We start from the raw sequence: 226,762 nt of genomic DNA on the forward strand, positions 1-226,762 counted from the left end.
CCAGGCCCTCGACCTGCCTGAGCTGGATCGCTTGTACGGCGAGTTGAACAAGCTAGAGCAACTGGCGCATCTGGACATCACCGACGAAATCCTCGACGCCCGCGTCCAGCAAACCATCACCGTGCTGCAAAGCCGGGCGTGGAAGACATTGTTGAAATTGTAAGGCGCTGGCAGTAGGACCGGCTGACGCTGTTTTGGTAGGACCGGCTTCAGCCGGGAAGAGGCCAGTAATAGCACCCTCAATTTTTGCAGTGTGCCTACCTACGCTTTCCCGGCTAAAGCCAGTCCTACGAAAAGCATGCGGTGTGTCAGTAGGACTAGCTTTAGCTGGGAAGTGGCGCCCTATCGGCCAATCGGCAAGCTCGTCGTCGATTTGATCTCAGACAGCGCCACTGTCGAGTTCACTTCCTGAATGCCCGGTACCAGCGAGAGCTTTTCGAAGAAGAATCGCTCATACGCCTCGATATCCGGCGTGACGATGCGCAGCAAAAAGTCCACCGACCCCATCAGTACATAACACTCCAGCACTTCGGGAAAGCCACGGATCGCCTCTGTGAATTCGGTGAAATTGGACCGACCGTGGGCGTTGAGTTTTACCTCTGCAAAAATCTGCGTATTCAGGCCAATCTTCTTGCGATCCAGCAGCGTCACCTGCCGCCGGATCACCCCCTCCTCCTTGAGCCGCTGGATCCGCCGCCAACAAGGAGACTGCGACAGGCCGACCTGCTCGGCAATCTGCGCGCTGGACAGCGACGCATCCTCTTGCAGCAGCGCCAGAATCTTCCGGTCGTAGGCATCCAGCTCGATTTGCATAGTCAATTCCTGAAAGCAGTCCACTGCACATAAACAAGTCTCATACAGCCTAATACAGCGCATCTTCGATCAGAAATTTCTTTTCCCGTGTGTAAAACTTTCTGCCAATCAACGTCATTGCAACGACGAGGTCGTCAGGAGATTCCCATGCCGCATTTCGAACCCGCCAGCCCCGCCCCCTTTCGCAACGATGCCTGGTCTGTCGGCAACGCTCATTGCCTGTCGCGCTATCACATCCTTGCCGAGGCAGAAGCTGACGTACTCTGCCGGCTGCTCAACCTGTTCGCGATGCAGTACCTGATCCCCCAACAGGTCAGCGTGCTGCAGCAGGACGGCATGCTGATGGTGAATGTCGAGGTGGGCGGCATGACGTGGCACCGCGCTCAGGTGATTGGCGAAAAAATGCGCAACCTGATCAGTGTTTGCTCGGTCGAACTTGAACCCATGGGTGATTTGCACGTCGTAACCGAGGTTGTCTCACTCGCCGCCAGTTGAGCGCACCGAAAATATTGGCAACGCTTCGCTACCGGCAGGGCGTCACAACTGGCACGCTTGGGACTACTCTTGCTCATCACCGAAGTAAGCCGTCTCGTCCGAAGGAGCCCGCATGTCCGTCCTCGCCTCATCATCTCAGGACCGCTGGCTGGATCTGAACGAAGTATTGCGTGACCTCGTCGCGCAGGGATACCTCGATCAGGACAACGCCGAATATGCGCTCACGCTGCGCCGAGCCGCGCAGAATCTCCACGCCCACCCGCTCGAACTCATCGCCACCCAGCAGTTCGATAACCACAAGCGGCCCGGCAAGAAACTCGACCTCGAAACCCTCACCGCCTGGCTGGCTGAGCAAGCCGGCCAGCCGTATCTGCGCATCGATCCGCTGAAGATCAACGTCGCCGCCGTCACGCCGTTGATGTCCTACGCCTTCGCCCAGCGCCACAAGATTCTCGCGGTGGACGTCGATCGCGACGCGGTGACCATCGCCAGCGCCCAACCGTACGTGAGTGCGTGGGAAGCCGATCTGACCCACGTACTGAAGATGCCGATCAAGCGCGTCGTCGCCAATCCCGTCGACGTGCAGAAACTGGCCGTGGAGTTTTACCGGCTGGCGAAATCGGTCAGCGGCGCGAGTGCCAGCGATCAGAAAATCAGCAACATGGGTAACTTCGAACAGCTGCTCAAGCTCGGCGCCAGCGATCAGGAGCCGGACGCCAACGACGCGCACATCGTCAATATCGTCGACTGGTTGTTCCAGTACGCCTACCAGCAGCGGGCGAGCGATATTCACATCGAGCCCCGCCGCGACGCCGGTACTGTCCGCTTCCGCATCGACGGCGTGCTGCACAACGTGTATCAATTCCCGCCGCAAGTGGCGATGGCCGTCACCAGCCGCCTGAAAAGCCTGGGCCGCATGAACGTGGCCGAGAAGCGCAAGCCGCAGGACGGCCGGGTGAAGACCAAAACGCCTGACGGTGGCGAGGTGGAGCTGCGGCTGTCGACGCTGCCCACGGCCTTCGGCGAAAAGATGGTCATGCGGATTTTTGACCCGGAAGTGCTGCTCAAGGACTTCGACCAGCTCGGATTCTCCGGCGATGACCTGCGTCGCTGGGAGGGCATGACCCGACAGCCCAACGGCATCATTCTGGTGACCGGCCCGACCGGTTCCGGCAAGACCACCACGCTGTACACAACGCTGAAGATGCTGGCGACGTCGGAGGTGAACCTCTGCACCATCGAGGACCCGATCGAGATGGTGGAGCCGGCATTCAATCAGATGCAGGTGCAGCACAACATCGACCTGACCTTTGCCAGCGGTGTCCGCGCGCTGATGCGGCAAGACCCGGACATCATCATGATCGGCGAGATTCGCGACCTGGAGACCGCAGAAATGGCGATCCAGGCGGCGCTGACCGGTCACTTGGTGCTGTCGACGCTGCACACCAACGACGCGCCCAGCGCTATCAGCCGTCTGCTGGAGCTGGGCGTGCCGCATTATCTGCTCAAGGCGACGATCCTCGGCGTGATGGCCCAGCGTCTGGTGCGTACGCTGTGCCCGCACTGCAAGGCGCCGATCGAAATGGATGAGGTTGACTGGCAGACCCTGACGCGGCCATGGCAGGCACCCGTGCCAAGCGGCGCGCACCGGGCGGTGGGTTGCGCGGAGTGCCGCGATACGGGTTATCGCGGGCGTGCGGGGGTGTACGAGATCATGCTGATGTCCGACGCCGTGAAATCGCTGATCACGGCGGACCTGGACCTGACGGCGTTGCGTCGCCAGGGCTTCAAGGACGGCATGCGCAGCCTGCGGTTGTCCGGCGCGCAAAAGGTCGCGGCGGGGTTGACGACGGTTGAAGAGGTACTGCGTGTGACACCGCAGAGCGAGCAGCGTTAGTTACTGCTCCGGAACCCCGAAATCCAGCACGACTTTCATGGCCTGCTGCTTGTCCCCGGCAAGCTCGAACGCCTGGACCGCGTCGTGAAACGCGAAGGTGTGGGAGATCACCGGCGTGACGTCGATGACTTTGCGATTGAGCAAGTCCACCGCCTGGGCGAATTCGGGGTGGAAGCGAAAGGTGCCGCGCAGGTCGATTTCCTTGCCCACCACCAGATTCAGCGGAATCGCCACATCGCCACCGAGCCCGACCGTCACCACAATCCCGCGCGGGCGCATGCAGGTCAGGCCATCGCGCAAGGCGTGGGCGCTGCCGGAGGCCTCGAACATCACGTCGAAATAACCCTTGTCGGCGGTATAGCGCGCCAGTGCTTCGGGCTCGTCGCGCAGGTTGTGGGTTTCGCTGGCGCCCATGCGCCGCGCGCACGCCAGCGCGCTGTCGCTCAGGTCTGCGGCAATGATCTGCAACGCACCCGCCGCGCGCAGGCTGCCGATCAGCAAGTTGCCGATCGGGCCGCAGCCGGTCACCAGCACGCGCTTGCCGAACACGCCGCCGGCGCGCTGGATCGCGTGAAGCCCGACCGACAAAGGCTCGGCCAGTGCGCCCTCAGCCAGCGTAGTGGTCGGCGCCAGTACATGAGCCTGGCTTGACTCGATCACCAAGTGCTCGCGAAACGCGCCCTGAATGTGCGGAAATGGCATCGCGCTGCCGTAAAAGCGCATGTTCAGGCAATGGTTAGGCAAGCCTTCGTGACAGTATTTACAGTCTCCGCACGGCCGTGACGGTGACACGGAGATCCGTTGCCCGACGCTGAAAGCGCTCTGCGCGTCGCCGACCTCCTCGATAACCGCCGAGATTTCATGGCCGAGGACCATCGGCTCTTTCAGCCGAACCGCGCCGAAACCGCCGTGCTGGTAGTAGTGAAGGTCCGAGCCGCAGATACCGCCGCGAGCAACGCGAACCCGCAACTGGCCGGCAGAAAGCGGCAATGCTTCGTTGCCGGGCTCGACACGCAGGTCTTTCGCGGCATGGCAGACAATCGCTTGCATGGTCATTCTCCGGATTACAGCGATGCCGTGATGGCACCGTCGACGTAAAGGATGTGGCCGTTGACGAAGCTGGCCGCGTCAGAAGCCAGAAACACCGCCGCGCCTGCCAGTTCAGACACTTCGCCCCAACGGCGGCTCGGGGTCCGCTGCACCAGCCAGTCGCTGAATTCGGCGTTGGCCACCAGCGCAGCGTTCAGTTCGGTTTTGAAGTAGCCCGGCCCGATTCCGTTGACGTTGAGGCCGAACGGGCCCCAATCGATCGCCATGCCCTTGGTCAGCATTTTCAGCGCGCCCTTGCTTGCCGTGTACGGCGCAATACCCGGGCGGCCCAGCTCGCTCTGCACCGAACAGATGTTGATGATGCGCCCGCGCCCACGGGGGATCATGCAGCGCGCGACCGCTTGACCGACGAAGAAGGCACTGTCGAGGTTGGTGCGCATCAGCTCGTGCCAGTCCGCTTCGGCAAACTCCGCCAGCGGCCCGCGCCGCTGGATGCCAGCGTTGTTGACCAGGATTTCCAGCGGCCCGACGCGCGCCTCGATGTCCTGAACCGCAGCGGCGACCGCCGCGCTGTCCGTCACATCAAAACGCTGGGTGTGGACCGCATGCCCCTCGGCCGTCAACGCTTGGGCGGCCGAATGCAATGTCTCGGCGCTGCGGCCGTTGAGCACGACGGTGGCGCCCGCTTCGGCCAGGCCTCGCGCGATCGCCAGTCCGATGCCTGCGCTGGAGCCGGTGATCAGGGCCACCCTGCCGTCGAGACGAAAACTTTCCAGAACAGCCATGACGCTCTCCTATTGTTTTTGTGGCGTGAAGCTCGATTGGCTGCGCCAGCTGTTCTTCCTGTCAGATACGGAAGGTTCGCTGCGCAGAGTGCAGTCACCTTACTCTGCCCGATCAACTTATCACCGTCATCAACGGTGACTCCATGAACGTTGATGAACTCCAGGAACGGGGCAATTTTGCAGAACGGGGCGCTATGCCCCTCTGTGGGTGGGGAACTAGAACGGGAGATGGCGTATCAAATCGTTTCAGAACAAACCAACATCGGAGTACCCGTCATGCGTCTTAAACTTGCTGTAGCCACGTTAGCCTTGCTTTCCCTGCCGGTCGGTTCAGCAATGGCCGACGGTTTTCTGCGGGATGTGCTTTCGTCTGGTGCCACAACCGGCTCCACCTACCTCACCTTTCGTCACCACAAGCTGATCGTCGCGGCACAAGACGACGCTGGCAGCTTCGTGGCCAGCAACGGCGAAATCCGTGGCCCGTACCTTGGAGCGGCGATGGATCAAGTGCGCAAAGATAACCCGGCCCTGAAGGCATCGGACATGGACCTGGCAAACGCCATCCTGGCGAAGAATCTGGTTGCCGAGCAATAAGTCAGACACATCGGGATGAATTGGCGTTCTGACGCCGATATCGCTCGCAAAAAAAGCCGCTCATGTGAGCGGCTTTTTTGTGCCTGACCGATGGGCTTATTCGGCGATCAGCGCCTTGTAGCCGGCTGCGTCGAGCAGCTTGTCCAAGTCTGCGGCATTGGCTGGCTTGACCTTGAAGATCCACGAATCGTAAGGCGAGTTGTTCAGTGCCTCTGGCTCACCCGACAGCGCCTCGTTGACTTCAACGACTTCGCCGGCCACGGGCGAGTAGATGTCGGATGCAGCCTTTACCGACTCAACGACACCGGCCTGATCACCTGGTGCCGAGAAAACTTTACCCACTTCAGGCAGCTCGACGAACACGACGTCACCCAGCGCTTCCTGCGCATGATCGGAAATACCGACAACGATCAGATCACCCTCTTGCTTGGCCCACTCGTGGCTCTCGGCAAAACGCAGTTCGGCGGGAATAGTGCTCATGTTCTTATCCTCTCTACTTCATCAGGTCAGCGGAAAAACCCGCCAGGGATGGCTTTCAAATCAGGTTATATCAGGGCCTTGCCGTGACGCACGAATGCGGGTCGAACCACTCGGACCGGGTACCACTTGCCCCGGATTTCCACCTCGGCACGGTCAGCAGTGGCCATCGGCACTCGCGCCAGCGCGATCGACTTGCTTAGCGTAGGAGAGAAACTACCACTGGTGATCTCTCCTTCGCCAACTTCCGCTATCCGGACGACCTGATGAGCGCGCAAAACGCCCCGCTCTTCGAGGACCAGTCCTACAAGCCTTGATGAGATGCCTCGCTTTCGCTCCGCTTCGAGTGCAGAGCGCCCGATGAACTCGCGCTCTTCAGGCATCCACGCCACCGTCCAGGCCATGTTGGAGACCAGCGGCGAGACCTGCTCGTCGATTTCCTGACCATACAGGTTCATGCCCGCTTCCAGACGCAGCGTATCGCGTGCGCCCAGTCCGATCGGGGAAATGCCGGCGCCGACCATGTCGTTGAAGAAACTGCAGGCTTCGGTGGCTGGCAGGATGATCTCCAGTCCGTCCTCACCGGTGTAACCCGTGCGGGCGATGAACCAGTCGCCTTCCTGCTGACCTTCGAAGGGTCTGAGGGTGTGGATAAGCGCGGTGCGTTCCTGATTGACCAGTTCGCCGATTTTCTGACGGGCGTTCGGTCCCTGAATGGCGAGCATCGCAAGCTCCGAGCGGTGCTTGACGCGCACGTCGTAGCCGGCAAGGTTGGCGTTCATCCAGTCCAGGTCCTTGTCGCCGGTGGCTGCGTTGACCACCAGTCGATAACCCTCGTCGGTCAGGTACACGATCATGTCGTCGACGATACCGCCGTGGGTGTCGAGCATTGCGCTGTAAAGCGCCTGCCCGGTCTGTTGCAATCTACCGACGTCGTTGGCCAGCAGATGCTGCAGCCAGGGCTTGGCCTGACTGCCGGATACGTCGAGCACATGCATGTGCGACACGTCGAAAATCCCGCAGTCCCGGCGCACCTGATGGTGCTCCTCAACTTGGGAGCCGTAGTGCAAGGGCATGTCCCAACCACCAAAATCGACGAGCTTCGCGCCAAGCGCGAGGTGCAGGTCAAAGAGGGGCGTACGCTGTCCCATGGGTTTCTCCTTCCGGGCGTGGCGAAGACGCGGTCAATGACAATCCCGCAAATCCCCCGTGAATTGGGGTCTGAAACCTTTGCTAATCTGAGGAATCGTCTGACAGACCGAGTCGATTGCGGCGCATTGTAGCCGCAAGGTTGGGACCCCGCACCTAACCAATCGGCTTGGCCGAACGTCTGATCAAACCGATGACCGGGAGCAGCCCGACCAGCACCAGGGTCAGCGCAGGCAAAGCCGCACGCGCCCACTCACCTTCGCTGGTCATTTCGAAGACGCGCACGGCCAGCGTGTCCCAGCCAAACGGGCGCATGAGCAGCGTGGCGGGCATTTCCTTGAGGACGTCGACGAAGACCAGCAGCGCAGCGCTCAACGTGCCGGGTATGAGCAGCGGCAGATAAATCCTGAAAAACAATCGCGGCCCGCTGACCCCCAGACTGCGCGCGGCTTCGGGCAGTGACGGGCGAATCCGCGACAGGCTGTTCTCGAGCGGCCCGTACGCGACCGCGATAAAACGCACCAGATACGCAAGCACGAGCGCCCCGAGGCTGCCCAGCAGCAACGGCCGGCCAGGGCCGCCCAGCCAGCTGGATAACGGCACAACCAGTTCCCGATCCAGGTAACTGAACGCCAACATGATCGACACCGCCAGCACCGAGCCGGGCAGCGCATAGCCAATGTTGGCGACGCTGACGCCCGAGCGGATGGCGCGGGTGGGGGCGAGACGCCGGGCAAACACAAGGATCATCGCCACGCAGACCGTGACCAGCGCAGCGATGCCGCCCAGATAAAGCGTGTGCAGAATCAACCCGGCGTAGCGCTCGTCGAGGTCGAAACGCCCGCGCTGCCAGACCCAGACAACCAACTGCAACAGCGGCACCACAAACGCGCAGGCGAACACCAGTCCACACCACGTGCTGGCGGCGGCGGCTTTTAATCCGTGCAGGTGATACAGCGCCTTGACCCGCGGGCGCTCGTTGCTTGGCCGGCTCGCGCCCCGCGCGCGATGCTCGCCGTACAGCAGGACCATGACCGCCAGCAGCAACAGGCTCGCCAGCTGCGCGGCGCTCGACAGGCTGAAGAAGCCATACCAGGTTTTGTAGATCGCAGTGGTGAAGGTGTCGAAATTGAACACCGACACCGCGCCGAAATCCGCCAGGGTTTCCATCAACGCCAACGCGACACCGGCACCGATCGCCGGCCGCGCCATGGGCAATGCCACGCGCCAGAACGCTTGCCACGGCGACTGCCCCAAAATGCGCGCGGCCTCCATCAGGCCTTTGCCCTGGGCCAGAAATGCCGTGCGCGCCAACAGATACACGTAGGGATAGAACACCAGCACCAGCACGATAATCACGCCGCCGGTGGAGCGCACTCGCGGCAGACGCAGGCCGGAACCGAACCACTCGCGCAGCAGCGTCTGCACCGGGCCTGCGAAATCCAGCAAACCCACAAAGACAAACGCCAGCACATATGCCGGGATGGCAAACGGCAGCATCAGTGCCCAGTCGAGCCAGCGGCGCCCTGGAAACTCACAAAGCGCCGTCAGCCACGCCAGACTCACGCCCAGCAGCGTGACGCCCAGCCCCACGCCAATCACCAACGTCAGGGTGTTGCCCAGTAACCGCGGCATCTGGGTTTCCCAGAGGTGGGACCAGATCTGCTGATCGATGGTTTGCCAGGAAAACAGCAGAACGCTTAACGGCAGCAGCACCAGCGCGGCAATGCTGAAAACCAGGGGGTACCAGCGACGCTGGGGGGAGTGGGCCAAGGGGGTTACTCATGGAGAGTTGCGGGTTGCCGAAGCCCTCGGTGGGAGTGACCGGGGTGGCGCTCCCACAGGGTCTTTGTCAGGATGCAAAGCCGGCGTTAACCCGGCCTTCTTTCGCGAAAGATCAGTTCCAGCCAGCGCGGTCCATCATGCGAATCGCCTCGGCCTGCCGCCGACCGGCCACTTCAACCGGGATGGTGTCCGCCTTGAATGCGCCCCAGCTCGCCACTTCTTCAGAAGGCGCCACTTTCGGGTTGGCCGGAAATTCCTGATTGGTGCCGGCGAATATGGTCTGGGCTTCAGGGCCCGTCATCCATTCCACCAGCGCTTTGGCGGCGTCTGGGTGGGGCGCGTGCTTGGTGAGGCCAATGCCGGAAAGATTAACGTGCACGCCGCGATCCGACTGATTGGGCCAGAACAGGCGCACGGCGAGATCCGGGTTGTCCTTGTGCAAACGGCCGTAGTAGTAGGTGTTGACGATGCCGACGTCGCATTGGCCGGCATTGATGGCTTCCAGCACCGCGATGTCATCGGAGAACACGTCGGTCGAGAGGTTGTTCACCCAGCCCTTGAGAATCTTCTCCGACGCCTCGGCGCCGTGGGTTTCGATCAGCGTGGCGGTCAGCGACTGGTTGTAAACCTTTTTGGCGGTACGCAGGCAAAGACGCCCTTCCCACTGTTTGTCGGCCAGGGCTTCGTAGGTGGTGAGTTCTGCAGGTTTGACGCGATCGGTGGAGTAGGCAATGGTCCGCGCGCGCAGGCTCAGGCCGGTCCAGCTGTGGGTGGAAGAGCGGTACTGGGACGGAATGTTGGCGTCGATGACCGGCGAAGTGAACGGCTGCAGGATGCCCATTTGCTCAGCTTGCCAGAGGTTGCCCGCGTCGACGGTGAGCAGCAGGTCAGCCGTTGCGTTCTGGCCCTCGGCCTTGATGCGCTGCATCAGCGGCGCTTCCTTGTCGGTGATGAATTTGACCTTCACGCCGGTCTTGGCGGTGTAGGCATCGAACACCGGTTTGATCAGCTCATCGATTCTGGAGGAATACACCACCACTTCATCTGCGGCCTGGGCGGTGCTGCCGAGCACGGTTAATGCCAGGGCAGCCAAAAGACGCTTGCTCGCCTGCATGCAGGTTCTCCTGATTCGAGAGAGGGGAAAAACGAGGCGAAATGGTAGTGAATCGCATCTGCCATCTCAACCGAAGTCAGGATTGAGGCGTTACCGGATGTTGCGAGGTGCCGGCGGTGCCACACCCGGCACCACTGAACGCACGCGCAGTTACAGTGGGACCGGCTTCAGCCGGGAAGAGGCCAGCTTGAACGCCATCAGATTCGCGGCGTAACGAATGGCGCTTTCCCGGCTGAAGCCGGTCCCACGGTGAAGCGCGCGGACAAAAAGTGCCGTGATGTCAGAGCCGTGCCAGCGTCGGGAGGTCCCCGGTCAGGCCCAAGGCCTGACGCACGAACAACGCTTTGGCCTCTGCCGAACGATCGACCATCTTCAGCCCGGCGTTGCGTAACAGACGAACCGGCAGCGCGTCAGCCTGGAACAGTCGCTCGAAGCCTTCCATCGCCGCCATCAAGGTCAGGTTATGCGGCATGCGCCGACGCTCGTAACGGCTCAACACGCGCTCATCGGCCAGACGTTCGCCGCGCTCCACCGCACCGCGCAGCACTTCGGCCAGCACCGCTGCGTCGAGAAAGCCCAGGTTGACGCCCTGCCCCGCCAACGGATGGATGGTGTGCGCGGCATCGCCGATCAGCGCAAGGCCGGGCGCTATGTAGCGCTTGGCGTGGCGTTGACGCAGCGGCACGCAAAGCCGCGGATCAACAGAAATCACCGGTCCGAGACGGCCTTCGAACGCATTCTCCAGCTCACGGCAGAAGCGTTCGTCGTCGAGCTTCATCAAACGCTCGGATTGCTCCGGCGTCACCGACCAGACGATGGAGCACCAATGCTCACCCTCTCGGTCGAGCGGCAAAAAGGCCAGCGGGCCACTGTCAGTGAAGCGCTGCCAGGCGGTTTTACGGTGGGAGTCCGCCGTTTGCACGCTCGTCACGATGGCGTGGTGCAGGTAGTCCCACTCCCGCGTCGCGGTGCCGGTCATGCGTCGTACGGTCGAGTTGGCGCCATCGGCGGCGACCACCAGCGGCGCACGCAATGTGCGGCCGTCGGAGAGCGTCAGGAGCCAGTCATCGCCGGAGTGACGCATCTGCTCCAGACGCACGTCTGCCAACAAGCCGATGTCGCTGGCATGCAGACGTTCGACCAACGCATCCTGCACCACGCGGTTTTCGACGATGTGCCCAAGCACCTGAGCGTGAACGCTGGAAGCAGAAAAATGCACCTTGCCCGTGCCGCTGCCATCCCACACGTGCATGTCGCTGTAGGGGCTGACGCGACGCGCAACGATGCCATCCCAGACGCCAAGCCGCTCAAGAATGCGCTGACTGGCGATGGACAACGCACTGACCCGGGCTTCGAAGGGGGCATCAGCCACGAACGGTTTGACCGTCAGGGGACCGCCATCCACCACAAGGATGTTCAGCCCACTGTCTCGTAGCGCCAGCGCGAGCGCACTCCCCACCATTCCGGCCCCGACAATCAGCAGATCTGCGCGCGTTTCCATGCTTTAAATCGTTCTCGACTGTGGCGAAGGCCACGAATGAATGGAGTGTTCAGACATCGCTTCGCGTTCCCAGGCCCATGGCCTGACGGGCGAACCAGCTCTTGGCCGAAGGCAACAGATCCAGGCCCAGGAGGCCCAGATTGCGGCCTGCAGTCACGACCGACTGCTGACTGCTGAACAACCGGGTGACCTGATCGGAAAAGCCGACGGTCAGTTTTTGATCAACCCGCTGGCGCTCGCGATACACCTGCAACGTCGACAGCTCGCCCAGCGGTGCATCACTGGCCAGCAGCGCCTCGGCCAGGGAGGCAGCATCACGCAGCGACAGGTTGAAGCCCTGCCCCGCAATCGGATGAAGACTGTGGGCGGCATTGCCGAGCACCACCAGATGGGAGCGGATCTGCTCTTCGGCCTCGATCAGCGCCAGCGGATAGCTGTGGCGCGCCCCCACTTGCTTCAGTGCGCCCAGCCGGAAGCCGAAGACGCCCTGCAGTTCTTCCAGGAAGCTTCGGTCGTCCAGCGCCATCAGCCGTTGAACGTCATCGCCGGTGCGCGTCCAGACCAGCGCGCAACGATTATCCGGAAGCGGCAGCAACGCCATGGGGCCATTTTCGGTAAACCGCTCGAAGGCCTCACCACCGTGTGGGTCTCCCGGCGTGATGTTGGCGATCAGCGCGCTTTGATCGTATGGCGTGTGTCGCACGGCAATGCCCAACTGCTCGCGCAGGCTGGAACGGCCGCCATCGGCCAGCACCGCCAGGTCGCAGGTGAGCTGAGTTTCGTCATTGAGCGTGAGTTGGTAGCCATCGGGCAGCGCCTGCATGTGCGTGACTTCGGCCGGGACCCGCCAACTGATCACGTCCTTGTCCAGCGCCTGCCACAGGCATTGGCCCAGCCAGGCGTTTTCAACCACGTAGCCCAGGGCCGGAACGCCTTCTTCCATCGAAGACAGGTGCGCGGCGCCAAACCGGCCTTTGTCGGAAACGTGAATGTTGAGGATCGGCTCGGCGCGGCGGCTGATCTGCTGCCACAGGCCCAGGCGCTCGTAGATCTGCCGCGCGCCGAAAGACAGCGCTGAAGAGCGCGCGTCGTAGCTGGGTTGGTACGTGTCGCCGGGCGCAAACGGCTCGATCAGGACGATTTTCCAGCCTCGCGCCTTCGCCCCGGCTTGCAGGGCCAGGGCCAGGCTTGCGCCGACCAGTCCGCCACCCACGATGGCCAGATTAAAGCGGCTCATGCGGCTTGGGTTCGTGCTGCGGCCATCAGGGCCTCGATCTCGGCAACGGTTTTTGGCACATCGCCCGTCAGGATTTCACAGCCTTTTTTGGTTACCACGACGTCATCCTCGATTCGCACGCCAATCCCGCGCCACTTTTTGGCGACGGTCTGATTGTCCGGGGACACATAAATGCCGGGCTCGACCGTCAGCGCCATCCCGGCCTCCAGAACACGCCACTCTCCGCCGACCTTGTATTCGCCGACGTCGTGCACGTCCATGCCCAACCAGTGTCCGGCGCGGTGCATGTAAAAAGCTTTGTACGCTTCGGCAGCAATCAGTTCATCCACCGCGCCTCGCAGCAGCCCCAGCTCAACCAGCCCTTCGGTGATGACACGAACCGTAGCCTCGTGGGCCTGATTCCAGTGATTTCCGGGTTTGATTGCTGCAAACGCCGCTTCCTGGGATTTGAGCACCACCTCGTAAATCGCCTTCTGTTCGGCGGAGAATTTGCCGCTTACCGGGAAGGTACGGGTAATGTCACTGGCGTAACAGTCGATCTCGCAACCGGCATCGATCAGTACCAGGTCACCGTCTTTGAGCGGCGCGTCGTTCTCCTGGTAATGCAGGATGCAGGCGTTGCGCCCCGAGGCGACGATGGAGCCATAGGCCGGCATCTTCGCGCCGCCCTTGCGGAATTCGTAATCAAGCTCCGCTTCCAGGCTGAACTCGTACAGCCCGGCGCGACTGGCCTGCATGGCTCGCACATGGGCACGGGCCGAGATCTGCGCGGCCTCACGCATCACCTTCACTTCGGCCGCCGATTTATACAGGCGCATGTCGTGAAGCAAGTGATCCAGCGCAACGAATTCTTTGGGCGGCTGCGCACCCAGGTGCGCCTTGGAACGGATGACGTTGATCCACTCCATCACATGGCGGTCGAATTCAGGATTGCTGCCCATGGACGAATACACCCGATCGCGACCCTCGATGAGGCCGGGCAGGATGTCGTCGATGTCGGTGATCGGGAAGGCATCATCGGCGCCGTACTCGCGCATCGCGCCGTCCTGGCCCGCGCGCAGGCCGTCCCACAACTCGCGCTCGGGATTGCGTTCGCGACAGAACAGGACGTACTCACCGTACTCGCGGCCAGGGATCAGCACGATCACCGCTTCCGGTTCGGGGAAGCCACTCAGGTACTGAAAGTCGCTGTCCTGGCGGTACACATGCTCGACGTCCCGATTTCGAATCGCCACAGCCGCCGCTGGCAGGATGGCGATGCTGTTGGGCTCCATCTGCTCCATCAACGCCTTGCGGCGGCGGGCATATTCGGCTTTCGGGATATGAATCATGGGCAAGTGCGGTTCTCCGGGAGATGCGCTTCGGCCACCGCCGCGCAAGGGCGGCATGGCCGAAGCAGCGATGACGCGCTGTCAGTGCAAAGAAGGCTTGGCTTCGTCGTCAGCATCGGTTTTCTGGTTGAACTCGGTGAACAGCAGCAACGGCGCAACGCGCAGGTACTCCATGACTTCCATGTAGTCGCTCTCGCCATCTTCGGACTCGTCCAGCGCGTCATGAACCTGCGCGATGGCGGCCAAGTCTTGCAGCACGTCCCTGGCATCATCGCTCAGTGACTGGCCACCCACCCGGGCAAAGCCGCTGAGAAAGCCCTGGCACCACTGGGCCATGGCGGCGGTGCGTGCAGCCAGGGGCTCATCATCGCCGGGCAACAGCAACACGACGGTCATGTCGTCACCGGTCAGTTCGCTTTTGACCATTGCCTGCAGGCCGATCAGGGCCTGACGCACTTTGTCGTCTGGCTCTGTTTCCAGCAGCAGATGAGCGTCGGACAGCCACTCTTCTGCATCGAAGCCTGCGCCGGCGCAACTGCGGCCCAGCAAGAGGCCGTGCAATTCGGCAGGAGATACATGATGACCACTGCTGGCAAGCAGGGCGGCGAAGCCGTTGTACGGGGAATTCTGAATAGGCATGGGCAACTAGGCGCCAACCGGCGCAATGTCTAGAATGAAGGCCTTGTATCGTAGCACCGGCAGACGCGCCCAAGCTATCAGGCGATGTCCGGGGCGAATCCAGACGCCAGCGCCTGCACCACTCATCTGAAAGTAATCAGTGGAAAACAATGGAAGACAACGACCTGCAAGCGCTGATGGCTCGACTGGAGTTATTGATCAATCGTGTCGAGCAACTAAAAAGTCAAAACGGACTCCTATTAGCTCAGGAAAAATCCTGGCGCGAGGAACGCGCTCAACTCATTGAAAAAAACGAAATCGCCCGGCAAAAGGTCGAGTCCATGATTTCGCGCCTCAAGGCCCTGGAGCAAGACTCATGAGTAATGGCAACAGCATCACCGTGCAAATCCTCGACAAAGAATATTCGATCATCTGCCCGCAAGAGGAGCGCACCAATCTGGTCAGCGCCGCGCGTTATCTGGACGGCAAAATGCGCGAGATCCGCAGCAGCGGCAAAGTCATCGGCGCCGACCGTATTGCGGTGATGGCCGCACTGAATATTACCCATGACCTTCTGCACAAACAGGAACTGCCACCCGCAAAGGCCCAGGCCAATGGTGCCAACAGTGAGCAGGTTCGCGATTTGCTGGACCGTGTAGACCTGGTCCTTGCCACGGATTCGGATAAAGCACAAGGCTGATTGTTCGGACATGATTGGGTATACTTGCGACCGCTCCCTGGAGTGCTTGCCAGTCGGTCATGTCCCTGAGCCGATACGCACAACCACGGGGGTTGCACGTTGGGGTTGGTGTGCATGTCCGCTCGACGGAAAGCCTTAAAACCTCCTGCAATCTCCACCTTGAACTTTCGGGTTCAAGGGCTACACCGACAGCGGTTCGTCGGGGAGTCTCGAACTTTCTACCCATCGCCAGGCGCCCCGTCTGGCGGTGGGCATCGTGAATCTGCCTGATTCCACGACATCACTATCCAACGCCTCACGGACCCGCCAGCATGACCTCATCCGGCGCCGCTCCCCTTCCAGATCCTTCAAGCCTCTCTCGACCACAGTTGCGTCGGCTTCTTCGCCATAATCGTCGCGCGCTCAGCCCGGCAGAACAGCGACAGGCGGCGCAGGGCCTGTACCGTCAACTGGCGCAAAACCCGCTGTTTCGCCGCGCCCGTCACGTTTCGCTCTACCTTCCGATGGACGGTGAAATCGACCCGCGCCTGCTCCTCCGTGCTGCTCAAAAACGCGGCAAGACCACGTACCTGCCGGTGCTCAGTGCCTGGCCTCGAACCAAAATGGTGTTTCAGCGCGTGCGCCCCGGGGAGACGTTCAAGCCGAACCGGTTCCGCATCCCGGAGCCACGTACCAATGCCAGGCGACAGCGCAAGATCTGGACGCTCGACCTGGTGCTGATGCCGCTCGTGGGGTTCGATCCGGACGGGGGACGTCTTGGCATGGGTGGCGGCTTTTACGACCGCAGCCTGGCTTATCTCGCGCGTCGTAAAACCTGGCGCAAGCCGGTGCTGCTGGGACTGGCCCACGAGTGTCAGAAAGTCGGGAAGCTGGCGGTCGCCAGTTGGGATGTTCCGTTGGCAGGAACGGTGACGGGTACGCGTTGGTATATGGCGGGGTGAATCATCAGCAATGCGCGCTTGGGTGAAAAAAGCGCGCTGCGAAAAAGCGGTTTAGCGGCGGAGCTGTGGCTGCTGTTGCTGAGTGATTTCAACCGGCGCGTCTGCCTTGGCAGCCCACAGACTTTGCGCATAACCGGTGGTAACGATTCCCAAGCCGAACAAAATTGCCAAAATCCACAGTACATCCGGCTTGCGTCGCATTCATCGTCCCCTTTGTAACGAATCAGAATCTGAAATCGATAACGTTTAAACAAGGCCGCCAGATAGTGCAGCCCTTAAAATGCCGGCATTCTGCGGCAACGTGACGCAACACGCAAATACTGGCGCCAGCCGACTGTCGGTTTGTCATCAAATTGTAGGACAACTTTCCCAAGACCTGTTCAGGAGCCTTATAAATGGCCTATTGGCTGATGAAATCCGAGCCCGACGAGCTCTCGATCAGCGGGCTGAAAAAGCTCGGGCAGACGCGCTGGGACGGTGTACGCAACTACCAGGCCCGCAACTTTATGCGCGCGATGGCCGTGGGCGATCAGTTCTTTTTCTACCATTCCAGCTGCCCCGAGCCCGGGATCGCCGGCATCGGAGAAATCGTCAAGGCCGCGTATCCCGATCCCACTGCGCTGGACGAAAAAAGCCACTACTTCGACGCCAAGGCCACCGAGCAGAAAAACCCCTGGAGCGCCCTTGATGTGGCATTCGTCGAGGCGTTTCCGAACGTGCTGGGCCTGAGTTTTCTGAAGCAACAAGCCGCACTGGAGCAGATGCCACTGGTGCAGAAAGGCAGCCGCTTGTCCGTCATGCCGGTGACGGACGAACAATGGGCCGCCGTGCTAGGCCTGCGCTGAGTTCAGAACGCGGCGTTATTGGGCAATGAAGTTGTTGAACAGCAGGTCATCAACCACGGGCTTGCCGGTTTCCTGGGTCAGCACTTGCTGGGTCTGCTTCAGGGCTTCCTGACGCAGTTTCTCCTTGGCATCGACGTTGCCCATGCTGTCGACCGTTTGCTGAGTGAACAGCGCCACCAGCTGATTGCGAATCAGCGGCTCGTTCTGCTTCACCAGCTTCTGCGCTTCGGCGCCGGTCACGCGCAAGGCGACGTCGGCCTTATAGACGTGCAGTTTCGGGCCGCCATCCAGTGAGTAGTTGCCTACGAAGGGTGGCGTCAACGCAACGTAGGAAACCTTGTTCGGATCTTCCTTCTCCCCGCCCTCTTCGGCCAGCGCCACAACCGGCATCGACAATGCCATCAACATCAAAATCCACGCTTTCACAGTCCGCTCCTCAATCCGTTTTGCCGCATAGCTTACTTCAGCTTATGCACGCCTATCAGGCCGGGCCATGCTCATTGACCCCACAACCTCGCTACCTGTACTTATCGGCCATCCCCGAAAAAGGAATAGCCCTCGATGAAAGCCGTGCTTTGTAAAGCCTTCGGTCCCGCTGCAGATCTGGTGCTGGAGGAAATCCCCAGCCCGGAGCCGAAGAAAAACGAGATTCTTCTGGACGTGCACGCTGCCGGGGTCAACTTCCCGGACACGCTGATCATCGAAGGCAAATACCAGTTCAAGCCGCCTTTTCCGTTTTCGCCTGGAGGTGAAGCGTCGGGTATCGTGACCGCTGTCGGTGAAAAGGTCAGCCATGTGCGTGTCGGTGACCGGGTAATGGCGCTGACAGGCTGGGGCAGCTTCGCTGAACAGATCGCCGTGGCCGGTTACAACGTCCTGCCCATCCCCGAAACGATGGACTTCACCACCGCCGCCGCCTTCAGCATGACCTACGGCACGTCGATGCACGCCCTCACACAGCGCGCCAATCTGCAGGCGGGCGAGACGCTCCTCGTGCTCGGCGCCTCCGGGGGCGTCGGCCTCGCTGCCGTCGAGATCGGCAAAGCCATGGGCGCTCGCGTGATTGCCGCCGCCAGCAGCGCAGAAAAGCTCGAGGTCGCCAAAAACGCAGGCGCCGACGATTTGATCAACTACATCGAAAGCAATCTGAAGGATGAAATCAAACGCCTCACCAACGGCAACGGCGTCGATGTGATCTACGACCCTGTGGGCGGCGACCTTTTTGATCAGGCCGTTAGGGGCATCGCCTGGAACGGGCGACTGCTGGTCGTCGGGTTCGCCAGTGGTCGCATTCCCGAACTGCCGGTCAATCTCGCGCTATTGAAAGGGGCCTCGGTTGTGGGTGTGTTCTGGGGCTCATTTGCCCAACGCCAGCCCCAGGACAACGCGGCGAATTTCCAGCAACTGTTCACCTGGTTCAGCGAGGGCAAGCTGAAGCCGCTGGTGTCGAAGGTTTACCCGCTGGAGCAGGCGGCAGAAGCGATTGAATCGTTGGCGCAGCGCAAGGCGGTGGGCAAGGTGGTGGTGAGGGTCAGGTAGCGTGTATCAGGGTCGCTTCCAATCTGAAAGGGCTGACCACGCGCTCACAGCATCATCCTCACTTGATCAGGTAACACGTCCTTGTAACGCAGTTCTGGACTCGCCCGGCATCGCTGAATGATCTCCGGAACTGCATCTGCCAGCGCATCCCCCAGCGCGAACCGTCGCTCGTCGGACAGCTTGCGGTAAGTGGCGACCCTCGCCAGCACTTTGAAGGTGTGCCGGAACACGCTCATGTCGATCTCTTCAAGACCGGATGAGTTTTGCTGGAAGTCGTCCAGTCGCTTGTTGAATCGGGCGCAGGTCATGTGTCGCAGGCTGCGATGAAGCCAGGGCACGGGGGCATTTCCTTCACGCGGGTGGACGAAGTAATGCTCCTGGCGCAGCGAGATAACTGCCGGACGCTGATCACTGACCACCCAGGGTTTTACGCGCCATGTCGGCGCAACGTTTACCACGGAGAGGGAAAACAGAGGGTGCGAGCTGTCCAGCACCTCAGGCGCGGAAACCTTTCCATCGTGGTGCGCCTTCAGGTTGTAGACGACCCACCCGGATACTCCCGATTTTGAAGGCGAATACGGCCAGGCGGGCGCCCTGCGGTAATCAAACTCAACACTGCGCTCGTCTGCATGAACCTTGATACACACCGCAAGTATCACCCATAAAACCCACCTGCTCATCACTGCCGTCACCTGCGCGCTTCTTCCTGTGTGCCCCCTGCTTGAGTGCAAAGGGCCGGCGCGCATTTTGTGTGTTGGGCTGCGGCGGCAATAGCTCATGACTTCCCAGAGCTGCGTAGGATCGATCCCAAAATCAACACCTCGCTAAACAACCCGCGACGGCGCCCGATGTGTTCCGTATATTTCACGCCCGATACATACCGAACGGGCCCTCATTCGGTATCGACTCCAATACGAATTGCGGACCCAGTATTGATGACCGTCACTCTGATTTTGATATCGCTGTACGCGCTGTCGATCGCGATATTTTGCCTCGCCACCCAGCGTTTACCGATCCTCTCCCAAGACGCGCTCCATCGCGTTTCGTCGCTGGACGGCCTGCGTGGCGTGCTCGCAACCGCAGTCATCGTTCACCACTTCATCGTCAGTTATTACTGGCACGTCAACGGAGCTTGGGAAACCACGGACAGCCGCGTGCTGAACAACATGGGCACGGTGCCGGTGTCGCTGTTTTTCATGATCACGGGTTACCTGTTTACCGCGAAGATCTACCGCAGCGAGCCGAAATGGCGTCAGATCCTGTCGTCACGGGTGCGGCGAATCTTCCCGATGTACCTCTTCAGCGTCGCGCTGATCACGGCCATCGCGCTGTACCAGTCTGCAGGCATCGGCGCGCCGGTCATGGACACGATCAAGGCGCTCGGCCGATGGGTGATTTTCATCGGCAGCCCCATCAACGGTTTTCCAGACACCGTGCGTATCAACGCCTCGGTGCAGTGGACGCTGCTCTATGAAGCGGTCTTCTACCTGTCGCTGCCAGTGCTGTACTGCCTGCTTCGGCGCAAGCTCCCCGGCATGTCAGTCGTCGTCTCGCTGATGGTGCTGGCGTGCCTGTGGGGCGAATACCACCATCACTTTCACAACCGGTTCATCAAACTGTTCGCTGTCGGCATCGCGGTGGCGGTGTTTGAAGACCGGATGCGCCAGTGGCGAATCGACTTCACGGGGGTGCGCTGCACGTTGGTTGCGGTCGTGATACTGCTGATCAGCATGAAGCTCAAATCGTATTCGACGCTGCAGATGCTGATCCTCGGCATTCCGTTTGCGCTGTTTGTGCTCGGCAACAGCTTGCACGGGTTGCTGGAGATTCGAGGATTGAAGATTTTGGGCGAGGCCAGCTTCAGCATTTACCTGCTGCACGGCATCGTCATCTACAGCATGTTCAGCTTGCTGGGCGCGTATGACTTCGCCACACCGGATCCGCGCAGTTACGCGCTGTATTTACCGCTGATCATCCTGCTGACCAGCAGCATCAGCGTCGCGACGTACTGGTGCATCGAGCATCCATTCCTGCGCAAGGCAACGCCAAGCACCGATGCCGGTTTGCCGAGGGCTTAAGATTCGTTAACGGGTAACCGAGGCGGGCTGGCCGGCGACGAACTGAAAACCTCGTTCGCCCAGCTCGCCATGCTGTAGCGCTGCACGACCTGTTCGGGCGGATCCACGTACTCACCGGCGATGAAGGCTTCAGGGATCACGGGGTTATCGCTGTCGATGATCAGAATGTTGCGCGGATCGTAGAAGTCGTAATCCGCCACCGATGCATTGTTTGTGATCATTTTCTTGCGATAGAGCAGTGCTTCGAAGAACCGGAAGCTCAAACCCGCGTGCCCCGGCCGGACGATGTCTATCAGTATTTCCGAACGCCTGACGTATTCGGCCGTTTCATCGATGTCCATGCGCTGCCGAAAGAAGGTCAGTAATGGACTGGCCCCCAACACTGGCTTGCTCTGCACCAGGAACTTGCAGGTGTTGGTGTAGCCCAGTTGTTCAAACGCCCGAGCGACCCTCCCGAGTACATCCACACGGTGCTTGCCGCCCATCACGACAAAAGCCTTGAAGTCGGACGTCGTTCTGAAATCGGCGTGTTCTTCGTAGATGTAGTTGTAGAGCTTGCGCAGTTGATACTCGCGGGCATCAGCGCCATCGAAGGTGTAGACCTTGTCAAAGGTCGCCAGTTGATCAATCGGCATCGACAATCGCGCAATCCCGTCAGACAGATAGGCGACGCTGAGCGCCGCCGCAGCCTGGGCCAGTGTGACCAAACCCTGATCCAGCTGGCTTGGATTCACAACCAGCAGCGCATCGACATGGCCCGCCGCCCGAATCGCCGCACGAGCACGCTTAACGATCAGGTACTTTTTCAGCCATCGGCGCAGCTTCCCCGGAAGCCATGGCAGTTCTTTCGCGCCATGGGTCAGGTCAAGGAATACAACGTCGTTCGACTTGCCGAGAAAGGTGCTGAGCCGGCCAAGGTATCCGCCAACATCGCGGCACAGGATGATGATTTTTTTATTCCGAATCCCAAGCGGGGGTGACTGCATGAGGGTTTGCCAATCGTGAGCGCGTGAGCGCGCACTTTACCTGTCCCAGACACCGAAACCCACCTATGGACAGCACTGCACAAACGGGATGTTCGCAAAGGAATTCCCTCTCGGCCCGTGTTTACGTCCTTTTTATCCGATGAGAAGCCTTCCTATTTTCTGTAACGAAAATGTAATATTCGGATTCGCATAACAATAAAATAAATGGAGTGTCCCGATGTTTGCCTTTTTCCGTCCTGCCGCACATCAGGCTCCGCTGCCTGAGGAGCGTGTCGACTCTACCTACCGCCGCCTTCGCTGGCAGATTTTCGCCGGCATCTTCTTCGGCTACGCCGGCTACTATTTGCTGCGCAAGAATTTCTCGCTGGCCATGCCCTACCTGATCGACGAGGGATATACCCGTGGCCAACTGGGCCTCGCGATCTCAGCGATTGCCATTGCGTACGGGCTGTCGAAATTCCTGATGGGGCTGGTGTCGGATCGCTCCAACCCGCGCTACTTCCTGCCATTCGGACTGGTGATTTCCGCGCTGGTGATGTTCGTGTTCGGATTCGCACCCTGGGCGACGTCCAGCGTAACCATCATGTTCATTCTGCTGTTCATCAATGGCTGGGCCCAAGGCATGGGCTGGCCGCCGAGCGGACGCACGATGGTGCACTGGTGGTCGCAGAAGGAGCGTGGCGGCGTGGTCTCGGTATGGAATGTGGCGCACAACGTCGGTGGTGGCTTGATCGGCCCGCTGTTCCTGCTCGGGCTGGGTTGGACCAACGACTGGCACGCCGCGTTCTACGTGCCTGCGGCGGTTGCCCTGTTCGTCGCCCTGTTCGCCTTCGTCACCATGCGCGACACCCCACAGTCCGTGGGCTTGCCGCCGGTCGAGGACTACAAGAACGACTACCCGGAAGGCTACGACGCGAGCCACGAAGAGGAATTCACCGCCAAAGAAATCTTCGTCAAATACGTCCTGCGTAACAAAATGCTCTGGTACATCGCGCTGGCCAACGTATTCGTTTACCTGCTGCGTTACGGCGTGCTGGACTGGGCGCCAACGTACTTGAAAGAAGCCAAGCACTTCGACGTCGACAAGACCTCGTGGGCCTACTTTTTTTATGAGTGGGCAGGCATTCCGGGCACGCTGCTGTGCGGCTGGATGTCCGACAAGATCTTTCGTGGCAACCGTGGCCTGACCGGCATCGTGTTCATGGCAATGGTGACCGTTGCGACGTTGGTCTACTGGCTCAACCCGCCCGGCAACCCCACCGTCGACATGATTGCGCTGGTCTCGATCGGCTTCCTGATTTACGGCCCGGTCATGCTGGTCGGCTTGCAGGCCCTTGAGCTGGCACCGAAGAAAGCCGCCGGCACCGCAGCGGGATTCACCGGCCTGTTCGGCTATCTCGGTGGCTCGGTCGCCGCCAGCGCACTGATGGGTTACACGGTCGACCACTTTGGCTGGGACGGCGGCTTCGTGCTGCTGGTGTCCGCTTGCATCCTCGCAATAGCGTTCCTGATACCGACGCTGCGGCATACGCGGGTGGCGAGCCAGTCGCGAGAGGAGATGGCTTAAGTCTCAAACGAAAAGGGCTTGGTCAGTGCGATGATCAAGCCTTATTCGGACCAGAAGCTATATCGCCAACAACACCGGCCTGCACCGCTTGAACCGCGCTTCCAGGCTCAGGTCCGGCATGGCGTGGGTGCGCAGTGCGCGGATGGTTTGCTCGACGTATTCCCACGTGGTCCCGTATCGCCCGCTGGCATTGGCCAGCACTTGGGTGAGCACGCTGTCGGGCAGGTTGCCAGCGTAACTCGGCAGATGCCGCTCCAGCACAAATCCCAGCGCCTGCACCTTGGTGCCGTCTTCAAGTCGGCAGTTGAGCCAGTGCGGGCGGTAGGACGGGAACGGCATTTCTCTCTGCCACAACGCCAGCAGGGACTCGTCGATATTGTCTTCGGGCAACCGGTAGGCGAATCCGCTGCAGGAGCCGCCGCGGTCCAGACCGAATACCAGCCCTGGCTGCTCGGGCGTGCCACGGTGTTCGTGGGACCAGAGATAGAGACCGCGATGATAGCCGTGGACCCGTCCGCGCTGACGCTCGACGGCGCTGCACTCGGGTCGCCAGATCAATGATCCGTATGCGAACAACCAGATCGGGCCGCCCTTGTGACGGCTCATCGTGGCGTGGATGGAGGCAAGAAGCTGCTCGCGGCTCAGTTTCGGCCCAAGATCGATGACCGGCGGGTAGGACAACCCCAAGCCATCATGGACAGCTTCCGCCAGGATATTGATTTGATTCCCCATCTGGTTCCCCCCACCGGCAAGGCTGACGCCGGTGCAACGCTGAACACTCATGAAACGGGTCTGGCAACAACGAATGAACAATCAGACGGCATCGCAGGCAGTGTGACGTTGTGACTCGGCCACCGGCGCACGGGTCACGCCGGAAAAGCCGATATCTGACAAACAGCCATGCAATACGCTGTCCACATCCAGCCCGGCGAGTGGCTGCGCTTCAGGGCCTCGGCGCATACGCGAACACATCGGCACGCATCTGATGCGCATCCATGCCCGCCAGCACCAGCGCATCGAGGGTCGAATAGACCATGGCCGGTGAGCCGCTGGCATACACATAAAGCGGCTTCAGATCGCTGAAGTCCTCGCAAACCGCCTCATGCAGCATGCCGCAGCGCCCTTCCCAACCGCACAGATCACTGACGATCCTGTGCAGGAACAGATTAGGCAGCGTCTGCCACTCCTCCCAATGCGTGAGCTGGTAGAAATCTTCCGGACGGCGCATTCCCCAATACACATGCACCGGATAGGGGAAACCTTTGGCGCGGCAATGCTCGATCAGGCTGTGCATCTGCCCCATACCGGTGCCTGCCGCAATCAATACCAGCGGGCCATCGGGCAATTCGCCCAGATGAGTATCGCCGAAGGGCAAGTCAACCCGCGCCATGCCCTCGCGCTGCAGCTGCTTGATCAGGTTTTGCGCACTGGCCTCGCGGGCGAGGACGTGAATTTCGAGATCACGCCCGCTCTCCGGCGCTGACGCCATGGAAAACGCCGATTTTTCGCCGTCGTCCCGATGGATCATCAGGTACTGACCGGCGTGATAACGCGGCGGCTTGCCGGCAGGCGCACGGAGCATCACGCGCCAGACATCGCCGCCGACTTCAACACACTCGCTGACCTGGCAGGCGAACGTACGCACCGGCAACTCGCCGAGCGCCAACACGCTGTCCCACAGCACAACGCAGTCTTCCTGCGGCACCGCCAGGCAGGTGTAAATTTCGCCGTGGTTGCGGATTTCTCCCGCCTGTTCAACGCTGCCTTCAACCAGCAGCGCGGAACAGATGTGGCAATTGCCGTTGCGACAGCTCTGAGGGCGTTCGTAGCCCAGACGCTGGGCGGCGTCGAGGATCCGTTCGCCTGGCAATGTCTCGATGACCGCGCCCGAGGGCTGCAAAGTTACACGCATCAATCAATTCCCAGCTGAGTCCAGATTTCATCGATCCGGCGGGTCACCGCTTCGTCCTTGACGATAGCGCGACCCCATTCACGGGTGGTTTCGCCCGGCCACTTATGGGTGGCATCGAGCCCCATTTTCGAGCCCAGACCGGACACCGGCGAGGCGAAGTCGAGGTAGTCGATTGGCGTGTTGTCGATCATCACCGTGTCGCGCTTGGGGTCCATGCGCGTGGTGATCGCCCAGATGACGTCATTCCAGTCACGGGCATTGATGTCGTCGTCGGTGACGATAACGAACTTGGTGTACATGAACTGTCGCAAAAACGACCAGACCCCCAGCATCACGCGCTTGGCATGGCCGGGGTACTGCTTCTTGATCGTCACGACCGCCATGCGGTACGAGCAACCCTCGGGCGGCAGGTAGAAGTCGACGATTTCCGGGAACTGCTTCTGCAGAATCGGCACGAAGACTTCGTTTAGCGCAACGCCCAGGATGGCCGGCTCGTCAGGCGGCCGGCCCGTGTAGGTGCTGTGGTAAATCGGCTTGATGCGGTGGGTGATGCGCTCGACCGTGAAGACCGGGAAGCTGTCGACCTCGTTGTAGTAGCCGGTGTGGTCGCCGTACGGACCCTCGTCGGCCATTTCGCCGGGATGAATCACCCCTTCAAGGATGATTTCGGCGCTGGCGGGGACCTGGAGGTCGTTGCCACGGCACTTGATCAGTTCGGTACGGTTGCCACGCAGCAGGCCGGCGAATGCGTATTCGGACAAGCTGTCGGGCACCGGCGTGACGGCGCCCAGAATGGTGGCGGGGTCAGCGCCCAAGGCCACGGACACCGGGAATGGCTGACCCGGGTGCTTGTTGCACCAATCCCTGAAATCCAGCGCGCCGCCGCGGTGGCTGAGCCAGCGCATGATCACCTTGTTGCGGCCGATCACCTGCTGGCGATAGATACCCAGATTCTGCCGTTCTTTGTTGGGCCCGCGAGTGACCGTCAGGCCCCACGTAATCAGCGGGCCGACATCGCCGGGCCAGCAGGTCTGCACGGGCAGCATGCCAAGGTCGACGTCGTCGCCCTCGATCACGATCTCCTGACACGGCGCGTCCTTGACGACTTTCGGCGCCATGGCGATCACTTTTCTGAAGATGGGCAGCTTGGACCAGGCGTCTTTCAAGCCCTTGGGCGGCTCGGGCTCTTTAAGGAAAGCCAGCAGCTTGCCGATTTCCCGCAGTTCGGACACCGACTCGGCGCCCATGCCCATAGCGACGCGCTCGGGCGTGCCGAACAGGTTGCCAAGCACCGGGATGTCGAAACCCGTCGGCTTTTCGAAGAGCAGCGCCGGCCCCTTGTTGCGCAGGGTCCGGTCGCAGATCTCGGTCATTTCCAGTACAGGGGAAATGGGCACCTGAATGCGTTTCAACTCTCCGCGCTGCTCAAGCTGCTGCACGAAATCCCGTAGATCCTTGAATTTCATTAACCCGGCCACTCACCAAATAGATGCACATCCTACCTGCTCTGACCGCAGAGGGCAGCTTGTGTCCAACTCAAATGCGCGGTGTTTCGCGCAACAGCGGCGCGAACAGCAGTTGCATCTTCTCGCCGCCCAGGTCCGACAGGTGATCTTCGTCCTTGTACAGCGAACGCCCGTCAACTTCGGCACGGCACAGACCGCCCTCACACAGCAGCGGTTTAGGGTCGATCAGGTGAATGCCTGCATCCGCACGGCTGAGGGTGTCGAACAGCTGGTTGATAAACGCCTGCCGCCCATCAAGCTCCGCAGCCGGACGCCCGACCTCTGCAGCCGAACGTCCAACCCTCGCCAGGCTGCTCAATCGCTCGATGGTGCCCTTGCGCTGCTGCGGCACTTCCTTGAACAACCAGACCTGCGCCCCCGCTGCTCGCAATTCAGCGATCTGCGCTTTCAAAGCATCGGCGAAATACGCTTCGTTTCGGGGAATGGATTCGTGTTTCAGCAGCACGTTGCTTTTGTTGCCGTCTTCCAGGCCGTAGATGTACAAACTCCAGCGCGCGGCCAGCGTCACGTCAGGGATTTTCTGTGCTCGAACGCGCTCGACGTTCAGGGCGTTGAAGTCCTGACAGCGCTTGCTTGTTGCGGTGCTGACCAGCGGCGGACATCCGCTCATGCTTGCCAGCCAGACAGGCACATGGGCTTGCTCGGCCGCGCTTCTGACGCCTGGCCACAGGGCTGCCGCATGACTGTCGCCCCAGACGAGATGGGACGGCGCGGCATCGGCATTGCCACCCGCCCGACAGAGCTTGTCCAGACCTTTGCTGTGCTTTGATCCGAGCAGGAAACAGTCCATCTGCCCGGCGCTCCACTCCCGCGACTGCGCATATTGCAGGGCCTGGCCGGACAGGCGTTGCGGTACGCCGTCACTGGAGCGCACCGCCTGCCCCATCAGCGCCAATACGGCCAGCGTCAGCAGTCCACCCATCAGTACCGGCTTGCGGCCGGCCAGCACGCGGCGTTCACGGAATGGCAGCTCGACAAAGCGCCAGCTGATCCAGGCAAGCGCGCCGGCCAGAAGGATCCAGCCAATCGCTTCAAGGTCAGAAATTCCGTCAGCTGAAATTGCATTGGCATAGACATGAATAGGCCAATGCCACAGGTACAGCGAGTAGGAGATAAGCCCGATTGCCACCAGCGGTTTGATGCTCAGAAAACGCCCGACCCATGACGCGGGATGACCGTCGGCCCAGATCATCGCTGTGGTGCCCATCACAGGCAGCAGCGCCGCCCAGCCGGGGAATTGCGTGGTTTTGTCAAAACTCAGCATCGCCAGCACGACCGCCGCAAAACCGCTCAAACTGACCGTTTGATAGATCCAGCTCGGCAGCGGGCGTCTAGGCGCAGGGGCGACGGCCAGCATCGCCCCGCACAGCAGTTCCCATGCACGCATCGGCAGCAGAAAGAATGCTGCCTCGGGTTTGTGCTTGATCGCCCAGATGTTCAGCCCGAACGACAGCACCAGCAGGCCGAGCAGCAACCAGCGCCAGTGCCGCACGTACCGCGTCGCCAGCACCATCAGCAGCGGGAAGAAAATGTAGTACTGCTCCTCCACCGCCAGCGACCAGGTGTGAAGAAGCGGTTTGAAATCTGACGCGGAATCGAAGTAGCCGTCCTGCCGCATGAACAGCAGGTTGGACATGAACATCGACTGATACCGCACTTCCCGGCCCAGCTCGGCGTAGTCCTTGGGCGTCAGCAATATCCAGCCAAACGCCAACGTGGCCAGCACGACAACGGTCACGGCAGGGACGATACGCCGCGCGCGACGGGCCCAGAAATCGACGAAGCTGAATCGCCCTGCGCTGATCTCGCGGAAGATGATGGACGTGATCAGGTAGCCGGAGATGACGAAAAACACGTCGACGCCGACGAAGCCGCCGCTCAGGCCCAGACCGAAGTGAAACAACAGCACCGGGACCACGGCCAGGGCCCGCAGCCCATCGATATCACGGCGATTGCCAAACGTGTGCATGACGCTCCTTGTCTACGGGAGAGATCTACAGAAAAGGTCAAAAAAAATGGTGTCCAGAAGGACACCATTTTTCTACGGTCGGTTCAGCGCAGGGTGTTACTTGCGCTTCATCGACAGGAAGAACTCATCGTTGGTCTTGGTCTGTTTCAGCTTGTCGATCAAGAACTCGATGGCCGCGACCTCATCCATAGGATGCAGCAGCTTGCGCAGGATCCACATGCGCTGCAACTCGTCGTCGGCCGTCAGCAACTCTTCGCGGCGTGTGCCGGAGCGGTTGATGTTGATGGCCGGGAAGACGCGCTTCTCTGCGATCTTGCGATCCAGAGGCAGCTCCATGTTGCCGGTGCCTTTGAATTCTTCGTAGATCACTTCGTCCATCTTCGAGCCGGTTTCAACCAGCGCGGTGGCGATGATGGTCAGCGAGCCGCCTTCTTCGATGTTACGTGCCGCACCGAAGAAACGCTTTGGCTTCTCGAGGGCGTGCGCATCGACACCACCGGTCAGGACCTTCCCGGAGCTCGGAATGACGGTGTTGTAGGCGCGAGCCAGACGGGTGATGGAGTCCAGCAGGATGACCACGTCCTTCTTGTGCTCGACCAGGCGCTTGGCCTTTTCGATCACCATTTCGGCGACCTGCACGTGACGGGTTGGTGGCTCGTCGAAGGTGGAAGCAACCACTTCGCCGCGCACGGTACGCTGCATTTCGGTGACTTCTTCCGGACGCTCATCGATCAGCAGAACGATCAGATGGACTTCAGGGTTGTTGCGCGTGATGTTCGACGCGATGTTCTGCAGCATGATGGTCTTGCCCGCTTTTGGCGGAGCAACGATCAGACCGCGCTGACCTTTACCGATCGGGGCACACAGATCAATGACGCGACCGGTGAGGTCTTCGGTGGAACCGTTACCGGCTTCCATCTTCATGCGAATGGTCGGGAACAGCGGCGTCAGGTTTTCGAACAGAATCTTGTTCTTCGCGTTTTCTGGACGGTCGAAGTTGATGGTGTCGACCTTGAGCAGTGCGAAGTAACGCTCGCCTTCCTTCGGCGGACGGATCTTGCCGACAATGGTGTCGCCCGTGCGCAGGTTGAAGCGGCGGATCTGGCTCGGCGAGACGTAAATGTCGTCTGGGCCGGCAAGGTAGGAGGCGTCTGCAGAACGGAGGAAGCCGAAGCCATCCTGGAGGATCTCCAGCACGCCGTCACCCGAGATTTCCTCGCCGCTTTTCGCATGCTTCTTCAGCAGGGAAAAAATCACGTCCTGCTTGCGCGAACGGGCCATATTTTCAATGCCCATCTGTTCGGCCATTTCGAGCAGATCGGTAATAGGCTTTTGCTTGAGTTCAGTCAGGTTCATATAGGAATGACGTAATCATGTATGGAGGGGGAAATTAAGCTTTTGGCTTAATGAGGCCGCGCCGCAGAGAAGGCGACAGGATCGCGTGCAAATCGAAAGGAGACGGTCGGCGACGGCTAGCAGGGGGCAACGGAGAAGCCGTTGCGGGGCCGAATGTACCACTTGATTTTCTGAGCGTCTAGTACGACGCCCGAAAAAAACCCCGCGATTTGCGGGGCTATATCGTCATCAGATGTTGGCGTCGAGGAACGCCTGCAACTGCGACTTGGACAGTGCGCCGACCTTGGTTGCCGCGACTTCGCCGTTCTTGAACAGCATCAGGGTCGGGATACCACGAACGCCGTGCTTGGCCGGTGTTTCCTGGTTGTCGTCGATGTTCAGCTTGGCGATGGTCAGCTTGCCTTCGTAAGTGCCGGCGATCTCATCCAGAACCGGGGCAATCATCTTGCATGGGCCACACCATTCAGCCCAGTAATCCACCAGTACAGGGCCGGCAGCCTTCAGGACATCGGCGTCGAAGCTCGCGTCGCTGACGTGTTTGATCAGGTCGTTACTCATGAGATTTCTCCGAGGTCATAGGCAAAAAAACGTGGGCCATCATAACTGTGTCACGCGGTGACAGGAAGTCGAGGTTCATTGTCTCTAGCTATGACCCGGCGCGGTTGCCTTAATTGCAGATGTTTAGCCGGAAGGTGCGACGAACACGATGCCGGTGCGCAACGCAGCGCCGCGGATGTGCTCCTGCATGGCTTTCTGCGCCGGGCCAGACGCGTTTCGCGCCAGCGCCCGCAGGATCTTGCGATGCTCCTGCCAGGTTTCCATGGCCCTGCCCGCGCGAATAAAAGGCAGCTTTTGGCTCTCCAGAAAAATATCGGCGCTGGTGGTGATAATCCCCAGAATCGCCTGATTGCCACTGGCGATGAGGATGCGCCGGTGGAAATCGAAGTCCAGCCGCGCCGCGCAGTCAAAATCCCCCGCCTTGAGTTCAAGGCGCATGGCTTCGACGTTATCCTCCAGTACATCGCGCTCATCGGCCGTCAGCGTGACCGCTGCAAGCCCGGCGGCAAACCCTTCCAGCGCATAGCGCAGCTGAAAAGTCTCAGCAGGTGATGCGTGCGCTGCATACGGCCAGGAAAATCCGTCCGTGCTCCGTTGTGGTTCAGAAACCGCCTGTACGAATACGCCTTTGCCGGGCTGCACACTGACCAACCCCAAGGCGCTCAATGATGACAGTGCCTCACGCAACGAAGCCCGACTGACGCCCAGCCGAATCGCCAGATCCCGCTGAGACGGCAGGCTGTCGCCGGGCACATAGCCCTGCTCGGCGATCAGTTTGCGGATCGCCTGGAAGGCGGCTTCAGGCACAGCTACAGGGCTCGGATGCATGGCGATCAAGGTGTGGAAACCGTAGGAAAAATCCCTTGTATCCCCATCGGAGGCATCCGGCAAGTGACGCCCAAGCGAGGGGCGCCGGGCCTTTCGAGCGCGCCAAAGCGGGGCGGCTCCCTCACTCACTGTTCAGACCAGTTAGACCGGATCAAGCCTGCGGCCCGCATTCCATGGTTGCAAACCATCGGCTGGCATGGGCTGTGCACTGGTGCTTGGCCACGACCCGGGCTTCGCCTGCACATTGATCGATTCGGAGACACCACATGACCCAGCGTTACAGCGTCCTGCTCGCCGCCCTGTTTGCCAGCCTCATGCTCGGCCAGGCCCCCGCCCACGCTAATGGTCTGGATGATGTAACCGCTCGCGGCACGTTGAAAGTCGCGGTTCCGCAAGACTTCCCGCCCTTCGGTTCGGTCGGCCCCGACATGAAGCCGCGCGGCCTGGACATCGACACCGCACAGCTCATCGCCAATCAGTTGAAGGTCAAGCTTGAGCTGACGCCGGTCAACAGCACCAACCGCGTGCCGTACCTAACCACCGGCAAGGTTGACCTGGTTATCTCCAGCCTCGGCAAAAACCCGGACCGCGAAAAGGTCATCGACTTCTCCCGCGCCTACGCTCCCTTCTACCTCGCCGTGTTCGGCCCGCCTGAAGACGCGATCAAAACCGTGGACGACCTGAAAGGCAAAACCATCAGCGTGACCCGTGGCGCCATCGAGGACATCGAGCTGACCGCCGTTGCGCCGAAGGAAGCCACGATCAAACGCTTCGAAGACAACAACTCGACCATCGCGGCTTACCTGGCCAAGCAGACCGACCTGATCGCCAGCGGCAACGTGGTGATGGTCGCCATCAGCGAGAAGAACCCCAAGCGCATTCCGGAGCTGAAAGTGAAGCTCAAGGACTCGCCGGTCTACGTGGGTGTGAACAAAGGTCAGCCCGAGTTGCTCGCCAAAGTGAACGAGATTCTCGAAGCGGCGAAGAAAGACGGCACGCTGGAAAAGAACGCGCAGACCTGGCTCAAGCAGCCATTGCCTGCCGACCTCTGATCATCGACTGCCGAGGCGCTTAAATGGCTTATCAGTTCGACTTTATCCCGGTCCTGCAAAACACTGACCTGCTCCTGCGCGGCGCACTGTTCACGCTGGAGCTGACCGCCATCGGCACGCTGCTCGGTGTCAGCGTCGGCATTGTCGGGGCGATTGTCAGGGCGTGGAAAATCCAGCCGTTCTCGGCCATTTTCGGTGTCTATGTAGAGCTGATCCGCAACACGCCGTTTCTGGTGCAGTTGTTTTTCATCTTCTTCGGGCTGCCGTCACTGGGCCTGCAGATATCGGAGTGGCAGGCCGCCGTGCTGGCGATGGTCATCAACCTTGGCGCCTACTCGACGGAGATCATCCGTGCGGGCGTGCAGGCGATTCCGCGCGGCCAGATCGAGGCGTCGGCCGCGCTGGCGATGACTCGCTTCGAGACGTTTCGCCATGTCGTGCTGGTCCCGGCGCTGGGCAAGGTGTGGCCGGCGCTGAGCAGCCAGATCATCATCGTCATGCTCGGTTCCGCGGTCTGTTCGCAGATCGCCACCGAGGAGCTGAGTTTCGCCGCGAACTTCATTCAGTCGCGCAACTTCCGCTCGTTTGAGACGTACATCATTACCACGCTGATCTACCTGTGCATGGCGCTGCTGGTGCGTCAGTTGCTGGCGTGGATCGGCAGACGCTATATCGCGAGGAGCCGCTGATGGATTTCACCCTTTGGGACGTCGTGCGCAACTTGCTGACCGGCCTGCAGTGGACACTGGCGCTGTCGCTGGTGGCGTTCATCGGCGGCGGCGTGATCGGTTTGCTGGTGATGACCCTGCGCATCTCCGAGAAGGCAATGCCACGCAGGCTCGCGCGCTGCTACATCGAGCTGTTTCAAGGCACGCCATTATTGATGCAGCTGTTCCTGGTGTTCTTCGGCGTGGCGCTGATGGGCATCGACATTTCGCCCTGGTTCGCGGCGGCGCTGGCGCTGACGTTGTTCACCAGTGCGTACCTGGCTGAAATCTGGCGTGGCTGCGTGGAGTCGATTTCCAACGGCCAGTGGGAAGCTTCCGCAAGTCTGGCGCTGACCCCGTTCGAGCAACTGCGTTACGTGATTCTGCCTCAGGCGTTACGCATCGCGGTGGCGCCAACGGTGGGGTTCTCCGTGCAGGTGGTCAAAGGCACGGCAGTCACGTCGATCATCGGCTTCACCGAGCTGACCAAAACCGGCGGCATGCTCGCCAACGCCACGTTCCAGCCTTTCATGGTCTACGGCTTCGTTGCCCTGGGCTACTTCATGCTTTGCTATCCGTTGTCGCTCAGCGCGCGCTACCTGGAAAGGAGACTTCATGCCTCTGCTTAGAATTTCCGCCCTGCACAAGTATTACGGCGACCACCATGTGCTCAAGGGCATCGACCTCAGCGTCGAGGAAGGTCAGGTCGTGGCGATCATCGGCCGCAGCGGTTCGGGCAAAAGCACGCTGCTGCGCACCCTGAACGGCCTTGAGTCGATCAATGACGGGGTGATCGAGGTCGACGGCGAATACCTTGATGCCGCGCGGGCTGACCTGCGCAGCCTCAGACAGAAAGTCGGCATGGTCTTCCAGCAGTTCAACCTTTTTCCGCACCTGACGGTGGGCGAGAACGTAATGCTCGCGCCGCAGGTGGTGAAGAAGGTTTCCAAAGCCGAAGCGAAAAAGCTGGCGAAGGAGATGCTCGACCGGGTGGGCCTGGGCGAGAAATTCGATGCCTTCCCTGACCGGCTGTCCGGTGGTCAGCAGCAGCGCGTGGCGATCGCGCGTGCGCTGGCGATGTCGCCCAAAGTGCTGCTGTGCGACGAAATCACCTCGGCGCTCGACCCGGAGCTGGTCAACGAAGTACTCGCAGTCGTTCGCGAGCTGGCCAAAGACGGCATGACGCTGATCATGGTGACCCACGAAATGCGCTTCGCCCGCGAGGTGGGCGACAAGCTGGTGTTCATGCATCAGGGCAAGGTGCATGAGGTAGGCGATCCTAAAATACTGATGGCCAACCCGAAAACGCCCGAGCTGGCGAGTTTCATTGGGTCGGTCGAGCAGGCTTGAGCCCGAGTGCAGAATCGGCTCGTGCATCCCGTGGGGGCTGGCTTCGGCTCAAACTGTAGGACCGGCTTTAGCCGGGAAGACGTCAGCGGTCACACCGCAACATTGACGGCGCACACACTGGCCCCTTCCCGGCTGAAGCCGGTCCTCTACTAAGACACCGCGTGCATCCCGTGGGGGCTGGCTTCGGCTCAAATTGTAGGACCGGCTTTAGCCGGGAAGGCGTCAGCTGCCATGCCGCGAAACTGATGTCGCACACACCGGCCTCTTCCCGGCTGAAGCAGGTCCTACTAATACGGCGCAAATACGTTGCCGGTTTGGCGACGGTGATGGATCGTGGCACGATGGCGGGGTTATCGACCGAGACCTTTTGACCATGCCGCTATCCACAGCCAAAAACCTCTCGCTGATCGCCGCGATCGACCTGGGCTCTAACAGCTTCCATATGGTTGTCGCTAAAGCCAATCAGGGCGAAATTCGCATCCTTGAGCGGCTCGGTGAGAAAGTGCAGCTGGCCGCGGGGATCGATGACGACCGCCGCCTCAGCGAAGAATCCATGCAGCGAGGGCTCGACTGCCTCAAGCGCTTCTCCCAACTGATCAACGGTATGCCGCCCGGCGCCGTGCGCATCGTCGGCACCAACGCCCTGCGCGAAGCCCGCAATCGCAACGAATTCATTCACCGTGCCGAAGAAATCCTCGGCCATCCGGTCGAGGTGATCTCCGGCCGTGAAGAAGCGCGCCTGATCTACCTGGGCGTGTCCCATACCCTGGCCGACACGCCCGGCAAACGCCTGGTCGCCGACATCGGCGGCGGCAGCACCGAGTTCATCATCGGCCAGCGCTTCGAGCCACTGTTGCGCGAAAGCCTGCAGATGGGCTGCGTCAGCTTCACTCAGCGTTATTTCAAGGACGGCAAGATCACCCCGGCGCGCTACGCCCAGGCTTACACTGCAGCGCGGCTGGAAATCATGAGCATCGAGCACGCGCTGCATCGCCTGACGTGGGATGAGGCCATCGGTTCTTCCGGCACCATCCGCGCCATCGGCCTGGCTCTGAAGGCCGGCGGCCACGGCAATGGCGAGGTCAACGCCGAAGGCCTGGCCTGGCTCAAGCGCAAGCTGATGAAGCTGGGCGAAGTGGACAAAATCGATTTCGAAGGCCTCAAGCCTGACCGTCGTGCGATCTTCCCCGCAGGGCTGGCGATTCTCGAAGCGATTTTCGACGCCCTCGACCTCAAACGCATGGATCACTGCGAAGGCGCGCTGCGTGAAGGCGTGCTTTACGACCTGCTTGGCCGTCATCACCACGAAGACGTGCGCGAACGCACCCTCAGCTCGCTGATGGAGCGCTACCACGTCGATCTCGAACAAGCCGCCCGTGTCGAGCGCAAGGCCCTGTCGGCACTGGAGCAAGTGGCGAAGGCGTGGGAGCTTGAGGACAATGCGTATCGCGAGTTACTGAGCTGGGCCGCCAAGGTGCATGAAGTGGGTCTGGACATCGCCCACTACCACTACCACAAGCATGGCGCATACCTGATCGAGCACTCGGACCTCGCCGGTTTCTCACGCGAAGACCAGCAAATGCTCGCGCTGCTGGTGCGCGGTCATCGTCGCAATATCCCCAAGGACAAGTTTGCCGAGTTCGGCAACGAAGGCGTGAAGCTGATTCGTCTGTGCGCGCTGCTGCGTTTTGCGATCCTGTTTCACCACATTCGCGGTACTCAGGAAATGCCGCAACCCGTGCTGACCGCCAACGATAACCATCTGGACATCGTGTTCCCGGATGGCTGGCTGGAAAACAACCAGCTGACTCAGGCCGACTTCGCGCTCGAAGCGGAATGGCTGACCCGAGTCGGCATCATCCTCAACGTACGCTGAGGACCGGGTTGCTGAGTTTTTCCAACAGACTCGCCTGCACATTGCGGGCGTTCTGGTTGCCGGTCGGGGTGCTGCGAATGTAGCGCCCGTCCGGCTGCAGCAGCCAGCTATGGGTGTTGTCGGTCAGGTACCCTTCCAGCTCTTTCTTCACGCGCAAGATCAGCTTCTTGCCTTCCACCGGGAAGCAGGTCTCGACGCGCTTGTCGAGGTTGCGCTCCATCCAGTCGGCACTGGACAGGAACATCTGCTCGTCACCGCCATTCAGGAAGTAGAACACCCGCGTGTGCTCAAGGAAGCGACCGATGATCGAGCGCACCTGAATGTTGTGGGACACCCCCGGCACGCCAGGACGCAGGCAGCACATGCCGCGCACGACGAGGTCGATCTTGACCCCGGTCTGACTCGCCTTGTACAGCGCGCGAATGATCTTCGGGTCGGTCAGCGAGTTGAACTTGGCGATGATGTGCGCAGGCTTGCCCTCGGACGCGAACTGCGTCTCCCGGGCAATCATGTCCAGCATGCCTTTCTTCAGGGTGAACGGCGCGTGCAGCAGTTTCTTCATGCGCAGCGTCTTACCCATCCCGATCAACTGGCTGAACAGCTTGCCGACGTCTTCACACAAGGCATCGTCCGAGGTGAGCAGGCTGTAATCGGTATACAGACGCGCGTTACCAGCGTGGTAGTTGCCCGTTCCCAAATGCGCGTAACGAACGATCTCGCCGGCTTCGCGGCGCAGGATGAGCATCATCTTGGCGTGGGTCTTGTAACCGACCACGCCGTAGATCACTACGGCACCGGCCGCTTGCAGGCGGCTCGCCAGTTGCAGGTTCGACTCTTCATCAAAACGCGCACGCAGCTCGATAACGGCGGTGACTTCCTTGCCGTTGCGCGCGGCATCGACCAGTGCATCGACGATTTCCGAGTTGGCACCGCTGCGGTAGAGCGTCTGACGCACGGCCAGCACGTGAGGGTCTTTCGCCGCCTGGCGCAGCAGATCGACGACCGGTGTGAAGGACTCGAACGGGTGCAACAGCAGAATGTCCTGCTTGCTGATCACGTTGAAAATGTTTTCGCTGTTCTGCAGCAGCTTCGGAATCGCCGGGGTGAACGGCATGTACTGCAGCTCGGGGTGACTGTCCAGGCCGGTGATGCTGAACAGCCGCGTCAGGTTCACCGGGCCATTGACCTGATACAGCTCGGTCTCGCTCAGGTTGAACTGCTTGAGCAGGTAGTCCGAGAGCAGTTTCGGGCAGGTATCTGCCACTTCCAGACGCACGGCATCGCCGTAACGACGGGAGAACAGCTCGCCACGCAGCGCGCGGGCAAGGTCTTCCACGTCCTCTGAATCGAGGGCCAGGTCAGCGTTACGGGTCAGACGGAACTGGTAGCAGCCCTTGACCTTCATGCCCTGGAACAGGTCGTCGGCGTGGGCGTGGATCATCGACGACAGGAAGACATAGTTGTCCCCCGGGCCACCCACGTCTTCCGGCACCTTGATGATACGCGGCAACAGGCGCGGTGCCGGGATGATCGCCAGACCCGAGTCGCGGCCGAAGGCGTCAATGCCTTCCAGCTCGACGATGAAGTTCAGCGACTTGTTCACCAGCAGCGGGAATGGGTGCGTCGGGTCCAGACCGATCGGCGTGATGATCGGCGCGATCTCGTCACGGAAATAACGGCGCACCCAGGCTTTGATCTTGGCGTTCCAGTTGCGACGGCGGATGAAGCGCACCTGATGCTTTTCCAGCTCCGGCAACAGGATGTCGTTGAGAATGGCGTACTGGCGATCCACGTGGCCGTGCACCAGTTCGCTGATACGGGCCAGCGCCTGATGAGGCTGCAGGCCGTCAGCGCCGGCCTGTTCGCGAGCGAAGGTGATTTGCTTCTTGAGCCCGGCGACGCGGATTTCGAAGAATTCGTCGAGGTTGCTGGAGAAGATCAGCAGGAACTTGAGCCGCTCAAGCAACGGATAGGACTCGTCCAGCGCCTGTTCCAACACGCGAATGTTGAACTGCAGCTGCGACAGCTCGCGATGGATATAAAGACTGCTGTCATCCAGATTGGGCACCGCGATGGCATGCGGGGCCGGATGAGGCGGTTCCAGCGCGGGGACCACTTCAATGGTCGGCTCGACCACCGGAGTGACTTCCTGATTGACGGGCTGAGGGTCAAGCCCGACTGCGGCTTCGGTAGATCCTTCGGTGCTCATGAATAATCCTGTAAGGCAAATGGCCTTGTAACAGTTGGGCCGCGCATACGGCCGATGTCGGAATGCCGCTTGCGCCACAACAGTGGTGACGTACAGCGTGGAACAACGGTCACGCCCAGGGGGCAGCAGTTCTGACGATAGTTGCAGCCTGAGTCGATATCGCGGGGCGTGGCGACCGGCGTCAGGCTCAATGCTGTGAGCGGTTTGACTCTCCACGCTACGGATTTCTCCGTACGGTGCAAGCCCTGAACTGCAAACATTCGCGTGGCGCCAGGGAGAGGGCAACGTGCAAGGAAGGGATCCGCGCCCATCCAGGCGGGCAAGCGTGACATTTATAAGCGGCGATTATGACACTCACGTGACAGGCGTAATTGCGACGTAACGTGTACGACTCAAACCCGCTCTTCGCGCGAACAATCGCTTCCGAACGTAGGAAACTTTAACGCGGTGACACATTTGCATACTTTCCTGAATGCCTTGGGCGCGTTAGGCTGCGCGTTCATTTCGCCAGCACCCAAATGATGCTCCAGCATTTTTTACAAGAATTTGGCTACTTCGCCCTTTTCCTCGGGACCTTTTTTGAAGGCGAGACCATTCTGGTGCTTGCCGGCTTTCTTGCGTTCCGCGGATACATGGATATCAATCTGGTCGTGGTGGTTGCCTTCTTCGGCAGCTACGCAGGCGACCAGCTCTGGTATTTCATGGGACGCAAGCATGGCCGCAAGCTACTGGCGCGCAAGCCTCGCTGGCAGTTAATGGGCGATCGCGCGCTGGAGCATATCCGGCGCCACCCCGACATCTGGGTGCTGAGCTTCCGCTTTGTGTATGGCTTGCGTACGGTCATGCCGGTCGCTATCGGGCTGTCCGGCTATCCACCGGGGCGCTACCTGTTGCTCAACGGCATCGGCGCAGCGGTATGGGCAGCCGCGTTGGGCGCAGCGGCGTACAAGTTCGGCTCCGTGCTCGAAGGCCTGCTGGGCAACGTCAAGAAGTACGAGCTGTGGGTGTTGGGCGCATTGCTGGTGATCGGTGTGCTGCTGTGGATCCGCCGGCGCATCAAAAACGCACGTATCGCTCGCGAAGAAAAGCTGGCCGTCGCGGCCAACGCCCAAGTCCATGTGGACGCCCGGAACACCCCTGACGAGTAAATCCTCGGCGCATGCCTACGGAGCTGGAGACATTCGCTGACGGCGTTGTCCTAGGCTCATGGCTTGCGACAATCAGCGCAATGCTGACCTGCGTAACCGGCTATGGGCCGGAGCGCCCGAGAGAGGAACACGCGAATGACCAAAAAAGTGGCCGTTATTCTTTCTGGCTGTGGCGTTTACGACGGCGCGGAAATCCACGAAAGCGTGCTGACGTTGCTGCGCCTTGATCAGCGCGGCGCCGCAGTGAAGTGCTTTGCACCCAATATCCCTCAGCACCACGTCATCAATCATCTGACCGGCGAAGAGATGCCCGAGTCGCGTAACGTGCTGGTTGAATCAGCCCGCATTGCCCGGGGTGCCATCGAAGACATCCGCGAAGCCGACGTCACTGAATTCGATGCCTTGATCATCCCCGGCGGCTTCGGTGCCGCGAAAAACCTGTCGGACTTCTCTACTCAGGGCGCTGGCTGCAAAGTCCAGGCTGAAGTGCTGGCGATGGCCGAAGCGTTCGCCGCCGCCGGCAAACCCATCGGACTCATCTGCGTATCGCCGGCGCTGGCCGCCAAAATCCACGGGCCGGGCGTTACCTGCACGATTGGCAATGACGCCGACACTGCTGCAGCGATTACCCGCATGGGCGGCACCCACCAGGAGTGTGAGGTGACGGAAATCGTCGAAGACAAGGACCGCAAACTGGTGAGCACACCCGCTTACATGGTTGCCAAGTCCATTGGTGACGCGGCATCCGGGATCAACAAGCTGGTGGACCGGGTGCTGGAGCTGGTACAGGAAAACGAGGACCGCCTTCCAGACTGATGTTTAAAAGGGGCCGGAGGCGGAGTGAATGCGCGCCAGCCCTACGGGCTATCGCCTGTGGGCGGCGAGGGATACTCGCGAGCCAGCCGCGTCAGGATCCGGTCGAGGCAGTTGGCAAACGCCTGTTTCTCCCGCTCGCCGTAAGCGCCCTGCCCGCCACTGGCCTGGCCTTGCTCCCGCAGATCCGTGAAGAGGTTGCGCATCGCCAGGCGCTGGCCCATGTTCTGCGCATCGAACTCCTTGCCCCGTGGGTCGAGCGCCGCAACGCCCTTCTTCACCAGCCGATCCGCCAATGGCACATCGCTGCAGATCACCAGCTCGCCCGGTACGGCGTGCTCGACCAGATAATCATCAGCGGCATCAGGGCCACTGGGCACAACGATCAGCTTCACCAGGGTCAGGCTCGGTTTGATCTGGCTCTGCCCCGCCACCAGCACGACCTCGAACTTGCGCTTGAGGGCAAACTTGACGACGAGGTCCTTGGCAGCCTTGGGGCAGGCGTCAGCATCGATCCAGACGCGCATACGCGACTCCGATTTCAGAAAGTGAATTTAGGCAGCGGCCGCGCGGCGCTTCTCGGCTATCCGGCTGCGGCCATACAGCACCCCAATCGCCAACAGCGCGATGGCTTGTGCGCCAAGGGAATAGGCATCGGCGTGAATGCCCAGCCAGTCGAACTCGAAGAACGGCACCGGACGCGTTCCGAAAATCCCGGCTTCCTGCAACGCCTTGACGCCATGGCCGGCGAACACCACCGACAGCGCGCACAGCAGCGCGGCATTGATACCGAAGAACAGCGTCAGCGGCAGCTTCGCAGAACCCCGCAGAATCACCCACGCCAAGCCGACCAGCAACACCAGCGCCGTGGCGCCCCCGGCCAATACGGCATTGTGGCCAGCGGGGCCTGCCTGCAGCCACAGGGTTTCGTAGAACAGAATGACTTCGAACAGCTCGCGGTAGACCGAGAAGAACGCCAACACCGCGAAACCGAAACGCCCACCGCCACCGACCAGGCTGCTCTTGATGTAGTCCTGCCAGGCGGCGGCATGACGTCGGTCGTGCATCCACACACCCAGCCACAGCACCATGACGCTGGCGAACAGCGCCGTCGCGCCCTCCAGCAGCTCGCGCTGCGAGCCACTGACGTCAATGACGTACGCTGCCAGCGCCCACGTACCCAGACCCGCCAGCAACGCCAGCCCCCAGCCGACGTTGACGCTGCGCACCGCCGATTGCTGCCCGGTGTTGCGCAGGAACGCGAGAATGGCGGCGAGCACGAGAATCGCTTCCAGCCCTTCGCGCAGCAGGATCAGCAGACCGGAGATGAAGCTCAATGAGGTGCTCAGGCCATCGCTGCCGAGCAGATCGGCGGACTCCTTGAGCTTGACCTTGGCATCCGCGAGTTTCTGCGCCGCTTGCGCTGCGGGCAAGCCGTCCTGAAGCGACTGCCGATAGGCCATGAGTGCTTTTTCGGTGTCCTTGCGCACGGTGGCATCGACGTTGTCGAGCGAGCTTTCGACCAGCTCGAAACCCTCCAGATACGCCGCGACCGACAGGTCATACGCTTGCTCGCGATCACCGGCCTGATACGCGGCAAGACTCTTGTGGAGGGTTGCGCTGGTGTAATCGAGGAGCTGAGCCGGGCCGCGTTGAATCTGAGGCGGCTGCGCGCGCTGGGCACGGAAGCTGGCAGCGGCCTGCGGCCCTTCGGCGGCACTGACCTCAGCGGGCGTTTGCCGCGCGAGATCAGCGAGGTTGTAGGGTTTTTCCTGCTTCGCAGAGGAATCCGCGCTGAAGCCTGCAAGGTAAGTGGCAACGTCCCAACGCTGCCGATCATCCAGCTGGTCCGCGAACGCTGGCATTTCAGTGCCTTCAATGCCCAGCCCGAGGGTGTTGTAGAGGTCGTAGAGACTCAGGCGGTCGAGCCGCGCCGGGTCCCGTAGATTGGCGGGTGGCGGCGAAAGACCAATCCCGGCCGGACCGTCGCCGGCGCCCGCATCGCCGTGGCACACCGAACAGTACTGCGCATACAAGGGCGCGCCACGTGCGGGATCCGGGGTAATCACCGGCGCCTGGCTGACTTCGTAGGCCACTGCGAGCTTCGCGCCGAGCTGACGTGCCTGACGGGCCACTTGAGCGCCGTCCTGCTTCTGGTTGACCGCATTCAACAGCGCTGAGACACCCTGCTCCAGCGCAGCGCGCTCCGGCCTTGCCGGCAACACGGCGATCGTGCCCTGCAGCGCCGCGAGAAACGCCACCTGCTCGCGGTATTCGGCGTCATCCACGACCTTGCCGTCCGCAACCGTCGCCGGGTAGTCCGCTCCGACGTAATCGAGCAAATGCAAAGCCTGAGCCGCGTCCTCGGCAGGCGCTGCGCAGGCTCCGACGCTGAACAGGCTCAACAGCACGAGGCTCAGGCAGGACAATAAGCGGGAGCGGAACATGGGGGTGGATCTCAAATAGGAATGCGAAGGGTTGCCATTGTTCATGTTAGGCGCCGAGGACTCAAGCGCTGCATTGATGGCAGTGACTCAACCGCAGGACTGGCTTTTAGCCGGGAAGAGGTCAGGTGTCACACCGCAAAATTGAGGGTGCTGCCAATGGCCTCTTCCCGGCTGAAGCCGGTCCAACCGATACATCGTGTGCATCCAGTGGGGCGGGCTTTTGCCAAATCAGGCCCGATGCAATGTGGCGAGAAATGCCGCGGCGCTGACGAACAACCCGGCAAAGGTGCGGTTCATCCGGCGTTGCTGTTTGGGGGTTTTGAGGGCGCGGAGCACTTTCGAAGCCAGGCCGGTGTAGCCCGCCATGACGATCAGGTCCACGCACACCATGGTCGCGGCAATGATCAGGTATTGCGGCAGCAGCGGCAGATGCGTGTCGATGAACTGCGGCAGGATCGCCAGAATAAACACCAGCGCCTTGGGGTTGCTGATGTTCACAAGAAAGCCTCGGCCCATGAGCACAAGGGGCTTGCCCACCGGGCGCACAGCCGACTCATCCGCCAGATTGCTTGGCAACGCACGCCATTGCCTGATGCCCAGATAGACCAGGTAGGCGACGCCAAACCATTTGATCAGCGTGAACGCCAAGGCTGAAGTGGCCAGCACCGCGCCAAGCCCGGCAGCAACCACGGCGATCTGCACGACGAGCGCGATCTGCAGGCCCAGAGCATTCCAGTAGCCGCGCCAGAACCCGTATTGCAGACCGCTGGACATCGACGCGATGGCGCCCGCGCCCGGAGACAGACTGATAACCCAGCAAGCGGCGAAAAACGCCAACCATGTTTCGAGCGACATCACGCACCTCAGGCAACGAAATCTTCGCCTAACCTAGTGTTTCCGGACCTGCAAAGGCCAGTTATTTCTGACTGTTGCGGCGACTTGGCCGACAGCTGTTCCGGTCGCCTGCGTTATACGACTAACGCAGGCCACACCATCAGGACAACGCTTCCAGCTCGGCCTGCATCGACTCCAGCAATTCCAGTGCTTCCATCCACGCTTCTTCCAGCTCGGATTCACGTGACTTGAGCTTGGCCTGATCCGCCAACAGGTCGCGCAGCTTGTCTTTGTTGGCCGCCTCGTAAATGCCGCTGTCGCCCAGGGCCACTTCGATCTTCGCCAGTTTCTCATGCAGCGTGCCGAGCTCTTTTTCAAGCTTGTCGGCCTCGCGCTTGTGCGGCGCGAGTTGCTGGCGCAATGCGGCGGCCTGCTGTCGCTGCGCTTTCTTGTCGGTCTTGTCGACATTCACCGGCGTGTTACTGGTCGGCGCATTGCGCAGGCGATAGTCCACCAGCCACCGCGCGTAGTCGTCCAGATCGCCATCGAACTCCTGAACAAGGCCATCGGCGACGAGGAGGAAATTATCCGTCGTGCTCTTGAGCAAATGCCGATCGTGTGAGACCACCAGCACCGCGCCACTGAACTCCTGAAGCGCCATGGTCAGGGCCAGGCGCATTTCCAGATCCAGGTGGTTGGTCGGTTCGTCGAGCAGCAGCAGGTTGGGTTTGTCCCATGCAATCAGAGCCAGCGCCAGCCGCGCTTTCTCGCCACCGGAGAAATTCAGCACCGGCTCGTCGAGGCGCGCACCGCGGAAGTCGAAACCGCCGAGGAAATCCCGCAAGGACTGTTCGCGCTCGGTGGGCGCGATACGCTGCAGGTGCAGTAGCGGACTGGCCTTGGCGTCCAGGGAGTCGAGCTGATGCTGGGCAAAGTAGCCGACCACCGTGTTTTCGCCACGCACCATGCGCCCGCTCAACGGCTCGAGTTCGCCCGCAAGGTTTTTGATCAGCGTGGATTTACCGGCGCCGTTCGGGCCCAGCAAACCGATGCGTGCGCCCGGCGTCAGTTGCAGCTTCACCTTTTGCAGGATGGCTTTGTCGCCATAGCCCAGTCGCGCGTCAGACAGATCCATCAGCGGGCTGGAGATCTTGGTCGATTCGCGGAAGGTGAAGTCGAACGGAGAATCGACGTGGGCCGCCGACAGCTCTTCCATTCGCTCAAGGGCTTTGATCCGGCTCTGGGCCTGCTTGGCCTTGGTGGCCTGGGCCTTGAAGCGCGTGATGAATTTCTCCATGTGCGCGCGCTGGGCCTGTTGCTTGTCGTAGGCCTGCTGTTGCTGGGCCAGGCGCTCGGCACGGGCGCGTTCGAAAGCGCTGTAACCGCCGCGATAGAGCGTGATCTTTTTCTGCTCGACGTGGGCAACGTGATCGACCACCGCATCCAGAAAATCGCGGTCGTGGGAGATCAGCAGCAGGGTGCCCTGGTAGCTTTTGAGCCAGTCTTCAAGCCAGAGAATGGCATCGAGATCCAAGTGGTTGGTCGGCTCATCGAGCAGCAGCAGGTCCGAAGGACACATCAACGCCTGCGCCAGGTTGAGACGCATCCGCCAGCCACCGGAGAAATCGCTGACCTGGCGCTCCATTTGCTCGTTGGTAAAGCCCAGACCTGCGAGCAGCTTGCGCGCCCGCGCATCGGCCGTGTAGCCATCGGCGCTGTCGAGCTCCGAATGCAGACGTGCTTGCGCGGCGCCGTCCTGAGCGGCCTCGGCAGCCGCGAGGTCATGCTGAACCTGACGCAGTCGCAGATCGCCGTCGAGGACGTAGTCCACCGCCAGACGATCGAGGGTGTCGACCTCCTGACGCATGTGGGCGATGCGCCAATCGGCAGGCAGCAGGCAATCGCCATTGTCGGGGGTTAGTTCACCCCGAAGCAGCGCGAACAGGCTGGATTTACCGGCGCCGTTGGCGCCGATCAGACCGGCTTTCTGGCCGGCGTGCAGGGTCAGCTCGGCGTCTTCTAGCAGACGTTGCGGACCACGCTGTAAGGTAAGGCTTTGAAGTCTGATCATAATGGCGGCGGAGTCTACCAGCTTCGCCCAAAACAGGTAGATGACGATGCTCTCGGACCTATGGAGTTTCACCCTCGATTTCTATGCTCGCCCAGGCGTCGAGCAGGCGTGCCTGAAGCTGCAAGCCGATGGCGCCAATGTCTGCGCGCTGCTGTGTGGCGTCTGGATGGACCGGCGTGGTGTGCAGTTCCACCCGGAGCGGGCAGGACAAATCGGACAATTGGCCGACCCGTGGCACGAGAAGGTGGTGGGGCCATTAAGGGATGTTCGGACCCGCTGGAAGGCCGACGCGAAAGAAGACGAAGAGCTGACGGCGTTACGCGACAGACTTAAAACCCTCGAGCTTGACGCCGAGCGTGAGCTACTGGTGCGGCTGCAACGGCTGACCAAAGACTGGCCTGAGCGAGATGTTCAACCTACGGGTGTGTGGCTGGAAGCGCTGGCGGGAGGTGCTGCTCAAGCCAGTCCCGACGCGTTGCAGATTCTGCTTCGCGCCGGGACCGATATCGCTTAGGACGCGCTGTTCGAGGTCGAATCAGCGGCTGGAGCGCCTGGTGCAGGGGACACTGCCGGAGCAGCAGGCGCCGCGGCCGCTGGTTTGGCCGTTGCAGAGACAGCAGGCTTGGCGGACGGTTTTGCAGCAGTCTTCGCAGCGACTGGCTTGGCGCCCGCAGGCTTGGATGATGCTGTGCCGGCCGGTTTGGCAGCTGCTTTGCTGGCGGCAGGCTTGGCGGCACTGGCGGCTGGTTTCGCAGCAGACGCTTTAGCCGGTGCAGGTTTGGCAGCGGCTTTCACGGCAGCCGGCTTGGCAGCGGTGGTCTTGGCGGCCACAGCGGTTTTAGCGGCTGGCTTGCTCGCAGCGCTGGCAGCTGGTTTGGCAGCTGGTGCCTTGGTCGCAGCAGGCTTGGGGGCGACAGTTTTCGCAGTCACCTTGGCAACGGTTTTTTCGGCGACGGCTTTGACGGCGGTTTTAGCAGCAGGCTTTGCCGGGGCCGCTTTGGGTGCAGGTTTTGCTGGTTTTGGAGGCATTTTCACAGGCGGTTTTGGCGCGACAGGCTTGGCATCAGGTCGAGCCGGGTCTTTTGCAGCGCGATCGTTCAGCGCTTTGCCAACGGCTTCCTTCACGCGGCCAATGCCTTGGGCCAGCTTCAAGCTTTCCTGAGCATCACGCTTGAGGTTGAGGATGTAGCTGCGGGTTTCAGTCTGACGATCTTTCAAAGCGTCGAGCAACGACTCGAGCTCGGCTACGCTGTCTTTGGCCTTGCCTTGGGCCTTGGCTTTACCGGCGGCGGCAGCGTCCTGCAGTTTGGTGCGCGACTTGTGCAGTTTTTCCTGCGCCTTGCCACGTTGCTTCTCGAGTTTGGCGAGCAGTTTTTCAGCGTCAGCCAATGCTTGAGAGCAGGCGGTTTCGAGATGTTCGAGCAGGCTGCCCGACAGCTGTTGAAGCAAATGCAACGGAGTGTTTACTGGCTTCTTGGTGGCCGACATGACTTACCTCCTGGCTGATTTGAGTGCGGCCATACTAGACCTCCGCCCGCACCGCCGCTAGGGCATCTTGACACTACAATCCCCGCTCTGTTGCAGGACGCCCAAAAACCCGGCAATACCCGTCACGCTCGGGCCTCAGCGCTGGCATAATCGCTCACTTCCCAGGCCGGAGAGCATTCATGTCGCGCTACCTGTTTATGTCGTTGTTCCTCTTGGTACCCCTTGCTCACGCGACCGATGCTCCGGCGTCCGACAACACCCACGATCTTTCCTACAGCCTCGGCGCCAGCCTGGGTGAGCGCCTGCGCCAGGAAGCACCCGATCTGCAGTTGCCCGCGCTGCTTGAAGGCCTGCAGTCGGCGTATCAGGGCAAGCCGTTGGCGATCAAGCAGGAACGCATGGAGCAGATTCTCAGCGACCACGATGCCGCCCTCGCACAGGCTGAAAACTCCGGCCAGACCGAACCGCAGACTGAAGCGGCATTGAAGGACGAGCGCAAGTTCATGGACGCCGAGAAGGCCAAGCCGGGGGTTCGCCAGCTCGCGGACGGCATCCTGATGAGCGAGCTGACGCCGGGCAATGGCGCCAAACCCGACATCAATGGCCGGGTGCAAGTGAAGTACGTGGGCCGTCTGCCTGACGGCACGATCTTCGATCAGAGCCAGCAGCCACAATGGTTTCGTCTGGACAGCGTCATCGCCGGCTGGACCACCGCCCTCGCCGACATGCCAGTGGGTGCCAAATGGCGCCTGGTCATCCCTTCGGCCCAAGCGTATGGCGCAGAAGGCGCTGGCGATCTGATCGATCCTTACACGCCGCTGGTGTTCGAAATAGAGCTGCTGGGGGTGTCGCAGTAACACCGGCAGTGGCCGAGGCTCGCGGCGACAGACCATAAAAAAGGGTGCCCTTGGCACCCTTTTTTACATCAGAGGCCCTCTCAGACCTCTTCCTCAACCTGTTCCTTGTGCGCGTTGTGCAGCACTTCGATCAGGCAGTCTTCCAGTTCAAAGCGCTCGTGCAGCAAGCTGCCCAACTCCTTGAGTTTCTCGGCGACGCATTTGCCTTCGTCACAGAGATCGTTGAACGCCAGCAGCTTCTCGGTGATGACGTCGAGCCGAGGATAAATCGTGTCAGCCAGGTCGAGGCCTCGCTGGTTATTAAACGCCTTGGCTTCGTTGGTCAGCTGCTCGTAGATTTCGAAATGACCGGCCGACACGTAATCGACCAGGGTGCCGCAAAACTCTTGCAGGGGCGCGCGTTTTTCCGAAAACGCTCCCGGCTCTGCACTCAAGGCGTAATAAGCCGTGATCAGCTCGTTGCGCTCCAGCAACCAGCGGTCAACCAGCTTGTGAACCCCACCCCAGCGTTCCTGAGCGTTCTGACAACTTTCCAGCATGATGTTCTCTCTTCCCTTCAGGGGCATGCTGCTTCAGGCGCTTTTGGGGTACGTTCCGGGATTGTCGGAACCGGCCCGCAAAAGTGTCGACAGCAACATTGATCCGATGATGCGTGCGGCCCAGATTATGCCCGCATGACTAGCCCAGCAAGGTACGCAGGACACAAAGTTCATACAAGTGTTTAATCAGGAGTTCCCAGATCCATTGATCTGAATCGGCGAAACTCGATAAAAAGGTAGTACAGGGCGAACAGGCACAAGCCAGAGAATGCCAGCAGGCTCCATTCAGGCAAGCTGATGCCGAACAGCGACCAGTTGATCTCGGAGCACCCTGCACTTCCCGCCAGCACCATCGCCATGACCTTCAGGTAGGGCTGTGTTTCCGTCAGGTAGTGAAGGTTTTCAATGCATGCGGCCATGTTCTCGGGTGGCGAAGCCTGCAACCAGACCTGACGTGCCGCGACGCTCGCCCCCAAAGCGGAAGACAGTAAAAGAAAGCCGGCGTAGACACGCCAGCCAGATTTGCCCGGCGCGTGCAGCGCGGCGAGCAGGCACACACCTGCCGATATCGCCATGAGCACACGCTGAAGCAGACACATCGGGCACGGCGCCGCATCAACGACAGGGCCGAGATAAACCGTCGCTCCTACAATCGATGCGCAGGCCAGAAACGCCAGAGAGAACAGGGAGCGCGTACGAGCCAGCTGCATGGAAAATCCGTAACAAAAGACGAAGGCGGCTACGGTAGAGGAAAGCGCGAGTCGCTTTCAAGGCACCCAACGGAGGATATTTCTTTGTTGATGTAGGTAAATCCCGACGCCGTGTTTAAGACGTTATACCGGTAGCCCGGAGATCCTCCCAACAAGCCACACCAAGCACAGAAACGTCCTACACAAATCTGCGAATCAGACGCAGAAGAGGCCCGCTATCGGGCCTCTTCACGTTAACGTCTGACTTCAGCCTAAACGCGTGTCAGTGCTGGCAAAGGACGTGCAAGCAAACGCTCGTCCAGCAGACCCAGGCCTTCCTGAAACAGCTGATTGCTGCGATCGGTCTCGCCCAGCTGCGCAAGCAGACGGGCCAGTTCGGCACAGGCTTCAGGGTTTCGCTGCAACCTCAGACTCGACTCGAGATAGTCGCGGGCTTTACCCCACAAACTGCTTTGAAGGCACAGACGGCCCAGGGTCAACAGCAAGCCTGGATCATCAGTATGGCTTTTCAGCCAGCCTTCAGCGGCCTGCAGTTGCTTTCCAGGATCGGCGCCACGCACCAGTCCATACAACCGCGCGAGGTGGGTGTTGTAGTCGCGTTTCATGGCCGTGCGCAAGACTTCCTCAGCCTGCACATCGGCGCCCAGACGACGCAGTTGTTCGGCGTACGCCAATACCAGCGCGGGCTCTTGGCGCTGAGCCGAAGTCAGTTGCTGCCAGGCGTTTTCCAGCGACGGCAGACCCGTGGCGACGTTATCACCGTCGGATTCACGATGGGCCGCCAGCGAGAGATTTTCACCCCAGGCGCGTCGCTCCAGTTCAGCCAGTTCTTGCGCCGGAAGCACCTTGTCTTTTCGCAGCTCCGGCATCAGCCGAATCAACTCTGCCCACTCACCGCGTTCGCGGTACAGACGCTGCAACTGGCGCAATACCTGCGGGTTATGCGGATGGCGTTCTTGCATGGCCTGCAGGGTCACCAGCGCTCCGTCGAGATCACCGCGGTCCACCTGCAGTTGCGCGTGGCTCAAGGCAATGGCGAGCTCGGCAGGCGGCTGACGCTCAAGCGCGCGCTCAAGCAAATTGTCGCTTTCCTCGTAACGACCCTGCTCGTTCGCTGCCCGAGCGGCGCCGAGGTAATACAGCAGTGGCTGACGCTCCGCCTCGGCGGCACGATGCAAGTTGCGTTGCGCGCTGGCCCAGCGCCCTTCGGCGAGGTCCATCTGGCCTTGCTCGATCGCGTTCTGAACGCGACGGCTGCGGTTGCGACGCGACCAGGGATTGACCACCCCGCCGGAGGTCGTCAGCAACGTAATGACGACTCGCACCAGCCACAAAATGAACAGGACGGCGACGAGCAACGCCAGCGCTGCCCAGATGCTCGACTCGTAGCGGAAAGTGTCGTAGGAAATAAGCACGTAGCCCGCATGGCGGGAGATCGCGACGCCTATCAGCGCCGCCGCCACAACCAACACGAAGAGGATGACGTAAGCGCGCTTCATGGCTGCTTCCCAGGCTGCGCCTCATCAGTGCGTTTCTCCAGCGCACCGCCAACAGGCGTATGGCGCTGCTCGAGGTAGGCCTGAACCGCAGCCAGACTTTGTGTCAGATCAGGGGTGGCGACTGAAACCGGCTGTTTGCCCAACTCATCCAGACGCTGGCCGAGGGCTTTGCTCTGCTGGTTATCGCGATTGAAATTGTCGTCCAGGACGCTGCGCGCCTCGGCCATGGCTTTTTCGTAGACCGGGCCCTGACCGTTGAGCGCCGCCCATTGCGCCTGCTCGATCGCCAGGCTCAATGCCAGACGGACTTGGGTCAGGCTCTGACCTGCCAGCAACGGCCGGATATTTTTGTCCGCATGAAAATCGATGCGCACGAACTGGGAGATCTTGTCCCACCACTTGGCCCAGTAGCTGTCCTCGCTGCCATCGGTCAAACCGAACAGCGAGTCGCCCTTGTCCTTGTATTCCGGCGCCAGCTCATTCAGCTGCGCGACTTGCTCACGCACTGCCGCTAGTTGCAGGAACAAACCCGTGCGATCCGGTTGATCGACGCTGCGCAGCGCAGTCAGGCTTTTGGCCAATTGCTCGCGGGCGGCGAATGCGCCGGGATCATCCTGCTCGCGCAGGATCTCGTCAGCGCCCTGCACCAGCGCTGCAGCACTGTTGACGTCTTGCAGCGCAGAGAGCCTCAGGCTCGCCAGGCGCAGCAAATGCTCCGCCTCGGCGAGACGCCAGTCCTTGCGGCTGGCACCGAGTACGGTTTCTACACGCTGGCTCAGGCGCTGCTGATCACCCTGCAACTGCGTGACGAGGCGACGGCGGTCTTCCAGTTCTTCAGCCGGTGGCAGTTGCGCCAGGCGTACGGCAATTTGCTGCTCGCTCTGCTTGAGGGCTTGAGTCTGAGAGCCGATGTCCTGCAGCTGCCCCGACTGCTCCTGATGACCGGCCTGCATGGCGCGCAGTTGCCAAACGCTCCAGCCGCCAACGGCAACACCCGCTGCGCCCAGCAACAGCGCCAGTATGGCGAGCCCGTTGCTGCTTCGGCGATTCGACGGTTCTTTGTACGCTGGATCCGGCAGCGGCTCAGGTTTGGCCAGTACCGGTTCAACGTCATCTTTTGGCAAGACTGTTTCGCTCACGTGTCCATCCTTTGCATTTTGGGCGTCGCGTAATCCGACTGATCGACCATTACGCCTGTGAGGCAGGCGCGGTGTATCCGCGCAATGCTGCCAGCAAGGCCGGGGCGCTGGCGCCACGGCAGTCCACTACGTCAAGAGCCCCGGCAGCACGCGCCATTTCAGCGACCCGGGGGCTCGGTACAAACAAAGGCATCTGCGCAAGCGTAGGCCAGGCATCGCCCGCCAGCTCACGCAGATGCTCGAAACCCTGTCCACTGCTGACCACCAGCCCATTCAAGCGTTCCGCTTTAACCGTGTCGGGCAGCACGAAAGCCGGGTATTGCGGCAGGTGGCGACGATACAGCGGCAGGTAATCAACCATCACACCACGCTCCCGCAACCGCTCGGCCAACAGCTCGCGCCCTTCTTCGCCGCGCATGATCAGCACTTTGGGGTCGTAGCCCGAGACAGCTTGTTGAAACTGCGGCAGGTCGAGTAGCGCTTCGCTGTCGTCGCCGTGCTCGGGGAAGAACACGTGCAGACCATAGTCATCGAGGATTTGCGCGGTTGCAGCGCCGACGGTGAACCACTTCTGCATCGGCGGCTGCGGCCAGACTTCGTCAAGCATCGCCAGCCCAAGGCGCGCGGCCGGCTTGCTGACGACGATAACGGCGCAATACGCAGCCAGGTCGTAGATGATTGAACGGTTGGCTTCTGAAACTGGCAGAGGCTCGATCTCAAGCAACGGCAGGCTGGCGCCGTACACGCCGACCTCAGCCAGCATCTGCGCGAGAGCCTGCGACTCTTGAGCAGGACGCGTGAGCAGCAAACGCCAGGCCTTCACTCGTCGTCTGCCTCGCCATACACAGCTTTGAGAATCTTCGCCGCGCCTTGGTCCAGCAGCGCTTCGGCGACTTGTACGCCCAGCGTCTGGGCATCGACTTGTGGCGCGCGCGCTTCGGCGTGGAGCAGCACTGTGCCGGAGGGATCGCCTACCAGACCGCGCAACCACAGTTGCTCGCCTTCCAGCACGGCATAACAGGCGATCGGCACCTGGCATCCGCCGTTGAGGTGCTTGTTGAGCGCGCGCTCGGCGGTGACCCGCACGGCGGTGTCATCATGGTGCAACGGGGCAAGCAAGGCATGCACTTCGATATCGACGCTGCGGCATTCAATGCCCACCGCGCCCTGCCCGCCAGCTGGCAAGCTGTGGTCGATGCTGATGGGGGCCGTAATGCGCTCTTCGAAACCCAGGCGGATCAGGCCAGCAGCGGCAAGGATGATCGCGTCGTACTCACCTGCATCCAGCTTGGCGAGGCGTGTATTGACGTTGCCGCGCAGAAACCGGATTTGCAAGTCAGGCCGACGCGCCAGCAACTGAGCCTGCCGACGCAGGCTCGACGTCCCGACAACGGCACCGGCGGGCAATTCATCGAGACTGGCGTAGGTATTGGAAACGAAGGCGTCGCGCGGGTCTTCGCGTTCGCAGATACAGAACAGCCCGAGCCCTTGGGGGAAGTCCATCGGGACGTCTTTCATCGAGTGAACGGCGATGTCGGCTCTGTGCTCCATCAGGGCTGTTTCCAGTTCCTTGACGAACAGACCCTTGCCGCCGATCTTCGACAGCGGCGAATCCAGTAGCTTGTCGCCGCGGCTGACCATCGGCACCAGTGTCACGATCAGGCCGGGATGCGCCTGCTCCAGACGCGCCTTGACGTACTCGGCTTGCCAGAGGGCCAGGGCGCTTTTGCGGGTGGCGATGCGGATTTCGCGAGAAGACATGAACCGGTCCGTACTGAGTGAATGCGGCGAATAATAACAGCTCGGCCAGATCGGGCCGACTGACTGTATTCAATCTGCGCGCATCATGATCTCAATCAACGTGCGTACGCCATGCGACGGCGTGTCGCCCGCATCCCGGCATGCTCCTCGCGGCACACGCTTACAACTGCTGCATCATCTTGCGCACACCGGCAACGTGCCGGCGGCTGACGATCAACGCATCGCCATTGAGCCCTTTCAGGAACAACTGGAAATGGCCCAGCGGCGTGCGCTGCAGGCGTTCGATGCGTTCCCGGGCAACCAGCGCGTTGCGGTGGATGCGTACGAAACGGTCGCCGAATTCGTCTTCCAGGGCTTTAAGCGGTTCATCCAGCAGCACTTCGCCGCCTTCGTGGCGCAGGGTCACGTACTTGTGATCAGCGATGAAATAGATCACCTCGGACAACGGGATCAGCTCAATGCCCTTTCGGGTACGTGCGCTGATGTGGCTGCGCGGACCAGTGCCGCTTTCCGCAGCAGGCCGCGTCATCGCTGCCAGTTGCACACGGTTTGGCCGCTCGGCTTTGCGCAGCGCCTCCAGCAAGTGCTCGGGGCGAACCGGTTTGACCAGATACCCCACGGCGCTGACCTGGAAGGCCTCCAGCGCAAATTCATCGTGGGCCGTGCAGAACACGACGGCAGGCGGGGTGTCGCGCTCGCACAATTTTGCCGCCACCTGAAGTCCATCCAGGCCAGGCATGCGGATATCCAGCAACACCACGTCGGGTTTCAAATTTTCAATCAGCTGCAATGCTTCTTCGCCATTTGTGGCGCTGGGTTCCAGAACCTTGTAACCCTCGAGCTCACTTACCATACGGCTCAGGCGGTCTCGGGCTAGGGGTTCGTCATCAACGATCAGGACATTCATATAGCTCTGGCTTCCTGCGTGAGTCTCGCACAAGGATAGCGTAGACAGGTGAAGTGACGACCGTCTCGGCGCTCCACGCTCAGACTGGCGAGGGGGCCGAAAAGTGCCGTGAGTCGAGCGCCGATGTTTGCCAGGGCCTGCTGAGTGCCGCCTGGATTTTGTCGTAAGACGACCTCATCGTAAGGATTACTGACGCGCAATATAAATACTCCCCGTTCGTAGTCCGCCTCAACTCTGACCACGCCGCCTTCAACACGGGGCGCGATGCCGTAAATCAACGCGTTTTCCAATAATGGCTGCAAGGTTAGCTGGGGAATTGGCAAGTCGTCGGGAATTGCACTAACGGCCCAGTCCAACTGTAGACGCTCGCCAAGTCGATATTGCTCAATCGATAAATAGCGTTTCGCCAATTCAAGCTCTTCGCGCCATGTCGTGAGGCTGCCGGGCTTGCCCAGACTGGCCCGAAACAGGTCGGACAGATCAAGCACCGCCTGCTCTGCCTTGACCGGATCGCTGGTGACCAGGCTGGCAATGCTGTTGAGCGTATTAAACAGAAAGTGCGGACGGATACGCGCCTGCAAGGACTCGATCCTGGCCTGAAGCTCGGCCTGCTGCTGTTTGCGCCACTGACTCTGCAGGTAAAAGTACCGCAGCATCAGCGCAGACATGATCAAGGCGATCAAGGCGTAACGCAGGTACCGCTCGACGACGCCATCGAACGAGGTCGGCGGATTCACTTGGTAGTAGTCAGTCACGGCGGTGCACATCAGCGTCACGGCCACCACCAGCAGACAACCGATGCAGCCGGCCACGCCGGCACGCAGGCGCGCCAGCCAGGGCCGCAAGCCACACAGCAGCGCGGCGGACAACAGCACGATCCACTGCACGAAAAGAGAAATCAGCGCCAGCCGTACCCAGTCGAAATCCGGCTGCATGGGTTCGATGAGCACAAGTACGAAGACCAGCAACTCCGCCAGCACGACCAGCATCAGCAACGCCTGGGGCAGACACAGTTCCGGGAGGAAAAACTCTTTGCCGGGCGCACTGCTCTGCCCCGGTTGTTTGCGCTCGTTCTGCATGGCCGCCAGTCTCTTCGCTCATACCGTTGCGGGCAAGCGGCCGGGGATAAATAAACGGCAATGCTGTTATCATCGCCCGCGTCTTTAGAATCGGCCGGCGCCGGTTTTTCATCAGTTTCAGCCACCAGTACAGCAGCGAGCGAATCATGAGCACCGACAAGACCAACCAGTCCTGGGGCGGCCGCTTCAGTGAACCCGTCGACGCCTTCGTCGCACGCTTCACCGCCTCCGTCACCTTCGATCAGCGCCTTTATCGCCACGACATCATGGGCTCGGTTGCCCACGCCACGATGCTGGCCAAGGTCGGCGTGCTCACCGACGCCGAGCGCGACACCATCATCGACGGGCTGAAGAGCATTCAGGGCGAGATCGAAGCCGGCACGTTCGACTGGCGCGTTGACCTCGAAGACGTGCACATGAATATCGAAGCGCGCTTGACCGACCGCATCGGCGTCACCGGTAAAAAACTGCACACCGGGCGCAGCCGCAACGATCAGGTGGCCACTGACATCCGCCTGTGGTTGCGCGATGAAATCGACCTGATTCTGGCTGAGATCACCCGCTTGCAAGAAGGCCTGCTGGGCCTGGCCGAGCGCGAAGCCGAGACCATCATGCCGGGCTTCACTCACCTGCAGACCGCCCAACCGGTGACCTTCGGTCACCACATGCTGGCGTGGTTCGAAATGCTCAGCCGTGATTTCGAGCGTCTGGTGGATTGCCGCAAACGCACCAACCGCATGCCCCTGGGCAGCGCCGCGCTGGCCGGCACCACGTACCCGATCGACCGCGAGCTGACCTGCCAGCTGCTGGGTTTCGAAGCCGTCGGCGGCAACTCGCTGGACAGCGTCTCCGATCGCGACTTCGCCATCGAATTCTGCTCCGCCGCGAGTATCGCGATGATGCACCTGTCGCGCTTCTCCGAAGAGCTGGTGCTGTGGACCAGCGCGCAATTCCAGTTCATCGACCTGCCTGATCGCTTCTGCACCGGCAGCTCAATCATGCCGCAAAAGAAAAACCCGGATGTGCCCGAGCTGGTCCGTGGCAAAAGCGGCCGCGTATTCGGCGCTCTGATGGGCCTGCTGACCTTGATGAAGGGCCAGCCGCTGGCCTACAACAAGGACAATCAGGAAGACAAGGAGCCGCTGTTCGACGCTGCCGACACCTTGCGCGACTCGCTGCGTGCCTTCGCCGACATGATCCCGGCGATCAAGCCGAAGCACGCCATCATGCGCGAGGCCGCGCTGCGTGGCTTCTCCACGGCAACCGACCTGGCCGACTATCTGGTCCGCCGTGGCCTGCCGTTCCGTGATTGCCACGAGATCGTGGGTCACGCGGTAAAGCATGGCGTTGAGACCGGCAAGGATCTGGCCGAGATGACCCTGGACGAGCTGCGTCAGTTCAGCGACCAGATCGAACAGGATGTCTTCGCAGTGCTGACGCTCGAAGGTTCGGTCAATGCCCGCAACCACATCGGCGGCACGGCGCCGGAGCAGGTCAAGGCCGCGGTTGCGCGCGGCCGGCATTTGCTCGCCACCCGCTAAACCCATAAACGGCGTCGCCCGGTGCCGGCGATGCCATTCAATTGGCAGGACATCGAGAACGACATGAGCGACAACATTGAAATCGACGACGAAGAGTTCGCTGAAGCGACGCTGATTGAAGCCATCGAAAATCAGATCGAGAGCGACAACCCCCCAGCGGCCAAAGCCACCTACAACAAGCTGACTCTGGTGGGCATCGAGCGCGAAGAAATTCTGCAGATGATGGCCCACATTCTGGCGCTGGAGATCGACGGGATCCTGGCCGAAGATCGTCCGTTCAATACCGTCTGGTACGAAGCGGCTCTGCGCGCACTGCCCGACATGCCGCCGGGCGTGCGACTGGCGGAAGACGAGTAAAACCCGCCCAACATGCCGGTCGCTCAACCGACCTGACGACCGGCCAGATACTTTCTGCAAAATCCCCAGACCTGACTACACTCCAAAAGCCTCGCTGCCGCCTGGCGATGGGGCCGTCACGCCTGCGATTCCGATCGCGGTGTATCCACTGGAAAAGTCTGGAGCACCTATGTCGTTTACCCCTGAATTGGTTGCCGAGCTGGAAATCCTGTCGCTGTTCAATCTGAGCAACACTAAAGAGGGACTGAAGGTCCACCACCATTCCGCGGCTCCCACAGCCATCGCTGCCGCCCAACGACTCTTCGACAAAGGCCTCACCACGCAACACGACGGAGGCTATTTGACCAGCCTGGGTCTTGATGCCGCCGACCACGCTCAATCGCTGCTGCTCATTCTTGCCACCAGCCAGGAAGCTGCCTGACGTCGTCCTCGCGAAACCTTTGCCTGGACGCATCAAATAAAGGTTTCGCGAATCCTCCATTTCAACGATGCTGCGCCGATAAAATAATGGCGCCATAAAAAAGACGTTCCATCGAGCCGCGAAGGCCCGACGCCCGTTGTCTTGATTATCGCTACACCTTCACTCCATGCAGTGCCGCCCGCCGGCTTCGAGTCGCGATGACGCGTAGTTCCGAAATTCGCCCGGATCTGGATGAGGGCATTGATCGCAAGGTCCTCGCTCAGTTACGCAGCCGCTTCCTGGCCCTGAGCGAGAGTCGACTGGCGCGCGCCTACGAAGGCCTGTCGACGCGCCAGCAAAGCGTGCTTTCGCTGCTGCCGCTGTTTTTCCACGTCAATCATCCTCTGTTGCCGGGCTATGTGTCGGGCTCGACCCCCGCCGGCGTTTCCCATTACGAGCCCGACGCACAGGCCCTCGCTGAAGCGCAACGGCTGACGCGGTCGTTCTCCTACAAACCACGCCGGGTGAATCCACCGCAGCCGATTCACGGCATCTTCCTGATGGGTAGCCTTGGCACCCTCGCCCAGGCCGACCAGAGCGACATGGACGTGTGGATCTGCCACGACCCGCTGCTGTCGGCAGACGACATGCAGGAACTGCGCAAGAAGTGCCAGTCCCTGGAAAGCTGGGCGGCGAGCATGGGTGCCGAGGCGCATTTCTTTCTCGTCGATCCGGAGCGTTTTGTCGTCGGCGAGCGCGACGCACAGCTGAGTGGCGAAGACTGCGGCACGACGCAGCATTACTTGCTGCTCGACGAGTTTTATCGCACCGCCATCTGGATGGCCGGGCGCACCCCGATGTGGTGGCTGGTGCCGGTCTATGAGGAAACACGCTACGCCGAATACACCCATACCCTGCTGTCGAAACGCTTTATTCGCGCTGACGAGGTGTTGGACCTCGGTAATATGTCGCGCATCCCGCCGGGCGAATTCATCGGCGCAGGGCTGTGGCAGTTGTTCAAAGGCATCGAATCACCCTACAAATCCGTGCTCAAGCTGCTGCTCACCGAGGTTTACGCCAGCGAACACCCGCAGGTGCAGTGCCTGAGCATGCGCTTCAAAAAAGCCGTGTTTGCCAACTGCGCCGACCTCGACGAGCTGGACCCCTACGTGATGGTGTACCGGCGCATTGAGGAATACCTGCTCGCGAGGGGCGAACCCGAGCGGCTGGAGCTGGTACGCCGCAGTTTGTACCTGAAGGTGAACAAGAAACTCACCGGGTCCACTCGCCACCGCAGCAACAGTTGGCAGCGCCTGCTGCTGGAGCGGCTGGTCAGTGAGTGGAAGTGGGACGAGCGCCAGTTGGCGCTGCTCGACAGCCGCAGTCAGTGGAAAGTGCGTCAGGTCGCCAGCGAGCGCCGCGCACTGGTCGGCGAGCTCAACTTCAGTTACCGCTTCCTGACCCAGTTCGCGCGGACGCAAAAGGCCGTCAATTCGATCAACAAGCGCGACTTGAATGTGCTCGGGCGACGCCTGTACGCAGCCTTTGAACGCAAAGCCGGCAAAGTGGAATTTCTCAATCCGGGCATTGCGCCGGATCTGGCGGAAGACACCTTGACGCTGGCGCAGCTGCCGAACAAGCGCGAGCCCGGCAGGCACCAGTGGTGTCTCTATAACGGCAGTCTGAGTGCCCACGAGCTGGAGACGTTTGCGCCGATCAAGCGCAGTCGCGAGTTGCTGGAATTGCTCACGTGGTGCCACCGCAACAACGTCATCGACAGCAGCACACGCCTGGCGCTACACCCCGGGATCAGTGATCTGACCGAGTTCGAGCTGTTCAATCTGCAAGGCGCGCTACAGCAGAGCATCGCGCCGCCGCCGGGCATGGTCGAGGAAGAGGTGCTGCTGAGCCCAAGCGTGCCCCGTGAGATTTTGCTGTTGATCAACGTGGGCGTCGATCCGCTCAGGCACCACAAGGACCTGAACATCCTGATGACCACCGAGCGAACGGACTCGCTGAGCTATGCCGGTGTGCGCGAAAATCTGGTGCTGACGTTTGACCAGATCACGCTCAACAGCTGGAACGAGGTGCTGGTCAACCGCTTCGACGGCCCCTATGCGCTGCTGGACTGCCTGACAGAATTGTTCAACGGCCTGCCGGAAAAGTCCGCCAGGCCTGTCATTCGCGTGCGCTGCTTTTGCCACAACCGCGCGCAGGCCATCGCCCAGCGCGTGGAGGAGCTCATCGGCACCGCGCAACTGCTGCTGGACCGGCGCCTGAATCACCGCTATCTCATCCAGGTCGAGCAGCGGTATCACGTCCTGGAAATGATCCCCGGCCGAGTCAGTCATGTCACGCTGGAACACCTGCCGGCGCTGTTCAGTTATCTGGGAGAAGAGCTTTCCGCCTACAGCCCGATTCATCTGGATCCCCAGGCACTGGACGACTCGGACCTGTCGCTGTTCATCCCGTACGGCCAGCCTGAGTGCATTCAGGTGTTCTACCGGATCAACGAGCCGAATGCCGACCTGTACGTGCTCGATGAGCGCAATGCATTCTGGCATCAGCAGGTGCCTTATCACACTGAGTCCAGCCTGCTGGTGCCGCTGCAGCGCTTTTTTCAATCGCTGGTGTACCGGCGCGTGGCGTTGCTGCCACTGGACAACCCCCTGGAGTCAACGCCGCTGGAGGCTTTGTATTACCGCCTAACCCCCGATGGATCAGGCCGAGCCCGCCGCGTTGAGCATCGCCCGACGCCAACGATGCTCAGCGACCCATCGTTTTTTGATGTGCAGGCGATCATCGAGGAGGCATCCCCCGGTCAGGTCAGCGTCACGCTGTATTGCGACGGGACGGAGTTCTCCGAGCTGGAGCATGGGGACCAGTTGTTCAGCGTCGTGGCGCGGCGGATTCTCGAGCAGCGCCGCGAGCCGCAACGTTACCGCTGCTACATCACCGACCTGGACCTGTCCGGGATACTGAGAGACACGCGCGGGCAGACCATCCTGTTCCTGCGCTACAAGGCCGAACTGGAACGGTCACTGAATGCCGCGCTGGATGAGCTGTGATGGCTGCTGGCTCGCTACAGAGGGCTCAGCGTGCGACGCAATGGGTACTCCGCCGCTGATCTGCCTGCCGCACGATCTCGCGCCGGCGCTCGTCGGTCGCCGCCCGCCACTCGCGAATGTCTTCGACGTGGCGCTGACACCCCGTGCAGACTTTGTCTTCGTCGAGCCGGCAGATGCTGATGCACGGCGACGGCACAGCCGGGCTGACGTTGCTGAACAGCGGTTTTGGCGGTTTGACCGGCGTTGCGTTAATGGTCACTGGCGGTTGCCATCGTTGCCGTCGAGGGCGTCGAAGTCGATCTCTTCGCCGGCCTGCTGCTTCGCCAGTCGATAGAGCATCTCGCTCAACAGCTCTTCGCTCTTGTCGCAGATCCAGTGCTTCGCTTCTTCGTCGTAGTCAAAGTGAAAACCACCCGACGCCGCCGCCAGCCACAGCTGACGCAACGGCTCCTGACGGCTGAAAATGAACTGCGAGCCGTTTTCGAACTTAACGGTCAGCACACCGGCGGAACTCTCAAGGTCCAGATCCAGACCGCTCTCGTCGAAAATGTCCTGGAGCTTTTCTTGGGTGGCATCGACCAGGTCGTGAAAACGGGCTTCGGTCAAACTCATTGCATGAACCTCAAAAGTGTCAGCGGATGGCGCAGCGACGCACGATACGGTCGCTCCCCGGCAAATGCAAAGCCTACCCGCCCAAGTGCCATTGCGGGAGCCGCTTTGGCCGGCAAGGCACCGAACGGGTCGCTTTACCGCAGGCTGCGTCAGAAATCCGTGCGCGCTTCGCAGATTAATTGCGCAGCGGCGTCAAACCCCCGCCGGACGGGAACTCCAGCGCATAGGCAATCTGTCGGGTGGTCGGTATACTCGGGCGCAATTAATGCTTATACAAAGGATTTCGCCATGAAGCGCCTGATTTCCTCCCTGGCCGCACTGCTTGCAGTTGCGTGTCTGGTCTCTGCCTGCGGCCAGAAAGGTCCACTGTATCTGCCCGACGACGACTCGTCCGACGGCACCAGCCAGACCAAGTCGCACTCGCACAAGCATCAGACTTCGACCTACTAGGAATCAGTCATGGACGCCTTCAACTACCGCGACGGTGAGCTGTTCGCGGAGGGAGTGGCGTTGTCTGCCATCGCCGAACGCTTCGGCACGCCGACATACGTCTATTCCCGCGCGCACATCGAGGCGCAGTACCGCGCCTACGCTGATGCCCTGAGCGGCATGCCGCATCTGGTCTGCTTTGCGGTCAAAGCGAACTCCAACCTGGGCGTTCTCAACGTCCTGGCACGCTTGGGCGCCGGTTTCGACATCGTTTCCCGTGGAGAACTGGAACGTGTACTGGCGGCAGGCGGTCAGGCCGACAAGATTGTCTTCTCTGGCGTCGGCAAGACCCGTGATGACATGCGCCGAGCGCTGGAAGTCGGCGTGCACTGCTTCAACGTCGAATCCACCGACGAGCTCGAACGCCTGCAAGTCGTCGCCGCCGAAATGGGCGTGCGCGCGCCGGTTTCGTTGCGCGTCAACCCGGACGTCGACGCCGGCACCCACCCCTACATCTCCACCGGCCTCAAGGAAAACAAGTTCGGCATCGCCATCGCGGACGCTGAAGACGTTTACATCCGCGCCGCGCAGCTGCCGAATCTCGACGTTATCGGCGTCGACTGCCACATTGGCTCACAGCTGACCACCCTCTCGCCTTTCGTTGATGCACTGGATCGCTTGCTCGATCTGGTCGACAGGCTGGGCGATTGCGGCATTCTGCTGAAGCATATCGACCTGGGCGGCGGCCTGGGTGTGCGTTATCGCGACGAAGAGCCGCCCCTTGCGAGCGATTACATCAAGGCCGTGCGTGAACGCCTCGATGGCCGCGATCTGGCGCTGATGTTCGAGCCCGGGCGCTTCATCGTCGCCAATGCCGGCGTGCTGGTGACCCGCGTCGAGTACCTCAAGCACACCGAGCACAAAGACTTCGCCATCGTCGACGCCGCCATGAACGACCTGATCCGTCCGGCGCTGTACCAGGCGTGGATGGACGTGACGGCGGTCAAGCCCCGTGACGGCGCCATACGCACCTACGACATCGTCGGCCCTATCTGTGAAACCGGGGATTTCCTTGCCAAGGAGCGCGAACTCGCACTGGCTGAAGGCGATCTGCTGGCGGTGCACTCTGCCGGCGCCTATGGCTTCGTGATGAGCTCCAACTACAACACCCGCGGGCGTACGGCCGAGGTGCTTGTGGATGGCGAGCAAGCCTTCGAAGTGCGTCGTCGTGAAACCGTGACTGAGCTGTTTGCCGGCGAAAGCCTGCTGCCGGAGTAATCCCATGCTGCTGCGTTTTACCAAGATGCATGGCCTGGGCAATGATTTCATGGTGCTGGACCTTGTAAGCCAACACGCCCACATTTTGCCCAAGCACGCCAAGCAATGGGGCGATCGCCACACCGGTATCGGTTTCGATCAACTGCTGCTGGTCGAGGCACCGAACAATCCGGACGTGGACTTCCGCTACCGGATTTTCAATTCCGACGGCTCCGAAGTGGAGCAATGCGGCAACGGTGCGCGCTGCTTCGCCCGGTTCGTGCTGGACAAGCGGCTGACGGCCAAAAAGCAGATCCGCGTCGAAACCAAGAGCGGCATCATCGAACTGGACATCCGCAACGACGGCCAGATCAGCGTGGATATGGGCGCGCCGCGCCTGGTGCCGGCGGATATCCCGTTCGATGCGCCGGAGCAGGCCGCCTCTTATTCGCTTGATGTCGATAGCGAGACCGTCGAGCTGGCCGCCGTGTCCATGGGCAACCCCCACGCTGTGCTACGCGTCTATGACATCAACAACGCGCCCGTGCATGTGCTGGGTCCGAAGATCGAGAACCATCCGCGCTTTCCGGCCCGGGTGAACGTGGGCTTTCTCCACGTCGTCGACCGTCAGCGCGCGCAACTGCGGGTGTGGGAGCGTGGCGCCGGGGAAACCCAGGCCTGCGGCACCGGGGCCTGCGCGGCAGCGGTCGCAGCCATTACTCAGGGCTGGATGGATTCGCCGATGCTGATCGACCTGCCGGGCGGACGCCTGTCCATCGAGTGGGCAGGCCCCGGCCATCCGGTGATGATGACTGGCCCGGCTGTCCGGGTTTACGAAGGCCAAGTACGTCTATGAGTGAGAGTATCCAATGACCGACCAGCCTCAGACTTCAAACGACACGCCCGGCCAGCCCCCTGCCGAGAACGCGGTGCCCGCCCTTGAAGCCGAGGCGGTCGCGGCCTGGCTGCAACAACACCCTGATTTCTTCGCCGAGCACGACGAGCTGCTGGCGTTGATGCGCGTTCCGCATCAACGGGGCGATACCGTCTCGCTGGTCGAACGCCAGCTCAAACTGCTGCGCGAGCGCAACATCGAGATGCGTCACCGGCTTTCGCAACTGATGGACGTGGCCCGGGACAACGACCGGCTGTTTGAAAAAACCCGCCGGCTGATTCTCGATCTGATGGATGCCACCAGTCTGGAAGAGATCGTCATTTGCGTGGAAGACAGCCTGCGCCAAGAGTTTCAGGTGCCCTTCGTCAGCCTTATCCTGTTCAGCGACAACCCGATGACCGTCGGCCGCTGGGTCAGCGCCGCCGACGCGCAGAAAGCCATCGGTGGGCTGATGTCCGGCGGCAAGACCCTGTGTGGCGCGCTGCGTGAGCATGAACTCGAGTTTCTGTTCGGCAGCGAGCAAAGCAAGGAAGTGGGCTCAACCGCCCTGGCCGCCCTCAACCACCAGGGCCTGCACGGCGTTCTGGCCATCGGCAGCCGTGATCCGCAGCATTACAAAAGCTCGGTCGGCACGCTGTTTCTCGGTTACATCGCCGACGTGCTCAGCCGCCTGCTGCCACGCTTCACCAATTCGCTGCGGTCGGTTCGCTAGTCATGGAGCGGCAACTGGACGCTTACTGCACGCACCTGCGCAGTGAGCGCCAAGTGTCGAGCCATACGCTTGAAGCCTATCGCCGCGACCTGAACAAGGTCCTGGCGTTCTGCGAAAAGCAGCACATCGACAGCTGGAAAGCCCTGGATATTCAGGCCATGCGCGGCCTTGTCGCTCGCCTTCACCAGCAGGGTCAGTCCTCGCGCAGCCTGGCCAGATTGCTGTCAGCCGTTCGCGGCTTTTATCACTTTCTCAACCGCGAAGGCCTTTGCGATCACGATCCGGCCAATGGCCTGTCACCGCCCAAGGGCGAGCGGCGCTTGCCGAAAACCCTCGACGCCGACCGCGCCCTGCAACTGCTTGAAGGCGGGGTCGAAGAAGATTTTCTGGCCCGGCGTGATCAGGCCATCCTTGAGCTGTTCTATTCGTCAGGCCTGCGCCTGTCCGAGTTGACCGGGCTGAACTGTGCAGACCTGGATCTGGCGGACGGTCTTGTGCAGGTCCTCGGCAAAGGCAGCAAAACCCGGGTTTTGCCAGTCGGCAGAAAAGCCCGGGAAGCGCTGGAGGAGTGGCTCAAGCAGCGTGCGCTCGCCAATCCGCAGGACGATGCGGTGTTCGTCAGCCAACAAGGCCGTCGTCTGGGGCCGCGTTCGATCCAACTGCGGGTCAAGGCGGCTGGCGAGCGCGAGCTGGGCCAGAACCTGCACCCGCACATGCTTCGCCATTCATTCGCCAGTCACTTGCTGGAGTCGTCCCAGGACCTGCGCGCCGTGCAGGAACTGCTGGGCCACGCCGACATCGCCACCACTCAGATCTACACCCACCTGGATTTCCAGCATCTGGCCACGGTGTACGACAGCGCCCATCCACGGGCCAAGCGCAAAGGTAACGCCGACAATGAGCATTAAGCTGATCACCTTCGATCTGGACGACACGCTGTGGGAAACCGCACCGGCGATTGTCAGTGCCGAAGCCAAGCTGCGTGACTGGCTGGCTGCCAACGCGCCAAAGCTCGGGCCGGTTCCGGTCGAGCATTTGTGGGAAATCCGCTCGCGACTCATCGAAGAGGATCCGACGTTCAAACACCGGATCAGTGCGTTGCGCCGTACGGTGCTGTTTCACGCCCTTGAAGACGCCGGGTATGGCCATGCCGAAGCCCACGAGCTGGCGGACCAGAGCTTTGAAGTGTTCCTTCAGGGGCGGCATCAGTTGGACATCTTCCCTGAAGTGGTGCCGACGCTGGAGATCCTGACCAAGTCTTACACGCTGGGTGTGGTGACCAACGGCAATGCCGACGTCCGCCGCCTCGGCCTGGCTGATTATTTCGCCTTCGCGCTGTGCGCCGAAGATCTGGGCATCGGCAAACCCGACCCTGCGCCGTTCGTCGAAGCGCTGAAACGCGGCAATGCCGAAGCCCGCCAGGCCGTGCACGTCGGCGATCATCCGGGCGACGACATCGCCGGTGCTCAGCAGGCCGGCATGCGGGCGATCTGGTACAACCCCGGCGGCAAAGTCTGGGAAGCTGAAAAAGCGCCGGATGGCGAGATCAGTAGCCTGACGCAGTTGCCAGAAGTGCTGGCGCGCTGGGGTTGATTCGCGCTTCCAGCGCGTCAAACCGGCCCTTGTGGCCTCAGCGGCCTGAATCGCAGGCAATAAAAAACCCGCAGCGACAGCGGGTTTTTCATCAAGCGCACAGCCAGTCCCTTAAATAGGACGGCTGCCGTACTTGTTGTCGGGCTTCTTGGGCGGATCGGCGACCACGTTGGCCTCCACTTCCACGACCTTGCCACCACGAGCCAGGAACTCCTCCATCGCGCGAGCCAGAGCATCACGCTCTTTGTTCTTGGCTTCCACGCTGGGCAGTTCGTCAACGGAGACGGCGGCCTTGGCCTTGCCTTTGGCCGGAGTCGCAGAGACTTCAGCGCTGTCGTCGACCTCCACTACATCTTCATCGGAAGCCGCTGCAAGCCCCTCACCGTCCTCCCCTTCTTCCAGATCGTCTTCCAGACCTTCTTCGATGTCGTCGTCGCTCATGTTCTACCTCATGACTTGCGAAAGCAGATTAGTTATAGCCCAGCCGGGCTTGATTTCTTGGACAGCCGGAAAAAATTCAACTACCGCGTATTTTCAGCGGTCGTGCCCCTCACCCTGAAGCGTGACGAGGACTTTACGCGCACCGCCTGCATCACGGTGCTCGCCCAGATAAATACCTTGCCATGTGCCCAGCGCCAGCCGTCCATTTGTAACCGGTAAGGTCAGCTGGCAGCCAAGCAGACTGGCTTTGAAGTGCGCAGGCAGATCGTCGGGCCCTTCGTCGTCATGCTCGTAGCCGTCGCGCCCCTGAGGCACCAGACGGCTGAAAAAACGCTCGAAATCGCGACGTACCGCCGGATCGGCGTTCTCGTTGACGGTCAACGAGGCCGAGGTGTGTTGCAACCAGACATGCAGCAGGCCGATGCGGCATTCGCGTAACTCGCGAAGCCCCGCGACGATCTCGTCCGTCACCAGATGGAAACCACGAGGCCTTGCCCGCAGCGTGATCAAGGTCTGTTGCCACATACCGTTCTCCGCCCTTCGGCGCGCATTCTAACGCGCTGGAAAAAAAAACAAAGTGCGTAATGAGCGACGATTTTCACGAGCGCTGAACAAGGGCATTTATGCCCTCGGAAGCGTCCAGAAACGTCAGGATTGGCCGCACATTGCAGCGGATGTTCCTGCCTGGAACACCTGCCCCTTGTGCGGACACCCCTATCGACAAACGCCAGACAAAAAAATGCCCGGAGACCCGGGCATTTTTTCATGGGTGGATTACAAGTTGTAGCCACGTTCGTTGTGTTGCGCCAGATCCAGGCCGACCGCTTCTTCTTCTTCGGTGACACGCAGGCCCATGACCATGTCGAGCACCTTGAGGATGATGAAGGTCACGATCGCGGTATAGATGACCGTGAAGCCGACGCCTTTGCACTGAATCCAGACTTGTGCCGCGATGTCGGTCACGGTGCCGAAGCCGCCCAGCGAAGGGGCTGCAAACACGCCGGTCAGGATCGCGCCGAGGATACCGCCGATACCGTGAACGCCGAAGGCATCCAGGGAGTCGTCGTAGCCCAGTTTGCGTTTCAGGCTGGTGGCGCAGAAGAAGCAGACCACGCCTGCCGCCAGACCGATGATCAGGCCGCCCATCGGGCCGACAGTGCCGGCAGCTGGGGTCACAGCAACCAGACCGGCAACCACACCCGAGGCGATGCCCAGAGCGCTTGGCTTACCGTGGGTCAGCCATTCGGCGAACATCCAGCCCAGCGCTGCAGCAGCGGTAGCGATCTGGGTGACCAGCATGGCCATACCGGCGGTGCCGTTGGCCGCAGCCGCGGAACCTGCGTTGAAGCCGAACCAGCCGACCCAGAGCATGGCCGCGCCTATCAGGGTGTAACCCAGATTGTGCGGAGCCATCGGGGTGGTCGGGAAACCTTTACGCTTGCCGAGCACTAGGCACGCTACCAGGCCAGCCACACCGGCGTTGATGTGAACGACGGTGCCGCCCGCGAAGTCGAGCACGCCCCAGTCCCACAACAGACCACCGACGCCGCTCCAGACCATGTGCGCAATCGGCGCGTAAACCAGGGTGAACCAGATCGCCATGAAGATCAGCATCGCGGAGAACTTCATGCGTTCTGCGAAAGCGCCGACGATCAGGGCCGGGGTGATGATGGCGAAGGTCATCTGGAAGGTCACGAAGACCGCTTCCGGGAACAGTGCCGCAGGGCCTGTAATGCTCGCTGGGGTGATGCCTGCCAGGAACGCCTTCGACAGACCGCCGACGAAGGAGTTGAAGTTGACGACGTTGGCTTCCATACCGGTGGTGTCGAACGCCATGCTGTAGCCGTAGACGACCCACAGGATGCTGATCAGGCCGGTAATGGCGAAGCACTGCATCATCACGGAAAGAATGTTTTTGGAGCGGACCATGCCGCCGTAGAACAGCGCCAGACCCGGGATGGTCATGAACAGCACCAGCGCGGTGGAGGTCAGCATCCAGGCGGTGTCGCCGGAATTGAGTACGGGGGCTGCCACTTCGTCTGCCGCCATGGCCAAGCCAGGGGTTACGAGGGACAACAGGGCTCCTAGCCCTGCGAATTGACGCAGAGTCATATTGTTTTCTCCTGGGGCGTTGGGGTTTGGCGGCTTAGATTGCGTCGGTATCGGTTTCGCCGGTACGGATGCGGATGGCCTGTTCCAGATTGACCACGAAGATCTTTCCGTCACCGATCTTGCCGGTGTTGGCCGCTTTGGTTATCGCTTCGATAACGCGGTCCAGATCCTTGTCGTCGATCGCAACATCGATCTTCACCTTGGGGAGGAAGTCGACTACATACTCCGCACCGCGATACAGCTCGGTGTGGCCTTTCTGACGTCCGAAGCCTTTGACTTCAGTGACTGTGATGCCCTGCACGCCGATTTCGGACAGCGACTCGCGTACGTCGTCCAGCTTGAACGGCTTGATGATGGCAGTGACTAGCTTCATGAAACTTTCTCCCGAATTGGTGGACTTGCCCCAGGAAAACAAACCCGACTCAAGTCTAAGCGCAGTGTCTGGCTTTGTAACGCGTCGTGTCCGCAAGAGACCTGACCAGCTCCAGAAAACCGCTTCTGACGAAACATTCCCCGCTCCGCCTGCCGCACTGCATTCGTCACAGCGACTGCATCAGTGCATGGGTTACAAGCCACTAAGCAGAAAGCTTGCCATCTCATCGATCGTCTTGAATTTCGGCCCTTCCACCGTTAATTCAGGCTTCAGGGTAGTCGTCGATTGCCATCACCGCACAACAACGGTGCGCACGTGCCCGAGGCGATGCGCGAAAAGCGTGCAGCGCATCCTTTGCCTCAAGGGGCCAAAAGCTGCGTGCTACACTCGCGCCATCTGATTCTGGAATTTCATCATGCTCGCCCCCAAAGCTTTTCTCGACGCCCTGAGCGGCCACGCTTCCCGCCTGTTCAACGGCGAAACCCCGGTTCCACGCAGCGAATTCGAAACCCAGTTCAAGGCGCTGCTGCAGAGCGGCTTCAGCAAGCTGGACCTGGTCAGCCGGGAAGAATTTGATAGCCAGATGATCGTCCTCGCCCGCACCCGCGCCCGACTTGAGGCACTGGAAGCGAAGATGGCGGAGATGGAAGCGCAGTTGGCGCCGCAGCCGAAAGCATCAGAGGCTGAGTAACACGATTGAGCTTTCAAAGCTGAATGTGCTCAGGCGCAGTGCGCAATGCGCTGAACCTGGGCCTTGATGGCCTGCCCTCGCTCGATCTCTGCTTTGCGCAGGTCGTAGGTGAGCTGCAAGTTCAGCCAGAACTCCGGGGTGGTCTCAAAACACGCCGCCAGCCGCAGCGCCATGTCGGCGCTGTCTATGAAGGCTTTGTTCAGCCACCCACTGGCGGGCAGCCTTGAGCAGCGTGCCGAACATAGTAGTTATCAAATTCGCCCGCTTCGACGAACTGAAAACCATGACGAGTATAAAAGCGGTTTGAAGCGCTTTCTCTCAGCGCCCCAACATACAAGTCCAGCGCCACCGCATCCGCTTCCATGAAGATCTGACGAAGGACAATCGAGCCTATTCCTGACCCTTGTGCGCCTGGCGTGATGTAAAGGTGATCGAGTAACAGCCCGTCCAAACGCGGTTTGACCACGACAAACCCTACTCGCTTTCCGGCAACCATAACGTGACGAGTAAACTCGGGGGAAAAGCCTTCACGAAAACGCTCTCGGGCGCGCACGGGATCAAATCGACCAATGCGCTCAAGACTCTCACGCATGGCGTCGATCCGGATGGCAACAAGCGCTTCGAAGTCACCGGCTCGTGCCCCGGCGAAGGTGACCGTAGTGGCCAACGGTTCGAGAAACTCTTCGCTTGGAATTTCCCCTGGATGCACGGGCCCCTCTCCATTACGGGTCATCACTCCTCCCTCCTTCCTTCCATTCATACACATGCCGTAGAACATGCACGGGGCCAAGCTTCAGGGCAATGACTATCCTTCAGCTCGCCGCAGGAAGCGGTGCTGCCTTCAAGGAAAGACATGTCCCTCGCGATCGTTCTGAGCCGTGCCCAAGTTGGCGTTGAAGCGCCTGCCGTGACCGTCGAAACCCATCTCGCCAATGGGCTGCCGAGCCTGACGCTGGTGGGTCTGCCGGAGGGCGCGGTCAAGGAAAGCAAGGATCGGGTGCGCAGTGCGATCCTTAACTGTCGGCTGGAATTCCCGGCGCGGCGCATCACGTTGAATCTGGCCCCTGCCGATTTGCCCAAAGACGGCGGACGCTTCGATCTTGCCATTGCGCTTGGCTTGTTGGCCGCCAGCGCGCAGGTGCCGACGCTTGCGCTGGAGGGCATTGAATGTCTGGGGGAGCTGGCGTTGTCGGGTGCGATTCGGCCCGTGCAGGGCGTGCTCCCGGCGGCGCTTGCTGCGCGGGAAGCGGGCCATACGCTGATCGTGCCTGCGGTGAATGCCGAGGAGGCTTGTCTGGCGTCAGGCCTGAAGGTGATCGCCGTCAGTCATCTGCTGGAGCTGGTGTCCCACCTGAATGGGCACACGGTCATCGCGCCCTATAAATCCAATGGCCTGATTCTGCAGACACAGCCTTATCCCGACTTGAGTGAGGTGCAAGGCCAGATCGCTGCCAAACGCGCGTTGCTGGTGGCCGCGGCTGGCGCGCATAACCTGCTTTTCAGCGGCCCTCCCGGCACCGGCAAAACGCTACTCGCCAGCCGTTTGCCTGGGCTATTGCCGCCGCTGGATGAGCTCGAAGCGTTGGAAGTGGCGGCGATTCAATCGGTCGCCAGTCACGCGCCGCTGACCAGTTGGCCCCAGCGCCCTTTCCGCCAGCCCCATCACTCGGCATCGGGCCCTGCGCTGGTCGGGGGCGGTAGTCGCCCGCAACCTGGCGAAATCACCCTCGCGCATCACGGCGTGCTGTTTCTGGACGAGCTTCCGGAATTTGATCGGCGCGTGCTGGAGGTGCTTCGCGAACCGCTCGAATCGGGCCACATCGTGATTTCCCGCGCGCGGGATCGGGTGCGCTTTCCGGCGCGCTTTCAGCTGGTGGCGGCGATGAACCCCTGCCCGTGCGGTTATCACGGCGAGCCAACCGGGCGCTGCCGTTGCTCAACCGATCAGATTCAGCGTTACCGCAACAAGCTCTCCGGGCCGCTGCTCGACCGGATTGACCTGCATCTGACGGTCGCCCGTGAAACCACGTCTTTAGCGGCAACGCACGATTGCAAGGGTGAAAGCGCCAGCGCAGCGGAGGTGGTATCCGAAGCCCGACAGCGCCAACAACGACGCCAGGGCTGCGCCAATGCATTCCTTGATCTGCCCGCACTGCGTCAGCACTGCGCGCTGTTGCCGGAAGACGAAGCCTGGCTCGAGAACGCTTGTGAACGTCTGAACCTCTCTCTGCGCGCTGCACACCGATTGCTGAAAGTGGCGCGCACGCTGGCCGATCTGGAGAAGGTGGACGCAATCGCCCGATGCCACATTGCTGAGGCTTTGCAGTATCGGCCTTCGTCGAACTAAAGATCTTCGTTGTGCGTATCTCAAATGAGATACATAGTGATCTTTTTCAGGAGTAGCCCTCATGACAACCCAGACTTCAATGCTGCATGTGAGGATTGATCAGGCACTTAAAAACCAGGCATCGGAGACCTTGGCCAACTTTGGCCTCACTATTTCCGATGCAGTGCGTATTTTGCTCACTCGGGTAGTCCGCGAAGGCGGTCTACCCGCTGGCCTCGGTGCACACCCGGACGCTTACGATCAGTGGTTCAGGGCCAAGGTGCGTGAAGCCATGGATGACTCGGGCCCGACGCACTCGCATGAGGACGTGATGGCTGCCGCTACCGAATTACTCCAAAGGAAGCGCGGTGCTGACAATTGAATGGAGCAAGTATGCCAAGGCGGGTTTGCTCAAGCGCCTAGGCAGCTCTCCCGCCTCACCGAAACCGATCCACTTCTTTCTGCAAGTCAGACGCGACCGCGTTCAGCTCTTGAGCCGTGATCGCGAGGTTCGACACGACTTCGCGTTGCTCGCTGTTCGCCAGGGCGATGCTTTGCAGGTTGGCGCTGAGCAGCGTTGCGGTGTTGCTCTGCTCCTGGGTCGCCGTGGTGATGGACGTGAATTGTTCACCGGCCGAGCGGCTTTGTTCGTCGATCTGGGCCAGCGCTGCGGCGACTTTGGCGTTGCGCGCGAGACCTTCCTGCATCAGCGCGTTGCCTTGCTGCATAGTGCTGATGGCATTGCTGGTCTCTTGCTGGATGCTGCTGATCATCCCGGAGATTTCGTCGGTGGCCTGGCGCGTACGTGATGCCAGGCTGCGAACTTCATCCGCCACTACCGCAAAACCCCGGCCTTGCTCGCCTGCGCGTGCGGCTTCAATCGCGGCGTTGAGGGCCAGAAGGTTGGTCTGCTCGGCGATCGAGGTGATGACGCTGACAATCCCGCCGATCTCTTGCGAGCGCTGGCCCAAGGTATCGATCACCGTCGCGGTGCTGCTCAGCGAGCCTGCAATTTGCTCCAGCGAGGCCGATGCCTCCTCCATGGACGTACGACCGATGCGCGTCTGCTGGGCATTGCCCTGGGCCATGCGTTCGGTGGTGCCCATGTTGTCGGCGATGGTCAGGGCCGTGGCGCTGAACTCCTCCACTGCACCGGCCATGCTGGTGATTTCGCCGGATTGCTGCTCCATTCCGTCATAAGCGCCGCCCGACAAGCCGGACAGTGCGTTGGCACGGGTGCTGACTTCCTGCGCGGCCGTGCGAATGTGGGACACCATGGTTTCCAGCGCCTGGCCCATCGTGTTGAAGCTGCCTGCCAACTGACCAATTTCGTCATGGCTGGAAATGTTCAGACGTGCACTCAGATCACCTGCGCCGAGGGCTTCTGCCTGACTGACCAGCGCCGACAGCGGCCGTAGCTTGCTGCGCAACAGCCAGATCGCGGCGCCGACAGCGATCAACATCGCCAGCAGGCTGCCAATGGCCAATTGCGTGCCGACGCTCCAGGTCACTGCGCTGATTTCATCCTTGGGCATCGTCGCCAGAACCGTCCACGGGCCGCCGGCAAATTTCTCGCCGACGGTGTAGAAATCTTCACCGGCGTCCTGCCAGAAACGCCCAACGCTCGGCGTCTTGGCGAACTCGGCCAGCGTGGTGCTTGCCTGATCCAGGTCCTTCACGCCCGCAGGCGGCACCAGCCATTTGTTCTGCTCATCAAGCAACGCCAGCGAACCGGTGGAACCGATGCGGAAGTTTTTCAGGTTGTCGAACTGCGCCTTCTGCGCGTCGGTGTAATCGAAGCCGACGAACAACACGGCGATGACCTTGCCGCTGGTGTCACGCACCGGGCTGTACTGCGTCATGTACAGACGGTCGAACAACAGCGCGCGACCGACGTATCCCTGCCCGGCCAGCAGCTTTTCGTAGGCCGGATGCTTGTGATCCAGCGAGGTGCCGAGGGCCCGCGAGCCGTCCTGCTTGCTCAGGGACGTGCTGACGCGCACGAAGTCGTCGCCGCTGCGAACGAAGACCGTCGCCACGCCGGCCGTCATGTTTTTGAAGTCGTCGACTTCAGTGAAGTCGTTGTTCAGCGCGTTGCCGTTGAGCAGTAATGCAGGGGTCTGCACGCCCGCGACCGCAATCTGCTGATCACCCTGCAGGCTCAGGCCGGCCGAAAAACGCTTCTCGAACAGACCGCTCAGACGCAGGGTGCTGTCGCGCAACGTGCTGTGGAAGGTGTTCAACTGGTCGGCGAGCAACCGGGCTTCGCTGCTCATGTGCTCCTCACGGATGACCAGGTTTGCCGAGTCCAGTGAGCGCAGGGCAAACAGCGTGCTGCCGCTGATGACGACGGCCAGAATAACGGCCAGGGCAATGCCGAGTTGCGAGGCAATTCGGGCGCGAGGCTGAGGCATGGGTGCTCCTTGCCGAACGACTGGGCCGTCCTGGATCTCAGGAACACCATTCGGACGAATTCTAATAGAGGGAATCGATGAGCCGATTGAGGTGAACCGGCTCTGCAATACACCTTCGGCGGACAAACGAAATACTTGAGTCCTACATCGTTTCAGGACGGAATTAATCCCCTCTTTGGCTGTCCTGCGTCCGCTTTCGATGGCCGAGCGCTTTACGGCTCACTCCAGAATCGTCACGTCCGGCAATTCCATCGCCTGCACCTCGCCCTGCAAAAAGTCACTCAACCGCCGCATACGCTCGCCGCCCGGCCGAGTCTTTGGCCAGACAAGGTAGTAGTTTTCCCCGCTGACCACCGCTGTGCGCCACGGCAGGCTCAGTCGGCCCTGGGCGACATCCTCCGCCACCATCAGCAGATCGCCCATGGAAACGCCGTAACCCCGGGCCGCCGCAATCATGCCCAGCTCCAGCGTGTCGAAGACCTGCCCTCCCTTGAGCGAGACCCGGTCAGACAAATCCATGCGCTCCAGCCATCGGCGCCAGTCGCGACGGTCGGGCGTGGGATGCAACAGTTCGGCGCCAGCCAGTCGCTCGGCATCCCAAGGCGCATCATCCAGCAGCGTCGGCGCGCCCACGGGAATCAGCAGCTCAGGGAACAGGTAGGTCGCCTCCCACTCCGGCGGGAAGTGCCCATGGCTGAGCAACACCGCGCAATCGAATGGCTCCTGGGTGAAGTCGACGCTGTCGATGTCCATCCAGGCGCTGGTCAGCTGGACTTCGTTGCCCACCTGCAGATGGCGGAAACGACTCAGCCGCGCCAGCAACCAGCGCATGGTCAGGGTCGATGGAGCCTTCATGCGCAAGATGCCCTCCTCCGCCATCAACGCGCTGCAGGCTCGCTCCAAGGCCAAAAAACCTTCCCGTACGCCCGGCAGCAACTCACGCGCGGCCTCGGTAAGCTGCAGATTGCGACCGTTGCGGCGAAACAGACGGCAGGCGAAATGCTCTTCGAGCGTGCGGATATGCCGACTGACCGCGCTTTGGGTGATCGACAGCTCTTCAGCGGCACGCGTGAACGAACTGTGTCGCGCAGCGGCTTCAAACGCGCGCAGGGCATACAGTGGCGGAAGGGTGCGTGACATCGACGGGTATCCCTCAGGCAGTCGGGCAGGTGAGATCACTCTACTAAAGAAATATCAGGATGAGTTTTACTCATGCGAGAGATCGCATTTATCCCTTTGTGCATCCCCGCCTGAATCCCCACAATGACCGGCCTGCCAACACCCGTAACCCGAGCGCAAAGACCATGCACCAGCACGCCTTCAAAGAACTGTGGATCATCCTGCGTCTGGCCGGGCCGCTGATTGCTTCGCAGATGGCGCACATGCTGATGGTGTTCACCGACACCGTAATGATGGGCAAACTGGGCCCGGAGTCCCTGGCCGGTGGCGGGCTGGGTGCGGCGAGCTATAACTTCGTGTCGTTCTTCTGCGTGGGTGTCATGGCCGCAGTCGGCACGTTGGTTGCCATCCGCAAGGGCGCGAACGATCACGCAGGCGTCACACGCTTGACCCAGGCCGGTTTGTGGCTGGCATGGGGCATGGCGCTGATTGCCGCGCTGATCCTGTGGAACCTCGAGCCGATTTTGCTGCAGTTTGGTCAAGATGAAGCCAACGTGCACATGGCCAGTGAATTCCTGATCACGCTGCCATTGGCGCTGCCCGGCCTTCTGAGCTTCATGGCCCTGCGCGGATTCACCAGTGCGCTGGGGCGCGCCACACCCGTGATGGTGATCAGCCTGGTGGGCGTGGCGCTCAACTTCGGGCTCAATTACGCCTTTATCCACGGACTGTTCGGCCTGCCGCACTGGGGCCTGATGGGCATTGGCCTGGTCACGGCCATTGTCACCAACGCCATGGCCCTGGCCCTCGCACTTCACATTCGTTATCACAGCGCCTACGCGGCGTACCCCCTTCACAAAGAACTGATGAAACTCTCGCGCAGCTGCCTGAAAGAGCTGTGGCGCCTGGGCCTGCCCATTGGCGGCACGTACGCGGTGGAAGTCGGGCTGTTCACCTTTGCGGCGTTCTGCATGGGGGCCATGGGCAGCACACAGATGGCCGCGCACCAGATCGCCCTTCAATCGGTGTCGATGGCGTTCATGGTTCCAGTCGGGATTTCCTATGCGGTGACCATGCGCATCGGCTTGCACTACGGGGCGGGAAATCTGCTGCTGGCGCGCACTGCCGGACGCATGGGGATTGGTTTTGGCGGGCTGCTGATGCTGTCGTTCGGCATTCTGTTCTGGGTCGCGCCCCACGCCGTCATCGGGTTGTTCGTGGACGTCAACGATCCGAAATACCAGGGAGTGGTCGAGCTGGCGGTGAAGTTGCTGGCCATCGCCGCCTGGTTCGAGATTCTCGACGGCACGCAGACCATTGCCATGGGTGCCATTCGAGGTTTCAAGGACGCAAAAACCACGTTTCTGATCGGGCTGGCGAGCTACTGGGTGGTCGGCGCGCCGTTGGCGTGGGGCCTTGGGTTTTTGGCGAACCAGGGCGCGGTGGGCGTGTGGTGGGGACTGGCGATCGGCCTGCTCTGCTCTGCGGTCGCACTGACCTGGGCATTCGAGCGCAAGACGGCGCGACTGCTGCGCAAAGAGGCGACGGGCGTTGTGGTGATGGGGTAGGCGAACTCAGACCTGTAGGGCCGTGCGTGGCTCCTCAAGTCCCCTGCAGTCCCTTTCTCTGCACCTGATGCATCGCCAGATACTCCGTCAGCTCTGGCAACGCAAGCGGGTGGCTGATGAGAAACCCTTGGACCTGATCGCAGTTGAAGCTGCGCAGCAAGGCCAGTTGCTCAGGGGTTTCAACACCTTCGGCCACCACTTCGAGGCTGAGGTTGTGGGCCAGGTTGATCATGGCGTGGACCAGCTTGCGGTTTTCCTCGCGCTGCTCCATTTCACCGACAAAGCTCTTGTCGATCTTCAGCAGCGTGATCGGCAGGCTATTGAGGTGCACGAAGGATGAAAACCCGGTGCCGAAATCGTCCAGCGAGAAGCGCACCCCCAGGCGACCCAGCGCGTCCATGGTCTGCCTGACCAGGTCACTGCGGCGCATGACCGCCGTTTCGGTCAGTTCAAATTCCAGCCATTGCGCGTCAATGCCGCGATCGGCAATCAATCGGCTGAGCGTTGCGAGCAACTGGTTGTCCTGGAATTGACGGAATGAAAGGTTGATCGCCATGTGCAGCGGCGGTACGCCTTTCTCGCGCAACGCCTGCATGTCTCGGAGCGCACGGGCGATGACCCAGTATCCCAGCGGCACGATCAGCCCGCTCTGCTCGGCCAATGGCACGAATTCACTCGGCGGCAACAGCCCACGTTCAGCGTGGCGCCAGCGCACCAGTGCCTCAAGCCCCAGAATGTGCCCGGTGTTCAGGCACAGGCGCGGTTGGTAATGCAGCTCCAGCTCGTCGCGACGCAAGGCGCGGCGCAGCTCGCTTTCCAGGTCGGCGAGGCTTCGGGCATTGCGGTTGATGCGTTCGTTGAAGACGTGAAACGTGCAGCCCTGCGTGCCTTTGGCCTGCTGCATGGCGATATGCGCATGCCACATCAAGGGATCGGCGCCGCCATTGATGCGCGCATAGGCGATGCCCAGGCTGCAGCCGATCAACAGGCTTTCGCCATCGACCCAATACGGTTCGGACAAGGCTTCGGTGATGCGCTCGGCAATGGACTCCGCCCGCTCAGGGGCACGTCGAGTGTCGATCAGAAGGGCGAATTCATCGCTGCCCAGTCGTGCCAGTTGATCGCACGCTTCCAGTTGGCCTTTCAGCCGCGCCACGACTTGCAGGATCAGTCGATCGCCTGCCTGATGACCCAACGCGTCATTGGCGCGGCGGAAGTTGTCCAGGTCCAGATGCCCAAGGGCCAGACCTCGACCGTCGAACTCGGCCAGCCGGGCGGCCAACAGGGTCTGAAAGCCCTGGCGGTTGGCGATACCGGTAAGAGGGTCCTGCTCTGCGAGGCGATTGAGCGTGGTTTCCAGCACGCCCCGTTCGCGCACATGACGCAGACAACGGCGCAAAGCCTGCGGAGTGAGTGCATCGCGCACCAGCCAGTCGCTGACGCCGACGGGCTCTTCGTCCGGCTCCGTGTCAAAAAGCAATACGGTGGGCCAGTTGCATTGGCCGGCGGCGGGCTGAAGGGCTTCAGTGGTGAAAAGGATTCCAGGGGCTGCGAGGTCTGTTTGATCGCCAACGGCGTCCCAGCTCGACGCGCAGTCCAGGACGGCGGCGTCTACGAGCGGCGCCAGGCACTCGCGCAACGATGCCGGCCATTCGGGCGTGTCAGCCAGAAGCAGCAAGCGCAAGGGTTCGACAGGCGTAGACAAGCTAACTCCCCACACAAACGTAAAGACCTTGGCGCACCCCCGAATGAGGGTCGTCAAACGCGATAATCATCCGCAGTAGGCAAATGTAACAAAACGGCGAAATATAGATAGCGCGGCGCATCACAGTGTCGGACGGTGGCTGCGAAATCCGCTGACCCTGTTAAAATGCCCGCCCTTTTCAAAGCGACCCCACTTTTCCCCATGTCCCGACTCAATCCCCGGCAACAGGAAGCCGTGAACTACGTCGGCGGCCCTCTTTTGGTGCTCGCCGGCGCTGGCTCCGGCAAGACCAGCGTGATCACACGCAAGATTGCCCACCTCATCCAGAACTGCGGCATCCGTGCCCAGTACATCGTCGCCATGACCTTTACCAACAAGGCGGCGCGGGAGATGAAAGAGCGCGTCGGGACCCTTCTGCGCAGCGGCGAAGGGCGCGGCCTGACCGTTTCGACGTTTCACAACCTGGGCCTGAACATCATCCGCAAGGAACACGCCCGTCTGGGGTACAAGCCCGGGTTCTCGATCTTCGACGAGACCGACGTCAAGGCGCTGATGACGGACATCATGCAGAAGGAATACTCGGGCGACGACGGCGTCGACGAGATCAAGAACATGATCGGCGCCTGGAAAAACGAACTGATTCTGCCGCCCGAAGCCCTCGCCAATTCGCGCAACCCCAAGGAACAAACCGCCGCCATCGTCTACAGCCACTACCAGCGCACGCTCAAGGCGTACAACGCGGTGGATTTCGACGATCTGATTCTGCTGCCAGTGAAGCTGTTCGAAGAGCACGCCGACATTCTGGAAAAGTGGCAGCACAAGGTGCGCTACCTCCTCGTCGACGAATACCAGGACACCAACGCCAGCCAGTACCTGCTGGTGAAGATGCTCATCGGCACGCGCTGCCAGTTCACCGTTGTGGGTGACGACGACCAGTCGATCTACGCCTGGCGCGGCGCGCGGCCGGAAAACCTGATGCTGCTCAAGGACGATTACCCGTCGTTGAAAGTGGTGATGCTGGAGCAAAACTACCGCTCTACCAGCCGTATTCTGCGCTGCGCCAACGTGCTGATCGCCAACAACCCCCACGCGTTCGAGAAACAGCTGTGGAGCGAGATGGGCCACGGCGATGAAATCCGCGTGATTCGATGCAAGAACGAAGACGCCGAAGCCGAGCGCGTGGCCATCGAAATTCTCAGCCTGCACCTGCGCACCGACCGGCCGTACAGCGACTTCGCGATCCTCTATCGCGGTAACTATCAGGCCAAGCTGATCGAGCTGAAGCTGCAGCACCATCAGATTCCGTATCGGCTGTGCGGGGGCAACAGCTTCTTCGGACGTCAGGAAGTGAAAGACCTGATGGCCTATTTCCGCCTGCTGGTGAACCCGGATGACGATAACGCCTTCCTGCGCGTGATCAACGTCCCGCGCCGGGAAATCGGCTCGACCACCCTTGAAAAGCTGGGCAACTATTCCACCGAGCGCAAGGTGTCGATGTATGCCGCGACTGACGAGATCGGCCTGGGCGAGCATCTGGACGCCCGCTTCACCGACCGCCTCAGACGCTTCAAACACTGGATGGACGGCGTGCGCCAGCAATGCGCGACGCAGGACCCGATTGCCGCTTTGCGCAGCATGGTCATGGACATCGATTACGAAAACTGGATTCGTCAGAACAGCTCCAGCGACAAGGCCGCCGACTACCGCATGGGCAACGTGTGGTTCCTGATCGAGGCGCTGAAAAACACGCTGGAGAAGGACGAAGAAGGCGGCATGACCATCGAGGAGGCCATCGGCAAGCTGGTCCTGCGCGACATGCTCGAACGTCAGCAGGAAGAGGAAGACGGCGCCGAAGGCGTGCAGATGATGACCCTGCACGCCTCCAAGGGTCTGGAATTTCCGTACGTGTTCATCATGGGCATGGAAGAGGAAATCCTCCCGCACCGCTCCAGTATCGAGGCCGACACCATCGAAGAAGAGCGCCGTCTGGCCTACGTGGGCATCACCCGCGCGCGGCAGACGCTGGCGTTCACCTTTGCGGCCAAGCGCAAGCAGTACGGCGAAATCATCGATTGTCTCCCGAGCCGGTTCCTCGACGAACTGCCGCCTGACCATCTCGCCTGGGAAGGCAACGATGACACGCCCGTCGAAGTCAAAGCCGTACGCGGCAACACAGCCTTGGCGGACATACGCGCCATGCTGAAAAGATAACGTTTATTTCGCGCACATTGCGCTCTGAGGACCACCCACGTGGAAGCACTGCACAAGAAAATTCGCGACGAAGGCATCGTGCTTTCCGACCAGGTATTGAAGGTCGACGCGTTTCTCAACCATCAGATCGACCCGGTGCTGATGCAGCAGATCGGCGACGAATTCGCCGCGCTGTTCGCCGACTCGGGCATCACCAAAATCGTCACCATCGAGGCGTCGGGCATCGCCCCTGCGGTCATGACCGGTTTGAAGATGGGCGTTCCAGTGATTTTCGCGCGCAAGCATCAGTCGCTGACCCTCACTGAAAACATGTTTTCCGCGTCGGTGTACTCGTTCACCAACCAGACCGAAAGCACCATCGCCATTTCTACCCGTCACCTGAACAGCAGCGATCGTGTGCTGATCATCGACGACTTCCTGGCCAACGGTAAGGCGTCACAGGCGCTGATCTCGATCATCAAGCAAGCGGGCGCGACGGTCGCCGGCCTGGGTATCGTGATCGAGAAGTCATTCCAGGGCGGCCGCGCCGAACTGGATGGTCAGGGCTATCGTGTAGAGTCACTGGCGCGCGTGCAGTCGTTGAAAGATGGCGTTGTAACGTTCGTTTGATACCTGCTTCAGCATTCCTGTACCGGCAATAAAGGAGAGCATCATGATCATTGGCGAAAAACTGAGCGTAGAGGCGTTCTTCGATCCGCAGACCTCGACCATCAGTTACCTGGTCATTGACCGCTCTACGCTTCAGGCCGCGCTGATCGACAGCGTGCTGGATTACGACCCTAAATCCGGGCGCACCAGCACGCAATCTGCGGACAAGCTGATCGGCAGGGTCCGCGAGCTGGGCGTGTCGGTGCAGTGGATTCTGGAAACCCACGTCCACGCCGATCACGTCTCGGCGGCGGCCTACCTGAAAGAACAGCTCGGCGGCACGGTCGCCATTGGCAGCCACATCACCCGCGTGCAGAAAGTCTTCGGCACGCTGTTCAACGCCAAAGGCGACTTCGCCCGTGATGGCAGCCAGTTCGACCGGCTGCTGGAAGATGACGCGCATTTTCAGATTGGCACGCTGCAGGCCAGAGCCATGCACACCCCTGGCCACACACCGGCGTGCATGACGTACGTGATTGAAGCTGGCAATGAAGCGGTGGCGTTTGTCGGCGATACCCTGTTCATGCCCGACTACGGCACCGCTCGTTGCGACTTCCCCGGTGCCGATGCGCGCACGCTGTATCGCTCGGTTGGCCGGATCCTCGGCCTGCCGCCGCAGACGCGTCTGTTCATGTGTCACGACTACCTGCCCAACGGCCGAGAGTTGATGTTCATGACCACCGTTGCCGAGCAACGCGCCAGCAATATCCACGTGCGTGAAGGCATCGACGAGGACGCCTTTGTCGAGATGCGCGAGAAGCGCGATGCCACCCTCGACATGCCCGTGCTGATCCTGCCTTCTGTGCAGATCAACATGCGCGGCGGCAATCTGCCGGAAGCGGAGGACAACGGCGTGCGCTACCTGAAAGTCCCGATCAATGCGGTGTAAGTGCTGCCAGGCGCGCTGATCCCGCGCGCTCACCGACTGAACACCCACCTCCGGACAGACCCACGGGACTTGCTCACTTAACATGAATGAACACGAACTGATCGGAGCCGGCCTCGGTACGATCATTGGCGCGGTGTTGGGCCTGACAGGCGCGGGTGGCGGGATCCTTGCGGTGCCGCTGCTGGTTTTCGGGCTGGGCCTGACAATGATCGAAGCTGCGCCGGTGGGCCTCCTGGCCGTCGGCCTGGCTTCGGCGGTCGGTGCAGCGCTCGGATTGCGCCAAGGCATCGTCCGTTACCGCGCCGCCATTTTCATCGCAATCATTGGCATCGCGCTGTCGCCGGTAGGCCTGTGGCTGGCGCATCAACTGCCCAATGCGCCGCTGGCGTTGGGGTTTGCACTGATTCTGTTTTATGTGTGCGGGCGGATCTACCGCAAAGCCGCTCACGAACTGCGCCACGGCAAGCCGCCGGATCGGGGCGCGTTCAGGCCCTGCGTGGTCAATCCGCTGGTGGGTCGCTTGCGCTGGACGCTGCCGTGCGCCCGGTCACTGGCGGCAACCGGCGCGCTCGCCGGCCTATTGTCAGGATTGCTCGGCGTGGGCGGCGGGTTTGTCATCGTGCCGGCCTTAACGCGCTACACCGACCTTGAGATGAAAAGCATCGTCGCCACGTCGCTGGCGGTGATCGCACTGGTCTCGACCGGCAGCGTGATCACGGCCAGCGTCAGCGGCGCGATGCACTGGTCAGTGGGCCTGCCGTTCGCCGCCGGGGCTGTCGCGGGACTGATGGCCGGCAGGCAGGTCAGCCGTTACCTCGCCGGCCCGAGGTTGCAGCAGCTGTTCGCTGTTAGCGGCTTCTTCGCCGCCGTGCTGCTGGTGATCAAAACCCTCGGCTGAACGGATGCCACAGTGAACGTGGGAAACATCAGGCCTAAGCCGTCGCCTGCAACCCCGCCAACACCAACCGCTGATACAGCTCGTCCCGCAACCCCTGCGGATGATCGAGGCCCATGCGCTGCAAGTGCTCCGGATACGCGCTCGCGTCAGGCGCTTCCAGCGTGGCCTTGCCCAGCTCGATGATTTCCGTGAGCTTGAACTTGCTCTTCAGCCAGTTCAGCGCGCGCAGCAGATCGCGCTCTTCTGCCGTGAAGTCGCTACCCAGCGGGTATTCGACGAAGAGCGAAGGGAACTGATGGCGGATGTCCTTCAACCGCTCGGGCGTGTTCTGGCTGAACAACGGATCAAGGCGGAAATCCTTCGGCAGCTTGCCGGCCTTCTGCGCCTGATCGATCAGGCCCGGCTGGAAGCGTGAGTCGCTGATATTAAGCAGTGCCTCGATCACCGCTGAATCGGTCTTGCCGCGTAGATCGGCAATGCCGTACTCCGTGACGACGATGTCACGCAGATGCCTCGGAATTGTCGTGTGCGCATAGTCCCAGACGACATTGGAATTCACCTCCCCGCCCGACTCACGCCAGCTGCGCAGAATCAGCACGGAACGCGCGCCTTCCAGCGCATGGCCCTGAGCGACGAAGTTGTACTGCCCGCCCACACCGCTGACCACGCGACCATCGGCCAACTGATCTGAAACCGCTGCGCCCAGCAACGTGACCGTGAAACAACTGTTGATGAACCGCGCATCGCGGCGTTGCAGACGCTTGAGCGTTTCGTTGCCGTAGAGCTCGTTGATGTAGCTGATCGCGGTCATGTTGATCTGCGCGATCTGCGCCGGCGTGAATTCCCGTAGCCGCTCGTAGAAACTGCGCGGGCCGAGAAAGAAGCCGCCGTGAATCAACACGCCGTCGCCATAAAGCGACTCGTCCAGAACCCCGTCGTTGGCCATTTGCTGCAGCTCGATGTCGGCGTACACCTTGCGCCGGATGATCCCCGCGTCCAGCAGCACCAGCAGGCCGTTGACCAGCATTTCGCTGCAGCCATAAAGCCCGGTGGCGAAGGGCATCACCCCGCCTTGGGCCTCGATCAGGGGTTTCCAGGTGGAGATGCCGTCCAGCTCGGCCAGGCACGCGCGGTAGTTTTCGTTATCGGCCTGGCGCGCAAGCAAGGCTGCGGTCAAGGCGTCGCCCATCGAACCGATGCCGATCTGCAAGGTGCCGCCGTCGCGCACCAGCGTGCTCGCGTACAACCCAATGAAATGATCCTGAACACCGACCGGCATGTTCGGCGTCGAGAACAGCGTGCTGCGCTCTTCATGCTCGATCAGCAGGTCGAAGGTGTCGGCGCTGACTTCGGCATCGCCCTGCATGTACGGCAGATCCGAGTGGACATGGCCAAGCATCAGAATGCGCTCGCCCGCCGCGCGGCGTTTTTCCACCAGGGGCAGCAGGTCGAGGGTGATGTCGGGGTTGCAGCTCAGGCTAATGTGATCGGGCCGTTGCGGGTCGCGGGCAATCAGTTGCGCGATCAGGTTCAGGCCGTTGGCGTTGATGTCCCGCGCAGCGTGGCTGTAGTTGCTGCTGACGTAATCCTGCTGCGCTTCGACGCTGCCGAGCAGGCTGCCGGGCTGCATGAAAAACTGCTGGACGTGAACATTGGGCGGGAGGTTGTCCCGGCGCAGGTCGGTGAGGAAATCCAGCTCCGGGTAGTCATCGAAGACGCGCTCCAGAAAGGGCTCAAGAAACCGTCCCTGCAAACCGTCGCCGCCATCCGGTCGCCCGAGGCACAGGGCGGTGTAGATGGTCAGGTGCCGATCGGGCAGCGATTTGATTCGGGCGTACAACGCGTTGGCAAAGCGGTTCGGTTTGCCCAACCCCAGCGGCATACCCATATGAACATGGGCCGGCAACTCGGCCAGCACGTGATCGACAGCTTGCTCGATCGAGCAGGAATGCGGCATCCGGCCTCTCCTGATTTTGTTATTGGATAGCGGTTGGACCGGGCCTTCAGGGAATTTGCTGCATTGCGCCGCTTGCGCCCTCATAAAAAGACTGCCAGTCGGCGACTCAATCCCGCTTCGTCTCGATCTCTACCAGCTTGTCCTCGATAAACCGCAGGTGTTGTTTTGCACCATTACGAGGACCGTACACCCACAAACTAACCTTCGCAAAACCGAGCCTGGGTACGCCGTTGCTTCGCAGCGCAGGCATTTGATCAACACTGCTGTCTGGCGCGCCGCACTTCTGGCGGACCACATCGGCGGTGTCACCCAGACTGATAAGCGCCGTGCCGCAGCGCATGGTCGCGTCAGCCGCATTGGCGAACAGCAAGCCGGCCAGCCCTAGGAAGATCAGTGTTCGGTTAATCATGGCGCTGATCAGAAATTCGCCGGGGTGGCAGCGCTGATGAGCCGCGCAGGAACGTCGTAGGGGTTGCGAAAGCGATGGGGTCGGGAGCTCTCGAAGTAGTAACTGTCGCCCTCTTCCAGCACGTAGGTATCAAGACCGACCACCAGTTCAAGACGGCCCTCAACCAGAATCCCGGTCTCCTCGCCCTCGTGCACGAGCATCTCGATGCCCGTGTCGGCACCCGGCGGGTAGACCTCGGAAAGGAACGCAATGGCGCGACTCGGATGGGATTTGCCGACCAGTTTCATGGTCACGGCACCGTCCGAGATATCGATCAGTTCGCTGGCTTTATAGACCACTTGGGTCGGGTTTTCGGGTTCGAGCTCTTCGGAAAAGAACTCCACCATGGACATCGGTATGCCGCCCAGCACCTTCCGCAGCGAGCTGATCGAGGGGCTGACGCTGTTCTTCTCGATCATGGAGATGGTGCTGTTGGTCACGCCCGCTCGTTTGGCGAGTTCACGCTGGGACAGGCCTTTGAGTTTACGAATGGATTGCAGTCGTTCACCGACGTCCAATGCGGGAGTCCTCCTGATGATCAAGTTAGGTCAAGTGGTCGCCATCATGGCAACAGCGTTCAGTATTTACAACACTTGAGCCCAAGGCCGAATCAGCAAAGGGACTGGCGGCCATAACGGGCCGCGAAGGGGTGATTTGCAGGGGATCGGCGAGCGGCGATCAGGCCTCGGAATAGAGCCTTGGCACGCGCTTGAGATTGCAGAGAATCTGATAGGGAATCATGTCCGCGCTCGACGCAACATCACTGATCAGGATGTGCTTGCCCCACAGCTCGACGCGGCTGCCCACCCCTGCGCCCGGCACGTCGGTGAGGTCGACGCAGAGCATGTCCATCGACACACGCCCGAGCAACTGACTGCGATGACCGTCGACCATCACGGGGGTACCGGTGGGCGCCTGCCGCGGATAGCCGTCGGCATAGCCCATCGCGACCACACCGATGCGCATATTGCGCTCGGCGACGAATGTACCGCCGTAGCCTACTGGCTCACCGACGGGCAGGTCACGCACGCAGATCACCCGGGACTCCAGGGTCATGACCGGCTGCAAACGATCGGCGACCGATTGCGACTGATCAAACGGCGTCGCGCCGTAGAGCATGATCCCCGGACGCACCCAGTCACTTGGCACGCTGGGCCAGCCCATGACGGCGGGGGAATTGCGCAGGCTGACTTCAGCGGCCAACCCGGCACGCGCCGATTGAAAAATCGCCACTTGCTCGTCGGTACGGACGCTGTCGAGTTCGTCGGCGCGAGCGAAGTGGGTCATCAGGACAATCTTGGCGGCCTTGCCGCTGCTCAGCAGCCGTTGGTGCGCCGCCTGAAAATCCGCGGGATGGATGCCAACGCGGTGCATGCCCGAATCCATCTTCAGCCACACATTCAGCGGCTTGCCGAGGGCGGTTTGTTCGATGGCATCGAGTTGCCAGAGGGAATGCACCACACACCAGAAATCATGCTCGACGATTAGCGCCAGTTCTTCGGCCTCGAAAAAGCCTTCCAGCAGCAGAATCGGAGCCTTGATCCCGGCCTGACGCAGCTCCAGCGCTTCTTCAATGCACGCCACGGCAAAACCATCGGCCTCGGATTCCAGTGCCTGCGCAACCCGCACCGCGCCGTGCCCATAGGCATCCGCCTTGATGACAGCGAGCGCCTTGGCGCCAGCGGTGTCGCGCGCCAGCTGGTAGTTGTGGCGCAAGGCCTGAAGGTCGATAAGGGCGCGGGCTGGACGCATGGTGGGGCTTCTTGTGGGTCAATAGATGGATATAGGTGGATGAGCTACGGCAGCGCCGCAATCACCGACAGTTCAACCAGAATCTCCGGCTCGCACAGCTTGGCTTCAACCGTTGCACGCGCAGGGGCCAGGCCTTTCGGCAGCCAGGTGTCCCAGACGCTGTTCATGCCGGCAAAGTGCGCGTCGATGTCTTTCAGGTAGATCGTCACTGACAGAATCCGGGTCTTGTCGGTACCGGCCAGGTCCAGCAGTCGCTCAATGTTGTGAAGCGTTTCGCGGGTCTGTTGCTCGATCCCCGCCGCCATATCGTCGGCCACTTGCCCGGCAAGGTAAACGGTGCCGTTATGGACGACCAACTGGCTCATGCGCTCATTGGTGAGCTGGCGCTGAATGGACATGTTTTGCGATCTCCCTGGAACTGCCATAACGAGAAATATCGAGGCCTTCAGCACTGATTTGTGGCGTCTTGCGAGCGATAAGGTCAGCCAGCAATCTGCCTGAACCGCAGGCCATCGTCCAACCCAATGTGCCGTGACCGGTGTTCAGGAACAGATTGCGGTACGGCGTTGCGCCGACGATCGGCGTGCCGTCCGGCGTGGTCGGGCGCAGACCAGTCCAGAAGCTGGCCTGCTGCAGGTCGCCGCCGTGAGGATAGAGGTCGTTGACGATCATCTCCAGCGTCTCGCGGCGACGGGGATTGAGCGACAGGTCGAAGCCAGCGATCTCGGCCATTCCGCCCACACGAATACGGTTGTCGAAGCGGGTAATCGCCACCTTGTAGGTCTCGTCAAGGATGGTCGACGTCGGCGCCATCGCCGGGTTGGTGATCGGCACCGTCAGCGAGTAGCCCTTGAGCGGATAAACCGGCGCCTTGATGCCAAGGGGCTTGAGCAGTTGCGGCGAGTAGCTGCCAAGCGCCAGTACGTAGCGGTCAGCCGTTTCGAGTTTTCCGTTGATGCGCACGCCGTTGATGGTGTCGCCCGCGAAATCAATGGATTCGATGGACTGGCCGAAGCGGAACTCAACGCCCAGCTTCACACACATCTCGGCCAGACGCGTGGTGAACAGCTGGCAGTCGCCGGTCTGGTCGTTCGGAAGGCGCAGTGCGCCGCTGAGGATGTTGCTGACGCTGGCCAACGCCGGCTCGACCCGGGCGATGCCTTCACGGTCGAGCACTTCATAAGGCACGCCGGCCTGCTTGAGCACGGCGATGTCCTTGGCGGCGTTATCCAGTTGCTCCTGAGTGCGGAACAGCTGAGTCGTGCCCAGGCTGCGGCCTTCGTAGGCAATGCCGGTCTCGGCACGCAACTCATCGAGGCAGTCGCGGCTGTATTCGGAGAGGCGAACCATGCGCTCTTTGTTCACGGCGTAGCGGTTCTGGGTGCAGTTGCGCAGCATCTGCGCCATCCACAGGTACTGATCGATATCGGCTGTTGCCTTGATGGCCAGCGGCGCGTGGCGCTGCAGCAACCACTTGAGGGCCTTGAGCGGCACACCCGGCGCGGCCCATGGCGAAGCGTAGCCCGGCGAGACCTGCCCGGCGTTGGCGAAACTGGTTTCCATGGCAGCGGCCGGTTGACGGTCAACGACAGTCACCTCGAAGCCCGCACGCGCCAGGTGATACGCACTGGTGGTACCGATTACGCCACTTCCAAGGACCAGAACGCGCATGTTGATTCCCTCATCGCGGATATCCGCTGACGTTTTCAAGTTTAAGCAAGGATGTGCGCAGTATAAAAAGGCCCGAGCAGTGCTTTTGACTATATAAACGCCTATATTCGGCGTTTCTTCTCGGCAACCGACGCTTTGGCAGAGGGCTTATCGATGCGCACCCAGCACCAGTCCAAACGCGAGCTGGACAAGATCGACCGCAACATCCTGCGCATCCTGCAAAACGATGGCCGGATCTCCTTCACTGAACTGGGCGAACGGGTCGGGCTGTCTACCACGCCATGCACAGAACGGGTTCGGCGCCTGGAGCGTGAAGGCATCATCATGGGCTACAACGCCCGCCTTAATCCGCAGAACCTCAAGGCCAGCTTGTTGGTGTTTGTCGAGATCAGCCTGGACTATAAGTCTGGCGACACCTTTGAGGAATTTCGCCGCGCGGTGCTCAAACTGCCCCATGTGCTGGAATGCCATCTGGTGTCAGGGGATTTCGACTATCTGGTGAAAGCGCGGATTTCCGAGATGGCGTCGTACCGCAAGCTGCTGGGCGACATCCTGCTCAAGCTGCCCCATGTGCGGGAGTCCAAGAGCTACATCGTGATGGAAGAGGTGAAGGAGAGTTTGTGCCTGCCCATTCCGGAGTAAGCATCCGTAAGGGGCTCACCCCAGCTGGCTTCGGCTAAACCAGCACCTGCCGCGTCGAGGCGATGAACTCATGCACCTGCTTCTCAGCGCGGGGGTGAATCAAAACATCAGGGCGGCGGCCATTGGGGCATGGCAGGGTTTTCGTGGTGCCAAACAGGCGGCAGATCAGCGGACGCTCGTCGTAGACGGTGCAGCCATTGGGTCCCAGGTGTACGCAATTCAGCTCGTTGAGGGCCGCTTCCTGCTCGGCCGGCGTCTTGCGCGGTAAACGCGACATTTCTTCGGACGACGTGGTCACCGGCCCGCAGCAATCGTGGCATCCCGGGACGCATTCGAACGACGGAATCAGCCGCCGCAGATCGCGGATTTTCTCGCTGTTGCAGGCCATCGCGGCAGTTTCTCCTGTGAAAGGTACTGATTGTGCCCCAGCGCCTCTGCGACTGACACCCGGATGATCATCCACCGGCATTTTCTTGCCCGGGCACCCTGACCCCGCTACCCTCCGTAAAATTTTCCAAACAGTGCTCTCGGGATATTCAACATGAATGCTCGGCCTCCCCAGCCCGGATTGTCTGATCACGCGGCGTCTTACTACGCCGCCACTCGCCATACCCAGCCTGACGCCCCTGCCCTGCACGGCGAGGTCAAAACCGACGTCTGCATCATCGGCGGCGGGTTTTCCGGGCTGAATACGGCGATCGAGCTGGCTGAACGCGGCTTGAAGGTGGTGCTGCTGGAGGCGCACAAGATCGGTTGGGGCGCGAGCGGGCGCAACGGCGGGCAACTGATCCGCGGCGTCGGCCATGATGTGGATCAGTTCAGCAATGTCATCGGCGAGGACGGCGTTCGTCAGCTTAAGCTGATGGGCCTGGAAGCGGTGGAAATCGTCCGCGAGCGTGTCAACAAATACCAGATCGACTGCGATCTGACCTGGGGCTATTGCGACCTGGCGAACAAGCCCAGGGAATTCGAAGGTTTTGCCAAAGACGCCGAAGAGCTGCGCAGCCTGGGTTACCGACATCCGCTTGAATTGATTGAAGCGCGCAACCTCAGCAGCATCATCGGGTCTCCCAATTATGCCGGCGCCCTGCTGGACATGGGCTCGGGCCATTTGCATCCGCTGAATCTGGCGCTGGCAGAGGCCGCGGTCGCCCAGTCGCTGGGCGTGCAGGTGTTCGAACACTCGGCAGCGACAAGACTGGAATACGGGGCAGAGGTCAACATTCATACAGCCCACGGGCGAGTGCGCGCCAGTACGCTGGTGCTAGGCTGCAATGCGTATCTCAATGAGCTCGATGGGGAGTTGAGCGGCAAAGTCTTGCCCGCTGGCAGTTACGTCATCGCCACCGAGCCGCTGAGTGAACAACTCGCCAGCCAACTGATTCCACGCAATACCGCGATGTGCGATCAGCGCGTGGCGGTGGATTATTTTCGGCTGTCGGCTGATCGGCGCCTGCTGTTCGGCGGCGCTTGCCACTACTCAGGCCGGGACCCGAGCGACATTGCTGCGTACATGCAGCCGAAGATGCTCAAGGTGTTTCCTCAGCTCAAAGACGTGAAGATCGATTTTCAGTGGGGCGGAATGATCGGCATCGGTGCCAACCGCTTGCCGCAGATCGGACGACTGCACACGCATCCAAATGTGTTCTATGCCCAGGCGTATGCGGGGCACGGGCTGAACGCAACGCATCTGGCGGGTAAGTTGCTGGCGGAGGCCATTAGCGGCCAACACAGTGGCGGGTTCGAGCTCTTTGCCAAAGTCCCTCACATCACCTTCCCCGGCGGCAAACATTTGCGCTCGCCGCTACTGGCGCTGGGGATGTTGTGGCACCGTTTCAAAGAGTTGGTGTAACCGGACTCGCCTCTGTGGGGCCACTGTCACAGCCCTCATTCGCGCCAGAAAGGCTTAAGGCCTTCATGGCGCGCCTGCTTACCGCTCAAGCCAATATCCTTCAGCTGCTCGTCAGTCAGTTTCAACAACGCGCGCCGACTGGCCCTACGATGCTGAAACAGCCCCCACATCCCCAGCCCTTCCGGCGCGTTGATGCGCGAGCCCGCTTCATGCTCACGGACCAGCTCCCCTGCATACAGCGTTAGCCGAACATCACTTATTCCGCTCATTTCCAGACACCTCGTCGTGGGTTTCGAGTGAATTCATGATGTGTCTGTATGGAAAACCATTACAGATCCAAAGAATTATTATTCTTTGCATACAGATCGGTTTAATCCCGCGCTGAATGCTGTAATTTCCCCACATCTGTATCGGTCTGCCGATCGCATCGCCTGTGGGAGTACGCCATGACCCTGTACGTCAACCTCGCCGAACTACTCGGCACGCGCATCGAAAACGGCTTTTATCGCCCAGGCGACCGGCTCCCCTCGGTGCGCGCGTTGAGTCTTGAGCATGGCGTCAGCCTGAGTACGGTGCAGCAGGCGTATCGATTGCTGGAAGACAACGGCCTCGCACTTCCACGCCCCAAGTCCGGGTATTTCGTACCGGCCGGCCGCAAGACGCCCGCCCTGCCTGCGATTGGCCGCCCCGCGCAGCGCCCAGTGGAAATCTCTCAGTGGGATCAAGTGCTGGAACTGGCGCGGGCCGCACCCAGCCCTGACGTCGTTCAGCTGGGGCGCGGTATGCCCGACGTCACCAGCCCCACCTTGCGCCCACTGACCCAGGCGCTGGGCAGGATCAGCCGTCGTTTGGACATGCCCGGGCTGTATTACGACAACATCCACGGTCGGCGCTGCCTGCGGGAACAAGTCGCCCGGCTGTTGCTGGATTCCGGCACCAACATCGATCCGGATGATCTGGTGATCACCACCGGCGCTCAGGAGGCACTGGCCATCTGCATCCGGTCGGTGTGCCAGCCGGGCGACATCGTCGCAGTCGACTCGCCCAGCTTTCACGGCGCCATGCAGGCGCTCAAGGGGCTGGGCATGAAAGCCCTGGAAATCCCCACCGACCCGCTCACCGGCATCAGCCTCGACGCGCTGGAGCTGGCGCTGGAACAGTGGCCGATCAAAGCCATACAGCTGACCCCGAGCTGCAACAACCCGCTGGGCTACATCATGCCGGAGGACCGCAAACGTGCGCTGCTGACCCTGGCGCAACGCTTCGATGTGGCGATCATCGAAGACGATGTGTATGGCGATCTGGCCTACACCTACCCTCGCCCGCGCACGATCAAATCCTTCGACGAAGACGGCCGCGTTCTGCTCTGCAGCTCGTTTTCCAAGACGCTGGCGCCGGGTTTGCGCGTCGGTTGGGTCGCGCCGGGTCGATATCTTGATCGCGCGCTGCACATGAAATACATCAGCACCGGTTCCACTGCGACTCAGCCACAACTGGCGATTTCCGATTTTCTCAAGGCCGGGCACTACGAGCCGCACATGCGCCGGATGCGCGGCCAGTACCAGCGCAGTCGCGACCTGATGACAGGTTGGGTCACGCGCTACTTCCCGGAAGGCACCCGCGTGAGTCGCCCTCAAGGCGGCTTCATGCTGTGGATAGAACTGCCGGAAGATTTCGACTCCTTGCGCCTGAACCGCGCGTTGCAGGGACAAGGCGTACAGATTGCCGTTGGCAGCATATTTTCGGCGTCCGGCAAATACAGAAATTGCCTGCGCATGAACTTTGCTGCCAAGCCGACCGCGCAAATCGAGGACGCGGTGCGCAAGGTCGGCGCTGCCACGGCGTTGCTCATGCAGCGCGCTGACCCTGCATAACGTTGTGCAGCTTTTAACCTTTTGGAGAAAGCGCGGTCATATCGCCATGACTGATTTTCGAATGACCGCGTTGATGAACTTACGGGCGGTGCCCCTCCTCCTGGCTCTCGCCCTCGGCCTCAGCGGTTGCGCACACACGCCCGCCCCCGACGGTCCGAGTCAGGCACTCCCGGCGGCGCAGTCTTCTTTCGGGCGCTCGATCATGGCCCAGGCGGCGCCTCACGAGGGCCGCTCGGGCTTCCGCCTGCTGCCCAACAGCACCGAAGCCTTCATGGCCCGCGCCGAGCTGATTCGAAACGCCAAAACCAGCCTGGACCTGCAGTACTACATCGTTCACGACGGCCTGAGCACTCGGGCGCTGGTTGACGAACTGCTCAAAGCCGCCGATCGCGGCGTCCGCGTGCGCATCCTGCTGGACGACACCACCAGCGACGGGCTGGATGAAGTCATCGCCACACTTGCCGCGCACCCGAACATTCAGATCCGCCTGTTCAATCCGCTCAATCTGGGCCGCAGCATGGGCGCCACCCGTAATCTGGGTCGGCTCTTCAATCTGTCCCAGCAGCATCGACGCATGCACAACAAGCTGTGGCTGGCCGACGGCGCCGTGGCCATCGTCGGCGGGCGCAATCTGGGCGACGAGTATTTCGACGCCGAACCCAATCTGAATTTCACCGACATCGACATGCTCAGCGTGGGCCCGGTCGCCGAACAGCTGGGTCACAGTTTCGATCAGTACTGGAACAGCACGCTCAGCAAGCCGATCGATGACTTCCTCTACTGGCCGCCCGACCGCAAGGATCTGGCCACCGCGCGCGTGCGTCTGGCCGAGTCGCTGGATCAGGCACACGTGGACAAAAAGGCCTTGTATGAACGGCTGATGGACTATCGGCCTCACCCACGCATGAAGACCTGGCTCAATGAGCTGATATGGGCGCACAACCAGGCCTTGTGGGACGCGCCGACCAAGGTGCTGTCACGCGGCGAGCCTGACCCGCACCTGCTGCTGGCGACCCAACTGAGCCCTGATCTCGGCAACGTGCATAAGGAACTGATGCTGATCTCGGCCTACTTCGTGCCCGGGCAGGAAGGCCTGGTTTACCTGACCGGGCTCTCTGACAAGGGCGTGTCGGTGAACCTGTTGACGAACTCGCTGGAGGCCACCGACGTGCCGGCGGTGCATGGCGGCTATGCGCCGTACCGCCGAGCGCTGCTGGAGCATGGCGTGAAGCTGTTCGAACTGCGCCGCCAGCCTGGCGACCCGAGCAACGCCAAGGGCAGCGGTCCTGCATTTCTGCACACAAACCTGATCAAGGGCGGCTCGGAATCAAGCCTGCACAGCAAGGCGATGATCTTTGATCGGCAGAAAATGTTCGTGGGTTCGTTCAATTTCGACCCACGGTCGGTGCTGTGGAACACCGAAGTCGGCGTGCTGGTCGACAGCCCCGAGCTGACCGAATACCTGCGCGAGCTGGCGCTTCAGGGCATGGCGCCGGCCATCAGTTATCAGGTCAAGTTGGAGAACGACCGACTGGTGTGGGTAACCGAGGACAACGGCAAAATCCATACCCTGTCCAAAGAGCCTGGCGACTGGTGGCGCCGGATGAACGCCTGGTTCAGCACGGCGGTCGGCCTGGAAAAGATGCTCTAAGCCGCCACCGCATGCGCGCCAAATGCCTTGGGACGCTGGGACAGGATGACCAACCCCAGCGCGCCCGCCGCCATCAATAACGGCAGCGCCTGACCGCTGACCCATTGGCTGCCAGCGCCCGCCGCCAAGGGGCCGAGCAGGCAACCGATCCCCCACAGCTGAGCGACATGGGCATTGGCGCGCACCAGAGCGTCGTCGCGGTAACGCTCGCCAATCAGAATCAGCGACAGCGTGAACAGTCCGCCCGCGCTTGCGCCGAACAGCACCCACAGCGGCCAGATGGCGATTGTGTCGACCAGCAGCGGAATCGCCAGGCGCGACACCGTCAGCACCAGCGCACACCCGGAAAACAGCCGCCGACGGGACACCCTGTCGGCCAGCGCGCCAATGGGCAGTTGCAGAAGCGCATCCCCCACCACCACGGTGCTGACCATCGCCAAAGCGATTTCAGGCGTGAAGCCCTGTTGCAGGCAATACACCGGCAGCAAGGTCAGAATCATCGCTTCAAACCCGGCGAATAACGCAATGGCCCACGCAATGGCCGGCAAGCTCCGACAGAAGCCGCCGAGATCGCGCAGCGTCACATGGCTGGATTCCGCGCTCGGCGCGCCTGTTCTGCCCAGCAACAGAAACGGCGATACCGCCAGCAACAGGGTCCCGACCCAGAACCCGTAATCTGCTCCCGTGCCAATGAAGCCCAGCAGCACCGGCCCGCCCAGCTGACTCAGTGCGTAGGAACTGCCGTACAGCGCCACCAGCTTGCCGCGCAGCCTTTCGATGACCAACTGGTTGATCCAGCTTTCGCCGAGCACGAACACAATGGTGAGGATTGTCCCGAGCATCAGGCGCAGGACCAACCAGATCCAGTAGTCAGGCAGTAACGCCAGCAAACCCACTGAAACCGACCCGGCCCACAGGCATAGCCGCATGAGGTTGGCGGTGCCGAGTCTTGAAGCGAGTCGGCTGGCAAGGCTGGCACCCAGTAGCACACCAATGGCCGGCATCGCAGCCATGACGCCGATGGCAAACGCGCCGTAACCCCAGGCTTCCAGACGCAGCGATACCAGCGGCATGCTCACGCCCAGCGCCAGGCCGACGCTCAATACCGACGCCAGCACGGCGAAATAAGTACCCCAACGCATCACCACGCTCCTGTGGCTCAAAAGGACGAAACAAAACAGCCGGGCTTTGAGTAAAGCCCGGCTGCGTTGGTTTTTTACAGCGACTGAGGGTTGATCGCGCGCGACTCTCTACAGCTTGATCCAGGTCGCCTTCAGCTCGGTGTATTTGTCGAACGCATGCAGTGACTTGTCGCGGCCGTTACCAGACTGTTTGAAGCCACCGAACGGCGCGGTCATGTCGCCGCCATCGTACTGATTGACCCACACGCTGCCCGCACGCAACGCCTTCGCGGTCAGATGTGCCTTGGACAAGTCAGCCGTCCACACCGCCGCAGCCAGGCCATAAGGCGTGTCGTTGGCAATCTGAATCGCTTCTTCGGCGGTATCGAAGGTCAGCACAGAAAGCACCGGCCCAAAGATCTCTTCCTGAGCGATCTTCATCGCGTTGGTCACACCGTCGAAAATCGTCGGCTCGACGTAGGTGCCGCCGGTTTCCTGAAGGATGCGCTTGCCACCGACGACCAACTTGGCGCCGTCTGTGTGGCCAGCTTCGATGTACGACAACACTGTATTCATCTGCTGGGTATCGACCAGCGCGCCAACGGTTGTCGACGGATCGAGGGGGTTGCCCGGCTTCCAGGCTTTCAGCGCGTCGATCACCATCGGCAGGAATTTCTCCTTGATCGAGCGCTCGACCAACAGGCGTGAGCCGGCCGTGCAGACCTCGCCCTGGTTGAAAGCAATGGCGCTGGCCGCAGATTCGGCCGCAGCCTGCAGATCCGGCGCATCGGCGAAGACGATGTTCGGGCTTTTGCCGCCGGCTTCCAGCCAGACGCGCTTCATGTTCGATTCGCCCGAGTAGATCAGCAACTGCTTGGCGATCTTCGTCGAACCGGTGAATACAGCGGTGTCGACGTCCATGTGCAACGCCAGCGCTTTACCCACCGTATGGCCATAACCCGGCAGCACGTTCAGCACGCCAGCCGGAATACCTGCCTCAATGGCGAGTTGAGCGACGCGGATGGCGGTCAGCGGGGATTTTTCCGATGGCTTGAGGATCACCGAATTGCCGCTCGACAGCGCAGGGCCGAGCTTCCAGGACGCCATCAGCAGCGGGAAATTCCACGGCACAATAGCCGCCACTACGCCAATCGGTTCGCGAGTCACCAGCCCCAGTTGATCGTGCGGGGTCGGCGCCACTTCGTCGTACAGCTTGTCGATGGCCTCGCCGCTCCAGCTCAATGCCTGGGCGGAGCCGGGAATGTCGATGCCGTAGGAATCGATGATGGGCTTGCCCATGTCGAGGGTTTCAAGCAGCGCGAGTTCTTCAACGTTTTCGTTGATCAGCTCTGCCAGACGAAGCATGGCTGCCTTGCGCTTGGCCGGCGCCAATCGCGACCAGACGCCGGAATTGAACGTAGCCCGGGCGTTTTCGACGGCGCGCTGCGCATCGGCGGCGTCACAACTGGCGACATGGGCGAGGAGGCGGCCATCGACCGGACTGATGCAGTCGAACGTCGAGCCGGATGCGGCGTCTGTGTATTCACCGTTGATGAAAGCACGGCCTTCGATTTTCAAATCCTGGGCGCGTTGTTCCCAGTCAGCATGAGTCAGGGTGGTCATGAAACGTCCTCCTCTTATGAAATAGGCGCGTCTTCGCACTCGAATCGGGCTTCAGGACAGTGCCTGACGCGTCATCGGATCGGCCGAAGGCATTCGCCACCCTAAACCAGCATTGGGCGGATTTCCAATATATTGGACATAAGCGGGCGAAATCTGGCCCGATCGTGCATTTTATTCAACAGTCCCCGCACTCGCTTGCGCTTTCCATCCAGCCCTCGGCAAGCAACAATCACGCAGCGCCCACTTTCAGGAATCAGATATGAGCATCGAAAGCATTGTCGACTTCAGCGAAGCCACTACTGCAGCGGAGCGTTTCACGCCTGCGGCTGAAAAGATCCTCAAGGGCGAGCCGAACCAGACGGTTTACAACCATTACAACAGCCCGTGCGGGCAGCTGAATGCAGGCGTCTGGGAAGGGGAAGTCGGTCAATGGAAAGTGAATTACACCGAGCACGAGTACTGTGAAATCGTGCAGGGCGTCTCGGTCCTTCGTGACGAAGCAGGCAAGTCGAAAACCCTGCGCGCGGGTGACCGTTTTGTGATTCCTGCCGGGTTCAAGGGTACGTGGGAGGTGCTGGAAGCATGCCGCAAGATCTATGTGGTGTTCGAACAGAAGGCCTGAGCCTCAGGTGACCGACTTTATTTCACCCACAAAAAAGCCCGCATCGCTGCGGGCTTTTTTGTAAGACGCAAAAATCAATTACTTGATTTTGGCTTCTTTGTAGATCACGTGCTTACGAACAACCGGATCGAATTTTTTAATTTCGATTTTGTCCGGAGTCGTGCGCTTGTTCTTGTCGGTGGTGTAGAAGTGGCCGGTGTTAGCGGTCGACACCAAACGGATCAATTCACGCATGATTTTCTCCCTTAAACCTTAGCGCCAGCACGGCGGATTTCGGCCAGAACAACCGTGATACCACGCTTGTCGATGATGCGCATGCCTTTGGCAGATACGCGCAGACGTACGAAGCGTTTCTCTTCTTCAACCCAGAAGCGGTGATGCTGCAGGTTTGGCAGGAAACGACGACGGGTTTTGTTGTTTGCGTGGGAAATGTTATTCCCGGTTACCGGACCCTTACCGGTAACTTGACATACTCTCGACATGCCTCAGCCCTCTAAAACCACATGCCCAACCCGGCATGGGTTGGCCGCTTAATCTCTCAGTCATTTGGCGCCAGGCGCCGCGTTTCTTCAGGGGTCTTACCGGCCACACCTGCGGTGAAGGCAGCGGGCCCCTAGAAAAGAGCGCTGCTTTATACCAGAAAGCCCCCGGTGCAACAACACAAACCACGAATTGCCTGCCAGATAACCCGGCCTTATACCCGGCAAGACCAGCGGCGTTAGGCGCGGCGGGAAATATACCACTCGTCGCGCCGTGGCGATTGTTCTGCGCCAATCGATGGTCTAGGGTTACTGACTCTCCAGACTGCGCCGGCAGATGGGCTCTCTCTGAAAGGAAAATCGCCATGCGCCTAGCCGTTCTACCCCTGTTGCTCGCGTCCCTATCTGCGCCATTGCTGGCCCAGGCGGCGGCGACGCTAAGCGTCTGCACGGAAGCCAGCCCCGAAGGCTTTGACGTGGTGCAGTACAACTCGCTGACCACCACCAATGCTTCGGCCGACGTGCTGATGAATCGCTTGGTGGATTACGACGCCAAGGACGCCAAGCTGGTTCCGAGCCTGGCGCAGAGCTGGAGCGTGTCGCCTGACGGGCTGACCTATGACTTCAAACTGCGCGCCGGCGTGAAATTCCATCACACCGACTACTTCACCCCGACGCGCGAGCTTAACGCTGACGACGTGGTGTTCAGCTTCAAGCGCATGCTCGATCCGGCCAATCCATGGAATAAGGTCGCCGCGCAGGGCTTCCCCCACGCGCAGTCGATGCAATGGCCATCGCTCATCAAGAAAGTCGAGGCGACCGATGCCACCACAGTGCGCATCACCCTGGACCACCCGGATGCGACCTTTCTGGCGACGCTCAGCATGGGTTTCGCTTCTATCTATTCTGCCGAGTACACCGCGCAGCTATTGAAGGCCGGCACCCCGGAGAAGCTGAACAGTCAGCCGATCGGCACAGGGCCCTTTGTCTTCAAGCGATTCCAGAAAGACTCGGTAGTACGTTACGAGGCCAATCCGGATTATTTCGCCGGCAAGCCAGCCGTTGATGCGCTGATCTACGCGATTACGCCGGACGCAAACGTTCGTCTACAACGTATTCGCCGCAATGAGTGCCAGGTTGCCCTGTCGCCGAAGCCGATGGATGTTGCTGAAGCTGGCAAGGATTCGAACCTGAAGGTCGAAAAGACAGACGCCTTCATGACCGCTTTCCTGGCGATCAACAGCCAGCATCCGCCGCTGGACAAACCGGAAGTGCGTCAGGCGATCAACTTGGCATTCGACAAAGACACGTACCTGAAAGCGGTATTCGAGGGCTCGGCGCACCCGGCCAACGGTCCGTACCCGCCTAATACCTGGGGCTACGCCAGCGACCTGCCGGGCTACAAGCACGACGTGGCGAAAGCCAGGGATCTGCTGGCAAAGGCCGGTCTGAAAGACGGCTTCAAGACGACGATCTGGACTCGGCCGTCGGGTAGCTTGCTCAACCCCAACCCGAACGCAGGTGCGCAGTTGCTGCAGAACGACTTGGCCGCGGTAGGGATCAAGGCGGAAATCAAAGTTATCGAATGGGGCGAGCTGATTCGCCGCGCCAAGACCGGCGAGCACGACCTGCTCTTCATGGGCTGGTCGGGGGATAACGGCGATCCGGATAACTTCCTGACGCCGCAGTTCTCCTGCGCCGCGGTGAAATCCGGCACCAACTTCGCCCGCTACTGCGATGAAGGGCTGGACAAGCTGATCAGCCGGGGCAAGGCGGTGACCGATCAGGCGCAGCGCAGCAAGTTGTATCACCAGGCTCAAGAGCAGATCCATAAGCAGGCATTGTGGCTGCCGCTTGCGCATCCAACGGCCTATGCGCTGCTGCGCAAGAACGTCGAGGGTTACAGCGTGAGCCCGTTTGGTCGTCAGGATTTTTCCAAGGTGACCGTGAAGTAATTCGCGAGAAACTATTGAAGGGTGTATTGAAGGGGACTGATTTATTTACAGCGCTTCACCGTAAATTAATCTGTCCCCACTTTAAGCGTAAATTAATCTGTCCCCGCTTTAAGCGTCAACGACATGCCGCCTTAGCCTTTGATCTTGATACGCAGACTCCTCACCCCGCTGAACTCGACTTCGGCGTGGGCACACTCCGCTCTCGGGGACAGATTCATTTACGGTGAAGCTTTGTAAATAAATCAGTCCCCTTTCAACAATGCGGTATGGCCCGCCCCCTTCCCGGCTAAAGCCGGTCCCACGAACAGCTTGTCGGCCAGCTTTACAGCCGCTACATCAACCCATACTCAACCATCGACAACGGATCGCCGTCGCCGATGATCAAATGATCCAGCACCACCACGTCCACCAGCGCCAGCGCCTGTTTCAAGTGCCGCGTCAGATCGATATCGGCTTCGCTGGCGTCTTTTACGCCGGAGGGGTGATTGTGACAAAGGATCAATCCCGCCGAGTTGTGGGCCAATGCCCGCTTGACCACCTGCCGCGCGTGAACATGCGCCGTGTTGATCGAGCCGTGAAACAACACTTCGAAGGTCTGAACCCGGTTCTTGCTGTCCAGAAACAGGCAACCAAAGACTTCATGGGGCTCGTGCCTTAACAGCGCCTTGAGGTAGCGACGCACCTGCGTCGGGTTTTCCAGCACAGAATCGCGCTTCAAATCCTCGCCCATGTTGCGCCGGGCCATTTCCATGACCGCCTGCAATTGCGCGAACTTGGCGGGTCCCAGACCCAGCTCGCTGCTGAACGCCGTCAGGTTGGCTTCGAGCAATGCACGCAGGCTGCCGAACTGATTCAAAAGGTGCCGGGCCAGGTCCACGGCACTTCTGCCCGAGACGCCCGTGCGCAAGAAAATCGCCAGCAATTCAGCGTCCGACAGACTCGACGCCCCCCGTTCCAGCAGCTTCTCCCGCGGACGCTCTGCCGCCGGCCAATCGCGAATACTCATAGCAGCTCCCTGTCTGTGGCGCCGCTGTTCCCGTGCGGTCGCTGTGCTATCTTAGCCGCTCTTTTTTGCGCGACAGTCAGGCCTGGGGAGGCTAATGATTGCCGCGTGTTAACCGACCTTAAGGCAGGCCTATGCAGCGGCTGTATCGAAAACGCATCGTTCTCGGCGTCGGCGGTGGCATCGCGGCCTACAAGAGCGCCGAACTGGTCCGCCGTTTGCGCGACCACGGTGCGGAAGTCCGTGTCGTCATGACCAAAGGCGGCGCCGAGTTTATTACCCCGCTGACCATGCAGGCCTTGTCCGGCCATCCGGTTCACTTTGATTTGCTCGACCCCGCAGCCGAAGCCGCCATGGGCCATATCGAGCTGGCCAAGTGGGCCGACATGATCCTCATCGCACCGGGCACCGCCGACCTCATGGCCCGCCTGGCCCAAGGCATTGCCAACGATCTGCTGACCACCGTGGTGCTGGCGACCGATGCCATCGTTGCCGTCGCACCCGCGATGAATCAGGCGATGTGGCGCGACCCCTCCGTGCAGGCCAATCTGCAACTGCTCGAACAGCGCGGTCTGCGCATGTTCGGTCCGGCCAGCGGCAGCCAGGCCTGTGGAGACGTCGGCTACGGGCGCATGCTCGAACCCAATGACCTGGCGCAATCGGCCGCCGATTGCTTTCAGCGCCTGACGCTGACCGGCAAGCACGTGTTGATCACCGCCGGCCCGACTCAGGAAAACATCGATCCGGTTCGCTACATCACCAACCACAGCTCCGGAAAAATGGGCTTCGCCCTGGCCGAAGCCGCCGCCGAAGCGGGCGCGCGGGTCACCCTGATCACTGGCCCGGTGAACCTGCAAACACCTGACCGGGTGTCGCGTGTCGACGTCGTCAGCGCCCGCGACATGCTCGCCGCCTGCGAAGACGCCATGCCTTGCGATCTCTTCATCGCCTCCGCAGCCGTCGCGGACTACCGGCCGGAAGTCGTCGCCACACAAAAATTGAAGAAAGATCCCACGACCGGTGATGGTCTTCTGCTGCAGATGGTCCGCAACCCGGACATTCTCGCCACCCTCGCCCAGCGACCGGATCGCCCGTTCAGCGTCGGCTTCGCGGCCGAAACCGAACACCTGCTCCATTACGCCGCACGCAAGCTCAAGGACAAGAACCTTGATCTGATCGTCGCCAATGACGTCGCCAATCCCAGCATTGGCTTCAACAGCGAAGAAAACGCCTGCAGCGTGATCGACCGAGCGTTGCAAGCGACGCTCTTCGCCCAGACCAGCAAAGCCAAGATCGCGCGGCAGCTGGTGACTTTTATCGCCGATCGCATGAACCAGGTTTAATCACGAATGCACGCTCTACAAGCCAAGATCCTCGACCCTCGCATTGGCAGCGAATTTCCGCTTCCCGCTTACGCCACTTCAGGCTCGGCCGGCCTGGACCTGCGCGCCATGCTGAAAGAAGACACGCTGCTCGAACCCGGCCAAACCCTCCTGATTCCTACCGGGCTGTCGATATACATCGCAGACCCTGGCCTGGCTGCACTGATCCTGCCGCGCTCGGGCCTGGGGCATAAACACGGCATCGTGCTGGGCAACCTGGTGGGCCTGATCGACTCCGATTATCAAGGCGAGCTGATGGTTTCCTGCTGGAACCGCGGCCAGACCGCTTTTAATATCTCCATCGGCGAGCGTCTGGCTCAGCTTGTACTGGTGCCGGTGGTGCAGGCGCAGTTTGAAATCGTCGAAGAGTTCGATGAAAGTCAGCGCGGCGCTGGCGGCTTCGGTCACTCCGGCAGCCACTGATCCCGCAAAAAACACCCACTTTGGCTAACGCATCGCTTGTGGCCTGACGTGCTTTAAGCGGTGCGAACACAACAAGAACGCGTCAGGACGACCCAGCACGGAGAGTTAGTTTGAAAGGCATCAAACGCACAGCCAAAGTGACCCCCGCTCCGGAAACAACCGACGCGCTCAGTAAAGACGCCAATCTGAGTTTGGCGAGTCCCGGCCTCATTCCTGCACTCATCGGCCTGATCGCGGCAATGGTGCTGGTGTGGCTTGCCATTCAAAGCCAGCCGCAGCAACAGGAGCAGCTGGTTCAGGCCTGGGGCAGCGCGCAAGCCGGGGCCGTCAACAAGGCACTGCGTCAGATCAACGCTGACACCCAGGCCGCTGCAATGGACCCCGCGCTGAACCAGGCCTTGTCGAGCAGCAATCCGTCGCTCATCGAAAGCGCGCAAAACCAACTGCGGTACCGCGACGGCGTGGTGGGTGCACGGCTCAACCCCTTGGGGTTCAACAGCGTAGACACCCAAAGCGCTCTGCCGATCAGCTTCGCCACGCTGGACATGCTGGCCAAGGCCGGCAAGGGTGAAATGCCGGCGCCCGAAGCGCGCAAGGTTGGCGACACATGGCTGATCTACAGCGCCGCCGCCCTGCGCACGTCACCAGACGCGCCGATCACCGGCACATTGCTGCTGGCGTTCAATCCGCAGCGCCTGATCGCCGCACTCCCCGAGACCCCCACCGATGTGGGTCAGGTGGTACTCGTTCAACAGTTCGGTACAGCCACTGCGCAGACTTTTCTCACCCGTGGCGAAGACGATGGCAGCCGTGCGCAGGAATTCTCCACCGGCTACCCCAACTGGAAACTGACCTTTGCCGCCGGCTCCGCGCTGCAAGGCTCCACGCCATGGCTGATGCTGCTGCTCGCCTTGCTGGTTGCCGCCGGTGCAATGCTGCTAGCGCTCTATCTGAACGAGAGTGCGCTCAAGCGCCGGGTCGCGGCTGACGCGCGGCAGCTTGAGCAACTGCTGCAAGAGCTCTCCGGGGGCAAGGCCGTCAAGGCCTTCAGCATGAGCCTGCCCGCGTTGAACGGGCTCGCCCAGAGCCTCGCGCGATTCTCGCTGCGCAATAGTCCGACGGGCGCTGCGTCGGATCAAGCATCGAAATCCGGCGCACCGCTGCAGGGTCCTGCACCGGGCCTGCCAGTGGCGTCGGAGGAAGACCAGTTGACCGACCCGCTGTTCCAGGACACCGATATTCTTGACCTCGACTTGATCGATGACCCCCAGGATCTCACGCAGCCGGAGCCCTCCCGCGCCATGAGCAGCAGCGTCTCCAGCGCCCCGCCATTTCCCGAGACGATATTTCGCGCCTATGACATCCGCGGCATTGTTGGCGATACGCTGAACGCCGAAACCGCCTACTGGATCGGCCGAGCCGTCGGCGCAGAAAGCCTGGCGCAGGGCGAGCCGCATGTTTCGGTGGGCCGCGACGGGCGACTTTCAGGCCCTGAGCTGGTCGCGAACCTGATCAAGGGCCTGCACGACAGCGGCTGCCACGTCAGCGACCTCGGTCTAGTGCCCACGCCGGCGCTGTACTACGCCACTCACGTGCTGGCGGGCAAAACAGGCGTCATGCTGACGGGCAGTCATAACCCGAAGGATTACAACGGCTTCAAGATCGTCATTGCCGGCGACACCCTGGCAGACGAGCAGATTCAGGCATTGCACGAACGCATCAAGGCCAATGACCTGCCGTCCGCCAAAGGCAGCATCATCAAGGTCAATATCCTCGACCGTTATGCCAGCCAGATCATTGGCGATGTCGTGCTCGCGCGGCGCATGAAAGTGGTGGTGGACTGCGGCAACGGCGTCGGCGGCGTCATCGCCCCGCAATTGATCGAAGCGCTGAATTGCGAAGTCATCCCGCTGTACTGCGAGGTCGACGGCAACTTCCCCAATCATCACCCTGATCCTGGCAAGCCGGAGAACCTTCAGGACCTGATCGCAAAGGTTCGGGAAACCGGTGCCGATCTGGGCCTGGCGTTCGACGGTGATGCCGATCGTGTCGGTGTCGTGACCAACACCGGCACCATCATCTATCCTGACCGTCTGCTGATGCTGTTTGCCCGCGATGTGGTCAAGCGCAACCCCGGGGCCGACGTGATTTTCGACGTCAAATGCACACGCCGCCTGATACCGTTGATCCACGAATACGGAGGCCGCCCGGTCATGTGGAAGACTGGGCATTCGTTGATCAAGAAGAAGATGAAAGAAAACGGCGCGCTGCTGGCAGGCGAGATGAGCGGACACATCTTCTTCAAGGAACGTTGGTTCGGTTTCGACGACGGCATCTACAGCGCGGCGCGTCTGCTGGAGATCCTCAGTCAGGAAAAACTAAGCGCCGAGGAGCTTTTCCAGACCTTTCCAAACGATCTTTCAACGCCCGAGATCAACATCAAGGTCACCGAGACCCGCAAGTTCAGCATCATGGAAGCGCTGGAGCGCGACGCCCAGTGGGGCAATGCCAACCTCACCAGCATCGATGGTGTGCGGGTTGATTATCCGAAAGGCTGGGGCCTGGTTCGCGCGTCCAACACCACCCCGGTGCTGGTATTGCGCTTCGAGGCCGAAACCGAGCTCGAGCTGCAACGGATCAAGGACGTCTTCCACACCCAGTTGAAACACGTAGCACCGGATCTAGAACTTCCTTTTTGACCCTATTTTGAGTGGAGCCCAAATGACCCTCGAACGTGATGCCGCAGCCAATGCCGCCAAGGTCCTCTCCGAAGCGTTGCCCTACATCCGACGCTTTGTCGGCAAGACGCTTGTTATCAAATACGGCGGCAACGCCATGGAGAGTGACGAGCTGAAAACCGGCTTCGCCCGCGACATCGTGCTGATGAAGGCGGTGGGCATCAACCCGGTCGTGGTTCACGGCGGCGGCCCTCAGATCGGCGACCTGCTCAAGCGTCTGTCGATCGAAAGCCACTTCGTCGACGGCATGCGCGTGACCGATGCAGAAACCATGGACGTGGTGGAAATGGTGCTCGGCGGCCAGGTCAACAAGGACATCGTCAACCTGATCAACCGCCACGGCGGCAGCGCGATCGGCCTGACCGGTAAAGACGCGCAGCTGATTCGCGCGAAAAAAATGAACGTCACGCGCCAGACCCCGGACATGCTCAAGCCGGAAATCATCGACATCGGCCATGTGGGTGAAGTCGTCGGCATCAACACCGACCTGCTGAACATGCTGGTGAAAGGCGATTTCATTCCGGTGATTGCGCCGATTGGCGTGGGCGCGGATGGCGAGTCGTACAACATCAACGCCGATCTGGTGGCAGGCAAGGTCGCTGAAGCCTTGAAGGCTGAAAAGCTGATGCTGCTGACCAACATTGCCGGCTTGATGGACAAGGAAGGCAAAGTGCTGACCGGCCTGACCACCGAGCAGGTGAATAGCTTGATTGCCGACGGCACCATCTACGGCGGGATGCTGCCGAAGATCCGCTGCGCACTGGAGGCGGTTCAGGGCGGGGTCAACACTTCGCACATCATCGACGGCCGTGTGCCGAATGCCGTGCTGCTGGAGATCTTCACCGATACCGGCGTCGGCACGCTGATCAGCAATCGCAAGCGTCACTGATTGCGGCTGCAAAAAGCCCCACGCGGCTCACTGCCAGGTGGGGCTTTTTTACAGCCGCGTTTTAGCGGCGTCCAAGAGCGGTGATCACCGACCGAGCAACTTCTGCAGCCGCGCTCGATCTTGCGCAAACTCGGCCTCGGCCTGGGTTCGCGCCGTCTGGTAGCGCAGGATGTCGACTTTCAGGTTCTGCTGCTGATCACGCAGATCATCCATCTGATCCAGCAGCGTCTTCGGCACCGGGTGCCCTGCCCGCTCTTGATCAGCTGCCTGTGTCTGCAGCGTGCCTTGCTGGGTAACGAGATTCTGAATATTGCCTTGCGCCACAACGATCAGGCCATCGAGTTCGGCGAGTCGACGACTCTTCGCCCGGTCGACGTCCTCAACGCTGCTGTACAGCCGCAGCAGATGCGCATCGGCATCGTATTGCAGCTTGGCGGCCTGGGCATCACGCAACTCATCGGCGGACGGTGCAGGCGGTACGGTCTGCACCACGCGGCCGCGCTGATTGAGCACTTCATAACCCTTGCCGACGTACTCCGGCGGCACGCCTTGACGATCGAGCACGGTTACGCCGCGACTGTCGACGTAGCGATACAGCACGATGCCCGGCGCGTCGTCCGCATGAACGCTCGCGATGCAACCCAAACCCAGCGACAGACAAAAACCCAACGTGCCCAGCTTGAGCATAACCGCATCCTTTTGGAGGCTCAGATTCCGTATTGAGCCCGGTACGCTTCGACGGCAGGCAAATGCTGCTTGAGCTGCGGATCGTCGGCCAGAAACTCCAGCACTTGATTCAACGACACGATGCTCACCACCGGAATGCCGAAATCACGCTCGACTTCCTGAATGGCAGACAGTTCGCCGTTGCCGCGCTCCTGGCGGTTCAACGCGATCAGCACGCCTGCAGCGTTCGCGCTCTGGGCCTTAATGATCTGCATGACTTCGCGAATGGCGGTGCCTGCAGTGATCACATCGTCGATGATCAGCACATTGCCGGTCAACGGCGCACCTACCAGGCTGCCGCCTTCGCCATGGGCCTTGGCCTCTTTGCGGTTGAAGCACCAAGGGAGATCGAGGCTGTGATGCTCGGCAAGGGCCACGGCCGTCGCCGCTGCAAGGGGAATACCCTTGTAGGCCGGGCCGAACAGAACATCGAAGGAGATACCGCTTTCAACGACAGCGGCGGCGTAGAACTTGCCCAGCTGAGCAAGAGCGGAACCGCTGTTGAAAAGACCGGCATTGAAGAAGTAAGGACTGGTGCGTCCAGACTTCAAGGTGAACTCACCGAAGCGCAAAACTCCGCGATCGATGGCAAAACGAATGAAATCGCGTTGATACGCCTGCATGAAAAAAGCCCCGAATACCACGGATTTAGCTAATTAGGTAGAGCTCGGGTATCATACACGCACGTGATTTTTGGGGCCATTTATGCGGATCATCAGTGTGAACGTTAATGGTATTCAGGCTGCAGTCGAGCGTGGTTTGCTCAGTTGGCTGCAAGCCCAGAATGCCGACGTCATCTGCCTTCAGGACACCCGCGCCTCCGCCTTTGAACTGGACGACCCAGCCTTCCAACTGGACGGCTACTTCCTATATGCCTGCGAAGCCGAAGTGCCAGCCCAGGGTGGCGTGGCGCTTTACTCGCGGCTGCAACCGAAGGCGGTCATCAACGGTCTTGGTTTCGAGACGGCTGACCGTTACGGGCGTTACCTGCAGGCAGATTTCGACAAAGTCAGTATCGCGACCTTGCTGCTCCCTTCCGGGATGAACGGCGATGAAGACTTGAATCAGAAATTCAAGCTCATGGACGATTTCGGCAAGTACCTCGACAAGCAGCGGCGCAAACGTCGCGAGTACATTTACTGTGGCTCGCTGTACGTGGCGCAACAGAAGCTGGACATCAAAAACTGGCGCGACAGCCAGCAATCTCCAGGCTTCCTGGCACCAGAGCGTGCGTGGATGGACGAGATCGTTGGCAACATGGGTTATGTCGATGCCCTGCGCGAAGTCAGCCGCGAAGGCGATCAGTACAGCTGGTGGCCCGATAACGAACAGGCCGAGATGCTCAATCTGGGCTGGCGCTTCGATTATCAGTTGCTGACCCCGGGCCTGCGCCGTTTCGTACGCAGTGCACGCCTTCCACGCCAGCCGCGCTTCTCGCAACATGCGCCACTGATCGTGGACTACGACTGGACGCTCACTATCTGACGTTCAGTTGCTCAAAAAAAAGCCGACGTTAAGTCGGCTTTTGTTTGTCCGCAGATCAGGCAAGCGCCCGATCCTTGATCCCGCTTACTTGATTAACCGCCAGGTGAACGGATAGCGGTAGGCGACGCCGTCATTGACCTTCACGCCCGCGATGATCGTCAGCACCAGCGCGCCGACGCCCACCAGCATCAACAGCGGAAAGCCGATGATCACCACCATCAGCAAAAAACAGATCATCGCGGCAATGGCGACGGTGATCTGAAAATTGAGGGCTTCCTTGCCTTGAGCATCGATGTACGGATCAACTTCTTTCTTGAGCTGCCAGACGATCAGCGGCCCCAGCAGATTGCCGAACGGAAAGATCAGGCCGAAAAACGCCGCGAAGTGGCACAGCATTGCCCACTGACGGACTTCTTTACTCGGCGTTGGCAACGGCGACTGACTCTCGATCATCATGCTTTCCCTGTTTTGATGTAGTGCTCTGACGCAATGGAAACCGATCAGTCGGCCAGTGCCGCCTGCTGCAGTTCGAAGATTTCGTTCATGCCTTTTTGAGCCAGTGCCAGCATCGCGTTCAGGTCTTCAGGCTGAAACGGCGCGCCCTCGGCTGTGCCTTGCACTTCGATGAAACCGCCCGCGCTGGTCATGACCACGTTGAGGTCAGTCTCGGCCGCGGAGTCTTCAAGGTAATCCAGGTCCAGCACCGGCTCGCCCTGATACATGCCCACTGACACTGCCGCGATCATCTGTTTCAGCGGATCGCCGCCCTTGAGGCCGCCACGCTTTTTGATGGACTTCAGCGCGTCGATCAGCGCGACCATGGAGCCGGTGATCGACGCAGTGCGCGTCCCGCCGTCCGCCTGGATGACATCGCAGTCGACGTACAAGGTGATTTCACCCAGCTTGGACATGTCCAGTGCCGCGCGCAGCGAGCGACCGATCAGGCGCTGGATCTCGAGGGTACGGCCACCTTGCTTGCCACGACTGGCTTCGCGCTGGTTACGCTCGCCGGTGGCGCGAGGCAGCATGCCGTATTCAGCTGTCAACCAGCCCTGGCCCTGCCCCTTGAGAAAGCGCGGAACGCCGTTTTCAACGCTGACGGTGCAGATCACCTTGGTATCACCGAACTCGACCAGCACAGAACCCTCGGCGTGCTTGGTGTAGTTGCGGGTGATGCGGATCGGGCGAAGCTGATCGGCAGCGCGACCACTTGGACGTTTCATCTGGGATACCTGTACTGGGAGACGGAAAACGGTCTGCATTATAGAGGTGCAGGCACGGCTTGGGACATCTAATGACGTATTGCTCACGACGGGCGCTGCAGGTTTGCGCTGCCAGGCAGCACGATTACAACGCCGCGCATCGCTTGCGACAATGCCACATTTGGGCGCACACCCTGCACTGAGCTACAATCCTGCGCCTTTATAGCCAGTCGTTTCCCGACGATACTCTGCCGGGGATTCATCCCGGACCGGCTGTCCGCAAACGCCTGAATTTATAGAGGTACTTCCCATGGTGCACAGCATGACGGCTTTTGCCCGCGCTGAACGAGCCGGCCCACAAGGCACGCTGAGCTGGGAAATGCGCTCGGTCAATCACCGTTACCTCGAACCTCACCTGCGCCTGCCGGAATCATTTCGTGACCTCGAAGGCGCCGTGCGCGAGGCGCTGCGCCAGGGCCTTTCCCGAGGCAAGGTCGAATGCACCCTGCGCTTCACCGAAGAGAACGCAGGCAAACCGCTGCAGGTTGACCGCGAACGCGCCGGGCAACTGGTCGCGGCAGCGGAGATCGTCGCCAGCCTGATCAGTCAGCCCGCCGCGCTGAATCCGCTCGAAGTGCTGGCCTGGCCCGGTGTTCTGGTGGCCGATGCTGCCGACCCTCAAGCGCTGAACAACGACGCCCTGGCCCTGTTTAACGAGGCGCTCGATGAGCTCAAGGCTGGTCGCGCCCGCGAAGGCGCCGATCTGGCCAGGCTTCTCGACGAACGGCTCACCGCGATCAAGACTGAAGTCGCGACCTTGCGTACGCTCGTGCCGCAAATGCTCGCCGCCCAGCGCCAAAAGGTGCTCGATCGCTTTGCCGACATGAAGGCCGAGCTCGATCCGCAGCGCCTGGAACAGGAAATGGTCCTGCTGGCGCAAAAAAGTGACGTCGCCGAAGAACTCGACCGCCTGAGCACGCACGTCACTGAAGTGCGCCGCGTACTCAAGGCCGGCGGGCAAGCCGGGCGCCGGCTGGATTTCCTGATGCAGGAGCTCAACCGCGAAGCCAACACACTGGGCTCCAAAGCCTTTGACCCTCGAAGCACGCAAGCCGCCGTCAACCTCAAAGTGTTGATCGAGCAGATGCGCGAACAAGTGCAGAACATTGAGTAAGGCCACCTCCGACATGACCCACAGCACCGGCACCCTGTACATCATTTCCGCCCCATCGGGCGCGGGCAAGACCAGTCTGGTCAACGCCCTGATCAACGCTCAGCCGCAGATCCGCGTGTCGGTGTCCCACACCACCCGGGCCATGCGTCCGGGCGAAGTGGACGGCGTGAACTACCACTTCGTCGATCGCGCCGAATTCGTGCGCATGATTGAGCACGGCGATTTTCTCGAACAGGCTGAAGTCTTCGGCAATATGTACGGGACCTCGCAGAGCCGTTTGCAGCAGACGCTGGACGAAGGTCATGACCTGATTCTGGAGATCGACTGGCAAGGCGCCGAGCAGGTTCGCAAACTGATGCCCCGCGCGCGCTCGATCTTCATTCTGCCGCCAACGCAGCAAGCGCTGCGCCAGCGCCTGACCAATCGGGGTCAGGACAGCGACGAGATTATCGAAGGCCGCATGCGCGAAGCCGTCAGCGAGATGAGTCACTACGCCGAATACGATTACATTGTGATCAACGACGATTTCGCCACGGCGCTCGAAGACCTGAAAGCGATCTTCCGCGCCAACTTGCTGAGCCAGGAGCACCAACAGCAGCGCCACACCGAGCTGTTGGCTCAACTGCTAGCCTGACCGGTTCTTAGGCAGCAAAACCGATCCATTCAAAATCAGCGCTTCCCTAAACGCTGGTGATTTTTTAGACTGTCGAGTCCGCTCGCCCATTCGGGCACCGCGCATATCGCATTTGCTACGAGGAATACCCATGGCCCGCGTGACCGTTGAAGACTGCCTGGAACATGTAGATAACCGTTTTGAGCTGGTCATGCTCGCCACCAAGCGCTCGCGTCAACTGGCGACCGGTGGCAAAGAGCCAAAGCTGGCATGGGAAAACGACAAGCCTACCGTAGTGGCCCTGCGTGAAATCGCTGCAGGCCTGATGGATTACGCTGTTATCGCAGAAGCCGAAATCGTTGAAGATGAACCACTGTTCGCTGCATTCGAGGACGAGTCCAGCGAGGCCGTCTAAGCCTATGCCTGGTCGACGTAGCAAGGCGCAGGGTCACAGCCTTCGGCAAGGAGATTTATCTTGCCGAGCATAGACGCCCTCGCCGATCGCCTCTCGACCTACCTCGGCGCAGACCAGGTCAATCTGGTCCGCCGGGCGTACTTCTACGCCGAACAAGCCCACGACGGCCAACGCCGTCGCAGCGGCGAAGCCTACGTCACGCATCCGCTGGCGGTGGCCAACATTCTTGCCGACATGCACATGGACCATCAGAGCCTGATGGCCGCCATGCTGCATGACGTGATCGAAGACACCGGCATCGCCAAAGAAGCGCTTTGTGCACAGTTTGGCGAAACGGTGGCCGAACTGGTCGACGGGGTCAGCAAACTGACCCAGATGAACTTCGAGACCAAAGCCGAAGCTCAGGCCGAGAACTTCCAGAAAATGGCGATGGCCATGGCGCGGGACATTCGCGTCATTCTGGTCAAGCTTGCCGACCGCCTGCATAACATGCGCACGCTGGAAGTCCTCTCCGGAGAGAAGCGCCGTCGCATCGCCAAAGAAACCCTCGAAATCTACGCCCCTATCGCCAATCGCCTTGGCATGCACAGCGTGCGTATCGAATTCGAGGACCTGGGCTTCAAGGCGATGTACCCGATGCGCTCCTCGCGCATCGGCCAGGCGGTCAAGCGCGCGCGCGGCAACCGCAAGGAACTGGTCAACAAGATCGAAGAGTCGTTGAGCCACTGCCTTGCCGTTGACGGTATTGAAGGCGAAGTCAGCGGCCGTCAGAAGCACCTGTATGGCATCTATAAGAAGATGCGCGGCAAGCGTCGCGCCTTCAACGAGATCATGGACGTCTACGCGTTCAGGATCATCGTCGACAAGGTCGACACCTGCTATCGCGTGCTCGGCGCTGTGCACAATTTGTACAAACCGCTGCCGGGCCGCTTCAAGGATTACATCGCGATTCCGAAAGCCAACGGCTATCAATCGCTGCACACCACCCTGTTCGGTATGCATGGCGTGCCCATCGAGATCCAGATTCGTACCCGCGAAATGGAAGAGATGGCCAACAACGGTATTGCCGCGCACTGGCTGTACAAGTCGTCTGGCGATGAACAGCCGAAGAGCACCCATGCGCGGGCCCGTCAGTGGGTCAAGGGCGTGCTGGAAATGCAGCAGCGTGCGGGCAATTCGCTGGAATTCATCGAGAGCGTAAAGATCGACCTGTTCCCGGACGAGGTCTACGTGTTCACGCCGAAGGGCCGGATCATGGAGCTGCCGAAAGGCTCCACGGCGGTCGATTTTGCTTATGCTGTGCATACTGACGTCGGCAACAGCTGCATTGCCTGTCGGATCAATCGTCGGCTGGCCCCGCTTTCCGAACCGCTGCAAAGCGGCTCGACCGTCGAGATCGTCAGTGCTCCCGGGGCGCGTCCGAATCCGGCCTGGCTCAACTTCGTCGTGACCGGCAAGGCCCGTACGCACATCCGCCATGCGCTCAAACTGCAGCGCCGGTCGGAATCGATCAATCTCGGCGAGCGTCTGCTGAACAAAGTGCTCAACGGCTTCGACAGCACGCTGGAAAAGATTCCGGCCGAGCGCGTGCGCCTGATTCTTGCCGAGTATCGGGTCGAGGTCATCGAAGACCTGCTTGAGGACATTGGCCTGGGCAACCGCATGGCTTATGTGGTCGCTCGCCGATTGCTGGCCAGTGAGGGCGACCAACTGCCGAACGCAGAAGGTCCTCTGGCTATACGTGGCACCGAAGGCCTCGTCCTCAGCTACGCCAAGTGCTGCACGCCGATTCCAGGCGACCCGATTGTCGGGCATTTGTCTGCGGGCAAAGGCATGGTCGTGCACTTGGACAACTGCCGGAACATCACGGAAGTCCGCCACAACCCCGAGAAGTGCATTCAGCTGTCCTGGGCCAAAGACGTCACCGGCGAATTCAATGTCGAGCTGCGCGTCGAACTGGAACACCAGCGCGGCCTGATCGCCCTGCTCGCCAGCAGCGTCAATGCTGCGGACGGCAATATCGAAAAAATCAGTATGGATGAACGCGATGGTCGCATCAGCGTGGTCCAACTGGTGGTCAGCGTTCACGACCGAGTGCACCTGGCCCGCGTGATCAAGAAACTGCGCGCCCTGGCCGGCGTGATCCGCATCACCCGCATGCGCGCGTAGTCAAACCGCAAACAGGAGTTTTTCATGAGCAAGACCGTCATCTCCAGCGACAAAGCCCCTGCCGCCATCGGCACCTATTCCCAGGCAATCAAGGCGGGCAACACCGTCTACATGTCGGGACAGATTCCGCTGGACCCCAAGACCATGGAGCTGGTCGAAGGCTTTGAAGCTCAGACCGTTCAGGTCTTCGAAAACCTGAAGGCTGTGGCCGAAGCTGCAGGCGGTTCGTTCAAGGACATCGTCAAACTGAATATCTTCCTCACCGACCTGAGCCACTTCGCCAAGGTCAACGAGATCATGGGCAAGTATTTTGAGCAGCCGTACCCGGCGCGCGCCGCCATTGGCGTTGCGGCGCTGCCGCGTGGCGCGCAGGTCGAAATGGACGCCATTCTGGTCATCGAGTAAATCCCGGTGCGGAGCGCAAGCCCGCTCCGCCTCCTCAGAAAAGGAAGGACTCCACCCATGCGTGTTGCGTTTGCCCTCCCGCTGCTGGTCGCACTGCTCAGCGGCTGCGCCAGCCACTCCGACAAAAGCCCGGACGGTACCTGGATCAATCAGGCCGCCATCGACGCCGCAGCCCAAGGCGGCAACCTTCGGCAGGCCCTGCTGGCTCACGGCCCGAATCTGGAATGGAACATCAACACCAAGGCCGGACAGGCCACTGCTTCCAACGGCTTCGAGCTGAGTGAAGGCAAGATCGCCAGCAATGCCGACGGCAAGTTGCGTGTCGACTTTTACGGCAATGCGTCCGATGAGTTGACCATCAAGGGTGATGACCTGGTGCAGCGCGCCAGCGACACGGGCCCCGAGCAACATTTCCGCACGCCCAAGGAAGCACCGCCGGCCGGCGCCCAACCCGGCACCAGTTTCGAGCGTGCTCTTTACACCGCCTACCTCGGCGGCAAGTGGACCATCGTCAATGGCGAAGGCCAGGGCAGCACGGTTGAGTTCCTGCCAGACGGCAGCGTCAGCGGCCTGCCGGGCAATGATCGCTATGCGCTGTGCCTCGCCGGCGACTGCGCAGCCATGAGCGGTGAGTACGACAGCATGTGGCTGGAGAAGAACGAGCGCGGCAATCCGTGGATCTTCGTGCGCAACGGCAAACAGCTGGAGTTGTTCCAGGCGGTAAATAACGCCCAGGCAACTGAAATGCCGGATCTTCGCCCGGGTGAGCAGCGCTGGGTGCTCGAGAAGAACTGACTATCGCGTACGCATGGTAGGACCGGCTTCAGCCGGGAAGAGGCTAGTACCTACAACCTCAATTTCCCGGTTGTAAGACTGACGCCTTCCCGGCTAAAGCCGATCCTACGAATCGACGCCAACGCTAACTAGTTCGGCTGATCTGCCAGCATCGCCTCATACCCTTCCTTATAAGTCGCATAACGCGGCGTCCAGCCCAGCGCCTTGGCGCGGGCGTTGCTGCAGCGCTTGCTCCCGGTGCGGCGCACGCTGTTTTCATCCGACCACTCCGTGACACCCAGACGCTGACGCATCCAGTCGACCACTTCGGCCAGCGGCGCGGGTGCATCGTCGACGCCGAGATAGCAGTCTTTCAGTGCCACCTCGTCCGATGCTGCTCGCAGCAAAAACGCCAGCAGCCCGGCGGCGTCCTCGGCATGAATGCGGTTGCCATACAGCGGCGGGTTGGTTGCAACGGTGTAGCCCTGACGTACCCGGTTCATCAGGTCACTGCGGCCCGGACCGTAAATTCCGGTCAACCTGACAATGGTCGCTGGCACCCCACTGTCCAAGGCCACTTGCTCTGCCTCGCGCATGACCTGGCCCGAGTAACCGGTGGCGTCAACGGGTGACGTTTCATCGACCCACTCGCCTTGCTGTTGACCATAAACGCTGCTGCTGGAGACGAAAAATATCCGCTTGGGTCTCTGGCCGCTGCGCTCGCTCCAGCCCAGTACGTGCCGGAGGCCTTCAACATAAGCCGCGCGGTAACCCGCTTCATCCCGGTCAGTCGGTGTGGCGCAGTAGACCAGGTAATCGAGCCGGCCTTCCGGCCAGTGCGCGGGAATGCGGGCGTCGAACAGGTCGCCGCTGACGCCGAGCACGCCTGCAGGCAGTTTCTCAACGGAGCGGCGCAGGCCGTACACCGTCCAGTCATCAAGCAACAGCTGGGACGCCAATCGGCTCCCGATGTCGCCACATCCAGCAATCAAAACGGATGGCGCTGACATGTCCAATCTCCACATCACTTATTGAATTTCAGCCCGTAAAACGGGCTACAAAACCGACCATTGGGAAGCATTCTCAGGAAAAAAGAGACGCTCTTACTTTTGTTAACAAGAATTACTTGCAATAATAACGACCCTTTGTTCTCCTCCGCTCGCCTAGCGCCAGCGTGACGCTCTCAGAACGAACACCTATTTCATATCAGGTCGGGCCAGCATGACATCTATTCAAATCCCCGCTTCGTCAATTGCCACTCGAGGTCTGCCACGTGCTGGACGCGCCATTGCCGCGCTGCTGTTCAGCCTGATGTTGACGCCTGTAGCGCTCGCTGACGCCAACGCTCCTGCACAAAAACCCGCCGTACAAGCCGAGGCGCCAGCCGCTACACCGGTTGACCCCGCTACAGCGCCAGGCGTTCAAGAACTGACCCCGGCTTCTGCTCCAGCTGAGTCGCTCGACCCCGCGGCGGAAGATAACAGCCTGGGCATGTCCCACGATCTCTCGCCATGGGGCATGTACAAGAACGCGGACATCATCGTCAAAGCCGTGATGATCGGTCTGGCCATTGCATCGGTCATCACCTGGACCATCTGGATCGCCAAGGGCTTCGAACTGCTCGGCGCCAAACGTCGTCTGCGAAGCGAAATCGCTGCGCTGAAACGCGCGCGTAATCTGGACGAAGCCAGCGCAGGGGCCAAAAAAGAAGGCACCCTTTCCCACTTGCTGGTGCATGACGCACTCGAAGAGATGCGTCTGTCGGTCAACACCCGCGAGCGCGAAGGCATCAAGGAGCGCGTTGCTTTCCGCCTTGAACGCCTGGTCGCCGCCTGCGGCCGCAGCATGAGCATGGGCACCGGTGTATTGGCGACCATCGGTTCGACTGCGCCGTTCGTGGGCCTGTTCGGTACCGTCTGGGGGATCATGAACAGCTTTATCGGCATCGCCAAAACCCAGACCACCAACCTGGCCGTTGTAGCGCCGGGCATCGCCGAGGCCTTGCTGGCCACCGCGCTGGGCCTGGTTGCCGCGATTCCTGCCGTGGTCATCTACAACGTCTTCGCCCGCTCCATTGCCGGTTACAAGGCGCAAGTGTCCGACGCTTCGGCGCAGGTTCTGTTGCTGGTTAGCCGCGATCTGGATCACCAGCCTGCGGCCGAGCGCAACCAACCGCCGCACATGGTAAAGATGGGGTAAACCATGGGCCTGCATTTGAAGGAAGGCGATGACGATCTCGCCGAGAACCACGAAATCAACGTGACGCCGTTCATCGACGTCATGCTGGTCCTGCTGATCATCTTCATGGTTGCCGCACCGATGGCAACCGTGGACATCAAGGTCGACCTGCCCGCCTCTACCGCCAAACCGGCGCCTCGGCCCGAAAAACCGATTTTCCTGAGCGTGAAAGCTGATCAGAGCCTGTACCTGGGCGATGAAAAAGTGGCCCGCGAGCAGATCGGTCAGGTGCTGGATGCCAGGACCAAGGGCAAGAAAGACACCACGATCTTCTTCCAGGCTGACAAAGGCGTCGACTATGGCGACCTGATGGACGTCATGAATGCCCTGCGCGGCGCCGGCTACCTGAAGGTGGGCCTGGTGGGTCTCGAGACGGTCGGCAAGAAATGATCAATACGCGCCAAAAGCTGACGCGCTATAGCGGTAGTCTGTTGTTGGTGCTGGCGGTCCATGCCGTGGCGATTGTCGTCGCATTGCGCTGGCCCTCCTCGCAGGCCATTGAGCTGCCCCCGGCGGCGATGATGGTCGAGCTGGCGCCCGTTCCAGAGCCTGCACCGCCGCCACCGCCAAAAGTCGTGCAACCGCCGCAGCCGCCCGCGCCTGAAGAACAGCTGCCAATTCCGCCAGTCGCCGAGGCGCCCAAGGCCGAAATCGCTGTGCCCAAGCCGGTCAAGCCCAAACCCAAACCACAGCCGCCAAAACCTGTGAAGAAGGTCGAGCCGCCGAAGGAAGAAAAGCCAGCCGACGACAAGCCGCTGGACGCACCGCCGTCCAACGCCAAACCGGAGAAGTCGGCGTCGCCGCAACCCGCTCCGCCCACGCCACCGAGCAATGCATTACCGACGTGGCAGGGTGAATTGCTGAGTCACCTGAGCAAGTTCAAGCGTTATCCGGAAGACGCCCGACGCCGGGGCATGCAGGGCACCAGCAAGCTGCGCTTTGTGGTCGATGGCGAAGGCCGCGTGCTGTCCTATGAACTGGCCGGCGGTTCAGGAAGCGCTTCACTGGATCGAGCGACTCTGGAGATGATCCGCCGCGCGCAGCCATTGCCCAAGCCGCCGCCGGAATTGCTGAAGAACGGGTCGCTGGAAGTGGTCGCTCCCTTCGTTTATTCCCTGGATAAACGCTGAAACCAGAATTTTGTCAGCCGCGACGGGTTGATAACGTGCGTCTATCGATTGCACCCGCTATGCTGGGGCCGCAACTTCATGGACGCACGTTATGACCCTCACAGAATTGCGCTACATCGTTACCCTCGCCCAAGAGCAGCACTTCGGCCATGCCGCTGAACGCTGTCACGTCAGCCAGCCGACCTTGTCAGTGGGCGTAAAAAAGCTGGAAGATGAACTCGGCGTGCTGATTTTCGAGCGCAGCAAGAGTGCCGTACGTCTGACCCCGGTTGGCGAGGGCATCGTGGCCCAGGCGCAGAAGGTTCTCGAACAGGCTCAGGGCATTCGCGAACTGGCCCAGACCGGCAAGAATCAACTGACCGCGCCGCTTAAAGTCGGCGCGATCTACACCGTTGGCCCTTACCTTTTTCCTCACCTGATTCCCCAACTGCACCGGGTCGCCCCGCAGATGCCGTTGTACATCGAGGAAAACTTTACCCACGTGCTGCGCGACAAGCTGCGCAATGGCGAGCTCGACGCGATCATCATCGCCCTGCCGTTCAACGAGGCCGATGTCCTGACGCTGTCGCTGTACGACGAGCCGTTTTACGTGCTGATGCCGGCCGATCATCCCTGGACCCAGAAAAAGACCATCGATGCCTCGGCGCTGAACGACAAGAGCCTGCTGCTGCTCGGCGAAGGGCACTGCTTCCGCGATCAGGTGCTCGAAGCCTGCCCGACGCTGGTCAAGGGCGGCGACGCTGCCAAGCACACCACCGTGGAGTCCAGCTCGCTGGAAACCATTCGGCACATGGTCGCGTCGGGGCTGGGTATTTCCATCCTGCCGATGTCCGCCGTCGACAGCCATCACTACGCGCCCGGCGTGATCGAGGTCCGTCCGCTGTCGCCGCCGGTGCCATTCCGCACCGTGGCAATCGCGTGGCGTGCCAGCTTCCCGCGTCCGAAAGCCATCGAAATCCTCGCTGACTCGATCCGTCTGTGTTCCGTCGCTCGTCCTAAAGCTCAGGCTGAAGCGAGTTAAGGGACGGTATGACGGAGCTGTCTCATGTCTCGGTCACGGCGCTAAAAGGCGTCGGTGAGGCAATGGCTGAAAAGCTGGCGAAAGTCGGTCTTGAGAACATTCAGGACGTGCTGTTTCACCTGCCGTTGCGTTACCAGGACCGGACTCGTGTTGTGCCCATCGGCGAATTGCGTCCGGGCCAGGACGCCGTGATCGAAGGTGTGGTCAGCGGCGCTGACGTGGTCATGGGCAAGCGCCGCAGCTTGCTGGTCAGGATGGGCGACGGCACCGGCGTGTTGAGCCTGCGCTTTTACCACTTCAGCAACGCGCAAAAGGACGGCCTCAAGCGCGGTACCCACGTGCGCTGTTACGGCGAAGCCCGGCCCGGTGCCTCAGGCCTTGAGATCTACCACCCGGAATACCGCGCGATCACCGGCGACGAGCCGGTGGCCGTCGAGCAGACACTGACGCCGATCTACCCCACGACCGAAGGCCTCACCCAGCAGCGCCTGCGGCAGTTGTGCCATCAGAGCCTGTCAATGCTTGGCCCGAAGAGCCTGCCTGACTGGCTGCCGGATGAGCTGGCGCGCGACTATCAACTCGCGCCCCTGGCTGACGCCATTCATTACCTGCACAACCCGCCTGCCGATGCTGACGTCGAAGAGCTCGCGCTGGGCCATCACTGGGCGCAGCACCGACTGGCATTCGAAGAGCTGCTGACACACCAGCTTTCCCAGCAACGCCTGCGTGAAAGCCTGCGCTCGCAACGCGCGCCTGCACTGCCACCGGCGAAACGCCTGCCGAAGAAATTCCTCGCGAACCTCGGATTCCCGCCCACAGGTGCGCAGCAGCGCGTCGGCAACGAGATCGCGTACGACCTCAGTCAGCACGAGCCGATGCTGCGTTTGATTCAGGGCGACGTAGGCGCAGGCAAGACGGTCGTGGCAGCACTCGCGGCCTTGCAGGCCCTCGAAGCGGGCTATCAGGTCGCACTGATGGCGCCCACCGAGATCCTCGCCGAACAGCACTTCATCAATTTCACCCGCTGGCTGGAGCCACTCGGCATCGAGACGGCCTGGCTTGCAGGTAAGCTCAAGGGCAAGGCGCGGGCGGCGTCACTGGCGCAGATCGCCGGCGGTACGCCCATGGTCGTCGGCACGCACGCGTTGTTCCAGGACGAGGTGCAGTTCAAGAACCTCGCGCTGGTCATCATCGACGAGCAACACCGTTTCGGCGTTCAGCAACGCCTGGCCCTGCGCAAGAAGGGCGTCGGCGGCTTGATGTGTCCGCATCAGTTGATCATGACCGCCACCCCCATCCCGCGCACCCTGGCGATGAGCGCCTACGCCGACCTCGACACGTCGATTCTCGACGAACTGCCCCCCGGGCGTACGCCGGTGAATACCGTTCTGGTGGTCGACAGCCGGCGCATCGAAGTGGTCGAGCGCGTACGCAATGCATGCGCCGAAGGCCGGCAGGCGTATTGGGTGTGCACGCTGATCGAGGAGTCCGAGGAGCTGACGTGTCAGGCCGCTGAAACGACGTTCGAGGAACTGACCAGCGCGCTGGGCGAGCTCAAGGTCGGCTTGATTCACGGGCGCATGAAGCCCGCCGAAAAAGCCGCCGTCATGGGCGAGTTCAAGCAGGGCAACCTGAATCTGCTGATTGCCACGACAGTGATCGAGGTCGGCGTGGACGTCCCCAATGCCAGCCTCATGATCATCGAAAACCCGGAACGCCTGGGCCTGGCGCAGCTTCATCAATTACGCGGTCGGGTCGGCCGGGGCAGCGCGGCCAGCCATTGCGTGCTGCTGTATCACCCCCCGCTTTCGCAGATCGGTCGCCAGCGGCTGGGCATCATGCGTGAAACCAACGACGGCTTCGTGATTGCAGAAAAGGATCTGGAGCTGCGTGGGCCGGGCGAGATGCTCGGAACGCGCCAGACAGGACTGCTGCAATTCAAGGTTGCTGACCTGATGCGCGATGCAGATTTGCTGCCAGCGGTCAGGGACGCGGCGCAGGCGCTGCTTGAGCGCTGGCCCCAACATGTCAGTCCCCTGCTGGAGCGCTGGCTGCGCCATGGCCAGCAATACGGCCAAGTGTGAAGCAGTCAACGCAATAACAGGGTGTCTCACCTCTATAACAACTAAGCTGGTTATACTTCAGCGATTGTAGGAATCTGGATACAGGCCATGACAGAAGTTGCCCACATCGACGCAACCCCACACTGCCCCTCTATCATTCGGCAGTTGCTGGGCAAAGCCGCTATCAACTTCCGTGAAGTGACTGATGACGAGTCACTTCCGCTTGATCAAAAAGTGCAGGCCATTCTGGTCGACGACTCCGTTGGCGCGCTGTTCATCCTGTTTCCACAAAACCAATTGCTCGACCTCAATCGTGTTACCGAGTTGACCGGCCGCAAGTTGAAGGCGGTTCCGAAAGAGTCGCTCGAACTCATGCTGCAAAAACATAAACTGGGCACGTTGCCCGGCCTGCCTTCGCTGACCAGCTCGCCTTGCCTGTATGAAGAGCGGATTCTGTCCGGCAATACCGTGCTGATCGATTCCGGTGAACCAGGCCTCTTGCTGGAAATCAGCAGCGAGGAATTCAAGACGCTGTTGACCAAGGCCAGCGCTGCCCGCTTTGGCGAGCCGGTGACCTCCGTCACGCCCAACCTCACGCGTCCCGATGACGACCGCGAGGAAATCACCAAAGCCGTTCAGAATTTCACTGCCCGGCGCATCCAGCAGCGTCTTGAGTCCACGGTGGAAATCCCGCCGTTGGCCGACACGGCGCAGAAGATCATCAAGCTGCGCGTCGATCCCGACGCGACCATCGACGACATCACCGGCGTGGTGGAAACCGACCCGGCATTGGCGGCACAAGTCGTGAGCTGGGCGGCGTCCCCGTATTACGGCTCAGCAGGCAAAATCCGCTCGGTGGAAGATGCCATTGTTCGCGTGTTGGGTTTTGATCTGGTGATCAATCTGGCGCTCGGTCTGGCGCTGGGCAAAACCCTGGCGCTGCCCAAGGATCATCCGCAGCAGGCAACCCCTTACTGGCAGCAGTCGATCTACACAGCCGCGATCATCGAAGGCCTGACCCGCGCCATGCCACGTGCCGAGCGCCCGGAAAGTGGCCTGACGTACCTCGCCGGCTTGCTGCACAACTTCGGCTATCTGCTGCTGGCGCACGTGTTTCCGCCGCATTTTTCGCTGATCTGCCGCCAGATCGAAGTCAACCCGCATTTGCACCATAGCTACGTCGAGCAGCACCTGCTGGGCATCAGCCGCGAGCAGATCGGCTCCTGGCTGATGCGAAACTGGGACATGCCGGAGGAACTGGTCATCGCCCTGCGCTTCCAGCACGACCCGCACTACGCAGGCGAGCATTACAAGTATGCAAACCTGGTGTGCCTGGCGGTGAGGCTGCTGCGCAAGGAAGGCATTGGCTCAGGCCCGCTGGAAAGTATTCCGGACGAGCTGCTCGAACGCCTGAAGCTGTCCCGCGAGAAAGCTCAGGACGTGGTGAAGAAAGTACTGGAGGCCGAAGTGCTGTTGCGCGAACTGGCCTCGCAGTTCAGTTAATCCGGAAGTGTCCGGGGAGGACTACTTCTTCTTCCTCGGCTTCAGATACTTCGTCAGCCCCTGAAACCACATCACCAGGCCAGCGTTGCCGGTCACCACGATATTCTTGTCCTGAATGCCCTGCATGAACGCGAGCTGCTTGTTCCGAGCCTGCAGGGTGGCGAAGCCGTAGTCGGCATCCTTGAAAGAAATCACGAAAGCAGGCGCCGCGAAGGTGCCGGCGCGGCTCTTCACGCATTGATCGCGCACGATGAAATGCCTGGCGATCTTGCCGTCAGCCGTCTGCAACTGGAACGCCAGATCCTTCCCCGCAAGTTGCTGTTGAAACGCGGGATTATTGCGACTGGCGCGGGCCATCAACAGGCCCAATATCCAGAGTAGAAAACGAAACTTCATGCGTGGGCCTCATGGGGTCAGCGGCAGTTTGGGTGACCAGCCGCAGTGTAGCGAGCTTGATTGACCGGTGAACAAGCAGAACCGGTCAGTCGCAAAGTGGCGGACTGGACGAAGCGCACAGGTCCAGCGCGGTTGATTCATCGGCCATAAAAAAATGGACATGCCGACTGATCGGCATGCCCATCTCCGTGCTGCTCGCCCCCCGCAGAGCGCTCAGCGAATTACTTTTTCTTTGCTGCGGGTGCCTTGGCCGCTGCGGCCTTGGCTGGCTTGGCATCTTTGGCGGCTGCTGCCGGCTTGGCTGGTTTCGCTGGCTTTGCCGCGTCCGGATTAACGCTGTCTTTGAGAAACTTGCCCGGCTTGAACGCCACCGTGTTGCTGGCCTTGATCTTGACGGGCTCACCCGTCTGAGGGTTCTTACCGGTGCGGGCGCCACGATGGCGCTGCAAGAAAGTGCCGAAGCCAACTAGTGTGACACTGTCCTTCTTGTGCAGCGCGTTGGTGATTTCGTCGAGCACGGCGTTGAGGACGCGATTGGCTTGTTCTTTGGTGAGATCTGCTTTCTCGGCAATAGCCGCTGCGAGTTCTGGTTTACGCATATGAAGCCTCTTTTACGGTTTTTTGTTTTTATGTCCCGTGCAGCCCTTGCGGACAGCGAGCAGGTGCCGCAACAGCTCTACGTTGCGGCAGACCGGAATGAGAATGGCACGCCACCGGGGCCCGCGCCAGTACGTGAGCCACGATTGTTTCAACTAAAAGATGGCTTATCCGACAGAACGACTGTTAATCATGCCAGCAGCGGGGGCAAAGCCTTGTTCAGGGCGAGCTTGTCCATCACCGCAGCGCCTGTCAGCGCGTAACCCAGCAGGTTGCCGTCGCTGTCGCAGCACAACGCTTTGATATCGGCGCCCTCACCTTCCACGGTCCAGACACCTTCCGAGCCCTTGGGCGGCGGGGACACTACCAGCGGGCAAACCGGCGTTTTCACCGTCACCGGCATTGGGCCATATTTGACGGCTGTGGGTGTACCAGCGAGGGTCTGCGCCAAGGCTCGGGCGCAGTTCATCAGCGGCATGACGTAAAGCAGGTTCAGCCCATCCACTTCAGCGCAGTCGCCCAGCGCGTAGATGTTTGCGTGGGACGTCTGCAAATGCCGGTCGACCACAATGCCACGCCCGACTTCCAGGCCCGCCGCTGCGGCGAGATCAGTGCGAGGACGCAGGCCTATGGCCGACACCACCAGATCGCAATGCAGCACCTCGCCATCGGACAGGTGCGCTTCGAGCCCGGTGTCGGCACGATCAAGCCGAGTCATCAAAGGTCCGAGGTGAAAACGCGCGCCCAGGCTTTCCAGCCCGGCCTGTAATGCTGCGGCGGCCGCAGGAGGCAGCAATGTCGGCATCACCTGCTCGCATGGCGCAACGAGGTCGATTTCGTGGCCGCCCAAAATCAGATCGTTGGCAAACTCACAGCCGATCAGGCCTGCGCCGAGGATCAACACCCGCTTCTTGCCGGCTGCTGCGGCGCGGAAACGCGCGTAATCCTCAAGATCGTTGATCGGGAATACGGCGTCGCAAGCATCACCCGCCACCGGCACGCGGACGGTTTCCGCCCCCCAGGCCAGAATCAGGTCGCGGTAGGCCACCGCTTCCTCGCCGATCCACACACGCTTATGACCCGGATCGATGCCGCTGACGCGGGTGTGCGTGCGTACCTCGGCCCTGAGCTGCTCAGCCATGGCGCCCGGCTCGGCCATGCTCAGTCCGTCGGCTTCCTTGTTTTTGCCAAAGCCGGTGGAAAGCATGGGTTTGGAGTACGAACGGCCGTCATCGGCGGTGATCAGCAACAGCGGCGTCTCGCCATCCAGCTTGCGAAATTCGCGAGCGAGGTTGTAGCCGGCCAGCCCGGTACCAATGATCACGACAGGTGCGTTCATTCACTTCTCCAGCGGGGTCTTGGAAGTCGGCGGATCAGCCGATTTCGATCATTTCAAAATCCATTTTGCCGACGCCGCAGTCAGGGCACAGCCAGTCTTCCGGCACATCCTGCCAGAGCGTGCCCGGCGCGATGCCGTCATCCGGCCAACCGTCGGCTTCGTTGTAAATCAGGCCACAGACTACGCATTGCCACTTTTTCATCGCTCGGTTCTCTTGGTTTCAGGCTAGACGTCCCAGACGCTCCGCTGTCGTCGCGAAGTTTATCGAATGGGTCAGGCCTTTTACTGATCACAGCGCCATGACGCAAGTTTCATTGATGTACAACGCGTGTACTTTCCAGTGGGAGCTGGCTTTAGCCGGGAAGGCGTCAGTGGCCGCACCGAGAGATTGATGGTGTTCACACCGGTCTCCTCCCGGCTGAAGCCGGTCCTACGAATACTCCACATATCGCCAGTAGGACTGGCTTTAGCCGGGAAGGCGTCAGTGGGCGCACCGCGAAATTGATGGCGTTCAAACCGACCCCTTCCCGGCTGAAGCCGGTCCTACGAATACTCCACATATCGCCAGTAGGACTGGCTTTAGCCGGGAAAGCGTCAGTGGCCGCACCGCAACATTGAGGGTGTTCACACCGGCCTCTTCCCGGCTGAAGCCGGTCCCACTAATACGCCGCGTATCGCCAGTAGGACTGGCTTTAGCCGGGAAGGCGTCAGTGGGCGCACCGCGAAATTGATGGCGTTCAAACCGGCCCCTTCCCGGCTGAAGCAGGTCCCACGAATACTCCGCGTATCGCCAGGTGGACTGGCTTTAGCCGGGAAGGCGTCGGGGGCGTCGGCGCAAACGGGTGGGTGCTCCGGTCGTCGGTCAAAAATCGCAATCATGCTAAGCTCGCCGCCTCGATTGCCGCCTGTGTTTGTCTCCCGTGATCCAGCAAACCCCTGCATTTCCAGCGCCCGAGTGGCTTTTGCGCGATCAATTGATCGGAGCACCCTCGCCCGCCGTTCTTGAGTGGCTTTTCCACGAAGATTCCTTGACCCGACGCCTGACCCGGCTCTCTGACGACCACTTTTGCGTCGAACCGCAGTTCGAAGGCTGGCAGTCCCTGCGTGACGATGAATGCGCCGCGCTGCAATTGCCTGAGGGCAGCGAAGGCTGGGTGCGTGAGGTCTACCTGCTGGGCCGCAATGAAAGATGGGTGTTTGCCCGCAGTGTCGCCGCTCGCCGCGCGCTGGAGCAGGATGGCCTGCACATGGACGAACTCGGCACCCGGTCACTGGGCGAGTTACTGTTCAGCGATGAAGCCTTCGCCCGCGGCCCGCTGCAGGTCTGCCGCTATCCTGCGCAATGGCTGCCCGAGACTGACGCACAGCAGGGCTTGTGGGGACGCCGCTCCTGTTTCAGCCGAGGGAACTTAAGCATTCTGGTAGCGGAAGTGTTTCTGCCCACTGCATGGCGTGCCATCGAACCCAACGCTCCACTGCATGCTCAAGAGGGCCGCTGATGTACCTGTCGTTGCTCAAATCCCTGAACCGTCTGCACCCACGCGCCTGGGACTTCATCCAGCTCACGCGCATCGACAAGCCCATCGGCATTTATCTGTTGCTATGGCCCACCTTGTGGGCCGTCTGGATTGCCGGCAAAGGCTCGCCGTCCCTGAGCACGCTGCTGATTTTCGTCGTCGGCGTGTTCCTGATGCGCGCGGCGGGCTGCGTGATCAACGACTTCGCTGACCGCAAGGTGGACGGCCACGTCAAACGCACCGAGCAGCGGCCTTTGGTCAGCGGCAGGGTGACGTCAAAAGAAGCGCTGATCCTGTTCGCGGTACTGGTGGGAGCGAGCTTTGTGCTGGTGTTGTTCACCAACGCGACGACGATCTGGCTGTCGTTCGGCGGGCTTGCTCTTGCAGCCACTTATCCCTTCATGAAGCGCTTCACCTATTACCCGCAGGTGGTGCTGGGTGCCGCGTTCTCGTGGGGCATGCCGATGGCGTTCACGGCAGAGACGGGCGAGCTGCCCGCTGCCGCCTGGCTGCTGTACATCGCCAATCTGCTGTGGACGGTGGGATACGACACGTATTACGCGATGACGGATCGCGAGGACGACTTGAAGATCGGCGTGAAATCCACCGCCGTGCTGTTCGGCGATGCGGATCGGGTGATCATCCTCACGCTGCAATGCCTGGCGTTGTTTTGCCTGATGCTGGCGGGTGCGCGCTTCGAGCTGGGCCTGTATTTCTTCATCGGCCTGCTGGTAGCGGCGGGATGCTTCGCCTGGGAGTTCTGGTCGACGCGGGACAAAGACCCGCAAGCCTGTTTTAAGGCCTTTCTGCACAACCATTGGGCGGGGCTGGCAATTTTTGTCGGTATCGTGGCGGACTACGCGCTGCGCTGACCAATTCGGACGCACGCAGCGCTTTAAGCGATCAGATTATGGCTTGGCGATGTGCCAGACATCACCCTTGCCGTCGCCGGTTTTATCACCCGCGGCTTTGTCATTTTTGAAGGTGTACAGCGGCTTGCCCTTGTAAACCCACTGCGAAGCACCGTCATCGCGCTTGATAATGGTCCAGTCGCCCTCAGGCTTGTCGCTGGCCATGGCAGTCAGCGGCGGCCAATTGGTTGCGCACTGATCGTTGCAAACGGACTTGCCTGCCGAGGTGTCTTTATCAAAGGTGTAAAGGGTCATGCCCTTATGGTCGGTGAGCATGCCGTCACTGGTCATCGCGGGCGCGGCAGCGAATGCCATCCCGGAAGATGCCAACGCTGCTGCCGCCAAAAGGCGCATCAGAGCAGAAGAAATTTTAGCCATGGATGAATCCTCTTCTTGTTTGTCGTTGTATGGACATTTCTTGTAGGACAAGTCCCCAGCTTAGCCCTAGACCGGCGAATACGCCTAGCGCGAACTAACCTGTCACACGACTGCAATAATTCCGTTATCTAATGCGCCCCAAGACAGTGAAATGACATGAGGTTCGAGGCATGGCTGGCAGGAGCATTCTGATCGTCGACGACGAAGCACCCATACGCGAAATGATTGCCGTCGCGCTGGAAATGGCTGGCTATGACTGCATTGAGGCTGAGAATTCGCAACAGGCCCATGCCGTGATTGTCGACCGCAAGCCGGACCTCATCCTGCTGGACTGGATGCTGCCCGGTACATCCGGCATTGAGCTGGCCCGTCGTTTGAAGCGTGACGAGCTGACCGGTGACATCCCGATCATCATGCTCACGGCCAAAGGCGAAGAGGACAACAAGATCCAGGGTCTTGAAGTCGGCGCCGATGATTACATCACCAAACCCTTTTCTCCCCGCGAACTGGTCGCCCGGCTCAAGGCCGTGCTGCGGCGAGCTGCCCCGAACGATGGCGAATCGCCGATCGAAGTGGGCGGTCTGCTGCTGGACCCGATCAGCCACCGCGTGACCATCGACGGCACACCTGCCGAGATGGGCCCGACCGAATACCGCCTGCTGCAATTCTTCATGACCCACCAGGAACGCGCCTACACCCGCGGGCAGTTGCTCGATCAGGTCTGGGGCGGAAACGTCTACGTGGAAGAGCGCACCGTGGATGTCCACATCCGGCGTCTGCGCAAAGCCCTCGGCGAGGCTTACGAAAATCTGGTACAAACCGTCCGCGGTACTGGCTACCGCTTCTCCACCAAAAGCTGAAAACGCTTTTGGCAGCGATTCAGACCGCTGAAGACAAGGACGCGTTAATTGAATCACAACTGGCATGGCACCCTGATCCGGCACTTGCTGATGTTGGTCACAGCCTCGCTGTTGGCCGGTTTGATCAGCGGGCATTACGGCGGGTGTCTGGCAATCGGTCTGGGGCTGTATCTGGCCTGGACCCTCAAACAGCTGCTACGCCTGCATGACTGGCTTCGCCATCACAAACCCGACGAGCCGCCACCCGATGGCTATGGCTTGTGGGGGGAAGTCTTCGACAGCATTTACCATCTGCAACGACGCGACCAGCGCGTGCGTGGCCGCCTGCAAGCAGTTATCGACCGTGTTCAGGAATCCACTGCCGCGCTGAAAGATGCCGTGATCATGCTCGACAGCGACGGCAACCTGGAATGGTGGAACCGCGCGGCAGAAACCTTGCTGGGCCTGAAGACGCCCCAGGACAGCGGGCAACCCGTAACCAATCTGGTCCGCCATCCGCGCTTCAAGGAGTACTTCGCCCACGCCAACTACGCCGAACCGCTGGAGATTCCTTCGCCGGTCAACGACCGCCTGCGCATTCAGATGCTGATCACCCGCTACGGCAACAACGAGCATCTGATGCTGGTGCGCGACGTGACGCGCATACACCAGCTGGAGCAGATGCGCAAAGACTTCGTCGCCAATGTGTCCCACGAGCTGCGCACACCATTGACGGTGATCTGCGGCTATCTGGAGACGCTGCTGGATAACGTCGAGGACGTGAACCCGCGCTGGGTCCGTGCGTTGCAGCAAATGCATCAGCAAGGCGGACGCATGCAGACGTTGCTCAACGACCTCCTGCTGCTGGCCAAGCTGGAAGCCACCGATTACCCGTCCGACAACCAGCCTGTGGCCGTGTCGTCGCTGCTGCAAAGCATCACCAATGATGCTCAGGCCCTGTCAGGAGACAAGAACCAGCAGATTACCCTGGAGCTGGAAAGCGACGTCAGCCTCAAGGGCAGCGAGGCGGAGTTGCGCAGCGCGTTCTCCAACCTGATCTTCAATGCGGTCAAATACACGCCGGCTGAAGGCAAGATCCGCGTCCGCTGGTGGAGTGACGGGCGTGGCGCCCACCTGAGCGTGCAGGACTCCGGCATCGGTATCGACAGCAAACACATTCCGCGCCTGACCGAGCGCTTCTACCGCGTCGACTCCAGCCGCGCGTCAAACACCGGCGGCACAGGCCTGGGCCTGGCGATCGTCAAGCACGTGCTGCTGCGCCACCGCGCGGCACTGGAAATCAACAGCGTCCCCGGCAAGGGCAGTGTGTTTATCTGCAACTTTGCCCCGGCGCAGATGACCAAAGCCTAGGCAAGCCTGTAGATAGCCGCTAAATTGCGTCCCTTGTGCCCTCCAATTGTGAGGGCTTGTTTCATTCCACACCTCAAAACGGAACCTGCAAAACCCCATCATGGACCCTTCCCCTGGTATCAGCCTGGCTTCACTCTTCGCCGATTTCGGCATGATTCTTTTCGCAATGGTGTTGGTTCTGCTCAACGGATTCTTCGTTGCGGCCGAGTTCGCCATGGTCAAACTGCGCTCGACTCGTGTTGAGTCCATCGCCGACAACAACGGCTGGCGCGGACGCATTCTGCGCACCGTTCACAGTCAGCTCGATGCTTACCTGTCGGCTTGCCAGCTGGGTATTACGCTGGCGTCGCTGGGTCTGGGCTGGGTCGGTGAGCCGGCGTTCGCGCACTTGCTGGCCCCTTTGCTCGAGACGGTAGGCGTGGAGTCGCCTGAAGTCGTCAAAGGCGTGTCGTTCTTCAGCGCCTTTTTCATGATTTCGTACCTGCACATCGTGGTGGGTGAACTGGCGCCGAAATCCTGGGCCATTCGCAAGCCCGAGCTGTTGTCGCTGTGGACCGCGGTGCCGCTGTACCTTTTCTACTGGGCGATGTACCCGGCCATTTACCTGCTCAACGCCAGTGCCAACGGCATTCTGCGCATCGCTGGCCAAGGCGAGCCCGGCCCTCATCACGAGCATCATTACAGCCGTGAAGAGCTCAAGCTGATCCTGCACTCAAGCCGCGGTCAGGACCCCAGCGATCAGGGCATGCGCGTGCTGGCCTCCGCTGTGGAAATGGGCGAACTGGAAGTGGTGGACTGGGCCAACTCCCGCGAAGACATGGTCTCGCTGGAGTTCAACGCCCCGCTCAAGGAAATCCTCGCGATGTTCCGCAGGCACAAGTTCAGCCGGTACCCGGTGTACGACTCAGACCGCAACGAGTTCGTGGGTCTGTTGCACATCAAGGACCTGCTGCTGGAGCTGGCGGCACTGGATCACCTTCCCGAGTCCTTCAACCTCGCCGAGCTCACGCGGCCGCTGGAGCGCGTCTCCAAGCACATGCCGTTGTCGCGTCTGCTGGAGCAGTTCCGTCAGGGCGGCGCGCACTTTGCGCTGGTTGAAGAAGCCGACGGCAAGATCATCGGCTATCTGACGATGGAAGACGTGCTGGAAGTGCTGGTGGGCGATATCCAGGACGAACACCGTAAGGCCGAGCGCGGGATCCTGGCTTATCAGCCGGGCAAGCTGCTGGTACGCGGGGACACGCCGCTGTTCAAGGTCGAGCGCCTGCTGGGCATCGATCTGGACCACGTGGAAGCCGAAACCTTGGCAGGCCTGATCTACGACAGCCTCAAGCGCGTGCCTGAGGAAGAGGAAGTCATGGAAGTCGAAGGCCTGCGCATCATCATCAAAAAGATGAAAGGCCCGAAGATCGTGCTGGCAAAGGTGCTCAAGCTGGATTGAACTGCCCGTCAGAGCAGATGATCAATTCCCGCCAATCGCGAAGTTGGGCAGGCTCTGGACCGGTTGCGAGAATTCGTACGGGATCGACTCCAGCGCCAGCCCGACATTGCGCTGCACCACGAAGTGCAAATGCGGGCCGGTGCTGTTGCCGGTGTTGCCGGAGCGCCCGAGCGGCGCGCCCACTGCCACATGCTGGCCTTCCTTGACGCTCACCGATCCCTGCTGCAAATGCAGATAAACGCCCATCGTGCCGTCGTCGTGCAGGATGCGCACGAAGTTGCCGGACGGATTGGCGCCTCGGCCAGTTTGGGCATTTTCGGTTTTGATCACAGTACCGCCTCGCGCAGCGATGATTTGCGTGCCTTCAGGCATGGCAATGTCGATCGCATAGCGGCTCTTGGCACCTATGTGGCTGTAGGACCCGTTGGCACCCTGACTGATGCGAAACGGCCCGCCCACCCACGGCAACGGATAGCGATAGGCAAATCCACTCGCCGAGACGCCCCGCTGTGGGTCGCCAACGATCGATCGCAGACTGGGCTTGTAGGTCATGGCCTTGCTGGCGACTTGCGGGCTGAGGGCGATGAGGCGTTCGTTGCTGCGCGCCGCGATGGTGCGGCGAATGACTTGGTCGGACACCCCCACCACGTTCTTCACCCCGGCCAGACGCAGCTCGACTTCCACGGGTGCGTAAAGGTCGTTTCGCACGTACAGGCTGTCGCTGCCATTGGCTTTCTTGACGCTCAGGCGCACCTGGCTGTCGATGCGCTCGACCATGCGCTCGCGAAGCTTCATCACTTGCGCGCCACGCACGGGCTGGTCGGTAAACGACACCACGCCATTGGCATCGGTGAACCGATAGATCGTGACTGCCCCGGCGGTCTGCGTCGCCAGCAGTAAGGCACAGACAACCAGCACGCGCTCTAACATCGGGATAGACCTGGTGAGTGGACGATTGGCGCCCAGCCTAACAGCGATGCCGACGCAATTGGACTCATCCGAATCAATCGGTAATAGACGAAGCGTCAAGGAAATCGCGTCAGCATGGGGCGCGATCGGAATTGCAAATTCTATGCTAGGTAGCGTGAGAGCGAGCTTGCTCGCGAAGATGGACTCCCGGCCGCTGCAAATTTAGCGGATTTACCGGTCTCTTCGCGAGCAAGGTGGAGCACCACCCCGGTTGCTCCCACATAGTGAGCACTCGCCGGAAAATCAGCACCCCTGACGTGGCAGCGGATCAGGCACCCGGCACGAAATGCTTCTGCGCAGTGCCACGGGCAATCAGGCGCGAGAGGTAATCGAGCTTCTGGGTGTCCTTGTCGACGAAGCGGAAAGTGACCTGCAGCCAGTCGCTGTCGGGCTTCTGCTCGAAGGCGGCAATCGCGTGCAGATAGCCGTTGAGACGCGCGACCTCGGCGTTTTCACCCTGTTCCAGATCGAGCACGGCGCTCTCCAGGATCTGCGGCAGCACCTCGCCACGGCGGACCAGCAGCGACGCTTCCTTGAGCGTCAGCGCCTTGATCACACAGGGCTGGTTCCCGCTCGGAAGACGCAACTGACCCTGACCACGACCCGTCGGTGCAGCGGCTGGAGCAGCCTTGGCCATTGGCTGGACCGCAGGCTGAGCCGCCTGCGATGCCGCCGAAGCAGCGGGTGCCGTATTGACGACCTCAGGGCGATTACCGGTCAAAGCGCTGAGCGAGTCATTGGCAAACGCCGCATTGGCGCGGGCCGGACCACTGGACATCAAGGCATCGAGCTTGCCGACCTTGTGCAGCGCTTTTTTGACCTTGGTCAGCAGTTGTTCGTTGGTGAACGGCTTGCCGATGAAGTCCGATACGCCGGCCTGGATCGCCTGGATGACGTTTTCCTTGTCACCACGGCTGGTGACCATGATGAACGGCATGGTCTTCAGGTTTTCCTGCTGGCGGCACCAGGTCAACAATTCCAGCCCGGACATTTCGGGCATTTCCCAATCGCACAACACCAGATCGAACACTTCACGGCTCAACAGCACTTGCGCCTTGCGGCCATTGACGGCGTCTTCCAGCGCGACGCCTGGAAACGCGTTGCGCAGTCCTTTCTTGACCAGATCACGGATGAACGGTGCGTCATCCACCACCAATACACTGACTTTACTCATCGACGCTCCTGATGGCGTGTTCACCGCAAAGGCGAGCATTCGCTGGCGGGCGGCCAGCTGCCAAACTGTTTGACGACACCGGGACTTTTATTCGCGGGTGACTTGAAAAAATACGGGCAGACCGGAGAAACAAAAACGCCCGGCGGTCGCCAGGCGTTTTTTCTCAGGCAATCTTATTTATCGTCAGGCGCGTCCAGAACATTAATCCTTTCGGCGGTCAGACCTTTGACTTCTTCCTGCATGCGCTTGAGGCCCAGGTGGCGAACGTCGGTACCGCGCACGAGGTAGATGACCAGTTCGGAGATATTCCGCGCGTGGTCACCGATGCGCTCCAGCGAACGCAGCACCCAGATCACATTGAGCACGCGGGAGATCGAACGCGGATCTTCCATCATGTAGGTGACCAGCTCACGCAGCGCCGTCTTGTACTCGCGGTCGATATTTTTGTCGTACTGCGCAACGGACAACGCCAGATCGGCATCGAAACGAGCGAACGAGTCCAGTGCATCGCGCACCATCTTGCTCACCTGATCGCTGATATGGCGCACTTCGACGTAACCGCGCGGCGACTCACCCTCCTCGCACAGCCGAATCGCACGGCGGGCGATCTTGGTGGACTCATCGCCGATGCGCTCAAGGTCGATGACCGACTTGGAGATGCTGATGATCAGACGCAGGTCGGAGGCAGCAGGCTGACGACGGGCCAGAATGCGCAGGCACTCTTCATCGATGTTGCGCTCCATCTGGTTGATGCGGTCGTCCACCTCGCGCACCCGCTGGGCCAGGCCCGAGTCGGCTTCGATCAACGCGGTAACGGCGTCGTTGACCTGCTTCTCGACCAGACCACCCATTTCCAGCAGGTGGCTGCGAACTTCTTCCAGTTCAGCGTTGAACTGCTGGGAGATGTGATGTGTATGGCTGTCTTTGATCATGAGTGTCCGTCCGATTGATTGCGCGGTGGTTCAAGGCTGACGAAACACGTGCTAGCCGTAACGACCGGTTATGTAGTCTTCAGTCTGCTTTTTGGTCGGATTGGTGAACAACGTATCGGTGTCCCCGTATTCGACCACCTTGCCCATGTGCAGAAACGCGGTGTAATCCGACACGCGCGCGGCCTGCTGCATGTTGTGGGTAACGATCACAATGGTGTATTTGGATTTCAGTTCGTAGATCAGCTCTTCGACTTTCAGGGTCGAAATCGGGTCGAGCGCGGAGCACGGCTCATCGAGCAGCAGCACTTCAGGTTCGACGGCGATGGTGCGGGCGATCACCAGACGTTGCTGCTGACCACCGGAAAGTCCGAGCGCCGACTCATGCAGGCGGTCCTTGACCTCGTCCCACAGTGCGGCGCCGCGCAACGCCCATTCGACGGCTTCGTCGAGCACGCGCTTCTTGTTCACGCCTTGAATACGCAGCCCGTAAACCACGTTTTCATAAACGGTCTTGGGGAACGGATTGGGCTTCTGGAAGACCATGCCGACCCGGCGACGCAACTCGGCGACGTCCTCGCCTTTAGTGTAGATGTCGTGGCCATAGAGCTTGATCTCGCCCTGAACGCGACAGCCGTCCACCAGATCGTTCATGCGGTTGAAGGTGCGCAGCAACGTGGACTTGCCGCAGCCGGACGGCCCGATGAACGAGGTGACGCGTTGTTTCGGGATGTTCATCCGGATGTCGAACAGCGCCTGCTTCTCGCCATAGAAGAGATCCAGCCCCGGCACTTCCAGCGCAACGGCTTCGTTCGCCAGATCCAGCACCTGGCGCTTGCGACCCAGGGCAGACATGTTGATGCCGTGGGCGTGGGGTTCGTGTTGCATGGTCTCTCTCCGTTCGTAGCTGCAAGCCTTTAGCCGCAAGCTGCAAATGTGGTGCTGATACGGTATGCGGCTTTTTAGCTCGCCGCTTGAAGCTTGACGCTTGTCGCTGACTCAGTCTTCAAACGCCTTGTACTTGTCGCGCAGGCGGTTGCGAATCGTCACCGCCGAGAGGTTCAGCAGCGCAATCACCAGCACCAGCAGCAGGGCCGTGGCGTACACCAACGGGCGCGCGGCCTCGACGTTGGGGCTTTGAAAACCGACGTCGTAAATATGGAAACCCAGGTGCATGATCTTCTGATCAAGGTGCAGGTACGGGTAATTGCCGTCCAGCGGCAACGACGGCGCCATCTTGACCACACCCACCAGCATGAGCGGCGCCACTTCACCGGCCGCTCGCGCCACGGCCAGAATCAGGCCGGTCATCATGGCCGGGCTGGCCATCGGCAGAACGATCTTCCACAAGGTTTCGGCCTTGGTCGCGCCCAGGGCCAGCGAGCCCTCGCGCAGCGTCAGCGGGATGCGCGCCAGGCCTTCTTCGGTGGCGACGATCACCACCGGCACGGCGAGCAGCGCCAGAGTCAACGACGCCCAGAGCAGGCCGGGCGTGCCGAACGTCGGCGCCGGCAGGGCTTCGGGGAAGAACAGTTGATCCAGAGAACCGCCCAGCACGTAAACGAAAAAGCCCAGCCCGAACACGCCGTAGACGATCGCCGGGACGCCCGCGAGGTTGTTCACGGCGATGCGGATCAAGCGTGTCATCACGCCCTGACGTGCGTACTCACGCAGATACACGGCCGCGAGCACGCCAAAGGGCGTCACGATGACGGCCATGATCAGCGTCATCATCACGGTGCCGAAGATCGCCGGGAAAATCCCGCCCTCCGTGTTGGCCTCGCGCGGGTCGTCGCTGAGAAACTCCCAAAGCTTCTGGAAGTAGAACCCCAGCTTGGTCATCGTGCCCATGGCGTTGGGTTGATACGCGTGAACCACCTTGCCGATGCTGATCTCGATTTCTTTGCCGTTGGCGTCACGGGCCGTCAGGCTGTCACGATTGTATTCGGCGTGTAACGCGCCAAGCCGCGACTCGACGTCTTTGTAGCGGGCGTCGTATTCGGCACGCTCAGTGGCCATGTCTGCCTGGGCCGCTGCGTCGAGTTCGCCGTTCAGCTCAAGCTTGCGCGCTCGCAGACGCAGCCGCTCGATCCCGTGGTTGATCGCGCCGATCTCGCCCTTTTCCAGGTCATCCAGTTGATCGGAAATCCCCTGCACGCGCTCGATACGCGCCTGCAGTTGCGGCCATGCGGCTTCGCCTTGCGCGACGACTTTGCCGTCTTCCTTGACGTTGACCAGATAGCCGTAAAAGTTGCCCCACTCGCGGCGCTCCAGGGTCATCAATTCTGCTGGCTTGCGCGGGTCCTTGAGCCACTCGCCAATGACCCAGTTAAAATCGCTGGGGCTGATGTCCCGGTTGCCGACCTTGAACAGATCGCGGGTCATGAACTCCGGCCCCCGATCAAGGACTGGCAACCCGGCGGCCTTGAGCCTTGCGCGTGGCACTTGTTCAGACTGAACCAGCTCGCCCACCAACACGTGGCTTTCCTGTCCGGGAACGTCGTATTGGGCGGAAATCACATCGGCGGGCCAGAAGTGTCCCAGCCCGCGCACGGCGATCACCGCCAGCAGGCCGATGGTCATGATCACCGCGACAGACACCGCGCCCGCGCTCAGCCAGACGCCGGGGGCGCCACTGTTGAACCATCGCTTGAGGGAGGTCTGCTTCATCGGTTTCAACCTGCCCTAAAGAGACGAATACTGCTTGCGCAGGCGCTGACGAATCAGCTCCGCCAAGGTATTCATGACAAATGTGAACATCAGCAGCACCAGGGCGGCGAGGAACAGCACGCGATAATGACTGCCGCCCACTTCCGACTCGGGCATCTCCACCGCTACGTTGGCCGCGAGCGTGCGCATGCCTTCGAACAGGTTCATGTCCATGATCGGCGTGTTGCCGGTGGCCATGAGCACGATCATGGTTTCGCCGACGGCGCGCCCCATGCCGATCATCAGCGCAGAAAAAATCCCCGGGCTGGCCGTGAGGATCACCACCCGAACCAGCGTCTGCCACGGCGTGGCGCCGAGGGCCAGTGAGCCGAGCGTCAGACCGCGCGGTACGCTGAACACGGCGTCCTCGGCGATCGAGTAAATGTTGGGGATGACCGCAAAGCCCATGGCGATCCCGACCACCAGTGCGTTGCGCTGATCGTAGGTGATGCCCAGGTCGTTAGTGATCCACGAGCGCATGTCGCCGCCGAACCACCAGTTTTCCAAGTGCGGGCTCATGCTCAGTGAGACCCAGCCAATCAGCAGAATGACCGGAATCAGAATCGCGCTTTCCCAACCGTCGGGCACCCGCAGACGAATCGAGTCAGGCAAGCGCGTCCAGCCGAACCCTGCCAACAAGATGCCGATGGGGGTAAAGATCAGCAGGCTAAAGATGCCCGGCAGATGCCCTTCCAGATACGGTGCCAGAAACAGCCCGGCGAAGAACCCGAGAATCACCGTCGGCATCGCTTCCATCAGCTCGATGATCGGCTTGACCTTGCGGCGCATGCGCGGCGCCATGAAGTAAGCGGTGTAAATCGCCGCAGCGACGGCAATCGGTGCGGCCAGCAGCATGGCGTAGAACGCGGCTTTGAGCGTGCCGTAAGTGAGGGGTGCGAGGCTGAGCTTGGGCTCGAAATCACTGTTGGATGCGGTGGATTGCCAAACGTATTTGGGTTCGTCGTAGTTTTCGTACCAGACCTTGTCCCACAGGGCGCTCCAGGAAATCTCCGGGTGCGGGTTTTTCAGGCTCAAGGGCAGCAGCTTGCCGCTGTCCTCAACGACGATGCGATCCGCCCGCGGCGACAAGCCCATCACGGCCGGGCCGCTGGCAATCGGGTCGATCAGCAGCGTGCGGTGAGCGGTGCTGTGGAACACACCGAGCTTGCCGGAGGTGTCCATGGCGATGAAGCCCTTGCGGCGTTGCTCGGCGGTGATCAGGGAGATCGGTGCGCCGCTCATTTTGAAATCCCGAATGTGCTGCAGATGCATCTCGCCATCGACGTCCCGCGCCATGAACCACTGCGCGATATTGCCTCGGGAACTGCCGATCACCAGAGAGACGCCACCGACCAGTTGCGTGCTCGCGGTAGTTTCGGCATCGGCGTCTTCAAGCAGTTTGTAGCGGCCGTTCAACGTGCGATCCCGCAGGTCGAACACATCCACCAGCGCGCGACCATTGATCACGTAAAGCCACTGCTGGCGTGGGTCGACGTAGATGGCTTTAACGGCCGCCGACAGCTGCGGCAGCTCGATTCGCTTCTGCTCGCGAGTCGTTTCGCCCGTCATCAGGTTTTCAGACTGGGTCAGCGACAACACGTGCAGCTGGGGACCGGTTGCGCCGGCCAGAATCAGGGTGGTGTCGCTCGCATTCAGACTGACGTGCTCGATCGCCCGCCTCCCTTCGTCCAGCACCAGCGGCGTCTCGCCGTAGGGATAGGTAATCGTGGGGGTGATGGTTTTTTTGCTGTCGGGATAGCTGATCGGGTAAGCGTGCTTGAACACCAGCACCTGGCCGTTGGACAGGCCAACCGCGATCAAAGGCTTGCCGGGCTGATCCTGCGCCACCGACGTCACTTTCGCGCCAGCAGGGATCGGCAAAGCCACTCGGGAAATCTCGCCGCCGTCCTTGAGGTGGAAAAACAGCGCTTCGCCCTTGTCGGACACGCGCATGGCGACCTGATTCTGCTCTTCGATGGCCAACACCATCGGCTTGCCGGCATCCTGCAGCCAGGCAGGCGTTTGAGCATCGCTGCGCGTCAGTTTCGCCCCTTGGAACAACGGCGCAACGACGTAAGCCAGATAGAAGAAAATCAACGTGATGGCGGCCAACACGGCAAGACCACCGACTAAGACGTACCAACGCGTCAGACGGTCTTTGAGCGCACGGATCCTGCGCTTGCGTTGCAGCTCGGGCGCATTGAAATCGATGCGCTCGGGACGGGGGTTTTCGGTCATTGATGAATTGGCCAAATCATTCATGCGCACACCGTAGCCGCTGTGTATGACAAATACATGACAGCGAGGTGACGCAAAAAAGCCCGCCGCCCCTGAATCGGGGCAACGGACTGTTCAGTATTCTGCGAGCCTCGTTCCATAAGGCCTTTGTCGTTTGTGGCGGGACGAACCTGTCACCCCGCTTCAGGGTTGTCTGGGCAGCGTGCTCGCTACCGTTCTTGTAGCCCCAGATCAGCCAAGGCTTTGCTAGCGACCTTGGCTGGTAACGGAATGTACCCGTCTTTCATGACAACTTCCTGACCTTGTTTTGACAGGATCAATTTGACGAACTCGGCTTCAAGCGGATTCAACGGTTTGTTCGGCGCTTTGTTGACGTAGACATAAAGGAAGCGCGCCAGTGGGTAGGTGCCATTCAGCGCGTTGGCTTCGTTGTCTTCGACGAACTCGCCGCCTTCTTTTTTCGCCAGGGGCACGGTGCGCACGCTGGATGTTTTATAACCAATTCCTGAATAGCCAATGCCGTTCAGCGAATTGCTGATGGAGCTGACCACTGACGCTGAGCCGGGCTGTTCGTTGACGTTGGGTTTGAAGTCGCCCTTGCACAGCGCCACTTCCTTGAAATAACCGTAGGTGCCGGAAACCGAATTACGCCCGAACAACTGGATGGCCTTGCCGGCCAGATCCCCCGTCACGCCCACATCGCCCCAGGTTTTTGCATCGGTTCTGGCGCCGCACAGCCGGGTGGCGGAAAAGATCGCGTCGACCTGCTGCAGCGTCAGGCCCTTGATCGGGTTGTCCTTGTGAACGAACACTGCCAACGCATCCACCGCCACGGGAATCGCCGTCGGCTTGTAGCCGTGCTTCTGCTCGAAGGCCGACAATTCGCCGTCTTTCATCTTGCGGCTCATGGGCCCCAGGGTCGCGGTGCCCTCAGTCAATGCGGGCGGCGCTGTCGAAGAGCCGGCGGCCTGAATCTGGATGTTCACGCTTGGGTATTCTTTCTTGTAGGCCTCGGCCCACATCGTCATCAGGTTGGCCAGTGTGTCGGAGCCCACGCTGGTCAGATTCCCGGAGACCCCACTGGTTTTGACATAGGGCTTGATTGCCGGGTCGACGGCGGCACACGCATTGCCGACAGTCACGCCAGCCGCCACGAAAGTCAGCGCCGTCATCAAACGTTTGAAGGTCATGCATTGCTCCTGGCGAGGTGAAGAGTGCCGCCATCGCTGATGGCCATGTGACCACTCTATGACCGGAATATGACAATCAAATGAAAGGCGCCAGTCATAACGACTGGCGGCTTCGGTTTCAGCGGGGGGGGGGTTATCTATGGTTCGATCAGGATTCGACCGGCTTTCTTCTCATCAGGAAAATACCGATCCCCATGCCCATGGCGCAAAGAATCGCCACGTACCACGCCGGCCCCATCGGGTTGGCAGCGAACATCAGGCTGACGACCATAGGCGTCAAGCCGCCAAAGATGGCGTACGCCAAGTTGTAGGAAAACGACAATCCGGTAAAGCGAATCACCGGCGGGAAGGCCTTGACCATCACGTAGGGCACGGCACCGATAGTGCCGACAAACAAACCAGTGATGGCATAGAGCGGATACAGCAGATCCGGGTGCGTGCCGATCATGTGGTAGAAGGTCCACGAACTCACCAGCAGACCGAGTGAGCCGAACAGGAACACCAGGCCCGCGCCAACTCGATCCGCCAGCGCGCCAGCCCCGATACACCCCAGACTCAGCAAGACAATGGCGAGGCTGTTGGCTTTCAGGGTATCGGCAGGTGCGAAACCATAGGCCTTTTGCAGCAGGGTCGGGGTCATCAGGATAACCACCACCACACCGGCAGAGAGCAGCCAGGTCAGCAGCATCGACAGCACAACGGCGCCACGGTGATCGCGCAGAACTGCCTTGAGCGGCACTTCGTCAGCCAGCTGCTTGCGCAGCTGAAGCTCGGCAAATACCGGGGTTTCGTGCAGCCAGCGGCGCAGGTAAACCGACATCAGACCGAAGACACCACCGAGCAGGAAAGGAATCCGCCAGGCGTAGTCCGATACTTCAACGGGCGAGTACACGCTGTTGATCCAGGTAGCGACCAGCGAGCCGAGCAAAATCCCGGCCGTCAGGCCGGACGTGAGGGTACCGCAGGCGTAACCGACGTTACGTGCGGGAACGTGTTCGGAAACGAATACCCACGCGCCAGGCACTTCGCCACCAATCGCGGCGCCTTGAATCACGCGCATCAGCAGCAGCAACATCGGCGCCCAGATGCCGATCTGCGCGTACGTTGGCAGCAAGCCCATGATCAGCGTCGGCACGGCCATCAGGAAAATGCTCAGGGTGAACATTTTCTTGCGGCCCAACAGGTCACCAAAGTGCGCCATGACGATGCCGCCCAGCGGCCGAGCCAGATAACCGGCGGCAAAAATGCCAAACGTTTGCATCAAACGTAGCCATTCGGGCATATCTACGGGGAAAAACAGCTTGCCTACTACTGCTGCGAAGAACACGAAAATGATGAAGTCGTAGAACTCCAACGCTCCGCCCAGGGCAGACAGTGAAAGGGTTTTATAATCGTTACGGTTCAGCGGGCGCGAAGGCTGTGTGGCGCTTAAAGGCACAGAGGACATGACAATGGCTTCTCTTTTGAGGCTCTCTTTGGGCGAAAAATCAACGGTGACTCAACCGTGGGTAACGGCTTCACACGCGATTTCTCGACTCGAAAAGTTAATCGGGCATCAAAATTGCGTGCCAAAAATGGCGTAGTGCGCCAGGTCGGTCCGGCACGATAGCAAATTGCGTACAAATGCACATGGATTGCAATGACGCGAAGGCATCATGAAAAAGCGGCGGTCGTGTCAAGACGGCGCGCTCGATATACTTGCCGGCCGCGACTCAACCGGGCTCTTCAGGGAAGTTGTGCGAAGCCATTTGCCCAAGTCGTTTTCGCAGAGTTTCCCTTTAAACAAAATGAAGACTTAGTAGAGTCATGGGTCAGAGGGACCCAATAATGATTGAGCTCGAACAAGAAGATCCGATACCGCAGGGCGATCTTGCCCTGCAGATTACCGCTCTGCCCCGCGAAACCAACGGCTTCGGCGATATTTTCGGCGGCTGGCTGGTTTCCCAGATGGACCTCGCCGGTACTGCCATGGCGAGCAAGGTGGCCGGAGGACGTGTGGCGACTGTTGCCATCGACCGCATGGCGTTCCTGGTGCCCGTCGCGGTGGGGGCGCAGTTGTCGTTCTACACCCAGACCCTAGAAATCGGCCGCAGCTCGATTCAGATGATGGTCGAGGTGTGGAGCGATGATCCACTGTCCAGCGAATGGCGCAAGGTGACCGAAGCGGTGTTCGTTTTTGTCGCCATCGACGGCAGCGGCCGTACCCGCTCGGTGCCTGCCCGACGCTGATCCTTAAGCCCGGGCGGGCCGATGTGCCCGCCCTTGGCTTTGCGCAACAAACTCATCAAGCTTGGCGCAGTCTGATTCAGTCACTGTCCTTCGAGTGAGAACCCCTATGCCTACGTCAAACGTCGAATCCTTCCAGCTCGGTGAGCTTAACTGCTGGCGCATCCGCCACGGCCAGGCCGAGCTGGTGATCGCCCAGCAAGGCGCTCATATCATCAGTTACCAGGTGGACGGCGATAAGCCGCTGATCTGGTCCAACCCGGGGGCGTTGTTCAAATCGGGTAAGCCTATTCGCGGCGGGATGCCCATCTGCTGGCCGTGGTTTGGCAATTTGCAGCGCAATCCGCCAAGCGTGCAGGCCATGCGCGAGAGCGATGAACCGGCAAAGGCCCACGGTGAAGTCCGGGCGATCGGCTGGGAGTTGATGGGCGTGGGTGAGGACGGCGACGCATTGATCGTCGAATTCATCCAGCCCCAGGCCGAAGGGCATTTGCCGGGCTGGCCGCACGCCGTTGGCCTGAAGCTGCACATCCGCCTGGATGCCGCGCTGAATGTCAGCCTGGTGAGCTTCAACGCTGGTGCTGAAGACGTCACGCTCAGCCAGGCGCTGCACAGTTATTTCGCGGTGAGCGACGTGGCCCAGATCAGCATCGAAGGGCTGGATGGCGTCGAGTACCTGAACACACTGGAAAGCTGGGACACCCAGAACGTCCAGGTGGGTGACATTACGTTCACTGGCGAGACGGACCGTATTTATCAGGACACGCCTAACCTGATCTCAGTGGTCGACCCGACATGGGAACGCCGTATTCAGATTCAGACGGCGGGTTCGCAATCGGCCATCGTCTGGAACCCGTGGATCGACAAGACCCAGACCTTCGACGATATGCAGGCTGATGGCTGGAAGAGCATGGTGTGCGTTGAGACGGCGAACGTCATGACCGACGTCGTGACGCTCAAACCGGGTGATATGCACGCGCTGAGCGTCAGCATCTGGGCCGAGCCGTTGGCAGACGCCTGACGGTAAGCGCTACAGCCAGTCTCACTGAAGGCACGCAGTCTACTAGTAGGACCGGCATTAGCCTGGAAGGGGCCGGTTTGAGCACCATCAATTTTGTGGTGCAACACCCGACGTCTTCCCGGCTAAAGCCAGTCCTACAGTGCGTCGAGCCGGTCCCATCGGGATCTGTGCGCGGCGCCAGTCCTTACAAATCCGCCTCAACCACCACACGCACTTTCGACGCGTCCAGCGCGTAGGCGGCGTCGGCGAGATCATTGCTGACCTTCTCGACCTTCAACGTGCCGATGACCCACAACGGTGTGTAAATGTCGGAGATCTTCAGGCCTTTCGGATAGCGCACCAGCACCAGCTGATTCGGCGGCGGTGGCGGCACGTGGATGCAGGCGCCCGGGTACGGGACGAGGAAGAACAGCGTGCTGTGGCCTTTCGCATCAGTCTCCAGCGGCACCGGATAGCCACCCAGGCGGATGGTTTTGTCGTTCATCGACGCGACGGTTTTGGTGGAGTACATGACGGCAGGCAAGCCCTTGCTCTGCTTCAAACCGCCCTTGCTGTCGAACGTTCCCTGACCTTCCGGCGAGTTGTGGTCGATTTCGGGCATGGATTCGAGGGCTTTCTGATCCGACTTCGGCATCAGTTCGAGCCAGTCGGTTTCGGGTAATTCAGCGGCGCGTACCAGTCCGCAGACTAGCAGCAGTGAAACGAAGAGGAGATGACGCATTGGAGATGCTCGGCGGGAGGAGTTGAGTGCCGGGCATTCTAGCCCTCCGCGCAGCAATAGCGCAGAGGGCCAGCGGTGCTTAACGCTTTTTAATCATGCCGTAGATCACCAGCAGGATGATCGCGCCGACGAGCGCACCGAGGAAACCTGCACCCTCACCTGCGCGATAGATACCCAGCGCCTGACCACCATAAGTGGCGGCCAGCGAGCCACAGATGCCGAGCAGGATGGTCATGATCCAGCCCATGCTGTCGTCGCCTGGCTTCAGGAAGCGCGCCAGCAGACCTACGATCAAGCCGATGAAGATGGTTCCGATGATTCCCATGCCATGTCCCTCTGTTTGAATGAATATGCCAATAGCCTAGCTAGCTATCGGCAACACGCTATGAGAGGGGCAGCGGTGGCGAATGGTTCAACAGGATGTGCAGGACACCGCTGTGATCAGTTTTTGATCAAGGCTTCGACCCGTTTCACCTGACGATCCAGCGTTGCGCGATCTTTGCTGCGCACGGTGGCGTGGCCGACCTTGCGCCCGGCCTTGAAGGCTTTGCCGTAGTGGTGCAGATGGCAATCTTCGACGGCGATGACCTGATCCACTGCCGGCACTTCACCGATGAAATTGAGCATCGCGCTTTCGCCGACCTTGGCCGTCGAACCCAACGGCAGACCGGCAACAGCGCGCAGATGGTTCTCGAACTGGCTGCACTCGGCGCCTTCGGTGGTCCAGTGGCCCGAGTTGTGGACGCGCGGGGCGATCTCGTTGGCTTTCAGGCCGCCATCGACTTCGAAGAATTCAAAGGCCAGCACCCCCACGTAATCCAGCTGCTTGAGCACGCGACCGGCGTAATCCTCAGCCAGCGCCTGCAGCGGGTGATCGGTGCTGGCGATGGACAGGCGCAGAATGCCGCTGTCGTGGGTGTTGTGAACCAACGGATAGAACCGGGTTTCGCCATCACGGGCGCGTACGGTGATCAGCGAGACTTCGCCGGTGAACGGCACAAAGCCCTCCAGCAGGCACGGCACGCTGCCCAGTTCGGCGAAGGTGCCGCTCACGTCTTCAGGGGTGCGCAGGACTTTCTGGCCCTTGCCGTCATAACCCAGCGTGCGGGTTTTCAACACGGCCGGCAGACCGATGCTGGCTACCGCAGCGTCCAGATCCGCCTGGGACTGGATGTCAGCGAACGCCGGCGTCGGGATGCCGAGGTCCTTGAACATGCTTTTTTCAAACCAGCGATCGCGGGCGATGCGCAGTGCTTCGGCACTCGGGTAAACCGGCACGAACTGCGACAGGAAAGCGACGGTTTCAGCCGGCACGCTTTCAAATTCGAAGGTGACCAGATCAACATCATTCGCCAGCAGGCGCAGGTGTTCCTGATCGCCGTAATCAGCGAGCAGATGCTCACCAAGGGCAGCGGCGCAGGCGTCCGGTGCAGGGTCAAGGAAGGCGAAGTTCATCCCCAGCGGAGTGCCCGCCAGTGCCAACATGCGACCCAACTGGCCGCCACCGATTACGCCGATCTTCATGAAAACCTCAGGCCTCGCGTGGGTCTGGATTGTCCAGAACGCTGTCTGTCTGCTCAGCGCGGAATGTCTTCAGCACTGCGTGGAAGTGTGGGTGCTTGGCGCCCAGAATACTGGCCGACAATAGCGCAGCGTTGATCGCGCCTGCTTTGCCGATGGCCAGGGTCGCGACCGGAATGCCGGCAGGCATCTGCACGATGGAGAGCAATGAATCGACGCCCGACAGCATGGAAGACTGAACCGGGACACCCAGAACGGGCAGATGAGTCTTGGCAGCGCACATGCCTGGCAGGTGAGCGGCGCCACCGGCGCCGGCGATGATCACCTCGATGCCACGGCCTTCGGCTTCTTCGGCGTACTTGAACAGCAGATCGGGCGTGCGGTGCGCCGAAACCACTTTGACTTCGTACGGAATGCCGAGCTTTTCAAGCATGTCGGCGGTGTGGCTAAGGGTGGACCAATCGGACTTGGAGCCCATGATCACGCCAACCAGTGCGCTCATCGTCGTGCCTCTCATCGGGCGCCCGCAGGCGCGGCTAAAAACAACAAGCCACGCGGGAGGACCGGCGTGGCTTGTTGTACAAATGATGACCAGTCGAACCGGCCGAAGGCCGCGGAGTATACCGCAAAGATCCTCGTTTGACAGGCTGCCGGCGACCTCCCGTCAGCCCGCCAAACCGGCCCGTGGAAGCCCGGATTTACTGACTCCAAGGTCAGGCAGCCGGTTAGGTGCCGCCGGCTTCCAGCTTGCGCCACAGCAGCCGGACATTGGCCTTGCGAACCAAGGCGCAGCGGTACAGCCGAATCTCCAGCGGGACGTGCCACTGAGTGCCGCCGCAGATCACCAGCTCTCCCCGTTCGAGCTCCGCCGTCACGCTCAGCCTTGGCACCCATGCGATCCCCAACCCCTGCAACGCCATGCCCTTGAGGCTGTCGGCCATTGCCGTTTCGTAAATCGTCGTGAAGCGCACGCTACGCTGGCGCAACAGCAGGTTCACCGAGCGACCCAGAAACGCACCTGCGCTGTACGCCAGCAGCGGCACGCTCTGCTCCCCTTCCAGGTCGAACAGCGGCCGTCCCTCTTCGTCCGTCGAGCAGACCGGCAGCATTTCGGTCACGCCCAGATGCAACGACGGGAAGATCTCGGCGTCCATTTGCAGCGCCGCGTCGGGGTCGTAGAACGCCAGCATCAGATCGCAGCCGCCTTCACGCAGCGCGTGCACCGCGTCGCCGACGTTGGTGGCGACCAGGCGCGTGGCAATGTTCAGCCCTTCGTTGCGCAGTTGCGCGATCCAGCGGGGAAAAAAACTCAGTGCCAGCGAGTGCGCCGCAGCGATCTGCATGACCTCGCCCTGCCCGCTTTCCAGATGGTGCAAATGACGCAGCACTTCGCCGAGCTGGTCAACCACGGTGCGCGCGGTGACGAGGAATAACTGCCCCGCCGCTGTCAGTTCGATCGGCGTGCGCGAGCGATTGACGAGCGTCAGCCCCAAGGCTGCTTCGAGGCTGCGAATGCGCCGGCTGAAAGCCGGTTGCGTGACGAACCGACGCTCCGCTGCCTGGGAAAAACTGCGGGTCGCGGCCAGCGCACTGAAGTCTTCCAGCCATTTGCTTTCCAGGTTCATCGTTTCTCCAACCTAAAAGAAGTTACGCATACGCAGGCGCAAACGGGAGCGTCATACACTGATTCACACGCTTGCAACAATCCCCACGTCACCGCGACATTATGCCGATTGCGCATAGGGCAGCGTTTTACAGCATTGGTCCAAAATAGCCTACAGGCCTAGTATCAAGGGCGTTCCGGCTTAGTCCGTGCCCATCTTGAGACTTTCTCTATCATGTCCTCCGCTGCATCATTTCGCATCGAAAAAGACTTGCTTGGCGTTCTCGAAGTACCCGCTGAAGCGTATTACGGCATCCAGACCCTGCGCGCAGTGCATAACTTCCGCCTCTCTGGCGTTCCGCTTTCGCACTACCCGAAGCTGGTCGTAGCGCTGGCGATGGTCAAGCAGGCAGCAGCGGACGCAAACCATCAGCTGGGCCATTTGAGCAACGAGAAACATGCGGGCATCAGCGAAGCCTGCGCACGGCTGATCCGCGGTGATTTCCACGATCAGTTCGTCGTCGACATGATTCAAGGCGGCGCCGGCACCTCCACCAACATGAACGCCAACGAAGTCATCGCCAACATCGCGCTCGAAGCGATGGGCCATGCCAAAGGCGAATACACATTCCTGCACCCGAACAACGACGTGAACATGGCGCAGTCCACCAACGACGCCTACCCGACGGCCATTCGCCTGGGTCTGCTGTTGGGCCACGACGCGCTGCTCGCCAGCCTCGACAGCCTGATTCAGGCGTTCGCGGCCAAAGGCCACGAGTTCAACCACGTGTTGAAAATGGGTCGTACCCAACTGCAAGACGCGGTGCCAATGACCCTGGGTCAGGAATTCCGCGCCTTCGCCACCACCTTGACAGAAGACCTCAACCGCCTGCGCAGCCTGGCGCCTGAGCTGCTGACCGAAGTTAACCTCGGCGGTACTGCCATCGGTACCGGCATCAACGCCGACCCTGGTTATCAGCACCTGGCCGTTCAGCGTCTGGCGACCATCAGCGGCCAGCCGCTGGTGCCGGCTGCGGACCTGATCGAAGCGACTTCCGACATGGGTGCTTTCGTGCTGTTCTCCGGGATGCTCAAGCGCACCGCGGTCAAGCTGTCGAAGATCTGCAACGACCTGCGCCTGCTCTCCAGCGGCCCGCGTACCGGCATCAACGAAATCAACCTCCCTGCCCGTCAGCCAGGCAGCTCGATCATGCCGGGCAAGGTGAATCCGGTGATTCCGGAGGCGGTGAACATGTGCGCCTTCGAAATCATGGGCAACGACTTGGCACTGACCATTGCGGCCGAAGGAGGCCAGTTGCAGCTGAACGTGATGGAGCCGTTGATCGCCTACAAGATCTTCGACTCGATCCGCCTGCTGCAGCGCGCCATGGACATGCTGCGCGAGCACTGCATCGTCGGCATTACCGCCAACGAAGTGCGCTGCCGTGAGCTGGTCGAGCACTCGATCGGCCTCGTCACTGCGCTGAACCCGTACATCGGCTACGAAAATGCCACTCGCATTGCCCGTGTCGCGCTCGAAACAGGTCGCGGCGTGCTGGAACTGGTGCGTGAAGAGGGCTTGCTCGATGACGTCATGCTGGCGGACATCCTGCGCCCCGAGAACATGATTGCGCCGCGACTCGTGCCCTTGAAGGCTTGATCGTCCGGCTCTGCAGCACTTGCAACATGATCACCAGGCTGAGGGTCTAGACACCCCTCACCCTTTTGAGGGCCGGGAGCACACGCTTCCAGGCCCTTTTTTTTGCCCAGCATCATTCGGGCTTGAAACAAACCGGATAAAGACTCCAATAACGCGCGCCGGTATAGTGCGCACCCTCTAAGAAAGCGAGGAAACACCAATGCTTGAAGTCATCAACGACTTCCTCTCGGGAAAAGTACTGATCGTGCTCATTGTAGGGCTCGGTGGATATTTCACGATTCGCTCGCGTTTCGTTCAGTTCCGTCACTTCTTTCACATGTTCGCCGTGTTTCGCGACAGTCTGCGCAGCAGCGCGGGCCAGTTGAGTTCATTTCAGGCCTTGATGCTGAGCCTTGCCGGCCGTGTTGGCGCCGGGAACATCGCAGGCGTCGGCATTGCCGTGACCCTGGGTGGCCCCGGCGCAGTGTTCTGGATGTGGGTCACTGCCCTTGTCGGCATGGCGAGCAGCTTTTTCGAATGCTCCCTCGGCCAACTGTACAAACGCTGCGACGCCGAAGGCCAGTTCCGCGGCGGTCCGTCGTATTACATTCAGCACGGGCTGGGCAAACGCTGGCTGGGCATGATCATGGCGGTGTTGTTGCTGGTGACCTTCGGTTTTGCCTTCAACGGCCTGCAATCCCACGCCGTGACCCACTCGCTCAACGACGCCTTCAAGATCTCGCCGAGCTACGCCGGCGTCGGTCTGGCGATTCTGCTGGGTCTGGTGTTCGTCGGCGGGATCAAGCGCATCGCCAAGGTCGCCGACCTGCTGGTGCCGATCAAGACGCTGGTCTATATCGCCGTCACGCTGTATGTCATCGGCGTGCAGTTCGAACACGTTCCGCACATGCTGATGACCATCGTCAAAAGCGCGTTCGGCATGGATGAAGTGTTCGGTGGCCTGATCGGCAGCGCCATTGTCATGGGCGTCAAACGTGGCGTCTTCGCCAACGAAGCCGGGCTGGGCAGTGCGCCCAACGTTGCAGCGGTCGCTCAGGTCGAGCACCCGGTTGCACAGGGTGTGGTTCAGGCGTTCAGCGTATTCCTCGACACTTTCGTCATCTGCACCTGCACCGCGCTGCTGATCCTGCTGTCGGGTTTCTACACGCCTGGCTTCGAAGGCGATGGTATTGCCCTGACGCAGAACTCCCTCGCCGCCGTCGTCGGTGACTGGGGCAGGCTGTTCATCAGCGTGGCGCTGGCGCTGTTCGTGTTCACCTCCATCCTCTACAACTACTACCTGGGCGAAAACAGCCTGCGCTTCCTGCTGGGTGAGAACCGCAAGGCGATCTTCTTCTATCGCGTATTGGTCCTTGCGCTGATTCTGTGGGGCGCCGTTGAAGATCTGGGCACGGTGTTCGCCTTCGCCGACATCACCATGACGCTGCTGGCCTTCGTCAACCTGATCGCGTTGGCGATGCTGTTCAAAATCGCGCTGCGGGTGTTGAACGACTACGATGCCCAGCGTAAAGCCGGCATCAAGACGCCAGTCTTCGACTCCAGCCAGTTCCCCGATCTGGACCTGGACCTGAAAGCCTGGCCAAAGCCTGATGCCGCTCAGCCTGCGGCCCACGCGCAAGCGATCAGCGGCAAACCCGTCGCGGACCCGCGTTGATCATTTGAACGTTAATCCAGGGAGACAGGCATGAACCGCGAAAACCACGCACCAGCCCGCCAGGTGATGGTGCTGTATACCGGTGGAACCATCGGCATGCAGGCCAGCGAAAACGGGCTGGCACCCGCTTCCGGTTTTGAAGCGCGCATGGCTGAGCAACTGGCTGCACTGCCCGAAATGGTCGTGCCGCAGTGGACGTTCCGCGAAATGTCTCCCCTGATCGACAGCGCCAACATGACGCCCGCCTACTGGCAGCGCTTGCGTGAGGCGGTGGTCGAAGCAATTGAAGCGCAAGGTTGCGATGCCGTGCTGATCCTGCACGGCACCGACACCCTGGCCTACAGCGCAGCGGCCATGAGCTTTCAACTGTTGGGCCTGAATGCCCCTGTGGTGTTCACCGGCTCCATGCTGCCAGCGGGGGTTCCCGACAGCGATGCCTGGGAAAACGTCAACGGCGCCTTGCAGGCGTTGGGTCACGGGCTCGCCTCGGGTGTGCATCTGTACTTCCACGGCGAGCTGCTCGAGCCCACTCGTTGCGCGAAGATCCGCAGCTTCGGCCGTAATCCGTTCGCGGCACTTAATCGCGCTCGGGGTGGTGAGGCCGCATCGGCGTTGCCAGCGGCACTGGATTATCGTCAGCCCAGGCAACTGGCGAACGTCGCCGTGCTGCCCCTGTTTCCCGGCATTGGCGCCGCTCAGCTCGACGGTCTGATCGACAGCGGTATTCAGGGTCTTGTGTTGGAATGCTTCGGCAGCGGCACGGGCCCCAGCGATAACGCCGACTTTCTTGCCAGCCTGCGGCGTGCGCACCGGCAAGGCGTCGTCGTCGTGGCGATTACCCAATGCCACGAAGGCGGCGTCGAACTGGATGTGTATGAGGCCGGCAGTCGTCTGCGCGGTGTCGGCGTGCTGTCCGGCGGCGGCATGACCCGCGAAGCCGCATTCGGCAAGCTGCATGCACTGTTGGGGGCTGGACTGAATGGGGATGACGTGCGGCGGTTGGTGGAGCTGGATATGTGTGGGGAATTGCGCTGAGCGACTAGCGCCGCTCAGATGATGGTCTGCAGGCCTTTGTCGGCGATGACATTCAGCAATTTCAACGCAGGTCCTGCAGGACGGCTATCGCCCTGTTCCCATTTGCGTACCGTTGAAGCTGTAGTGTTAAGGTGCAGCGCGAATACAGGCTGGCTGAAATTCAACGCCAGCCTCAAGTTCCGTATATCCCCAGGGCTAAGCTCCCGGACGGGTGCTGGGCATATCGACTCAAACTCGCGCAGGGTGATCTTGCCCACAGCGCCTTCCGCATAAAGCTCGGCGATATCTGCCCGTAGCGCCTCAATGATTTTACTGGTCACAGTGAACCTCCTCTAACGTTCCAGCCCGCAAAGCCAACACCATTGCATCCTCGGGCAGGCCGAGAAAAACTTTGCCCGCATAGCGCAGAGCCTTCTTTTCCTCAGCCGTAATATTTGCTCGGGCGCTTTTCGCAAAACCGATCAGAAACACGTAGCTGTCTCCCGACCTCGCGGATAGCAGGGTACGATAACCGCTGCTCTTCCCTCCGCCGGACCGGGCGACTCGCTTCTTGTACAAGCTTCCTCCCAAATCCGCGTCGACCAAACCGTCTTCCATCTCTGCAAATGCATCGCAGAGCGCGTTGTCGGAAAGATTTTCGCCAGCTTGCCACTTTGCGAAATCCCTTCGCTTCAGCACCATCATCCGATCACCTGATTCTGAGTGTATACCCGTTACGGGTATGATTTATGTCGATAGGGCCATGACTCCGCCCAACGGCTTTAACCATAGCCAACATAGATCAGCAGCACGGGGATAAACGTCACCAGGTGATACAGCTCGCCGACGTCTTACGCCATTTCACATCCGGTAGCGGCTCGCTAATTCAAAACGTCCCACGCTATGTAGCATTTAATGCTGACCTCGCAGAGCCGGGACGCAGGGAATATCTAGATCTACGAATAAGCCACTTCAACCGGCCGCTTATCCATCGCGTCCTGCAGCATCGAATTCAGATTGCCGGAGATGTTTTCGCACAGCGCTTTCATCTGGATCTCGTGCTCGGAGGCTTTGAACGGGCTTTGCAGGTCGGTGCCGATTTTCTCGATTGCCAGCAGCATGAAGCCCACCACGGTGGACGCCAGCGGCGTGAACCATCCCAGCGTGTCTACCAGGCCGATCGGCACAATGATGCAGAACAGCGTGATGAAAAGGCGCGGAAACGTCACGTAGGGGTAAGGCAACGGCGTATTGGCGATGCGCTCCATTCCGCCCTGATTATTGGAAATTTCCACCAGCGTCGCTTCGAGGCGCTCCAGACGGATGCTGTCCAGGCGGCCGGCTTTGTATTCCTGCGCGATGATCGCGGCAGACTCATTGAGAATCGCGTTGGGGAAGTTGTTGGTGCGGGTACGGCGCTCGTACTCTTCCCGGGAAATCATCGCGGTCACCTGCTCGGCGCAATCGCTGCCCTTCAGATGGGCCGAGAGGCATTCGACGTAAGCCACGTGACGGCGCAGCAGTGTGGCCTTGACCGGGTTCAGGCCGTCCTCGTCATCAATGAACGTCAGCACCTGCCGGGCGAAACTGCGGGAGTTATTCACCAGCGCGCCCCATAACGTGCGTGCTTCCCACCAGCGATTGTATGCGCTCGTGTTGCGGAAACTGGTCAGCACCACCAGCGCAGAACCCAGCAGAGTCAGGGGCATCGATGGCAGGGTGATCTTGCGATCCAGAAACAGCATGAAGTCGGCGGTGACCACAACGTCCCAGATCAGCAGCCAGAACAAGGACCAACCGATGTAGGTAAACGTCCGGATCATTGTCCGGTACTTCTTGACGATAAATTCCTGCAAAAGCCACCCCCGTCGCAATACGTTGAATCAGTCGGCAAAGGCTCGACCCACAGCTTCGAATACCTGCAGGCAAGTTCGTTCGTTACGACCACAGGCTAAATGTAACCAATTACTCTAGGAAAGCTGAATCGGTTCTCCCCCGAGCCGGCTGACAGATTGTTCATGGAACGATAACGCCCTCCCTGTGCTCAACACCTATCTGGATGTTTCAGCTACCCGTCACGAGGAGAACGTTAATGAGCTCGTCTGCCAATACTCCCTCCACCGAACGATCAGGCGCTGCGCGCACGTTCACGCCGCACACCGACCGCGACCAACTGACCATCAATACCATCCGCACCCTGGCCATGGATGCCGTGCAGAAAGCCAATTCCGGTCACCCCGGCACGCCTATGGCGCTGGCACCTGTCGGCTACACGCTGTGGAAAGATTTCCTGCGTTATCACCCGGAACACCCTGACTGGCCAAACCGGGACCGCTTTGTGCTATCGGTCGGCCACGCTTCGATGCTGCTTTATTCGCTGCTGCACCTGGCAGGTGTGATCGAGATCGACGAGCACGGCAAACCATCGGGCAAGCCTGCGGTGAGCCTCGAGGACATCAAGCAGTTTCGTCAGATGGACTCCAAAACTCCGGGCCATCCTGAATACCGCATGACCACCGGCGTAGAGACAACCACTGGCCCGCTGGGCCAAGGTTGCGCCAACAGCGTCGGCATGGCGATGGGCGAGCGCTGGCTGGGCGAGCACTTCAACAAGCCCGGCGCTACGCTGTTCGATTACAGCGTTTACGTGTTGTGCGGCGATGGCGACATGATGGAAGGCGTCACCGCAGAAGCGGCTTCACTTGCCGGACATTTGAAGCTGTCGAACCTGTGCTGGATCTACGACAACAACACCATCAGCATCGAAGGCCATACCGAGCTGGCTTACAGCGACGATGTGCAGAAGCGTTTCGAGGGCTACGGCTGGAAAACCCTGCACGTCAAAGACGCCAACGACGCCAACGCCTTGGCAAAAGCGCTGCAGACCTTTCAGCAAACCAGCGATGCACCGACCTTGATAGTGGTTGACAGCATCATTGGCTTCGGTTCTCCCAATAAGCACAACACGTCTGCCGCCCACGGCGAACCGCTGGGCGATGACGAAATCAAGCTGACGAAAAAAGCCTACGGCTGGGATGAAAACAGCAGCTTCCTGGTGCCGGAAGATGCCCGCCATTGCCTGCGTGATGCATTGCTGGAACGCGGCGGCAGCGATTACGACGCCTGGCTGGCGACCTTCAACCAGTTTGAAAAGGACCAGCCCGACCTCGCTGATCAGCTCAAGCGCATGCGTGCCGGTGAAATGCCCGAAGGCTGGCAGGACAAGCAGATGCGTTTTGAAGCGGATGCCAAAGGCATCGCCTCGCGCGCTTCCGGTGGCAAGGTGCTGAATGCATTTGCCGAGCAAATCCCTTGGCTGATCGGTGGCTCGGCCGACCTTTCGCCGTCGACCAAAACCAACCTGACGTTTGATGGTGCAGGCAGCTTCGAAGCAGGCAATTACGGCGGTCGAAACCTGCACTTCGGTATCCGCGAACATGCCATGGGTTCCATTGCCAATGGCCTGGCTCTGTCATACATCCGCCCATACACCTCGACCTTTCTGGTGTTCAGCGATTACATGAAACCTCCGATCCGTCTGGCGTCGATCATGGAATTGCCGGTTATCTTCGTCTTTACCCATGACTCCATTGGCGTCGGCGAGGACGGCCCGACCCACCAGCCTATCGAGCAACTGACTCAGCTGCGTGCGACACCGGGTGTGCTGACGATTCGTCCGGGCGATGCCAACGAAACGGCCCAAGCCTGGAAAATTGCACTGGCGCAAACCAGCAGGCCGTCGTGCCTGGTGCTGTCGCGTCAGCCGCTGCCAACCCTTGATCGCTCGAAATACGCGAGCGCCGAGGGCCTAACCAAAGGTGCTTATGTGCTGGCCGATGCGGTGGAAGGCAAAGTGGACGTCATCCTGATTGCCACTGGTAGCGAGGTCGGCATGACCGTCGAGGCGTTCGAGAAGCTCAAAGCCGAGGGGGTCGCGGCGCGAGTGGTGTCGATGCCGAGCTGGGAACTGTTCGAGGATCAGGACAAGGCCTATCGCGACGGCGTGCTGCCGCCGGACGTTAAAGCCCGGGTGGTGGTGGAGCAGGCAGGGCCCGTGGGCTGGGATCGGTATGTCGGTCAGACCGGCGCGAAGATCGTGATGAACACCTTCGGTGCGTCGGCTCCCATTGACAAACTGCAGGCCAAATACGGATTCACGGCGGAAAACATCGCCAAGCGGGCGAAAGAGCAAATCGCCGGTTAAATCCTGCTTAAGAGCGCTTGCCCGCAATCGCGGGCAAGCGCCCTCCTTCCTTTAGATTACTCGATCAGCATCCGGTCAATACAGCGGACCGACGCTCACCCGCAAAGAAGAACGGCCGAATCCTCACGCCCACTGCGTTGCCTGCAAAGGCAGCGACCAGCCAAAGCCAGCCGTGCACGCTGCCTGAAGCGATGCCGCTGAAGTAAGCGCCGATGTTGCAGCCGTACGCCAGGCGCGAACCGTACCCCAGCAAGAGCCCACCAATCACTGCCGCGATCAACGAGCGCGTCGGGATTTTCAGACTCGGGGCGAATCGTCCTGCAAGACCCGCCGCCACTGCTGCACCCAGCATGATGCCGATGTCCATGACGGTGGTGATGTCCTCCCACACCGGCGCGGCCAACGCCTTGGCGTTTGCTGGCATCTGCCAAAACGGCCAGCTGCCCACATCCACGCCCAAACCACCGGCGACCTTTGCGCCCCACAGCGCGAAAGCCGAGGTGATTCCCCAGGGACGACCTGCCAATGCCAGCGTGGCGTAATTGAGCAGCGCCAACCCTACCGCGCCCCACACCAGCGGCCAGGGGCCACGGAGGAAACGGCGCAAGCCAACGTGCTCACTGGTGACGGCCGCTTCCAGCTCCCCATGCCGACGCTTTTCCAGCTTGACGGTCACAAGGGCGATGACCGCGAACAGGGCCAGGCTCATGAGCAGCGCGGGCATGACACCGAAGCTTTTGACGATGGAGGTGGCAGGAAACGACGGCAGCGAGAACCACCAATCGACGTGATGGGTGGCAATCAGCGAGCCAATGATGAAGAACAGCAGGGTCACGAGCATCCTCGCATTGCCGCCGCCGACGGTGAACAGCGTGCCAGACGCACAGCCGCCGCCCATTTGCATGCCGATGCCGAAGATGAAGGCGCCGAAGACTACGGACACACCGGCCGGGGCCACGAGGCCGGTGACCGGCGTGCCGAACAGCGTACCGGCACCCAGCGCGGGGAAAAACAGCACCACCGCGACGGCCAGCATCACCATTTGCGCGCGTAAACCGGCACCGCGTCGCTCGTTGATAAATACCCGCCAGGCCGAGGTGAAGCCGAACGCAGCGTGATAGAGCGTCAGGCCCAGCGCGGCGCCAACGATCAGTAATAGCACTTGCCTGCCGCCAACGGCCGATTGCAGGAAAAGAGCGCCGACCACCAACAAGAGGAAGGCGATCAGCGGCGCGCCGAGCTTGTGCTGCGGCGCCGCAGAGAGAGGAAGACTCATGGGCGTATCTCGGAGAAGGATTGCGATGGGCGCGAGTATACGCCGGTGTCTGCTGGATGACGCGCCGACGCCGCCACCGGCTTCAGCACCCTCAAACCCGCCAGACGCTTCGCAACCGCGCCAGCGCCGAGGCGATGTCGGCCTCAGGCACCGCCGCAAATCCCAACACCAGCCCGGCCCGATCATCCATCGGCGTCTCTGACTCCGGCAGCCAGTACTCACTCAACGGCGCGACCTCGACCCCGACACTTTCCGCTTTGGTCACCAGCTCCGTCTCACGCTCTAACGTGTCCACCGCGACCGTGACATGCAGCCCTGCAACCGGCTTGATCATCGGGCTGCAACCCGCAAGTTCATGGGGCCAGTCGGCCAGTAATGCGTCACGTCGACTCAAGGCAGCCCGGCGCATGCGACGGATGTGCCGCTGAAAGTGACCCGCCGCGATGAACTCGGCCATGACCATTTGCGTGCCGACCTCGGAATGACGCATGTCCACGGCCCGTCGCCGGCTGAACGGCTCTACCAGGTTGCGCGGCAACACCAGATAACCCAGACGCAGGGCCGGAAACGCGACCTTGCCGAAGGTCCCGACATACAGCACGCGACCGCTACGATCCAGCGCTGCCAACGGCGCCAGCGGGGCACCGCTGTAGCGGTATTCGCCGTCGTAGTCGTCTTCGACGATCCAGCCCTGATTGCGCTCGGCCCACGCAAGCAGTTCCAGCCGCCGCGCCAGACTCATGGTCACGCCCATCGGGTATTGATGAGAGGGCGTCACATACGCCAACTTGCAGCCTGAGTCGTCGCGCCCCGGACTGCGCATGCCCTCGACGTCAACCGCCATGCCCTGCAACTGGGCGCCAGCCACTCCGAAGGCATGACCGGCCGCGCGGTACCCCGGATTTTCGATGGCCACCACGTCGCCCGGCTCCAGCAGCAGCTGTGCACAAAGGGTTATCGCCTGCTGCGCGCCATTGGTGATCACAATTTGCTCAGGTGCGCAGCGAAGATCGCGGGACGTCCTCAAATAAGCCGCGATCAGCTCCCGCAAACGCCATTCGCCGGCCGGGTCGCCATAGCCCAGATGTTGCAAGCCCGGCTTACGCCAGAAAGCCGCGTGCAGCTTGCCCCACGTGTCAAAAGGGAACAGATCGAATGCCGGAACCCCTGTTCGAAACGCCTTCGGCAGGCCGCTTTTCGGGGGTCGTAAATGATGCTGTTCCAGGGTGTTCATCGCCGTGCTGTGGATAAGATTGTTTGGCAATTCGGCCGCTACTGTCGGCCATTTTGTGGATAAACCTGTTGATAAGCTTGGTGATAACCCTGTGGACAGCTGTGTGGATAGTTTTTTCGCAGCGGACGGTTGCTCCCTCAACAAGGCGACGTACGTGCCATCGCCAACACGGCTTTCGGTAAAGCCTTCCGCGTAGAGCTGGTCATAGGCACGCATGACGCTGTTGCGAGAAATGCCGAGGGACAAGGCCAGATCCCGGCTCGCCGGCAAGCGCGTGCCTCCCGGTACGCGACCGTCGAGGATGCGCTCGCGCAGCGTCTGATAGAGCTGGCGGCTGAGGCCATGGCGGCGGTTCAGCGCGATGCCGGCGAAATCGAAGGTCAGCGCCGGCGTGGGTACATGCATGGGATTGGCCCTATGAGATTGACCATAAATGGCTCTTACAACGAACCATTAGGCTGCCTAGGATTGGTTCAGCCGCCAAGGAAAATCTCATGTATACGCCCAGCTATTTCAAAGACGAGGACCTCGCCAGCCTGCACCGGCAGATAGATGCCACGCGCCTGGCGACACTGGTCACTTTTGACGAGACCGGTTTGCAAGCGAGCCATATCCCCTTGTTGCTTGAACCCACTCAGGGTCCGCACGGCACGCTGTATGGGCATCTGGCCAAGGCCAATCCGCAGTGGAAAGCCCTGGAGACCGGCGCGCAAGCACTGCTGATTTTCCAGGGCGCAGACGCCTACATCAGCCCTTCTTTTTATGCCGCCAAGGCCGAGCACGGCAAAGTGGTGCCCACCTGGAATTATCTGGCGGTGCATGCCTATGGCCGTGCTGACGTGTTCACTGATCCCGCGCGACTGTTGCGGATAGTCACCGGCCTGACCGACAAGCACGAAGCCAGCCGCGCCGAGCCGTGGGCGGTCAGCGACGCACCCGCCGATTACATCGAGAAGATGCTCAACGGCATCGTCGGCTTCGCGATCCCCGTCGAGCGGCTGGAAGGCAAGCGCAAGCTTAACCAGAACCGCAGCGCCGCAGACATCGCGGGGGTAAGCAAAGGCCTGGCACTCAGCCAGGACCCATCCGATCAGAAAATCGCTCAATTGATGAACCAGGGAGCACCGCGTGTCTGACCTCCACATCCGTCCCGTCACCGCCGAAGACCAAGACGCCTGGTTGGCGTTATGGCATGCCTATCTGACCTTCTACAAAACCACACTGGCTGACGCGGTCACGCAGAGCACCTGGCAGCGGTTTCTGGACAGCAGCGAGCCCACCAACGCCGCCCTCGCCTGGCAGGACGGCAAGGCGGTGGGCATGGTGCATTTCATTTATCACCGCTCCAACTGGAGCATCGGCAATGCCTGCTACCTGCAGGATTTGCTGGTGGTGCCGGAACAGCGCGGCACGGGCGTTGGCCGCCAACTGATCGAGTACGTTTACGCGACCGCCAAACGGGACGGCGCCGACAAAGTCCATTGGCTCACCCACGAGACCAACGCAACCGCCATTCAGCTCTACGAGCGCATCGCTGAGCGCCCGGGCCTTATTCAATTTCGCAAACCGCTCTAAGACCAGGAACTCTCGATATGTCGGATCTCACTCAGTGGCAACCGGCCAGGTTGCCGGACACGCGCACACTGCAAGGACGCTTCATCCGTCTGGAAAAACTCAACGCCGCCCAGCATGGCGATGGTCTGTGGGAGGCACTGGAAGGCCCGGCCGCTGACCGAAAATTGTGGGATTACCTGTTTGTCGGCCCGTTTCCAGAGCGCGGCGCATTCGATGACTATCTCGCAGGCCTGGAAGGCTCGACCGATCCGTGGTTCTACACCGTCATTGATCAACAGACCGGCGCCATCGACGGCTTTCTGGGCTTGATGTCCATCTTCCCGAGCGCGGGCCGCATCGAAATTGGCCATGTGACCTTCGGCGCGTCGATGCAACGCACGCCCAAGGCAACAGAGGCGGTTTATCTCCTGGCGAAGGAATCTTTCTCGCTGGGCAATCGCCGCCTGGAATGGAAATGCAACGCCAACAATGCCCGCTCCAAGCGCGCGGCCGAACGCTTCGGGTTCAGCTTCGAAGGCACATTCCGCCAACACGCGGTGTTCAAGGGGCAAAACCGGGACACCGCCTGGTACTCGATCATCGACACCGAGTGGCCGGCACTACGGGAGGCGTTCGAAGCATGGCTGGCTGTGGATAACTTCAAGGGTGGCCAGCAAATCAGGACGCTGGAGCAACTGCGCGGCAAGTGAGCGCGTTGAAACGAAACAGCCTAAAGCGCCCAGCTTCAGGCAAAAAAAGAGGAGCCACGAGAGCTCCCCCAGAGGTAATCGTTCAGCCTGCCGCGTCTGTGCGCGGCAGGCCGTCAATCTTGCAGCGTCTGTGTCAGCCCTCGATTTCGATCAAAATCTCGCCCGGGTTGACGCGATCGCCTTTCGCGACATGGATGGCTGCGACCTTGCCGGCCACTGCCGCCTGAACTTCGGTCTCCATCTTCATCGCTTCGGTGATCAGCACCGCCTGACCGGCGCGAACGTCATCGCCCTCCTTCACCAGCACATCGACGATATTGCCCGGCATGGAAGTACTGACATGGCCCGGCTTGCTGGCTTGCGAACGCTTGCCGATGCCGCTGCCAACGAACTCATTGAGCGGCTCGAACACCACTTCTTCCGGCATGCCGTCGATGGACAGATAGAAGTGGCGCTTGCCCTCGGCCTTGACGCCCACGCCAGTGATATCGACGCGGTAGCTTTCGCCGTGAACATCGATCACGAATTCGGTCGGAACGCCCTCGCCGCCTGCTTTAGCGACTGCGCCCGGCTCTGGAATCGGCAGCAAAGGCTCTGGCGCCAGCGTGCCCGCCGCACGTTCTTCGAGAAACTTGCGGCCGATGTCCGGGAACATGGCATAGGTCAGCACGTCCTCTTCGGTGGTGGCCAACGCGCCGATTTCGCCGCGCAGCTTGGTCATTTCAGGCTTCAGCAGGTCGGCCGGACGCACATCGATCAGCTCTTCACTGCCGATGGCTTGACGGCGCAGGGTCTCGTCTACTTGCCCTGGCGCCTTGCCGTAGCCGCCAGTCAGGTAAAGCTTCACTTCGTTGGTGATGGTTTTGTAGCGCTCACCGGCCAGCACGTTGAAAAAAGCCTGGGTGCCGACGATCTGTGAAGTGGGAGTCACCAACGGCGGATAGCCCAAGTCTTTGCGCACCCGCGGAATCTCGGCCAGCACTTCGCCCATGCGGTTCAACGCGCCCTGCTCTTTGAGTTGGTTGGCGAGGTTGGAGATCATGCCGCCCGGGACCTGGTTGACCTGCACACGGGTATCGACCGCCGTGAATTCGCTCTCAAACTGGTGATACTTCTTACGCACCGCGTAGAAATACAGACCGATTTCCTGCAGCAGCTCCAAGTCCAGGCCGGTGTCGAATTCACTGCCTTTCAGGGCCGCGACCATCGACTCGGTACCCGGGTGGCTGGTGCCCCAGGCGAAGCTGGAGATCGCGGTGTCGATATGGTCGGCACCGTTTTCGATGGCCTTGAGTTGGCACATCGCGGCCAGGCCCGCGGTGTCGTGGGAGTGAATGAACACCGGCAGCGATTGCTCGGCCTTCAGCGCCTTGACCAGCTCGCCCGTGGCATAGGGGGTCAGCAGACCGGCCATGTCCTTGATCGCGACGGAATCACAGCCCATCGCTTCCATTTCTTTGGCTTGCGCCACAAACGCGCCAATGGTGTGCACCGGGCTGGTGGTGTACGCAATGGTGCCTTGAGCATGCTTCCCGGCAGCCTTCACCGCTTCGACCGCGACGCGCAGATTGCGCACGTCGTTCATGGCATCGAAGATCCGGAACACGTCGATACCGTTGTCCGCTGCCTTGGCGACGAATGCCTTGACCACGTCATCGCTGTAGTGTCGATAGCCCAGCAGGTTCTGACCGCGAAGCAGCATTTGCAGACGGGTGTTGGGCAGCGCCGCGCGCAGTTGGCGAAGGCGCTCCCACGGATCTTCCTTCAGAAAGCGCACGCAGGCGTCGAAGGTCGCACCGCCCCACACTTCCAGCGACCAGTAGCCGACTTTATCGAGCCTTTCGCAGATCGGCAGCATGTCCTCGGTGCGCATGCGGGTCGCCAGCAGGGACTGGTGGGCGTCGCGCAAAATGGTGTCGGTGACGAAGATTTTCTTGGACATGTTCGGATCTCCTTTTAGCTTCAAGCGGCAAGCTACAAGCGGCAAGTCACAGCGGATCGGCTTCAACTTGCAGCTTGCGGCTTAGCGCTTGCAGCTGGCTTTTTTATAAGCCCGCATGGGCAGCGATGGCGGCGGCGATGGCCAGGGCCAGCTCTTCGGGTTTGCGCTTGATCGAGTAATTGGTCAGCTCAGGATGGCTCTCAACGAAGCTGGTGTTGAACTGACCGCTGCGGAATTCCGGGTTGCGCAGGATTTCCTGGTAATACGCGGCCGTGGTTTTCACCCCTTGCAGACGCATGTCGTCCAGCGCGCGCAAGCCGCGGTCCATCGCCTCTTCCCAGGTCAGCGCCCAGACGATCAGCTTCAGGCACATGGAGTCGTAATACGGCGGAATGGTGTAGCCGGTGTAGATCGCCGTGTCGGTGCGCACGCCGGGGCCGCCGGGCGCGTAATAACGGGTGATCTTGCCGAAGCTCGGCAGAAAGTTGTTCTTCGGGTCTTCCGCGTTGATGCGGAACTGCAACGCGAAACCGCGATGGATGATGTCTTCCTGCTTGACCGACAGTGGCAGCCCCGACGCAATGCGGATCTGCTCCCGCACGATGTCGATCCCGGTGATTTCCTCGGTGATCGTGTGCTCGACCTGTACGCGGGTGTTCATTTCCATGAAGTACACCTCGCCCTCGGCCAGCAAGAACTCCACGGTGCCGGCGTTCTCGTAGCCCACAGCCTTGGCGGCCCGCACGGACAGGTCGCCGATGTAGGCGCGCTGTTCCGGCGTCAGTTGCGGGCTTGGGGCGATTTCGATGAGCTTCTGGTTGCGGCGCTGGATCGAGCAATCACGCTCGAACAGGTGCACGACATTGCCGAAGCTGTCGCCGAGGATCTGCGCTTCGATGTGCTTGGGATTGACGATGCACTTTTCGAGAAAAACTTCAGCCTTGCCGAACGCCTTGGTGGCCTCGGAAATGACCCGGGGGAACGCCTGCTCCAGTTCTTCCCGGCTGTTGCAGCGACGAATGCCGCGACCGCCGCCGCCGGAAGTGGCCTTGAGCATGACGGGGTAACCGATGCGATCGCCTTCGACCAGTGCTTCGGCGATGTCGGCCACATTGCCCTCCGTGCCGGGCGTCACCGGTACGCCGGCCTTGATCATGCTGCGGCGGGCCTCGGTTTTGTCGCCCATGCGGCGGATCACTTCAGCGGACGGGCCGATGAACTTGATACCCCGTTCGGCGCAGATATCCGCCAGCTCTGCGTTTTCCGACAGAAACCCGTAACCGGGGTGCAATGCGTCGCAGCCGGTTTCAACGGCGAGATTCACCAGCTTGCGAGGGTTCAGATAGCCTTCGAGGGGCTCCGAGCCGATGCCGTAGGCTTCGTCGGCACGCTTGACGTGCAGCGCGTGACGGTCCGCATCGGAATAGATCGCCACCGAGCGGATGCCCATTTCGGCGCAGGCGCGCACGATTCGGACAGCAATTTCCCCACGGTTGGCGATCAGGATTTTTCTTATCACTGGTATCTCCTCGACCGATTAGCAGACGGACCAGATGACTGGCCGATACCGCGCGACATTCCGTAACTGCATGTTGCTCGCAGGTGAAGCCACCCTATGACGAATCAGCAATTAACAAAAATGAGTAAATATTGGGTGAACCATAAGTAAAACCTTATAGTTGCCAGTATCAGTTAGCCGATTAAGGGCAGAAGGATGCGTAAGTCACTGATGCGCATGACATTGCGTCAATTGCGCATCTTCAACGAGGTCTGTGATTTGCGTTCTTACAGTCGAGCGGCTGAGGAAATGTCACTGACCCAGCCGGCGGTGAGCCTGCAGATTCGTCAGTTGGAAGAGTTGGTCGGCCAGCCGCTGTTCGAATACGTGGGTAAAAAGCTCTATCTCACGGAGGCCGCCGAGGCGCTGCAGCTCGCCAGTCGCGACATTTTCGGTCGGCTGGAGAACCTCGACATGCAGCTGTCCGACATGCAGGGCTCGCTGCAGGGGCAGCTCAAACTGGCGATCGAATCCAGTGCCAAGTATTTCGTCCCCCACCTGTTCGCAGCCTTCAAGCGCAAATACCCGGATGTGATGCTCAACCTCACGGTCGTCAATCGGGCGCAGGTGATTCGGCGACTCTCGGATAACCGCGATGATCTGGTGGTGATGTCGATGGTCCCCCAGGACATGGGGCTGGAGTTCTTGCCCTTTCTGAATAACCCGATTGTGGCCGTCGCGCCGCCGGATCATCCGTTGACCTTGCTCGCCAATCCGACGCTGAAGGACCTGGAGGCAGCAACGCTGGTGGTCCGCGAACAGGGCTCAGGGACGCGCAAGGCCTGCGAGGAGTATTTCAAGGAGAAACGCGTTCACTTCGAGCACACGCTGGAGGTGTCCTCGGCGGAAGCGCAGCGTGAATGCGTGGTGGCGGGGCTCGGCGTCGCACTGCTGACGCGCCATGCACTGAGCCTGGAACTTGCCACTGGCACGCTGATTGAGCTGCCAGTGGCCGAATTGCCGCTGTACCGAAGCTGGTGCGTCGTACAGGCACGGGACAAACGTCTGTCGCCGGTGGCTCACGCGTTCCTGTCATTCATTCGGACAGAGCGTACGCAGATCAGCGAGCTGGTCGCGCGCTTTGATGGCCACCTTCCGAAGCGCTAGCGCTCTGCCAGAAGTGGGCGCTGGCGCTGTCCAGGTAGCTCGAGAGTTCCTGGTTCAGGCGACGCTCTTCGGAATGGCTTTCGATCGCACGCCGGAACGCCATGCGGCGCTGGTCTTCCTGCTGACGGCGGGTCTTGGTGCTGGAGGTGCTGTGCTGCTGCGAGTCATCGTAGTGCCGAGGCATATCCTGTCTCCCATTCGTGTGCGGGAGTACAGAGTGGCGGGATGCGGTGACGATCAGACGTCGGAAGCGTTACAGCTTGGTGAAGGTTTCAGCATTGCGCCGGTTCAGCTCAATCTTCGGACGATTTGATCGATTTCGGCGACAACCGCAGGCTGCGCAAGCTGCGCTTCACGCTTTTCAGGTGGTTGACCAGGCTCGGACCGCGCGCCATCGCGACGCCCATCGCCAGGACATCGATGACCACCAAGTGCGCGATACGTGAGGTCAACGGCGTGTAGATTTCGGTGTCTTCGTGCACGTCAATGGCGAGATTGACCGTGGACAGCTCGGCCAATGGCGTCTGACTCGGGCACAGGGTGATCAGGTTGGCGCCGCTTTCGCGCACCAGATTGGCCGTGATCAGCAGGTCCTTGGAGCGACCGGACTGCGAGATACACACCGCGACGTCAGTGGGCTTGAGCGTCACAGCCGACATCGCCTGCATGTGCGGATCGGAGTAGGACGCTGCCGTCAGTAACAGACGGAAGAATTTGTGCTGGGCGTCAGCCGCAACCGCACCCGATGCGCCGAAACCGTAGAACTCGACCCGATGCGCCGCCGCCATGACCGTCACCGCTGCCTGCAAGGCATGGGGGTCGAGCTTTTCGCGCACTTCTATCAGCGTGTGCAGCGTGGTGTCGAAAATCTTCAGGCTGTAATCGGCGACGGAATCGTCTTCGTGGATAGCGAACTGCCCAAAGCTCGCGCCGGCGGCGAGGCTTTGCGCCAGCTTGAGTTTCAGATCCTGAAACCCGGTGCAGCCAATGGCGCGGCAGAAACGCACGATGGTTGGCTCACTGATCCCGACCGCATGCGCCAGGTCGGCCATGGAGCTGTGCATCACGGCCGCCGGATCGAGCAGCACGTGATCGGCTACTTTCAGCTCCGACTTGCGCAAGAGATGGCGTGACTGGGCGATGTGCTGCAACAGATTCAAAGGACAGGACTCAAGTGAAGGATGGGCCGGGCTGTAGCTTTCTTGTAGTTATACTACATGACCTGCAAACCGCACAGTTAAACGATCTTCCCGTGGTCAACCGATCGGTGTTGAGGGTCAGGTCGCTTTGTAGTGTAGGGCTTTTCGTACAGGACTCCAGGCTTCAGCCAGACAACTGCGCAGGATGCCGCCCATGACGCTGGCCTCCACCGGGCGACTGATCAAGTAGCCTTGAACCTCGTCGCAACCATGAGCCCTGAGAAACTCCAGTTGCTCGCAATCTTCCACGCCCTCGGCCACAACCCTGAGGTCAAGACTGTGGGCCATCGCAATGATTGCCCGTGTAATCGCCGCGTCTTCCGCCCCTTCGTTCAAGCCGCGGATGAAGGCTTGGTCGATCTTCACGCAATGCACTGGAAATCGCTTCAGATAGCTCAACGATGAATAGCCGGTGCCGAAATCGTCGATGGCCAATTTCACGCCGAGTGCGCGCAGTTGCTGGAACGTGGTGATGATGTGCTCGACGCTCTCCAGCAATTGACTCTCGGTGAGCTCAAGCTCCAGGTATTCCGGCTTGAGCCCGGTTTCTTCCAGCACTTGCCGCACGAGGCTGACCAGCTTTCCCTGGCGCATCTGGTGCACCGAGAGATTGACTGACACCCTGATCGGCGCGAGGCCCTCCCGCTGCCATTCGCAGGCCTGGTGGCAGGCTTTGCGCAGCACGAACTCCCCGATGTTGGCGATCAGGCCGGTCTCCTCCGCCAGTCCGATGAACTCGCCGGGCGAAATCAGACCGCGCTCGGGATGACGCCAGCGCACCAGCGCTTCTGCCGAGTTCAGGCGACCGCTTTCCAGCTCCAGCTTAGGCTGATAAAAAACCTCCAGTTGCCCTTCTGCAATGGCGCGACGCAGCTGGATCTCCAGCTGCAAGCGACCGGGCGTGCCCGCCTCAAGGCTTTCGGTGTAGAACTGAAAATTGTCGCCGCCCAGGTGCTTGGCATGCTGCATGGCCATGTTCGCCTGGCTGACCAGCGCGGCGATGTCTCGAGCGGAACCCGGCAGCAACGCAATGCCGATAGAGGCACTGACCACCAGCTCATGGCCGGACACCGATATCGGCGAGCGCAGCTTGGCCAGCAGACGCGTCGTGATCCGCGCCATTGTGGTCAGGTTGCCGTGGCTGTCGAATAGCACGGCAAACTCGTCCGCCGACAAACGCGCGACGGTATCGGCGTCCGCTACGTGGGCGTTCAGCCGGCGCGCGACGAGGCGCAGCAACTGGTCAGCGATGTCGTGACCCAAGCTGTCATTGAGCAATTTGAAGCGATCAAGGTTGATGTGCAGCAGGGCCAGCGTTCGCCCGCCATGACGCGCACGCTGATTGGCCTCGCGCAGCCGCTCGTTGAACAACGCCCGATTGGCCAGGCCGGTCAGCTCATCGTAATGGGTCAGATAGCGTGTACGCTCTTCGTACTGGCGCGTCAGCTCGCGATTCAGCTCGTCACTTTTGGCCTGGGCCTGTTGAAGGTGCTCGATGAGCGCCACGTTCTGAAACCGCCGGATCAGGCCCCGCTCGATCAAACGGTTGACCTGCGCGGCCACCACGATCAGCGCCAGCAGCAGAATCAGGCCGAGCCAGCCCCAGCCATGGCATTGTGGGTCGCCGGTCCAGAACAGATAGAAGATGGGCGGCAGCAGGCACGGCAGCGTGAAGGTGAGGAATGCCGGAATGCTCACCGCATAGGCCACACTGGCAGACAGCGTCGCGGCGCCGATCAGGCCGAACACCCAGGCCTGTTGCGACAGGCTTTGCGCGGGCATCAGCACCAGCGCGGCGCTGGACAAAGTGAAACCGCTGACACAGGCGCCGGCCAGAAACATGCGATTCCAGATTGGCTGTGAACGACGATCCATTGATGCCGACCTGAACGCTGCGACCTGCAGCACGCGCAGACTGACCAGCGCTGACAGCCATCCCAGCCAGACGCCAACCAGCACGTAACGCTCGGGGCTCCAGAGCAGCCATGCGCAGAGCAAACCATTGATGAACATGAACAGGGTCGGCAGGAGCGATCCCTGATAGAGAAGGCGGGTGCGCTCGGCGGCAAGCTGGGTCGCGAACTGCTTGCAGATGACACGGCGTGTCGCCACGGAGTCGGCCGGGGCTTCGGAGCTTAAGGTCATGGCGTTTCTTATAATTGGTGGCCTTGAACGTTCGCGGAGGATACACAAGGGACCGTCGAGACCAAACAGTCATCAATTAAAATCTACAGACGGCAAAATGCGACCGACAACATCACGACCGGCCAGCGTTAGGGTTTGCCCATGCCCTCACGGCACCCTAGAATGCCCCGATGCGCGATGACCTCTCCCTTCTGCTTAACTCCCTCAACGATGCCCAACGCCAGGCCGTAGCTGCCTCCGTGGGTCGTCAGTTGGTCCTGGCCGGCGCTGGTTCCGGCAAAACCCGTGTGCTGGTGCACCGTATCGCCTGGTTGATCCAGGTCGAGAACGCCTCGCCGCACTCGATCCTGTCGGTGACGTTCACCAACAAGGCCGCTGCCGAGATGCGCCATCGCATCGAGCAACTGATGGGTATCAACCCGGCCGGCATGTGGGTGGGCACCTTCCACGGCCTGGCGCACCGTCTGCTGCGGGCGCACTGGCAGGAAGCGGGTCTGAACCAGAGCTTCCAGATCCTCGACAGCGATGACCAGCAACGACTGGTCAAGCGCGTCATGCGCGAGCTGAATCTGGATGAGCAGCGCTGGCCGGCACGGCAGGCGCAGTGGTTCATCAACGGGCAGAAGGACGAAGGGCTGCGTCCCAAACACATTCAAGCCTCGGGCGATCTCTTTCTGACGACCATGAAGTCGGTCTACGAGGCCTATGAAGCGGCCTGTCAGCGCGCCGGCGTTATCGACTTCTCCGAGCTGCTGCTTCGCGCGCTGGACCTGTGGCGCGATAACCCGAGCCTGCTTGCGCACTATCAGCGCCGTTTCCGTCACGTGCTGGTGGACGAATTCCAGGACACCAACGCCGTTCAATACGCCTGGCTGCGCCTGCTCGCCCAGGGTGGCGACAGCCTGATGGTGGTCGGCGACGACGACCAGTCCATCTATGGCTGGCGCGGGGCGAAGATCGAGAATATTCATCAGTATTCCGAAGATTTCCCCGACACCGAGACCATTCGCCTGGAGCAGAACTACCGCTCCACCGCGAGCATCCTCAAGGCCGCCAACGGCTTGATCGTCAACAACACAGGGCGTCTGGGCAAAGAGCTGTGGACGGACGTCGGTGATGGCGAGCTGATCAATCTCTATGCCGCGTTCAACGAACACGACGAAGCGCGCTACGTGGTCGAGACCATCGAAAGCGCAATCAAGACCGGTCTGGCGCGCAGCGATATCGCCATTCTGTATCGCTCCAACGCCCAGTCGCGGGTCCTCGAAGAGGCCTTGCTGCGCGAGCGCATCCCGTACCGTATCTACGGCGGCCAGCGATTCTTCGAGCGCGCCGAAATCAAGAACGCCATGGCGTATATGCGTCTGCTGGACGGGCGTGGTAATGATTCGGCGCTGGAGCGGGTCATCAACGTCCCGCCCCGCGGTATTGGCGAGAAAACCGTCGAAGCGATTCGCGAGCATGCGCGCCATGCCGACGTTTCCATGTGGGAAGCCATGCGCCTGCTGGTCGCCAACAAAGGCTTGACCGGTCGTGCAGCGGGCGCGCTGGGCGCGTTCATCGAACTGATCGAAAACCTCGCCGCCAAGGCTGCGGACATGCCGCTGCATCTGATGACCCAAACGGTGATCGAGCAGTCCGGCCTGATCACGTACCACAAGGAAGAGAAAGGCGAGAAAGGCCAGGCCCGGGTGGAAAACCTTGAGGAACTGGTCAGCGCCGCGCGCGCCTTCGAGAACAGCGACGAAGAGGAAGACCTGACGCCACTGGCTGCCTTCCTCGGCCATGCCTCGCTGGAGGCCGGCGATACGCAGGCGGACGAGCACGAAGACAGCATTCAGCTGATGACGCTGCACAGCGCCAAAGGTCTGGAGTTTCCGTACGTGTTCCTGGTGGGAATGGAAGAAGGCCTGTTTCCACACAAGATGAGCCTGGAAGAGCCGGGGCGTCTGGAAGAAGAGCGTCGCCTGGCTTACGTGGGCATCACCCGCGCCATGCAGCATCTGGTGATGACCTACGCAGAAACCCGACGCTTGTACGGAAGCGAAACCTACAACAAGGTCTCGCGCTTCGTCCGGGAGGTGCCGGCCAATCTGATTCAGGAAGTGCGGTTGTCCAACAGCGTGACCCGGCCGTTCGGCGGTTCCAAAACCATGGCCCCGAGCCGCTTGTTCGATGGCGAAGCCATTCCGCAGAGCCAGTTCTCCCTGGGTCAGCACGTGCAGCACGCGGTGTTTGGTGAAGGCGTGATCCTCAACTTCGAGGGTTCAGGCGCTCAGGCACGGGTCCAGGTGAATTTCTCGGAAGGCAGCAAGTGGCTGATGCTGGGGTACGCGAAGCTCGAGCCGGTGTGATCGGCAACTGCCGATGCGTTGATGCCCCACTTGCATTCCCACATCCACCCCCCATCTTTCCTACAGAACTTTCTTCACCTGCCTACAACCCAAGTGGGACAGGCAGGTGAGGATCCACGCAAAAGCCGGAAACATATGGCCGCTGGTCATCCCCATGTGTCCTGTGCAACATGGCGCGCGTGCAATCCACAAACGGGAATTCCCTTATGCAACGTTTTCTTAGCATCGCTCTGGCAATGATTATCGGGCTCACCATGAGCCTCGATGTCAACGCTGCGCGTTTCGGTGGTGGCAAGAGCATGGGCTCGGCGCCAAGTCACCAGGCGCGTCAAACAGCTCCTTCTACTCCTGCCGCAGCACCTAATGCCGCCGGCCGTCCTGCGCCTGCTGCGGGCGGTGCTTCCAAATGGCTGGGCCCATTGGCGGGTCTCGCCGCCGGTGGTCTTCTGGCCTCCATGTTCATGGGCGGTGGCTTCCAGGGCATGCAGTTCTTCGACATTCTGATCATGGCGATCATCGCCTTCGTGATCTTCCGCTTCATCGCGGCGCGTCGACGCAAACAGCAGCCACAGATGGCTCCCGCCGGTGCTCCTTACCAGCGTGAAACCTTCGAACAGCCACAACCGGCCCAGAACTCGATCTTCGGCGGTTCCGCTCCAGCAGCGGCAGCCCGTCCGGTGATCAACGCACCTGCCTGGTTCAACGAAGAACGCTTCATCGAGGCTGCGCGCAGCCACTTCCAGTCGCTGCAACAGCACTGGGACGCGAACGAGATGGACAAGATCTCCGAGTTCGTGACCCCGCAGATGCTGCAGTTCCTGAAGAAGGAACGCGCCGATCTGGGCGACGGTTTCCAGTCCACCTTCATCGACAACCTCAACGTGCAACTTGACGGTCTGGACGATCGTGCCGACAAGACGATTGCCACGCTGACATTCAACGGTGTGTCGAAAACGTCGCGCTTCGACCAGGGCGAGGTCTTCAGCGAAAGCTGGAACATGGAACGCGCTCAGGGTGACAACCAGCCTTGGCTGGTGGCAGGTATCCGCCAGAACGGCTAATACCGCTGAGCTGCTTCAAATGAACCCCGGACTTGTTCCGGGGTTCTGTTTTTAGAGAAGCCAAGTTAATTTGGCGATGCCTTTGAGCTACTGTATAACCCGCGCAAATCGTTAGAGGATCCACGTCGTGGAAGAAGTCATTGAACAACTCCGTGAAGCCAATGAACCGGTCCCTGTCCCGCTTGAGCTGCCTGATGAAGATCAACTGGTCGAGGTTGAGGAGCAACTGTTCATCAATATCCCCTTCGTCTTCAAAGAGTTCTTGCTGACCGTCAGCGACGTGGTCTACGGCAGCCTTGAGCCCGTCACCGTCACTGACCCGGGCTCGCACACGTACCTGCCGGAAGTGGCGGCGACCGCGTGGGACATCGGCGTGCCGCGCGAGCTGATCCCGATCTGTCAGGACGGCGAGGATTACTACTGCGTTGAAGAAGACGGCACTGTGGTGCTGTGGTCTGGCGAAGAAGAACTGGTCACCGAAGAAAGCTGGGAATCCGTCTGGCACTGGGCGCGCGACGTCTGGCTGGAAAGCTGAGAAGCACAGCCGCCCTCCTCAATCAGCCTTGAGGCACGAACCTCAAGGCTGATTCAGCGCTCATGACTCAGGGTGATTGCCCAAGGTTTCAAGCAACGCGATCTGCATGCGCGTATGCACCCGGATGAACCAGCGCCACAGCACGGCAGCCACCAAGGCCGCCACGACCACAATCAGCATCAGCCATTCGCGCGTCGGCAGCATGCTGGATGACAGCAATGCGATCAGCAGAAAAATCACCATCAATGACAGCAGCGGGATCACTTCGGCGATCACCCGACGCACACGCGCGGTGTGCCTGCCCGCCATCTCCGGCTTCACGCTCATCTCTGCCAGCAGCATGGACAGCGCCTTGAGCTTGCGATAAGCCGCGATCAGGAACGGCAGGGAAAGCAGCAAGCACCCACCCCAGATCCAGGCTTTTTGCTGCCCGACATCGCTGACCCAATCGCTGAAATAGACGCCAATACGCTCCGCGAAGAATGCGCCGGTGAAGAAGATGGCGATCACCAAAGCCAGATTGATCCCGACTTGCAGCAGGATCCTGCGGATCATCGCTGCCAGCACGGCGCCTTGCCCCTGCGGCTGAATGCTGCGCAACCACTCTCCGTACAGGCCAAACACCCGCGCCATGCGTGCAGGAACAATAGCGCCCAGTGTGTGGGACAACGGGTCTGCTGCCCGGATGAGGTAAGGCGTCAAGAGCGTCGTTATGGCAGACACCGCCACGGCGACCGGGTAAAGAAAATCGCTGGTAACCTGCAGCGTCATCCCCAGCGCTGCGATGATGAAGGAAAATTCGCCAATCTGTGACAGCCCCATGCCCACCCGCAGCGAGGTCTTGCCATCATTGCCCGCGATAAAAGCACCCAGCCCGCAGGAAATCATCTTGCCCAGCACCACGGCAACGGTGATCACGGCGATGGGCCCGGCGTAATCGAGCAGGATTTTCGGATCGATCATCAAGCCGATTGCGACGAAAAAGATCGCGCTGAACATGTCACGGATGGGCTCGACCAGGTGCTCGATTTTCGCCAGTTGCCTGGATTCAGCCATGATCGCGCCGATGAGAAACGCCCCCAGCACCATGCTGTATTCGAGTTTGACCACCAGCAGGCAAAACCCGAAGCACAAGCCCAGCACCGTGATCAGCAGCATCTCGTTGCTGTCGAATTTCGCCACATAAGCCAGCACTCGCGGCACAACCAGAATGCCGATGACCAGCGCGACGATCATGAACAGCGACAGTTTGCCGACCGTGGAAAAAACTTCGCCGGAGCTGACCGTGCCGCTCACGGCGATGCCCGATAACAGCGCGATGATGCCAATGCCGAGGATGTCTTCGACGATGAGCACGCCGAAGATCAGCTGGGCGAAGCGCCGGTTTTTCATCTTTAGGTCGTTGAGCGCTTTGACGATGATGGTGGTGGACGAGATCGCCAGAATGGCACCGAGGAACAGTGAATCCATGGTATTCCAGGCGAAGAACTGGCCGATTTCGTAACCGATCCAGATCATCAGCATGATTTCGAGAAACGCGGCGATAAACGCCGTCGCACCCACCTTGAACAGTTTGCGCAGGCTGAATTCCAGGCCAAGACAAAACATCAGAAAGATTACGCCGAGTTCGGCGAGGGTCTTGATGGTGTCTTCGTCGTGGATGAGGCCAAAAGGCGGGGTGTGCGGGCCGATGATAAAGCCGGCGACAATGTAGCCGAGTACGACGGGTTGCTTGAGCCGATGAAACACCACCGTTACGACGCCAGCGACGAGCATGATCACAGCCAGGTCTTGAATGAAACTGATGGCATGCATGGGCGCTGCTCCTGCTGGCAATCGGTGAAATATGCGTATCTGCCTGAAAGAGGGACGACTGCTGTACGAAAACTCGCCAACGAGGTCCGATTATTCTGACTGAGACGCAGGATTTACCCCATCCAAGGGCTTCCGCAGGTTAACACCGCACAAAAGCGCGAGAAGCCAGTGCAATATATGGAAACAGATGGGTGCAGGGCGTGACGGCGGAGCGGCCGTTGGCGTCCCGGTATCGATGGTTTTGTAGCCAATCTGCAATTCGAGCACCTGAGCAAGGTGCCTTCTGACCCTTTTAGACCGTGAGCACGCTATGGAACCCGGAAACGCCCAGCTGTCGATGACTGTATTGATGACCCCGGACATGGCCAACTTCTCCGGCAACGTGCACGGCGGGACGCTGCTGAAGTACCTCGATGAAGTGGCTTACGCGTGCGCGAGCCGTTATGCGGGACGCTATGTCGTGACGCTGTCGGTGGATCAGGTGATTTTCCGTGAGCCGATTCACGTCGGCGAGCTGGTCACGTTCCTGGCATCGGTCAACTACACCGGCAATACGTCCATGGAAGTAGGCATCAAGGTGGTGACCGAAAACATCCGCGAACGCTCGGTTCGTCACACCAACAGTTGCTTCTTCACCATGGTGGCGGTGGACGACCAGCGCAAACCTGCCGGCGTACCGCCGCTGACACCGACCAACAGCGAAGACAAGCGCCGTTACGTGCAGGCACAACAACGCCGCCAGATCCGTCAGGAACTGGAGAAGCGTTATCGTGAAATCAAGGATGAGCCCGTTTAAGCCAGCGCCGGGATTCGCTCTACAACCGGACGGCTTCGAACTTGACGCGCGGGTGAGCGATTCGGTCCTGCGCGCGCACCAGCTCCAGCTCGTAGCTGCCGCAGGCCTGGGTTTCCAGCAGCACCTCATGCACTGCTGAGGCCGCGAATTCGAAGGCGCTGCGCAGGTCGTCACCCAGCAGAATCCGCGACAGAAACAGCCCGGACGTCAGATCTCCCACACCCACTGGCTGTCGAGGGAATGCCAGGAGCGGCCGGCGCAGGTGCCAGGTTTCGTCCTCGGTCACCAGCAGCATTTCAAAGCCGTCCGCAGGTTTCCCCGGGTAGGCCAGGTGCTTGACGACCACCGCCTTCGGACCTCGGGCCAGCAACGCCCGCGCCATGGCCACGCAGTCGAGCAACGATTCGGGTTTGCGGCCGGAGAAGCTGTCCAGCTCCAGCTGATTGGGGCACAGAAAGTCGGCGACTGCAGCGGCCTCGTCCAGCAGGAAATCGCTGACCTCTTGGGGCACGATGCAACCCTTCTCCGGGTGCCCCATCACCGGATCACACAGATACAGCGCGCGCGGGTTGGCACGTTTGATCTGCGCAACGGCGCTCAGAATCGCCCGCCCCTGCGCTGCGCTGCCCAGATAACCCGACAGCACCGCGTCGCAATTCCCCAACTCGCCTATCGCGGCAATCCCCTCGACCAGCGCCGGAATCTGCTGCGGCGCCAGGACTTCCCCCGCCCAGTGGCCATACTGGGTGTGGTTGGAGAACTGAACGGTATTCAACGGCCAGACATTGATGCCGATACGCTGCATAGGGAACACGGCTGCGCTGTTGCCGGCGTGACCAAACACGACGTGCGACTGGATGGCGAGTAGATGGGGCGTGCGTTTCATGACAGGTTCCTGAGACCGGGAAAGCACAGTAGTGGCGATGCCGGACGAAGTGAAGCGAAATTAAACTTTCGGGCTATGGCTGTCTGTCACCCGACGCAGTTAAGCTGCAAGTCTTCTGTTGGAGTTCCTTTTCCATGCTGACCCTGGGCAACATTTTCGTCCTCATGCTGCTGGCGACCGCCGGCGCCTGGCTGTGGCACGCCCATGGCCTGCGTGAACGGGCGCTCGAACGCGTCAAACAGCACTGCGCCAAACTTGAGCTCGAACTGCTCGACGGCAACGTCGCGCTGAAGAAACTCGCTTTCAAGCGCGACAATGAGGGCCGCAAGCGCCTGGCACGGGTGTATAACTTCGAGTTCACCGTCACCGGTGAACATCGGCATCCCGGCACGATCACCATGTTTGGTGCCCATGCGGCGCAGATCGAACTGGCGCCCTACCCGTTCGAGATCAAAGACCCCAAGCCCACGGCCGAAATTATCCAGCTGAGCCAGTGGCGTCAGGAACACAACAAGTGGAAACAGTGATCCGCTGTGGATAACTCGCTTTAAAGCAGACAGGCCGCCAGTGCTGTCTGCAAAGCGGCCTCGTCCTGGGGCTTCTCGAAGATCAGCTCAAGGCGAGAGTCTCTGCGCCACTCACTCGACGTCCATTCCAGCGAACTCCCGTTTAGCGCATTGCCTGAGATCCACCCCTTCTCGCTGTGGATAACCAGCTTGGCGCGCCGCCAGCCCAAGGGTTGCAGCCAGCCTTGCACCTTTGCCGCATCGAATACCCGCTCAGGGTGCCAGCGCCACCCAATGCTCCAGCCCTCCGCCTGTTGCTGGCTCAGGCACACCGGCGCCATCGGGTCCGACCACGTTGCGGGGAGTTGCGCCAATGACCGAGGGATGGCCGGATTGTCAGAGCCAGCGTGAGCGTTGACGTCGATGCCGGGCAACGCATTCAGAGACAACGCGCCGTGATCAGTCCAGCGCAGCGGCCGAACAGGCAGTCCATCTGTAATCGCCGTTCGCGTCGACGCGTCCAGTCCATCAGACTTGTTCAACACCAACAGGCCCGCCTGCGCCAGGGCGTCTTGCTGGGTGTCAGGCAGCGTTTTGCCCTGGGCGAGCGCCTGGGCGTCGAGCACCATGACACTGGGCCGGATCGCCAGCACGCCGATCCAGGGCGCTTCATGTAGTTGCTTGATCAACTGAACCGGATGCCCCAGCCCGGAGGGCTCGATGAGCAGGCGGTCCGGTTTGGCCTTGCGCAACAACCGGCCGAGCCCCACCTGAAAAGGCGCGCCGTTGACGCAGCACAGGCAACCGCCAGCCACCTCACCAAGTGCGATACCATCGTCGCCGGTCGTCAGCAGTGCCGCATCCAGGCCTATCTGGCCGAACTCATTGATCAGCACAGCCCAGCGCTCGTGCGCAGGTTTCTGCTCGAGAAGATGCCTGATCAGGCTCGTCTTGCCAGCACCTAAAGGGCCTGCAATGACATGAGTGGGGATGTTCTGCAGCATGTCGGCCATTCTTGAGTTCGCTCCTGAAGTGAGCGCTGACGGAGGTAATTGATGCGAATAATCAGGCTGCCCATGGGGCTGGCGTGGGCGCTGCTGGCGATGACGTCGGCGCAGGTCTGGGCCGAGTCGTGCGTTGTACGCAGCCAAGGCGAGCGAGTGGACGTCAAAGTCTGTCAGGAAAACCTGAACATTCCGCCAGACCTGTTCCATGACGGCTTCTGCAAACCCCAGCTCAAGGATCAGAAAACCGAGGTCACGTATTCGGAACAGTGCCCCTCCGGTTCATTTGGCCAGTGCAGCAACGCGCAGGTGGCCAATATGCCTTATCGGCAGAACATTCACTATTACGGCGTGGCCAGCGACGCGGCGTTTCTCAAACCGTTCTGCGAGCAGCAGAGCAAAGGCATCTGGAAAACGCAGTAAGTCGGACCGGTTTTAGGCCGCGTCGCCATACCAGTCGCCGAACGGATCAGGCATCGAGCGCCAGCACGCGACGCCGGCCGCCATCTCGGCGTCGGTCAGCAAGCATTCATCCAACTCGGCAGCCAGCCGACCGAAGTCGATGTTCTGACCGATGAACACCAGTTCCTGACGGCAATCGCCGGTCTCCGCCTCCCAGCTGCGCATGATCACCTGGGTGCTTTCGTCATCCTGCGGCCACTGCGCTTTGGGCACGAAGCGCCACCAACGACCGGCGAAACCATGACGCATCAAGCCGCCGGCCTGGGACCAACTGCCCGCGTCCTCGTGCTTGCTGGCGAGCCAGAAAAACCCCTTCGAGCGCAGCAGACGGCCGTTTTCCCACGGCGCATTCAGGAAGTCGAAAAAGCGTTGGGGGTGAAAGGGCCGACGCGCCCGATAAGCCGTGGATGCGATGCCATACTCTTCAGTCTCCGGCGCGTGTTCGCCACGCAATTCCTTGAGCCAGCCCGGTGCCTGCGCCGCGCGCTCGAAGTCGAAACGGCCCGTGTCGAGAATCTTGCCGAGGGGCACGGCGCCCATGACCATGGGCAGAATCTCCGCCTGACTGTTGAGGCGACGCAAAATGGCCATCAGTTCCCGGCGATCGGTAGAGCTGATCAGGTCGATCTTGCTGATCAGGATCACGTCGGCGAACTCGACCTGCTCAATCAGCAGATCAGTGATCGCCCGCTCGTCCTCCTCGCCCAGGGTCTCGCCACGTGTAGCCAGGCTTTCTGCAGCGTTGAAGTCCTGCAGAAAATTCAGGCCATCGACCACCGTCACCATCGTGTCGAGACGGGCAACATCGGCCAGGCTCCGGCCCTGTTCATCACGGAAGGTAAAGGTCTCCGCCACGGGAAGCGGCTCGGAAATGCCCGTGGACTCGATCAGCAGATAGTCAAAGCGGCCTTCATGGGCCAGCCGGCTGACCTCTTCAAGCAAATCTTCGCGCAGGGTGCAGCAAATGCAGCCGTTGCTCATCTCTACCAGTTTTTCTTCCGCCCGATTGAGGCTGACGTCCCGCTGAACTTCGCTCCCGTCGATGTTGATCTCGCTCATGTCGTTGACGATCACCGCGACGCGCAGGTTTTCGCGGTTGCGCAGAATGTGGTTCAGCAGCGTGCTTTTGCCAGCGCCAAGAAAGCCGGACAGAACGGTAACGGGAAGGCGGTTCATGAAGGTTTCACCAGAGTACGGTTGCGATCGCTTTTTACGTTATAGTATAACGATACAAATGCGCTAATCTTTTTTGAAGGCAGCCTCATGACGCGGTGGTTTGGGTTGTTGGCAGGGTGTTCGCTGGTGCTGAGTACGCAGGCGTTCGCCCTGCCACCCTCGCCTAGGCTGGACAAGTCGTTGTGCACGCGCACTGCGACGCTGTTGGCCTGCACCGATGCCGACGACAACACGTACAGCGTGGCGGTGGCAGGGAAGACGATGTTCGTGCGCGGCTTCGAAAGCGTGGGCAAGCGCCGCTGGGCGCAGACCAACAGCCGTTATGGCTCGCTGACGTTTTTTACCGGGCTGGCATCGGACGGCGAGACGTGGGTGGGTTATACCCGGAAAGTGGGGTGGACGACGATCAGTCGGGTGTCCAGTTCAAGCGGGAGCCGGACCAAGATTACCTGCGACCGAGTGATGGGCTGTCGGTGACCCCGATTCCTCGGCGCTCCCACAATGGGTGTTCAGCCAGGTGCATCTGCAGTGGTGTCAAGTTTGATGAGAGCGAACTTGTACATTCTGCCTCATGACGTAGTCCGTCAGACCAACGCCTCATTCGCCTTTTGCGCTTGGCGCCAAGCCACATATGACCCTGCTGGCGGATTGCGCTCGAAGTAGCGCTTCATGCCATCAAACAAACCATCGGCCACGGCCTGTTGATGGCGCGCAGTGACGAGGCGCTGACTGTCACGGCTGTTGGAGATGAAGCCGGTCTCGACCAGAATCGATGGGACATCCGGTGATTTCAGCACCGCAAAACCGGCCTGTTCCACGCGCTTCTGGTGTAGCGTCGTGATCCCTTCCAGGCTGCCCAGTACGGTGTGACCCAGATCCAGACTCGCGGCGATCGTGGCGTTCATCGACATGTCGAGAATCACACCGGCCAGCATCGGATCCTTGTCTTTCAGGTTCAACAGGCTGGTCGCGCCGATCAGGTCGGCGCCGTTTTCACGCTGGGCCATGAAGCGCGCTGTCGCGGAGGTCGCGCCGTTCTCCGACAAGGCAAACACCGACGCGCCGGAAGCCGTCAAACGAGGCGCTGCGTCGGCATGGACCGAAATGAACATGTCAGCGTTGTATTTGCGCGCGACGTCCACGCGCTTGCGCAGCGGAACGAAGAAGTCGTCATTGCGAACCAGGCGCACATCAAAACCCTTTTCGCGCTTCAAACGCTTGGCGAGCAACTGCGCGATGGACAGCACGACGTCTTTCTCCCGCTCACCCTTCGAGCCGACGGCGCCAGGGTCTTTGCCGCCGTGGCCTGCGTCGACGACCACCATGATGTCGCGCTTGGAACGGTCCCTTCCCGCGGACTGAGCGAGAGGCTCCTTCGCCAACGGTGCGGCTGCAGCCAACTGCACCGGCGGACGGGCAAGTACGTCATGCCCCAGATCAAGAACCAGCCGGTTGCCTTGCGCGCCATCGGGACCCAGCAGGAAGCTGTTGATCTGCACGGGGGATGTCAGGTCGAGCACGATGCGCGTATCGCTCTGACCGAAGTGGCCGGAACGAATGGACTTGATCGGCGTGTTTTCCAGCGCCAGCTGACTGAAGTTGCCCTCAAGCCGCGCGCCGCTGACATCAATGATGATCCGCTCGGGCGCGCTGAGCGTGAAGGTCTTGTACTGCACCGGGCCACTCAGGTCGAACACCAGACGCAGCTTGCTATCGGAACGCCACAGTCGAGCGTTTCGGATCTGCGTCGCGTTGACTGAGAATGGAAGCGCAAAGGCGGCGCTGGCCAAAAGCATGTTGAGCAGCATTTGACGTCGGTGCATGGCACGTTCCGATGGCGTTGAGCATCCCGGCTCAGAGATGGAGGGCGATAGTTACAATATAACAGCCGGGCTATCGGACGAAGATGAAGCTTTTTATAAGATCGGCGGGGTTTTAGTGAGCCTCATCAACGCATAAGGCGGAAAAGCTCATGTGAAACAACACCATGTTCCACGTGGAACACGACCCGCTGTCTGCACCAACAAAAACGCCCTGGCAAGTCAGGGCGCTTATGGAACATTGTGAATCAGGTTCTCGGTTTTACCGTTCCGCATTGCTGGCCCAGCCAAACAGCTCGGGTGTCCATGCTGCCGTTCTGCTGCTGCCCTGTAGCGTTGAAGGAGCCAATGACGTGGGTATTGAACTCACGGTCACTCAGGAACTGTGCAGTGCCGGTGCCCTGAGCGCGAGGGCAGCTGAACTTGAATTTCCAGGTAGCGCCGGTACGTTCGGTGATCTGCTGGGTGCAGCCCGACTTCGGATCGGTCAGCGGGATCTGCTCATTCTTGACCTGCTCTTGGGTCAGGCAAATACGTACGCCCTTACCACCCAGAGTAACGCCTTGTTTTTCCAGCATTTGCTCCATGGCCGCGCGCTGCTGCGGCGCCATCATTTGCAGCTGGGACAGCATCACCTGCAGGTCCGGCATCTGCTGACCGTCGACCTGCATGTTGCTAGAACTCAACTCCCACAGCCCCGGCTGCAATACCTGCGCCTGGGCGAAGGGGGCAGTCAGACAAACCATCAACGCCAGTACGCGCTTTTTCATGAATCGGGTTCCTTTATTACTCTTGGGCATCTTGATGCGGCCTGCTTGCAAGCCACTGAACGATGACGGTTAGACGGCAGATCGGGTAGCCAGTTGCACCCGCAATAAAATAGCGACAATCCTGGTGCAGTGTGGTCTGTTAGACACCAATAAGCTTCTAGCACAAGGTTGCGCATGGATTACCACAGCCCGTATTTCTTTGGCTATTTGCTGGGTTTCACTCACCTGCTGGGCATTGTCGCAGCAATCCACGCCTTACTCACCGTACGTACTGCTCAGGGCTCTATTGCCTGGGCGATGCCCCTCATTTTCATCCCTTATGTCGCCCTCCTCCCGTACCTTGTTTTCGGGCGGAGTACGTTCGATGCCTACATCAAAGCACGGCGTCAGGCGAACACCGAGATGCGCACAGCGATCGCCGACTTCAACTGGAAGCCATGGATTGAAGAGGCGGTGGCCGCGCGGCGCTCGGACGCTTATCGCTCGCTGCGCGCGATGCCAAAACTGGGCCGCATGCCGTGTCTGGCGAACAACGAAGTGAAGCTGTTGATCAACGGGGATGAAACATTCGGTGCGATTTTCGAGGCCATCAAAAGCGCCCGGGAAGTGGTGTTCGTGCAGTTTTTCATCATCCATGACGATGATCTCGGTCGCCGACTGCAAGGGCTGTTGCTGGAAAAAGCCGCTGAAGGCGTAGCGATTCATGTGCTCTACGACCGCATCGGCAGCCATGCGTTACCGGCGCGCTACATCGACAAACTGCGTGCCGGTGGCGTTCAGATCAAGGCCTTTGCCACACGGGGCGGCTGGCTGACGCGCTTCCAGATCAACTTCCGTAACCACCGCAAGATCGTCGTGGTGGATGGCATCAAAGGCTTCGTTGGCGGGCACAACGTGGGCGATGAGTACCTCGGCCTCAAGCCGCCGCTGGCGCCATGGCGCGACACTCACGTTAGCGTTGTCGGACCTGTCGTGGCGTGCTTGCAGGAATCGTTCGCCGAGGACTGGTTCTGGGCGACTCGTGAAATCCCCCCGCTGATCCTGCCCGACAGCTACCCGGAAGACGGCGTACTGTGCCAGTTACTTGCCAGCGGCCCGGCCGATGCGCAGGAAACCTGCTCGCTGTTCTTCGTCGAAGCCATTCATGCGGCGACCGAACGGGTGTGGATCACCACACCCTATTTCATTCCCGACGAAGCCGTGTCGGCGGCGCTGAGATTGGCGGTCCTGCGCGGCGTGGATGTGCGCCTGCTGCTGCCGTCGCGTCCAGATCACTACACGGTCTATGCCGCCTCCAGCTTGTTTGCGTTTGAAGCCGTCCGCGCAGGCGTTCGCATCTTTCGCTACAAACCCGGCTTCCTGCACCAGAAAGTGGTGCTGGTGGATAACGCGATCTCGGCGATCGGCAGCGCCAACCTGGACAATCGTTCGTTCCGGCTCAACTTCGAACTCATGCTCTTGACCGTGGATGAGGATTTCGCACGCGAGGTCGAAACCATGTTGATCGACGACTTCGCCCTCTCCCACGAAATCTCCAGTGAAGAGAGCAAAGAGACCCATCACCTTCAGCAGTTGGGAATGCGCATTGCCAGGCTGATTTCGCCGATTCTGTAGATGTGATTGAGCAGTACGCCAAGTGTGGGAGTGAGCTTGCTCACGAAGACGGTATTTCAACCACCGATGATTCGATGGATGTACCGACGTCTTCGCGAGCAAGCTCGCTCCCACAAGTTTTAGCAACTACGCGTAGATATCGTCCCTGGTCAGCGGCAAATTATGGCTGCCATCCGCATGCGGCTTGACCGCGAGAACCTGGTGCAGATTGATCCAGCCCTTGGAAAACGCATACGCACAACCAGCCAGGTACAACCGGAAGATCCTCAGTGCCTGCTCCGGCACCATCGCAGCGGCGAGGTCGAGCTTCTCCTCCAGACGGGCGCTCCAGTGCTCCAGCGTCCTGGCGTAGTGCAGGCGCAGGCTTTCTACATCGACCACCTCCAGCCCGGCCTCGCTGATGAATCCGGTGATCATCGACAGGTGCGGCAGCTCACCATTGGGAAACACATAGCGATCAATAAAATCTCCCGCGCCGCGCCCGACAGGTCGCCCGTCGGTGTGCTTGGCGGTGATGCCGTGGTTCATCACCAGACCGCCCTCCTTCACCGCACCGAACAAACACTTTGCGTACAGCTCGAGATTGGCGTGGCCGACATGCTCGAACATGCCGACGCTGACGACCTTGTCGAAGCGGCCGTCCCTGGGCAGATCCCGGTAGTCGAGCAGCTGCAGTTCGACACGGTCCTGCAGACCGTCCGCGCGCACCCGCTCCTGGGCAAGCGCCAGTTGCTCACGGCTTAACGTGATGCCGAACACCCGGACGCCGTACTCACTCGCGGCAAAGCGGGAAAGCCCTCCCCAGCCACAACCCACGTCGAGAAGGTACTCCCCCGGTTTGAGGCGCAGCTTGCGGCACAGGTGATGAAACTTGTTCTGTTGCGCCTGATCGAGCGTCTCGTTGCCGGTCTTGAAGTAGGCGCAGGAGTAGACCATCTCCCGGTCCAGCCACAAGCGGTAGAAGTCGTTGGAGAGGTCGTAGTGGTAGGAAATCGACGCGGCGTCGGTGGCCTTGTCGTGCTCGGTGCGCACCGGGAGATGGTCATCGCCCTCGTCTACCAGCGCTTTGGTCAGCTCGTCGCACACCCGGACCACTTCGCTGATTGACCCTTCCAGCTCAAGCCGGCCTTCAACGAAAGCGCTGCCCAGAAGGCCCAAACTCGGGTGGGTGAAATCGGAAACGAGGGACGGGTCTTTAACCACGATCGTGACGCGGGGATCATTTCCCAAGTCGAGCTCGTTGCCGTCCCAGAGCTTGAGACGCAGCGGCAAATGAAGGTTCTGTAACGCCGGTGGAAGTTGCGCGAGCATATGAAATCCCCCTGATCCAGCTACATGGAAAAGGGTAGTCCATAACCGGCTCCAGACCAGGAGCCGTCAGGCGATCGGCTTGTTTGAACGACGACGAATCTACAACGGGTACAACCTCGTGCCCCAGAATTCGAGCCAATGTGACGCCTGCAAATGGAGCACCCCGAACGAGAATGAACTTAATTTGTAACAGAGTTCTTCAAAGCTCAAGCGAATTTTAATACTTAGGGGAGCCCTCTAACCCGGCGCTTTCGATGCAGGCGCCGGGGAATATGGCTTAGGAAGGATTGTGAAACTTCGCGATGGGCTCGTGGAAACGCAGCAGTCGCCCAGCATTACCCAGCACTAGCAGCGTGCTGAGGTTATGCAAAACCGCCGCGATCATGGCGCCTGCGGCACCCAGCACACCGAAAGCCGCCATGGCGACAATGGCCAGCGTCCAGCCCAGTCCAATGATCACGTTCACTTGCAGGGTGTGGCGACACTGACGGCTCAGCCGCACACAGGTGCCCAGCCGGCGCAGGTCACTGCCGATCAACACGATGTCGGCGGAGGCCAGCGCGATATCCGCACCGCCCGCGCCCATCGCCACCCCAACCACCCCGGCCTTGAGCGCCAGAGAGTCGTTGATGCCATCGCCGACGACCATCGGGCGAAAGCCTTTTTTGATTTCGCTCAGCACCCGATTCAGCTTGTCCTCGGGCAACGCCTGAGCGTGGATATCACTGATGCCGACCTCCTGACCGAGGCTGTCGGCGACACTCTGGCGATCCCCCGTCAGCAGTAACTGCCGACCCATGCCCAGTTCGCGCAGTTCACTGAGCGCCTGACGCGCCTCGGGCTTGAGGCTGTCGGCCAGCAGCAGCCAGGCCAGGAAGTGGCCATTGACCGCGAGCCCGGCAATCGGGCCATCGTGATCGGGGATCGGCGAGGTCGCGATGCCCATCTGCGCGAACAGCTCAGGCCGCCCCAACGCGGCTTCACCCCGCGCGGTCTGCGCAACCACGCCCAGCCCCTGGCGCTCTCGAATGTCGTCCAGTGGGAGCAGATGATCCTTGTCCACCAACGTGGCCAGCGCGCGACTGACCGGGTGGCTGCTCGCCGAGCCCAGGCTTGCCGCCAGCTCAATGACGTCGTCGCCCGCGCCCTCCTCGGCTTGAACCGATTGCAGACGCAAACTGCCGTAGGTCAGCGTGCCGGTCTTGTCGACGACCAGTGAAGTGAGGTCGGCCAGTTCTTCAAGGAAAGCCGAACTGCGGATCAAAATGCCGTGACGCGCGGCGACTGCAATACCGGCGATGGCTGTCGCCGGCGCTGACAGCACCAGCGCGCAAGGGCAGGCAGCGACCAATACCGCCAGCATGGCCTGGGCGTTATTGGTGATGAACCAGGTCACGGCCGCAATCAGCAGCACCAGCACCATGTAGCTGCCCGCGTACTTTTCCAACAGGCGAGTGATGGGCGGTTTGGAGCGTTCGGCACTTTGCATGAGTGCGATGACCTTGCCCAGGGTCGACTCGTTGCCAATGCGCGTCACTTCAATGCGCAGCAGCCCGTCGAGGTTGATCGCACCGCCGAAGACTTTCATGCCGGCGCGCGCTTCGAGCGGAACCGACTCTCCGGTGATGGGCGCCGTATCGAGGCTGGCCTGCCCCGAGACCACCAAGCCGTCGGCCGGGACACGGTCACCGGCGCGCACTTCGACGCGATCACCGGCCACCAGCGTACCGTTGTCGACTTCGCGAATGGAGCCATCCTTATCGATCAGCCGGGCGTGGCTGCGGGTCAGACGGCCCAATGCCTGAATGGCTTCCTGGGAGCCGATCACGCTGCGCTCTTCCAGCACGTGGCCGAAAATCATGATGATCGGCAGCAACGCGGCGGTCATCAAATCGCCCGTCGCCCACGCGCCCAGCATGGCCAGTGCGATCAATTGGTCAGTAATGCCGTGCAGGCTTGGGTACCGCAAGCTGTGCCAGCCGGCGCTGACCACCGGGATGGCGACCAACAGCGAGGCGGCGCCCAACAGCAACTGGCTGACGCCGACTTGCTCGGGCGAGAAAAATCGCCACACCAGCCCCAGCGCGAGCAGGCCGAGGGCAAGCATCGCCAGCGTCAACTGTCGGGCTGCGCTTCGCTGTTCACGGCTGGTGAGCATGCTGCCGGGCGCGTCGGGCTCGGCATGCGGGTGAGCAGGGTCGTGGGAATGGTTGTGTACGGCTTCGCCACTCATTTGTCAGCTCCCTGAATGATCAGGCGGGAATCGTCGCGGGGGTCGACCGTGGTCACTGAACCCGCCTGTTTCAGGATGGCCGGCACCCGCTCGCGGTAGATCCGCAATAGCAACCCGGGATCGCTCTTGTTTTGGATCGACATCGCCAGGCCGGTCACTGCTGCGGTGTCGGTCTGCGCCTTGGCCAGCCGTTCAGACGCTTGGGCATGGGCGACCTGCAGCGTGCGGTCGGCCTGCTGATTGGCGGTCTGGTTGAGTTTCTCTGCGTCCGTGCGCGCGTTCGCCACGGCCTGATCGGCTTGCTGGCTGGCAGTCAGCACCGCGTTGAACGCATTCACCGCCGCAGCCGGCAGACTGGACTGCACGTCGACACGCACGACTTCAACGCCCAGACCCACGCCAGTGGCCGTCAGCTCGCCAAGCCGCGTATTGATGCCCTGCACCAGATCGCCGCGCAGGCGTTCGCGACGCTCGGCAGACTGGCTGTCAGAGCCCACCAGCTCGGGACGCGCCACCAGAATGGTGTCCAGATCCCGCGCCGCCGTGAGGCTGACGGCGCTGCGATTGACCAGACGGTCCAGTGCCGGCAGCACGTGTTCGCCTTGGAGCACGAACTCCCGTGGGTCCGTCACTTTGTAGTACGCCGTCACGTCGAGTTGTACGACACCGGCGTCGCCCGTAAGCAGATAACCCGAACCTGCCAGTGCGTCGCTCATCGGCGTCGCAAAACTGGTGATCTTGTCGGCCGCCAACGCAGTGGGTGAACGCATCAATGTTTCGACATGGCGCTCAATCACGCGGTCAGCAGAAGGCAACAGCACCACTTGCTCAAACGGCTGCGGCCAGGCCAGCAGCAAACCGGCGTTCTGCACGCGATCCATCTCACCGAAGCGAAACACCACGGCGCGGTTCTGTGGGTCGATTTCCCGCACATTGGAGACAGCCCAGCCGAGCGCTGCCAGCAGGGTCACGACATACAGCCCCAAAAACGCCAGCCGGCTGGCCTGCAGCCATGGACTGTTCACCACCGGCCGCTCGATGTGCGCCGTGTCTTGCTCGGTCATGGCTGCGTTCCAACCTTGCCATCCAAGGTCGGCGGGCCGTCCACGAGGACACGGAACGGCGCGGCATCGGTGCGCAGAATCAGTTTGGTGCTCGGCCCCACCACGGTGCCGAGGGTGTCCAGCGAGCGCAGCAAGTTGTACAGCTGCGGTGAACCGGCGTAGGCGCGACCGTAAATCTGCGCCGCTTCAACGCGGGATTGCGCTTCGATGTCGGCGGCTTTCACAGTGGCGTCGGCCTCGACAATCCGCGCGTCGCGTTCGGCGGCAGAGCGGATCTGCGCCGCCTCGCGTTTGCCGATGGCGGTGCGCTCGGTGGCGATGGTCTCGCGCTCGGCGCGCATGCGGTCGACCGTCGCGTTGAGGGTTACCGACGGCAACGTAAGACGTTCAACACCCACTTGCAGGACGCGAACCCCGTAGGTGGTCAGCAGTTGCTTATCGATCTGCTGACGCAGCTGGTTTTCGAAATCAGCGATGCGCACCTGATGGGCGTCAGTGTTGATCAGGCTCGACAGATCAAAACTCGCGGCGGTGGTTTCCAGTGCCGAGCCGACGAAGGTGCGGATCTGCCGGGCCGCTTCGTCCGGCTGGTTTTGCACGGCGCGCATGAAGCGCTTCACGTTGTCCGGATCGCCCTGCACCTGCCAGGCCACGTACGCCTGAACGATGATGCGCAGGCCGTCACGGGTGCCGACGTCCTGCAAGCCGCTTGAGGTGGTGCGCAAACGCAGGTCGACGGGGATCGCCGCTTCGAATGGCGCCGGCCAGCGCCAGCTCAGGCCGGGATCGAGCAGCACCCGCGCCGGATTGCCGAAGCGCGTGATGACCGTCGCCTCCCCGGAGCGCACCTGCACCAGACTCGCCGCCGCGACCGCGAAGGCAATCAGCACCGCTGCCAACGCAGCACGACGCCACGGAAAGACAGCAGGGCCGGAGGCTTCGCCATGGTGATGACCGTGATGGTGGCCGCCATGACCATGGCCTGCGTGGTCGTGACCGGAATGGTCGTGGTGATCGTGGGAATGAAACAGACTCAAGAGACGACTCCTTATTCAGCCGAGGGCTGTTCAGCTGACGGGGTCGACGCTGCGGGGTCGACCGGGAGGGTAAAGGAACGCAGATCGATGGTCGGCGCGCTGGTGCCACCGAGCCGATGATCCAGTACCAGCAATTTGGCGTGGGTCAGGCCCTGGGTCAGCTGACTGAAGTACTGCTCCAGCAGGAACGCCTGGCCCGCTTTGGCGTAGCCCTGTCGTTCGGCGCTGAAACGCAAGTCCGCACCTTGCGCCGTCGCCATGACTTCCCGCGAACTCGCGGCCGCCTGGTCATGGGCCATGCTGGCGTGCAATTGCGCCACATTGGCCTGATCGGCCGCCGCGCCACGCTCCCGGGCAATGAGTGCCTGGGCGCTGATCTGTGCGGCCTGGACCGCGTGATAGGCATTGGCTGCGCCGGCCGGTGGATGAATCGACTCGACCACGGTCGCGAGAATTTCCACGCCGCTGTCGAGTTTTTTCAGGTCCCGCTGTACCGCATCGCCGATGTCAGCCGCCAGATCATTGCGCTGCTCACCGAGCAATTCGTCGAGGGTGCGCGAGGCGAAATCGTGCACCAGCACGCGGCTGGCGGTGCTGCGAATCAGACTGGGGATGTCGGCGCTGTTGTACGTTGCGGCCAGTGCGGCCTCGTCCGTCAAACCGATGCGATACACAAAGCGTACGTCCATGTTGACGATCTGGAAGCTCTGCTTGGCACCGGAGCCGCTGGCGATCACTTGCGACTTGTCATTGATGTGCGTGGCGTCCCATAACCGGTTGGCAATGGCAGGCGGCGGGCCTTCGGCAGGGTCAAGGGTCAGCTCTGCGCCCGCCCCCTCCGCGACGCTGGTCGCCAGCTCGTGGACCACACCGTTTTCCACCGCCAGTACTGTTCCGAACGGCCAGGGCAAACCGGCATGCAGACCGGGCTCCAGGACTTCAACCGGTTTGCCAAACCGCTCGTAAACGCCACGGCCCTGCATGGGAATTTCGTGAACACCGCTCAGCAACCAGCCCAAACCGACGATGACCGCCATCACCGGCAGAAAGGCGCGGCGCATGTAGGTAAACGCCCAGATCTGCCGCAGGTCGATGCCGAAACGGTTGTGCAATTCGTTTTGCAGCGCCAGCAGTGGGCGTGGTGGCCAGCGCAACAGACCGGCGACGAAGCTGCTGACGATCAAGCGCGGCTCTAGACGCTCATTGCGCGGGCTGAAGACGGACAAGAACGCGCGGATCAGTAACTCGATGGCGACCAGCCCAGGCAACAGGCCAATCAACACCGCAAGCCGGGCCGGCCATACGCGATCAACGGAGGAGAAAAACAGGCAGAACGACGTGACCAACAGCGTACCGATGGCGACCTTGGTGATCTGCGCCAACTGCTCGGCTTCTGGCCAACCTGCCTCGGACTCATTGCTGAATTGCCGCTCCAGCACCAACAGCGCAAACCCGATCAACAGCAGCAGGCCGCCGACCACGTTGCCGACAAGGCCGACATTGCTGCCTGCCAAAGCAAGGTTCCAGATCAGACCAATACTGATCAGCGACAGCAACGCCCAGCCCGCCAGCCAGAACACCGGCAATCCAACCTGGCCGACCATTGAGGTGCCGGCGCCGCTGATGCGGCCGAGCACGCGGTCGTACCAGCCCTGCTCTTCGGTGTGAAGCAGCGCTTCATCGCCAGAAGCCGCTGCGGAAGGGGGTGCGATGACGTCGGCGCGCCACTGGCTGACCACTTGCGCCGACTGCAATGCCGCCGCCAGCACGAGCAGGCTCGTGGCGCTGTTGGTCAGCACCGCCGTCCACAGCGAGTTGGGAGAAAAGAGGTCAACAAAAAGCGACACCACCAGGCCGATGACGCCCACCGCTCCTGTCAGATACGTCAGCCGTAAAAGACGCCGCGATTGCACAGCCGCTCGCTGAAACCGTGGCAGGCTTGACGGTGCAGCGCCCTCATCATCCAGATCAACCCGCATTGAAACTCCAAAGCCCGTTTAACGCTGTAATCATCACCCCTCCCGCCCGCTCGCAGGCGTTGCGTGGCACTGCTTACAGCCACGCTGACACAGGGCGTTACGATATAACAGAAGTCGTGAAATTTTCGTCTGATTATTCATTTGCGCAGCCCTGAATGCGGGGTCAGACAGCCAGCAGACAGGTGAACATTCACTGCAGTCGCATTGGCTCACATCCCCGACCAAACCGAGGGCGCCTTCCCCGCTAAGCCGGTCCTGCGAGATGCGCGAGGAATAGCGCCGGGTCCACGCACTTGACTTTGAAGTACACGGGGAGAAATATTACAGCCATCATTTAAGCCGTCCAGGTGATGTGCGACATTTGTCCAGACACGGCTACGCTTCCCTCCATTGCTGGATTCCTCGAGGAGTACGTTCATGAGTCACTACGACATTGTCATCATCGGCGGCGGCCCCGGCGGCTACAACGCGGCGATCCATGCGGGCCAGAAAGGCCTGAAAGTGGCGTGCATCGAAGGCCGTGAAACGCTGGGCGGCACATGCCTGAACGTAGGATGCATTCCTTCCAAATCGTTGCTCCACGCCTCGGAGCTGTATGAGGCGGCGACGGGCGAGGAATTCAAGAAGCTCGGCATCGAGGTCACGCCGACACTGAACCTGACCCGGATGATGGCGCAAAAGGCTGAAAGCGTGACAGGCCTGACCAAGGGCATCGAGTTTCTGTTTCGCAAGTACAAGGCTGAGTGGATCAAGGGTTGGGGCCGCCTCGCCGGGCCCGGCAAGGTCATCGTCACCGATGCTGCAGGTGTCGAAACCGAGCTGACCGCCAAGGACATCATCATTGCCACCGGCTCCGAGCCGACGCCCCTGCCAGGCGTGACCATCGACAACAAACGTATTCTCGATTCCACCGGCGCGCTGTCGTTGAGCGAAGTGCCCAGGCATCTGGTGGTGATTGGCGCGGGGGTCATCGGTCTCGAGCTGGGCTCGGTCTGGCGGCGGTTGGGGGCGAAGGTGACGGTGGTCGAATTTCTCGACCATGTCGCCCACGGCACCGACCTTGAGGCGGGCAAGACGCTGCATCGCTCACTGTCGCGTCAGGGGATGGCGTTCAAACTCGGCTCGAAGGTCACCTCTGCCGTCGCCGCGGAAACCGGCGTCACCCTGACCGTGGAACCCGCCGCCGGAGGCGAAGCCGAACAGATCGAAGCGGACTACGTGCTGGTGTCCATCGGCCGTCGCCCGGTGACGAAAGGACTGAGCCTGGAAACCGTCGGGCTGGAAGTAGACAAGCGCGGCGTCCTGCCCAACACGGGGCATCGCACGGCGGTGGAGGGCATCTGGGTGATTGGCGACGTCACGTCCGGCGCGATGCTTGCGCACAAGGCGGAGGACGAAGCCGGCGTGTGTGTCGAGCGCATTGTTGGCAAGAAGGGTGAGCTGAATTACAACCTGATCCCCAATGTCATCTACACCCAGCCCGAACTGGGCAGCGTCGGCAAGACGGAAGAGCAACTGAAGGAGGAAGGTCGCGCTTACAAAGTCGGCAAATTCCCGTTCAGCGCCAACAGCCGCGCCAGGGTCAATCACGAAACGGACGGCTTCGCGAAAGTGCTGGCGGATGAGCGCACTGACGAGATTCTTGGCGTACACCTCGTCGGCCCAAGCGTCAGCGAGATGATCGCCGAGTACTGCGTGGCGATGGAGTTCGCGGCCTCTGCTGAAGACATCGCCCTGACCTGCCACCCCCATCCGACAAGGTCCGAGGCGCTGCGCCAAGCGGCAATGGCCGTAGGGGGACATACCACGCAGGCTTGAAGTGCGCGGCCAAAATCGGCCGCGCGAGCAAGACGCTGAAGCAAAACAAGTTGTGCCCTGAAACGATTTTTTTCCCCGTTGCGCGAACAAGATGCCGAGATTGTTATCTGTTTGTTGGTAATTTGCGTTCAGCAAGGATTGGGAAAGCGCACTTTTTTGTGCAGGAAGGCACAGCATCTTCAGAGGCTTCACCATATGAATCGCAGGAATCTCTTGAAAGCGTCCATGGCGCTGGCAGCCTATAGCGCGCTGCCCGCCTCAGGTCTTTATGCGGCACGCGCGCTGGCTGCGGCGGCCGATGGCGACATCGAACACTTTGACTTCAAGACCTTGCAGGACAACGCCAAACAGATGGCCGGCAAGCCTTACGTCAGCACCAAGCAGAACCTGCCGCCTACCCTGGCGAACATGACGCCTCAGCAGTTCAATGCGATCAAGTACGACGCCGGTCACTCACTGTGGAACGACGTGAAAGGCCAGCTGGACGTGCATTTCTTCCACGTCGGCGCAGGGTTCAAGACGCCGGTGCGCATGTACAGCGTCGACCCGGCGACCCAGCAGGCGCGTGAAGTGCATTTCCGCCCTGAGCTGTTCAACTACGAAGCCAGTCGCATCGACCAGAGTCAGCTCAAGGGCGACCTGGGCTTTGCCGGGTTCAAGCTGTTCAAAGCCCCCGAGATCGCCATCAACGACGTTCTGTCATTCCTGGGCGCCAGTTACTTCCGCGCCATCGACAGCAACAAGCAATACGGTCTTTCCGCCCGGGGTCTGGCGATCGACACCTACGCCCATCGCCCCGAAGAATTCCCTGACTTCACGCAATTCTGGTTCGAGAAACCGACCAAAGACGCCACGCGCTTTGTGGTCTACGCGCTGCTGGACTCTCCCAGCGCGACGGGCGCGTACCGCTTCGACATCGATTGCCAGGCCGACCGCGTGGTGATGGACATCGATGCGCACATCAATGCCCGAGCCGACATCGAGCAGTTGGGCATTGCGACCATGACCAGCATGTTCAGCTGCGGCACACACGAGCGCCGCATGTGCGACACCCTTCACCCGGAGATCCACGACTCCGACCGGCTGGCGATGTGGCGCGGCAATGGCGAATGGATCTGCCGCCCACTCAATAATCCGGCCAAGATCCAGTTCAACGCCTTCGCCGACAAAGACCCGAAAGGCTTTGGCCTGGTGCAGACCGACCATGACTTCAAGACCTACCAGGACACCGTGGACTGGTACCACCGCAGGCCGAGCCTGTGGGTCGAACCGACGACGGCCTGGGGCGAGGGCTCAATCGATTTGCTGGAACTGCCGACCACGGGTGAGACCCTGGATAACATCGTCGCGTTCTGGAACCCGAAAGTGCCGGTCAAGGCAGGCATGTCGATGAATTATGGCTACAAGCTTTACTGGAGCCCGCTGCCTCCGGTCAGCACACCACTGGCTCAAGTGCACGCGACGCGTTCAGGCATGGGCGGGTTCATCGAAGGCTGGGCGCCGGGCGAACACTACCCGGAAGTCTGGGCGCGGCGCTTTGCCGTGGACTTCAACGGCGGCGGGCTGGACCGACTGCCGGAAGGTTCGGGCATCGAGCCGGTGGTCACCGTGTCCCACGGCAAAATCCAGGATTTCAATGTGCTGGTACTGCCCGACATCAAGGGTTTCCGCGTGACGTTCGACTGGTACCCGACCAGCGACTCCGTGGAGCCGGTGGAGATGCGCATGTTCATCAAAACCGGTGACCGCACGCTGAGTGAAACCTGGCTGTATCAGTATTTCCCTCCCGCACCGGACAAGCGCCGCTACACCTGAGTGTGATCAGCTAATGGCGTAGCGGCATTCAGCTTGCTCGCGAGACGGCGTATTCGCCGCTGAATATTCAGCGGTGAATGCGTCGCACTTGTAACGAAAATGAGTCATAGAAAGCCGTCGCCATACCGGGATTTCTTCTCTTTTTAACAGCGTCAATTTTCTATCCGCTATAAGAATCAATGACTTACGATTTATGATATTTAGCCACCACTAAATATGTCCGTAAATTTGACTAATTGATTGACAGCCCCCCGATCTGCGGCTGATATATCCCTGTCGTGCCGTTTGCGAGGGGACCGAAACGCCCTTCTCCTCCCCCGCTGCGACTCCCAAAAATCATCGCGATTGCATGCCATCGACGGCCATTGCCGCTCCTCTGGGCAGTAGCTTTTCCGCCCGGCGGCCTGCTCGCACGCTGACGCTTATCACACGTACAAATGCTCCCGAGGGGCTGCACATGATGTCGACTTCCCCCGCTTACGTTGAAAAACCTTCTTTGCTGTCATTCGATAAATCCACGGCGATCGCGCTGGTTGCGATCAGCCTGATGCTGGTCGAGACCTTCAACGGGGCTCTGCGTTTCTATCTGGATCAGGCAGGCATTTCCGTATTGCTCTATGCCCCGAAGGTCGCGTGTCTGCTGTTCTTCGCACTGGAGCTGCGCAGCTTCAAAGCCGGGCCGGGGGTCTGGCTGAGCCTGCTGGTGCTGTTGCTGTCGGCGGGATGGGCAGCGCTGAATGGCGCCCAGGCCGGGAACTTCGCATTTGCGCTGTACGGGATCAGCCCGCTGCTGTTCGGGATCGCCTGCGGTGACCAGATCATCCGCCACAAGCGCCTGTTCATGTGGGCGATTGCCTTGTGCCTGCTGGCTTCGCTGGGCGGGATTGCCCTCGACCGGTACGTCAGTCTGCCGTGGAAGGGCTACAGCTACACCGTCGGCGGCACCGAGCTGAGCGCCAACACCGCATGGACCTCCGAAGACATGGACCGCCCGGCTGGATTCGCGCGAATCTCCAGCTCACTGGCCATCATCATCTCGGTTCTCAGCCTGTACCTGATGGCGACCCTGCGCTCGAAGTTGCTCGGGTTGGCAGTCTGCGTGATCGGCCTCGCCGGCGTGATATTGACCACCAGCAAGGCGCCAGCGTTGGCGTTCATTGGCGGTACCGGCCTGCTGCTGATGTTGCGGTTTCGCTGGACAGCACGGGCGACCATCGTTGTCGCGGTCGTACTCGGCATGTCGCTGCCCTTCGTGGCGATGATGACCGACTTCGATGCCAACAAAATTTCGGCCACCAGTTCGCTGGCATCTATCTATGACCGGTTGATCAACACTTGGCCCAACGTGATTCGGACGCTGATGGACGATGATCGAACGCTCACCGGTGTTGGCTTCGGGCTGGTTGGCAGTGCCGTGGCCGCCTTCCCGGTGCCCGGCGCCGACATCTTCATGGTTACCGACAGCACCGTGGTTTACCTGTGGGCGACGTTTGGGCTGGTCGGGCTGTTTCTCTACGCCCTGCACCTCCCGTTGTTTTTCATCCTGGCCGACAGCGTCAGCCGTTACGGCCAGGCGTTGCTGGTGACGGGTTTTTGCATCTGCATTGTCAGCTGGACGACCGATACGCTGGAAGTTACCCTCGCCAACATGTTCCTGGGCATGGCAATCGGCCATGCGCTGGCCATGAAATCGCGGGTTAGACAACCGGCCCCAAAGTCCCATGAGTTGCCCACGTGGAATGGCCTGCCGGGCCTGAGTTGACTGAGGCACTCCTATGAGCTTTCGCAGCATCGGCCTGAGCGGCCTGGCACTGATGGCCGCCCTGTGCGCTGCCAATGTCGCCACGGCCGAGCCTTTTATCGTAGGCGTTGCCACCCATTCGATGAATAACACCGGGCAACCGCTGCGCAGTCTTCAGATGGCGAAAGCGGCTGGCGTCACGTCCATTCGCGATGACGCCTTCTGGTCTACGGCCGAACCTGTACGGGGTCAGATGCAGATCATTGCGCCGTGGCGCGCATGGCTGAGCACTGCCAAGGGGCTGAATCTTGCCCCGATGGTCATTCTCGGCTACGGCAGCTCGTATCAGGGCGGCGCCAAGCCCCGCAAGCCTGAGGTCAAGATTCCGTACCTGAAATACGTGGACTACCTCACTCGCCAGTTGGGCAATCCGGTCAGGTTCTATGAGGTCTGGAACGAGTGGGACCTGGACGGCCCGGCCGATCCGCGCTTGAGCAATGACTACGTGACGCTGGTCAGGGACGCGGCACCGATCATTCGCAAGAATAACCCCCAGGCGCTCGTACTCGCCGGTGCCGTAACGAGCATGGGCATCAAGAGTGGGTTCGTTGACCGCATCCTGGCTGCAGGGGTGATGAAGTACGCCGATGGCCTCTCGCTGCACCCATATGTGCACTGCGAAGGCAGCTACCGCAACACGCCGGAGAGCTGGGTCGGCTGGATGCGAGATCTGGACCGTCGAATCAGCGCCAAGGTCGGCAGGCCGGTGCCGCTGTATCTGACCGAGATGAGCTGGCCGAGCCACAATGGCAATTGCGGCGTCAGCGCCGAGCGCCAGTCTGCGTACCTGGCGCGTGCGTACTTCCTCATTCGCACGCTGCCGAACGTCAAAGGCATGTGGTGGTATGACCTGATCAACGATGGCACCAACCGCACCGAGCAGGAGCACAACTTCGGCCTGCTTGATGCCGATCTTCGCGCTAAACCGGCTTATTCGGTGCTCAAGGCCATCAGCCCTTATCTGCCTGATTTCAACTACGAGCCGGCAAACAGCCTCCAGTCCGACGGCGTCTTCCAACTGGCATTCAGCAATGGCCGCGAGCGGATTATGGTGGCGTGGGTCAGCGGTCGCGAACACGAAGTCAGCATCAGCGCCGCGGCCATGAAAAATAAACCGGTGCGCATCCTCGATACGCAAACGCCGGATAAAGGCATGACCGACTCCGCGCAGCAGTGGGTGTGCGATGCCCAGCGTTGCTCGGCCCGACTGACGCTGACGGAGTTTCCGAAAGTCATTCGCCTAAGTCCAGACGCCTGACGACCGCACCTGTGCAAACCCGCCTGACCTGTCAGCGCGGGTTTTTTTATGTGCTGCAGATCCAGATAGTGGCAATACGACATTTACTGGACATGTCTTACTGCTATTTTACGACCTTGGGCAGACACACTGCCGGAGGAACGTATGGGGCTTCGAGGAAGATTCATCGTTGGCGGGTTGCTTGGGCTGCTCATGCTGCCAGCAGTGGCTGAACCGTACGTCGCGGGCGGAGCTCAGTCGAAGCCGTATGCCTATGAAGACAAGGACGGTCACCTGGAAGGGATCTCCATCGACATCGCGCGGCGCGTGATGAAACTGGCAAACATTGACGTTACCTTCGTGATCTACCCGGTCAACCGCCTGCAGGCGATGCTGCGCAAGGGCGAGATCGATATCAACTTTGCCGACGCGCTGATCTGGAACAGCCCCGAGGAGCAACGTCGATACGTGTTCTCCAAGCCCTATTCCACGGTCAAAGAGCACCTGTACTTTCTGGCCAATCACCCTGCCCGCGGCCAGACCATCGCACAACTGGAGCACCTCACGATCGGCATGGTTCGGGGCTACAACTATCGGGCACTGGACCCGGCGATCGAGGAGCGCCGTTTGAGCCGGCTGGAAACATCGCAAGATGAAGCGCTGATCAAGTTGCTCCAGAGCAGGCGCGTGGATGCCATCGCCATGGTCGACGACATCTTTGATGAAGTAACTTCGGCCCATGACCTGGATCCCGGCCAGTTCGTCCAGGGCGCACGACTCAGCGAAGCGCCGCTGGTGTTCAAGCTCCAGCCGCAATACGCCTCGTGGTTGCCGCAGATCAACAGCGCGATCGACAGTCTGAACAAATCGGGCGAGCTGGAGCGGATTCGACGCAAGTATTTGCCTGGGGCGAAGGCGGCGAAGTGAAAGCAGCCCGATCAATGAGCCAGCAATTTTGTAACCGTGGAACAGTAGGCAGCGCGCATCCCAGGGCTCGAAAGTACAATGCCGACCTCAAAAAAAACCCCACCGTGAGGTGGGGTTCTTGTTACTTCGTCTGTCCTCGGGGGGAGGTGCATGCACCCGCGTATCCCGTGGCTAGTGAAAAAACTATATGGACATGGGTTTATTGAATCAAGGCCTCTTTTCACGGTTAGTCGCTGTTACTGCGAAGACGGCGCTCAAACTATTGCCCTGACTTCCACATTCAACCCCAACATCTCGCGGGCGGTTCGGTCGGCGTCGACGAAGGCCCGGGAGTAGCTGCCCGAGGACGGGACGTAGTGGTTGTAATAAGTAGAGCCTTCGACAAGAGGGCCGGTTATCCACAGATTGGGCTGTGCTTTGCCTTCGCTGTCGACCAGCACGCCCTCACCGTTCTCGCTCAGGCTGTGGATAATTCCGTTGCGTTCTAACGAGCGAAGGATCGTTGGCAGCGACGATACGTCACAGGGGGTACTGACGTGGGCCTTGATAATTCTGTTTAAGGGAACAGTCAGATTGCCAGCGAGAAGCACTGCGGTCCGTGCTCCGTCATCACTGTGGATAACTTGAGAATGTCGCACCCAGTGGACAACCCCCGCGTCGGCCAAGGCTAGCAGCTCCTGATGACGTTCCTTCTGCGGCCCGGCCACCATTCTATTGACATGGGGCGCATACTTTTCGAAGAAGACACTGCGTGAAATGCTGGTCAGCCCGCGGTTATCCACAACCCGACGCAGCTGCTCACGACAACTTCTCCACACTTCAATCGCGGCTTTGATAGGGCTTGCATCGAGCCCTAAACAGCTCTGCGCAATGTCGCTTTCAATAAATGCGCGCATGACCTGGGGATAATCCAATGCGTCAATGCTTGGCACATGGGGGTTATACACAGCCTCGTCTAGTGGCGGCGCTTGAAAACGTGATGCCATTTCAGCGGACACCGCTTCAAGCTGGCCTGAGTCATACGCTCGCGCAATTTCCGCCCTGATCCTTACTGCCGATTCGCTCTTTTGAGAGGCGATCATTCCGAAGTATTCCGCGACCATTTCAGCTTTGATCAACGGAAGGACCTGCTGCTCGAAATCCAGTCCGGCAGGGTTTTCCGTTCGCAGATCAGCGACAGCCGACAGTGTAAAAATCAGCGCCGCATTCGAAGTCCGATGGGGCACGATGTCCGGTCGTGTGCGGTACGGCAGACCGCTGCGCGAGAACAAATAGATACGCGGCTCTTGTCCACTGGGCTCGTAGTGCAAGCCTTCCGCCCGTTTGCTGAATTGGCCTCCGCGTCCGACCGTCAGACCGGCCACAACGTCCATGGCGGTCAAGCCTACTCCTTCGATGCCAACCGCTTCTGTGGATAACTCAACACCGCGCGAATCAGAGTGTCGGTCTGTGGGCAGCTCTCTATGCTCATCCCGCAACTGACGCGCATGTCCTACTGTGATCGCCAACCAATCCACAGAGCGCTCTGCCTCGGCTGTGGACAGAACAAACCGGCCCATATCTGTATGTTCAATGTTATCCACAGCGTGAGGATGGTGAATGACGCGCACGTTTGTCGGCAGACTGCGAATGACTTCCTTGTAAGTCCACGCCAGATATTCCCCCAGCCAGCTCCGTGGCAGGAACTCATTGGGCTGTACGCTGCGCGCTGCAGATTTAAAACGCAGGCACCATTCGTAGAAGTCGGGTCCTTGGCGTCCCACTTTTCCGTCCAGTGCGGCCGTGTCCGGAAACATCGAGATCTGCGAGGCAACGGTGTTGAGCATCAGGTATTCAGGTTGATCGACGGCATGTAAGCCCGGCCCCGGTGCCTGGGGGTCAAATACGTTTACTTCGATGCGCCGGGCCGTATTGACCGCCAGCGCACAGATACGCTCCAGCACCGTAAGGCCGCGTGAGCCACACCCGACGATACCGATGCTGATACCAGGCTTTTCCGCACCTGGGGATAACTTTTCGGCCGCCAGCGCTGCGCTCAGTTCCATCTCAGGGTTTCTCCGAAGAACGATTCAATAGCCACGCCACGGGAGTCAGCCAGCGCGGTGTCAACGATGAATTTGCTCAGCGCCAGGTCGAGTACGCCCAAGCCGAACGGCGAGAAAATCGAGGGCTTTGCGGGATCAAGCTCGACCTCGCCGCGGATGAGGCCAGCCAGCGTGCCGTTCATGAAAGCGCGTCCGCCGGTGAGTTGCTCAGCCAGGTGCGGCGACGTATTGGCCTTCATACAGTGCTCGATGTCGTCACAGAGGTTGTTCGCCTCCAGCAGCAACTGCGGCGCGATGTCCCGCAACGAAATGTTCAGCACGACCTGCCCGGCACGAAACGCCATTGGCGGTTTGACGTAGGGCTCGCCAGCCGTCGTAGCGAAGATCACCAGATTTGCCGCGAGCGCTTCCTCCAATGACCCGGTGCGGGCTGTGCATAAGTCGTTTTTTTCGATGAAGCCAGTCAGAGCATCCGCAGACGCTACGTCGAAATCATGCACAACGGCGTGGCCGATGTCCCACCCTTCGACGCAGAGCATTCGGGCGATGTTGCGGGCAATCACTCCGGCACCGATAAACCCTACGGACGCGGCCTTGCGTGACTGACCGTTGAGCCAGTAAGCGCCTGACACCGCCGACGCTGCCGTGCGCACCGCGCTGATTTGTGCCCCTTCCAGGCACGCATAGGGATAGCCGGTGTTAGGGTCGTTGAGGATGACCACGGCTGATGCCCTCGGTTTCTGCTGCGCGACGTTGCCGGGGAAGCTGGAGATCCACTTGATCCCGGCCACGGCGTCCTCTCCCTCCAGCGCCGCTGGCAGCGCGATGATCCGGTTGGCAGGTTGTTGAGGGAAACGCAGAAAGTAGCTGTCCGGGTTGAGCGTCTGGCCGTCATGGTGCTGCAGATACACCTGCTCGATGCGCCGCACCATGTCGTGGGCGTGGCTGTCGAGGATGTCTTTGATGACAGCGCCGGGGATCACATGGAAGTCAGACATTCAGCGCTTCTCCCTCGAAGGTGTGAACGTACTGCTTCAGATACCGAGTGATCGGCTGCGAACCCAGCGCGGTCAACTCTGCGCGCCCGAACTTCTGCATGACCCACTCATCGTTGTAGATGGTCTCCAGATAGCGCTCGCCGGCGTCCGGTGATATCGCCACGACAACGGCGTCTTTGGGAATTCCCAGCGAGGGTGCTGCCAGCCCGGCCACCACGGTCCCGGTAGAACCGCCCGCCAGCACGCCATTGGATTTCGCCAGCCAGCGACACATGGCGACGGTGGCGCGCTCATCCACCACTTGCTGCTTGTGCAGGTGGTGGGCGCGGAAGATCGGCGGCGTCTGGCTGGAGCCGAGTCCTGGAATGAAGCGCGGGCCGGTCGCCTGACCGAAAGTCACCGAACCAACGCTGTCTACCGCGATGATCTTGGTGCGCGGCGAATGCTTGCGGAAATACTGCACACAGCCCATCAAGGTGCCGGTCGTTCCGGCGCCGACCACCAAGTAATCCAATGCCGGAAAGGCGATATGAATCGACCGCGCCGTGGTGTGTTCATGGGTCTTGGCGTTGGCCGGATTGCTGTACTGGTTAAGCCACAGATGCCGGGGATCGCGGGCTACGGCATCGCGAATGTAACGAATGCGCGTGCCCAGATAGCCGTCGTTGTCATCGCGCTCGGTGACGATAACGATCTGCGCACCAAAGGCTTCCATCATCTTGATGTTGTGCAGGTTGGTGTTGGGGTCAACGACACAGCAGAAGGTGTAGCCGCGCTCGGCGCAGATCATTGCCAGCGCCACGCCGAGATTTCCGGACGAAGATTCGATCAGCACCGTGTCCTTGTGGATAAGTCGGCGCTCGGTAAAGGAGTCGATCAGGCCGATGGCTGTCTTCATCTTGATCGAGCCGGCAGGGTTGCAGGACTCGAGCTTCAGATGCAGGTTTTCAAAACCCAGGCCTTTTACCCTGACGAAGTTCGAATCGCCAACGATGTGGGAGATGAAATTCATGGCCGCGCCTCGACGGGTGCGGGCCGGGTGTAGCCCGGCATGGTCACCCGCGGCGCGTGCTGCCGGGGTTGGGTCGCCAGCAGCGCATCGGTCAGGTGCTGCGCCCGTAAGGCAACCATGGAAAACGACTGGGCGTCGCTGATGCCGTGGGTTTTTTCCGATGTGCCGTTCGCCAAAATCTGCACGCCTTCGCTGTGCTGCAAGGCAACCCGGTAATAACGGTCGACTGCAAGCGTGCCGTCCTCATCGCGGACCAGCCAGGGTTGCAGCAGGGTCAGCAGCGGTGGCACGGCGAGCTGCTCGTAGCCGGTACCCAGGACAATGCCGTCGACATACAGCACAGTTTCAACGCCGGTATTGCTGTCAAGCAGCACCACCGAATAGGCATCGCCCACTTTTTCCACCGAGGCCACTTCGGACCACGCATGCAGATTCAGACGTCGGTGTCCCGTCACCTCGCCTTCGTACAGGAAGGAGTAAAGCGCCTGACTCTCGTCGACATCGATGCCTGCGTAATTGGTCGACCGGATCTCTTCGAATACCCGGCTGCGTCTGCCGGGCTCAAGGTCGTGGAAATAGTCGATGTGCTCTGGCAGGAAGGCCATGTTGGGAAACTGCCCGAGCTGTCCCACCTTGAAACCCACGCCGCGGTGCACCGAATGCACCTGCGTGGTGGGCGCGGCGCCGAGCAGGTGGGTGACCGCCTCCCCCGCGCTTTGACCCGAGCCCAGCACCAGCCACCGCTGCGCGATGGGACCGCCGCCGAGGTGTATGTTTTTCAGGTACCGGGACGTGTGAAAGACACGACCGCCGAGATGCGCGCTGAACGGCTCCGGTATCCGGGGCAGGCTGCCGTGGGAAAGCACCAGCCGCTTGGTGCGATAGGTGCCTTTTGCAGTGACGACATCAACGCCCTTCAAGATGCCCTTTTCCGCCACCGGCAACACGTCGAGCACGCCTTCGTCGTAGGCAACGTAGTCCTTGAGTTGTGCGGCGACCCAGGCGATGTAGTCAGACCATTCCACCCGGCTGGCCGGACGCCCGAGCAAGCCGAATTTATGCAGACGACCCTTTTCCTTCAGGTACATGGCGAAGGAAAAGCGGCTGCGCGGATTGCGCGGCGTCACCAGGTCTCGAAAGACATGGTGGTTGATGTCGGTGCCCGCCAGCAGAAACGCGCCATGCCAGGTTGAATCACGCCCTTTTTCGAAGAAGCGCACGCGCTGGAAAGGCTTTCGGCCGCAATCTTCCGCCTCATCCTCCAGCGCACAGGCCAGTGCGATACCGGCCGGGCCGAAGCCGATCGAGACGACGTCCAGCGTTTCACGCACACCTTCGATTTCATACTGAGTCATGGTCATTCTTCCTGAAAGTTGCAAAAGATGTGGCGAGCTTTTGGGCAGGACGCTTCAACACAGCAGCCGCCGCTCATGGACATGCTCGTCGGTGTAGACCCACAGCGACACCCGGGCGTAATCGTTCTCCCCGTCGCTGAAACTGACCGGGCCGGCAGGTGTGGCAAAGTGATCAAGGCGCAGTGCGTCCAGCAGTCCGCGCTCATCAGCGGCGGCTCGGTCCACCAGGGCAAACGCTGCAAGCGTCTCGACGGCGTATACCGGCGCCTGTTCGAAATAGATCTGTTGATAAGTCGCATCGAATGACTGCGCCTCGGCCAAGTCGCCCGCGATCGGAAAGCTGATGACGTACACCGTGCCGGTTTGCGCCATTCCATCCACCAGCGCAGGAGACGCGGCATCGTCGGTGAAGAAGATCGGCAATCCACAGCCAGCAGCACGGTTATCCACAAGGAACTGCCGGCTTGCTTTCAATCGCCCGCAGAAAACCAGGGCATCGGCATTATTCACATCGCCCACCAGATCGACTGTGGATAACGTCGCCGCTGCGTGAAGTTCGTGCATCTGCTGGCGCCCGTGCAGGCTCGGATCAGTGAACACAGCGAGGCGGCGCAGCCCTTCAGATTCGGCGAATTCGATCAGGCACGTTGCCAAGAGTCGATCAGAGGCACAAAGGCGAAACGTGGTTTTCCCAACGCCGGTCAACGCTGCACAGGTGGATGCTGGCAAGATCAGCGGAATGCCGGCCTGTGCATAACTTTCTGCCGCAGCGGCGGCAGAGTCCGAGGCGAAGTGACCAATCACAGCATCCACCTTCGCGTCGATGAAATGCCTTGCCGCCGCACGGCCGCCCTCCGCGCTCGCGCCGTCATCAAAGTAAAAATGTCGCGCGCGTCGCACATGGGGGAACAGGTGGCTGGACAGGTACACGCTGCGCAAGAAACCGCGCGCGTGCAGCGTGGTGCCAACGTCGAGTGCCGCGCAGATACCCAGGCGCATCATGACAACGCCACCTCGGCGAACCGCGAAGGGCGGAACGCTTCCATGACCGATCGGTAAGCCTCGTCCATCGACACACCGGACATCAAACCACCCAGCTCGAGCGCCAGCAGCTCGGCAACATTCGGTGCCATTTTGAAGCCGATGCCGCAAAACCCGGTGGCGAGAAACAGGTGGCTCTTGGCGCTGGAACGGCCAATCACGGGGCGGCCGTCTTCGGTGTACGCGTCCCAGCCCACCTGCGTGACCACCGGCAGACTGTGGTGCCTGTCGTAGCCGAGACGAGACACTCGGTCCATGACGTCTTGCTCGTTATCCAGCGGCGCCATGTTCAGCTGATCCGCATGTTCTGCGCGCTGGCGCCGCTGGCCGCCCACTTGCACGAGATTGCGTCCCAGCGGGAGCAGGTAGGTATTCAGGTGGTGAGTAATGATCGGCATGCTCGGGGCCTGGTCGCAGCCGAAGCGCGTGAACGGAATCGTCCGCGCGTGCACGGCGTTGTGCGGCCGGGGCATCGGGCCACTGGCACCGCAGGCATCAACGACCCATGTCGCTTCCAGGCACAGCTTGCCGGCATGAACCTGAACATAGCCGTCCAGTTCGACGCAGCGGTCGACGGCCAGGTGATCGAGGTACGTCGCTTTTTCACTGACGTAGCGGCATAGATTCGACACCGCGACGCGAGCATCGACCGTGCCGCCATTGCGTTCAATAAGCAGGCATTCGCCGACACAAAACGGCGAGAAACGCCCGTTATCCAGCGCGTCGACAGACGCGTGCAGCTCAATGCTTTCGCAGCCATCGCTGTCCACCGCTTCCAGGTATTGCCCACACACTTCGGCGCTGGCGATGTAAGCGACGCCACTGCGATTCAGTGCGCTCTCATAGAGGCCGTGGACGATGCCTGGATTGCCGTAAAGTGATCCGCGGCGAGTCAAGGGACGCAACGTGGCGTCCAGCTCCAGACCGCGAACGATGCCGCCCGTGTCCCGCGTTGCGCCCTGGGCGCCAGCGATGCCTTTCTCCATCAGCGCCACATCGAGGCCGCTTTCAACCAGTGCCGCTGCGATCGAAGCGCCCATGATGCCGGCTCCGATCACGATCACATCAAATGAAGTTTTCATCGTCGTCGCCCGCCTCTCGGTCAGATTTCGTACTCGACCGCACTGACATACACCAGCTGCTGCAGGACTTCGTTTTCAGTAAAACGGCAATAGCGCAGGATCTGTTTCGCCAAGTCCGGGAACACGGGTGCGCCGATGGCACCGATCAGGGCCATGTACGGCAGAATCCGCTTGCCGAGGGTCTGCCGATCACGGGCGGCGTTGATGATGTCCGACAGCAGCACCGCGAGGCCCTTCATGCTGAAGTGATCCACCGACGTCACTTCGAACCAGCGCGCAACCAGAATCTTGAGGGCCGCCGCGTCCGCCGCACTGACTTTCAGGCTGTCGCCGTCCACCCGTTCGCGCTCGGCCTGGGCGGCCAGCTTGACCAGCACCTCGTTGAAGGTTTGCTCACGCCAGGCGGAGAACTTCTCGACATCGAAATCATCCGTGTCCTGCTCCGGCGCGATCAGCGCCAGATAGAAGCGTGCGCTGTCGGTGCAGGCGTCTGCCACCAGGGCCCGCGCCCAGATCGCATAGTTGCGACTGGTGGAAAGGTTCTTGCCGTTCAAGGTCAGAAACTGGTTGGTGTAGAAGGTCTGGCGCAGGCGATAGCCGTGCATGGTCTGCAGCAGCGAGGGGTAAACCATCATGTGGCTAAAGGCGCAGTCGTAACCCAGAAAGTGCACCAGCCGGCCTTTACCGGAGCGGCAGTATTCGTCGTACTCCCACGGCGCAAGCTTGTGTTCATTGAGGTATTCGCGGAAGGCCGCCAGGTAACCGGACAGGCCCATGACCCAGGTGTGTATGCGCCGGCTGCCATCGGGCTTGAGATCCAGTCCGCCGTCGTAGGGACGGGTTATGCCCCAGTCCGCCGGGCCGATGTCGAATTCTTCCTCCAGAAAGCGGCGAATGAAAGGCCGCAGCGGCGTATGTTCGAATGTGCTTTTGAGGTGGTTACGGAAGTTCGACAGCGCCAGAAACTCACGCTCTATCGGCCGCCAGATCATAGGCGCCGCGCATAATTTGCAGCGGAAGTTACTCATCTTCGAGGCATTGGGGGTATGGGCGCATTCTTCGCACTGGCTGGCATCCGAGTCTGAGCCACAGTGATCACAATTGCCCCGCCCGAAGGCTTCGTAGCCCCACTTATCACAGTGCTCGCAATACGGTTCCGGGCTGACTTTTTTGTAAATGGCCCCCGCCTTCACCGCGTACTCGTACATCTCCTCCACGGCGTTCTTGAAGTAACTGTTGCCGAACGGGCGCATCCAGAAATCCACCTGGATGCCCATCTTCTCAAGCGTGTCGTTGATCTTGTCAGTGTTCTCCAGCGCCAGTGTTTGAGGCGCCTGGTCCAGCTCGATTCCTCGCCGCAGCATGTAGGATTGATAGTCATCGGAGTATGAGACGAGGGTGCAATCGTGACCGCGTTGGCGTTGGGCCCGGGTATAGATGTCCGCTGCCAGAAAAGGCCCCGCCATATGACCAATGTGTAAATCACCATTGGGGGTCGGCGGCGTGATCGTAACCAGCAACTTGCCCATCACGACGCCCTCTGATCGGACACGTCATGAACCGTCGCTTTGTGCAGGGCGAACTCATTGGCGGCCACGGCCTGCCGGGCGTCTTCATCGAGGAAGCGATTGGCGGATTCGCGATCCCACCATACGACGTAGAAGTGGAAGTCTTCGTCAGTGTCGTTGAATACATAGTGATCGGTGTGTTTGGGAATGGCAGCAATGTCGCCCATGGTGAACGGGTACGTTCGATCCCCGACGATCAGCTGTGCGGTCCCTTTGATGCCGATAAAGAATTCCTGGTCTATCTGCGTGTGGGACAAGGATTTGGTGTGGGGCCGCACGACACACCAGCCGCCGCCGATGGGCGTCGGATAGCCACTCCACGGCAGCAGCCTTGCGCCATCCAAGTCATATTCATGAACCAGTTTGTCCCACGCCATGGGACGAAAAATATCGAAATCAGTCATGGGTTTTCCTTCAGCCGGAGCATCCTGCTCGCTGTTTTATCGGCGCCAGGCTGAGCTGACGGGCGCGTATTAGCTAAGGAATAAACTGAAGAAAAGTGAGTGGCGGGGCAAACTAGAAATCCGCAATCAGCGGTTAAGTCTGACTTAACGGGTCTAGGCTTAATTGTTTTTATAATCAACACGTTGATCAGTTTTACCCGTACGGGTGTATCACCCACGGACACTGAAGCAGGACTTAACTGCCCTGATAACTAATCAACACTGTGTCGGGGAACGTGAACGCAAACTATCGCGTGGTGAATTCACGCTGACTGACGGTGGCCTGGGACACTAGCCAGTCACGAAACTGCTTGCTGGACTTGGGGAGAATGGCTGTCTCGTCGTAAACCAGGTAATAGGCAATCGGCGTGTCGATCGTCGCGCGAAACGGCACCACCAGTCGGCCGGACGCCAGCTCTTCTCGAATCAGCGAACGGCGCACCAGCGCAATGCCCATTCCCGCCAGTGCAGCCTCGATGACCCCGTTGGAATCCACGAAAACCGAGCCCTTGTGAACGGCGGCCTCGCCATCTTCGATACCCACCGCACGGAGCCATAACGCCCAGTCTTCGCGGTGTTCGTCGTGCAACAGGGTGTAGCTTTTCAGGTCAATGGGCGACGAAAGGTACCGGGAGTCCGGCAGCAAGGAAGGGCTGCAGACAGGCTGCAGTCGGTCGTTGATCAGCATCTCCACTTCCAGACCGGGATAACGGCCGAGGCCATGGCGCACGGCGAAGTCAACGCCGTCGCCGAGCAAATCAACCAGCCTGTTTGTGGTGCTGATCAGCACCTCGATGCCGGGGCAGATGGCCTGGAAATCAGGCAGGCGGGGCAGCAGCCATTGCATCGCAAAGCCGCTGGTGCAGCTGACAGTGATTGTATTGGGGCCGTTGTCGCTCATCAGACGCTGGGTGGCGTCGGATATCTGCCCAAGTGCGGGGCGAATGGCCCGCAGGTAGATCTTGCCCTCGGCAGTCAGCTCCAGGCGTTTGGTGTTGCGGATGAACAGCGTGACGCCAACGGCTTTCTCGAGCTTGGCGATCTGTTGGCTAATGGCCGCAGGGGTCACAAACAGCTCACCGGCCGCGCCTTTCATGCTGGCGTGGCGCCCCGTCGCTTCAAAACACAACAGCGCGTGCAGGGGCGGGAATTTCATGCCTGACCTCGGTTAAGAAAATCTAATGTGCTTAAGAAAAGCTCGCTTGAGCACCACTTCAGACACTGCTCAAATCATCACACCCGAACTCGACGAGCGTCAATCAACAACGTTTCGGTCGGCGTATCAGTGATAGGGATCAAGAAAGGAAACACGATGAAAGTGTCCGACTGTGTTCGACTGATCGTTCTGGCCGCCATCTGGGGCGCCAGTTTTCTCTTCATGCGCGTTGCCGCCCCGGTACTGGGTGCGTTGCCGACCGCCTTCTTTCGGGTGTTGCTTGGCGCCATCGGGTTAATGGTTATTCTGACCATCTTCAGAACCCGCCATGAGTTCAACGGCAAGTTCAAATCCACCTTGATCCTCGGCATTATCAATTCCGGCATTCCCTTTTTGATGTACAGCATGGCGGCCCTGTTATTACCCGCGGGTTATTCCGCCATCCTGAACGCGACCACGCCATTGATGGGCGTGTTAATTGGCGCTGTGTTTTTCAATGATTCGTTGACGCCCAAAAAAGCCGTCGGCGTGTTTCTCGGTTTGCTGGGGATAACGTTACTGACCACGACAGGCCCGGTGACTTTCACCACGTCGGTGGTCATGGGCGCACTCGCTTGCCTGGTCGCGACCAGTTGCTATGGCGCCGCAGGATTCATGACCCGTCGGTGGATCGGCGACCGGGGAGGACTGGACGCCAAGCTCGTAGCCTTCGGCAGCCAGATCGGCGCAACGCTGTTCCTGCTGCCCTTCTTCGCCGTCTCCGCGACGGTCAACCCGCCGGCCACGTGGGGCGACTCGACCGTTTGGCTGTCCCTGGCAGCCGTTGGTTTCGTGTGCACGGCGTGCGCTTACATTCTGTACTTCCGTTTGATCGCTGATATCGGCCCGGTGCGTTCGCTGACCGTCACCTTCCTCATTCCGCCGTTCGGCGTCCTGTGGGGAGTGATGTTCCTCGGTGAAAAGGTTTCTGCGGGACACCTTTACGGCGGCGGCCTCATCTGCCTGGCGGTCTGGTTCGTGCTGAGCCAAAGCAAGCCGAAGCCGGTACCGGTCGCTCGGGACAGCGCCGCAACCACCTGAAAACACGTTATCCACAACTGACTTCCACGCCGGGTATGCACCCGCCCGGGCCCGGCTGCGCCTGACAATATCCAATGCCGGGTGATAAACACCCTTTTGGGATTCATCCGATGGCAACTTCTAGACGCTTTTCCGTCACCTGGCGCACGGGCAGCACTCTCACGGCGAGGTATGCAGGATGAGCAAAGCGATCCCGTTGATAGCCCTCCGCACGTTCGTTGAGGTGTGCAAGGCCGGAAGCATGAAACGTGCAGCGGATCAGCTGTGCGTGTCACCGGCGGCCATCAGTCAGCAGATCAAAGGGCTGGAAGACCAGATTGGCAGGCGCCTGTTCGAGCGAGACGCCAAGGGCATCCAGCTCACCCCTTGCGGACGCAGTCTGTTTGACGAACTCGCCGGCACTTTCGACGTGATCGAAAAAGCCTGGTCGCGCGCTGCACTCAAGGCGCCACGTCAGACGCGTCTGGTCATCAGCACAACGTCCACCATCGCAAGTTCGTGGCTGATCCCGGCACTGAGCGGCTTCAAGGAGCGCTGCCCCAACGTCGAAATCTCGATTCAGATCTGTAATGGTCTTTCCGAGCTCAAGCACGGCCACGTGGACATCTGCATTCAGCGTGAAACGGCAGCCAGTTGCGAAAACCACGCCACGCATTTGTGGTCGTCCTACCTGATACCCGTGTGCAGCCCACGCCTGCTCAGCACCCAGCGCAACATCGAGAGCCCGCAGGATTGCCTGACCTTCCCGCTGCTGCAGGACACCGAGCGCAACTACTGGAAGGTCTGGATGAACGCGTTCGGCATGAGCAATCGCAAGATGATTCAGGGCTCCAGTTATGGCGATGAGTCCCTGTTGATAAGTGCGGCCTGTGCGGGTCAAGGCATTGCACTGGTCAACAGCGTCTTTGCCTCCGAAGCCCTGCAAAGTAAACGTCTGGTGCAAGTCACCAACGCGACGGCGGAGCTCAAGTTCGACTATTTCGTGTACTGCGCGAAAGAACGGCGCGAAGAGTGGGCGATTGCGGAATTCATGAAGTGGGCCGTGCAGCAGGCGGGCAAGACCGCGAAGGGGCATGCGCGGGAGATTGAAAGCGCGGGCCAGGTGGCTTGATTCAGTTCGAGCAACCCTTTGAAAACATCTTTCAAATAAGCATGCGGCTCATGCCCACTGAGTCGCGCGATGGCACATTGGCCGAGGGATCGCCCATGCGACGCTGACTTCCGCTGCGAAAGCACCTCGAACGTTCGTTACGGACATCATAGAACAGCTGCGTGGCCTGCTCGCCAGTCAGAGTCCCTTCTGTTCGTCCCTGCTCGATCCGAGTGAGCAGCGCGTCACACTCATCTTCCAGTCTGGGCCGGTCGACCTTATGCAGATCGTTTATGGATTGCTTGAGAGCATCGAGCACAAGGATCACCTGGATCGCGCATTAACTGGGGGTCATTGAGACGTGCAGACATGACCCATTACAACAGTCATTACTGTCCGGCTTGCCCCGAGAACTGCTCAACGGCAACCACGACACTGTTGGCACCTTGCTGAATGTCCTTGATCACCTCGTCCGCCTCACTGGCCAAATCCAGCGCCGCCCCGGCCTGCTGCTTGCTTTTACCAATCAAGGTCACCGCACTGGACGCCAGAACCTGGTTGTTTTTCACGACCTCGAAGATTTCCGCCGTCGCTTTAGTGGTTCGAAGGGCCAGGTTCCTGACCTCGTCGGCGACCACAGCGAATCCCCTGCCCTGCTCCCCGGCACGTGCCGCTTCGATCGCCGCGTTCAAGGCCAACAGATTGGTCTGGTCCGCGATGCTGCCGATGGTTTTGACAATGGTGCCGATTTCCTGGCTCTGGGCATCCAGTGCTTCGATGCCATGGGCCGCATCCTCCATCAAGGCAGAAAGCGTATTGAGGGTCGTGACGGTGTTCTGAATGACTTCGCGACCTTGCTGTGCGCTGGTATTGGTTCGAACCGAGGTGCCGTGGGCCATGCCGGCCGCCTCGGAGACAGCGCGCTCGCGGATGACCTGGTCGGTAATAACGGTGGCTAACTTGGCAATTTTGTACAGCTTGCCATTGGCATCCACGATTGGGTTGTAGGAAGCCTCCAGCCATACCTCGTTGCCGAATTTATCCACTCGGCAGAACCTGCCGGCGACATAGGATGCCTGTCTAAGGGTCTGCCAAAACCGATCGTATTCCTCTGACTGAGCGTCGGATGGCACGCAAAAGATTCGGTGGTGCTTGCCCAGGATTTGGGGAAGCGTATAGCCCATAGCGCTCAGAAAATTCTGATTGGCTGTCAGCACGACTCCGTCCAGGGAGAACTCGATAACGGCAGTGGAGCGCATCAACGCTCCCACCAGCGCTTCGTTCTCCCTTGAGGCTTCAATGGTTCGTGTGAGCACGCTGGAATACATAACGATCCGTTCGACACGCCCACTCTCACCCGCGAAAGGTATAACCATTGCTCGTAGCCAGACGTGTCGACCGTCGTGGCTGCACAGGCGCAAGGTACCGCTGTAATGCTTGCCTTCGGCGATTGCATCCAATGCGCGCCGCTGATGGACGTCGCCCTGCAGTTCAGAGGGACTGAACTCACGCAGGGTACGCCCGGACAATTCAGCCTGGGTGAATCCCAACTCTTTCTCGAACTGAGCATTCACCTCCAGGATGACGCCTCCCGCATCCAGAGTGACGGACACGGTTTCGAGATCCAGAGTTGCCTTTACCTGCTCCAGGGCTCCCAGCTGTTTTTCCAATTGCTGGATTCTATTTTTCAACCGGGTATTGAACATGAAGGGGCGCTCGCATTGACTTGAGAAGCTATCGACGCGGCGAGGGAAACCTTGAGCAACATGGCCATCATACTGATGGCTGGTACAGATCAAGCATTTAATCCAGCGTGTAGGCCCTCCTTTGCCTACACGGTAACAACCTGCGACTGCTCTGAAGCTCAATAAAATGGATCGAAAGAATAAAGATTGTCACATGCCCCCACGGAATTCGTGGCTTTCAGTTGCGAAAAAACAACTGAAAATTAATAAAGGCTGTCACAAACCCTCTGAAGTCATAGTATGACGGTGTTTTCTGAACAATAAAGGTTGTCACAAACACCTACAGATTCAGAAAAAAACGTCTGCTCGGCGCTCTTTCATTCGATACCAGGCTTAGGCGGGAGTCGGATCACCCGCCTCAACCTCAGTTCCACCGGAGTTAGCTGTACGCAGGGCAGGACGTGGCCTCATGGAATCGGAATCAGCCAAGGGATCAATTCTACCTAGTCACCGTACTTTGCCGAGCGCCCCGATGTACGTGGCTTCAGCAAACCGACTAAAACGGCGGCAGTCATCCACCAAGTACACGGGAACTCGATCAAATCAGCCCCGTGTCCGATCGACCGTAATCCGCTGAGCGCTCTCCCCAAATCGCTTCATGAGAATTTCCGGACGGCAGTGTGAGAAATCACTGATAAACCCCCAGCTCGATTCTTGCCAAGTAGCTTTCAACGACCTGAAATCCAAGAGAATTATCGAGGAGATCGACGGGTAGATTGTCCGCGAGGTGCCTGCACGGTCGGCCAAGCCATTCCTCAGCACATTTCTGTGTACCGAACACAGCTATCGCATGTTCCAGGGCCTTCGCGTACTGGAAAGCTACTGAACTTTGATAGGGATTGAGGCGATATGATTCTACTAGACCTAAGCGGCGGATCGTACGCTTGGATTTGCCTAGGATCCGAACCACTACCTGTTTTGATGAGTAGAGGTTCGAAAGCGCGAGCATCGTCTCAACGTCCCTCAATACGAAACCTTCCTTCACCAGTCGGTAAATTTCCAGTTCGCTCAGCAGCTCGGTATCGGCCTGAGTCAGACAGTCAGTCGGCTTCGGGGCCGATTGTTGATGCCGTGGGGAGCACGCGGATGTTGTAGCCATCGGTTTTGCTTCAATTGAGACAATTTTTCTAGCTTAGCCTGCTCTACCGAAGTTCGCTCGTGGATCAGCACCTTATCAGCTTTGGTCTTGTTTTCGTCTTGCGGATCGCAATGCGTGCCTAAAGCGCTCCGGCAGCACCAGCTATTGAGAGCGGGATGGTCAGGTGCGGTAACATAGGATGATACGTGTTGCGAATATGCTATCGCGCCTGACAACGAGCACTTGATATGAGAATTTTTTCACCGCTACCAGGTGAGTACATTGCCTCAGCGCTAAAACGAGGAAATGAGCTACTCGGTATCCAACCTTTGTCGATTGATGAGTTCTATATTAAGTCAGCCCCTAGGGGACCTGCCGGTTTAAGCAGAAATTCTAGAACTCTTCGAACGGAATGGCGCGAACAGGCAGAATTCGAATTCCCGCCATTATTTACTAAATATAACATCGAAGAACACGTTCTAAAAAACAACACATTATACCCCCTGTATTCGGCACTAGGCCGTACGCGAACAATTATTAATGTCACCCCAGCAAAGTGGACAAGGATCTGCCCTGATTGTGTGAGGGAAGATTATGAGGCTCACGGATGTGCGTTTGTACACACGAGACATGTTGAGGCCTTTGTACGGCTCTGTAGCACGCATGCTACAGCTTTACTTGAAGAGTGTCTTTATTGTACCGTTCCGATAAGAAAGCATGGAATTGCCAAACTAGGGTTTTGTGGTAGAAATTACGAGCGCTTTGAGCAATACCATAGCTCGCGCGAGCATCAATATGCTAAATTTATCGCAGGCCTGCTGAATTATCGAGGTGAGATGGTTGAGCCGGATATTGCGGGATGGTTAGTACACGACAGCACGTGGGTACAATATTCCAAAGAAATAAATCTTCGGCAGATGCATTTAGATGTCCCCAAGATCATAAATCGAGAACTTGGCGTAGAAATTAAACCTTCAAGCTCGGGGGGCGTACCGTACAACGCGTTTCCACTTGAGGCCTTTATAGGCTGCATGACATCTGAACACTACTTGGACCTTCTGGATAGTGGGAGAGCGCAGGAAGTGCTGAGAGTAAAAGCCGGCCAAATTCGTGGGTATGAATGAAGAACCCCGTGGATATTTTTGTTTAGAAGCCAACAGCTCAAACTGGAGAGATGCGTCGTTCACCAGCATGAGATATTCACTGTATCAGTTTAACCAACCGATCTACGCTATTCGGACACTGAACAGCATTCATATAAGAGACGAAATGTTGTTGCTACGAGGAGCCCTTCGGCGTATTGCTTCTCGGCTACAGAATCGAACAACCTAAGGGCTAGCGCCTGAGTCCCAAGGTTGGGTCAAAGCCCTTTCTATGGCGCCACGCAGCAGATGTGTGATTAGCCTCTGCCGTTGACTAGGCGTCAAACCGGGGGGGCACATCCCACAGCGGAGCTGATTGTTGAAATGAGCCGTCCGTAACTGGCGGCTATAGGCGGGTAGTAGAGACCGTTAGATCCATGCTTGTTGATGCTAACGCCGAATTGATCATGCGCTCACGCACAACCGCCCCCCTCGTAATCTGGACAAATTCGGCAAAGGCAACGGTTCGCCAAAGACGAAATGGGTCAGCGATACCTAGGTAACTGGATCAATTCGACATCGGCGCCAACAGTCATATGACTTCTCGCTCCTTATCAGCGGCATTCCGGCTTCCAGCGAGTATCCCGACAGGTTCATCAAGCAGCGTCTGTGCCGCAATGTCTAACAAACGACCGGCATCGGGCCTAGAGGAGCTACTGGCCCGGGCCTCCCGGATGAACTGATCGCGAAGCATCCACTTGTCGGTCGTGGCCTTTCGGTGCCCCTTCATATGCCCCCCCTAGGTCGGACTCGACCACACCCTTCTGCCAAACCGAACATGCTCCACCAGTCGCCCAGATTAGCGACCGAACTCCTTGAAAAAGTCGTTCCTGGCAACGAGGCCAAGATCGCTGGAGTATTCCAGCCAGGTCATCACTGCACATCTGTTCTGCCGCCGCTGCTCCTTGAGATTTGCCAGGGCCTGAAAGAAGCAACATTCACAGAGATGGACCTCGTAACGCTCTCCGTCATGCTGGATCCCTTATCTCCAGTGCGCTTGTAGCGTCCCGAACTGGTATCCGTTTGCCTCGATGCGCATGGAGGGGCTAGCTGCTGACGTAACGGTCCGGCAACGAACGAGCGTTACCTGTGAAGCGCATCCTGGGAGCTGCTATCAGCCAAAAGCGGCCCTTTCTGATGTCGGTAATCAACATCTGAGCGAACTGTGTCGACCTGAATTACTACCAATAAAATAGGTTATCACCAATTATTACCGTTCATCTGTTTTGTGATCATAAACGTCGCTTAGCGTTTATTTCGTGACTTAATCCATGGCAAATGATCGCAAGCCAGCCATTTATGAGAGCACTATGCAGGAACTGACGAAAGGCCAACCAAACGAGCAGCGTAGGCTCACTTCGGTCGAATTTCAGACACTGGCCCAGGTTCCAGCCGCGGTAGAGTGGTTTGCCAACCTGGACAACCCTCGAACACGACGTGCTTACCAAAACGACCTGGAAGACTTCTGTAGTTTTGTCGGTTTGGCTTCGGCCGATGAATTTCGGGTGGTGACCCGATCGCATGTTTTAGCCTGGCGCGCCCAGCTCGAGCATCGCGGTTTGGCCGGAGCCACGATCCGGCGCAAATTAGCAGCGCTGGCCAGCCTTTTTGATCACCTCCTGGAGAGCAACGCGATCGCCGGCGGCAATCCCGTGCACGGGGTAAAGCGACCGAAGATTGAAAGCAACGAAGGCAAGACGCCGGCACTGGGCGATCACCAGGCGAAAGCGCTGCTCGAGGCGCCGGATGAAGCAACTCTTAAAGGGCAGCGCGACCGGGCGATATTGGCTGTTCTTCTCTATCACGGGCTGCGCTGTGAAGAAGCGGCGCTGCTGCAGGTCAGCGACATCCAGGAACGCCGCGGGATCCAGCACCTGAAGGTGCATGGCAAGGGCGGCAAGGTGCGCTACCTGCCGTTGCACCCTGTGGCAGCTGGGCGCATTCATCAGTACCTGGAAAGCTCAGGGCATCATCTGGCCGAGCGGAAGGTGCCACTGTTCATGCCGCTGCGAGGTAAATTGACCGGCGCCGGGATCACGGCCAACGGCATCTATGCCGTGGTCACGGCCTGGGCGAAAAAGGCCGGAATCGAGGTAGACGGTCTGGGGGTGCACGGACTCCGGGCCACCGCGGCCACCAATGCCCTGGAGCATGAAGCCGACATCGCCAAGGTCCAGACCTGGCTCGGACATGCCAACATCAGTACGACCAAGATCTACGATCGGCGAGAGAACCGACCGGAGGATTCGCCGACTTACAAGGTGAAGTATTGAGGTGTGTATTCAGCGCGCAAAAGTTAAGGTTTAGGTAACGTTACATTAAGGCAGCCAGCAAAACATAGCGGGGCGGCGGAAAAGGTCTGGTTTTCTGACTGGGCGAGCGTTTTTTGAGCCTCAAGCCAAGAGGGCGTCAGGAATAGACGCCTACTTCAGACCTTCCCTAGATGTGCTATGAAACATGCGCGTGAGGAAGCATGTCAGTGTGATCCGGAATACCTACCACAGCTATAGGGGTTAACTCGTGTGCCGATGCAGCTTGGTCTTTTGTATAATCGCCACTCACTGCATGGGTAGCCGTAAATAATTTGCCAAAATGATCGATAGTGGTATTTACGGTATCGGTCAGCTTTGTAATGTTCTCGGTTAGCCTAAGAATATCAAGCGTTCCAGTCTTTTCATCATAACTGGAGCCAAGCTCTTTGACTAGGGCGCTGAGATTCGTAATGTCATGAGTAGATTCTATAGCGTTTTTCGTCACACTTGATACGTAGGTGGCGGATGATCTGATGAACGCGTTTATTCCCAGGCCCACTTCGTCCCCAATCAGCGCAGACACAACTGCCAAATGGTCTAGTACGGGAATGAACGTTCCATCAATGTAGTTTACGGAAGCAATAGCACTACTGGCCACCAGCCCGTTCATGTGATCAGATGTCTTACCCAGGCTGTCCAGAGATTGAATGATAAGCGTATTTTCATCCGTGTCGATGACGCCATCGCTGAGCGCGTCCACGATGGATTTCGTGTGGTTGATGACGTCGACCGAATCTGAAGCAAATGCAACCAAATTGGATTGCTGCACGTTTATAGTAGAGAACAGACTGGAAAAGCTATCTATAAGCGGGTGAAAGAAATTGCCAGTCGACTTGTCGAAGTCATTCAACCCAGGAATAATCTGGGAGGTTATAAAGTTAGAGCTTTCCCAGTTCCATCTTACAAAATCATTAGTCAAAACCTCTTCGTTCATGTCGACTTCTCCGTGTGTAGGGTAGCTAAGAAAACGCAGTTCGGATTTAAATGCTCTGAGTATTTACTTTAAATCCCGTTTTCAGCTAACAGCTTGGCAGCCTTGTAGCAACATGGCAAGAATTTTTTGGGGCAAATTGCCATCTCCATATTGTAAGAGGCGAGAGGCTGCATTACGAGCCCTATTCGGGAACCCGTACCAGCTTTGAAATTGGGCCTTTACAAGCCTTTCCAGTCGAATTTCAGCCATCGTCAATGACTTAACGTAAGGGCGGTCTCGAAAGCTTAGCGCGATACTGAGCTATTGAATTAGTTGTGGGCTCTTATGATGCCAACCCATCACTTGCGTCATCACTTTGATTAGGTTTTGTACGAAAAGTAAAGTATTGGCGCATGAGACACAGTCGAGGCGGCCTTACTGCTAAGATCCACATGGTCTGCGACGCCAATGGCATTTCCTTACGCTTCATCCTTTCGTCGAGGCAAGCCAGCGATATCGCACAAGCCTAATCGCTGTTGGATCAGGTCGAACTCCCGGTAAGCCGAGGCGACCACGCAAGCGTAGTCGCTGGTTACCGGCTGAAAAGGGCTATGACGCAGAACACCTGCGTCACTACTGCGACCGTTACCAACTGCACACGGTGATCCCGCTGCGCGCCATGCCAGGCAGACACCCACCTGGCTTTCCCCGACTCTTTGATCGCCCAAAGTATTCACAGCGGAACATCATTGAGCGGATGTTTGGCTGGCTGAAAGAGAAACGAGGAATAGGGACTCGCCACGACAAGCTGGCTCGTTCAGCTTGTTTGCCGAGGAACGTGTCTAATGAGCATGTACAAATTCGGTCGTTCCAGGGAATGGGAACTCGGAAAACTGGACGCATCGCTGGGCCCTATACCGGGTGCCTCAAGGCTCGAAGCTGCGGCTGGGGCCAATGGCCACATCAAGCACGGGTGCCATTTACCCACGCTCCGGATTGCTCGACCGCTAGTCAGCACGACGATTTTCCATAGCGAGACCTGATGTGGATCAGCGAACTAGCAGAAAGCGCCTCTCAACGAGAATTCCCACCTTCACCACACTGATCGCGGATGCTTGATTCCCGAGCTTTCCGCCGCAGCTCATCGAGCAGCTTGTACGAGACCCAATCTGGGAAAGCGCTTGAGTCACGGCTGAATGCATTTTTTCTCGATTGTACGAGGCTCCTTGCCCAGCCAACCACAAGATTCAGCTTCTGCCGCCTGCCTGTATGACACCTGGCTTTGTTGTTGCTCTCATGCATAGAGATCAATCAGGACAGCCTGCCTTGATTACTTTACTTAAGGTTTCAGAAGAGCGGCCGATCCCATATCAGAACGCCTCCATCAACCGTGGCAACCCAGAAGCGTTACTATCATGAATTTTCGATCACTAAATATCGCCCCAAGAGCGTCGCTATGTTTCGGCTTGATTACCCTACTGGTGGTGATTTTGGGGGGATTCGCATACCTCCAATTGGGCAAGCTTCGCGCTGCAGAGCAAGCGATAGAAACCCACTGGCTGAAGAGTATTCAGACCACAGACGACATTCAGATAGCCGTTCTGAGCGCGCGCTTAGCGAGCATCCGATTGTTGGCAGATACGAATGCTGAAGATCGTAAAGCGTCCATTGCTCAAATCTCCCAAGCACGTGACACCCTCAATGAACATACGAATTTCTACCGTCAGAACCTGATCAAGGATGATCAGCAGCGTGCGGCATTTGAACACGCAGCCACATTGATGGCTGAATTTATTGACGGTCTGGCTCGCATTTTGGAGCTGGATAGCGTCAGCCACGAACAGGCCGTTGCCTATGCCAATACTGAGCAATACGCACGCGCATCGGCCTACCAGGCTCAGTTGACACTGCTACGCCAACACGACGCCGAAGGCGCTGCGCAAGCCGGGATAACGGCATCTGATGTATACACGCGTAGTACCTATGTCATAGGAGTAGTCGTCGCCGCTGCAATCTTTCTGACGATTGTGTTGGCAATCACTTTGACTCATAGCATCGTCAGACCAGTCAATGCATCACTAGCCTTGGCTGAGCAAATCGCAAAGGGTGACCTACGCAGCTCACTGACAGTGACAGGTAACGATGAATCAGCGCGCCTGATGACGGCTCTGAACACCATGCAGGCCAATTTGCGCAATACCATCACCGAGATCTCCGATGCCTCTAAACAACTCAGCTCTGCATCGACTGAAATGACTGCAGTCACCGAGAGCGCAAACCGCACATTGCAACAGCAGAACAGTGAAATCGAACAAGCCGCCACTGCGGTAAATCAGATGAGTGCGGCGGTCGAAGAGGTCGCGCGCAACGCAACCTCAACCTCGCAGGCGGCCAAGGAGTCAACGCACGCCGCCCAGGCTGGCAACATGAAAGTTGGTGAGACCTTGAAAGCTATGGTGAGTCTTAAGGATCGTGTGGATGTGACGTCCGAACAGGTTCAGCAGCTAGCTGGGCAAACTCAGGATATAAGTAAGGTACTGGGTGTAATCGGAGCAATCGCCGAGCAAACCAATCTGTTAGCCCTTAACGCCGCTATAGAAGCTGCCCGGGCCGGTGAGCAAGGTCGCGGTTTTGCTGTTGTCGCCGACGAAGTCAGGGCGCTAGCTCACCGAACTCAAACTTCGACAGGCGAAATCGAAAACATGATCTCTTCAATGCAGGTCCGAAGCGCCCAGGTCGTTAATTCTATGGCTGAGAGCACACGTGAGGTTCATAGCACGCACAGTATGGCCAACGAAGCGGGCCAGTCGCTAGAATTGATCACCGATTCTGCTCAAATGATCAACGACCGAAATACACAGATTGCCACTGCTTCGGAAGAACAGGCGTACGTGGCCCGCGAAGTCGATCGGGCGCTGACCAGTATTCGTGATTTAGCGCTGCAAAGCAGTGAAGGCACTCGTCAGACTCTCATCGCCAGCAACGACCTGTCTCAACTCGCGGCAAATTTGGATCAGATGGTTGCGCGCTTTCGTACTTGATCGAGTCAGTGCTATTTCCGTTGCGGTGCTTGCGACAGTCACTAACTGCTCAGGTAGCGGACAACAGATGCTTGGCAAATTCGTATAGCGATGAGCTCTCGGTTTGTAGAGTTAGCAAAAATGGACAGCCTGTGGCGCCTCATCCGCTTACATCGCTGTATTCAACAGACTACAAATTATTTTTCTAGCAGGGCGGATCGTGTAATAAGACAGAAACCCTCAGCGTGAGCCAAGGGCTTGGGACACATGGATTTTCTTTACTCTGTATTGTCAGGAGTGCGATAGATCTGTAACCAATGCCGGCCAGGCTTACTGGTCGCGGGTGCCTGTTCGTGATCTCGAATGGTGCAGTATCGTCCGAAGCGTTGCGTTACTGAATGGTTGGAGGTATTCATGGTGACTTCCTGAAACGAACCACCGTCCCTCTCAATCTTGTTACCTGGGGCTACGTAAATTGCCATCATCATTCCTTGTTGGTCGATAGCAGCTGCTAACCATTTGACTATGGCACAAAATCCTTTTACTGCAATTAGGTCGTAACCGTTCGGGCAAACCACCTACAGAAGCCACGGCATAGTGATCACCGCTTGAGGATTCTCACCCTAGAATCCATATCCTTGGTGCGACGTCTACTGCTGAAGGCGGAAGCTCGACATTGGTTGATTTGAGGCCGAAAATATTCAGTAGAAATCAAATCAAAGAAAGATTATGCAGTCATCATTAAATCGCCTGATGCTCTACGTTAGAAACGTCCAGGCCGCGAGCGTGTTCTATGAGCGCCACTTTGGCTTCATGCCCACACAAGAAGCTGATGATCGAGTTATCGAGCTTTTTCCTATCCGCGCCTTCCGTCCCGGCTTTGAAGCTCCCAATCACGCAGCGTTGAGCGTTCAGCCAGCTCAACTCCCATCATGGTATTTTGACTCTCAGTGATAAGATCAGCGTCGAGCAGGGCCAAGGCGTAGCTCTCAGCACGAGCAAGGCAAACACGAATGTCGTCGCGTTGCTCTATTGCCATGATCTCATCCATCAGCTCACGCCAAGCTGTGCAGAGCTTTTCTGTTAAACCTTCGAAATTTTCTATCGGCGCCGCTTCCGGGGCTCTTACGGTTGTGCCGTCAACGCTTACAAACTCATTGCTCATAAGATCTTTTTTCCTGTTCCTGATCGGGGTCAACAGCGACCTACGCTTTCGCCCCGCTGTAGTCGTCGCCACCTTCGGCCTTGAAGACCGGTCCGGCCTTGTACACCACGTAGAGCCAGCTCGGTGCGAGCCTTAATACAGTGACAGCTTCAATGATGAGGCGTTTAGTTTGTTCTACCAATTAATGAGCAACGCTCATAAACCTTAGAACGATCAGCTGACTAGTCTTCACACATCCGCATCGCTAATGTGCTTGAAAAATACTCGAGCAACCAGCGAGGAACAGATGACCGCAATCCACAACCCCAAGCGCCGCAAGGTGGTAGCGGCATTGGCAAGCTTGCCTTTGCTTGGCGCCTCGCTAACGTCCCAAGGCAAGGGTGGGGCTCCTGGAGGCTCTAAAGTTCTGGTCGCTTATTTCACCCGCTCAGGTAATACCAAGGTTGTCGCTGGTCTGCTTCAGCGCGCTCAGCAGGCTGACCTCTTCGAGATCGCTCCTGCAGATGCTTATCCCGAAGATTACTTGGGCACAGTAGAGCAAGCACACCGGGAGCGTGACAGCAATTTCGAGCCTTTGCTCGCCGCCCATGTGTCGAACATGGCCAATTACGACCTGATTTTTCTGGGTTTCCCCATTTGGGGCGAAACCACGCCTCCCGTCATCAGATCGTTTTTGTCCAGCCATGATCTGAATGGCAAGGTTCTTGTGACATTTATTACTCACGGTGGCTACGGCTTAGGTAGCAGTTACCA

At 60.2% G+C, this 226,762-nt stretch carries 212 protein-coding genes, 1 other RNA gene and 4 pseudogenes (2 of these 217 running past the window's edge); 98 read left to right on the forward strand and 119 right to left on the reverse strand.

Features of this window, described 5'->3' with window-relative positions; all coding sequences use genetic code 11:
- Positions 1 to 163 carry the 3' portion of an inorganic triphosphatase gene (locus tag SLW74_RS04470; RefSeq protein WP_410928250.1) on the forward strand. The gene continues 1,205 nt to the left of window position 1, outside the view, so only the last 163 of its 1,368 coding nucleotides appear in the window; its start codon lies beyond the left edge, outside the window; its stop codon occupies positions 161 to 163.
- Between the two features lie 179 nt (positions 164 to 342).
- Here SLW74_RS04470 and SLW74_RS04475 read toward each other — a convergent pair whose 3' ends face one another.
- Complete coding sequence (locus SLW74_RS04475) at positions 343 to 813, reverse strand: Lrp/AsnC family transcriptional regulator (protein ID WP_065987447.1); 471 nt, start codon at positions 811 to 813, stop codon at positions 343 to 345.
- A 147-nt stretch (positions 814 to 960) separates the two neighbouring features.
- Here SLW74_RS04475 and SLW74_RS04480 point away from each other — a divergent pair, with 147 nt between their 5' ends.
- Together SLW74_RS04480 and SLW74_RS04485 are read left to right on the forward strand one after the other, a co-directional pair.
- On the forward strand, positions 961 to 1,308 hold the full coding sequence (locus SLW74_RS04480) for a hypothetical protein (RefSeq protein WP_410928251.1): 348 nt from the start codon (positions 961 to 963) through the stop codon (positions 1,306 to 1,308).
- 112 nt (positions 1,309 to 1,420) lie between these two features.
- Complete coding sequence (locus tag SLW74_RS04485) at positions 1,421 to 3,205, forward strand: GspE/PulE family protein (protein WP_065987449.1); 1,785 nt, start codon at positions 1,421 to 1,423, stop codon at positions 3,203 to 3,205.
- Here SLW74_RS04485 and SLW74_RS04490 read toward each other — a convergent pair whose 3' ends face one another.
- On the reverse strand, positions 3,206 to 4,255 hold the full coding sequence (locus SLW74_RS04490; RefSeq protein ID WP_065987450.1) for an L-idonate 5-dehydrogenase: 1,050 nt from the start codon (positions 4,253 to 4,255) through the stop codon (positions 3,206 to 3,208). It abuts the gene before it with no gap.
- A 14-nt stretch (positions 4,256 to 4,269) separates the two neighbouring features.
- Complete coding sequence (locus SLW74_RS04495) at positions 4,270 to 5,040, reverse strand: glucose 1-dehydrogenase (protein WP_410928252.1); 771 nt, start codon at positions 5,038 to 5,040, stop codon at positions 4,270 to 4,272.
- A 276-nt stretch (positions 5,041 to 5,316) separates the two neighbouring features.
- On the opposite strand from SLW74_RS04495, the gene SLW74_RS04500 reads away from it, so the two are divergent.
- Entirely contained in the window at positions 5,317 to 5,634 is a 318-nt protein-coding gene (locus tag SLW74_RS04500; protein ID WP_410928356.1) for a DUF2388 domain-containing protein, read from the forward strand.
- 96 nt (positions 5,635 to 5,730) lie between these two features.
- Here the strand turns inward: SLW74_RS04500 and gcvH are convergent, their stop codons facing one another.
- The 8 genes from gcvH to SLW74_RS04540 form a co-directional block, all read right to left on the reverse strand.
- Positions 5,731 to 6,114, reverse strand: a complete 384-nt coding sequence (gene gcvH / locus SLW74_RS04505) for a glycine cleavage system protein GcvH (RefSeq protein WP_296308176.1) — start codon at positions 6,112 to 6,114, stop codon at positions 5,731 to 5,733.
- 65 nt (positions 6,115 to 6,179) lie between these two features.
- Positions 6,180 to 7,262 carry a glycine cleavage system aminomethyltransferase GcvT gene (gcvT, locus tag SLW74_RS04510; RefSeq protein WP_410928253.1) on the reverse strand — a complete coding sequence of 361 codons (1,083 nt, stop codon included), beginning with the start codon at positions 7,260 to 7,262 and terminating at the stop codon, positions 6,180 to 6,182.
- 154 nt (positions 7,263 to 7,416) lie between these two features.
- Entirely contained in the window at positions 7,417 to 9,033 is a 1,617-nt protein-coding gene (locus SLW74_RS04515; RefSeq protein ID WP_410928254.1) for an ABC transporter permease, read from the reverse strand.
- A gap of 124 nt (positions 9,034 to 9,157) precedes the next feature.
- Positions 9,158 to 10,159, reverse strand: a complete 1,002-nt coding sequence (locus SLW74_RS04520) for an extracellular solute-binding protein (protein ID WP_296308179.1) — start codon at positions 10,157 to 10,159, stop codon at positions 9,158 to 9,160.
- Positions 10,160 to 10,439: 280 nt separating this feature from the next.
- A complete protein-coding gene (locus SLW74_RS04525; protein ID WP_065987456.1) occupies positions 10,440 to 11,660 on the reverse strand; it encodes a 2-octaprenyl-3-methyl-6-methoxy-1,4-benzoquinol hydroxylase in 1,221 nt (406 codons plus the stop codon).
- A 49-nt stretch (positions 11,661 to 11,709) separates the two neighbouring features.
- Positions 11,710 to 12,897: a 2-octaprenyl-6-methoxyphenyl hydroxylase gene (gene ubiH, locus SLW74_RS04530; RefSeq protein WP_410928255.1), complete on the reverse strand. Its 1,188-nt coding sequence runs from the start codon at positions 12,895 to 12,897 to the stop codon at positions 11,710 to 11,712.
- Positions 12,894 to 14,228, reverse strand: coding sequence for a Xaa-Pro aminopeptidase (gene pepP / locus SLW74_RS04535; protein ID WP_065987458.1), 1,335 nt, complete (start codon positions 14,226 to 14,228; stop codon positions 12,894 to 12,896). The genes ubiH and pepP overlap by 4 nt, the downstream gene beginning before the upstream one ends.
- 81 nt (positions 14,229 to 14,309) lie before the next feature.
- Entirely contained in the window at positions 14,310 to 14,867 is a 558-nt protein-coding gene (locus SLW74_RS04540) for a YecA family protein (protein ID WP_192130705.1), read from the reverse strand.
- 149 nt (positions 14,868 to 15,016) lie between these two features.
- Between SLW74_RS04540 and SLW74_RS04545 the strand changes: the two genes are divergently transcribed.
- The 4 genes from SLW74_RS04545 (at position 15,017) to SLW74_RS04560 (ending at position 16,487) form a co-directional block, all read left to right on the forward strand.
- Complete coding sequence (locus SLW74_RS04545) at positions 15,017 to 15,226, forward strand: TIGR02449 family protein (RefSeq protein WP_037016503.1); 210 nt, start codon at positions 15,017 to 15,019, stop codon at positions 15,224 to 15,226.
- On the forward strand, positions 15,223 to 15,546 hold the full coding sequence (locus tag SLW74_RS04550; protein WP_065987460.1) for a cell division protein ZapA: 324 nt from the start codon (positions 15,223 to 15,225) through the stop codon (positions 15,544 to 15,546). Before SLW74_RS04545 ends, SLW74_RS04550 begins: the two co-directional genes overlap by 4 nt.
- 31 nt (positions 15,547 to 15,577) lie before the next feature.
- Positions 15,578 to 15,756, forward strand: a non-coding RNA gene (gene ssrS, locus SLW74_RS04555) — 6S RNA.
- A 101-nt stretch (positions 15,757 to 15,857) separates the two neighbouring features.
- On the forward strand, positions 15,858 to 16,487 hold the full coding sequence (locus SLW74_RS04560) for a 5-formyltetrahydrofolate cyclo-ligase (RefSeq protein WP_192130703.1): 630 nt from the start codon (positions 15,858 to 15,860) through the stop codon (positions 16,485 to 16,487).
- Positions 16,488 to 16,538: 51 nt separating this feature from the next.
- Here SLW74_RS04560 and SLW74_RS04565 read toward each other — a convergent pair whose 3' ends face one another.
- Positions 16,539 to 16,688 (reverse strand): hypothetical protein, encoded by a 150-nt coding sequence (locus SLW74_RS04565; RefSeq protein ID WP_122534092.1) that lies wholly within the window; start codon positions 16,686 to 16,688, stop codon positions 16,539 to 16,541.
- Between the two features lie 194 nt (positions 16,689 to 16,882).
- Between SLW74_RS04565 and SLW74_RS04570 the strand changes: the two genes are divergently transcribed.
- On the forward strand, positions 16,883 to 17,332 hold the full coding sequence (locus tag SLW74_RS04570) for an EVE domain-containing protein (protein WP_296308188.1): 450 nt from the start codon (positions 16,883 to 16,885) through the stop codon (positions 17,330 to 17,332).
- Between the two features lie 15 nt (positions 17,333 to 17,347).
- Here SLW74_RS04570 and SLW74_RS04575 read toward each other — a convergent pair whose 3' ends face one another.
- A complete protein-coding gene (locus tag SLW74_RS04575) occupies positions 17,348 to 17,758 on the reverse strand; it encodes a flagellar basal body-associated protein FliL (protein WP_065987463.1) in 411 nt (136 codons plus the stop codon).
- Positions 17,759 to 17,893: 135 nt separating this feature from the next.
- On the opposite strand from SLW74_RS04575, the gene SLW74_RS04580 reads away from it, so the two are divergent.
- On the forward strand, positions 17,894 to 18,871 hold the full coding sequence (locus tag SLW74_RS04580) for an NADPH:quinone oxidoreductase family protein (RefSeq protein WP_410928256.1): 978 nt from the start codon (positions 17,894 to 17,896) through the stop codon (positions 18,869 to 18,871).
- A gap of 44 nt (positions 18,872 to 18,915) precedes the next feature.
- Here SLW74_RS04580 and SLW74_RS04585 read toward each other — a convergent pair whose 3' ends face one another.
- The gene (locus SLW74_RS04585; protein ID WP_410928257.1) at positions 18,916 to 19,563 is read right to left on the reverse strand and encodes an energy transducer TonB; all 648 of its coding nucleotides are present in this window, start codon (positions 19,561 to 19,563) and stop codon (positions 18,916 to 18,918) included.
- Positions 19,564 to 19,806: 243 nt separating this feature from the next.
- On the opposite strand from SLW74_RS04585, the gene SLW74_RS04590 reads away from it, so the two are divergent.
- On the forward strand, positions 19,807 to 20,949 hold the full coding sequence (locus SLW74_RS04590) for an acyltransferase family protein (protein ID WP_410928258.1): 1,143 nt from the start codon (positions 19,807 to 19,809) through the stop codon (positions 20,947 to 20,949).
- Here SLW74_RS04590 and SLW74_RS04595 read toward each other — a convergent pair.
- Positions 20,946 to 21,935: a hypothetical protein gene (locus SLW74_RS04595; protein ID WP_192130698.1), complete on the reverse strand. Its 990-nt coding sequence runs from the start codon at positions 21,933 to 21,935 to the stop codon at positions 20,946 to 20,948. The two genes, SLW74_RS04590 and SLW74_RS04595, sit on opposite strands and share 4 nt — an antisense overlap.
- Before the next feature lie 217 nt (positions 21,936 to 22,152).
- Between SLW74_RS04595 and glpT the strand changes: the two genes are divergently transcribed.
- Positions 22,153 to 23,502 (forward strand): glycerol-3-phosphate transporter, encoded by a 1,350-nt coding sequence (gene glpT / locus SLW74_RS04600; RefSeq protein ID WP_192130697.1) that lies wholly within the window; start codon positions 22,153 to 22,155, stop codon positions 23,500 to 23,502.
- A gap of 57 nt (positions 23,503 to 23,559) precedes the next feature.
- Here the strand turns inward: glpT and SLW74_RS04605 are convergent, their stop codons facing one another.
- From SLW74_RS04605 to SLW74_RS04635, 7 genes are all read right to left on the reverse strand, one after another.
- A complete protein-coding gene (locus tag SLW74_RS04605; protein WP_065987468.1) occupies positions 23,560 to 24,234 on the reverse strand; it encodes a gamma-glutamylcyclotransferase in 675 nt (224 codons plus the stop codon).
- A gap of 211 nt (positions 24,235 to 24,445) precedes the next feature.
- Positions 24,446 to 25,414, reverse strand: a complete 969-nt coding sequence (locus SLW74_RS04610) for a CDP-6-deoxy-delta-3,4-glucoseen reductase (protein ID WP_410928259.1) — start codon at positions 25,412 to 25,414, stop codon at positions 24,446 to 24,448.
- Positions 25,414 to 26,880, reverse strand: a complete 1,467-nt coding sequence (ubiD, locus tag SLW74_RS04615) for a 4-hydroxy-3-polyprenylbenzoate decarboxylase (RefSeq protein ID WP_410928260.1) — start codon at positions 26,878 to 26,880, stop codon at positions 25,414 to 25,416. The genes SLW74_RS04610 and ubiD overlap by 1 nt, the downstream gene beginning before the upstream one ends.
- 70 nt (positions 26,881 to 26,950) lie before the next feature.
- Positions 26,951 to 28,909 carry an acyltransferase family protein gene (locus tag SLW74_RS04620; protein WP_410928261.1) on the reverse strand — a complete coding sequence of 653 codons (1,959 nt, stop codon included), beginning with the start codon at positions 28,907 to 28,909 and terminating at the stop codon, positions 26,951 to 26,953.
- A 96-nt stretch (positions 28,910 to 29,005) separates the two neighbouring features.
- A complete protein-coding gene (gene rho / locus SLW74_RS04625; protein WP_037016529.1) occupies positions 29,006 to 30,265 on the reverse strand; it encodes a transcription termination factor Rho in 1,260 nt (419 codons plus the stop codon).
- Between the two features lie 228 nt (positions 30,266 to 30,493).
- Entirely contained in the window at positions 30,494 to 30,823 is a 330-nt protein-coding gene (gene trxA / locus SLW74_RS04630) for a thioredoxin TrxA (RefSeq protein WP_296305960.1), read from the reverse strand.
- Between the two features lie 123 nt (positions 30,824 to 30,946).
- On the reverse strand, positions 30,947 to 31,651 hold the full coding sequence (locus SLW74_RS04635) for a FadR/GntR family transcriptional regulator (protein WP_065987473.1): 705 nt from the start codon (positions 31,649 to 31,651) through the stop codon (positions 30,947 to 30,949).
- Positions 31,652 to 31,917: 266 nt separating this feature from the next.
- On the opposite strand from SLW74_RS04635, the gene SLW74_RS04640 reads away from it, so the two are divergent.
- From SLW74_RS04640 to ppx, 5 genes are all read left to right on the forward strand, one after another.
- Entirely contained in the window at positions 31,918 to 32,703 is a 786-nt protein-coding gene (locus SLW74_RS04640; RefSeq protein ID WP_410928262.1) for a transporter substrate-binding domain-containing protein, read from the forward strand.
- A 23-nt stretch (positions 32,704 to 32,726) separates the two neighbouring features.
- Positions 32,727 to 33,392, forward strand: coding sequence for an amino acid ABC transporter permease (locus SLW74_RS04645; RefSeq protein ID WP_065987475.1), 666 nt, complete (start codon positions 32,727 to 32,729; stop codon positions 33,390 to 33,392).
- Positions 33,389 to 34,039: an amino acid ABC transporter permease gene (locus tag SLW74_RS04650; RefSeq protein WP_065987517.1), complete on the forward strand. Its 651-nt coding sequence runs from the start codon at positions 33,389 to 33,391 to the stop codon at positions 34,037 to 34,039. Before SLW74_RS04645 ends, SLW74_RS04650 begins: the two co-directional genes overlap by 4 nt.
- Entirely contained in the window at positions 34,026 to 34,760 is a 735-nt protein-coding gene (locus tag SLW74_RS04655) for an amino acid ABC transporter ATP-binding protein (RefSeq protein ID WP_410928263.1), read from the forward strand. Before SLW74_RS04650 ends, SLW74_RS04655 begins: the two co-directional genes overlap by 14 nt.
- Positions 34,761 to 35,133: 373 nt before the next feature.
- Positions 35,134 to 36,636 carry an exopolyphosphatase gene (gene ppx / locus SLW74_RS04660; protein WP_065987477.1) on the forward strand — a complete coding sequence of 501 codons (1,503 nt, stop codon included), beginning with the start codon at positions 35,134 to 35,136 and terminating at the stop codon, positions 36,634 to 36,636.
- Here ppx and ppk1 read toward each other — a convergent pair.
- On the reverse strand, positions 36,623 to 38,845 hold the full coding sequence (gene ppk1, locus SLW74_RS04665) for a polyphosphate kinase 1 (protein ID WP_065987478.1): 2,223 nt from the start codon (positions 38,843 to 38,845) through the stop codon (positions 36,623 to 36,625). The two genes, ppx and ppk1, sit on opposite strands and share 14 nt — an antisense overlap.
- A gap of 518 nt (positions 38,846 to 39,363) precedes the next feature.
- Between ppk1 and SLW74_RS04670 the strand changes: the two genes are divergently transcribed.
- On the forward strand, positions 39,364 to 39,993 hold the full coding sequence (locus SLW74_RS04670) for a DedA family protein (protein ID WP_244160318.1): 630 nt from the start codon (positions 39,364 to 39,366) through the stop codon (positions 39,991 to 39,993).
- 135 nt (positions 39,994 to 40,128) lie between these two features.
- A complete protein-coding gene (gene elbB, locus SLW74_RS04675) occupies positions 40,129 to 40,809 on the forward strand; it encodes an isoprenoid biosynthesis glyoxalase ElbB (protein ID WP_410928264.1) in 681 nt (226 codons plus the stop codon).
- A 41-nt stretch (positions 40,810 to 40,850) separates the two neighbouring features.
- Here the strand turns inward: elbB and SLW74_RS04680 are convergent, their stop codons facing one another.
- The 4 genes from SLW74_RS04680 to SLW74_RS04695 form a co-directional block, all read right to left on the reverse strand.
- A complete protein-coding gene (locus tag SLW74_RS04680; protein WP_410928265.1) occupies positions 40,851 to 41,333 on the reverse strand; it encodes a YaiI/YqxD family protein in 483 nt (160 codons plus the stop codon).
- Positions 41,334 to 41,360: 27 nt separating this feature from the next.
- Positions 41,361 to 43,253 carry an FTR1 family protein gene (locus tag SLW74_RS04685; protein WP_410928266.1) on the reverse strand — a complete coding sequence of 631 codons (1,893 nt, stop codon included), beginning with the start codon at positions 43,251 to 43,253 and terminating at the stop codon, positions 41,361 to 41,363.
- 228 nt (positions 43,254 to 43,481) lie between these two features.
- Positions 43,482 to 44,108, reverse strand: a complete 627-nt coding sequence (locus tag SLW74_RS04690; protein WP_065987482.1) for a LysE family transporter — start codon at positions 44,106 to 44,108, stop codon at positions 43,482 to 43,484.
- 139 nt (positions 44,109 to 44,247) lie between these two features.
- Entirely contained in the window at positions 44,248 to 46,158 is a 1,911-nt protein-coding gene (locus SLW74_RS04695; RefSeq protein WP_296305941.1) for an ATP-binding cassette domain-containing protein, read from the reverse strand.
- A 46-nt stretch (positions 46,159 to 46,204) separates the two neighbouring features.
- Here SLW74_RS04695 and SLW74_RS04700 point away from each other — a divergent pair, with 46 nt between their 5' ends.
- A complete protein-coding gene (locus SLW74_RS04700; RefSeq protein WP_410928267.1) occupies positions 46,205 to 46,672 on the forward strand; it encodes a TIGR02444 family protein in 468 nt (155 codons plus the stop codon).
- Here the strand turns inward: SLW74_RS04700 and SLW74_RS04705 are convergent.
- Positions 46,669 to 47,646, reverse strand: coding sequence for an AlgP family protein (locus SLW74_RS04705; RefSeq protein WP_410928268.1), 978 nt, complete (start codon positions 47,644 to 47,646; stop codon positions 46,669 to 46,671). The genes SLW74_RS04700 and SLW74_RS04705 overlap by 4 nt on opposite strands.
- Before the next feature lie 179 nt (positions 47,647 to 47,825).
- Between SLW74_RS04705 and SLW74_RS04710 the strand changes: the two genes are divergently transcribed.
- The gene (locus SLW74_RS04710) at positions 47,826 to 48,503 is read left to right on the forward strand and encodes an FKBP-type peptidyl-prolyl cis-trans isomerase (RefSeq protein WP_410928269.1); all 678 of its coding nucleotides are present in this window, start codon (positions 47,826 to 47,828) and stop codon (positions 48,501 to 48,503) included.
- 80 nt (positions 48,504 to 48,583) lie between these two features.
- Here the strand turns inward: SLW74_RS04710 and rsd are convergent, their stop codons facing one another.
- From rsd to SLW74_RS04750, 8 genes are all read right to left on the reverse strand, one after another.
- Positions 48,584 to 49,042, reverse strand: a complete 459-nt coding sequence (gene rsd, locus SLW74_RS04715; protein WP_410928270.1) for a sigma D regulator — start codon at positions 49,040 to 49,042, stop codon at positions 48,584 to 48,586.
- A 182-nt stretch (positions 49,043 to 49,224) separates the two neighbouring features.
- On the reverse strand, positions 49,225 to 49,752 hold the full coding sequence (locus SLW74_RS04720; RefSeq protein ID WP_410928271.1) for a disulfide bond formation protein B: 528 nt from the start codon (positions 49,750 to 49,752) through the stop codon (positions 49,225 to 49,227).
- A gap of 251 nt (positions 49,753 to 50,003) precedes the next feature.
- Positions 50,004 to 51,251, reverse strand: coding sequence for a heme biosynthesis protein HemY (locus tag SLW74_RS04725; protein ID WP_410928272.1), 1,248 nt, complete (start codon positions 51,249 to 51,251; stop codon positions 50,004 to 50,006).
- Positions 51,248 to 52,390 (reverse strand): uroporphyrinogen-III C-methyltransferase, encoded by a 1,143-nt coding sequence (locus SLW74_RS04730; protein ID WP_410928273.1) that lies wholly within the window; start codon positions 52,388 to 52,390, stop codon positions 51,248 to 51,250. Before SLW74_RS04730 ends, SLW74_RS04725 begins: the two co-directional genes overlap by 4 nt.
- A 49-nt stretch (positions 52,391 to 52,439) precedes the next feature.
- Positions 52,440 to 53,213 (reverse strand): uroporphyrinogen-III synthase, encoded by a 774-nt coding sequence (locus tag SLW74_RS04735; protein WP_410928274.1) that lies wholly within the window; start codon positions 53,211 to 53,213, stop codon positions 52,440 to 52,442.
- Complete coding sequence (hemC, locus tag SLW74_RS04740; protein WP_065987491.1) at positions 53,210 to 54,151, reverse strand: hydroxymethylbilane synthase; 942 nt, start codon at positions 54,149 to 54,151, stop codon at positions 53,210 to 53,212. The genes SLW74_RS04735 and hemC overlap by 4 nt, the downstream gene beginning before the upstream one ends.
- Before the next feature lie 160 nt (positions 54,152 to 54,311).
- Entirely contained in the window at positions 54,312 to 55,058 is a 747-nt protein-coding gene (locus SLW74_RS04745; protein ID WP_065987492.1) for a LytR/AlgR family response regulator transcription factor, read from the reverse strand.
- On the reverse strand, positions 55,055 to 56,137 hold the full coding sequence (locus tag SLW74_RS04750; protein ID WP_065987493.1) for a sensor histidine kinase: 1,083 nt from the start codon (positions 56,135 to 56,137) through the stop codon (positions 55,055 to 55,057). Before SLW74_RS04750 ends, SLW74_RS04745 begins: the two co-directional genes overlap by 4 nt.
- Before the next feature lie 146 nt (positions 56,138 to 56,283).
- Here SLW74_RS04750 and argH point away from each other — a divergent pair, with 146 nt between their 5' ends.
- The 4 genes from argH (at position 56,284) to SLW74_RS04770 (ending at position 61,503) form a co-directional block, all read left to right on the forward strand.
- Complete coding sequence (gene argH, locus SLW74_RS04755) at positions 56,284 to 57,678, forward strand: argininosuccinate lyase (RefSeq protein WP_192130685.1); 1,395 nt, start codon at positions 56,284 to 56,286, stop codon at positions 57,676 to 57,678.
- A 63-nt stretch (positions 57,679 to 57,741) separates the two neighbouring features.
- The gene (locus tag SLW74_RS04760; protein WP_065987520.1) at positions 57,742 to 58,035 is read left to right on the forward strand and encodes a hypothetical protein; all 294 of its coding nucleotides are present in this window, start codon (positions 57,742 to 57,744) and stop codon (positions 58,033 to 58,035) included.
- A 169-nt stretch (positions 58,036 to 58,204) separates the two neighbouring features.
- Positions 58,205 to 58,456 carry a TIGR02647 family protein gene (locus SLW74_RS04765; RefSeq protein WP_065987495.1) on the forward strand — a complete coding sequence of 84 codons (252 nt, stop codon included), beginning with the start codon at positions 58,205 to 58,207 and terminating at the stop codon, positions 58,454 to 58,456.
- A gap of 197 nt (positions 58,457 to 58,653) precedes the next feature.
- Positions 58,654 to 61,503, forward strand: coding sequence for a class I adenylate cyclase (locus SLW74_RS04770; RefSeq protein ID WP_410928275.1), 2,850 nt, complete (start codon positions 58,654 to 58,656; stop codon positions 61,501 to 61,503).
- 25 nt (positions 61,504 to 61,528) lie between these two features.
- Here SLW74_RS04770 and SLW74_RS04775 read toward each other — a convergent pair whose 3' ends face one another.
- Together SLW74_RS04775 and cyaY are read right to left on the reverse strand one after the other, a co-directional pair.
- On the reverse strand, positions 61,529 to 61,756 hold the full coding sequence (locus tag SLW74_RS04775; protein ID WP_296309251.1) for a DUF1289 domain-containing protein: 228 nt from the start codon (positions 61,754 to 61,756) through the stop codon (positions 61,529 to 61,531).
- A gap of 2 nt (positions 61,757 to 61,758) precedes the next feature.
- Positions 61,759 to 62,115 (reverse strand): iron donor protein CyaY, encoded by a 357-nt coding sequence (cyaY, locus tag SLW74_RS04780; RefSeq protein ID WP_065987497.1) that lies wholly within the window; start codon positions 62,113 to 62,115, stop codon positions 61,759 to 61,761.
- A gap of 288 nt (positions 62,116 to 62,403) precedes the next feature.
- Here cyaY and lptM point away from each other — a divergent pair, with 288 nt between their 5' ends.
- From lptM to SLW74_RS04810, 6 genes are read left to right on the forward strand one after another with little or no spacing between them, the layout of a single operon-like run.
- Complete coding sequence (lptM, locus tag SLW74_RS04785; protein ID WP_083233039.1) at positions 62,404 to 62,565, forward strand: LPS translocon maturation chaperone LptM; 162 nt, start codon at positions 62,404 to 62,406, stop codon at positions 62,563 to 62,565.
- Between the two features lie 9 nt (positions 62,566 to 62,574).
- Complete coding sequence (lysA, locus tag SLW74_RS04790; RefSeq protein WP_410928276.1) at positions 62,575 to 63,822, forward strand: diaminopimelate decarboxylase; 1,248 nt, start codon at positions 62,575 to 62,577, stop codon at positions 63,820 to 63,822.
- Between the two features lie 4 nt (positions 63,823 to 63,826).
- Positions 63,827 to 64,657 carry a diaminopimelate epimerase gene (dapF, locus tag SLW74_RS04795; protein ID WP_192130682.1) on the forward strand — a complete coding sequence of 277 codons (831 nt, stop codon included), beginning with the start codon at positions 63,827 to 63,829 and terminating at the stop codon, positions 64,655 to 64,657.
- Positions 64,658 to 64,670: 13 nt separating this feature from the next.
- Entirely contained in the window at positions 64,671 to 65,408 is a 738-nt protein-coding gene (locus SLW74_RS04800; RefSeq protein ID WP_410928277.1) for a DUF484 family protein, read from the forward strand.
- 2 nt (positions 65,409 to 65,410) lie between these two features.
- The gene (xerC, locus tag SLW74_RS04805) at positions 65,411 to 66,316 is read left to right on the forward strand and encodes a tyrosine recombinase XerC (RefSeq protein WP_410928278.1); all 906 of its coding nucleotides are present in this window, start codon (positions 65,411 to 65,413) and stop codon (positions 66,314 to 66,316) included.
- Positions 66,306 to 67,001: an HAD family hydrolase gene (locus SLW74_RS04810; protein ID WP_410928279.1), complete on the forward strand. Its 696-nt coding sequence runs from the start codon at positions 66,306 to 66,308 to the stop codon at positions 66,999 to 67,001. The genes xerC and SLW74_RS04810 overlap by 11 nt, the downstream gene beginning before the upstream one ends.
- A 111-nt stretch (positions 67,002 to 67,112) precedes the next feature.
- On the opposite strand, the gene SLW74_RS04815 is transcribed toward SLW74_RS04810, so the two are convergent.
- From SLW74_RS04815 to glnK, 4 genes are all read right to left on the reverse strand, one after another.
- Positions 67,113 to 67,442 (reverse strand): hypothetical protein, encoded by a 330-nt coding sequence (locus tag SLW74_RS04815; protein WP_192171409.1) that lies wholly within the window; start codon positions 67,440 to 67,442, stop codon positions 67,113 to 67,115.
- Positions 67,443 to 67,535: 93 nt separating this feature from the next.
- Positions 67,536 to 67,967, reverse strand: a complete 432-nt coding sequence (locus tag SLW74_RS04820; protein WP_065987504.1) for a secondary thiamine-phosphate synthase enzyme YjbQ — start codon at positions 67,965 to 67,967, stop codon at positions 67,536 to 67,538.
- Positions 67,968 to 68,216: 249 nt separating this feature from the next.
- Positions 68,217 to 69,554: an ammonium transporter gene (locus SLW74_RS04825; protein WP_065987505.1), complete on the reverse strand. Its 1,338-nt coding sequence runs from the start codon at positions 69,552 to 69,554 to the stop codon at positions 68,217 to 68,219.
- Between the two features lie 34 nt (positions 69,555 to 69,588).
- Positions 69,589 to 69,927, reverse strand: coding sequence for a P-II family nitrogen regulator (glnK, locus tag SLW74_RS04830; RefSeq protein ID WP_002555808.1), 339 nt, complete (start codon positions 69,925 to 69,927; stop codon positions 69,589 to 69,591).
- A 415-nt stretch (positions 69,928 to 70,342) separates the two neighbouring features.
- On the opposite strand from glnK, the gene SLW74_RS04835 reads away from it, so the two are divergent.
- Positions 70,343 to 70,618 (forward strand): accessory factor UbiK family protein, encoded by a 276-nt coding sequence (locus SLW74_RS04835; RefSeq protein WP_065987506.1) that lies wholly within the window; start codon positions 70,343 to 70,345, stop codon positions 70,616 to 70,618.
- 29 nt (positions 70,619 to 70,647) lie between these two features.
- Here SLW74_RS04835 and SLW74_RS04840 read toward each other — a convergent pair.
- Positions 70,648 to 70,800: pseudogene (locus tag SLW74_RS04840) on the reverse strand (addiction module antidote protein, HigA family); the annotation flags it as partial.
- A gap of 17 nt (positions 70,801 to 70,817) precedes the next feature.
- Positions 70,818 to 71,210 (reverse strand): GNAT family N-acetyltransferase, encoded by a 393-nt coding sequence (locus SLW74_RS04845; RefSeq protein WP_410928357.1) that lies wholly within the window; start codon positions 71,208 to 71,210, stop codon positions 70,818 to 70,820.
- A gap of 261 nt (positions 71,211 to 71,471) precedes the next feature.
- Between SLW74_RS04845 and SLW74_RS04850 the strand changes: the two genes are divergently transcribed.
- Together SLW74_RS04850 and SLW74_RS04855 are read left to right on the forward strand one after the other, a co-directional pair.
- The gene (locus tag SLW74_RS04850) at positions 71,472 to 72,965 is read left to right on the forward strand and encodes a YifB family Mg chelatase-like AAA ATPase (protein ID WP_410928280.1); all 1,494 of its coding nucleotides are present in this window, start codon (positions 71,472 to 71,474) and stop codon (positions 72,963 to 72,965) included.
- A 61-nt stretch (positions 72,966 to 73,026) separates the two neighbouring features.
- Positions 73,027 to 73,326: a type II toxin-antitoxin system RelB/DinJ family antitoxin gene (locus SLW74_RS04855; protein WP_410928281.1), complete on the forward strand. Its 300-nt coding sequence runs from the start codon at positions 73,027 to 73,029 to the stop codon at positions 73,324 to 73,326.
- Between the two features lie 55 nt (positions 73,327 to 73,381).
- Here the strand turns inward: SLW74_RS04855 and SLW74_RS04860 are convergent, their stop codons facing one another.
- Complete coding sequence (locus SLW74_RS04860) at positions 73,382 to 75,358, reverse strand: methyl-accepting chemotaxis protein (protein ID WP_065988259.1); 1,977 nt, start codon at positions 75,356 to 75,358, stop codon at positions 73,382 to 73,384.
- Positions 75,359 to 75,577: 219 nt separating this feature from the next.
- Entirely contained in the window at positions 75,578 to 76,498 is a 921-nt protein-coding gene (locus tag SLW74_RS04865; protein WP_410928282.1) for a LysR substrate-binding domain-containing protein, read from the reverse strand.
- A gap of 164 nt (positions 76,499 to 76,662) precedes the next feature.
- On the opposite strand from SLW74_RS04865, the gene SLW74_RS04870 reads away from it, so the two are divergent.
- Positions 76,663 to 78,045 (forward strand): NorM family multidrug efflux MATE transporter, encoded by a 1,383-nt coding sequence (locus tag SLW74_RS04870; RefSeq protein ID WP_065988257.1) that lies wholly within the window; start codon positions 76,663 to 76,665, stop codon positions 78,043 to 78,045.
- A gap of 34 nt (positions 78,046 to 78,079) precedes the next feature.
- Here the strand turns inward: SLW74_RS04870 and SLW74_RS04875 are convergent, their stop codons facing one another.
- A complete protein-coding gene (locus SLW74_RS04875; RefSeq protein ID WP_065988256.1) occupies positions 78,080 to 79,750 on the reverse strand; it encodes a putative bifunctional diguanylate cyclase/phosphodiesterase in 1,671 nt (556 codons plus the stop codon).
- A gap of 201 nt (positions 79,751 to 79,951) precedes the next feature.
- Here SLW74_RS04875 and rep point away from each other — a divergent pair, with 201 nt between their 5' ends.
- The 4 genes from rep (at position 79,952) to SLW74_RS04895 (ending at position 84,396) form a co-directional block, all read left to right on the forward strand.
- The gene (gene rep, locus SLW74_RS04880; protein ID WP_410928283.1) at positions 79,952 to 81,961 is read left to right on the forward strand and encodes a DNA helicase Rep; all 2,010 of its coding nucleotides are present in this window, start codon (positions 79,952 to 79,954) and stop codon (positions 81,959 to 81,961) included.
- Between the two features lie 39 nt (positions 81,962 to 82,000).
- On the forward strand, positions 82,001 to 82,570 hold the full coding sequence (locus SLW74_RS04885) for a xanthine phosphoribosyltransferase (protein WP_410928284.1): 570 nt from the start codon (positions 82,001 to 82,003) through the stop codon (positions 82,568 to 82,570).
- A gap of 43 nt (positions 82,571 to 82,613) precedes the next feature.
- Entirely contained in the window at positions 82,614 to 83,498 is an 885-nt protein-coding gene (locus SLW74_RS04890; protein ID WP_296307769.1) for an MBL fold metallo-hydrolase, read from the forward strand.
- Between the two features lie 82 nt (positions 83,499 to 83,580).
- Positions 83,581 to 84,396, forward strand: coding sequence for a sulfite exporter TauE/SafE family protein (locus SLW74_RS04895; RefSeq protein ID WP_065988252.1), 816 nt, complete (start codon positions 83,581 to 83,583; stop codon positions 84,394 to 84,396).
- Between the two features lie 34 nt (positions 84,397 to 84,430).
- Here the strand turns inward: SLW74_RS04895 and SLW74_RS04900 are convergent, their stop codons facing one another.
- The 6 genes from SLW74_RS04900 to dadA all read right to left on the reverse strand — a co-directional run bounded on the left by SLW74_RS04900 (position 84,431) and on the right by dadA (position 90,224).
- On the reverse strand, positions 84,431 to 86,353 hold the full coding sequence (locus SLW74_RS04900; protein ID WP_410928285.1) for an acetyl-CoA hydrolase/transferase C-terminal domain-containing protein: 1,923 nt from the start codon (positions 86,351 to 86,353) through the stop codon (positions 84,431 to 84,433).
- Positions 86,354 to 86,459: 106 nt separating this feature from the next.
- A complete protein-coding gene (locus SLW74_RS04905) occupies positions 86,460 to 86,723 on the reverse strand; it encodes a DUF2845 domain-containing protein (protein WP_410928286.1) in 264 nt (87 codons plus the stop codon).
- A 47-nt stretch (positions 86,724 to 86,770) separates the two neighbouring features.
- The gene (locus SLW74_RS04910) at positions 86,771 to 87,319 is read right to left on the reverse strand and encodes a cupin domain-containing protein (protein ID WP_065988249.1); all 549 of its coding nucleotides are present in this window, start codon (positions 87,317 to 87,319) and stop codon (positions 86,771 to 86,773) included.
- A gap of 160 nt (positions 87,320 to 87,479) precedes the next feature.
- Complete coding sequence (gene alr / locus SLW74_RS04915) at positions 87,480 to 88,553, reverse strand: alanine racemase (protein ID WP_410928287.1); 1,074 nt, start codon at positions 88,551 to 88,553, stop codon at positions 87,480 to 87,482.
- Positions 88,554 to 88,597: 44 nt separating this feature from the next.
- A complete protein-coding gene (locus tag SLW74_RS04920; RefSeq protein WP_065988247.1) occupies positions 88,598 to 88,951 on the reverse strand; it encodes a RidA family protein in 354 nt (117 codons plus the stop codon).
- Positions 88,923 to 90,224: a D-amino acid dehydrogenase gene (gene dadA / locus SLW74_RS04925; protein WP_410928288.1), complete on the reverse strand. Its 1,302-nt coding sequence runs from the start codon at positions 90,222 to 90,224 to the stop codon at positions 88,923 to 88,925. Before dadA ends, SLW74_RS04920 begins: the two co-directional genes overlap by 29 nt.
- A gap of 153 nt (positions 90,225 to 90,377) precedes the next feature.
- Between dadA and dadR the strand changes: the two genes are divergently transcribed.
- Positions 90,378 to 90,866, forward strand: coding sequence for a transcriptional regulator DadR (gene dadR / locus SLW74_RS04930; protein ID WP_065988245.1), 489 nt, complete (start codon positions 90,378 to 90,380; stop codon positions 90,864 to 90,866).
- A 34-nt stretch (positions 90,867 to 90,900) separates the two neighbouring features.
- On the opposite strand, the gene SLW74_RS04935 is transcribed toward dadR, so the two are convergent.
- Positions 90,901 to 91,254 (reverse strand): YkgJ family cysteine cluster protein, encoded by a 354-nt coding sequence (locus SLW74_RS04935; protein WP_065988244.1) that lies wholly within the window; start codon positions 91,252 to 91,254, stop codon positions 90,901 to 90,903.
- A 153-nt stretch (positions 91,255 to 91,407) separates the two neighbouring features.
- Here SLW74_RS04935 and SLW74_RS04940 point away from each other — a divergent pair, with 153 nt between their 5' ends.
- On the forward strand, positions 91,408 to 92,718 hold the full coding sequence (locus SLW74_RS04940) for an NAD(P)/FAD-dependent oxidoreductase (protein WP_410928289.1): 1,311 nt from the start codon (positions 91,408 to 91,410) through the stop codon (positions 92,716 to 92,718).
- A gap of 35 nt (positions 92,719 to 92,753) precedes the next feature.
- Here SLW74_RS04940 and SLW74_RS04945 read toward each other — a convergent pair whose 3' ends face one another.
- Positions 92,754 to 92,987, reverse strand: a complete 234-nt coding sequence (locus SLW74_RS04945; protein ID WP_410928290.1) for a DUF1127 domain-containing protein — start codon at positions 92,985 to 92,987, stop codon at positions 92,754 to 92,756.
- A 177-nt stretch (positions 92,988 to 93,164) separates the two neighbouring features.
- On the opposite strand from SLW74_RS04945, the gene SLW74_RS04950 reads away from it, so the two are divergent.
- Both SLW74_RS04950 and SLW74_RS04955 read left to right on the forward strand, forming a co-directional pair.
- Positions 93,165 to 94,592 (forward strand): PLP-dependent aminotransferase family protein, encoded by a 1,428-nt coding sequence (locus tag SLW74_RS04950; RefSeq protein ID WP_296313558.1) that lies wholly within the window; start codon positions 93,165 to 93,167, stop codon positions 94,590 to 94,592.
- 46 nt (positions 94,593 to 94,638) lie between these two features.
- Entirely contained in the window at positions 94,639 to 96,243 is a 1,605-nt protein-coding gene (locus SLW74_RS04955; RefSeq protein ID WP_410928291.1) for a phospholipase D family protein, read from the forward strand.
- On the opposite strand, the gene SLW74_RS04960 is transcribed toward SLW74_RS04955, so the two are convergent.
- A complete protein-coding gene (locus SLW74_RS04960; protein WP_410928292.1) occupies positions 96,240 to 97,385 on the reverse strand; it encodes an MFS transporter in 1,146 nt (381 codons plus the stop codon). The two genes, SLW74_RS04955 and SLW74_RS04960, sit on opposite strands and share 4 nt — an antisense overlap.
- A gap of 108 nt (positions 97,386 to 97,493) precedes the next feature.
- Positions 97,494 to 98,987, reverse strand: coding sequence for an aldehyde dehydrogenase (locus SLW74_RS04965; protein ID WP_410928293.1), 1,494 nt, complete (start codon positions 98,985 to 98,987; stop codon positions 97,494 to 97,496).
- 259 nt (positions 98,988 to 99,246) lie between these two features.
- On the opposite strand from SLW74_RS04965, the gene SLW74_RS04970 reads away from it, so the two are divergent.
- A complete protein-coding gene (locus SLW74_RS04970) occupies positions 99,247 to 99,609 on the forward strand; it encodes a cupin domain-containing protein (RefSeq protein WP_065988238.1) in 363 nt (120 codons plus the stop codon).
- Between the two features lie 78 nt (positions 99,610 to 99,687).
- Here the strand turns inward: SLW74_RS04970 and rpmG are convergent, their stop codons facing one another.
- Together rpmG and rpmB are read right to left on the reverse strand one after the other, a co-directional pair.
- Positions 99,688 to 99,843, reverse strand: coding sequence for a 50S ribosomal protein L33 (rpmG, locus tag SLW74_RS04975; protein ID WP_010225867.1), 156 nt, complete (start codon positions 99,841 to 99,843; stop codon positions 99,688 to 99,690).
- 11 nt (positions 99,844 to 99,854) lie between these two features.
- Complete coding sequence (gene rpmB, locus SLW74_RS04980; RefSeq protein ID WP_037016669.1) at positions 99,855 to 100,091, reverse strand: 50S ribosomal protein L28; 237 nt, start codon at positions 100,089 to 100,091, stop codon at positions 99,855 to 99,857.
- A 362-nt stretch (positions 100,092 to 100,453) separates the two neighbouring features.
- Between rpmB and SLW74_RS04985 the strand changes: the two genes are divergently transcribed.
- Complete coding sequence (locus SLW74_RS04985; protein ID WP_410928294.1) at positions 100,454 to 102,043, forward strand: ABC transporter substrate-binding protein; 1,590 nt, start codon at positions 100,454 to 100,456, stop codon at positions 102,041 to 102,043.
- Positions 102,044 to 102,374: 331 nt separating this feature from the next.
- Here the strand turns inward: SLW74_RS04985 and radC are convergent, their stop codons facing one another.
- Positions 102,375 to 103,049 (reverse strand): RadC family protein, encoded by a 675-nt coding sequence (radC, locus tag SLW74_RS04990; RefSeq protein WP_065988236.1) that lies wholly within the window; start codon positions 103,047 to 103,049, stop codon positions 102,375 to 102,377.
- 131 nt (positions 103,050 to 103,180) lie between these two features.
- Between radC and coaBC the strand changes: the two genes are divergently transcribed.
- From coaBC to argB, 4 genes are all read left to right on the forward strand, one after another.
- A complete protein-coding gene (gene coaBC / locus SLW74_RS04995; protein WP_410928295.1) occupies positions 103,181 to 104,389 on the forward strand; it encodes a bifunctional phosphopantothenoylcysteine decarboxylase/phosphopantothenate--cysteine ligase CoaBC in 1,209 nt (402 codons plus the stop codon).
- Between the two features lie 6 nt (positions 104,390 to 104,395).
- Entirely contained in the window at positions 104,396 to 104,851 is a 456-nt protein-coding gene (gene dut, locus SLW74_RS05000; protein ID WP_192130657.1) for a dUTP diphosphatase, read from the forward strand.
- Positions 104,852 to 104,961: 110 nt separating this feature from the next.
- A complete protein-coding gene (locus SLW74_RS05005; protein ID WP_410928296.1) occupies positions 104,962 to 107,550 on the forward strand; it encodes a phosphomannomutase/phosphoglucomutase in 2,589 nt (862 codons plus the stop codon).
- 22 nt (positions 107,551 to 107,572) lie between these two features.
- Positions 107,573 to 108,478 (forward strand): acetylglutamate kinase, encoded by a 906-nt coding sequence (gene argB / locus SLW74_RS05010; protein WP_065988232.1) that lies wholly within the window; start codon positions 107,573 to 107,575, stop codon positions 108,476 to 108,478.
- Positions 108,479 to 108,562: 84 nt separating this feature from the next.
- On the opposite strand, the gene SLW74_RS05015 is transcribed toward argB, so the two are convergent.
- Positions 108,563 to 109,165, reverse strand: coding sequence for a DUF4124 domain-containing protein (locus SLW74_RS05015; protein ID WP_410928297.1), 603 nt, complete (start codon positions 109,163 to 109,165; stop codon positions 108,563 to 108,565).
- Between the two features lie 20 nt (positions 109,166 to 109,185).
- The gene (gene pyrE, locus SLW74_RS05020; protein WP_065988230.1) at positions 109,186 to 109,827 is read right to left on the reverse strand and encodes an orotate phosphoribosyltransferase; all 642 of its coding nucleotides are present in this window, start codon (positions 109,825 to 109,827) and stop codon (positions 109,186 to 109,188) included.
- Positions 109,828 to 109,909: 82 nt separating this feature from the next.
- On the opposite strand from pyrE, the gene SLW74_RS05025 reads away from it, so the two are divergent.
- Complete coding sequence (locus tag SLW74_RS05025) at positions 109,910 to 110,689, forward strand: exodeoxyribonuclease III (protein WP_065988229.1); 780 nt, start codon at positions 109,910 to 109,912, stop codon at positions 110,687 to 110,689.
- 84 nt (positions 110,690 to 110,773) lie between these two features.
- On the opposite strand, the gene SLW74_RS05030 is transcribed toward SLW74_RS05025, so the two are convergent.
- Positions 110,774 to 111,142, reverse strand: a complete 369-nt coding sequence (locus SLW74_RS05030; protein ID WP_065988228.1) for a DUF4870 domain-containing protein — start codon at positions 111,140 to 111,142, stop codon at positions 110,774 to 110,776.
- A gap of 47 nt (positions 111,143 to 111,189) precedes the next feature.
- Positions 111,190 to 111,912: a ribonuclease PH gene (gene rph / locus SLW74_RS05035; protein WP_369305018.1), complete on the reverse strand. Its 723-nt coding sequence runs from the start codon at positions 111,910 to 111,912 to the stop codon at positions 111,190 to 111,192.
- A gap of 289 nt (positions 111,913 to 112,201) precedes the next feature.
- Here rph and SLW74_RS05040 point away from each other — a divergent pair, with 289 nt between their 5' ends.
- The 6 genes from SLW74_RS05040 (at position 112,202) to SLW74_RS05065 (ending at position 117,462) form a co-directional block, all read left to right on the forward strand.
- Positions 112,202 to 113,065 carry a YicC family protein gene (locus tag SLW74_RS05040; protein WP_410928298.1) on the forward strand — a complete coding sequence of 288 codons (864 nt, stop codon included), beginning with the start codon at positions 112,202 to 112,204 and terminating at the stop codon, positions 113,063 to 113,065.
- Positions 113,066 to 113,078: 13 nt separating this feature from the next.
- Entirely contained in the window at positions 113,079 to 113,699 is a 621-nt protein-coding gene (gmk, locus tag SLW74_RS05045; protein ID WP_065988225.1) for a guanylate kinase, read from the forward strand.
- A 130-nt stretch (positions 113,700 to 113,829) separates the two neighbouring features.
- A complete protein-coding gene (rpoZ, locus tag SLW74_RS05050) occupies positions 113,830 to 114,093 on the forward strand; it encodes a DNA-directed RNA polymerase subunit omega (protein ID WP_025257879.1) in 264 nt (87 codons plus the stop codon).
- 60 nt (positions 114,094 to 114,153) lie between these two features.
- Entirely contained in the window at positions 114,154 to 116,262 is a 2,109-nt protein-coding gene (gene spoT, locus SLW74_RS05055; RefSeq protein ID WP_065988224.1) for a bifunctional GTP diphosphokinase/guanosine-3',5'-bis pyrophosphate 3'-pyrophosphohydrolase, read from the forward strand.
- Between the two features lie 24 nt (positions 116,263 to 116,286).
- Positions 116,287 to 116,667, forward strand: a complete 381-nt coding sequence (locus SLW74_RS05060; protein WP_065988223.1) for a RidA family protein — start codon at positions 116,287 to 116,289, stop codon at positions 116,665 to 116,667.
- Positions 116,668 to 116,724: 57 nt separating this feature from the next.
- Entirely contained in the window at positions 116,725 to 117,462 is a 738-nt protein-coding gene (locus SLW74_RS05065; RefSeq protein ID WP_192130654.1) for a hypothetical protein, read from the forward strand.
- Positions 117,463 to 117,590: 128 nt separating this feature from the next.
- On the opposite strand, the gene SLW74_RS05070 is transcribed toward SLW74_RS05065, so the two are convergent.
- On the reverse strand, positions 117,591 to 118,451 hold the full coding sequence (locus tag SLW74_RS05070) for an SDR family oxidoreductase (RefSeq protein WP_410928299.1): 861 nt from the start codon (positions 118,449 to 118,451) through the stop codon (positions 117,591 to 117,593).
- 211 nt (positions 118,452 to 118,662) lie between these two features.
- Here SLW74_RS05070 and exbB point away from each other — a divergent pair, with 211 nt between their 5' ends.
- The 6 genes from exbB (at position 118,663) to SLW74_RS05100 (ending at position 125,396) form a co-directional block, all read left to right on the forward strand.
- On the forward strand, positions 118,663 to 119,640 hold the full coding sequence (gene exbB / locus SLW74_RS05075) for a tonB-system energizer ExbB (RefSeq protein ID WP_410928300.1): 978 nt from the start codon (positions 118,663 to 118,665) through the stop codon (positions 119,638 to 119,640).
- Between the two features lie 3 nt (positions 119,641 to 119,643).
- On the forward strand, positions 119,644 to 120,069 hold the full coding sequence (gene exbD, locus SLW74_RS05080) for a TonB system transport protein ExbD (protein WP_410928301.1): 426 nt from the start codon (positions 119,644 to 119,646) through the stop codon (positions 120,067 to 120,069).
- A complete protein-coding gene (locus tag SLW74_RS05085; protein ID WP_065988217.1) occupies positions 120,066 to 120,809 on the forward strand; it encodes an energy transducer TonB in 744 nt (247 codons plus the stop codon). Before exbD ends, SLW74_RS05085 begins: the two co-directional genes overlap by 4 nt.
- A gap of 91 nt (positions 120,810 to 120,900) precedes the next feature.
- Positions 120,901 to 121,830, forward strand: coding sequence for a hydrogen peroxide-inducible genes activator (locus SLW74_RS05090; RefSeq protein ID WP_065988216.1), 930 nt, complete (start codon positions 120,901 to 120,903; stop codon positions 121,828 to 121,830).
- An 8-nt stretch (positions 121,831 to 121,838) separates the two neighbouring features.
- The gene (gene recG / locus SLW74_RS05095) at positions 121,839 to 123,914 is read left to right on the forward strand and encodes an ATP-dependent DNA helicase RecG (RefSeq protein ID WP_065988215.1); all 2,076 of its coding nucleotides are present in this window, start codon (positions 121,839 to 121,841) and stop codon (positions 123,912 to 123,914) included.
- A gap of 87 nt (positions 123,915 to 124,001) precedes the next feature.
- Positions 124,002 to 125,396 carry an aminoacyl-tRNA deacylase and HDOD domain-containing protein gene (locus SLW74_RS05100; protein WP_065988214.1) on the forward strand — a complete coding sequence of 465 codons (1,395 nt, stop codon included), beginning with the start codon at positions 124,002 to 124,004 and terminating at the stop codon, positions 125,394 to 125,396.
- Positions 125,397 to 125,417: 21 nt separating this feature from the next.
- Here the strand turns inward: SLW74_RS05100 and SLW74_RS05105 are convergent, their stop codons facing one another.
- The 4 genes and pseudogenes from SLW74_RS05105 to SLW74_RS05120 all read right to left on the reverse strand — a co-directional run bounded on the left by SLW74_RS05105 (position 125,418) and on the right by SLW74_RS05120 (position 127,930).
- The gene (locus SLW74_RS05105; protein WP_410928302.1) at positions 125,418 to 125,792 is read right to left on the reverse strand and encodes a helicase; all 375 of its coding nucleotides are present in this window, start codon (positions 125,790 to 125,792) and stop codon (positions 125,418 to 125,420) included.
- A 329-nt stretch (positions 125,793 to 126,121) separates the two neighbouring features.
- Positions 126,122 to 126,391, reverse strand: a pseudogene (locus tag SLW74_RS05110) (HU family DNA-binding protein); the annotation flags it as partial.
- Between the two features lie 188 nt (positions 126,392 to 126,579).
- The gene (locus tag SLW74_RS05115; RefSeq protein WP_065988212.1) at positions 126,580 to 127,728 is read right to left on the reverse strand and encodes an NAD(P)/FAD-dependent oxidoreductase; all 1,149 of its coding nucleotides are present in this window, start codon (positions 127,726 to 127,728) and stop codon (positions 126,580 to 126,582) included.
- A gap of 34 nt (positions 127,729 to 127,762) precedes the next feature.
- The gene (locus SLW74_RS05120; protein WP_032856748.1) at positions 127,763 to 127,930 is read right to left on the reverse strand and encodes a rubredoxin; all 168 of its coding nucleotides are present in this window, start codon (positions 127,928 to 127,930) and stop codon (positions 127,763 to 127,765) included.
- A gap of 760 nt (positions 127,931 to 128,690) precedes the next feature.
- Between SLW74_RS05120 and SLW74_RS05125 the strand changes: the two genes are divergently transcribed.
- Together SLW74_RS05125 and ubiA are read left to right on the forward strand one after the other, a co-directional pair.
- Complete coding sequence (locus SLW74_RS05125) at positions 128,691 to 129,227, forward strand: chorismate--pyruvate lyase family protein (protein ID WP_410928303.1); 537 nt, start codon at positions 128,691 to 128,693, stop codon at positions 129,225 to 129,227.
- Positions 129,227 to 130,117: a 4-hydroxybenzoate octaprenyltransferase gene (gene ubiA, locus SLW74_RS05130; protein ID WP_410928304.1), complete on the forward strand. Its 891-nt coding sequence runs from the start codon at positions 129,227 to 129,229 to the stop codon at positions 130,115 to 130,117. Before SLW74_RS05125 ends, ubiA begins: the two co-directional genes overlap by 1 nt.
- A 36-nt stretch (positions 130,118 to 130,153) precedes the next feature.
- On the opposite strand, the gene SLW74_RS05135 is transcribed toward ubiA, so the two are convergent.
- Positions 130,154 to 130,534, reverse strand: coding sequence for a hypothetical protein (locus SLW74_RS05135; protein WP_410928358.1), 381 nt, complete (start codon positions 130,532 to 130,534; stop codon positions 130,154 to 130,156).
- Between the two features lie 170 nt (positions 130,535 to 130,704).
- Between SLW74_RS05135 and phoB the strand changes: the two genes are divergently transcribed.
- From phoB to SLW74_RS05150, 3 genes are all read left to right on the forward strand, one after another.
- Entirely contained in the window at positions 130,705 to 131,394 is a 690-nt protein-coding gene (gene phoB / locus SLW74_RS05140; protein ID WP_065988205.1) for a phosphate regulon transcriptional regulator PhoB, read from the forward strand.
- Positions 131,395 to 131,484: 90 nt separating this feature from the next.
- Entirely contained in the window at positions 131,485 to 132,744 is a 1,260-nt protein-coding gene (gene phoR / locus SLW74_RS05145) for a phosphate regulon sensor histidine kinase PhoR (protein WP_410928359.1), read from the forward strand.
- Positions 132,745 to 132,844: 100 nt separating this feature from the next.
- Positions 132,845 to 134,185, forward strand: coding sequence for a hemolysin family protein (locus SLW74_RS05150; RefSeq protein WP_065988202.1), 1,341 nt, complete (start codon positions 132,845 to 132,847; stop codon positions 134,183 to 134,185).
- Between the two features lie 21 nt (positions 134,186 to 134,206).
- Here SLW74_RS05150 and SLW74_RS05155 read toward each other — a convergent pair whose 3' ends face one another.
- The 8 genes from SLW74_RS05155 to SLW74_RS05190 form a co-directional block, all read right to left on the reverse strand.
- Positions 134,207 to 135,115: a peptidoglycan DD-metalloendopeptidase family protein gene (locus SLW74_RS05155; RefSeq protein ID WP_065988199.1), complete on the reverse strand. Its 909-nt coding sequence runs from the start codon at positions 135,113 to 135,115 to the stop codon at positions 134,207 to 134,209.
- A gap of 307 nt (positions 135,116 to 135,422) precedes the next feature.
- On the reverse strand, positions 135,423 to 136,328 hold the full coding sequence (locus SLW74_RS05160) for a response regulator (protein WP_065988197.1): 906 nt from the start codon (positions 136,326 to 136,328) through the stop codon (positions 135,423 to 135,425).
- Between the two features lie 173 nt (positions 136,329 to 136,501).
- Positions 136,502 to 137,260 carry a phosphate signaling complex protein PhoU gene (gene phoU, locus SLW74_RS05165; RefSeq protein ID WP_410928305.1) on the reverse strand — a complete coding sequence of 253 codons (759 nt, stop codon included), beginning with the start codon at positions 137,258 to 137,260 and terminating at the stop codon, positions 136,502 to 136,504.
- Positions 137,261 to 137,311: 51 nt separating this feature from the next.
- Complete coding sequence (gene pstB / locus SLW74_RS05170; protein ID WP_065988194.1) at positions 137,312 to 138,145, reverse strand: phosphate ABC transporter ATP-binding protein PstB; 834 nt, start codon at positions 138,143 to 138,145, stop codon at positions 137,312 to 137,314.
- A gap of 111 nt (positions 138,146 to 138,256) precedes the next feature.
- Positions 138,257 to 139,927: a phosphate ABC transporter permease PstA gene (gene pstA / locus SLW74_RS05175; RefSeq protein ID WP_410928306.1), complete on the reverse strand. Its 1,671-nt coding sequence runs from the start codon at positions 139,925 to 139,927 to the stop codon at positions 138,257 to 138,259.
- A 15-nt stretch (positions 139,928 to 139,942) separates the two neighbouring features.
- The gene (locus tag SLW74_RS05180; protein WP_410928307.1) at positions 139,943 to 142,228 is read right to left on the reverse strand and encodes an ABC transporter permease subunit; all 2,286 of its coding nucleotides are present in this window, start codon (positions 142,226 to 142,228) and stop codon (positions 139,943 to 139,945) included.
- 185 nt (positions 142,229 to 142,413) lie between these two features.
- On the reverse strand, positions 142,414 to 143,394 hold the full coding sequence (locus SLW74_RS05185; protein ID WP_410928308.1) for a phosphate ABC transporter substrate-binding protein PstS family protein: 981 nt from the start codon (positions 143,392 to 143,394) through the stop codon (positions 142,414 to 142,416).
- Positions 143,395 to 143,542: 148 nt separating this feature from the next.
- Positions 143,543 to 144,841 carry an MFS transporter gene (locus SLW74_RS05190; protein WP_410928309.1) on the reverse strand — a complete coding sequence of 433 codons (1,299 nt, stop codon included), beginning with the start codon at positions 144,839 to 144,841 and terminating at the stop codon, positions 143,543 to 143,545.
- Positions 144,842 to 145,221: 380 nt separating this feature from the next.
- On the opposite strand from SLW74_RS05190, the gene SLW74_RS05195 reads away from it, so the two are divergent.
- Together SLW74_RS05195 and SLW74_RS05200 are read left to right on the forward strand one after the other, a co-directional pair.
- The gene (locus SLW74_RS05195; protein ID WP_037016781.1) at positions 145,222 to 145,623 is read left to right on the forward strand and encodes an acyl-CoA thioesterase; all 402 of its coding nucleotides are present in this window, start codon (positions 145,222 to 145,224) and stop codon (positions 145,621 to 145,623) included.
- 106 nt (positions 145,624 to 145,729) lie between these two features.
- Positions 145,730 to 146,641 carry a D-hexose-6-phosphate mutarotase gene (locus SLW74_RS05200; protein ID WP_410928310.1) on the forward strand — a complete coding sequence of 304 codons (912 nt, stop codon included), beginning with the start codon at positions 145,730 to 145,732 and terminating at the stop codon, positions 146,639 to 146,641.
- Positions 146,642 to 146,825: 184 nt separating this feature from the next.
- On the opposite strand, the gene SLW74_RS05205 is transcribed toward SLW74_RS05200, so the two are convergent.
- The 5 genes from SLW74_RS05205 to SLW74_RS05225 form a co-directional block, all read right to left on the reverse strand.
- Entirely contained in the window at positions 146,826 to 147,362 is a 537-nt protein-coding gene (locus tag SLW74_RS05205) for a DUF3299 domain-containing protein (RefSeq protein ID WP_065988181.1), read from the reverse strand.
- Between the two features lie 79 nt (positions 147,363 to 147,441).
- On the reverse strand, positions 147,442 to 147,687 hold the full coding sequence (locus SLW74_RS05210; RefSeq protein WP_037016790.1) for a GlsB/YeaQ/YmgE family stress response membrane protein: 246 nt from the start codon (positions 147,685 to 147,687) through the stop codon (positions 147,442 to 147,444).
- Between the two features lie 116 nt (positions 147,688 to 147,803).
- Positions 147,804 to 148,886 (reverse strand): 5-(carboxyamino)imidazole ribonucleotide synthase, encoded by a 1,083-nt coding sequence (locus SLW74_RS05215; protein WP_296312614.1) that lies wholly within the window; start codon positions 148,884 to 148,886, stop codon positions 147,804 to 147,806.
- Between the two features lie 7 nt (positions 148,887 to 148,893).
- Positions 148,894 to 149,385 (reverse strand): 5-(carboxyamino)imidazole ribonucleotide mutase, encoded by a 492-nt coding sequence (gene purE / locus SLW74_RS05220; RefSeq protein ID WP_065988179.1) that lies wholly within the window; start codon positions 149,383 to 149,385, stop codon positions 148,894 to 148,896.
- Positions 149,386 to 149,608: 223 nt separating this feature from the next.
- Positions 149,609 to 150,508, reverse strand: a complete 900-nt coding sequence (locus SLW74_RS05225) for a LysR substrate-binding domain-containing protein (RefSeq protein ID WP_065988178.1) — start codon at positions 150,506 to 150,508, stop codon at positions 149,609 to 149,611.
- A 213-nt stretch (positions 150,509 to 150,721) separates the two neighbouring features.
- On the opposite strand from SLW74_RS05225, the gene SLW74_RS05230 reads away from it, so the two are divergent.
- From SLW74_RS05230 to SLW74_RS05240, 3 genes are all read left to right on the forward strand, one after another.
- Complete coding sequence (locus SLW74_RS05230; protein ID WP_410928311.1) at positions 150,722 to 152,146, forward strand: aspartate ammonia-lyase; 1,425 nt, start codon at positions 150,722 to 150,724, stop codon at positions 152,144 to 152,146.
- Positions 152,147 to 152,345: 199 nt separating this feature from the next.
- Positions 152,346 to 153,800 (forward strand): alanine/glycine:cation symporter family protein, encoded by a 1,455-nt coding sequence (locus tag SLW74_RS05235; RefSeq protein WP_065988174.1) that lies wholly within the window; start codon positions 152,346 to 152,348, stop codon positions 153,798 to 153,800.
- Between the two features lie 30 nt (positions 153,801 to 153,830).
- Positions 153,831 to 154,835 (forward strand): asparaginase, encoded by a 1,005-nt coding sequence (locus SLW74_RS05240; RefSeq protein ID WP_410928312.1) that lies wholly within the window; start codon positions 153,831 to 153,833, stop codon positions 154,833 to 154,835.
- Between the two features lie 14 nt (positions 154,836 to 154,849).
- Here the strand turns inward: SLW74_RS05240 and SLW74_RS05245 are convergent, their stop codons facing one another.
- From SLW74_RS05245 to SLW74_RS05255, 3 genes are all read right to left on the reverse strand, one after another.
- Positions 154,850 to 155,155 (reverse strand): helix-turn-helix domain-containing protein, encoded by a 306-nt coding sequence (locus SLW74_RS05245; RefSeq protein ID WP_065988170.1) that lies wholly within the window; start codon positions 155,153 to 155,155, stop codon positions 154,850 to 154,852.
- Positions 155,145 to 155,519: a type II toxin-antitoxin system RelE/ParE family toxin gene (locus SLW74_RS05250; protein WP_410928313.1), complete on the reverse strand. Its 375-nt coding sequence runs from the start codon at positions 155,517 to 155,519 to the stop codon at positions 155,145 to 155,147. Before SLW74_RS05250 ends, SLW74_RS05245 begins: the two co-directional genes overlap by 11 nt.
- A 251-nt stretch (positions 155,520 to 155,770) precedes the next feature.
- The gene (locus tag SLW74_RS05255) at positions 155,771 to 156,637 is read right to left on the reverse strand and encodes a bestrophin family protein (RefSeq protein ID WP_410928314.1); all 867 of its coding nucleotides are present in this window, start codon (positions 156,635 to 156,637) and stop codon (positions 155,771 to 155,773) included.
- A 269-nt stretch (positions 156,638 to 156,906) separates the two neighbouring features.
- Here SLW74_RS05255 and tkt point away from each other — a divergent pair, with 269 nt between their 5' ends.
- The gene (gene tkt, locus SLW74_RS05260) at positions 156,907 to 159,018 is read left to right on the forward strand and encodes a transketolase (protein ID WP_410928315.1); all 2,112 of its coding nucleotides are present in this window, start codon (positions 156,907 to 156,909) and stop codon (positions 159,016 to 159,018) included.
- Between the two features lie 64 nt (positions 159,019 to 159,082).
- On the opposite strand, the gene SLW74_RS05265 is transcribed toward tkt, so the two are convergent.
- Positions 159,083 to 160,294 carry a YeeE/YedE family protein gene (locus SLW74_RS05265; protein WP_410928316.1) on the reverse strand — a complete coding sequence of 404 codons (1,212 nt, stop codon included), beginning with the start codon at positions 160,292 to 160,294 and terminating at the stop codon, positions 159,083 to 159,085.
- A 91-nt stretch (positions 160,295 to 160,385) separates the two neighbouring features.
- Positions 160,386 to 161,933 carry a PLP-dependent aminotransferase family protein gene (locus SLW74_RS05270; RefSeq protein ID WP_410928317.1) on the reverse strand — a complete coding sequence of 516 codons (1,548 nt, stop codon included), beginning with the start codon at positions 161,931 to 161,933 and terminating at the stop codon, positions 160,386 to 160,388.
- Between the two features lie 89 nt (positions 161,934 to 162,022).
- Here SLW74_RS05270 and SLW74_RS05275 point away from each other — a divergent pair, with 89 nt between their 5' ends.
- The 3 genes from SLW74_RS05275 to SLW74_RS05285 are packed head-to-tail and all read left to right on the forward strand — an operon-like array spanning position 162,023 to position 163,792.
- The gene (locus SLW74_RS05275) at positions 162,023 to 162,664 is read left to right on the forward strand and encodes an FMN-binding negative transcriptional regulator (RefSeq protein WP_410928318.1); all 642 of its coding nucleotides are present in this window, start codon (positions 162,023 to 162,025) and stop codon (positions 162,662 to 162,664) included.
- On the forward strand, positions 162,657 to 163,103 hold the full coding sequence (locus SLW74_RS05280; protein ID WP_410928319.1) for a GNAT family N-acetyltransferase: 447 nt from the start codon (positions 162,657 to 162,659) through the stop codon (positions 163,101 to 163,103). Before SLW74_RS05275 ends, SLW74_RS05280 begins: the two co-directional genes overlap by 8 nt.
- A gap of 17 nt (positions 163,104 to 163,120) precedes the next feature.
- Positions 163,121 to 163,792, forward strand: a complete 672-nt coding sequence (locus SLW74_RS05285; protein WP_410928320.1) for a GNAT family N-acetyltransferase — start codon at positions 163,121 to 163,123, stop codon at positions 163,790 to 163,792.
- Between the two features lie 133 nt (positions 163,793 to 163,925).
- Here the strand turns inward: SLW74_RS05285 and oadA are convergent, their stop codons facing one another.
- Together oadA and SLW74_RS05295 are read right to left on the reverse strand one after the other, a co-directional pair.
- Complete coding sequence (oadA, locus tag SLW74_RS05290) at positions 163,926 to 165,734, reverse strand: sodium-extruding oxaloacetate decarboxylase subunit alpha (protein ID WP_410928321.1); 1,809 nt, start codon at positions 165,732 to 165,734, stop codon at positions 163,926 to 163,928.
- 103 nt (positions 165,735 to 165,837) lie between these two features.
- Entirely contained in the window at positions 165,838 to 167,253 is a 1,416-nt protein-coding gene (locus tag SLW74_RS05295; protein ID WP_065988155.1) for an acetyl-CoA carboxylase biotin carboxylase subunit, read from the reverse strand.
- Between the two features lie 195 nt (positions 167,254 to 167,448).
- On the opposite strand from SLW74_RS05295, the gene SLW74_RS05300 reads away from it, so the two are divergent.
- Positions 167,449 to 168,399 carry a LysR family transcriptional regulator gene (locus tag SLW74_RS05300; RefSeq protein ID WP_410928322.1) on the forward strand — a complete coding sequence of 317 codons (951 nt, stop codon included), beginning with the start codon at positions 167,449 to 167,451 and terminating at the stop codon, positions 168,397 to 168,399.
- On the opposite strand, the gene SLW74_RS05305 is transcribed toward SLW74_RS05300, so the two are convergent.
- From SLW74_RS05305 to SLW74_RS05315, 3 genes are all read right to left on the reverse strand, one after another.
- Positions 168,353 to 168,583, reverse strand: coding sequence for a PA3496 family putative envelope integrity protein (locus tag SLW74_RS05305; RefSeq protein WP_065988149.1), 231 nt, complete (start codon positions 168,581 to 168,583; stop codon positions 168,353 to 168,355). The genes SLW74_RS05300 and SLW74_RS05305 overlap by 47 nt on opposite strands.
- A 109-nt stretch (positions 168,584 to 168,692) precedes the next feature.
- The gene (gene hexR / locus SLW74_RS05310) at positions 168,693 to 169,559 is read right to left on the reverse strand and encodes a transcriptional regulator HexR (RefSeq protein ID WP_065988147.1); all 867 of its coding nucleotides are present in this window, start codon (positions 169,557 to 169,559) and stop codon (positions 168,693 to 168,695) included.
- Between the two features lie 117 nt (positions 169,560 to 169,676).
- Positions 169,677 to 171,473, reverse strand: coding sequence for a putative bifunctional diguanylate cyclase/phosphodiesterase (locus SLW74_RS05315; protein ID WP_410928360.1), 1,797 nt, complete (start codon positions 171,471 to 171,473; stop codon positions 169,677 to 169,679).
- Between the two features lie 440 nt (positions 171,474 to 171,913).
- Here SLW74_RS05315 and uvrD point away from each other — a divergent pair, with 440 nt between their 5' ends.
- The 3 genes from uvrD (at position 171,914) to SLW74_RS05330 (ending at position 175,693) form a co-directional block, all read left to right on the forward strand.
- Entirely contained in the window at positions 171,914 to 174,097 is a 2,184-nt protein-coding gene (gene uvrD / locus SLW74_RS05320) for a DNA helicase II (RefSeq protein ID WP_065988144.1), read from the forward strand.
- A gap of 206 nt (positions 174,098 to 174,303) precedes the next feature.
- Complete coding sequence (locus tag SLW74_RS05325; RefSeq protein WP_192130620.1) at positions 174,304 to 175,158, forward strand: Tim44 domain-containing protein; 855 nt, start codon at positions 174,304 to 174,306, stop codon at positions 175,156 to 175,158.
- A gap of 127 nt (positions 175,159 to 175,285) precedes the next feature.
- Complete coding sequence (locus tag SLW74_RS05330) at positions 175,286 to 175,693, forward strand: SMI1/KNR4 family protein (protein ID WP_065988140.1); 408 nt, start codon at positions 175,286 to 175,288, stop codon at positions 175,691 to 175,693.
- A 60-nt stretch (positions 175,694 to 175,753) separates the two neighbouring features.
- Here SLW74_RS05330 and SLW74_RS05335 read toward each other — a convergent pair whose 3' ends face one another.
- The gene (locus SLW74_RS05335; RefSeq protein ID WP_410928323.1) at positions 175,754 to 177,508 is read right to left on the reverse strand and encodes a cation:proton antiporter; all 1,755 of its coding nucleotides are present in this window, start codon (positions 177,506 to 177,508) and stop codon (positions 175,754 to 175,756) included.
- 310 nt (positions 177,509 to 177,818) lie between these two features.
- Here SLW74_RS05335 and SLW74_RS05340 point away from each other — a divergent pair, with 310 nt between their 5' ends.
- Entirely contained in the window at positions 177,819 to 178,304 is a 486-nt protein-coding gene (locus tag SLW74_RS05340; protein WP_065988133.1) for an acyl-CoA thioesterase, read from the forward strand.
- A gap of 19 nt (positions 178,305 to 178,323) precedes the next feature.
- Here SLW74_RS05340 and pdxY read toward each other — a convergent pair whose 3' ends face one another.
- A complete protein-coding gene (pdxY, locus tag SLW74_RS05345) occupies positions 178,324 to 179,190 on the reverse strand; it encodes a pyridoxal kinase PdxY (protein WP_410928324.1) in 867 nt (288 codons plus the stop codon).
- A 134-nt stretch (positions 179,191 to 179,324) separates the two neighbouring features.
- On the opposite strand from pdxY, the gene SLW74_RS05350 reads away from it, so the two are divergent.
- Positions 179,325 to 179,717, forward strand: a complete 393-nt coding sequence (locus SLW74_RS05350; RefSeq protein ID WP_192130617.1) for a DUF3301 domain-containing protein — start codon at positions 179,325 to 179,327, stop codon at positions 179,715 to 179,717.
- A 20-nt stretch (positions 179,718 to 179,737) separates the two neighbouring features.
- Here the strand turns inward: SLW74_RS05350 and SLW74_RS05355 are convergent, their stop codons facing one another.
- Positions 179,738 to 180,700, reverse strand: a complete 963-nt coding sequence (locus SLW74_RS05355) for a CobW family GTP-binding protein (protein WP_410928361.1) — start codon at positions 180,698 to 180,700, stop codon at positions 179,738 to 179,740.
- Positions 180,701 to 180,751: 51 nt separating this feature from the next.
- On the opposite strand from SLW74_RS05355, the gene SLW74_RS05360 reads away from it, so the two are divergent.
- Complete coding sequence (locus SLW74_RS05360; RefSeq protein WP_065988123.1) at positions 180,752 to 181,123, forward strand: NADH:ubiquinone oxidoreductase; 372 nt, start codon at positions 180,752 to 180,754, stop codon at positions 181,121 to 181,123.
- Positions 181,124 to 181,135: 12 nt separating this feature from the next.
- On the opposite strand, the gene zigA is transcribed toward SLW74_RS05360, so the two are convergent.
- The gene (gene zigA / locus SLW74_RS05365; protein ID WP_410928325.1) at positions 181,136 to 182,338 is read right to left on the reverse strand and encodes a zinc metallochaperone GTPase ZigA; all 1,203 of its coding nucleotides are present in this window, start codon (positions 182,336 to 182,338) and stop codon (positions 181,136 to 181,138) included.
- A gap of 87 nt (positions 182,339 to 182,425) precedes the next feature.
- Between zigA and SLW74_RS05370 the strand changes: the two genes are divergently transcribed.
- Positions 182,426 to 182,815, forward strand: a complete 390-nt coding sequence (locus SLW74_RS05370; protein ID WP_065988119.1) for a glutamine synthetase — start codon at positions 182,426 to 182,428, stop codon at positions 182,813 to 182,815.
- A 107-nt stretch (positions 182,816 to 182,922) separates the two neighbouring features.
- On the opposite strand, the gene SLW74_RS05375 is transcribed toward SLW74_RS05370, so the two are convergent.
- Both SLW74_RS05375 and SLW74_RS05380 read right to left on the reverse strand, forming a co-directional pair.
- Positions 182,923 to 184,161, reverse strand: a complete 1,239-nt coding sequence (locus SLW74_RS05375; RefSeq protein WP_410928326.1) for an N-acetylmuramoyl-L-alanine amidase — start codon at positions 184,159 to 184,161, stop codon at positions 182,923 to 182,925.
- A gap of 245 nt (positions 184,162 to 184,406) precedes the next feature.
- Complete coding sequence (locus SLW74_RS05380) at positions 184,407 to 184,928, reverse strand: DUF3617 domain-containing protein (protein ID WP_065988113.1); 522 nt, start codon at positions 184,926 to 184,928, stop codon at positions 184,407 to 184,409.
- 174 nt (positions 184,929 to 185,102) lie between these two features.
- Here SLW74_RS05380 and cls point away from each other — a divergent pair, with 174 nt between their 5' ends.
- Positions 185,103 to 186,542 carry a cardiolipin synthase gene (gene cls, locus SLW74_RS05385; protein ID WP_410928327.1) on the forward strand — a complete coding sequence of 480 codons (1,440 nt, stop codon included), beginning with the start codon at positions 185,103 to 185,105 and terminating at the stop codon, positions 186,540 to 186,542.
- Between the two features lie 126 nt (positions 186,543 to 186,668).
- On the opposite strand, the gene cfaB is transcribed toward cls, so the two are convergent.
- From cfaB to hflK, 5 genes are all read right to left on the reverse strand, one after another.
- A complete protein-coding gene (cfaB, locus tag SLW74_RS05390) occupies positions 186,669 to 187,853 on the reverse strand; it encodes a C17 cyclopropane fatty acid synthase CfaB (protein WP_410928328.1) in 1,185 nt (394 codons plus the stop codon).
- A gap of 277 nt (positions 187,854 to 188,130) precedes the next feature.
- Entirely contained in the window at positions 188,131 to 190,011 is a 1,881-nt protein-coding gene (locus tag SLW74_RS05395) for a cation-translocating P-type ATPase (RefSeq protein ID WP_410928362.1), read from the reverse strand.
- 71 nt (positions 190,012 to 190,082) lie between these two features.
- The gene (locus SLW74_RS05400; protein WP_065988101.1) at positions 190,083 to 191,150 is read right to left on the reverse strand and encodes an SPFH domain-containing protein; all 1,068 of its coding nucleotides are present in this window, start codon (positions 191,148 to 191,150) and stop codon (positions 190,083 to 190,085) included.
- Positions 191,147 to 192,187: a protease modulator HflC gene (gene hflC / locus SLW74_RS05405; protein ID WP_410928329.1), complete on the reverse strand. Its 1,041-nt coding sequence runs from the start codon at positions 192,185 to 192,187 to the stop codon at positions 191,147 to 191,149. The genes SLW74_RS05400 and hflC overlap by 4 nt, the downstream gene beginning before the upstream one ends.
- Before the next feature lie 11 nt (positions 192,188 to 192,198).
- The gene (gene hflK, locus SLW74_RS05410; protein ID WP_410928330.1) at positions 192,199 to 194,166 is read right to left on the reverse strand and encodes a protease modulator HflK; all 1,968 of its coding nucleotides are present in this window, start codon (positions 194,164 to 194,166) and stop codon (positions 192,199 to 192,201) included.
- Positions 194,167 to 194,583: 417 nt separating this feature from the next.
- Here hflK and lpdA point away from each other — a divergent pair, with 417 nt between their 5' ends.
- The 5 genes from lpdA (at position 194,584) to SLW74_RS05435 (ending at position 201,764) form a co-directional block, all read left to right on the forward strand.
- Positions 194,584 to 195,984, forward strand: a complete 1,401-nt coding sequence (gene lpdA / locus SLW74_RS05415; RefSeq protein ID WP_410928331.1) for a dihydrolipoyl dehydrogenase — start codon at positions 194,584 to 194,586, stop codon at positions 195,982 to 195,984.
- 195 nt (positions 195,985 to 196,179) lie between these two features.
- A complete protein-coding gene (locus SLW74_RS05420; RefSeq protein WP_065988095.1) occupies positions 196,180 to 197,799 on the forward strand; it encodes a glucan biosynthesis protein D in 1,620 nt (539 codons plus the stop codon).
- A 457-nt stretch (positions 197,800 to 198,256) separates the two neighbouring features.
- Entirely contained in the window at positions 198,257 to 199,561 is a 1,305-nt protein-coding gene (locus tag SLW74_RS05425; RefSeq protein ID WP_410928332.1) for an O-antigen ligase family protein, read from the forward strand.
- 13 nt (positions 199,562 to 199,574) lie between these two features.
- Positions 199,575 to 200,858: a hypothetical protein gene (locus tag SLW74_RS05430; protein WP_192130607.1), complete on the forward strand. Its 1,284-nt coding sequence runs from the start codon at positions 199,575 to 199,577 to the stop codon at positions 200,856 to 200,858.
- 144 nt (positions 200,859 to 201,002) lie between these two features.
- Positions 201,003 to 201,764: a substrate-binding periplasmic protein gene (locus SLW74_RS05435; RefSeq protein ID WP_296305920.1), complete on the forward strand. Its 762-nt coding sequence runs from the start codon at positions 201,003 to 201,005 to the stop codon at positions 201,762 to 201,764.
- Positions 201,765 to 202,018: 254 nt separating this feature from the next.
- Here the strand turns inward: SLW74_RS05435 and SLW74_RS05440 are convergent, their stop codons facing one another.
- From SLW74_RS05440 to gcvA, 9 genes are all read right to left on the reverse strand, one after another.
- A complete protein-coding gene (locus SLW74_RS05440; RefSeq protein ID WP_410928333.1) occupies positions 202,019 to 203,809 on the reverse strand; it encodes an FAD/NAD(P)-binding protein in 1,791 nt (596 codons plus the stop codon).
- Complete coding sequence (gene sbnB / locus SLW74_RS05445; RefSeq protein ID WP_410928334.1) at positions 203,800 to 204,807, reverse strand: 2,3-diaminopropionate biosynthesis protein SbnB; 1,008 nt, start codon at positions 204,805 to 204,807, stop codon at positions 203,800 to 203,802. The genes SLW74_RS05440 and sbnB overlap by 10 nt, the downstream gene beginning before the upstream one ends.
- Complete coding sequence (gene sbnA / locus SLW74_RS05450) at positions 204,800 to 205,819, reverse strand: 2,3-diaminopropionate biosynthesis protein SbnA (RefSeq protein WP_065988086.1); 1,020 nt, start codon at positions 205,817 to 205,819, stop codon at positions 204,800 to 204,802. Before sbnA ends, sbnB begins: the two co-directional genes overlap by 8 nt.
- Complete coding sequence (locus SLW74_RS05455) at positions 205,816 to 207,174, reverse strand: SidA/IucD/PvdA family monooxygenase (RefSeq protein WP_410928335.1); 1,359 nt, start codon at positions 207,172 to 207,174, stop codon at positions 205,816 to 205,818. Before SLW74_RS05455 ends, sbnA begins: the two co-directional genes overlap by 4 nt.
- Before the next feature lie 54 nt (positions 207,175 to 207,228).
- Complete coding sequence (locus SLW74_RS05460; RefSeq protein WP_410928336.1) at positions 207,229 to 208,173, reverse strand: ABC transporter substrate-binding protein; 945 nt, start codon at positions 208,171 to 208,173, stop codon at positions 207,229 to 207,231.
- Complete coding sequence (locus SLW74_RS05465; RefSeq protein ID WP_065988080.1) at positions 208,173 to 209,297, reverse strand: NAD(P)/FAD-dependent oxidoreductase; 1,125 nt, start codon at positions 209,295 to 209,297, stop codon at positions 208,173 to 208,175. Before SLW74_RS05465 ends, SLW74_RS05460 begins: the two co-directional genes overlap by 1 nt.
- A 20-nt stretch (positions 209,298 to 209,317) precedes the next feature.
- Complete coding sequence (locus tag SLW74_RS05470; protein ID WP_410928337.1) at positions 209,318 to 210,826, reverse strand: methionine--tRNA ligase; 1,509 nt, start codon at positions 210,824 to 210,826, stop codon at positions 209,318 to 209,320.
- Positions 210,826 to 211,269: a cupin domain-containing protein gene (locus tag SLW74_RS05475; protein ID WP_410928338.1), complete on the reverse strand. Its 444-nt coding sequence runs from the start codon at positions 211,267 to 211,269 to the stop codon at positions 210,826 to 210,828. The genes SLW74_RS05470 and SLW74_RS05475 overlap by 1 nt, the downstream gene beginning before the upstream one ends.
- A gap of 286 nt (positions 211,270 to 211,555) precedes the next feature.
- The gene (gene gcvA, locus SLW74_RS05480; RefSeq protein ID WP_065988075.1) at positions 211,556 to 212,464 is read right to left on the reverse strand and encodes a transcriptional regulator GcvA; all 909 of its coding nucleotides are present in this window, start codon (positions 212,462 to 212,464) and stop codon (positions 211,556 to 211,558) included.
- Between the two features lie 156 nt (positions 212,465 to 212,620).
- Between gcvA and SLW74_RS05485 the strand changes: the two genes are divergently transcribed.
- Positions 212,621 to 213,544: a DMT family transporter gene (locus tag SLW74_RS05485; RefSeq protein ID WP_369318354.1), complete on the forward strand. Its 924-nt coding sequence runs from the start codon at positions 212,621 to 212,623 to the stop codon at positions 213,542 to 213,544.
- A gap of 178 nt (positions 213,545 to 213,722) precedes the next feature.
- A complete protein-coding gene (locus SLW74_RS05490) occupies positions 213,723 to 214,655 on the forward strand; it encodes a LysR substrate-binding domain-containing protein (protein ID WP_065988071.1) in 933 nt (310 codons plus the stop codon).
- Positions 214,656 to 214,686: 31 nt separating this feature from the next.
- Here the strand turns inward: SLW74_RS05490 and SLW74_RS05495 are convergent, their stop codons facing one another.
- The 4 genes and pseudogenes from SLW74_RS05495 to SLW74_RS05510 all read right to left on the reverse strand — a co-directional run bounded on the left by SLW74_RS05495 (position 214,687) and on the right by SLW74_RS05510 (position 217,478).
- Positions 214,687 to 214,953, reverse strand: a complete 267-nt coding sequence (locus tag SLW74_RS05495) for a hypothetical protein (protein ID WP_141695145.1) — start codon at positions 214,951 to 214,953, stop codon at positions 214,687 to 214,689.
- A 70-nt stretch (positions 214,954 to 215,023) separates the two neighbouring features.
- Positions 215,024 to 215,533, reverse strand: a complete 510-nt coding sequence (locus SLW74_RS05500) for a methyl-accepting chemotaxis protein (RefSeq protein WP_410928363.1) — start codon at positions 215,531 to 215,533, stop codon at positions 215,024 to 215,026.
- Positions 215,534 to 215,581: 48 nt separating this feature from the next.
- Positions 215,582 to 216,340: pseudogene (locus SLW74_RS05505) on the reverse strand (PAS domain-containing protein); the annotation flags it as partial.
- A gap of 667 nt (positions 216,341 to 217,007) precedes the next feature.
- Entirely contained in the window at positions 217,008 to 217,478 is a 471-nt protein-coding gene (locus tag SLW74_RS05510) for an antitoxin Xre/MbcA/ParS toxin-binding domain-containing protein (RefSeq protein ID WP_346631328.1), read from the reverse strand.
- 227 nt (positions 217,479 to 217,705) lie between these two features.
- Between SLW74_RS05510 and SLW74_RS05515 the strand changes: the two genes are divergently transcribed.
- Together SLW74_RS05515 and SLW74_RS05520 are read left to right on the forward strand one after the other, a co-directional pair.
- Positions 217,706 to 218,581 (forward strand): TniQ family protein, encoded by an 876-nt coding sequence (locus SLW74_RS05515; protein ID WP_410928339.1) that lies wholly within the window; start codon positions 217,706 to 217,708, stop codon positions 218,579 to 218,581.
- Between the two features lie 1,328 nt (positions 218,582 to 219,909).
- Entirely contained in the window at positions 219,910 to 220,872 is a 963-nt protein-coding gene (locus tag SLW74_RS05520; protein ID WP_410928364.1) for a tyrosine-type recombinase/integrase, read from the forward strand.
- Between the two features lie 175 nt (positions 220,873 to 221,047).
- Here the strand turns inward: SLW74_RS05520 and SLW74_RS05525 are convergent, their stop codons facing one another.
- Positions 221,048 to 221,845 (reverse strand): hypothetical protein, encoded by a 798-nt coding sequence (locus tag SLW74_RS05525; protein WP_410928340.1) that lies wholly within the window; start codon positions 221,843 to 221,845, stop codon positions 221,048 to 221,050.
- 401 nt (positions 221,846 to 222,246) lie between these two features.
- On the opposite strand from SLW74_RS05525, the pseudogene SLW74_RS05530 reads away from it, so the two are divergent.
- From SLW74_RS05530 to SLW74_RS05540, 3 genes and pseudogenes are all read left to right on the forward strand, one after another.
- Positions 222,247 to 222,644 (forward strand): annotated as a pseudogene (locus SLW74_RS05530) (transposase); the annotation flags it as partial.
- Between the two features lie 595 nt (positions 222,645 to 223,239).
- Entirely contained in the window at positions 223,240 to 224,865 is a 1,626-nt protein-coding gene (locus SLW74_RS05535) for a methyl-accepting chemotaxis protein (RefSeq protein WP_369317920.1), read from the forward strand.
- A gap of 732 nt (positions 224,866 to 225,597) precedes the next feature.
- On the forward strand, positions 225,598 to 225,798 hold the full coding sequence (locus tag SLW74_RS05540; RefSeq protein WP_369318160.1) for a hypothetical protein: 201 nt from the start codon (positions 225,598 to 225,600) through the stop codon (positions 225,796 to 225,798).
- On the opposite strand, the gene SLW74_RS05545 is transcribed toward SLW74_RS05540, so the two are convergent.
- The gene (locus tag SLW74_RS05545; protein ID WP_369318168.1) at positions 225,701 to 226,009 is read right to left on the reverse strand and encodes a hypothetical protein; all 309 of its coding nucleotides are present in this window, start codon (positions 226,007 to 226,009) and stop codon (positions 225,701 to 225,703) included. The two genes, SLW74_RS05540 and SLW74_RS05545, sit on opposite strands and share 98 nt — an antisense overlap.
- A 286-nt stretch (positions 226,010 to 226,295) precedes the next feature.
- Here SLW74_RS05545 and SLW74_RS05550 point away from each other — a divergent pair, with 286 nt between their 5' ends.
- On the forward strand, positions 226,296 to 226,762 hold the 5' portion of the coding sequence (locus SLW74_RS05550) for a flavodoxin (protein WP_410928341.1). It continues 124 nt past the right edge of the window; the window shows 467 of its 591 coding nt (coding positions 1-467); it begins with the start codon at positions 226,296 to 226,298; its stop codon lies off the right edge, out of view.

It is taken from the genome of Pseudomonas sp. W5-36 (assembly GCF_046540455.1).
GTDB lineage: Bacteria > Pseudomonadota > Gammaproteobacteria > Pseudomonadales > Pseudomonadaceae > Aquipseudomonas > Aquipseudomonas graminis_B.

Coding starts and splice junctions, on each gene's coding strand:
- pyrE (WP_065988230.1), bottom strand. CDS start 109,827: ATGCAGGCGTATCAACGCGATTTCATTCGTTTTGCCATCGATCGCGGA.
- SLW74_RS05115 (WP_065988212.1), bottom strand. CDS start 127,728: ATGAACGCACCTGTCGTGATCATTGGTACCGGGCTGGCCGGCTACAAC.
- SLW74_RS05475 (WP_410928338.1), bottom strand. CDS start 211,269: ATGACTGATTTCGATATTTTTCGTCCCATGGCGTGGGACAAACTGGTT.
- hemC (WP_065987491.1), bottom strand. CDS start 54,151: ATGTCTTCTCGCGAAATCCGCATCGCCACCCGCAAAAGCGCCCTGGCC.
- SLW74_RS04705 (WP_410928268.1), bottom strand. CDS start 47,646: ATGTCGGCCACCAAGAAGCCAGTAAACACTCCGTTGCATTTGCTTCAA.
- SLW74_RS04725 (WP_410928272.1), bottom strand. CDS start 51,251: ATGAAGCGCGCTTACGTCATCCTCTTCGTGTTGGTTGTGGCGGCGGCG.
- SLW74_RS05400 (WP_065988101.1), bottom strand. CDS start 191,150: ATGACCGAGCAAGACACGGCGCACATCGAGCGGCCGGTGGTGAACAGT.
- SLW74_RS04945 (WP_410928290.1), bottom strand. CDS start 92,987: ATGAGCGGAATAAGTGATGTTCGGCTAACGCTGTATGCAGGGGAGCTG.
- SLW74_RS04680 (WP_410928265.1), bottom strand. CDS start 41,333: ATGCGCGTCTGGATCGATGCTGACGCCTGCCCCAAGGCTGCCAAGGAC.
- recG (WP_065988215.1), top strand. CDS start 121,839: ATGACGGAGCTGTCTCATGTCTCGGTCACGGCGCTAAAAGGCGTCGGT.
- SLW74_RS04850 (WP_410928280.1), top strand. CDS start 71,472: ATGTCCCTCGCGATCGTTCTGAGCCGTGCCCAAGTTGGCGTTGAAGCG.
- gcvA (WP_065988075.1), bottom strand. CDS start 212,464: ATGAAATTCCCGCCCCTGCACGCGCTGTTGTGTTTTGAAGCGACGGGG.
- dadR (WP_065988245.1), top strand. CDS start 90,378: ATGCGCACCCAGCACCAGTCCAAACGCGAGCTGGACAAGATCGACCGC.
- SLW74_RS04815 (WP_192171409.1), bottom strand. CDS start 67,442: ATGAGCGACGACGACATCGAAGAAGGTCTGGAAGACGATCTGGAAGAA.
- SLW74_RS05485 (WP_369318354.1), top strand. CDS start 212,621: ATGAAAGTGTCCGACTGTGTTCGACTGATCGTTCTGGCCGCCATCTGG.
- SLW74_RS05430 (WP_192130607.1), top strand. CDS start 199,575: ATGAGCTTTCGCAGCATCGGCCTGAGCGGCCTGGCACTGATGGCCGCC.
- SLW74_RS05265 (WP_410928316.1), bottom strand. CDS start 160,294: ATGAGTCTTCCTCTCTCTGCGGCGCCGCAGCACAAGCTCGGCGCGCCG.
- SLW74_RS04565 (WP_122534092.1), bottom strand. CDS start 16,688: ATGCGACGCAAGCCGGATGTACTGTGGATTTTGGCAATTTTGTTCGGC.
- pepP (WP_065987458.1), bottom strand. CDS start 14,228: ATGATTCATATCCCGAAAGCCGAATATGCCCGCCGCCGCAAGGCGTTG.
- SLW74_RS05455 (WP_410928335.1), bottom strand. CDS start 207,174: ATGACTCAGTATGAAATCGAAGGTGTGCGTGAAACGCTGGACGTCGTC.
- trxA (WP_296305960.1), bottom strand. CDS start 30,823: ATGAGTAACGACCTGATCAAACACGTCAGCGACGCGAGCTTCGACGCC.
- SLW74_RS04695 (WP_296305941.1), bottom strand. CDS start 46,158: ATGATCAGACTTCAAAGCCTTACCTTACAGCGTGGTCCGCAACGTCTG.
- SLW74_RS04710 (WP_410928269.1), top strand. CDS start 47,826: ATGTCGCGCTACCTGTTTATGTCGTTGTTCCTCTTGGTACCCCTTGCT.
- SLW74_RS05535 (WP_369317920.1), top strand. CDS start 223,240: ATGAATTTTCGATCACTAAATATCGCCCCAAGAGCGTCGCTATGTTTC.
- SLW74_RS04985 (WP_410928294.1), top strand. CDS start 100,454: ATGCGCCTAGCCGTTCTACCCCTGTTGCTCGCGTCCCTATCTGCGCCA.
- SLW74_RS04950 (WP_296313558.1), top strand. CDS start 93,165: ATGACCCTGTACGTCAACCTCGCCGAACTACTCGGCACGCGCATCGAA.
- SLW74_RS05440 (WP_410928333.1), bottom strand. CDS start 203,809: ATGGAACTGAGCGCAGCGCTGGCGGCCGAAAAGTTATCCCCAGGTGCG.
- SLW74_RS05060 (WP_065988223.1), top strand. CDS start 116,287: ATGAGCAAGACCGTCATCTCCAGCGACAAAGCCCCTGCCGCCATCGGC.
- phoU (WP_410928305.1), bottom strand. CDS start 137,260: ATGATCAAAGACAGCCATACACATCACATCTCCCAGCAGTTCAACGCT.
- SLW74_RS04900 (WP_410928285.1), bottom strand. CDS start 86,353: ATGCCGCATTCCTGCTCGATCGAGCAAGCTGTCGATCACGTGCTGGCC.
- SLW74_RS04760 (WP_065987520.1), top strand. CDS start 57,742: ATGAGCGACAACATTGAAATCGACGACGAAGAGTTCGCTGAAGCGACG.
- SLW74_RS04550 (WP_065987460.1), top strand. CDS start 15,223: ATGAGTAATGGCAACAGCATCACCGTGCAAATCCTCGACAAAGAATAT.
- gcvT (WP_410928253.1), bottom strand. CDS start 7,262: ATGGGACAGCGTACGCCCCTCTTTGACCTGCACCTCGCGCTTGGCGCG.
- SLW74_RS04965 (WP_410928293.1), bottom strand. CDS start 98,987: ATGACCACCCTGACTCATGCTGACTGGGAACAACGCGCCCAGGATTTG.
- SLW74_RS04595 (WP_192130698.1), bottom strand. CDS start 21,935: ATGCAGTCACCCCCGCTTGGGATTCGGAATAAAAAAATCATCATCCTG.
- pstB (WP_065988194.1), bottom strand. CDS start 138,145: ATGCAACACGAACCCCACGCCCACGGCATCAACATGTCTGCCCTGGGT.
- SLW74_RS04640 (WP_410928262.1), top strand. CDS start 31,918: ATGACCCAGCGTTACAGCGTCCTGCTCGCCGCCCTGTTTGCCAGCCTC.
- SLW74_RS04580 (WP_410928256.1), top strand. CDS start 17,894: ATGAAAGCCGTGCTTTGTAAAGCCTTCGGTCCCGCTGCAGATCTGGTG.
- SLW74_RS04690 (WP_065987482.1), bottom strand. CDS start 44,108: ATGTCGCTCGAAACATGGTTGGCGTTTTTCGCCGCTTGCTGGGTTATC.
- SLW74_RS04490 (WP_065987450.1), bottom strand. CDS start 4,255: ATGCAAGCGATTGTCTGCCATGCCGCGAAAGACCTGCGTGTCGAGCCC.
- SLW74_RS04745 (WP_065987492.1), bottom strand. CDS start 55,058: ATGAATGTCCTGATCGTTGATGACGAACCCCTAGCCCGAGACCGCCTG.
- SLW74_RS04955 (WP_410928291.1), top strand. CDS start 94,639: ATGACTGATTTTCGAATGACCGCGTTGATGAACTTACGGGCGGTGCCC.
- SLW74_RS05380 (WP_065988113.1), bottom strand. CDS start 184,928: ATGAAAAAGCGCGTACTGGCGTTGATGGTTTGTCTGACTGCCCCCTTC.
- SLW74_RS04920 (WP_065988247.1), bottom strand. CDS start 88,951: ATGTCCATTCAGCGCCAGCTCACCAATGAGCGCATGAGCCAGTTGGTC.
- SLW74_RS05210 (WP_037016790.1), bottom strand. CDS start 147,687: ATGGGAATCATCGGAACCATCTTCATCGGCTTGATCGTAGGTCTGCTG.
- SLW74_RS05030 (WP_065988228.1), bottom strand. CDS start 111,142: ATGATCGAGAGTCAGTCGCCGTTGCCAACGCCGAGTAAAGAAGTCCGT.
- phoR (WP_410928359.1), top strand. CDS start 131,485: ATGTTGGTCACAGCCTCGCTGTTGGCCGGTTTGATCAGCGGGCATTAC.
- SLW74_RS04520 (WP_296308179.1), bottom strand. CDS start 10,159: ATGCAGGCGAGCAAGCGTCTTTTGGCTGCCCTGGCATTAACCGTGCTC.
- SLW74_RS05305 (WP_065988149.1), bottom strand. CDS start 168,583: ATGCCTCGGCACTACGATGACTCGCAGCAGCACAGCACCTCCAGCACC.
- SLW74_RS04500 (WP_410928356.1), top strand. CDS start 5,317: ATGCGTCTTAAACTTGCTGTAGCCACGTTAGCCTTGCTTTCCCTGCCG.
- phoB (WP_065988205.1), top strand. CDS start 130,705: ATGGCTGGCAGGAGCATTCTGATCGTCGACGACGAAGCACCCATACGC.
- SLW74_RS05285 (WP_410928320.1), top strand. CDS start 163,121: ATGTCGGATCTCACTCAGTGGCAACCGGCCAGGTTGCCGGACACGCGC.
- glpT (WP_192130697.1), top strand. CDS start 22,153: ATGTTTGCCTTTTTCCGTCCTGCCGCACATCAGGCTCCGCTGCCTGAG.
- SLW74_RS05025 (WP_065988229.1), top strand. CDS start 109,910: ATGCGGATCATCAGTGTGAACGTTAATGGTATTCAGGCTGCAGTCGAG.
- SLW74_RS05090 (WP_065988216.1), top strand. CDS start 120,901: ATGACCCTCACAGAATTGCGCTACATCGTTACCCTCGCCCAAGAGCAG.
- dut (WP_192130657.1), top strand. CDS start 104,396: ATGCACGCTCTACAAGCCAAGATCCTCGACCCTCGCATTGGCAGCGAA.
- SLW74_RS04940 (WP_410928289.1), top strand. CDS start 91,408: ATGAATGCTCGGCCTCCCCAGCCCGGATTGTCTGATCACGCGGCGTCT.
- SLW74_RS05040 (WP_410928298.1), top strand. CDS start 112,202: ATGGTGCACAGCATGACGGCTTTTGCCCGCGCTGAACGAGCCGGCCCA.
- SLW74_RS05465 (WP_065988080.1), bottom strand. CDS start 209,297: ATGAAAACTTCATTTGATGTGATCGTGATCGGAGCCGGCATCATGGGC.
- lysA (WP_410928276.1), top strand. CDS start 62,575: ATGGACGCCTTCAACTACCGCGACGGTGAGCTGTTCGCGGAGGGAGTG.
- SLW74_RS04525 (WP_065987456.1), bottom strand. CDS start 11,660: ATGGAAACGCGCGCAGATCTGCTGATTGTCGGGGCCGGAATGGTGGGG.
- zigA (WP_410928325.1), bottom strand. CDS start 182,338: ATGAACCGCCTTCCCGTTACCGTTCTGTCCGGCTTTCTTGGCGCTGGC.
- SLW74_RS05070 (WP_410928299.1), bottom strand. CDS start 118,451: ATGTCAGCGCCATCCGTTTTGATTGCTGGATGTGGCGACATCGGGAGC.
- SLW74_RS05270 (WP_410928317.1), bottom strand. CDS start 161,933: ATGCATGTACCCACGCCGGCGCTGACCTTCGATTTCGCCGGCATCGCG.
- SLW74_RS04700 (WP_410928267.1), top strand. CDS start 46,205: ATGCTCTCGGACCTATGGAGTTTCACCCTCGATTTCTATGCTCGCCCA.
- SLW74_RS05230 (WP_410928311.1), top strand. CDS start 150,722: ATGTCCTCCGCTGCATCATTTCGCATCGAAAAAGACTTGCTTGGCGTT.
- SLW74_RS04485 (WP_065987449.1), top strand. CDS start 1,421: ATGTCCGTCCTCGCCTCATCATCTCAGGACCGCTGGCTGGATCTGAAC.
- SLW74_RS04685 (WP_410928266.1), bottom strand. CDS start 43,253: ATGTTCCGCTCCCGCTTATTGTCCTGCCTGAGCCTCGTGCTGTTGAGC.
- SLW74_RS05205 (WP_065988181.1), bottom strand. CDS start 147,362: ATGCGTCATCTCCTCTTCGTTTCACTGCTGCTAGTCTGCGGACTGGTA.
- SLW74_RS05525 (WP_410928340.1), bottom strand. CDS start 221,845: ATGAACGAAGAGGTTTTGACTAATGATTTTGTAAGATGGAACTGGGAA.
- SLW74_RS05370 (WP_065988119.1), top strand. CDS start 182,426: ATGACGCGGTGGTTTGGGTTGTTGGCAGGGTGTTCGCTGGTGCTGAGT.
- SLW74_RS04540 (WP_192130705.1), bottom strand. CDS start 14,867: ATGCCTATTCAGAATTCCCCGTACAACGGCTTCGCCGCCCTGCTTGCC.
- coaBC (WP_410928295.1), top strand. CDS start 103,181: ATGCAGCGGCTGTATCGAAAACGCATCGTTCTCGGCGTCGGCGGTGGC.
- pdxY (WP_410928324.1), bottom strand. CDS start 179,190: ATGAAACGCACGCCCCATCTACTCGCCATCCAGTCGCACGTCGTGTTT.
- tkt (WP_410928315.1), top strand. CDS start 156,907: ATGAGCTCGTCTGCCAATACTCCCTCCACCGAACGATCAGGCGCTGCG.
- SLW74_RS05420 (WP_065988095.1), top strand. CDS start 196,180: ATGAATCGCAGGAATCTCTTGAAAGCGTCCATGGCGCTGGCAGCCTAT.
- radC (WP_065988236.1), bottom strand. CDS start 103,049: ATGAGTATTCGCGATTGGCCGGCGGCAGAGCGTCCGCGGGAGAAGCTG.
- SLW74_RS05240 (WP_410928312.1), top strand. CDS start 153,831: ATGAACCGCGAAAACCACGCACCAGCCCGCCAGGTGATGGTGCTGTAT.
- SLW74_RS05135 (WP_410928358.1), bottom strand. CDS start 130,534: ATGGCTAAAATTTCTTCTGCTCTGATGCGCCTTTTGGCGGCAGCAGCG.
- SLW74_RS04825 (WP_065987505.1), bottom strand. CDS start 69,554: ATGACTCTGCGTCAATTCGCAGGGCTAGGAGCCCTGTTGTCCCTCGTA.
- SLW74_RS05340 (WP_065988133.1), top strand. CDS start 177,819: ATGGAACCCGGAAACGCCCAGCTGTCGATGACTGTATTGATGACCCCG.
- SLW74_RS04765 (WP_065987495.1), top strand. CDS start 58,205: ATGTCGTTTACCCCTGAATTGGTTGCCGAGCTGGAAATCCTGTCGCTG.
- SLW74_RS05300 (WP_410928322.1), top strand. CDS start 167,449: ATGCGTAAGTCACTGATGCGCATGACATTGCGTCAATTGCGCATCTTC.
- SLW74_RS05235 (WP_065988174.1), top strand. CDS start 152,346: ATGCTTGAAGTCATCAACGACTTCCTCTCGGGAAAAGTACTGATCGTG.
- sbnB (WP_410928334.1), bottom strand. CDS start 204,807: ATGTCTGACTTCCATGTGATCCCCGGCGCTGTCATCAAAGACATCCTC.
- exbD (WP_410928301.1), top strand. CDS start 119,644: ATGGGCCTGCATTTGAAGGAAGGCGATGACGATCTCGCCGAGAACCAC.
- SLW74_RS05195 (WP_037016781.1), top strand. CDS start 145,222: ATGATTGAGCTCGAACAAGAAGATCCGATACCGCAGGGCGATCTTGCC.
- ubiD (WP_410928260.1), bottom strand. CDS start 26,880: ATGAAATTCAAGGATCTACGGGATTTCGTGCAGCAGCTTGAGCAGCGC.
- SLW74_RS05350 (WP_192130617.1), top strand. CDS start 179,325: ATGCTGACCCTGGGCAACATTTTCGTCCTCATGCTGCTGGCGACCGCC.
- SLW74_RS04495 (WP_410928252.1), bottom strand. CDS start 5,040: ATGGCTGTTCTGGAAAGTTTTCGTCTCGACGGCAGGGTGGCCCTGATC.
- SLW74_RS05545 (WP_369318168.1), bottom strand. CDS start 226,009: ATGAGCAATGAGTTTGTAAGCGTTGACGGCACAACCGTAAGAGCCCCG.
- SLW74_RS05225 (WP_065988178.1), bottom strand. CDS start 150,508: ATGAACCTGGAAAGCAAATGGCTGGAAGACTTCAGTGCGCTGGCCGCG.
- SLW74_RS05425 (WP_410928332.1), top strand. CDS start 198,257: ATGATGTCGACTTCCCCCGCTTACGTTGAAAAACCTTCTTTGCTGTCA.
- SLW74_RS05100 (WP_065988214.1), top strand. CDS start 124,002: ATGACAGAAGTTGCCCACATCGACGCAACCCCACACTGCCCCTCTATC.
- hflK (WP_410928330.1), bottom strand. CDS start 194,166: ATGCGGGTTGATCTGGATGATGAGGGCGCTGCACCGTCAAGCCTGCCA.
- SLW74_RS05015 (WP_410928297.1), bottom strand. CDS start 109,165: ATGCTCAAGCTGGGCACGTTGGGTTTTTGTCTGTCGCTGGGTTTGGGT.
- SLW74_RS04590 (WP_410928258.1), top strand. CDS start 19,807: ATGACCGTCACTCTGATTTTGATATCGCTGTACGCGCTGTCGATCGCG.
- SLW74_RS05160 (WP_065988197.1), bottom strand. CDS start 136,328: ATGAGTAAAGTCAGTGTATTGGTGGTGGATGACGCACCGTTCATCCGT.
- SLW74_RS04770 (WP_410928275.1), top strand. CDS start 58,654: ATGACGCGTAGTTCCGAAATTCGCCCGGATCTGGATGAGGGCATTGAT.
- cls (WP_410928327.1), top strand. CDS start 185,103: ATGGATTACCACAGCCCGTATTTCTTTGGCTATTTGCTGGGTTTCACT.
- SLW74_RS04810 (WP_410928279.1), top strand. CDS start 66,306: ATGAGCATTAAGCTGATCACCTTCGATCTGGACGACACGCTGTGGGAA.
- dadA (WP_410928288.1), bottom strand. CDS start 90,224: ATGCGCGTTCTGGTCCTTGGAAGTGGCGTAATCGGTACCACCAGTGCG.
- SLW74_RS04655 (WP_410928263.1), top strand. CDS start 34,026: ATGCCTCTGCTTAGAATTTCCGCCCTGCACAAGTATTACGGCGACCAC.
- SLW74_RS04960 (WP_410928292.1), bottom strand. CDS start 97,385: ATGCGTTGGGGTACTTATTTCGCCGTGCTGGCGTCGGTATTGAGCGTC.
- oadA (WP_410928321.1), bottom strand. CDS start 165,734: ATGTCCAAGAAAATCTTCGTCACCGACACCATTTTGCGCGACGCCCAC.
- rho (WP_037016529.1), bottom strand. CDS start 30,265: ATGAACCTGACTGAACTCAAGCAAAAGCCTATTACCGATCTGCTCGAA.
- elbB (WP_410928264.1), top strand. CDS start 40,129: ATGACCAAAAAAGTGGCCGTTATTCTTTCTGGCTGTGGCGTTTACGAC.
- rpoZ (WP_025257879.1), top strand. CDS start 113,830: ATGGCCCGCGTGACCGTTGAAGACTGCCTGGAACATGTAGATAACCGT.
- SLW74_RS04645 (WP_065987475.1), top strand. CDS start 32,727: ATGGCTTATCAGTTCGACTTTATCCCGGTCCTGCAAAACACTGACCTG.
- SLW74_RS05155 (WP_065988199.1), bottom strand. CDS start 135,115: ATGTTAGAGCGCGTGCTGGTTGTCTGTGCCTTACTGCTGGCGACGCAG.
- SLW74_RS05540 (WP_369318160.1), top strand. CDS start 225,598: ATGCTCTACGTTAGAAACGTCCAGGCCGCGAGCGTGTTCTATGAGCGC.
- rsd (WP_410928270.1), bottom strand. CDS start 49,042: ATGCTGGAAAGTTGTCAGAACGCTCAGGAACGCTGGGGTGGGGTTCAC.
- SLW74_RS05105 (WP_410928302.1), bottom strand. CDS start 125,792: ATGAAGTTTCGTTTTCTACTCTGGATATTGGGCCTGTTGATGGCCCGC.
- rpmG (WP_010225867.1), bottom strand. CDS start 99,843: ATGCGTGAATTGATCCGTTTGGTGTCGACCGCTAACACCGGCCACTTC.
- SLW74_RS05395 (WP_410928362.1), bottom strand. CDS start 190,011: ATGCTCACCAGCCGTGAACAGCGAAGCGCAGCCCGACAGTTGACGCTG.
- dapF (WP_192130682.1), top strand. CDS start 63,827: ATGCTGCTGCGTTTTACCAAGATGCATGGCCTGGGCAATGATTTCATG.
- SLW74_RS05470 (WP_410928337.1), bottom strand. CDS start 210,826: ATGGGCAAGTTGCTGGTTACGATCACGCCGCCGACCCCCAATGGTGAT.
- SLW74_RS05355 (WP_410928361.1), bottom strand. CDS start 180,700: ATGCTGCAGAACATCCCCACTCATGTCATTGCAGGCCCTTTAGGTGCT.
- SLW74_RS05200 (WP_410928310.1), top strand. CDS start 145,730: ATGCCTACGTCAAACGTCGAATCCTTCCAGCTCGGTGAGCTTAACTGC.
- SLW74_RS04720 (WP_410928271.1), bottom strand. CDS start 49,752: ATGCAGCTGGCTCGTACGCGCTCCCTGTTCTCTCTGGCGTTTCTGGCC.
- argB (WP_065988232.1), top strand. CDS start 107,573: ATGACCCTCGAACGTGATGCCGCAGCCAATGCCGCCAAGGTCCTCTCC.
- ppx (WP_065987477.1), top strand. CDS start 35,134: ATGCCGCTATCCACAGCCAAAAACCTCTCGCTGATCGCCGCGATCGAC.
- SLW74_RS04970 (WP_065988238.1), top strand. CDS start 99,247: ATGAGCATCGAAAGCATTGTCGACTTCAGCGAAGCCACTACTGCAGCG.
- SLW74_RS05120 (WP_032856748.1), bottom strand. CDS start 127,930: ATGAAAAAGTGGCAATGCGTAGTCTGTGGCCTGATTTACAACGAAGCC.
- purE (WP_065988179.1), bottom strand. CDS start 149,385: ATGAGCGCACTGGTTGGCGTGATCATGGGCTCCAAGTCCGATTGGTCC.
- SLW74_RS04560 (WP_192130703.1), top strand. CDS start 15,858: ATGACCTCATCCGGCGCCGCTCCCCTTCCAGATCCTTCAAGCCTCTCT.
- xerC (WP_410928278.1), top strand. CDS start 65,411: ATGGAGCGGCAACTGGACGCTTACTGCACGCACCTGCGCAGTGAGCGC.
- SLW74_RS05150 (WP_065988202.1), top strand. CDS start 132,845: ATGGACCCTTCCCCTGGTATCAGCCTGGCTTCACTCTTCGCCGATTTC.
- gcvH (WP_296308176.1), bottom strand. CDS start 6,114: ATGAGCACTATTCCCGCCGAACTGCGTTTTGCCGAGAGCCACGAGTGG.
- uvrD (WP_065988144.1), top strand. CDS start 171,914: ATGCGCGATGACCTCTCCCTTCTGCTTAACTCCCTCAACGATGCCCAA.
- SLW74_RS04545 (WP_037016503.1), top strand. CDS start 15,017: ATGGAAGACAACGACCTGCAAGCGCTGATGGCTCGACTGGAGTTATTG.
- ubiA (WP_410928304.1), top strand. CDS start 129,227: ATGTACCTGTCGTTGCTCAAATCCCTGAACCGTCTGCACCCACGCGCC.
- glnK (WP_002555808.1), bottom strand. CDS start 69,927: ATGAAGCTAGTCACTGCCATCATCAAGCCGTTCAAGCTGGACGACGTA.
- SLW74_RS05510 (WP_346631328.1), bottom strand. CDS start 217,478: ATGGCTACAACATCCGCGTGCTCCCCACGGCATCAACAATCGGCCCCG.
- SLW74_RS04605 (WP_065987468.1), bottom strand. CDS start 24,234: ATGGGGAATCAAATCAATATCCTGGCGGAAGCTGTCCATGATGGCTTG.
- SLW74_RS05490 (WP_065988071.1), top strand. CDS start 213,723: ATGAGCAAAGCGATCCCGTTGATAGCCCTCCGCACGTTCGTTGAGGTG.
- SLW74_RS05500 (WP_410928363.1), bottom strand. CDS start 215,533: ATGGCCCACGGCACCTCGGTTCGAACCAATACCAGCGCACAGCAAGGT.
- SLW74_RS05375 (WP_410928326.1), bottom strand. CDS start 184,161: ATGCACCGACGTCAAATGCTGCTCAACATGCTTTTGGCCAGCGCCGCC.
- SLW74_RS05520 (WP_410928364.1), top strand. CDS start 219,910: ATGCAGGAACTGACGAAAGGCCAACCAAACGAGCAGCGTAGGCTCACT.
- SLW74_RS04670 (WP_244160318.1), top strand. CDS start 39,364: ATGATGCTCCAGCATTTTTTACAAGAATTTGGCTACTTCGCCCTTTTC.
- argH (WP_192130685.1), top strand. CDS start 56,284: ATGAGCACCGACAAGACCAACCAGTCCTGGGGCGGCCGCTTCAGTGAA.
- SLW74_RS04800 (WP_410928277.1), top strand. CDS start 64,671: ATGACCGACCAGCCTCAGACTTCAAACGACACGCCCGGCCAGCCCCCT.
- SLW74_RS04620 (WP_410928261.1), bottom strand. CDS start 28,909: ATGCACACGTTTGGCAATCGCCGTGATATCGATGGGCTGCGGGCCCTG.
- SLW74_RS04855 (WP_410928281.1), top strand. CDS start 73,027: ATGACAACCCAGACTTCAATGCTGCATGTGAGGATTGATCAGGCACTT.
- SLW74_RS04845 (WP_410928357.1), bottom strand. CDS start 71,210: ATGCGTGAGAGTCTTGAGCGCATTGGTCGATTTGATCCCGTGCGCGCC.
- cyaY (WP_065987497.1), bottom strand. CDS start 62,115: ATGAGTTTGACCGAAGCCCGTTTTCACGACCTGGTCGATGCCACCCAA.
- SLW74_RS04475 (WP_065987447.1), bottom strand. CDS start 813: ATGCAAATCGAGCTGGATGCCTACGACCGGAAGATTCTGGCGCTGCTG.
- SLW74_RS04635 (WP_065987473.1), bottom strand. CDS start 31,651: ATGCATCCGAGCCCTGTAGCTGTGCCTGAAGCCGCCTTCCAGGCGATC.
- SLW74_RS04835 (WP_065987506.1), top strand. CDS start 70,343: ATGCTCGCCCCCAAAGCTTTTCTCGACGCCCTGAGCGGCCACGCTTCC.
- SLW74_RS05435 (WP_296305920.1), top strand. CDS start 201,003: ATGGGGCTTCGAGGAAGATTCATCGTTGGCGGGTTGCTTGGGCTGCTC.
- lpdA (WP_410928331.1), top strand. CDS start 194,584: ATGAGTCACTACGACATTGTCATCATCGGCGGCGGCCCCGGCGGCTAC.
- SLW74_RS05515 (WP_410928339.1), top strand. CDS start 217,706: ATGAGAATTTTTTCACCGCTACCAGGTGAGTACATTGCCTCAGCGCTA.
- exbB (WP_410928300.1), top strand. CDS start 118,663: ATGACATCTATTCAAATCCCCGCTTCGTCAATTGCCACTCGAGGTCTG.
- SLW74_RS05215 (WP_296312614.1), bottom strand. CDS start 148,886: ATGAAGATCGGCGTAATCGGTGGCGGCCAGTTGGGTCGCATGTTGGCA.
- SLW74_RS04820 (WP_065987504.1), bottom strand. CDS start 67,967: ATGTGGCAACAGACCTTGATCACGCTGCGGGCAAGGCCTCGTGGTTTC.
- SLW74_RS05360 (WP_065988123.1), top strand. CDS start 180,752: ATGCGAATAATCAGGCTGCCCATGGGGCTGGCGTGGGCGCTGCTGGCG.
- sbnA (WP_065988086.1), bottom strand. CDS start 205,819: ATGAATTTCATCTCCCACATCGTTGGCGATTCGAACTTCGTCAGGGTA.
- SLW74_RS05335 (WP_410928323.1), bottom strand. CDS start 177,508: ATGCATGCCATCAGTTTCATTCAAGACCTGGCTGTGATCATGCTCGTC.
- SLW74_RS04750 (WP_065987493.1), bottom strand. CDS start 56,137: ATGCAGAACGAGCGCAAACAACCGGGGCAGAGCAGTGCGCCCGGCAAA.
- SLW74_RS05180 (WP_410928307.1), bottom strand. CDS start 142,228: ATGAATGATTTGGCCAATTCATCAATGACCGAAAACCCCCGTCCCGAG.
- SLW74_RS04570 (WP_296308188.1), top strand. CDS start 16,883: ATGGCCTATTGGCTGATGAAATCCGAGCCCGACGAGCTCTCGATCAGC.
- SLW74_RS05255 (WP_410928314.1), bottom strand. CDS start 156,637: ATGATCCGGACGTTTACCTACATCGGTTGGTCCTTGTTCTGGCTGCTG.
- SLW74_RS05085 (WP_065988217.1), top strand. CDS start 120,066: ATGATCAATACGCGCCAAAAGCTGACGCGCTATAGCGGTAGTCTGTTG.
- SLW74_RS04890 (WP_296307769.1), top strand. CDS start 82,614: ATGATCATTGGCGAAAAACTGAGCGTAGAGGCGTTCTTCGATCCGCAG.
- SLW74_RS04480 (WP_410928251.1), top strand. CDS start 961: ATGCCGCATTTCGAACCCGCCAGCCCCGCCCCCTTTCGCAACGATGCC.
- gmk (WP_065988225.1), top strand. CDS start 113,079: ATGACCCACAGCACCGGCACCCTGTACATCATTTCCGCCCCATCGGGC.
- SLW74_RS04610 (WP_410928259.1), bottom strand. CDS start 25,414: ATGCGTGTAACTTTGCAGCCCTCGGGCGCGGTCATCGAGACATTGCCA.
- SLW74_RS05065 (WP_192130654.1), top strand. CDS start 116,725: ATGCGTGTTGCGTTTGCCCTCCCGCTGCTGGTCGCACTGCTCAGCGGC.
- rpmB (WP_037016669.1), bottom strand. CDS start 100,091: ATGTCGAGAGTATGTCAAGTTACCGGTAAGGGTCCGGTAACCGGGAAT.
- SLW74_RS04865 (WP_410928282.1), bottom strand. CDS start 76,498: ATGTCACGCACCCTTCCGCCACTGTATGCCCTGCGCGCGTTTGAAGCC.
- SLW74_RS05315 (WP_410928360.1), bottom strand. CDS start 171,473: ATGGATCGTCGTTCACAGCCAATCTGGAATCGCATGTTTCTGGCCGGC.
- lptM (WP_083233039.1), top strand. CDS start 62,404: ATGAAGCGCCTGATTTCCTCCCTGGCCGCACTGCTTGCAGTTGCGTGT.
- ppk1 (WP_065987478.1), bottom strand. CDS start 38,845: ATGAGCACCGAAGGATCTACCGAAGCCGCAGTCGGGCTTGACCCTCAG.
- SLW74_RS05460 (WP_410928336.1), bottom strand. CDS start 208,173: ATGCGCCTGGGTATCTGCGCGGCACTCGACGTTGGCACCACGCTGCAC.
- SLW74_RS05250 (WP_410928313.1), bottom strand. CDS start 155,519: ATGATGGTGCTGAAGCGAAGGGATTTCGCAAAGTGGCAAGCTGGCGAA.
- ubiH (WP_410928255.1), bottom strand. CDS start 12,897: ATGAGCCGCTTTAATCTGGCCATCGTGGGTGGCGGACTGGTCGGCGCA.
- SLW74_RS04870 (WP_065988257.1), top strand. CDS start 76,663: ATGCACCAGCACGCCTTCAAAGAACTGTGGATCATCCTGCGTCTGGCC.
- SLW74_RS05275 (WP_410928318.1), top strand. CDS start 162,023: ATGTATACGCCCAGCTATTTCAAAGACGAGGACCTCGCCAGCCTGCAC.
- rep (WP_410928283.1), top strand. CDS start 79,952: ATGTCCCGACTCAATCCCCGGCAACAGGAAGCCGTGAACTACGTCGGC.
- SLW74_RS04895 (WP_065988252.1), top strand. CDS start 83,581: ATGAATGAACACGAACTGATCGGAGCCGGCCTCGGTACGATCATTGGC.
- rph (WP_369305018.1), bottom strand. CDS start 111,912: ATGAAACGTCCAAGTGGTCGCGCTGCCGATCAGCTTCGCCCGATCCGC.
- pstA (WP_410928306.1), bottom strand. CDS start 139,927: ATGAAGCAGACCTCCCTCAAGCGATGGTTCAACAGTGGCGCCCCCGGC.
- SLW74_RS04860 (WP_065988259.1), bottom strand. CDS start 75,358: ATGCCTCAGCCTCGCGCCCGAATTGCCTCGCAACTCGGCATTGCCCTG.
- cfaB (WP_410928328.1), bottom strand. CDS start 187,853: ATGCTCGCGCAACTTCCACCGGCGTTACAGAACCTTCATTTGCCGCTG.
- SLW74_RS05190 (WP_410928309.1), bottom strand. CDS start 144,841: ATGTCCTCTGTGCCTTTAAGCGCCACACAGCCTTCGCGCCCGCTGAAC.
- SLW74_RS04935 (WP_065988244.1), bottom strand. CDS start 91,254: ATGGCCTGCAACAGCGAGAAAATCCGCGATCTGCGGCGGCTGATTCCG.
- SLW74_RS05185 (WP_410928308.1), bottom strand. CDS start 143,394: ATGACCTTCAAACGTTTGATGACGGCGCTGACTTTCGTGGCGGCTGGC.
- SLW74_RS05325 (WP_192130620.1), top strand. CDS start 174,304: ATGCAACGTTTTCTTAGCATCGCTCTGGCAATGATTATCGGGCTCACC.
- alr (WP_410928287.1), bottom strand. CDS start 88,553: ATGCGTCCAGCCCGCGCCCTTATCGACCTTCAGGCCTTGCGCCACAAC.